Source organism: Pseudomonas sp. S2_H01 (assembly GCF_054668305.1).
In genome coordinates this window covers 4,425,132-4,655,817 of sequence record NZ_CP162756.1, presented here as the reverse complement: position 1 = coordinate 4,655,817, position 230,686 = coordinate 4,425,132, and the positions used below count along the sequence as shown (strand labels likewise).

Below are 230,686 nucleotides of genomic sequence, written 5' to 3'. Positions count from 1 at the left end.
GGAAATGCCCGCACAGGCGGTCGATCTGTTCGGCACTGAACACGTTGCTGTGGTAGTTGACGTGAACATGGGCCTGTTCGCCGGCCACCACCGCCAGGCTCAGCGGGTAATGGGTCTTGTCGCTGAGTTCCACGGAACCCAGATTCACACCGCCTGCTTGTTTGTCCCGCAGCACGGCGTCCACCGGGTAGTTTTCGAACACCACCAGGCTGTCGAACAGGTCACGGCCGGCGTGCCCGGCGAAGCGCTGGGCTTCAAACAGCGGCGTGTGTTCGTGCTCGCGCAGTTCCAGGTTGTGCGCTTGCAGTTCATTGAGCCAGTCGCCGACCTTCTGCTGCGATTCCGGCGCCTGCACCAGCGGCAGGGTGTTGATGAACAGGCCCAGCATGCGTTCGATGCCTGGAACCTGCGCTGAACGGCCCGACACGGTAGTCCCGAACGCGACGCGCTGTTGCCCGGTGTAGCGTTGCAACAACAAGACCCAGACCGCTTGGATCAGCGTGTTGACGGTCACCCGCTGACGGCGCGCGGCGTTGTGCAGCAACTGACTGTCCAGGTCCATCGACGTGACCCTCACCTGCGTCGGCAGCGGTTCACCGTTGGCAGATATAGGCGCGGTGACGGCTGCCGCCATCAGCGTCGGTTGTTCGAAACCGGCCAGATGTTGCTGCCAGAACGTGGCGCTGTGCTGCGCGTCTCGGCTGAGCAGCCACTCAACGTAATCGCCGTAATGACCAGCAGGTGTCAGTGCGGCGTCGGACATTGCCGACTGAATCACTTCGCCCAGCACCGCCGCGCTGCTCCAGCCGTCGAGCAGGATGTGATGGAAGGTCCACACCAGCTTCCACAGCATTTCGCTTTGGCGCACCAGCAATACGCGCATCAGCGGCGCTTCGTGCAGCTGGAACGGGGTTTGACGCTCGGCGGCCAGCACCTCGCTCAGCGCCCGTTGATCGTCGCGCAGGTCCAGTTCGCGGACCATCAGCGCCGCGTCGCGACGAATCAATTGCACCGGTTGCTGACTGCCGGTCAGACGCAGGATGGAGGCACGCAGAATCGGATGACGCTGCACCGCCCCCGCCCAGGCCGACTTGAAGCGCGCCAGCGGCAGGTGCTCAATGTCCAGCGCCACCTGATTGATGTACAGGTCGCGCGCACCTTCAGTGCCTTGAGTCTCACCCAGTTCACTGTGGAACAACAGGCCCTGTTGCATCGGCGTCAGCGGATACAGGTGTTCGATGTCACGGGGAGCGACCGGCAATGCATCGAGTTGCGCCTGAGTCAGGTCCAGTGCCGGAAAGTCCGACGGCGTGACTGCCGAATGCGTGCGGCAGTGCTCAATCACCTCGTCCAGCGCCAGCGCATAGGCATCGAGCAGGCGCTGAACCGAGGCTGCGTCATGAGGTTCGCCGCTGTAGCTGCACGTTACGCGGAACTGTCCGCCGCGCACCTCAGCATCCAACGACAGCTCGCAGGCCAAAGGCGAGTCGGCGCCACGTTGAGCGCCGCTGCCTTCTTCGGCCAGCGTGAACAGGCCACTGTTGTTTTGCAGGCGGCCCGGTTGATGGCCGACACGGCCCATATAGTTGAAGAGCACGCAGCCTTCCAGCGACGGCAACGCTTCGCCGCGCAAATGACGCAGCAAGCCGTAACCCAGACCGCCATTGGGCACGGCGCGCAAGGTTTCCTTGGTGTTTTTGAGGGCAGCATCGAGGCTGTCCTGAGCCTGCAAGCTGACCGGATACAGGCTGGTAAACCAGCCCACGGTGCGGGACGGGTCAAGACCCTCGAACAGGTCCTCACGACCGTGACCCTCGAGCGCGATCAGCGCGCGGGATTCGCCACTCCACTGCGCAATCGCGCGGGTCAGTGCGGTCAGCAGCAGGTCATTGATCTGCGTGCGATACGCCGCTGGGGCTTCGCTGAGCAATGCCTGACTGCGGGCCGTGTCCAGTTGCAGATGGCGCTGTTGAACCGAAGCGTGCAAGGCCTTTCCATGAGGATGGGCAACCGGCAATGGCGGAGCACTCGGCAGGTTACGCCAGTACTCGGCCTCGGCCAGCAGCGCATCGCTGTAGGCGAAGTCCAGCAGGCGATGGGCCCAACGCTGGAACGGCAAGCCTTTCTCACCGAGGTCGATCGTCAGACCGGCCTGTGCCTGGGCGTACGCATTGTGCAGGTCTTCCAGCAGGATGCGCCACGAGACGCCGTCCACCACCAGGTGATGCACGACCAGCAACAGCCGCTCGCCTCCATCAGCCAATGTGAACTGCACGGCACGCAGCAACGGGCCGTCTTTCAGATCAAGGCTGGCCTGGGCTTCATTGCAGGCTGCTGCGAGGCCATTAGTGCTGACTTCACGCTGCCACAACAGACCGTCGGCAGCATGTGCCGGATGGACTTCACTGCGATAACGCTGCTGCCACTGGTCGTTGTCCTGCTGCACGAACGTCATGCGCAAGGCGTCGTGATGATTGACCAGCGCGTGCAGCGCCAGCGCCAGTGCCGGCGTTTCCAGTGCATCATTCGGCGTCAGCAACAGTGACTGGTTCCAGTGACTGCGACGGCGCATCGGTTGCTCGAAAAACCAATGTTGAATCGGCGTCAGCGGGATGTCGCGGTTGAGTTCGATGCGTGGCTGAGCAGAGGCTTCATTGCGGTCGAGCAGTTGGGCGACTTGCGCCAGTTCGGCGATGGTCTGGCGCTCGAACATCTGCCGAGGCGTCAGTTGAATGCCGCGCTTCTTCGCGCGCGAGACGATTTGCAGGCTGAGAATCGAATCGCCGCCCAGTTCAAAGAAATTGTCCTGACGGCCGATCTGTTTGACGCCCAACAACTCCTCCCACAGCTCGGCGAGTTCGCTTTCCACGCCTGCCTGTGGTGCTTCGAACGCACGTAGTTGCAGTTGTGGTTCCGGCAGCGCCTTGCGGTCCAGTTTGCCGTTGGCCGACAGCGGGAAGGCGTCCAGCGTCACCAGATGCGCCGGCACCATGTAATCCGGCAGGCGTTGTTTCAACTGGGTACGCAGCTGTTCTTCGTCGAAATCAGTGGCGACCAGATAACCCACCAGTTGCAGGCCGTTACTGAGTTGACGCGCGACGACGACGGCTTCGCTGATGGCCGGGTGATCCAGCAGCGCCGATTCGATCTCACCGATCTCCACGCGCAGGCCGCGCAGTTTGATCTGATGATCGAGACGGCCAAGGTATTCCACTGCGCCGTCGGCACGCCAGCGCGCCAAGTCGCCGGTGCGATAAAGCCGCTCGCCGTTGCCGAACGGGCTGGCGACGAAGCGTTCTGCGGTCAGGCCCGGACGCTGGTGATAACCCCGCGCCAGACCGGCGCCGCCGATGTACAGCTCGCCGGGTACGCCGATGGGTTGCGGGTTCAGGCAGCTGTCGAGGATGTGCACTTGCAGGTTGGCAATTGGGCGGCCGATGGGCACGGACGCGCCCGGTTCATCGCGGCAGGTCCAGTGGGTGACATCGATGGCCGCTTCGGTTGGGCCGTAGAGGTTGAACAGCGCAGCATTGGGCAGGCGTTGCAGGGTGTCTCGTGCCAGATCGGCTGGCAGTGCTTCGCCACTGCAGACGATGCGTTTCAGGGATGCGCAACCGGATAGATTGTCCTGCGCCATGAACGCGGCAAGCATGGAAGGCACGAAATGCAGCGTGGTGATCTGGTGCTGTTCGATCAACGCGGTGAGCAGCGCAGGATCCCGATGATCGCCCGGTTGGGCCATGACCAAGCGCGCGCCGACCATCAATGGCCAGAAGAACTCCCAGACGGAAACGTCGAAGCTGAACGGGGTCTTTTGCAGGACGGCGTCGGTCGCGTCGAGTACGTAGGCTTCCTGCATCCAGGCCAGCCGGTTGAACAGCGCGGCGTGGGTGTTGCCCGCGCCCTTCGGTTTTCCGGTCGAGCCCGAGGTGTAAATCATGTACGCCAGTTGCTCGGGATGAATCTCCACAACCGGGGCAGAAACAGGTTGGTCGTCTAGATCAAGCCGATCCAGATTCAAGACCTGCGACCCTTCAATAACCGGCAGATCATCGACCACGGCGTCATGGCTCAGCAGCAGACCGATTCCCGCGTCCTCGAGCATGTAACGCAGACGATCAGCCGGGTATTCCGGATCCAGCGGCACATACGCAGCGCCCGCCTTGACGACCGCATACAACGCCACGACCATCTCAACCGAACGCAACGCCGCCACACCGACCAACGACTCACGACCGACGCCGTGTTCGCGCAGGTAGTGCGCCAACTGGTTGGCACGCTGATCCAGTTGCTGATACGTCAGCACCTCATCGCCACAGCGCAATGCTTCACGCTGAGGATGCAACTGCGCCAGACGCTCGAAATGACGATGCACAACAGATTCATCGGCAGACCAGTCGCGCGCCGTGTCATTGACCAACGCCAGTTGCGCACGGTCCTGCCGATCCAGCAACTTAAAATCGCCAATGGCCGCGTCCGGCTGTTCCAGCAACTGCGCGAACAGCTGCACAAACCGTTGATGCAGGCGCTCGATACTTCCGTGATCGAACAGATCGGTGGCGTAGTTCCAGTTGCCCGCCAGTTCGCCCGCAGCGTTTTCCCAAGTGTGCAAGGCCAGGTCGAACTGGCTGCTTCCGCTGTCTAGCGGCATGAGCGTGGCGTTGAGGCCGGGCATCAATTGCAGGGCTTCGTCCTGACGCTGCTGGTGGTTGTACAGCACCTGAAACAGCGGGTTGTGGCTCAGGCTGCGCTGCGGCGCCAGCGCGTCGACCAACTGTTCGAACGGGAGGTCCTGATGGGCCTGGGCGCCTTGGGAAGCAAGGCGTACGTTGTCGATGATCTGGTTGAAACTGGCGCCGGTCGTGACCTCGCCGCGCAGGATCTGGGTGTTGACGAAGAAGCCGATCAAGCCTTCGGTTTCGGCGCGTTGACGCCCGGCAATCGGCACGCCGATGCGCAAGTCGTTCTGCCCGCTCAGGCGCTGCAACAACACTTGGTAGGCCGCCAGTATGACGGTGAACACGGTCACGCCACGTTGCTTCGCCAGCGCACGCATGCGATCGGACAAGGCCGCGTCAACACTGAACGGCAGGCGCGCACCCCGGAAGCTCTGACGCGCCGGACGTGGGCGGTCGGCAGGCAGTTCCAGCACAGGCGGCTCTTCGCCCAATTGCTCTTTCCAGTACGCCAGTTGGCGGTCACCCTCGCCCGCGTCCAGGCAGGCACGCTGCCACAGGGCAACGTCGGCATAGTTCAGCGGCAGTTCCGCAAGGGCCGAATCAGTGTTCTCCAGCGCCGCGCGGTAGGCCTGCACGAAGTCCAGCAACAGCACCTGGATGGACCAGCCGTCCGCGATGATGTGGTGCAGACAGACCAGCAATACATGCTCGTCATCAGCGCGCTTAACCAGCGCCACGCGCCACAGCGGACCCTGGGCCAGGTCGAATGGACGGCGCGCGAACGCATCGGCAAGGGTCTCCAACTGGCTTTCATCGTCCGCGTTCAACCGCTCGAACGGCAAGGCGTGCGGCGCCTGAATCACTTGCTCCGGCGTGCCGTCTTCGGCGGTGTCGAACACGGTACGCAGGCTGGCATGACGCTCGGCCACACGCTCGAACGCCGACTGCACGGCGGCGATGTCCAACGTGCCTTTCAGACGCAGCGCGCCCGGCAGGTGGTAGGTGCTGTTGCCCGGTTCCAGTTGTTCGAGAAACCACAGGCGCTGCTGGGAAAAGGACGTCGGGCTGCGCTCGCCCGCAACCCCGGACGGAATCGGCAGCGCCGACGCATCCAGCCCCTGCTCGCGCAACTTGCCCAGAAACACCCGCCGCTGTGTGGCGCCGAGGCTGAGGAAGCGGGTGGCCAGGGCCAGCAGCTTGCTATGCGAAGTCATGCTCGGTTGCGACATCAGTTGCTTTCCTCCAGCTCATTCATTAACTCGTCCAAGGCATCGAGCCGGTCGAGCGTCAGGGTCTGCCCCTGTAAGGTGTCGATCAGGGCGGCCTGTGCGGCAACAGTGGTGGCTTCGAAGGCCTGCGCCAGCGGAATGCTCACCCCCAGGCGCTCGCGAATGCGCGACAACAGCCGTGTCGCCAGCAGCGAGTGCCCACCCCGTTCAAAGAAGTTGTCGTCACGTCCAACCCGCTCGACCTTCAGCAGGCTCTGCCACAGTTCGGCAAGGATCTCTTCGCGCTCGCCTTGCGGCGCCTCAAAGGTCCTTTCCTGCACACTGAGCGCAGGCAACGCCTTGCGGTCGAGCTTGCCGTTGGCGTTGCGCGGCAGGCGCTCAAGCTGCACCACGTGGGCGGGCACCATGAACGCCGGCAGCGCTTGGGCCAGTGCGGTTTTGAGGACGTCGGCAGACAGTGTCTGCTGCGCCTCGGTGACCACGTACGCCACCAGTTGCGGACCGTGCGGGGTCGGTTGCGCACTGACCACGGCATCACGGACCGCAGGCTGAGCCAGGAGCAGGTTTTCGATTTCGCCCAATTCGATGCGCTGGCCACGGATCTTCACCTGGAAATCCGCACGGCCGACGTACTCCAGCGCACCGTCGGCGTTCCAGCGCGCCAGGTCACCACTGCGATACAGGCGCGCACCGGCTTCACCGAACGGGTCCGGCAGGAAGCGCTCGGCGGTCAATGTAGGCTGTGCGGCATATCCGCGACCTACGCCAACACCGCCGATGTACAGCTCGCCGACGACGCCCGGCGCCGCCAGTTGCAGGCTGGAATCCAGCACGTACAAACGGTTGTTGTCGGTCGGTCGGCCAATCGGCATGTTCGCCTTGGCGGCGGGGGCTGCGGTCAAGGTGTGCAGGGCCACGTCGTCGGCGCATTCGGCCGGGCCGTATGCGTTGACCAACGGCACGTTCGGGTATCGATTGAACCAACGTGTCGCCAGGTCCACGGTCAGCGCTTCACCGGTCGGCAGCAACCAGCGCAGGGCGTCTAGTTTGTGCGTGGATACCGCGAGCATGCCGTCGATCACGGCGGGCACGCACTCCAGCACGCTGACCTGATTCGCCACGACTTCCTCCAGCAGACGCTGCGGGTCGTGAACCACCGAGTCCGGCAGAATCTCCACTCGACCACCGAACAGCGGCGCCGTGAGGAACTGCCACACGGAGATGTCGAAACCGGTGGCGGCGGTCTGCGCGATCACGTCATCCTCGCCCAGACGCAGGTAGGGCAGCTTGGACATCTGGTTGTTGAGCATGCCGCGCTGGTTGACCATCACCCCTTTCGGCTCGCCCGTAGAACCCGACGTGTAGATCACATAGGCCAGTTGCTCGGCGCTGGCGTAACGCCCCGGATTACCCTCGGCGCCGCTGGCGACCAGGTCTTCCAGAATCAGCAGACGCGGCTTGACCTCGGTCAAAGCGAGAATCGCCTCGACCTGCGGCAGACAATCGCGGGGCGTGAGCAATACCGGGGCGGCGCTGCTCACCAGCATGCGCGCGCTGCGGCCTGCCGGATGACGATCGTCCAGGGCCAGATAGGCACCCCCGGCCTTGAACGCGCCGATGATCATGCTCAGCAGCGGCAAGCCGCGCGGCGCGAACAGCGCCACCACGTCGTCACCCTGCACGCCCGCGCCGATCAGGCCATGACCAATGCGATTGGCGTCGCGATTGAGTGCGTCGTAGGTCAGGCTCTGGCCCTGGCAGCGCGCCACTTCCAGGTTCGGATGCGCCTGCACGCGGGACTCGAAACGCTCCAGATAACTGATGCCGTACCAGTGTTTTTCCACCGGTCCCTGAGCCTGCTGCAGCAACTGTTCGCACTCGGCCTGTTCCAGCACCTGCAACTGGCTGAGGGTCTGTTGCGGGTTATCGATCAGTTGCGTCAGCAAGCGACGGAAATGCTCGACCAGCACGGTCATGTCGAGGTCCTCGAAGTGACGGGTGTCGTAGGTCAGCTGTAATTGCAGCGATTCGCCCGGCAGCAGCACCACGGTCAACGGGTAGTTGGTGTGGGTGCGGTTAGCCAGCGGTTTGATCCGGTAGTCGTTCACGGCCTGCTGAACCTCGGCGCCCAACGGAACGTTTTCAAAGACGAACAGGCTGTCGAACAGCGGCTGACCGCGCGGCGTGTCGGCCAGCAGTTGAATGTCCGCCAGCGACAGGTGTTCGTGCTGACGCATCTCGGCGTTCTGCGCTTGCAGCGCGTTGAGCAACTCCAGCGCAGAAGAGCCCACTCCCAGGCGCTTCAGACGCAACGGCAAGGTGTTGATGAACAGCCCCAGCGCGCCTTCGATGCCTTCGAGTTCGGTGGGACGACCCGCCACAGTGACGCCGAACACCACGTCGTCGCGGTCGGCATGGTGCATCAGCAACAAGGCCCAGGCGGCCTGCACGAAGGTGTTGGCGGTCAGGCGATATTGCCGCGCCTGGTCAGCCAGTCTGGCGGTCTGCTCGGTGCCCAGCGCCAGCGTGACGTCACGCATCTGCGGCTCGCCTTGCGGACTGTGGCGATACGGCAGCGGCGTGACGTCGGTGAAGCCGGCGAGCGCGTTGCGCCAGTAATCGCGGCTGACGGCTTCGTCCTGCTCGGCCAGCCAGGCGAGGAAATCACGATAAGGTCGCGCAGCCGGCAGACTGACATGGCGCCCGTCGAGGAACGCGCGGTAATGGGCGAAGAACTCGGTGAGCATCAGGCCACGGCACCAGGCATCGATCAGGGCGTGGTGATGGCTTTGCACGATGCGCAAATCCGCCTCGCCGAACTTGACCAGGCGAAGGCGCAGCAGCGGCGCGCGGGCGAAATCGAAGCCCTGTTCGCGCTCGGCGCTGAGCAGGGCCTCCAGCTCCGCTTCGGCAGCCTCGCGGGACAGGTGACTGAGGTCGATCAACTGCGCCGGGGACGGCACACGACGCATCACCACCTGACGCTGCACACCACTTTCCAGACCGTGGAAGGCCGTGCGCAAGGCTGGATGACGCTGCACCACGTGCTGCCAGGCGAACTTGAACGCCTCGAAATCGACGTCGCTGCCGACTTCGTACTGATCCTGCATCAGGTAAATGCCGTTGCCCTGCTCCAGCAGGCTGTGCAGCAGAATCCCCTGTTGCATGGGCGCCAGTGGCAGGATGTCTTCGATCTCCCGGGCCGGAATCGCCAAGGCATCCAGTTGCGCCTGACTGAGCCCGGCCAACGGGAAGTCCGATGGGGTCAGCCCGGCATGGCGTTCATCGCTGCAATGGTCGATCAGTTGCATCAGTTGCTCACGGTACAACGCCACCAGGTGCTCGATGCTGTCGCGGCTGAAACGCTCGCGACTGAAGGTCCAGCCCAGATGCAACTGACCGCCGCGCACCTGGCCGTCCACCGCCAACGCGTTGGCCAACGGCCCTTGCGGGTCACGCGGGTGGGCGGGTGTCACGCTCGACAGCGAGAACAGTGCGCCCTCACTGTCGTCGAAACGACCCAGATAGTTGAAGGTCAGGCCCTGCCCCACCAGCTCTGGCAGATCGGCGCCAGCCAGATGCTTGAGCACGCCATAGCCCAAGCCTTTTTCAGGCACGGCGCGTACCGCTTCTTTGACCGCTTTCAATGTGGCAATCGCATCGTCACCGGCTTCCAGCGCCAGCGGATACAGGCTGGTAAACCAACCGACGCTGCGACTCAAATCCAGCGCGCCGCTGGCGTCTTCGCGACCGTGGCCTTCGAGGCTGATCACGTGACGACGACGCCCGGTCCATTGATGCAGCGCCTGGGCCAGCGCCGCCAGCAGCAGATCGTCGATGCGGGTGCGGTAGGCCGCCGGGGCTTCACTGAGCAGGCGACGGGTGTGGGCCGCATTCAGCGTCAAGCCAACGGTTTCGCCGTCGCCGACCCGGCTTTGAATCGAAGCGTCACCCGGCAGGCAGGCATCGGCCGCGTGCAGCGCTTGCCAGTGCGGCAACTGGGCTTCCAGTTCAGGGCTTTGAGCCAAGGTGTGCAGAGACTCCGACCAGCGCTGCAAGCTCGCGGTCTTCTCCGCCAGCGTCACGCGCTGACCCGAGGCCAAGCGGCTGTAGGCGTGCTGCAGGTCCTCCAGCAGCACGCGCCACGACACGCCATCGACGGCCAGGTGATGGATCGTCAACAGCAGACGACCTTCTCCCGAGGGCAGGCGCGCATGAACCACGCGCAGCAACGGCCCGGTCTCGATGTTCAGGCTGCGCTGGGCTTCATCGCTTAGTGAAGCGAGGTCTTCTTCCCGGGTCAGTTCGCAGGTCCAGAGCACGCGCTCGGCGCTTTCGCTGTCGCGATAGCGCTGCAGCCACTGGCCGTCGTCGCCCTGATGGAAGCTCAGGCGCAGGCTGTCGTGTTGCGCCAACAGCAACGCGAGCGCTTGTTGCAGCACTGGGACGTCAAGGGCCTGAGGCAGGTCGAGCAGCAGCGACTGGTTCCAGTGCGAACGCTGAGCCATGGGTAAGGCGAAGAAGCGGGTTTGAATCGGTGTCAGGGCAAAATCGCGCGGCACCACAGCAGCCAAAACGGGCGCAGCGGCAGGCTTGGCCTCGGACAACACGGCGACTTGTGCCAATTCGGCGATGGTTTGTTTTTCGAACAGTTGCTTGGGTGTCAGGCGAATACCCTGACGACGGGCGCGCGCAATGATCTGCAAGCTGAGGATCGAGTCGCCGCCCAAGGTGAAGAAGTTATCGTGACGGCCTACCGCTTCCACGTTGAGGGCCTTTTCCCACAGGGCCGCCAACGTCGCTTCGACGCCTTCGTGCGGGGCCTCGAAGCTTTGTGAAACCACCTGCGGCGCCGGCAACGCGCTGTGATTGAGCTTGCCGTTGGCGGTCAGCGGGAACGCATCCAGCGTCAACACATGGCTCGGCACCATGTAGTCCGGCAGGCGCTCGCTAAGCTGCGCACGCAGGCTTTCGCCATCGATCTGCACCCCCTTGGCGATCAGGGCGTAGGCGATCAACTGGCCACGGTCGTCGACGCGGACATGGGCATCGCGCACGCCGTCGAGCTGACGCAGACGCTGGGCAATCTCGCCCAGCGCCACGCGATAGCCGCGCACCTTGACCTGATCGTCGGCACGGCCAAGGAACTGGATCTGCCCGTTGGCCAGCAAACGCGCACGGTCGCCGCTGCGGTACAGACGACGGCCTGTGCCGTTCGGATCCGGAATGAACACCGCAGCGGTCATGCCCGGACGGTCGTGATAACCACGGGCAAGACCCGGCCCGCCGATGTACAGCTCGCCAATGTCGCCCTGCACCACCGGTTCCAGCTGATCATTGAGAATCAGCGCCACGGCGTTGGGCAGCGGACGACCCACAGGCGCCGTTTCTGACGTCGTCTGTGCTTGCGTCAGCTCGTTGCTCAACGCGCCGACGGTGGTTTCGGTCGGACCGTAGTGGTTGATGACGCGGCAGCCCGGTTTCAGGCGCTTGACCTGCGAGACCAGCTCCCACGGCAAAGCATCACCGCCGAGAATCAACGCGTGTTCCGGCAACACGTCGGCGGCATTGGCAGCCTGCAACAGCCCGCTCAGGTGGGTCGGCACGATCTTCAAAACGCCCACGCTGTGCTCGGCCATGTAGGCCGCAAAGCGGTCGGCGTCGCTCGTGCGATCCGGGTTGATCAGGTGCAGCGTGCGCGCCGAGCACAGCGCGCCAAACAACACGGTGTGGCCCAGGTCAGCACCGACGGTGGAGACCATCGCCATGCTTGCATCCGGCGCAAGTTCAAGACGCTTGAGCAGGCCCTGAACATAATCGGCCAACGCGCCATGGCTGATCACCACGCCCTTTGGCGTGCCGCTGGTGCCCGAGGTGTAGATCAGGTACGCCGCTTGCTCGGGGTGCAGGCGCACGTTCAGCGCAGTTGAAGGCTGTGAGCGCCATGCCGCACCGTCATCCATGCCGATGACGTCGCCCTTGAAGTCGGCAGGCGCTGCGGCATCGCTGATCAGCCAGCGGGCGCCGCTGTCGGCAAGCACAAAGGCCTGACGCTCTGCCGGCCATTTCGGGTCCAGCGGCACGTAGGCCGCGCCGGTCTTGAGAATCGCCAGCAGGCCGACGACAAATTCCACCGAGCGCTCCAGCACCAGGCCCACACGGCTTTCAGCGCCCAAGCCGAGTTGGCGCAGGTGCTGGGCCAGACGGTTGGCCTGGGCGTCGACGGAGGCGAAATTCTCTCGCTGTTGTTCGCCCTGCAACGCCAGACGATCAGGGTGCGCGTTGACGCTGACGTCCCAGAGGGTCAGCACGTCGGTGGCCGGGAACGCGATCGTTTCGGCATCGAGGCGCGATGGCACAGCCGATAGCTGCAGCTCGTTCAAGCGGGTGTGCGGCTGCGCGACCGCTTGCGCGCAGATACGCAGCAGGTCAGCGGCAAGGCCGGCGATGCGCGCCTCGTCGAACAGGTCACAGGCGTAAGTGAACACGGCCTGAATGCCATCGACGCTGTCAGTGATGTCCAGCCCCAGATCGAAGTGCGCGGCGTAGTCATCCAGCTGATTGACGTCCATGCGCAGGCCGCCGGTTTCCACGTTCTGCGGCAGCGGGAACTGCTGGGTGAATTTCACCTGACACAGCGGGTTGTGGCTGAGGTTGCGCGACGCGCCCAACGCCTCGACCAGTTGCTCGAACGGCAGGTCCTGGTGGTTCTGCGCACCCAGCGCCGTGTGCTTGACCGCCTCGATCAGTGCGCTGAACGATTGCTGCGGCGACACCTCCGTGCGCAGCACCAGGGTGTTGACGAACAGACCGATCAGGCCTTCGGCCTCGGTGCAGGTACGCCCGGCCACCGGCACACCGACACGCAGGTCGGTCTGGCTGCTGTAGCGCTGCAACAGGGTTTTGTAGGCGGCGAGCATGACCATGAACAGCGTGGCGCCGTGGCTCGCAGCCAGTTCGCGCAGGCCTTGGCTCATGCGGCTGTCGAAGGCGATGGCATAGCGCGCGCCGCGATGGCTTTGCTGGACCGGGCGCGGACGATCGGCTGGCAGCGTCAACACCGGCTGCGTGTCGCCGAGGCGTTCGCGCCAGTAAGCAAGCTGACGCTCACCTTCGCCCCCGGCCAGTCTCTGGCGCTGCCAGGCGGCGAAGTCAGCGTACTGGATCGGCAACGGCGCAAGCGCCGGCGTCAGCCCTTGAGCGTGAGCGCTATAAAGCGCGGCAAAGTCCTTGAGGATGACTTGCACCGACCAGCCGTCCGCGATGATGTGGTGCAACACCAGCACCAGTTGCTGCTGGTTCGGTGACAGCCGCACGTTGAGCACGCGCCACAGCGGCCCGGTCTGCAGGTCCATCGGTTGCTCGACGGCGGCCTTGGCCAGCTCGCCCAATGCGTCCAGCGGTTGCGCGTGCAGGCTGAGGTCGTGCTGCTCGATGACCACCGGCTGCGCGGCGTGAATGCGTTGCACCAGCGAGTCGTCCGTGTCGATGGCGAAGGTGGTGCGCAGGCTTTCATGACGCACCGCCAGGTCATCAAAACTGCGCTGCAGCGCGAGGTCATCTATGGCGCCGCTAAGGCTCAGTTGACCGCACAGGTGATAGGCACTGCTGTCAGGTTCCAGCTGGGCGAGGAACCACAAGCGCTGCTGCGCGAAAGATTGCTCCGGTGGCGTCTCGCGGGAAATACGCGCCACGGATGCGGGCGCCTGGCCTCTGCGAGTCTGGCGAGCGACGTGAGCGCTGAAGGCCCCCAGCGTCGGGTGTTCGAAAAGATGCGCAGGCTCAAGGGTGAGGCCTAGCACGTTGTTCAGGCGCGACAACACCTGAACCACGCCGACCGAATCGCCGCCACGGGCAAAGAAATGGTCGTGTGCGGCGAGGTCCTGTTTGCCGAGCACTTCAGCCCAGGCGGCAACGACTTCCGGCAATAAAGACGAAGCTTCGGCGGCGCTTGCTTCGTCATTGCGCTGAGTGTCGAGCAGACGACCGTCCTGCCAGATGGCGAAGCTGTCGAGACTGCCGTTCTGCCAGCCGACGCGGCAGGCCGAACGCTGCAGTTTGCCGCTGGTGGTGCGCGGCAAGGCGCCCGGTTCCAGCAATACGATGACCTTCGGCGCCACCAGGAACAGCGCCGACACCGCGTCGCGGACGGCTTCGCAGATCATCTGCGGCTTCATCAGGCGGCGCACATTGCGGCTGATTTCCAGCGCCAGGCCGACGCCTTCGGCGCCCTGCTCGTCGATGACCGGAAAGGCCGCAATACGACCGCGACGCAGCAGCTCCACGCTTTTCTCCAGCGCCTGTTCGATGTCCTGCGGGTAAAGGTTCTGGCCATTGAGAATGATCAGGTCCTTGAGGCGACCGGTGATGAACAGCTCACCTTCGCTGGCAATCCCCAGGTCGCCGCTGCGCAACCAGCGCTTGCCGTCTTGGTCGACGAAGGTGTGCGCGGTGGCTTCCGGGTTCTGCCAGTAGCCTTGGGCGACGCTCGCCCCGGCGATCCAGATTTCCCCCACTTGCCCTGAGTGCAGCACTCGCTGACTCGCAGGGTCGACAATGCGCAGGTCGTGGTCGTCGCGGCACCAGCCACAGCCCGGCAGGCGACTGGTGGAATTCTGGTTGGCGAACAACGCTTCGCCGCCCTCGCCCGCAGCCAATTGACTGCCATCAAAGCGCTTGATGCCGAACGGCACCTCACGGTGGGCGGCGCTGACAAACAGGGTGGCTTCGGCCAGACCGTAGCTTGGGGTCAGCGCACGGCGGTCAAAACCGGCGGGGGCAAAATGCTCGCTGAACGCATCCAGGGTTGCGATGCGAATCGGCTCGGAACCGGAAAACGCCAGGCTCCAGTTGTCCAGTTTGAGGTGCTTCACGGCGCTGGGCTTGATCCGCTCAACGCACAGGCGATAAGCGAAATCCGGCCCACCGGAGAATGTGCCGTTGTATTGACTCATCACCTCGAGCCAGCGCGCCGGACGGCCGAGAAAATAATTCGGCGACATCAGGTTCAGCGTGCCGCCGTAGTAAAGCGGTAGCAGCAGACCGCACATCAGGCCCATGTCGTGGTAAAGCGGCAGCCAGCTGACCCAGCTTTCGGCCGACGCGTCGGTGACGAAGTGGCGCGCCATCGCCACCTCGTTGGCCATCAGGTTGTCGTGGGAGACCATTACGCCTTTCGGTGCGCTGGTTGAGCCCGAGGTGTATTGCAGGAACGCCAGCGACGAGGTATCGATCAGTGAGGGCTGGAACGAGTCCTGCCAGTCATGTACGTCTTCGATGGCGACAAAGCGCCCGCCCGCCGGCATGAACGGTTGCAGCAGGTGCTGGAATTTATCCAGGTCCTCACGACGGCCCAGCACCACGCCGGGCGCGGCGTCCTGAAGAATGCCGGTCAGTCGGTCCAGGTGGGTTTGCCGGTTGTATTCCGGGGCGAACGCCGGCACTGCGATGACCCTGGCGTACAGGCAGCCAAGAAACGCCGCGGCGTAATCGGCGCCGGTCGGCAGCATGAGGACGCAACGTTCAGCGCCCTGCGGACCGAGGTGATGCTGCAACACACCCGCGATCGAGCGCGCGTGCAGATCCAGCTGCGCGTAGGTGGTCAGCTGCGGTTCCTGGTCTTCGTGCTGGATGTGTCGAAGGGCAATCCGGTCCGGCTGGCTCTGCGCATAGTGGCCCACCAGTTCGGGAAAATGCGCGGCCTGATCTCGTATGGATTTCATGCTTTCACCTGTTTGTTTCGGCAAGGCTCAACCCACGGACGGCCAAACGGGCCTCATCCGCAACGTTGTGAGAAAGGTTGGGTGGCCGCGAACGGCCACCGGTGCGACGCGTTGGCGTGCAGGTCCGGCTTAGCGCATGTGAATCAACGCGCCAGTTTCAGCGCCACACGCTCATGGGTCTGCGCCGGTCGGCTCGAACAGGGCTGTTCGTACTCGGCGAAGATAGACTCCACCACCTCCTGCGAGCGCACGGCCAGTACCGACAGCAGCGTGTCGCTCAGGCCATGGCTGTCCTCGCAGCAGCCCTGCAGGAAGATGCCCGCCTCGCTGCCCGCACTCAGCGGCAGGCGGTAGTGGCGATCCACGTTTGCGCCTTGAATGTAAGGCTGTACGCCGGCCAGCAGCTCCAGGTGATAGTCGCGGCGGTAGCCGGTGGCCAACACCACGACGTCGAAGGTCTCGCTGTGCGTCTGGTCATGGGGGGCATCGCGCAGGAACAGTTCGATGCCGCCCGCGCCGACTTCGGCGTGCGCCACTTCGCGGTTGGTCAGCAACCGGTGACGCTGCTCGCCGCGCACTTTCTGCTGGTACAGGCGCTGGAAGATGGTCTCGATCAGGTCGGTGTCGACCACCGAGTAGTTGGTGTTGCGGAACTCGGCGAACAACGCGTCGCGGCGTTCTTCGCTGTGATTGAAGATGGTGTCGGTGAACGACGGGTTGAAGATCTGATTGACGAACGGACTGTCATCAGAGGGTTTCAACGCGCTGCCGCGAATCACCAGGCTGGCCTCGACGTTGTCGAACCGGCTGGCGAGGTCTTCGAAGATTTCCGCCGCGCTCTGACCGCCACCGACCACCGCGACACGCACCGGGCCCGGGCGATTGGTCAGCAAGCGCTCGATGCCGCCGCGATAACCCGCCGAGTGCAGAACCCGCGGGTCGTCGATGCCGTCGAACGCCGCTGGCGCCTGGGGAACGCCGCCGATGCCGAACACCAGATTGCGCGCACGGCGACGGGAAACACCGCCGCCCGGCCCACGGGACAGCACGTCGACGGCAACGAAACGACCGTCCTCGAAATGCGGTTCGACCGAAATTACCTCCTCACCGTAATGCGCTTGCTCGTTGAAGTGCGAAGCGGCCCAGGTCAGGTAATCGGTGTACTCCTCACGGGTCGGGAAGAACGTCTTGAGGTTGATGAAATCCTGCAGACGGCCGCGTTCCTTCAGGTAATTGACGAAGGTGAAACGGCTCGCCGGATTGCGCAGCGTCACCAGATCCTTGAGGAAGGAAATCTGCATGGTGGACCCGTCGATCAGCATGCCTTCGTGCCAGTTGAAGGCAGGTTTCTTTTCGAGGAAACACACTTGGGGCGCCAGACCGCTGCGCAGTGCATGCTCCTGGGTGGCGATGGCCAGAGCCAGGTTCGACGGGCCGAAACCAATGCCGATGTAGTCGTAGACGAGTTCCATGCTTCCCTCTCGTTAGGAGCGATGCGCCGTGAGTTCCAGCGGGTGCGTGACCGTTGCCACAGACGCTTGGGCCGCTCACGGGCATCAAGAATGAGTAAGAGTGATTATCATTACAAAGACGCCTGAGCCCTCTGGCTGTTTAGTCTTTGCCGATGAAAAACTTACAAAGCCTTTACGGTTTTCATGGCGTACGCGCCGCCGATCTCTTCCACCGCATCCCGGCTGGCGTTGTCGCGACGATCGCCCTGCAATTCGCTGAGCTGACCGGACTCCATCTTCACCAGCCGGTCGGCCAGGTCGAAGTACTGGTCGTCATGGCTGATGGCGAACACGGTGATGCCGGCCTTCTTGAACATCGGCAGCAGCTCGCGATAGAAAAACCGGCGAAACAGCGGGTCTTGGTCGGCGGCCCATTCGTCCAGCAGCAGGATGTCGCGCTGCTCAAGCAACGCCAGCAACAACGCCAGACGCTTGCGTTGACCTTGGGAGAAACGCGTGTCGAGCAGTTGACCCTCGCCGATCTGCACCTTGTGCTTCATGTGCAGCTGATCGAGCCAATGGTCGATGTGCGCGGCTTCGGCGTCCTGGCCGTCGCCGCCCAGGAGTTGCGAGAACAGATGGAAATCGGTGAACACGCTGGCGAACAGGCGACGATAAGCCAGCCAGTCGCCTGAACCGATGACCTGGCCGTCGATCAGGATTGAGCCGGCTGAGGGCCGATACAGGCCACTGAGCAGGCGCGCCAGACTGGATTTTCCGCTGCCGTTGCCGCCCATCAGGAACACGGTTTCGCCACGGCGCAGGGTCAGGTTAACCGGGCCGACATCGAACCCGGGTTCGTCGCCCTGTGCCGGGTAGTGGTACTCGACGTCGCGCAATTCCAGGGTCTGCCAATGGCCGACGATGTGGCTGGGGGCGACCTCAAAACTGTCGTGGTGCTCGGCCAGCGCCAGCGACTCCACCTTGTCCAGCGCCACGCGGCCGGAGATCTGCGCCGGGATGGCGGCCACAGCCAGCACCAGCGGCGTGCGCATGAACAGCACGGTCAGCGCGTAGGTCGCGGCCACTTCGGTCGGTGCCCAGCCCAGACCATTGGCGAGATAGAACGCCAGGCCGATGGTGCCCAGCACCATGATGTTCGCCCAGTTGCTGGCCAGCCCGTGATACCGGTCGGCGAGCGTGAAATGTTCGCGATACCGCCGGGCTGCCACGTCGAAGGTTTCTTCGTACAGACGGCGGGCGCGGTCGCGGTTGAGGGTCAGTTCCTTGCGCCCGTCGATCACGCCCTGATAGCTCTGGTACAGCGTGTCCTCCGACTCGCGCAAGGCACGGATGTGCGCGTTGAGCTTGCCCACCAGCAACCAGCCGACGCCCAGCGTGAAGGCCATCCAGCACAGCGTGGTGATGAACAAAGACGGCGAGAGCCAGGCCAGATAACTGAACGACGCGACGCTGAGCACGGTGCCGTAGATCAAGTCCGGCAACTGCACGAACGCCATGGTCACGGCGCGAATGTCGCTCGACAGGCTGGCGAAGATTTTCGCCCCGCCAATGGATTCGATGCGTTCGATGTGGGTGTCCAGCAGGCGTTTGACCATCACCCGGCGCAGGCCGTAGACGAAGCGATGCCCCAGCGCCGTCAGCGACAGCGACGCCCCGGACGCCAGCGCCAGCAGCAGCAACAGCATCAGGCCGAACTGCCACAACGCGGTGCCCAGACCGTCGTGGGTGCTGATCATGCGCTGGTTGACGAAGGCAATCACGCCCACGCTCAACAGGCCGCTGCTGATGCTCAGCAGCAGGACCATCGCGAGTGGCCAGCGGTATTGCTGGAAGACCAGACGAACTAATTTCATGGATGACTCCGGGCAGTGGAAGCAAAAAACATAAAGGGGAATCGACGACGCTTAGATCTCGCCCAGCCGCGCGCGGCAGTGAGACAGGGTGTCGCGCAAGAGGAAGTTGACCATCGTCGGAGACGTGCCAATGACCTTGGCGACGTCGCGCTGGGTGTAACCCTGAATCTGGCTGAGGTTGAACACGATGCGCATGCGTTTGGGCAGCTCGTTGAGGGCGCCGACCAGCTGGCTGAGCGACTCGCGTCCGGCCAGCACACGCTCGGGCGACACCTCGAAGCGTGGCTGCTCGTCCAGCTCGATTTCGGCGCCGTGGTTGCGCTCAAGGCGTTGGCGACGCAGACGGTCGATGGCGAGGTTGCGCACCACCCGAAACATGTAGCGGGCAGGTTCGGTGGAGGCCAGGTCGCTTTCGAGCATTTTCACGAAAGCATCCTGCACCACATCTTCGGCGCGGGCACGGCAGCCAAGGAATTTTGCCGCCAGGCGCAGCAGCCCTTCCCGATGGGTATTGTAGGTGCCCATCAGCGCATCAAGACGAGGATCAATCGATACGCAAGACCCGTTCACACAGGTGGAGCGAAGCCGTGTCGGCTGGCTCATTGCAGGACGAAAATCCATCTTGTTCGACATCCTTGGTAACGAAAGAACGCGAAGAATAACGCAAACGATTCTCATTGCAATGTAAGAAATTTTACCGATTGGTGAAACTTTCCGTATAAGGGCGGGGTCTTTCGGAGGGCAACCAGATGGCGGCTAATTGATGGCTAACGTGCTGTAACCCGCTGATTTACAAACATTAGATGGAGCGACAACGTGTTTCGACGAGGTGGCGTTTAGGAATGTGGGAGCGCTTTTTTCCGGTCAAAAAAATAAGCCGGGGCTGATAGCTGGCAACGCCTACTGTGACGTGCTTCGCAAGATGGGCCCGATTTGACAGACCCATGCTTATCCGTTCAGGGCAGCTTTCATCGCATCAAACGCAGCTCCAGATATTGCAGCAGCATGATGGTTTTTCCGTCGGCGATTTCTCCGCTTTCGACCATGGCGATCGCCGTTTCGAAACTCAATTCAAGCACCTCGATGTCCTCGCCCTCTTCCTCCAGGCCACCGCCATCGCTGATGCGGTCGGCAGGTTGATACTCACCCACGAAAAAGTGAATGCGCTCGGTGACCGAACCGGGGCTCATGAACGCGTCGAAGATTTTCTTCACCGACCGGACCACGTACCCGGTCTCTTCCTCGGCCTCCATTCGGATGCGCTCTTCCGGGCTCGCGTTGTCGAGCAAACCGGCAGCGGCCTCGATCAGGTAACCGCTGTGGCCATTGACGAATGCCGGCATCCGAAACTGACGGGTGAGCACGACAGTACGGCGCTCCAGGTTGTAAAGCAGGATGGTCGCCCCGTTGCCACGGTCATACACCTCACGGGTCTGCGACTGCCAACTGCCATCGCGGCGCTGCAGCTCGAAGCTGTATTTCTTCAGCACATACCAGTTGTCCGAGAGGGTCTGTTCGTCGGTGATGCGGATCGGTGTGGAGGGCATGGAGGTCCTTAAGTGCGGGGAGCATCGGTGCAGTGCGAAATCGGGAATACCCTATCAGCCCCGGCCCTCGCGGGCGAGCTTGCGATGCGGCAGATCAGACACACCGCGGTGCCTGATTCTGCTGCCGCTGCGCGCCAGATCGCGGGCAAGCGACGCTCCTACGGCCTGCGGCCAGAATCAAGAGCCCGAGGTCGCACCGCAATCCCGCTTCTGCCTGCAGGGCGTAGCACCGGCCTTCGCGGGCGAGCGTGTGATGCGACAGGTCAGACAAACCGCGGTGTCTGAATCTGCTGCCGCTGCGCGCCAGCACCGCAATCCCGCTTCTGCCCGGAGGGCGTGGGAGCATTCGGAGGTTACGACGGACGCGATGGAGCGCGCAGCGGTCCTGCAATCATCCGGCGCGGTGTGCCAGGCTGATCGCGTTTGCAGGATTCACTGCCGCTGCGCGCCAAATCGCGAGCTAGCTCCGCTGCCCACGGCCTCCAGCCAGAATTAACCGCCGGGCCTCCGCTACTGCAAATTCACAAACAAACCGCCATCCACCAGCAGCGACGCACCGGTCACGTACTTCGCCATGTCTGAGGCCAGAAACACGATCGGGCCGGCAACGTCGTCCGGTTCGCCCAAACGGCCCAAAGGCGTGCGCGAGGTCATGTAGGCCAGTTTCTCTTCATCGGCCAGGTCGTCTTTGTTGATGTCGGTGGCGATGGTGCCGGGCAGCACCGAATTGCAGCGAATGCCATACGGGCCCAATGCGATGGCGCAGGATTGCATCAACGAATGCAGCCCTGCCTTGGTCGGGGTGTAGTGGGTCTGCATGCCGCCGCCCACCAAGGCACTGATCGAGCTGACGGCGATGATCGCCCCGCCCTTGCCTTGATTCTTCATCTGGTTCGCCGCTGCCTGCACCGCGAAATAAGCGCCGTTGAGGTTGGTGTTGACGGTCTTCAGGTAGACCTCGCGGGGCATGTCGAGAAACGAATGAAACGGACAGATCCCGGCGTTGTTGACGAACACGTCGACACTGCCGAACGCATTGACAGCGCCGGCGACCAGCCTGTCCCCTGTGTCCGGATCGGCGGCGTCGCTGCCCACTTCGATGGCCTGTCCGTCGAACGCAGCAATCTCTTCGATCAGGCTGCGTGCAGCCTCGGTGCCCTGCTCGCTGCCGCTGTGACCTATCACCACGCGAGCGCCCTGCCTTGCGCATTCCTTTGCCGCAGCGCGTCCGATGCCACGGGATGCGCCGGTGATGATCACGGTTTTGCCTGCCAGTAACATAGAAAACTCCTCAAACAATGAACGGGTAAACCTGACCCGGATTCAGCTCAGATAATTGCCATAACCGACCATGCCGATCGCCCCCAGAATCACCGCAATACCCGACACCAGCACGCCTTTGTTCGCGGCTGTCGTGCCCTGCCATTCGCGGAAATAAAGGCCCCAGCAATTCGACACGATGATGATGAACGACATGTGCAGCACCCACGAACTGGCGTCGTTGTGCAGGCGGCTCTCGCCCATGCCGTAGAAAAAGAACTGCAGAAACCACAGGGTTCCGGCGCTGGCCACCAGGAGGTAATTGCGCAGCAGCGGCGTCTGCGTGTTGGTGTAATCACCGAAGCTGCGGTTGCGTCGGTTGAGCCACAGGCACCAGATCGCGTTGGTGGTCAGCCCACCCCACATGATCACCATGAAGGTCACATTGTTTTGAAACAGGCTGTTGGCGCCGTGCTGAACCGCCGCTTCCGCCAGCGGCCGGCCCGCCGTGATGCCGTAACTGAAACACGCGCTCAGGACACCGGAAATCACCGCCACCAGCGCACCTTTGCTCAACGAGAATTCGCTGATGCTGGCGAACTTGGTTTCCTCGGACACGTCTCGCTCTTTCAACACCCCCGCACGCCCACACAGCGCAATCCCCACCAGCGACACAGCAACGCCCCACAGCACCCAGTTTCCGCTGGCGCTGGTGATCATCTCACTCAACGTGCCCGCTTTGGCGTCGGTAAACAGGTCGCGATACAGCGCAGGCATCAAGGCGCCCAGCGCCGACGTCAGCCCCATGACCAATGACATCCCGAGCGACAAGCCGAGGTAGCGCATGGTCAGGCCGAAGGTCAGCCCGCCAATGCCCCACAACACGCCGAACAGGTACGTCCAGAACAGGGTGGCGCCGTCGGCCTGACGCAGGATGTCGACGTACCCCGGCACTGTCAGTTGCGCGGCAATCAGCGGCACGATCAGCCAGGACGCCAGCCCGCCGGTGATCCAGTAGCTTTCCCAGGCCCAGCCTTGAACCTTCTTGTAAGGAATATAAAAACTGCCCGAGGCCGAACCTCCGATGAAATGCAGCAGCACGCCCAGCAGAATGATTTCCACGTCTCATGTCCTTTTGTTTTTAGATTTTTTGGAGAACCCGGGCCCACCTGGAGCACGGCTTGCTCAGCCTCGCTCAACGCCGGGGCGGGCCTGCAGCGTGAACATCGGCAGCAGCTCAACACTGACCGGCGAAGCATCAGGGTGGCTGGCCATGATCGATTGCATGTGCCGCCACCAGCGCTGCATGACGTCCAGCGCTGGCAATTGATCCAGACGATGCTCATCGTCGTGGGTGAGCACGGCGAACAAGGCCAGCGTGTCGGGGTCGAGAAAGATCCGGTAATCCGACACACCCGCGTCGCGCAATGCGTCGACCAGATCTGGCCATATCTCGTCGTGACGCTTGCGGTACTCCTCCGCCTGGCCGGGATTGAGGTTCATGCGAAAGGCGCGGACAGGCATCAGCGGGCTCCCTGCAGGACAGGCAATGAGTAGGCATGGGCGACGTTGTGCAGGAAGAACTTCTCCTGGACCGCCAACGGCTTGTCGGCCATGCAGTGCCTGACCAGATTCACGGTGCTGTCGAAGTCGGCAACGGAATTGCTGTTAGGCCAGTCGCTGCCGAAGAAACAGCGGTCTTCGCCGAAGGCGTCCCACAAATACGCCAGCCGATCGCGATAGAACGCAGGATCGGTTACCAGCCCCTCGTTCCCCTGTTGGGGAATTTCCGCAAGCTTCGCGAAAACATTGGGCCGCTCGGCCAGCGTCATCACGTCACGCTTAAAATCAGCCCATTGCCCGGCTGGCACCGCAGCACTCGGCAGGTGATCGACGACGATCCGCAGCGTTGGCACGGCGTCGCTCAGCCTGATCAGCCCTTTGATCAAACGCGGGTCCGGGTTCGCACTGTCCAGCGTTCGACCGGTCGCTGCCAGACGCTGCATCGCCTCGATGAAACCGGGCCGGGTCTGGTCGTCGAGCACATCGCGCTGCCACAGGTTGCCGTAACGCAGACCGAGGAACAGCGGCTCGCGCTCCAGACGGCTCAGGTCATCGTGAAACGCTGCGTCGAAGGGCGAAAGATTGCCGATAAAGCCCAGCAGGTGCGGGCTCTGTCGCACCCTTTCGAGCAACCAGAAATTGTCGAGTCGCCAGTGACTGGCTTCGACCACAATGGCGCCGGTGATACGGTGTTTTTCGGCGAGGGCCCAATAGTCCGCCGCAAGCGCGACCCCATGCAAAGGGTGGCCGGGCTCGGGCCAGGGAATGCCCTCATCGCGGGAGGCGTCGAAAAGATGGATGTGGCTGTCAATGATGGGGCCGGTGTATCGGTCAACGGCAGTCATGCCCGATTCCATTCAAATTTGTTGTTATTGGCGATGGACTGTAGGACGGGCTGCGATGCATGACTAATCGAATTTGGGTTAGCAGTGATACCCGCAAGGTATCGGCCTCCTGATCAGTGCTTGAGGCCCACTGTCACGTAAACGCCTTGCTCGCGCTGAACCTTCCGGGCCGACAGGGCTCATTTGTTCAGGACTTGCTTTCCCTTCCTGCACAGGATTTGCCATGGGCCGTTACGCCGACACGCCGTTGTCCACTGTCCGTATCGAACGCGAACTCAGCCTGCGCGCGGTGCTGACCGGCGCCGTGCTGGGCATCCTGTTGACGCCGTCGAATGTGTACGCCGGACTGAAAATCGGCTGGTCGTTCAACATGTCGATCATCGCGCTGCTGGTGGGATTCGGCGTTTGGCAGAGCCTGGCCCGACGCAACACGCATCAACCTGCGTGGACCTTGCATGAGAGCAACATCAACCAGACCGTGGCCTCGGCGGCTGCATCGATTATCTCCGGAGGACTGGTCGCGCCCATTCCGGCCTATACGCTGCTGACCGGCCAGCAACTCGACCCGATACCCATGATGGCCTGGGTGTTTTCGGTGAGTTTTCTCGGCATCTGGATCGCCTGGTATTTGCGCCCCAGCCTGCTTAACGATCATGGTCTGAAGTTTCCGGAGGGCATGGCGACGCTGGAAACCCTGCAGCACATCTACCACCACGGAGAGGAAGCGGTGGTGAGGATCAAGGTGCTGTTCAGCGCCGCGCTGATGTCCGCAGCCGTCAAATGGGTCGACGGTTTTGTCTGGGCAATCCCGCGCTGGGCGCCCACCGCGCAACTGGAACGCCTGACCTTCACGGTGGACCCGTCACTGTTGCTGGTCGGTTTTGGCGGCATTATCGGCATTCGTGTCGGGTTGACCCTGCTGCTGGGTGCGCTGCTGGCGTGGGGCGGCCTCGCACCCTGGTTGATCGATCAGGGCTGGGTGATGCTTGCGCCCGATGCCCAGGGTCCGCAGTTCGCCAAACTGGTGGAATGGTTACTGTGGCCGGGCGTGAGCCTGATGGTGTGTTCGACGTTGACCGTCCTGGGCGTCCGCCTGTTTCAAACGCCCAAAAAGGCAACGGCCAACAGCACACCCCGCGCCCGCGCGCCTTTTTCGCCGGGACCTGCCGTCGGCTTGGTGCTGTCCATCGCCCTGGTCGTGGGTTTGCAGGCGGCGTTGTTCGGCATCGATCTGTGGATGGCGCTGCTGAGCATTCCGCTGGCGATCTGTCTGGCCGTGGTCGCCGCCCGCGTCGTCGGCGCCACCGGGATCGCGCCGATTGGCGCCATCGGCAAGCTCTCGCAACTGACCTTCGGCCTCATTGCACCCGGCCAAGTGCCGATCAATCTGATGAGCGCCAACACCGCTGGCGGCGCGGCCGGTCAATCCACCGACCTGATGAACGATTTCAAGGTCGGGCTGGCCATTGGTGCAACGCCGAAAAAACAGGTGATCGCCCAATGCATCGGGATCTTCATCGGCAGCGTGGTCGGGGTCGCGGTGTACCTGGCACTGATTCCGGACCCGCAGCACATGCTGCTCACCGAAGAATGGCCCGCGCCTGCCGTCGCCACCTGGAAGGCCGTCGCCGAAACGTTGACCCACGGCCTGGAATCGCTGTCACCACAGATTCGCTGGGCGATTTTCGTCGGCGCGTTTTTTGGCGTGCTGCTGGGGGCGCTGGACAGCCTGTTGCCGCGACGTCTCGCGCGGTGGTTGCCCAGCACCGCCGCGCTCGGGCTGGCATTCGTGCTGCCCGCCTCCACGTCAATGATGATGGGACTGGGCGCCGTACTTACCTGGATCGTCAGCCGCCGCTGGCCCAGTGTGACCGAGCGCTTCGCGATCACCGCAGCGGCAGGGTTGATTGCGGGCGAGAGCATCACCGGCGTCGGGGCGTCGTTCTGGGAAATGTTCAAGGGTTTGTAACGGGTCACACACAACACGCAGGACTGGCTGCAACGCAGTGGTCGTTGACACCCGCGCCAGGAAGCCATGAGGTCATGCGGCTGTAGCGTTTCGCTTAGCACAGCTGCCGCCACAGGTTCAAAGCGTCGGACTATTGATTGTGTCGATAGCCAACATACTCGAGAACGCCGTTCATTTTCCCATCGCGGATTGGGATCATGCCGACATTGACTACCCGAACAAGGATTTCCCCAATGTCCATCAACATGTCCATTCTGCTGATGCTGATCGTTTCGTTCTGTATCGCCTTGTCGGGCGTTGGCCAGTTCTGATCCGGCGTTAACGCCCGAATCTGCGCTTGATTCATTCCGCTGACTGTCTTTTTGTCCCACGCTGCATTGAGCCAGCTCGAGAACGAAGGCGGTGTGTCATTCATCACCGATGGTTCTGAACCACCACCTTCTCGAGCCAGCTCGCGCCTACAGGGTGTGTGCTGCGTCAGCGCAACGCCTTACTCGTGAAACGCGGCCACCGTCTCCTTGCTGCCGACAAAAAAACTGTCCGCCACAATGCGCAGCGGCTGCAGGTCGAGGTCGCTCTGCTTGTCGGCGATCAATTGCGCGAAATGCCGGTACATCGCCGGGTATTCGCCCTCCTCTGAGACGCCCTGCGGCACGCCATCGATGCTGACCTGAGCGCCGCCGGAATCCAGACGCATCATGCCTTCATCGCTGTGCAGCTCGATGCGCCACAGTTCGTTGTCGCTGTGGTCGAAATCGAACTCGGCCAGCACCTCCACCTGGGCCTGGCTTCGAATGCTCAGGTTCGCAGCAATCGGGGACTGGCAGTTGTCCGGCACGCTCAACGCGGCAGACGTGACGAACAGCGAACCCGGAAGCAGATCGGTGACGATGGACAGCGCGTTGATGCCCGGGTCGAACACACCCAGACCGCCTGCCTGCCAGATCCACGCTTGACCGGGGTGCCATTTGCGCACCTGCTCTTTCCATTCGACGCGCACCTGGGTCAGGGTTCTGCCCTTAAGCCATGCTTTGGCGTTCGCCACACCCGGCGCGAAACGCGAATGCCAGGCGAACAACCCACTGACACCCGCCTGTTTCACCTCATCGATCAGCGACATCGCTTCACCGAGGGTCGAGCACGGTGGCTTTTCCACCAGCACATGCTTGCCGGCGTCGAGGGCCTGTTGAACCAGTGCGAAACGGCCTTGCGGCGGTGTGCAGAACGCAATCGCATCCACCTGCGGACCGTGCGCGAGCAGATCGGCGAGCGAGCTGAAATTGTCGACGCCGGGGCAATGTGGACCCAAGGTGGCGACGGCCACCAGCTCGAACTGCGGGTTGGCGCGGATCGCCGGCACGTGCTGGTCTTGCGCGATCTTGCCGTAACCCACCAGCCCTAAACGAATCGGATGCATCGATGACTCCCATGATGTTGTCGTTGTTATGGTCAGGCACGCCCGGCAGGCCGTGCCTCAAAAGCAATTCAATGCGCGACGTCCTGTTGATACTCGCGCGGGGTGCAGCCGAACTCTCGGCGAAACACGGTATGCAGGTACTGCGCGGATTTGAAGCCGCAATGCTGCGCGATGTCAGCGATGGCCGAATCGGTTTTTTCCAGCCGCGAAGCCGCCGCCGCCAACTTGAAGCGAAGGATTTCGTCATGCACGCTGCAACCGCGCGCCTTGCGGAAATGCGATTCCAGCGAAGAGCGCGAGATCCCGACATACCCCGCGACCTGCGCGGTCTTGATGCCCTGGCACGCGTACTGTCGAATGAAGTGCAGCGCCTGCATGACGTAAGGGTTGCCCAACGGCTGGTGCAGGCTCGAGGCCTGCACGTTGATGGCTTCCGGCGGCACCAGAATCTGACTTGTCGTGGAGGGCATGCCGTGCAGCATCTGGTGCAGCAAGGCTGCAGCCGTGCGGCCCATGCTTTGGGTGCCCTGAATCACCGAGCTCAGCGGCACGCGGGTCAAGGTGCGGGTCAGCGGATCGTTGTCGATGCCGATCAGCGCCACCTGCTCCGGCACGGCGATGCCCGCCGTCAGACAGGCCTGCAGCAACTGACGGGCACGTGCGTCGCTCACGGCAATGATGCCGATGGGTTTGGGCAGACTCTGCAACCAGGCGATTTGCTGTTCCACGGCGCTGTCCCAAAGCGGCGCGCTGGTGCTCAGGCCTCGATAGACCTCGCCGCGCAAACCGTCTCGTTGCAGCAGGCGGCGGAAGGCCTTTTCCCGCTCCTGCGCCCAGCGATTGCTCTGGGCTTCCGGCAGGCTGAAGCAGGCAAAACGCGTCAGCCCGGCCTCGATCAGGTGCTCGTACGCCAGCTTGATGAGCGCGAAATTGTCGGTGGCCACATAGGGAATGTGCTTCGGGTAGGCGCGCTCGTCTTCGTACGAGCCGCCGACCGCGACCACAGGCAGCTTGCTTCCGGCCAGCGCCTCGCCAATCAGCGGATCGTCAAAGTCGGCAATGATCCCGTCGCCTTGCCAGCGCTCGATGCCTTTCAAACGGCAGAGAAAATCCTCCTCAAGGAACAGATCCCAGGACGCGCGCGTGCTGCTCAGGTAATTGCCGATGCCGGTGATGATGCCGCGATCGTAGATCTTGCCGCCGTTGAACAGCAGGGCAATACGGTGAACGGGCGGGACGGTTTTCATTGTTTTTCCCCGAGCCGGTGAAACAGGTCGGCACAGACTAGGCCTGCGCGAGGCGAATCTCAATACTCAAAATCGAACACCGAGTTGGTGATTTTCATAATTTTGAAGGTCAGGCCCGTTGTTAGTATCGGGACAGTCGCCGATCAACCAGAACAACAAGGAAACGACCGATGCCCTGCTTCCCCGAGATCGACAGGATTTGCTACGAAGGTCCCGACAGCGATTCTCCCCTCGCCTTCCGCCATTACAACGCCGACAAGATCATCCTTGGCAAGCCGATGCGCGAGCACCTGCGCATGGCGGCCTGCTACTGGCACACCTTCGTCTGGCCAGGCGCCGACATGTTCGGCGTCGGCACCTTCAAGCGTCCCTGGATCAAACCGGGCGATGCCATGGAGCTCGCACGCTTCAAGGCCGAAGCCGCGTTCGAGTTCTTCTCCAAACTGGGCATCGATTACTACAGCTTCCATGACACCGACGTGGCGCCTGAAGGAGCCAGCCTGAAGGAATACCGCCACAACTTCGCGCACATGGTCGACGAGCTTGAACGTCATCAGGAAAGCAGTGGCATCCAGTTGCTGTGGGGCACCGCCAACTGCTTCAGCAACCCGCGCTTTGCGGCGGGCGCTGCGAGCAACCCGGACCCGGAAGTCTTCGCCTATGCCGCCACTCAGGTGTTCAGCGCCATGAACGCCACGCAGCGCTTGAAAGGCTCGAACTACGTGCTGTGGGGCGGTCGTGAAGGTTACGAGACGCTGCTCAATACCGACCTTAAGCGCGAACGCGAGCAACTGGGGCGCTTCATGCGCATGGTGGTCGAGCACAAGCACGCGATCGGCTTCAAGGGCGACCTGCTGATCGAGCCCAAGCCGCAGGAACCGACCAAACACCAATACGATTACGACAGCGCCACCGTGTTCGGCTTTTTGCAGCAGTACGGCCTGGAGAAGGAGATCAAGGTCAACATCGAGGCAAACCACGCGACCCTCGCGGGCCACAGTTTCCATCACGAAATCGCCACGGCGGCCTCGCTGGGCATATTCGGCAGCATCGACGCCAACCGGGGCGACCCGCAGAACGGCTGGGACACTGACCAGTTCCCTAACAGTGTTGAAGAGATGACCCTGGCGACCTACGAGATCCTTAAAGCAGGCGGGTTCAAGAACGGTGGCTTCAACTTCGACTCCAAGGTGCGCCGTCAGAGCCTTGATGAAGTCGACCTGTTCTACGGCCACGTCGCAGCGATGGATGTGCTTGCCCTGGCCCTTGAGCGCGCGGCGGCCATGATCGAAAACGATCAGCTTCAGCAGTTCAAGAACACCCGCTACGCCGGTTGGGATCAACCGTTTGGCCGCGCCGTCCTGTCCGGGGAGTTCAGCCTGGAAGCGCTGGCGCAACATGCGTTCGACCATGAACTCAACCCACAGGCGGTCAGTGGCCGTCAGGAGATGCTCGAAGGCGTGGTGAACAGATTCATCTACCGCTGAGCAGTGTCTGGTACCGGCTCCCAGGTCTTGCATTGATGTTGTAGGAGCCGGCTTGCTGGCGAATGTGGTGCGTCACTCACCCTTGCGATTGACTGACACACCGCCTTCGTCAGAGGCGGCCGCATGACCGGTAGGAGCCGACCGCAGCACGCCGGCTCCTGCAAAAAGACCCGCACAGTGGTTCAAAAGGTGGCGGTTACAATCTCGCGACAATTCGTTGCTCGCGGGCTCCGACAACTCACTACAGTTTTACCCGGTAACACGTACACGCTCAGGAAGTGCCCCCAAACAACAATAAAAGGACGCACCACAATGAAAAACCTGAAACGCACCTTGCTCGCCAGCGCCCTGGCCCTGCTCAGTCTGCCGGTGATGGCCGACGCGGCCCATCCGAAAATCGGTTTCTCCATCGACGACCTGCGACTGGAACGCTGGTCGCGCGACCGTGACTACTTCGTTGCGGCAGCCGAGAAGATGGACGCCAAAGTCTTCGTTCAATCGGCCGATGCCAACGAACAGAAGCAGATCTCCCAGATCGAAAACCTGATTTCTCGCGGCGTCGACGTGATCGTCATCGTGCCGTTCAACGCCACCGTGCTGACCAACGCAGTGGCCGAGGCCAAGAAAGCCGGGATCAAGGTGGTGTCCTATGACCGCCTGATCCTGAACGCCGACATCGACGCCTACATCTCGTTCGATAACGAAAAAGTCGGCGAAATGCAGGCCGCCGGCGTGTTGAAGGCGCAGCCGAAGGGCAACTATTTCCTGCTCGGCGGCGCCCCGACCGACAACAACGCCAAAGTGCTGCGCGAAGGCCAGATGAAAGTGCTGCAGCCGGCCATCGACAAGGGCGACATCAAGATTGTCGGCCAGCAGTGGGTCAAGGAATGGAACCCGACCGAAGCCCTGAGCATCGTTGAAAACGCCCTGACCAAGAACAGCAATAAGATCGACGGCATCGTCGCCTCCAACGACGCCACGGCCGGTGGCGCGATCCAGGCCCTGGCCGCGCAGAAACTGGCGGGCAAGGTGCCGATCTCCGGTCAGGACGCCGACCTTGCGGCGGTCAAACGCGTGATCGACGGCACCCAGACCATGACCGTCTACAAACCGCTGAAGCTGATCGCCTCAGAAGCCGCCAAGCTCTCGGTGCAACTGGCGCGCAACGAGAAACCGGCGTTCAGCTCTCAATACGACAACGGCACGAAAAAGGTCGACACCATCCTCCTGACCCCGACGCCGTTGACCAAGGACAACATCGAACTGCTGGAGAAGGACGGGTTTTACACCAAGGATCAGATCGCCGGGAAGTGATCGCCCCTCGCAGGGTGCCATAGCTGCAGTGTGAGCCCTGCACCGACACCTGTAGGAGCGTGGCTTGTCCCGCGATCGGCGGGGAACCCGTCGTAAAACCTGACACTGTGGTTTGCCTGCCACAACGCGTCTGCTGAATTTACGACGGCTTCGCCGCCGATCGCGGGACAAGCCACGCTCCTACATGATACCTCCGGCCTGTCCTGGAATACCGCGCAATGTCCGACTACCTGCTGCAAATGAACGGCATCGTCAAATCCTTCGGCGGTGTCAACGCCCTGAACGGCATCGACATCAAGGTCCGGCCCGGCGAGTGCGTCGGGCTGTGCGGCGAGAACGGCGCCGGCAAATCGACCCTGATGAAAGTGCTGTCAGCGGTCTATCCCCATGGCACCTGGGACGGCGAAATCGTCTGGGACGGCCAGCCGCTCATAGCCCACTCCATCAGCGAGACCGAAGCCGCCGGGATCGTCATCATCCACCAGGAACTGACGCTGGTCCCCGACCTGTCGGTGGCAGAAAACATTTTCATGGGCCATGAGCTGACCTTGCCGGGCGGCCGCATGAATTACCCGGCGATGATCCATCGTGCCGAAGCCCTGATGCGCGAGCTGAAAGTGCCCGACATGAATGTCTCGCTGCCGGTTTCGCAGTACGGCGGTGGCTATCAGCAACTGGTCGAGATCGCCAAGGCACTGAACAAGCAAGCACGTCTGCTGATCCTCGATGAGCCCTCATCGGCCCTGACCCGCTCGGAAATCGACGTCTTGCTGGACATCATCCGCGACCTCAAGGCCAAGGGCGTGGCCTGCGTCTACATCTCGCACAAACTCGATGAAGTGGCCGCCGTGTGCGACACGATTTCGGTGATCCGCGACGGCAAACACATCGCAACCACCGCCATGGCCGACATGGACATCCCCAAGATCATCACCCAGATGGTCGGCCGTGAGATGAGCAACCTCTACCCCACCGAACCCCACGCCGTCGGCGAGGTGATTTTCGAAGCCCGGCACTTCACCTGCTACGACGTCGACAACCCCAGACGCAAACGCGTCGACGATATTTCTTTCACCCTCAAACGTGGCGAGATCCTCGGCATTGCCGGGCTGGTCGGCGCCGGTCGCACGGAGCTGGTGTCAGCGCTGTTCGGCGCTTATCCCGGACGCTATGAGGGCGAGGTCTGGCTGGAAGGCCAGAAAATCGACACCCGCACGCCACTCAAGTCGATTCGCGCAGGGCTTTGCATGGTGCCCGAGGACCGCAAGCGTCAGGGCATCATCCCCGACCTCGGCGTCGGCCAGAACATTACCCTGGCAGTGCTCGACAGCTTCGCGCACCTGACACGCATCGATGCCGAGAAGGAACTGGGCAGCATCGACAAGGAAATCGCGCGCATGCACCTCAAGACGGCGAGCCCGTTCCTGCCCATCACCAGCCTCTCGGGCGGCAATCAGCAGAAAGCGGTGCTGGCCAAAATGCTCCTGACCCAGCCGCGCGTACTGATCCTCGACGAGCCCACACGCGGTGTCGATGTGGGCGCCAAGTACGAGATCTACAAACTGATGGGCGCACTGGCTGCCAACGGTGTGTCGATCATCATGGTGTCGTCGGAGCTGGCCGAAGTGCTCGGCGTCTCCGACCGCGTACTGGTGATCGGCGAAGGCCAGTTGCGTGGGGACTTCATCAACCAGGACCTGACTCAGGAACAGGTGCTCGCCGCCGCGCTTAGCCAGCCCGACGGACATAACAATAATGATCGACCAGATGCCGTGGGGAGCTCCGCTTAAATGAATCAGGTCAAACAACTCTTCACCCGCTACAAAATGCTCGCGCTGGTCATCGCCATCGCCGTGATCTGGCTGTTCTTCAGCTGGCAGACCGAGGGCGGCTTTCTCACGCCGCGCAACCTCTCCAACCTGCTGCGGCAGATGTCGATCACCGGCATCCTGGCGTGCGGCATGGTGCTGGTGATCATCAGCGGTGAAATCGACCTGTCCGTGGGCTCGTTGCTCGGCTTGCTGGGCGGGGTGGCGGCGATTCTTGACGTGGTCTATCACGTGCCCCTGCCGGTAAACCTGGGCATCGTGGCGCTGTGTGGGCTGCTGATCGGGCTGGCCAACGGCGCCATGACAGCGTACCTGCGCATCCCTTCCTTTATTGTCGGCCTGGGCGGCATGCTGGCGTTTCGCGGGATTCTGCTGGGCATCACGGGCGGCACGACCATTGCGCCGGTGTCGCCGCAACTGGTCTATGTCGGCCAAGGGTATTTGCCGCCGCTGGTCGGCGTGACACTGGGGGTCCTGCTGTTCGCCCTGACTGTGTTCCTGACCTGGCGCCAGCGTCGCAACCGCGCGCTGCACGGCCTGGCCCCGCACGCACTGCTGCGCGATGTTCTGCGGGTCGTGCTGATCGGCGCGGTATTGGCAGGTTTCGTCTATACGCTCAACAGCTATGACGGCATCCCGGTGCCGGTGTTGCTGCTGTTGGTCTTGCTCGGCGTCTTCAGCTACATCACCAGCCAGACCGTGTTCGGCCGCCGCATCTATTCGGTGGGCAGCAACATGGAAGCCACTCGGTTGTCGGGCATCAACGTGCAGGCGGTCAAGCTGTGGATCTTCGGCATCATGGGCGTCATGTGCGCCCTGGCCGGGCTGGTGAACACGGCGCGTCTGGCGGCGGGTTCGCCGTCGGCGGGCAACATGGGTGAACTGGATGCCATCGCCGCCTGCTTCATCGGCGGCACGTCCATGCGCGGAGGGTCCGGCACGGTGTACGGCGCGTTACTTGGCGCGCTGGTGATCACCAGCCTGGACAACGGCATGTCGATGCTCGACGTCGACAGCTACTGGCAGATGATCGTCAAGGGCAGCATTCTGGTACTGGCGGTCTGGGTGGACGTGAGCACGCGCACCGGCCGGCGTTGAGCCGGGCTACAGAAAATCCCGGCGAGCAGCTAGGCTAAGCGCACTTCCGTTCCGGACACATTCATGCGCAACGCCCTGCTCGCCCTGCTTCTGACCTGCCTTGGCGCGAGTGCCCTCGCCGACCCTGTGTCCTGTCCAGCCGGGGAAAAACTCATCTGCCTCAATGGCTGCATCTGCTTGCCCGATCTGGGACAGATCCTCGGCAGCGGCCTGCCCACCGAAGTGACCCAGATCGCCGGTCCGGCGCTTGCCCTCTGGCTCAGCCAGTCCCGCGCCGACGCCGCCATGAGCGGTACACAACCCATTCCCGAGGCGATCCGCGAGCAACTGCTGCGCTGGTATCCGCCCAGCGTGCTGGACGCAGCCCTCTATAAAGTCGGCGACAACGGCGAACTCAGCGCCGCCAGCGCGATGATGCAAAACCCCGACATCGGCGCCGTCACCCTGATCGACATCATTGTCTTCCGCACGGCCGAGTCCGCTGAGCACGACGTTGCCCTGTGGGCTCACGAACTCAAACACGTGCAGCAGTATCAGGAATGGGGCGTTGACGGGTTCGCCCAGCGCTACACCCAGGATTTCAATGCCGTGGAAGCGCCGGCGTATCAGATACAGACCGAGGTCGGGCGCGTGTCACGCGGGCTCGATCCCTGAACCGGGCAGGCGAGCGCCGCGCTATCCCTCGTAGGAGCCGGCTTGCTGGCGAACCCGATGGTTGAGGCACGCACCTGCCGACGGGCTCACCGCCCTTCCAGCAACTCCCCAGCCTTGTCCAGCAAGCCCAGCGGATCGTCGGTCTTGTGAATGTCCACCGACAACAGCTGGCGGAATTTACGGGCGCCGGGGAAGCCCGTGCCCAACCCCAGCACATGGCGGGTGATGTGGTGCATCGAGCCGCCATCGCGCAGGTGGGCTTCGACGTAAGGACGCAGCTGCGCCAGTGCTTCGGCGCGGGTGATGGGCGGTTCAGTGCCGCCGAACAGTTCGCGGTCGACGTCCGCCAGCAGGTACGGGTTATGGTAAGCCTCGCGGCCCAGCATTACGCCGTCGAATGTTTTCAAGTGTTCCTGGCATTGCTCCAGGGTCTTGATGCCGCCGTTGAGGATGAACTCCAAGTCGGGAAAATCCTGCTTGAGCTGCGCGGCGACCTCATAGCGCAACGGCGGGATGTCACGGTTTTCCTTCGGCGACAGGCCCTCAAGGATCGCAATACGGGCATGCACGGTGAAACTGGTGCAGCCCGCGTCGCGCACCGTGCCGACGAATTCACAGAGCTGCTCGTAGCTGTCCCGGCCGTTGATGCCGATGCGGTGCTTGACGGTCACCGGAATCGACACCGCATCGCGCATCGCCTTGACGCAATCGGCGACCAGCTGCGGGTGGCCCATCAACACCGCGCCAATCATGTTGTTCTGCACCCGGTCGCTCGGGCAGCCGACGTTGAGGTTGACCTCGTCGTACCCCGCCGCCTGTGCCAGACGTGCGCTGGCGGCGAGGTCTGCCGGGTTGCTCCCGCCCAGTTGCAGCGCCAGCGGATGCTCGCTCTGATCGTGGCGCAGGAAACGCTCGCTGTCGCCGTGCAGCAAGGCGCCGGTGGTGACCATCTCGGTGTACAGCAGTGCGTTCTTCGACAACAGGCGCAGGAAGAACCGGCAATGGCGATCGGTCCAGTCCATCATCGGCGCAACGGAGAAGCGGCGTGAAGGTTCGCGGGGCGCGCTGGCGGGGCGTGAAGCGGTCATTGGCAGCATGGGGCGGTCAGAAGTGTCAGGCGTAATGGGCGCGCAGTTTAACAGTTAGCGCGATCAAGCTGTAGGCGCATGGCCATGTTCCGGATGGCGTGCGGCGCGCAATGCCCCTTTCCCGAGGCCCGAACTAAGTGGCAATGAGACATCACTTTTGCGCAACTTCGCGAGTGTTTCAGAATTGATACGAGAAGGGTTCGCGCCTCAATCCGAATCCCATATGCGCCAGAACAACGCCGTGCATCTGACTCGATTACCGCACGAACAATGTCTGGATCCAAGCCGCGTGCCAGACGCCTCCCGTTCAGACACCTGATTGAAACGGCGCAAATTGACTGACTTACATACACCCTCAAAACACTGACCCCGTTAAACATGACGCTTAATTATTATCGCCAAACTTTCATTACACGACGCCCCTCACACCGAGTAATAACAGCAAAAGAAAACACCCTGACGACTGCCTACTTAATCTCACACGCCCACTGACTTCAAACGCGCCCCCTTAATAAGAGGCTGCGATTAAACACACGTAAAAGACTCTCCGCGCAGTACGACACCTCGACATTCAATTAAACAGGCCTCACCGAGGCGCCCCTACCCACGCGTAAACCCCAGCATTTACAAGGGCTAACACCCAACCCCATACCTCTTTTTTTGACGCCATGAATTCTCTCCCCCTTTCATTAAGCCTCTATCGACTCAACTAAAAAACCGCACGCAATTTGACGCCAATAAAAATAATGAAATTATTTTTAAGTTCGTAGTGGCAAAGTGAATTTATTCCTATATAACAAGTACCAACTCTGTAACACCGGCCCTACAAACATGACGTACTCACGCGCTATTTGCGTCCTGATCGTACAACTGTGCGCGGCATCCACACTCTTTGCACAAACGAGCGTGAACAGTTCTGCGACCGTCGATCAACACCGCACACTCAATCGCCGAGATGTAGGCGGGCTGGTGATCGGCCAGACCATGACCATGGCCGGTCGTGCGTTCTACGACAGTTTTGCCAGTGCGTGGCGCGACAAGGACGAGGACGGGACCTTCACCGTCGCCATCAGCGAACGCCCGACTGCACGTCTGGGCAGTCAAGTGTTCGTCGACTACGGCAACCGCCGCCTGTTCTCGATGTTCCTGCCACCTAACCGTACGTTGATTCCCGCCATTGGCGCCGACGCCGCGGCGCAGGTGTATCAGGCGATTCTCGATTACCAACTCGCACAATTCTTTGGCGACCCGGACCTGGGCCGCGACGAACTATGAAAGGTATGGATATGCAGCGCATTTCACTGGCCGTAGTCAGCCTGGCACTTGTGTCCGGCGCCTTTGTCAACGCCCACGCCAGCGAGCTGGCTTATGTGCCCAACAACCCGTCATTCGGTGGCAACCCGCTGAACGGACCGGTGCTGTTGAACCAGGCGCAGGCGCAAAACCACTTTACCGAGAAGTCGTCGTCATCCGGCGCATCGGGACAGACCGCACTGACGCAATTCAACAGCATGTTGCAGAGCGCCATTCTCAGCCGCGTGTCGTCAGCCGTGACCTCCAGCATCGTCGGCGCCAACGGCCAACTGGTGCCCGGGATCGTTGAAACCACCGACTTCCGTATCTCGATCACCAACCTTCAAGGCGGGCTGCTGCAGATTGTCACCACCGACAAGAACACCGGCCAGACCACCCAGTTTCAAGTGAATCAACCGTAAGACCTGCCGCAAGACGATTTGCAACACCCCAAACCCAAGTACAAAACTGAAAAAGGAAGATCATGATGCACGCACGTAAATCCCTTCTGTCTCTCGCTGTCCTGATGGCTCTCTCTGGCGCAGCCATGGCTGACGACAGCACCGTCAACACCACTCAGGACGGTTCCAGCAACGCCCTGAACGTCGACCAGCAAGGCGCGACCCAGTCGACCGTCAACATCAACCAGAAAGGCAGCCAGAACACCGCCGGCATTCCTGCTGCAGGTCGTTACTCGGGCGCCGCGATCAGCCAGACCGCCACCTACAGCTCCCTGAATATCAATCAGAGCGGCAACTACAACAGCGCCGCTGCCAAGCAGTCCGGTAACAACAACTCCGGCGCGATCACCCAGACCGGTGGCTCTTACGTGCTGGGTCAGTCCGCAACCCTGGATCAATCCTCTGCGTACAACACCGCGACCATCGGTCAGGCGTCCAACACCCGTACCAGCGCCAGCATCACTCAGGGCAACGGCAACAACAACACCGCGACCACCTCGCAAACAGGTAACGGCAACGGGACTGGCGCGTCCATCACCCAGTCGGGCAACTACAACCTGGCAAGCGTGACCCAACAGGGCAACAGCAGCTTCATCTCCGGTACCGTCAACCAGACCGGCAACTCCAACACCGGCAGTGTTCTGCAGCTGAACAGCACGTATGCGGTCACTGCCAAAGTGGACCAGAACGGCAACAACAACCTGGGCAACGTTCAACAGAACGGCGCCAGCGCCAGCACCGCGACGGCCACACAGCGTGGCGATTACAACACCGCGGGCCTCTACCAGAGCGGCAGCTCGCTGGAAGCCAACGTTCAGCAACGTGGCAATAACAACTACGCGTCCAGCACCCAGACCGGCAGCTACAACGAAGAGTCCCTGCTGCAAACCGGCAACAACAACCGCGCGACCGTCAGCCAGACCGGTTCCAGCTCGGGCTACTTCAGCGCAGCCAACGTGGTGGGCGTGACTCAATCGGGCAACAACATGGTCGCCAACGTCAGCCAGTCTGGCGGTGGCGGCAACGTCGCAACTGTCTACCAACACTAAGATGTCTTACCCCGCCGGTGATCCGGCGGGGTTTTCTTTGTAGGAAGAATAAGAATGCGCGTCCGTTCGTTTACATTGATAGTCTCTGCCGTAATGCTAATCGCCGGCTGTGCCACTTCGCGTCCTGCAGCGACCATCTCGCCCGCTACGCTGTCGCCGCCGACACAGAGCCTGCGAGACCTGACGCACCTGCCTGCCCCAGCGGGCCCTATCAGCGTTGCCGTGTACGGCTTGCGTGACCAGACCGGTCAATACAAACCGTCACCCGACAGCTCGTTTTCCACATCAGTGACTCAGGGCGCCGCGTCGCTGCTGATCACTGCGCTGCGCGATTCGCGCTGGTTCAAACCGGTCGAACGCGAAAACCTGCAAGACCTGCTGACCGAGCGCAAGATCATCCGCGCGCTGGAGCAGCCACAAGACCAGTCCCAGGTTCAACTGCCCGCCTTGCGGCCAGCCAACATGATCATCGAAGGCGCGATCGTCGCCTACGAAAGCAACGTCAGGACCGGCGGTATCGGTGTTCGCTACCTCGGTGTAGGGCCGTCCGAGCTCTATCGCCAGGACCAGGTGACGGTGAACCTGCGCGCAATCGACATCCGGACCGGCGACATCATTCAGAGCATCACCACCACCAAGACCGTGTTCTCGATCCAGGTCGACTTCGGCATCTTCCGCTTCGTGTCGCTCAAGCATTTGCTGGAAGTGGAAACAGGCCTGTCACGGAACGAGCCCGTGCAGCAATGCGTACGCGAAGCCATCGAAACCGCGCTGATCCACATGATTGCCCAAGGTGCGCGCGACGGCAGCTGGAACCTCAAGAACCCCGACGATCTGAACAAGCCGTTGTTGCAGAGTTATCTGCAGAGCTATGACGAACAAATGTCCACGGCGCCGATGGCCGAAGCCGACAAAGCGCTGCTGCCAACTGGAGACAAGAATGTCACTCAAAAATAACAAGGGTCGAAACGGCGTGCTGCTGGCGGCTTTGCTGCTCGGCAGCACCCTCTGCCACGCCGCCGATCTGGTGCGCGAAGATCGCTACGCCGACATCACGGTGGGCAACAGCGTCGCGACGATTTCGCAGATCGGTTCCTACAACAAGGCGCGGGTCGATCAGAGCGGTGCCTCGCAACGGATGGTGCAGAGTCAAGTGGGCAGTCGCAACCAGGCGGTCATCAACCAGAGCGGCGCGAACAACTCGATCACTGCGCAGCAAAACGGATCGGGTAACACCACGCAGGTCACCCAGTCGGGCAATCAAAACCAGACCGGCGTCGCGCAGCACGGCACCGACAACACGGCGAACGTGGTGCAGACCGGCGCCTATAATCAGGCATTCGTCGGGCAGTACGGACAGTCAAACCAAGCGACCGTGAACCAGGCCGGATTCGGCGGTACGGTGTCGGTGACCCAGTACGGCGATAACATGAAAGCCAGCGCGACGCAGAGGTAGACCTGATGATGGACGTTTCCCAACTGGCGGTATCGATCGATACCCAGCGCCATGGCGCGATGGTGGTCATTCGCCCGCACATCGAAAACCCGGTGCCGTTGACCCTGCAGTACCGCATGACGGTCAGCCAGACGAGCGTGAACGGGACGTCGAGCATCAATCAGCAAGGCGATGTGCAGAGCGGTGTTCCGGCCAACAGCGTGAGTTTGAACCTGCCCGCGGGCGGGACCTGCCAGGTGCATCTGCAGGTGTTTCAAGAGAACACGCTGGTAAAAGAGATGGACAGCGCGTGTGGTGGTGCGGGCAGTCAGTGACTGCGAAACGCCGGCGCGTGCCTGGGATCTGCTGATCACTGAATACGTTGCAGGAGCCGTCGGAGGTCACGACGGCCGCGAATGCGGTGTGCCTATGACAGTGATTTCAATGACCCACCGCATACCGTGTAGGAGCCGTCGGAGGTTACGACGGCCGCGAATGCGGTGTGCCTATGACAGTGATTTCATTGATCCACCGCATACCGTGTAGGAGCAGTCGGAGGTTACGACGGCCGCGAATGCGGTGTGCCTATGACAGTGATTTCATTGATCCACCGCACACCTTGTAGGAGCAGTCGGAGGTTACGACGGCCGCGAATGCGATGTGACTATGACAGTGATTTCAATGACCCACCGCACACCTTGTAGGAGCAGTCGGAGGTTACGACGGCCGCGAATGCGGTGTGCCTATGACAGTGATTTCAATGACCCACCGCACACCTTGTAGGAGCAGTCGGAGGTTACGACGGCCGCGAATGCGTTGTGACTATGACAGTGATTTCAATGACCCATCGCATACCGTGTAGGAGCAGTCGGAGGTTACGACGGCCGCGAATGCGGTGTGCCTATGACAGTGATTTCATTGACCCACCGCACACCTTGTAGGAGCAGTCGGAGGTTACGACGGCCGCGAATGCGGTATGCCTAAGGCAGTGATTTCATTGACCCACCGCACACCTTGTAGGAGCAGTCGGAGGTTACGACTGCTCCTACAGGATGCGTGGCGTATTCCCGACCGGGCAAACGTTAAATAAAGAATCACCGCCCGCATCGGCAAAAAACTCGAAAAACCCTTAAGTTGCAGCCATAAAAAAACCCGCCGAAGCGGGTCGTTTTTCAGTTCAAGGCCATTCCAACATCCTGTCGGCAGCGCTCCGCGCCATGGCTGATCATCCGTGATCTGCGAAGCGGTTCCTTCGCTTCAGTTGATGGATCCAATGTAACCCTCAAATGTTTCAGTTCATAGGGCGAGTTCGCCTTAGCCCGTGTAAGCCTTTGGCTATAGTCTCAGTCACTGACAGGTCAACGCGTCCGCTCACATCGCCCTGCTTCAATCGCCCAAGGCCGAAGCAACCGCACGCATCCACAGCGCCACCGCGTAAGCCCCTGGATCGACGTGCCCCAGCGCCCGCTCAGCGAGGTAGGAAGAACGTCCCTTGCTCGGCAACATCGTACGCGTCGCCTCAGCCCCGATCTCTGCGGCAATGGCCATTTGCAAGACCGCATCGGCCGTAGCCACACCCTTCGCTTGGGACGAAAGCGCAGCCGCAGCGGGAATCAGCGCATCCAGCATCGTTCTGTCGCCCGCACTGGCACCGCCGAGCCTCACCATCCCGTCGCACCCCGCTTGCAATGCCTCGGCCCATGCTCCCACAGAACCTGGTTCGGCGTGCTCCGAAAGCGCCACACCCGCACGCAGCACGAAAACGGCATACAGCGGCCCCGACGTCCCGCCCAAAACCCGCCGCAGAATGGCCGACAGCTGCTGCAATGCGACCGCTGGCCGGTCCAGCGCAAGTGATTCCAACGCCGCATCGATGGCTCGAGCCCCTCGCGCCAGACTGATGCCGATATCACCGTCCCCCACCACCGAATCGAGTTCCGTCAGCACCTGTTCGCTGTGCTGAAACGCCTGGCTGACCGCCTGCAGCACCTTCCTCATGGCATCAGCCTGGTCCGACGACCAGGACGCGCCTGTGAACGCATGCTGCTCGGTCACGCTCACCACCGGCACCCGGGAGACGACAGCACTGGGCGTCGTCATGCCTCGCCATGCGGTCGCGTCAGTCGGCGCCTTGAGTCGTGTCAGCAGCGCGTCATCGACACGCAGGATCGAAAGCGAACACCCCGCCATCTCAAGGGCTGTCAGGAACGTACCGACCATGACGGCCTCGACCTGCATTCCCAGTGCCGCACACCCCGATAACGCCTGACGCGCCACGATGTCCAGTTCCTGAACCGCCGTACCACCGAGGTTATTGACCATCAGCGCGATGCGCTCACCCGCCTTCAGCTCACCCTGCTCGACGAGGCGTGCCAACAACACGTCGACCATCTCGTCCGCCGATTGAATCCGGCCGCGCCGCACGCCGCTTTCCCCATGAATGCCCAGCCCATACTCGACCTCATCGTCGCCGAGGTTAAACCCCGGCTTTCCGGCGGCAGGCACGGTGCAGGCGCCGAGTGCCAGGCCCATGCTGAACAACCCCGCGGCCGCACGCTCCGCTTCGGCCTTGACCTGCGACAGCGTGAGTCCAGCCTCCGCTGCCGCACCGGCGACCTTGTGAATGAACACGGTTCCGGCAATGCCCCGCCGCCCGACTTGCCCGCCTTGGTTATCCAGCGCGACATCGTCACCGACAACCAGCATGTCAACTTCCACGCCCGCCGCCCTGGCGATTTCCGCCGCAAGCCCGAAGTTGAGACGATCGCCGGTGTAGTTCTTGACGATCAGCAACACACCCGCCGGTCCGGCAAGGGCCATGATCGCCTTCAACACCGCGTCGACACTCGGCGACGTGAACACGGGCCCGGCGACCGCAGCCGTGAGCATGCCGCCGCCGACATAGCCCCCATGCGCCGGCTCATGACCTGCGCCGCCACCCGAGATGATGCTGACTTTTCCGCTCTGGCCAAGCGCCTGAAAATCCCGGCGAGCAACGATGTTTTCCCCTTCCAGCAGCACTAGCCGCTGATCGGCCAGCACGGCCCCCTCCAGCATGTCATCGACGACACCCAGCGGGTCATTGATCAGTTTCTTCATGGTGATGATCCCTTTCGCCCGAATCGGTCAGACCACAATAGACGACAGTGCGGGGAACAACCCGCCACCTCCGGGCTCCAACCAGTCTGGATCGAGTATCCGCCCTCCTCGGGAACTGTTAACCACGCACCCTGACTGACAACCTTAACGTCATGTTTTTCCGGGATCGTGGCTGATCCACAGGTCTGCTGTTTGCGCAAATGCAGCCCTCTGGATCAGCGTGTTTGTTGCGGTTTACGCCCTTGAGTGACCGGCGGCGCTCGGGTAATGTCATCACACCCACAGGACAGAGCACGCTCATGACTTCCAAGCTGGAACAACTCAAAAAAATCACCACCGTCGTTGCCGATACTGGCGATTTCGCTGCCATTGAAAAGCTCAAGCCGGTGGATGCCACCACCAACCCTTCCCTGTTGCTCAAAGCCGCCTCCAGCGACAGCAACGCCGACCGCCTGAAAGAAGCGTTCAGCGGCGCGAAGAATGACATCGGCCTGGCCAGCGACCGTTTCGCCGTGGCGATCGGCCAGGAAATTCTGAAAGTGGTTCCGGGTCGTGTTTCCACCGAAGTGGACGCCCGCATCTCTTTCGACACCAACGCCTGCATCGAACGCGCAGAACGTCTGGTCGAGCTGTACGACCAGGCCGGTATCGGCCGTGATCGCATCCTGATCAAGCTGGCCTCGACCTGGGAAGGCATCCGCGCTGCGGAGCAGCTGGAAAAGAAAGGCATCCAGTGCAACCTGACGCTGCTGTTTTCCTTCGCTCAGGCCCAGGCCTGTGCTGACGCGGGTGTGTTCCTGATTTCGCCGTTCGTGGGTCGCATCTACGACTGGTACAAGAAGGCCGAAGGCAAGGATTACGTCGGTGCCGAAGACCCGGGCGTCAAGTCGGTCACCCGCATCTACAACTACTACAAGGCCAATGACTACAAGACCGTGGTCATGGGTGCCAGCTTCCGTAACTTGAGCCAGATCGAAGAGCTGGCCGGCTGCGACCGTTTGACCATCAGCCCGGACCTGCTGCAAAAGCTGGCTGAAGACACTGGCACCCTGGCTCAGAAGCTAAAGCCGGGTAACGGTGGCGAGCCACGTCAGACGCTGAACGAAAGCCAGTTCCGCTGGGCGTCGAACGAAGATGCGATGGCGACCGAGAAGCTGGCTGAGGGCATTCGTCAGTTTGCCCGCGACCAGGAGAAGCTCGAGGCGTTGTTGAGCGCGAAGGCGTAATACATCGGGCTTGTGAAAAAGGGCGGCATCCTTTTTGGGTGCTGCCCTTTTTTACGTCTATGGAATCGCGTCGTCGGGCTTGGGCTTTTGATCGTTCCCACGCTCCGCGTGGTACGCAGCGCATGACGCTCTGCGTCATTGGGGGCACGAAGCGTCCTGACGGGCATTGCCACGCAGAGTTTGACCTGCGCACTGTCTTGCTTCTGCCCGGAGGGCGTAGGAGTTTGGCTTGCCGACGATCTGCCGGGAACCGGCAGCAAATCCTGCATACGCAGTCTGTCTGACACTGTCAGTGAGAACGATCAAAAACAGGGACAGCAATATCGGTTACTTCTGGTAGGTCCACTTCCCCGCTTTTAGAAGCAATTTGCTAAAGCGAAACCGATCGGCCTCAGCCAGAGCCAAGAGAAAATCCTACTGATGCTCGAGCGCGTTCACCAGGTCGCGAAACGCTTCGCGATTGGAGTCGTTGAGCCCCATCAGAATCTTGTGCGCTTCCAGGACCTTGGCCTTGACCACATCCTCGCACTGATCCTGCGACGGAAGGTCGCTCAGCGTCTCGGGACGCGGAATCGGACGACCTACGATGTTGAACACCTGATCGAAGCCCATCGACTGCAACAGGCGCGTGATGTCTTCGTGAGTGGTCACGACAGTGGGCAGCAGGCCCGCTTTCTGCCGCGACAGGATGGACAGCTTGGCCAGCAGGCCGAGCGTTGTACTGTCAATGCTGCGGGTTTCGGTCAGATCGATCACCACGGTCGAAAAATTCATCGAGGTGAAGATCCGCTCAATCGTCGCATCCAACGCCGAGCAGAGAGTCAGACGCACTTCACCCACAAACTTCAGGACAAAGGTGCCATCTTGCTCGGCAAACTGGATTCTACCGGTACTCATTAAAGGTTCCTGCTCAACACTAACAAGGCGATATCATCCGGCATCTCCCCGAGTGTGGCCAATCCAAACTTACGACGCAGGCCATCCAGGCTGCCGCCCGCCGACTTCACCAATTCAGGTAAGTTGGCTTCTTTCTCTTTGAGTGTATCACCTGGCAAAAGGTCCAGAATGCCATCAGACAGCAGGGTTAGACTAAAGGACTCAGGCAGATCCAGCACATGGTCTGTATACGTCGCTTCATTGAACAACCCCACCGGCAGACCGCGCCCTTCGAGATAACGCGTCTCGGTTGGCGTGTACAGCACCGGCAGCGGCAAATGGCCGCCAACGCTGTAGGTCAATTGCCCGGTTTCTTCGTCGATCACGCCACCCACCATCGTCACGTGTTTGCCCAGCTTACAGCTGATCAGACCACGGTTGATATGGCCGAGGACCTCGGAAGGCTTGAATTTCGGTAACGTACCGCCGCGCTTGGACTCGAACAGCAAGCGCGTGGTCATGAATTTCAGCAGCACGGTGATGAAGGCCGAGGAAGCACCGTGGCCTGACACGTCGGCCAAGTAAAACGCTACACGACGGTCGTCGACCCGAAAGTAATCCACGAAATCGCCGGAGAGGTACAACGACGGAATGATTTCGTGTTCGAACTCGAACGAGTCGATGGCCCAGGGACTGGTCGGCAGCATGTTCATTTGAACCTGACGGCCCGCGTCCTGGTCCTCCTGCAGCAAGTGCAGGCTGGCTTCGAGCTCGCGGTTGGCGGTCTCCAGCTTCTGGCGGTACAGCTTGTTCTCTTGCAGCAAGCGCGCGCGATCCAGCGCCCGTCGTACCGAGTGCTCAAGCACTGCAAGGTCTTCGAGGGGCTTGATCAGGTAATCGGCCGCACCCAGACGCAACGCTTCGACGGCGTCGCTCATCACACCCGCACCCGACACCACGATGACCGGGGTTTCCGGAGCGAGACTGGTCACCTGCCGAATCAGCTCAAGGCCGCCCACTTGAGGCATGCGCAAGTCGCAGATCACGAGATCAGGCTTTTCTTGCTCGAAGGTCTGTAGACCCTGCATGCCGTTACTGGCTTGCAGGACGCTGAACCCACTGTCTTCCAAATAGGCCGCGAGGCTCGCGCGCACTACTTCGTCGTCATCGATAATCAGCAGCGTGGCACTGGTTTTTTGCATGTGGGCAAACGGCGCCAGATTAGGTTGGCGTACGCGGTCGGATTCTGTCAGGCCGCATACTGGATTCGCTTCTAGCCTCTCTGGAGTCAGGGAGCGGACTTTTGGTCAAACGCTTCACGTGTCAGAGGTGCCCTTCAAGGCGCAGACGGTACTCCCATCCGCCGGGCGTTTCAAGCTCGCTCCAGCGGTCGGCCAGCGTCTTTACATCGCAAATCGCCGGGAGTTATAAGAACCTTTAAATCAGCAACGAAAACGAAGGATGCGCCATGGGCCAGATTGATCGCGACTATGCAGAGAAACGAGATTACATCCGCATGCGTGTCGACGCGGACATCAGCCTGATCTATGCGGGTCAGATCATCCCTGCGGTATGCGTGGATTTATCCAGCTCAGGCATGCAGATACAGGCGCCGCGCTCGTTCAAGGTGGGTGACAGGATCAATGTTCGGATCGAATCCGAACACACTGCATTGAAGGGTCTGGAAGCCGACACCGAGGTGGTCTGGATTGCCGACATCGACGGCGGCGAGCAAAAATTGGGACTGACCATCCTGACCATGAAGTGATGGCACTTCGGAACTACTTCACATTTTCGACAAATTCCGAAAAAGAAAAGGCGACCCAAAGGTCGCCTTTTTTTGCATCTTCACGCGAATCGCAAGGCGATTAAAAATCGTCGACGACCTTGCCGTCTTTCACCTTGAACTCACGGTTCTGCAGGTACGCGTTACGAATGAAGATGTATTTGTCGCCGTTGATCAGCTTCTCTGCAGACAGCAGGCTGGCACGGGTATCCACCACGCTTACGCCCAACGCCGTGTTACGGGTCGGCACGTGATCGATGTAGCGATACGGCTGGGTGTAGGTGTCAGGGTATTTGGCGAATGCGTCACGCACGGTGCTCGGGCCGAAAAACGGCAGCATGACGAATGGACCGCTTTCCACGCCCCAATGGCCAAGGGTCTGACCGAAGTCTTCATCGTTACGTTGCAGGCCCATTTTGGTGCCCACATCGAAGAAGCCCAACAGGCCGAAGGTGGTGTTGAGGATCAGGCGCGCGGTGTCGACACCGGCGGCCTCAGGCTTGGCCTGCAGAACATCGTTGGCGAAGTTCGTCACTTCACCGATGTTCTTGAACATGTTGTGGATGCCGTCTTCGAGAAACTGCGGGGTGATGAATTCATACCCCTGGGCGATGGGTTTCAACGCGTAGGTGTCGACGGTGTCGTTGAAACGGAAGATCGCGCGGTTGACGCCTTCCCATGGATCGTCTTCAGCGGCCTGAGCCGCCATTGGCATCAAGGCCAGACCGGCCCAGAAACACGTTCGAGCCAGACGATTGATAAAGCCTGCACCGGTCACGGGCATAGCTGAGACTCCCAGTCAAAGTAATGAAGCGGGCGCTACGCCCCAAACCAAAGAGAGGGAGTATAAAGCGTTCCGCGACGTTTTACGTCGTCGAAAACTGACGGAATGCCGTAGGCCCTTAAACATCTGCTCACAATGTCACACGCCGGTCACTGGACTGTCATGCAAATCCCTTAGCGTCATTGCCATTTGAGAGGGAATTCCATGCTCGCCCCGGTCGCAGTGCCCGCCCCGTCTTTCACCGCCGTGCTGTTTGGTCTGAGCGGTTGCCTGGTTGATTTCGGCGCACAGGCCCGGACATTACGCAGCAGTGACGGCCTTTCTTTCCATTCCCAGGATGCCAGCCCATTCGCCACCCCGACCCCGGGCGCACTGGCAGCGCTCAAGAGCCTCAAGCAACAACAGATTCCCTGTGCGTGGATCGACGAGTACCCGGCCAGCATCGCCGAGCAACTGGCGGCGCCTCTGGAGGGTTTGATCCATTCCACACCCCGCCCGAATAACCACTGGCCCGCACCGGACGCGTGCTGGCAGGCGTTGATGCGCCTGAATGCCGGGCAGCTTGACGGTTGCGTGCTGGTCAGTGGCGACCCCCGGCTGCTGATGGCCGGTCTCAACGCCGGACTGTGGACGGTGGGCCTTGCTTCGTGCGGCCCCCTGTGCGGATTGTCTCCTGCACAGTGGGAGGCGTTGAGCGATCTGGACCGCGAACGTCGGCGTGGCCGGGCGACGCTGGAACTGTACGCGGCCGGTGCGCATTCGGTGATCGATCACTTGGGTGAGCTGGAGTCCTGCCTCGCCGACATCACCTTGAGACGCCTCAAAGCCGAAAAGCCCTGACACTCGTTTGATCGGCGTCATGCAAGGTGGCGCAGAGTGGATTAGTCTTAGCTGCAAAGGACCTTTGCGCACGCGTCGCGGTCCATGCTGAGACTATTCATGAAGGGAGCACCCTATGCCCGCCCGCGAACTGCAAGCACAACTCAACACCCTGCGCGAGCAACTGGAACAGAATCCTCCGCTGACCGAGGAAGAGCGCGCTGACCTGCACACGCTGATGGCGCAAATTGAAGCGGAGATCGCTGTCGAAACCGCCACCCCGGACAATAACCTGGCCGACGGCGTGAACCTTGCGGTCGAGCGGTTCGAGCTGGAACACCCCGGGATTGCAGGGACCCTGCGCAACATCGTGCTGACCTTGGGCAATATCGGAATCTGACGTTTCGGTTGATTTGAAAGGCAAAGCCCGTCGTGATGACGGGCTTTTTAGTTTCCAGCAACGAAAGGCGGCCCCTGTAGAAGCATTGCCTGTTACTGACGCGCCAGACGCCCGTTTTCCAGCGTGAGCGTTTCGGTGCTGCGGTACGGATTGATGTCCAGCCCGCCGCGACGCACATAGCGCGCGGACACGGTGAGTTTTTCGGGCTTGAGCAGCCGCTGCAGGTCCATGAAGATTCGCTCTACGCACTGCTCATGAAAGTCCGAATGCTGGCGGAAACTGACGATGTAAGCCAGAAAGCTCGCGTGATCCAGCGCCGCACCCCGATATTGCACTGCAACGCTGCCCCAGTCCGGCTGGCTGGTGACCGGGCAATTGGATTTGAGCAAATGGCTGTGCAGCGACTCCTCGACCACACGCGCTTCATCGCACCGCAGCAATTCAGGCTGTGGCCGGTCATAACTGTGGATGGTCACGTCCAGCTCGTCGACGCACACCCCTGGCACCGGCACGATGCCTTCGGCCTCGATGTCCTTCAGCGAACGAATCCGTACACCCACCGGCTTGCCCGCCGCGCCCGACAGGTCTTTCTCCAGCGTTGACACCAATTCAGCCTGCGAGGCGAAGGGCGTCTGGTTCAGCGAGTTCAGGTAAAGCTTGAAGGACTTGGACTCAATGATGTTGGGCGAGTCCGCCGGGATGCAGAACTCGCCGATGGCGACCACCGGCTTGCCCGACGGCAACAGCCAGGACAGCTCGTAGCAGTTCCAGAAATCGACGCCCTGATACGGCAGCGTCTCGGCCGTCAGCCCCAACTCCGCCCACTTGGCGGCACGGGGAATCGGAAACAGCAGAGACGGCGTGTAGGTGGCGATGTATTCACTGGACTTGCCCAGCGGCGAGTGTTCGGCTGCGGGATGCATGGCGGGACCTGAACCTGAAAGCGGATGTGAGGGGCTGATTTGAAAATCCTGACCGCGAAGTTTATAGGTTTTGTCCCGCGCTTTCAGCGATTAGTCGGCAATCGCGATTTTTCCGACCATGCCAGCCTGATAATGGCCGGGAATATTGCAGGCAAACTCAAGGTCGGTGGCCTTGGTGAAGGTCCAGGTCAGTTCAGCGGTTTTGCCAGGCTCCACCAGCACACTGTTCGGGTCGTCGTGCTTCATGCCCATGTCGCCATGATCCATCCCCGACATGCCGTCATGTTTCATCCCGGTCGACGTCAGCATGCCGCTGGCGACCATCTTGAGCATCTCCTGTTGATGCGCGGCGTGCATGGCCGCGTCACCCAGGTTGAACTCGTGCAGCAACTGCCCCTTGTTGACCAGCACGAAGCGTACGGTCTCCCCTTCCTTGACGGCCAGAGACGTGGGTTCGAAGTACATGTCGCCCAGGGTCAGCTCCAGGGTGCGGGTCGCCTGGTCGGCTTTGGCCGGGTGGCCGAAGGCAAAATGCTCACCGGGGGACGCCAACGACGACAAACTTACGCCCAGCAACACGGCAGCAGCGATTAAACGAGCAAACATGTGAATCTCCAGTCAACGACGATCGATGACGCTAAGGTAGGCCGCCGCCACTGGCAATCAGCTGACCGCAAGATTACAACTTTGTAAGCTTGACCACCGCCCGCCTCGGTCGCGCTATAAAGCGTGACCGCGAACGCCACTGTCCAGCGTCATGACGACCGATGAGCTGCCCATGAAATTACTGATCGTCGAAGATCAAGCAAAAACGGGTCAATACCTGCGCCAAGGGCTGACCGAAGCCGGATTCAACACCGAATGGGTGGCCGACGGCGCCAGCGGCCAGCATCTGGCGCTGACCGGCGACTACGCGTTGCTGATTCTGGATGTGATGCTGCCCGGTCGGGACGGCTGGCAGATTCTGCAGGCGGTACGCGGTGCGGGGCTCGACACACCGGTGCTGTTTTTGACCGCCCGCGACGCGGTGGAAGACCGAGTACGCGGCCTGGAACTGGGCGCCGATGACTATCTGATCAAGCCTTTCGCGTTCTCCGAGTTGCTGGCACGCGTGCGCAGCCTGTTGCGCCGTGGCAACAGCGCCAGCCAGGAAACCCACCTGCAACTGGCCGACCTGCGCCTTGACCTGCTGCGTCGTCGCGTCGAACGCAGCGGCCAGCGCATCGACCTGACCGCCAAGGAGTTCGCGCTGTTGGAGCTGATGCTTCGTCGTCAGGGGGAAGTCCTGCCCAAATCGCTGATCGCCTCGCAGGTCTGGGACATGAACTTCGACAGCGACACCAATGTGATCGAGGTGGCCATCCGGCGCTTGCGCCTCAAGGTCGACGACGATTATCCCGACAAGCTGATTCATACGGTGCGCGGCATGGGCTACGTCCTCGAAGAGCGAAGCCTCTGATGCTCCAACGCATTTCCCTTGGCAGTCGACTTGCCTTGTTGTTCGCCGCCTGCACCGCGGTGGTGTCGCTGACGGCAGGCGTGTTGTTCAACCGTGCCAGCGAAGCGCACTTCCTGGAGCTGGATCAGCAACTGCTCGACAGCAAGCTGCCGACGCTGCGAGATGCCTTGAAGGACGTGCTCACCGCCGAGCAGTTCGACGCAAGAAAACCGGCACTGCTGACTGAACTCAGGCATTCACCGGACCTGACCTTGCAGGTCCGCAGCCAGACGGGCGTGCTGTGGTTCGACAGCCAGGTCCCGTCAATACCGCAGAATGGCGTTCATGCAGGCTTGCACACCCTGACCGAGAGCGGCGTTGCCTATCGCGCCTACACGGTTGCGCTGAACCCCGAGAAACAGGACTCGCCACAGCTGACGTTGTTGCTGGACATTACCCACCATCAGCACTTTCTGGAGCGCATGCAGCACCTGATCTGGCTGACTGTGGGTTTGTCGGCGCTGGCCACCGCATTACTCGGCGCGTGGGCGGCCCGCAGTGGTCTGCGTCCTTTGCGCAAGATGAGCGAAATCGCCGCCAGCGTGTCGGCCAGCTCGCTGACCACGCGCCTGCCGCTCGACGAGATGCCGGCGGAGCTGGCAGAGCTCACTCAGGCGTTCAACGCGATGCTGGGGCGCCTGGACGATGGGTTTCAGCGCTTGTCGGCCTTCTCGGCCGACATTGCCCACGAGCTGCGCACGCCGCTGTCGAACCTGCTCACGCATACCCAGGTCACCCTCACCCTCCCACGGGATCTTGAAGCGTATCGCGAGGCGCTGCTGGATAACCTCGAAGAACTGCAGGGGATGGCGCAGATGGTCAACGACATGTTGTACCTGGCAAAAGCCGAGCATGGCCTGCTGAGTCCGAGCCGGGAGCGCTTGCATCTGGCGGAAGAAACTGACGCGCTGCTGGAGTTTTTCCTGCCGCTGGCCGAGGAAGCCCACGTGCAACTCCGTCGCCAGGGAGACGCCGAACTGGCGGGCGATCGCCATATGCTGCGTCGGGCACTGTCGAACCTGCTGGGGAACGCCCTGCGTTTTACCCCGGCCCAAGGGCAGGTCGCCGTGAAGCTCGAGTCGGCGGCCCAACGCGTGCGGATCACCGTTGAAAACTCCGGTCAGACACTCCCGTCCGAGGTGTTGCCCAGACTGTTCGACCGGTTTTACCGCGCCGACCCTGCCCGCCATGAAGGCAGCAGCGAACACGCGGGGTTGGGACTGGCGATTACCCAATCGATCATCCACGCACACGGCGGGACAATCAGGTGTGAGTCACAGAATGGGATGACGCGGTTTTTGATCGAGTTGCCGGCCGGGAGCCGGTGATCTTTCTTGTGGGAGTGAATTCATTCGCGACGCAAGCGTCCAGGCGACATGGATGCGTCAACTGTACCGGCCTCTCGCGAATGAATTCGCTCCCACAGATGTCACGCTGCGTCAGAAATATCGGCGCTTACTCATACCGCAACGCATGCGCCGGCTGGATCTGTGCCGCGCGATACGCCGGATAGATCGTCGCCAGAAAGCTGAGAATGAAGCCGGCACTGCAAATCAGCGCCACGTCACTGCCTTCCAGATGCGACGGCAGGTTGCTGATGAAGTACACGTCGGAGGTGAAGATGTGCTGCCCTGTCACCCGCTCCACCCAGCCGACCAACTGACTGACGTTGATTGCCGCGATCACACCCAGCACACCGCCGATGACGGTGCCCACAACACCGATCACCGTGCCTTGCACCATGAAGATGGTCATGATCTGCCGAGGCGTGGCGCCGATCGTCCGCAAAATGGCGATGTCCGCCCCCTTGTCGTTCACCACCATGATCAGTGTCGCGATGATGTTGAAGGCGGCCACGGCCACGATCATCAGCAGCAGCAGACCGATCATGGTCTTTTCCATCTTCATCGCGCTGAACAGACTGCCTTGCGTGTGCGTCCAGTCGTCGGCCTTGTAGTCAGCGCCCAACCCGCCCGCGATGGCCGTCGAGACGTGCGGTGCAGCGTACAGGTCTGTCAGAGCAAGGCGTACGCCCTGCACCTGATTGGGCTGCCAGCGTTGAATGGTCGCGGCATCGGCCACGTTCACCAGCGCCATCGAACCGTCCAGTTCGGCGCCCACCTTGAACACACCCACCACGGTCAGGCGTTGCAGGCGCGGCGTGATGCCGCCCGGGTCGCTGCTGATTTCCGGCACGATCAGGGTGATCTTGTCACCGACGTTCAGTCGAAAGCGCCGCGCGGTGATCTCACCGATCACCACGCCGAACTCACCGGCTTTAAGGTCCTGAAGGCGACCCTGCACGATGTGCTGAGTGACGATGGAGACCTTCGACTCAAGCGCCGGATCAACACCGTTGATCTCGATCGGTTGCATGGTGCCCTTGTACGAGAGCATGCCGTCCATTTGCGTAAACGGCACGGCAGCCGTGACCTGCGGATTCTTCATTGCCGCATCGGCGGCCGGTTTCCAGTCATCCAGCGGCTTGACCCCGTCGATCACCGCGTGCGGGACCATGCCGAGAATGCGCGAGCTCATTTCCTGCTGGAAGCCGTTCATCACGGACAGCACCACGATCATCGCCAGGACGCCCAACGCCAGGCCGATCATCGACGTCATCGAAATGAACGAGATGAAGTGGTTGCGTCGCTTGGCCCGGGTATAGCGCGTGCCGATAAAGATGGATAACGGTCTGAACATTCGTGGAGCACCGTAGCTAAAAGCCGCTGAAATTAAAAAACCACCGCTGCCGTAAAGACCGGCAACGGTTTGTTGGCATCACGCCTCGACCAGACGGCCTTCTTCCAGGCGCCATACGCGGTCCATCTGACGGGCCAGCGCCATATCGTGGGTGACCACCAGGAACGCGGTCCGCGATGAGGTGCTCAGTTCCAGCATCAGGTCCTGAATGCCTTGTGCGGTATGGGAATCGAGGTTGCCGGTCGGCTCGTCGAGCATCACCAGCCCCGGCTGATTGACCAGCGCACGGGCAATGGCCACACGCTGACGCTCACCACCCGACAGCTCCGAAGGCTTGTGCGCCAGACGGTGCCTGAGCCCTACCCGCTCCAGCAACGCCGTCGCGCGTTGGCGCGCTTCCGGAATCGGCGTCTTGCCAATCAGCAGCGGCATGCAGACGTTTTCCAGCGCGGTGAACTCAGGCAGCAGGTGGTGGAACTGGTACACGAAACCCAGTGCGCGGTTGCGCAGCAGGCCACGGGCCTTTTCGTTGAGTGCGGACAATTCTTCACCGGCCAGCCAGACGCTGCCTTCGGTAGGCGTGTCCAGTCCGCCCAACAGGTTGAGCAAGGTACTTTTGCCCGACCCCGAACTGCCGACGATCGCCACGCGCTCGCCCGGGTGCAGTTCCAGCTGCAGGCCCGACAGCACCACGACGGATTCCGGGCCTTCCTCGTAGGATTTGCCCAGGTTGCGGCAACTCAGTACAGCTTTATCACTCATGCCCGACTCACTCATAACGTAGCGCCTCCGCCGGCTGGGTGCGCGCAGCACGCCAGGCGGGATACAGGGTGGCGAGGAAACTCAGGACCAAGGCCGCGCCGCAGACCAGCAGCACGTCTTCAGCCATCAATTGCGAAGGCAGATAGTCGATGAAGTAGACATCCGCGTTGAGAAACTTGTGACCGATCAGGCCTTCGAGCGCCGAAATCGCCGAGCTGACGTTGAGCGCGGCCAGAATGCCGACACCGGCACCTACCAGCGTGCCGACGACGCCGATCACCGTACCCTGAACCATGAAGATGCGCATGATCTGGCCCGGCGTGGCGCCCAGCGTACGCAGGATCGCGATGTCACCGCGCTTGTCGTTGACCACCATCACCAGCGTGGAAATGATGTTGAACGCCGCCACGGCCACGATCAGCAACAGGAGCAGGCCAATGATGGATTTTTCCATGCCGATGGCCTGATACAGGTTGCCGTGGGTACGGGTCCAGTCGCGCGAGTAATACTGGTGCTCACCCAGGTTCTGGGCAATCTCGTAAGCCGTGCGCGGTGCCTTGAACAGATCGGTGAACTTCAGGCGCAGCCCTTGCACCTGATCGGGCTTCCAGCGATGCAGACGCGCCAGGTCCTGCAGGTTGGTCACACCGAGATAACCGTCCAGCTCGCCGGCGCCGACGTGGAAGATGCCGACCACGGTGAAGCGCTTCATGCGCGGGAACATGCCGGCCGGAGTGACCATCACTTCAGGCGACACGAACGTCACCTTATCGCCCAAGCCCACGCCCAGTTTGGTCGCGGCCTTGTCGCCGATGACCACGCCAAAGCCGCCTGACACCAGATCGTCAAGACTGCCCTGTTTCATGAAACCGTCGATAATCGAAACTTTGCGTTCCTGAACCGGGTCGATGGCATTGAGCAGGATTTTCTGCACATTGCCATTGTTGGTCAGCAAACCCTGCATCTGGGTGAACGGCGCGACCGCCTCCACCTGCGGGTTCTGTTTGACCTTGGCCGCCAGGCTTTGCCAGTCGTTGATCGGTTCGCCGGATTCGATGGTCGCGTGGGGGACCATGCCGAGGACGCGCGTGCGCATCTCATGATCGAAACCGTTCATGACCGATAACACGACTATCATCACCACAACGCCAAGGGCGAGACCGATCATCGACGTCAGGGAAATGAAGGAGACAAAATGATTACGGCGTTTTGCACGGGTGTAACGCGTGCCGATGAATACAAAAAGAGGTCTGAACATGTAGGGGCTTGTTCGGAGGAATGGGAACGTCCTTGTGGCGGGCCTTGGCCGGCAGCTTTACACTCAAATCGCTGAGTAACGATTGCGAGCAATCACTCTGACAACCGCCGCTACCATGGGTTCGCCATGTCGACATTAGATGAAGAAGAACGCCGCGAATACTACCGTATCGAGGACAGCGTCGCACTGGAAATTCAACGCATTCCAGCCGCCGGCACCCTTGATGAACACCCCCATGACACCAGCTCGACACTCTTCGACCTGCTGAGCGAGCTGCACGTTGCCGAGTTCGAGTCCCAGCACCTGCTGCGCCAGCTCGACGATCGCGACCGCACGACCAACAGCTTCCTGCGGGCCATGAGCAAGCGCATTGACCTGCTCGGCCAAGTGGTCGCGCAGACCGTGCTGGGCAAGCTGGGCGCCCCGCAAAAGGTGATCATGTCGGAAGGCGGCTTGCAATTCGAGTCCCACCAACCCTTCCCTGTCGGCAGTCTGCTGTCGGTCAAAATGGTACTGATGCCCCAAGCCTCCGGCATGATGCTGCGAGCCAAAGTGACGCAGTGTCACTCATTGACCATTGGCGATTTCGAGATCGGCACCGAGTGGATCGACCTCAGTGATGCCCAGCGCCAGTTGCTCGCCCGACACATCCTGCAACGACAAGCCGCACAGCGGCGGTTGGCGCGTGAGCAGAACGACCCTGATGTGAAATAAACCGATTACTGCCTTAGCGCGCTTTCGAGGAACAATTGTGACCTTAATTTACGGCCACCGCGGCGCCAAGGGCGAAGCACCGGAAAACACCCTGACCAGCTTTCAGGAATGCCTCAAACACGGGGTCAAACGTTGTGAACTGGACCTGCACCTGTCTCGCGACGGCGAACTGATGGTGATTCACGACCCGACCCTGAAACGCACCACTGACAGGCGCGGCAAGGTCATCGAACATGACGCCGCCGATCTGGTGACCTACGACGCCCGCAGAGGGGGTCCGGGCTGGGTGCAGCCCTGTCCGATCCCGCGACTCGAAGAACTGTTCGAAAAGTGCGCGTTCGATCACTGGCAACTGGAAGTTAAAAGCGCTTCGCGTACCCGCGCAGCAACCACCGTGCTGGCGATTCGCGAGATGGCTCAGCGTCACGGCCTGCTGGACAAGGTCACCATTACGTCAAGCTCCCGGGAAGTCCTGCGCGCAGCCTTGGAGCTTACGCCCGATCTGTCCCGTGGACTGGTGGCAGAATACGCATGGTTGGATCCGCTGAAGGTCGCGGTGGGTTATGGGTGCGAGATTCTGGCGCTGAACTGGACGCTGTGCACGCCGGAACGCCTGAAGAAAGCCCAGGCGCTGGGCCTGCATGTGTCGGTGTGGACCGTCAACGAGCCTGCGCTGATGCGCAGACTCGCCGACTTCGGCGTTGACAGCCTGATTACAGACTTTCCCGGTTTGGCCACTGCCACGCTCGAGAATTACTGAAATCGGTCTCCCCGGCCGGCTCAGGCCACCGGCCGGAGCCGCTCAAAAAAGCCGGTTGAGGCCGTCGTACGCCGCGACCCGATAGGCTTCGGCCATGGTCGGGTAGTTGAACGTGGTGTTGACGAAATACTTTAGGCTGTTCGCTTCACCCGGCTGGTTCATGATCGCCTGACCGATGTGCACGATCTCCGACGCCTGGTCGCCGAAGCAATGCACGCCAAGGATCTGCAGGGTCTCACGGTGGAACAGAATCTTCAGCATGCCGACCGGCTCGTTGGAGATCTGCGCTCGGGCCATGCTCTTGAAGAACGCCTTGCCCACTTCGTACGGCACCTTGGCCACGGTCAGGTCGTGTTCGTTCTGGCCGATCGAGCTGATCTCCGGAATGGTATAGATGCCGGTCGGCACGTCGTTGACGAAACGCCAAGCGCCGTTGTCGACCGCGCTGCCCGACGCCGAACGACCCTGGTCATAGGCGGCGCTTGCCAGACTCGGCCAGCCGATCACGTCGCCCGCACCGTAGATATTCGGTTGACTGGTGCGATACGCCTCATCGACTTCGATCTGGCCACGACCGTTGGCCTTGATGCCGACGTTTTCCAGGCCCAGTTTGTCGGTGTTGCCGGTACGGCCGTTACACCACAGCAAGGCGTCGGCCTTCACCTTTTTGCCTGACTTGAGGTGCAGCACGACACCGTTTTCCAGGCCTTCGACGCGCTCGTACTCTTCGTTGTGGCGAACCATCACGTTGTTGTTGCTGAAGTGATAGCTCAAGCCCTGGGAGATTTCCGAGTCGAGGAAGCTCAGCAGTTGATCACGGTTGTCGATCAGTTCGATGTCCACGCCCAGACCACTGAAGATCGACGCGTATTCGCAGCCAATGACGCCGGCACCGTAGATGATCAGTTTGCGCGGGGTGTGGTTGAGGCTGAGGATGGTGTCGCTGTCGTAGATACGCTTGTGGGAAAAGTCGATATCGGCCGGACGATATGGACGCGAGCCGGTGGCGATAATGATCTGGTTCGCGACCAGTTTTTCCATGACACCGGTGTTGCACACCACGTCGACGGTTCGCTCGTCAGCGAAACTGCCGGTTCCGAAAAACACGTCAACGCGATTGCGCGCGTAATAGCCGGTGCGCGACGCCACCTGTTTATTGATGACTTTTTCGGCGTTCTTCAACACGTCCGGGAACGAGAACCAGCGTGGCTCGCCAATGGCCCGGAACATCGGGTTGGTGTTGAACTGAATGATCTGCTTGACCGAGTGACGCAACGCCTTGGACGGGATCGTGCCCAAGTGAGTGCAGTTGCCGCCGACCTGCCGACGGCTGTCGACCATGGCTACCTTGCGCCCAGCCTTGGCGGCGTTCATTGCCGCGCCTTCCCCAGCTGGGCCGGAACCCAGTACCACTACGTCGTAGTTGTAGACAGCCATGCGTACTCCTTAGAACAGGCCGAGGCGCCACTCTGGCGTCTCTGGCTAAATCATGCCGCGGCCGGCGGCATGAGAATCGAAACTCGCGGCGCAGTCTAATCGCCCAGCGTCGCGGCGAACATTAACCCTTGGTCGCGTCGCAGGCCAATCTTGTCTGCGGCAAGGGCATACGATCACCGCAAAAAGCCGGCTGTATGCCCAATTGCTGCGGATGATAAATCCCTTGGCGTTACGAATCCTAAAAAAACCTGCAATTTTGTGGGTTTCTACCGAATTCCGACGTTTATTAAGGAGCAGCGACTGACTTGCTGTGGCCGCATCGCGCAGAAAGTGTCATACCCTTGTGTGGGATCTTTCGATAAAGGGCGCGATCATGCGACACCGCTTCATTCACTGGATGCTGTTAATGGGACTGCTGTGCAGCGCGCAGGCCATGGCCTCTCAGGCGGACCTGCTAAAGCAGGCCGATTTTCCGGCTCGCCTCGAGGGGCAAACCCCGGCGCTGGAGCGCAAGAATCAGGCGATTCTCACCTACTTGTGGACCGATGTTTATGCCGCCGCGTTTTATGCCGAACCGTCGATCACCGCCAGGCAGGCGGTTTTCACCCAGGCACCGCAGAAACTGGAACTGTTTTATTTCCGCGACATTGACCGTGAGGACGTGATCAAGGCCGCCAACGCCACGCTTGAACGTCAACAGACCAAAGAGACGCTGGCACGGCTGAGGCCCGAACTGGACCGACTCCACCAAAGTTTTCAGAACATCAAGCGAGGTGACCGTTATGACCTGAGCTGGGACCGCAACGATGGCCTCAACCTCACGCGTAACAGTAAAGTGATCTTCGCCAGCCCCGACCCCGAGCTGGCCAAGGCCTACTTCGCGATCTGGCTCGCGCCGGACGGTTTATCGTCCGATCTGCGTGAAGCCTTGCTGAAGTAAAAAACCGCCCCCGGCGCTCGTCGGGGGCTTCAGGCGACTCCTCTGCCTGCGCGCGACATAAAACCGCATTGCCTTTCATCGCGACGGTCTACAGCCAAGGCCCGCGGCTGCCCGAATTAATTGCCATTCGCCACTTTTACACATATCGTTACAAATCTGTATCGCTCGAGACCCAGCTCGAACGGCGCAGGAGAGGACGCATAAATACAACGGATCCCCCCAGCTAGACAGCCTAAGTGAGTAATTCCAAATGGCCTCGAACACAGGCAAAGGCAAGGCGATATTTCGCGTTGTCAGCGGCAACTTCCTTGAAATGTTTGATTTTATGGTCTATGGCTTCTACGCCACGGCCATCGCCAAGACCTTCTTCCCCGCCGACAGTGAATTCGCGTCTCTGATGCTTTCGCTGGCGACCTTCGGCGCCGGCTTCCTGATGCGCCCCCTGGGTGCGATCTTCCTTGGCGCCTACATCGACCACCACGGCCGTAAAAAAGGCCTGATCATCACCCTCGCCATGATGGCGATGGGCACGATCCTGATTGCCTGCGTGCCGGGTTACGCGACCTTGGGTGTCGCGGCGCCGCTGCTGGTGTTGGTCGGTCGTCTGCTGCAAGGCTTTTCCGCCGGTGTGGAACTGGGCGGTGTTTCGGTCTACCTGGCCGAAATCTCGACCCCCGGCCGCAAGGGCTTCTTCGTCAGCTGGCAGTCCGCGAGCCAACAAGCGGCGGTGGTGTTCGCCGGTTTACTGGGTGTGGGCCTGAACCACTGGCTGAGTCCGGACGAGATGGGGCAATGGGGCTGGCGCGTACCGTTCCTGGTAGGCTGCATGATCGTTCCGGCCATCTTCATCATCCGCCGTTCGCTGGAAGAAACCCCCGAGTTCGAAGCCCGCGCTCGCAAACATCGCCCGACCATGGGCGAAGTGATGAAGTCCATCGGCCAGAATTTCGGTCTGGTGATCGCCGGTATGGCGCTGGTGGTCATGACCACTGTGTCGTTTTATCTGATCACGGCGTACACGCCGACCTTCGGCAAGAACGAACTGCACCTGTCGGATCTGGACAGCTTGTTGGTCACGGTGTGCGTGGGGATTTCGAACTTCATCTGGCTGCCGGTCATGGGCTCGCTGTCGGACAAGATCGGCCGCAAGCCGCTGCTGCTGGCGGCGACCATTCTGGCCATCGTCACAGCCTACCCTGCGCTGTCCTGGCTGACCTCGAACCCGAGCTTCGTCAACCTGTTGATGGTCGAGCTGTGGCTGTCGTTCCTGTACGGGTCGTACAACGGCGCAATGGTGGTTTCGCTGACCGAGATCATGCCGATAGAAGTGCGTACCACGGGTTTCTCGCTGGCCTATAGTCTGGCGACGGCGACCTTCGGTGGCTTCACGCCAGCGGCCTGTACGTATCTGATTCACGTGCTGGACAACAAGGCGGCGCCTGGCATCTGGCTGAGTGGCGCTGCGGTGTTGGGCTTGATTGCGACGCTGGTGCTGTTCCGTAAGGGTCAGACGCGCATTCAAGGTGCGCCAGCGGCGGGTTGAACCTGATTCGTTGTGACGCTGAAAGAAATGCCCCGACCGGTTCGGGGCTTTTTTTTGGCGGGGATCTCGCGCTTTTGGCATATCCGAGATCTCGGGTGATGCTGATTTTTTGGTTCTGCCTAACGGCAGATCTGTTCCGCCATCGGCGGGTTACTTGATAACCCCAAGTAACCAAGGGTTTGAACTGACCCCCGAAAGTTGGACAAATTACAGACTCATTATCTGGCTTCGAAATTGTACCGGACTGAGGCCGTTGAGCTTCATGCTGATCCGCTCGTGGTTGTAGTAATGGATGTACTCGTCGAGCCCGGCTTCTAATTGCTCAACGGTGTCGAAGCGCTCAAGGTAAAAAAACTCGCTCTTCAGAGTGCCGAAGAAGCGCTCCATCACAGCGTTGTCATAGCAGTTCCCTTTACGCGACATGCTTTGTTGAAGGCCTTTTTGGGCCAGCCGATGCCGGTAATTAACCTGACGATACTGCCACCCCTGGTCCGAGTGCAGCAAAGGAGTCTGCTCTGGCCCCAGTCGTGCCAGAGCCTTCTCCAGCATTTTTGACACCAGCTCAAACACCGGCCGCCTGCTGGTCTGGTAAGCCACGATCTCCCGGGTACAAAGATCCAGTACTGGTGACAGGTAAAGCTTTTGCCCGTTGACCTTGAACTCGGTGACATCGGTCACCCATTTTTGGTCGGGAAGGTCGGCCTTGAATTGGCGCGCCAACCGATTAGGCGCTGTCTCGCCCTCCGGGCCTTTGTAGGAGCGATATTTCTTGATCCTGACCAACGACTTGAGCCCCATCATCTGCATCAACCGCTGTACCGTCTTGTGATTGGCATGTTCGCCTATCTGTCTCAGGACCGCGGTGATACGGCGATAGCCGTAACGTCCCTTGTGCTGCTCATAGATGCGTCGCACGTGAGCCTTGAGCCCGGCGTGTTTATCGCGGGCAACGGCCTTGGCCTGATAGTAGAACGTGCTGTGGGCCAAGCCGGCAGCACGCAACAGCCATTGCATCGAATGCTCATGCCTCAATCCCTGGATTATGTGCGCTTTTTGGCTCGCGCTGCATTCTGCTCCCGGATCAAGGCATCGAGCTTTTTTAAGTAGGCATTCTCCGCTCGCAGGTAACCCAGCTCATCGAGCAGTTCCTGGCGAGTACGCTCGTCATCGCCAGGGCAAGGCTGTACAGCTTTTTCAGATGGTTTTTGGGGCATGGCAGGCTCTCTCTCCCGATGCGGCTTCAGCGCATTGATACCTCCGGCATGGTACAGCCTCTTCCATTCCCCGATGCTGTTTTGCCCGCGGATGCCAAAGAGAATGGCGGCTTGCTGGTCCGACAATCCATCCTGCTCAATGCGCTGTAGAACACTGAGTTTGAACTGGGCGTCATAGCGGCTGTACTGCCTCGCAAGGCCGGGCAGACCGTGTTGCTGATAGCTGCGCACCCAGCGCTGCAGGATGGAATGACCGATACCATTTTTGACTGCAACCCCGTTGGTGCTGCTGCCGGCCAGGCATTGTTTAACCAGTTTGAGTTTGAAGGCTGGATCGTACTTCGTCATGGCTGTTCCCTCGGTTGGACTGGGTGTCCAACTTTCGGGGGTCAGTTCAGGTTGGCTCCTGGTTGGGCGACTCCCTCGTCGTCGTTCCTTCACTCCGGCGACGCTCCGTGGGCCCGCCGCCATCGGCCATCCATGGCCGGGGGCGGCTCTCGCGGCATCCATGCCGCTCGGCCCACTGCGCATCGCCTGCGTTCAGCCTGCACCCAAGTCGCGTTTTGTGGTGTCTGGACTGTCGCGGTACGAAAAGCACGTCAAGAACGAGGCAGAGCGAGAGCTAGCAGGCGACTTCAATGTTGTTTTTGACTCTGCCGAAGGCGTAGGAGCGCGGCTTGTCCCGCGATCTGCCGGGAACCGGCAGCAAATCCGTCGCATGCGGTGTATCAGGTACAACCGAGTTGCCTGATTTTGCTACCGCTGCGCGGCAGATCGCGGGACAAGCCACGCTCCTACAGGATTCGCGCTATCCGATGCTTTTGCTCTTGATCTTCCTGCCTCGCCAGGCCAGACACCACAAAACGCGACTTGGGTGCAGGCTGAACGCAGGCGGCGTGGAGTGGGACGAGCGGCATGGATGCCGCGAGAGCGCCGCCAGGACATGGATATCCGTTCGGCGCGTGCCCATGGAGCTTCGCCGGAGTGAAGGGACCCGACGCAGGAGGGCCCAACCAGGAGCCAGGACACTTGGCTGCCTCTTGAAACAAAGAGGGGGGTCTTTTCAAGTAACCCGCCGAAGACGGAACAGGTCTGCCGTTAGGCAGAACAAACTTCAGCGTCACCACCGAAATCGGATACCACCCAAAAGCTAACACCGACACTTAACCCATAAAAAAACGCCCCGAACCAGTCGGGGCGTTTTCATGTGGCTTCAACGTGCAGCTTGAAACTCGCCGTTCAACGCTGCTTTTACTTCGGGAACGCCGGTGGGTTAACGCCCGCCATGTCTTCCATCACGCGAACCACCTGGCAGCTGTAACCGAATTCGTTGTCGTACCAGACGTACAGAACAACGCGGTTATCCATGCAGATAGTCGCTTCAGCGTCCACCACACCCGCGTGGCGCGAACCCACGAAGTCGGTGGAAACCACTTCCTGCGAGTTCACGAAATCGATCTGCTTGTGCAGGTCCGAATACAGCGCGGTGTGGCGCAGGTACTCGTTAATTTCTTCGCGGGTGGTCGCGGTGCCCAGGTTCAGGTTCAGGATCGCCATCGACACGTTCGGCGTCGGAACGCGGATTGCGTTACCGGTCAGCTTGCCGGCCAGTTCAGGCAACGCCTTGGCAGCCGCTGTCGCAGCACCGGTCTCGGTGATGACCATGTTCAGCGCGGCGCTACGGCCACGGCGGTCGCCTTTATGGAAGTTGTCGATCAGGTTCTGGTCGTTGGTGTACGAGTGAACCGTTTCAACGTGACCGTTGACGATACCGAACTTGTCGTTCACAGCCTTGAGGACCGGAACGATGGCGTTGGTGGTGCAAGAAGCCGCGGAGATGATCTTGTCATCGGCGGTGATCTGCTGGTGGTTGATGCCGTGAACGATGTTCTTCAGCTTGCCTTTGCCCGGCGCGGTCAGCACCACGCGGTCAATGCCAGGGCACTGCAGGTGCTGGCCCAGGCCGTCAGCATCACGCCATACGCCGGTGTTGTCGACCAGCAGCGCGTCCTTGATGCCGTACTGGGTGTAATCCACCTCGGTTGGGCTCTTGGCGTAAATCACCTGAATCAGGTTGCCGTTGGCGCTGATGGTGTTGTTGGCTTCGTCGATGGTGATGGTGCCGTCGAACGGACCGTGTACCGAGTCACGACGCAGCAGGCTTGCACGCTTGACCAGATCGTTCTCGGCGCCTTTGCGCACGACGATGGCGCGCAGACGCAGGCCGTCGCCACCCCCGGTTTTTTCGATCAGGATACGCGCCAGCAGACGACCGATACGGCCGAAACCGTACAGCACGACGTCAGTGCCTTTGCGAGCGCCGGAATTCTGTTGGCCTACGATTTCGGCCATTTCTTCACGGACGAACTGCTCGGCAGTACGACCGTTGGCTTCGGCCTTGTATTTGACGGCCAGCTTGCCCAGGTCCACCGAAGCGGCACCCAGTTTGAGCTCGCTCATCGCTTTGATGAGCGGGAAAGTCTCGTGTACAGACAACTCGGTAGCGTCTGCCTGGCGGTGACGCGCAAAGCGGTGAGCTTTGAGAATCGCGATGACTGAACGGTTGATCAGGGTGCGGCCATAGATCGAACTCACCACATTGTTATTGCGGTAGAGCTGACCGATAAGCGGGATCATCGCCTCGGCGAGTGCTTCACGATCGATCCATTCACCAAGACACTGGTCGGGCTTCTGAGTCACGGGAACCTTCCACATGTAGGGGCTGAAAAAAGGGACTACATTATGCCCAAGCCTTTGTTTATGAGCAATCCAGTGTTTTGAGATCTCGGAGCACTACATAAATCGGCGAGCACAAAACTGACAGCGGATTCCCGATTTAGTTACAATCCCCGGCTTTGCCGCAACGCCTGGAGCTTTATCTTCCGTGCCCGTTCTGCGCCTACCGATTCTCCCTGCTGCCGCAGGCAAACAACATTGGGGCAACCTGCCCGGTGCCGCTCAGAGCCTGGCCATCGCCGAGGCCGCCAGCGCCGCGAAACGCTTCACCCTGCTTTTGACCGCCGACAGCCAAAGCGCCGAGCGACTCGAGCAGGAACTGAAGTTTTTCGCCCCTGAGCTTGCGGTGCTGCATTTCCCTGACTGGGAAACCCTGCCCTACGACCTGTTCTCGCCGCACCAGGACATCATCTCCCAGCGCATCGCAAGCCTGTATCGGCTGCCCGAGCTGGAACATGGCGTGCTGGTCGTGCCCATTACCACCGCCCTGCACCGCCTGGCGCCGACCAAATTCCTGCTCGGCAGCAGTCTGGTGCTGGACGTCGGGCAGAAGCTTGATGTCGAGGCCATGCGCACGCGGCTCGAAGCCAGCGGTTATCGCTACGTTGACACGGTGTACGAACACGGCGAGTTCACGGTGCGTGGCGCCCTGATCGACCTGTTCCCGATGGGCAGCAAACTGCCCTACCGAATTGACCTGTTCGACGACGAAATCGAAACCCTGCGCACCTTCGAGCCGGAAACCCAGCGTTCCATCGACAAGGTCGATTCAGTGCGCCTGTTGCCGGCCAAGGAATTCCCGCTGCAGAAGGAGGCCGTCACCCGGTTCAAGGCGCGGTTCCGCGAGCGGTTCGACGTCGATTTCCGCCGCAGCCCGATCTTTCAGGATTTGAACAGCGGTATTACCCCGGCCGGTATCGAGTACTACATCCCGCTGTTCTTCGAAGAAACCTCCACACTGTTCGACTACCTGCCACAGGACACCCAGGTGTTCTCGCTGCCGGGCATTGAACAGGCGGCGGAAACGTTCTGGAAGGACGTGCGCAACCGTTACGAAGAGCGCCGCGTCGACCCTGACCGACCGCTGTTGCCGCCTGCCGAGTTGTTCCTGCCGGTGGAAGACTGCTTCGCGCGCCTCAAAAGCTGGCCTCGGGTGGTCACCAGCCAAGACGACGTCAACACCGGCGTGGGCCACGAGCGCTTCCCGGCGCAGGTGTTACCGAACCTGGCGATTGAGGCCAAGGCCAACGAGCCATTGGCGGCGCTGTCCAACTTCCTCAACGACTTCCCCGGCCGCGTGCTGTTCACCGCCGAATCGGCCGGTCGACGCGAGGTGCTGCTTGAACTGCTCGAGCGCCTGAAGCTGCGCCCGAAAACTCTGGACAGCTGGCAGGAATTCGTCGACAGCAAAGAGCGGCTGGCGATCACCATCGCACCGCTGGACGATGGCCTGGTGCTGGACCAGCCCGCGCTGGCGCTGATCGCGGAAAGCCCGTTGTTCGGTCAGCGCGTGATGCAGCGTCGTCGCCGTGAAAAGCGTGCGGACGGCCATGCCAACGACGCGGTCATCAAGAACCTTGCCGAGTTGCGCGAAGGTGCGCCGGTGGTTCACATCGACCACGGCGTCGGGCGCTATCTGGGCCTTGCCACGCTGGAAGTGGAAAACCAGGTCGCAGAGTTCCTGATGCTGGCCTACGCCGAGGACGCCAAGCTGTATGTCCCGGTGGCCAACCTGCATTTGATCGCACGCTACACCGGCAGCGATGACGAACTGGCACCGCTGCACCGTCTGGGTTCCGAAGCCTGGCAGAAAGCCAAGCGCAAGGCCGCCGAACAGGTGCGCGACGTGGCGGCCGAGCTGCTCGATATCTATGCCCGTCGCGCCGCGCGCGAAGGCTACGCGTTCGCCGATCCGAAGCTCGACTACGAAACCTTCAGCGCCGGCTTCCCGTTCGAGGAAACCCCGGACCAGCAGACCACCATCGAAGCGGTGCGCGCCGACATGCTGGCGCCTAAACCGATGGACCGCCTGGTCTGCGGCGACGTCGGTTTCGGCAAGACCGAAGTGGCGATGCGCGCGGCGTTCATCGCCGTACACGGCGGCAAGCAGGTCGCGATCCTGGTGCCGACCACCCTGCTCGCCCAACAGCACTACAACAGCTTCCGCGACCGTTTCGCCGACTGGCCGGTGACCGTTGAAGTCATGAGTCGATTCAAGTCGGCCAAGGAAATCAATGCCGCCGTGGCCGATCTCGCCGAGGGCAAGATTGACATCGTCATCGGTACTCACAAGCTGTTGCAGGACGACGTCAAGATCAAGAACCTGGGGCTGGTGATCATCGACGAAGAACACCGCTTCGGTGTCCGTCAGAAAGAACAGCTCAAGGCGCTGCGCAGCGAAGTCGACATCCTGACCCTGACCGCCACGCCGATCCCGCGGACCCTGAACATGGCCGTGGCCGGTATGCGCGACCTGTCGATCATCGCCACACCGCCTGCGCGTCGCCTGTCGGTGCGCACCTTCGTCATGGAGCAGAACAAGCCGACCGTCAAAGAGGCGCTGCTGCGCGAGCTGTTGCGCGGCGGTCAGGTCTACTACCTGCACAACGACGTGAAGACCATCGAGAAGTGCGCCGCGGACCTCGCCGAGCTGGTGCCCGAAGCGCGGATCGGCATCGGTCACGGCCAGATGCATGAGCGCGACCTCGAACAGGTGATGAGCGACTTCTACCACAAGCGCTTCAACGTCCTGATCGCCTCGACCATTATCGAGACCGGGATCGACGTGCCAAGCGCCAACACCATCATCATCGAGCGCGCCGACAAGTTCGGGCTGGCCCAGCTGCACCAGTTACGCGGCCGGGTCGGACGCAGTCACCACCAGGCGTACGCGTACTTGCTGACACCGCCGCGCAAACAGATCACGCCCGACGCCGAGAAGCGCCTGGAAGCGATCGCCAACACTCAGGATCTGGGTGCGGGCTTCGTGCTCGCAACCAACGACCTGGAAATCCGCGGCGCGGGCGAACTGCTGGGCGAAGGCCAGAGCGGGCAGATCCAGGCGGTCGGCTTCACCCTTTATATGGAGATGCTCGAGCGCGCGGTGAAGTCGATCCGCAAGGGCGAACAGCCGAACCTGGATCAACCGCTCGGCGGTGGACCGGAAGTCAACCTGCGTGTGCCGGGGCTGATTCCCGAGGATTACCTGCCCGATGTGCATGCACGCCTGATTCTGTACAAGCGCATCGCCAACGCCGCCGATGAGGAAGGCCTGAAAGACCTGCAGGTGGAAATGATCGACCGCTTCGGCTTGCTGCCGGAACCGACCAAAAACCTGGTGCGCATGACCTCGCTCAAGCTCAAGGCCGAGCAACTGGGCATTAAAAAGGTCGATGCCGGGCCGCAGGGTGGACGAATCGAATTCGGCGCCGATACTCCAGTAGATCCGCTGGCGCTGATCAAGCTGATTCAAGGGCAACCCAATCGCTACAAATTCGAAGGCGCAACGCTGTTCAAGTTCACGGTGCCGATGGAGCGACCCGAGGAGCGCTTTAATACGCTGGAAGCGCTGTTCGAGCGTCTGACCCCGCCGCCTTCCAAACAATCGGCTTAAGGATTCACCATGCGTCTGCTTCACTCGCTCACCCTGCTGCTGGTGCTATTCGCCCCTGCAGCGTTCGCCGATGGTACGTATCAGGTGGAACTGATCCTGTTCCGCCAGAACGGTGAACCCGCGGCGACCAACCAGCCAGCGCCGGAAGACTGGGCCGCCGGCGCGCGAACACTGGGACCCGACAACCAGGCGTCCACCGCGCTGGACACACTGGCGGGCAAGCTGGAATCCAGCGAGGGCTATAAAGTGCTGTTGCACCGTGCCTGGCAGCAGGACCTGAGCGCGACGCCGAGCAAGGTGGCGATCAGCAGCGGCCAGAAACAGTTTGGCCACTACCCGATCGAGGGCACGGTGAGCCTGGGTCTGGCGCGTTTTACGGACATCGACGCCAATTTCTGGGTCAACCAGCTCGACGACCATGGCGTGCTGGTCACCAGCGAACGCATGCGTCAGGCGACCCGCGTCAGAAACGGCGAATTGACCTACATGGACAACGGGAGCCTGGCGATGTTGATCAAAGTCTCTCCTCTTCAAGCACCGCGTTGACGTAGGGCAAGACGTGTCATCCTCATTGGAAAAAGCCCTGGCGCTGCCATGGGAACCGTTATTCAAGGCGCAAAGCGTGGAACGCGGGCTTGACTATGCCAGGCAGAAACGCGTCACGCTGGATCACATCAGCGCCGATCTGGTGCGCACGGTGTGCCGAGGGTCGAGCCTTGAAACCTACACCCAGACCCTGCTGTTCAAAGACCCCGACCGCACCCGTAATTTTATCGTCGGCAAGTGCACCTGCCCGGTCAGAAACAACTGCAAGCATTGCGCAGCCGCGTTGTTTTTCCTTCAGGACCCGGAAAACAGGCCTACGATCGCGGCGGCTGCGGGCAATCTGAATGGCGCGCGCAAGCCGGGGATCGAGAAAAAACCCGCGCTGCCGGTCAAGCTGTTGAAAGGCGTCGAACCGGAGCCGCGCCTGATCCTGGCCAGCTTTGAGTTCAGCGCCTACGAACCCCGTAACGGCAAGATGCAACGGCACATTCAGCACCGTGCGGCCCTGGCGTTCCGCTACCGCGAGATGTTTGTCTCGGGCGTGCCCAGCGCCGGCCGCTCCAGCGACATTCTGTGGCACCTCAAAGAAGAAACCATTCGCATGCGCCGCGTGCTGGATCGCGAGGCGCAGTACCGCAAGCAGTTGCAGGACATGGGCTTTCGCATCGCCACCCGGCAGAGCAAGGCATTGCCCGATAGCGCCGGTGAAATGTTCGAGCTGCCAACCGACAAGGCCTGGCTGACCTTCATGCTCGACGAGCTGCCCGTGCTGCGCGAGCAGGGCTGGCAGATCGAAATGAACGCCGATTTCGGGTTTGACGTGACGCCCGTGGACGACTGGTACGCGACGGTCGATGAAGCACCGGAACGTGACTGGTTCGATCTGGAGCTGGGGATCATCGTCAATGGCGAGCGTCTGAGCCTGTTGCCGATCCTGATTAACCTGCTGCGCGCGCACCCCGAATTGATGACGCTGAACGGCATCGCCAAACGGCGTGATGATGAACAGCTTCTGGTGCAGCTCAATCACTTCACCCAGCGTGGCGGCGTTCCGATTCAGGTCGCCCTGCCCTACGGTCGCTTGAAGACCGTGCTGGCCACGCTGGGCGACTTCTACTGGCGTGAAGACGGCAACACCGCGATTCGCCTGAGCACTGCCGACGCGGCGCGGCTCAAGCCGCTCGACGGCATGCCGTTGCTGTGGCAAGGGGGCGACCGGGTCCGTCAGTTTTCCGAACGGCTTTTTAACATCAAAGACACCCAGGTCACGGTTCCGGAAGGTCTCAATGCCACGTTGCGCCCGTATCAGCTGGAAGGGTTGAGCTGGATGCAGGCCCTGCGCGAGCTGGAAGTCGGCGGCGTGCTGGCCGATGACATGGGCCTGGGCAAGACCCTTCAGACCCTGGCGCATCTGTTGCTGGAAAAACAGGCCGGGCGACTGGATTGCCCGGCGCTGGCGGTCATGCCGACCAGCCTGATCCCCAACTGGATGGACGAAGCGAAACATTTCACGCCGCAGCTCAACGTGCTGGCGTTGTATGGCGCGAACCGCCATCAGGACTACGAGAGCCTTCAGGATTACGACCTGATCCTCACCACCTACGCCCTGTTGCCACGGGACGTTGAGCTGCTGAGCAAACAGCTGCTGCACGTGCTGGTGCTCGACGAAGCGCAGTACATCAAGAACCCCAACAGCAAGGCCGCGCAGGCCGCTCGCCAGCTCAACGCTCGTCAGCGCCTGTGCCTGAGTGGCACGCCGCTGGAAAACCACCTGGGCGAGCTGTGGTCGCTGTTTCATTTCCTGATGCCCGGCTGGCTGGGCGACGTGAAGCAGTTCACCCTCAATTACCGCACGCCCATTGAAAAGCTCGGCAACGAAGAGCGTCTTCAGCACCTGAACGCGCGAATCAAACCCTTTCTGTTGCGGCGCACCAAAGAACAGGTCGCCACCGAACTGCCGCCCAAGACCGAAATCGTCCACTGGGTCGAACTCAACGATGCTCAGCGCGACGTGTACGAAACCATGCGCCTGGCCATGGACAAAAAGGTCCGCGACGAGATCACGCAAAAAGGCGTGGCACGCAGCCAGATCATCATTCTGGAAGCATTGCTCAAACTGCGGCAGGTCTGTTGCGACCTGCGTCTGGTCAACAGCGTGCCGCCCAATCCTCGCCATTCCACCTCGGCGAAGCTGCAGAGCCTGATGGAAATGGTGGAAGAGCTGCTGGCGGAAGATCGCAAGATTCTGCTGTTTTCACAATTTACGTCGATGCTCGAGTTGATCGAAACGGAGCTGGAACACCGCGGGATCGAGTACGCCTTGTTAACCGGCAAGACCAAGGACCGTCGAACACCGGTCCAGGACTTCCAGAGCGGCAAACGCTCGATTTTCCTGATCAGCCTCAAGGCCGGCGGCACGGGTTTGAACCTGACAGCGGCCGATACGGTGATCCACTACGACCCTTGGTGGAACCCGGCCGCTGAAAACCAGGCCACCGACCGCGCCTATCGCATCGGTCAGGAAAAGCCGGTCTTCGTCTACAAGATGATCGCCCGAGGCACGGTGGAGGAGAAAATCCAGCACCTGCAGCAAGAGAAGCGCTCGTTGGCATCCGGCGTGCTGGACGGTCGCGCCGCCGGAGACTGGAAACTGCAGGGCGACGACATCGAAGCACTGTTCGCCCCCCTGCCCTTGCCGCCCAAGAAAGCGAAGCGCTAACCCGCCAGCACAGATTCCTCGGCCCACTGGACGTAACACACCACCACCGGCATCTCGTGTTCGGCGCAGAAATCCAGCCAGCGCAGCTGGTTGTCCTGCAACCGGTCGCCCGGGCCTTTGACTTCGATCATTCGATAGCTGCGCTGCTCAGGGTAGAACTGGATCAGGTCGGGCATGCCGGTGCGGTTGGCCTTGATGTCTTGCAGCAGACGGCGGAACCAGCGTTTTAGGTGCTGCGGCGGCAGGCAGTGCAGCGCCTGCTCGAGCAGCTCCGGCGTCAGCGTGCCCCAGAACACGAAGGGTGATTGCAGGCCGAACTTGTCGACGTAGTTCTGCCGGATCGCCGCCTGATAGCGACCATCGTCCAGCTGCGCCAGACAGGCATCGAACAACGTCGCGCGACGCGGGTAGAAGTCGGGGCTGTGCAGGTCGCTGGGCGCGCTGTGAAACGGATGGAAGAATGCACCGGGCAGCGGGGCGAAGATCGCAGGCCAGCACAACAGCCCGAACAGCGAGTTGATCAGCGCATTCTCGACGTAATGCACCTCACTGCCCTCTTCGGCCAAGTGCAGTTGAATCAATCGCTCAACGCTGTGTTCCGGCAACGGCACCACGCTCAGGTCCAGCCGAGTGACGGCCCGAGTGGTCCGCCGTCGAACACCACCCTGCCCCAGCTTGCGTTGCAGGCGCGGCTGAATGCGCAGCAGGTGCTGGGTTTCTTCATCGTTTTCAGGCGCCGACTGAGCCTGCAGCAAGAGCGCGATGGCTTCAGCGTAGTGCTCGATGCGCTCAAGCACGCGAATCCTGCGTACCCGCGCACCGGGATAACTGGACTGTGTGTACACGGCCAACGCCAGCGGCCAGTCCTGCTCGCGCTCGGCCTGATAACCGATCTGGAACAGCAGCTTGGCCCGGCGCATCGCCAGCCACGGGTTTGCGGTGTTGACGCTCGTCGCCTGAGCGGCCAGTTCGTGCAACACCGCGCCTTCGTCCAGCGCCTGGCGGCAGGCGTGCAGATGCAGGCACGTGTCGATGTCTTCCCGTCGGCCGATACCCCGCGACTCGACGGAAAATTCGACTTTCTCGTAGCGATAAATGCCCAGATCCGCCAGCACGAATTCGGACCACTCCTGGTACAGATTGCCGAAATACAACAGACGCAAGCGATCGCACAACGGCATGACCTCCAGCCCGAAGACCACGTCATCAAGGCCTGAGAACCACTGATCCAGCGGTTGCGCCTGCGCGTACAGCGGTAGGAGTCGCTCCAGCAGATCCGCTTTTTTCTCCGTGCTCCTGATTCCGTGATCCTTGAAACAAAGCCCCAGTTCGTCTTTGCGCAGCAGCGCGAATAACCCATGAAGATCCAGATGAGGCTGTGCGTCGACCCATCCACACGCCAAAAGCGACGCGGCAGCCAGCCGTACATCACCGATCTCGGCATAATTCAGCTTGCTGGCACGAAACAGAGTCCCCTTGCGCATGACCATCCGCACCAGCAACGCCTGGGAAGGCTGTGACAGACGCGCAAAGTGCTCGATGAACCGACGCTCGTCATCATCGAGCAGATCGTCGTAGCGCTGACCAATCCAGCCCAGCACCTGGCGAAAGTTCTCCAGGTAATAGAACGGGTTGTCGAGGGGGGAAGTGCTCACGGCGCGGTCACGTTACGGCAGTTGGAAAGGCGTCAGGATACTGTTTATCCGTACAGATTCCAGCCCCTTTTTGCCATCAATCGCAACCGGTCTGATCAACGGCAACCGGTCACCCGATTCGTTAGAATCAATGCCTTCGTCTACAAGGGAAACGGCCATGCTCTCCTCTCGCACACCTCGGGTTTATCTGGCGGGCTTTGACGTCTTCCGAAGCGACGCCATCGAGCACGGGCGTTATCTGAAAGCGCTGTGCAACGCACACGGCCTCGAAGGGTTGTATCCATTCGATAACGAGGTCACGCAGGGGCTGCCGCCGCAGGAAACGGCCGCGCTGATTTGCACTGCCAACATCACGATGATCAAAGGCTGCGATGCCGTGCTGGCGAATTTGAATGTGTTTCGCGGTGCCGAGCCAGACTCGGGAACAGCGTTCGAAGTCGGCATGGCCGTGGCGCTGGCTAAACCGGTATGGGCGTATTTCGATGACCTGCGTTCGCTGCGCGAGCAAATCCAGCATGATGCCGAAGGGTTCGATGCACAGGGGTTTCAGGTCGAGGACTTTCAGTTGCCGAAAAACCTGATGCTGGCGTGTACCTGGGCGGGCAGCAGCGAGACTGCCGAGGGCGCGATCGAGGCGCTGGCCCGGTATCTGTCAGCACAACGCTGATGCTCGCCCGTCGGCGTGCATTAAACGAGGTATTTACGAAACCACTCCAGCGTCCGGTCCCACGCCAGCCGCGCGGCGGCATCGTCGTAGCGTGGCGTTGAGTCATTGTGGAAGCCGTGATTGACCCCGGGGTACACGTAAGCCTTATAGGTCTTGCCGGCGGCTTTCAGCGCCTGCTCATAGGCGGGCCAGCCATCGGTAATGGGCTTGTCGAGCTCCGCGTAATGCAGCAGCAAAGGTGCCTTGATGCGCGCGACATCTTCCGCCTTGGGTTGCCGGCCGTAAAACGGCACTGCCGCCGCCAGTTCGGGGTAGGCAACGGCCGCCGCATTGGCCACGCCACCGCCATAGCAGAACCCGGTGATGCCGACTTTGCCGGTCGACGCGTGGTGCGCCATCAGCCATTCGATGGCCGCAAAGAAGTCGTTCATCAATTTCTCGGGATCAACCTTCTGCTGCAGCTCTCGGCCCTTGTCGTCATTGCCCGGGTAGCCGCCGACGGACGACAGGCCATCAGGCGCCAACGCGACGAACCCGGCCTTGGCCACACGACGGGCGACGTCTTCGATGTACGGATTGAGGCCACGGTTTTCATGCACCACCAGCACCGCCGGTGCTTTCGCGCTGGCCTTGGCTGGCCGCACCAGATACCCACGGACCTGGCCGTGGCCTTTGGGCGATGGATAGGAAATATACTCGGCGACGATGTCGGGGTCGGTGAATTCGACCTGCTCGGCCAGCGCGTAATCCGGGCTCAGCGATGACAGGATCGCGGTCGCGGTGAGTCCACCCAAGGCGAACACCGCCGCCCGATCAAGAAACTCACGGCGGTTGATCTTGCCGTGAACGTAGAAGTCATAGAGTTCGAGCAATTCAGGGGCGAAATCCTTGGCAGTGAGACGGGTCATCTGTGCACTTCCTCATTGATTGTCGGCTTGGCACCGCGCCTGAACCTTACGACTCGGTGGCGCGGTAACGAACAATCATTAAAGCAGTGTTTTGACCCGATAGCAGGTGGCGGATTATTCAGGAGAGATGGTTGATCGATCGCCGTCGCACATCACCACCTGCCCCGTCGAAAAAACGCGATGACTTTATATATAAACAGGCAATAGCTGACGCTGTGTGATTTCACACAAGCGCTACTTGGTTACATTGCCACGCTTCAACACTTACTTTAAAACGTGTCCTGACCTTAACTGCACGAGTCTCTATAAAATGACGCCACCCGCTCATTAACATTCAGCGCACACCCTCACTGAGCAATTTGTTTGCCAATGTCCACAACCGGAGACATCAAAGCTTAATCCATTGAAAAAAATGAATTTTTTACATAATCGTTTTGCCATTCGCCGGTTACTTCCCCAATAACGGGGAAGAATACCCCCACACTTCGGGCTTTTCCATGCACGTCCAAAGGCACTTCCCCCTCATTAAATTATTTCAAAATATAACTTCCATTTTTTTCTCGCAGCGCTATTGTCACTCTCAGCAGCCTTCTGTCTTCGCGACAGTACGTAATCGGCAACCGTAAACGCCGACCTGTCGTCTGCACCGCGCCATTCAACTTTCAGTCGACGTGATGTTCACGAGGACCGCTATTGCTTTGGCCTGTTTTTAAACAAGAACACTGCAAACAGTTCCGGTAATCCTTCACTTACCGAGAGTGCCACTATCATGAATGACCTGATGAGCGTTCGATCCCTGCGTCTGACCTGCACCCTCGCGGGTGGCCTGATTGCCGGTTGCCTGTTGATACCCCTAGCCTCTGCGGCGACACCTGTGGAAGTGGTCGCGCCCGGCCCGGACATCCCCACGTTGCAATCGATGCGCGGCGTGACGCCGCCCGATCCCTCCGGCACCGAAAGCGGGCGCAAGGTCGATTTGATGGGCGACTTCGTGCTCAACCGCGACGCAGCGATTCGCCTGGGCAAGGCGATGTTCTGGGATCAGGACTTCGGCAGCGACGGCTTCACCGCCTGCGCGTCCTGTCACTATCACGCTGGCGTGGATCACCGCATCAGCAACCAGCTCAACCCGGGTCAGGCCCACACCAACGCCAACGTTGCGTCGCTGTTCAACAAACCGTTCATTGCGCCGAACATCCCGGGGGATGTGCCGTCCTACACCACCCTGTCCGGCGGCAAGGGCGGCCCGAACTACACGCTGAAGAAGGCCGACTTCCCGACCCACGTGCTGGCCGATCCGCTGGACCGTAACTCGGCGATCGTCTATTCCTCAGACGATGTAGTGGGCTCACAAGGCGTGTTCGAAGCCAACTACGTCAGGCCCCGTCAGCCTCGTTTCGACCGCTGCACCCCGCAAACCGACGCGGTGTTTGCGGTTGGCAAGACCAGCGTGCGCCGTAGCACCGGACGCAACGCCCCGACCGTGATCAACGCCGCCTTCAACGTGCGCAACTTCTGGGATGGGCGGGCCAACAACGTGTTTAACGGCTTCTCGCCGTTCGGCAATCGCGACCCCGACGCCGCCATTTTCGTGACCACTGAACGCAACCCCGTGGCAACCAAAGTCAGGCTGGCGCTCAATGACGCTTCTGCTGCTTCCCAGGCGGTCGGCCCGCCCGGCAGCCCGGTGGAGATGTCCTGTGGGGGCCGTACGTTTGCCGACATTGGTCGACGCATGCTGGACTCATTGGTGCTCAGTCATCAACGCATCGCCTCCAATGATTCGGTGTTGTCGTCGATTGCCGTGCGGCGTCCCAGCTACCGCGACCTGATCAAGGCTGCGTTCCACCCACGCTTGTGGAACGCCGCGCAGCCGGTGTCGCTGGGCGGCGTCGACTATGCGCAGATAGAGGCGAATTTCCCGCTGTTCTTCGGCCTTGCCATTCAGCTGTACGAGTCGACGCTGGTGTCCGACCAGACGCCCCTCGACGCTTACCTGCAAGGCAACACCCAGGCGATGGACGCGCAGCAAATCGAGGGCATGAACCTGTTCACCGGCAAAGGCAAATGCGTGGCGTGTCACGCCGGGCCGGAGCTGACCAATGCCGCAACACGCCTGCGCCTCGAACCCCGCGAGCGCATTGAACGGATGGTGATGGCCGACAACCTGGTCACACTCTACGACAACGGTTTCTACAACACCGGCGTGCGCCCGACCGAAGAAGACCTGGCGCTGGGTGGCAGCGACGCCTGGGGCAATCCTCTGTCGTTCACCCGTCAGTACAACACCCTGCTGCAAGGCCTGAGCGTGCCGGACCCGTTCGAGGTCGACGTGTGCAAATTCGAAGCACCCTTGAGCCCGGCCATTCCGTGTGACGCCACGCTCAAGCCTAATATCGGGTTCCGCGACTCGGTCGATGGTGCCTTCAAGACACCGACCTTGCGCAACATCGCGCTGACCGGGCCGTACTTTCATAACGGCAGCCGCTCGACGCTCAAGCAAGTGGTGGAGTTCTACAACCGTGGCGGCGACCGGCGCGGTCAGGACGCGAGCAATACCAGCGGGTTCGACCATCCAAGTGTGAACCAGCACAACGCCTCGAACCTGGACCCGGACATGACGGCGCTGAACCTGACCCCAAGCGAAATAGACGCGCTGGTCAAATTCATGGAAGTGGGCCTCACCGATCCACGGGTAGCGTGGGAACAAGCGCCGTTCGATCATCCGTCATTGACGCTCGCGCAAGGGGAAGTCGGTGACGAGAACGCCGTGACCGTCCGGCCGGTGGACGCCAGCTCCACCACGCCACGGGCGAAAGACCTGGAAATCATGCTCAACGCCGTCGGGGCCACGGGCCGCCGTCCAAGCGATGGACCCCTGATGCCGTTTGCCAGTGATTTGAAGTGAGGTGCCGGTAAGGGGATGCGGTGGGTCAGGTACATACGTCTTGAATGACCCAACGCATTCGTCCGAAGTGCGGCCCATACCCTCGTAACCTCGGACGTCTCCAACGGGGATTCCGGTGTTCCCAGGACTTAGCGCAGCCATCCGCCCGCTGCTCATTGATGAAATTTCGTTGCCTCCTGCAACTAGTCTGCAAACCCGCAGTCCTATCCGCGCCCCGAAATCCCGTTCAGCAACCTCCCCGTTTGATCACCCGAGCTGTCCGCCTCATGCGCCCACCTGTTCGTCTGTCTCGTTTTGCCCTGCTCAGCCTTGCCGCTTCGCTCTACCTCGTTACCCCACCGGCCATTGCCGACGGCGAGCGACAACTGGCGCAAGCCATCAACAGTTACCGGGCGCATCCGCAGCGGTGCGAAGGCCGGATCGCTTCGCCAATGCCGCCGCTGTCGTTGAAGGCCAATGTGGCCCTGCCGGTGGGCTACGGCGGCAGCTTGCGCGAAGGCTTGAAGGCGGCGGGTTATCAGGCCGCCACGGTTCAGAGCATTCAACTGGTCGGCGCACGTGACGCCGATGCCGCGTTCGCCATGCTGCAACGCGAATACTGCGATTCGATGCTCGACAGCCAGGCCGCCGACCTCGGCATCAGCCATGGGGGCGGGCAATGGCAACTGGTGCTGGCCAAACCGCTGGTGGATGCCCGTCTCACCGACGTGCGCGCGGCGGACAAGGCGTTGCTGGCACAGGTCAACGCCGCCCGCGCCACTTCGCGCATGTGCGGCTATCGGCGCTTCGCGGCGGCTCGCCCGTTGAGCTGGAGCAACGCGCTGGGCACTGCCGCCCAAGGTCACAGCAAGGCCATGGCCAACGACAACTACTTTGCCCACCAGGACCCGGATGGCGACACGCCGGTGGACCGCGCGCGGGTGGCAGGTTATCGCGGGCGGCAGATCGGCGAAAACATCGCTGCCGGTCAGGGTTCACCGAGCCAGGCCATGCAGAGCTGGCTGGCGAGCCCCGGTCACTGCGCCAACCTGATGAACCCGATGTTTACTCAGGTCGGCGCGGCCTACGCAACCAATACCCGCAGCGATCTGGGCATCTACTGGACCATGCTGTTCGGCGCGCCTTGATCGCGTCTACCGTCACCTCCCACTAGCCAGCACACCACAGTTGTATGATAACGTACGAAAACTCGTTTTCCGGGTGGCTTTGCCGGCGCCCGAGCGGGGATTCCGTTTCGATCCGATCACAATAAAAAGGGAAACATCAATGACCAAGTTCAAACTGGTGGTAGGGTTTGTGTGCCTGTTTTCGGGCTATGTAGCCGCTGCGCCGTCTGCCGATGAGCAAAATGTCGCCAAGGCCGTCGACCAGATGACCCAGGCCATGTTGCACAAAGACATCAAGGCCCTGAGCGCCCTGACATCAGACAACGTCACCTACGGTCACTCCAGCGGCAAGATTCAGAACAAGCAGGAATTCATCGCCGACATCGAAACCGGCCGCAGCGGTTTCAAGACCCTTCAGATGCTCAACCAGAAAATCACCCTGGACGGCGACACTGCGCTGGTTCGCAACCACTTCTCCGCCCAGGCCGTGAACAGCGGCGTCGAAGTACCGACCGAGATCGAAAACTTCCAGGTCTGGCAGAAGCAGAAAGGCCACTGGCTGTTGATCGGTCGTCAGGCATTCAAGTTCTGATCGACCGCTGATCCACCTGTGGGAGGCGGCGTATCCGTCGCTGTTCCCATAGGTCCACCTTGCGTCGCTACAACGCTTCCAGTCCCCACAACACCTCCAGAACATGCCGGGTCGAGCGTTCGACCTCTCCGGCCCGATGGGCGATGCCCAGCTCTCGCCATAACGACGGCTGCAACGGACGCATGACGATGCGGCTCTCCGGCGCCGGCGTCGACGCTTCATGGGGCAGTACCGTCGCGCCATACCCGGCCGCCACCAGACTCTTGATCGCGTCGTTGTAGTTGAGCTGAATGCGCGGCGTCGGTTGCGGGCCTTCTGTTGCGAACCACTCCCCCACCTGACGCGACAGCCGGGTGCTGTTGTCGTTGAGAATCAGCGGTTGGGCCGCCAGCCAGGCGGGCGAAATAACGTCGGGGCACGCCCAGCGCGCCGGCAGGAACGCCATCACCGGGTCACGTCGCCACGGTTTGATTTCCAGCCCCTTGACCGGCGATTGCGGCAACGCAATCACGCCGATGTCGAGACTGCCATCGGCCAGTTTCTGCAAGGTCTGCTGCGAAGTGAGCACCGCCACCTGCACATCGATGCCCCCGTGCTGCTGACTGAGGGTTTCCAGCGCCTGCGGTATCAGTTGCGCGATGACGCCGGTCGACGCGCCGAGCCTGACCCGCCCGGCCAGGCCCTGGACCTGACGCTCGACATCTTCGAGCGCCTGTTCGGCATCGGCCAGCAAACGACGGGCCCGTTCGATAAGCGTTTCCCCGATCGCCGACGGCTGGACGCGACCTCGGGTGCGCGACAACAACAGCCCGCCGACACGCTCCTCCAGATCGGCAATGTGCAAGCTCACTGTGGGCGGCGCCAGGTTCAACACCCGCGCCGCTTCAGCAAACGAGCCGTGGTCGGCAATCGCCACCAGTGTGCGTAACCGGTCGAGGCTGATCTCACGCACAGCACTACTCCTTCATAAAATCTGAATCTGATCATTAATAAATTCAACTTTTCCTATCTTACGCCTTGTTCGAAGATGCTTGCCATTGATGACTGTAAGCGAGCGCAACCTCATGACCCTTCCTGTTGTTTTCATCGACGGTGACCAAGGCACGACCGGCCTGCAGATCCACCAGCGGCTGCAGGGCCGAACCGACCTGCAACTTGTGACGCTGCCTGCCGCACAGCGCAAGGACGCCAGAAGCCGTGCAGCGGCCATCAACGCCTGCGACATCGCAATCCTGTGCCTGCCCGACGACGCCGCCCGTGAGGCCGCAGCGAGTATTGAGAACCCTGCCGTACGGGTGATCGACGCCAGTTCTGCCCACCGTACCCATCCGGACTGGGTCTATGGGTTTGCGCAGATGAGCGAACAGCAGAAAACGCTCATCGCCACCGCTCGCCGGGTGACCAACCCCGGGTGTTACCCGACGGGCGCCGTCGGACTGCTGCGTCCTTTGCTGGACGCCGGGCTGGTGCCCCGGGACTACCCGATCAGCATCAACGCGGTGTCAGGCTACTCGGGTAAAGGCCGTGCCGGTGTCGATGAATTCGAGGGGCCGGACGCTGCCCAGGCGACGCCGTTTCAGGTGTACGGCCTGAGCCTGGCCCACAAGCACGTGCCGGAGATCCAGCAATACAGCGGCCTCAGCGAACGCCCGATGTTCATCCCGGCCTACGGTTCGTTCCGTCAGGGCATCGTGCTGACCCTCCCGCTGCAACTGCGCTTGCTGCAATCGGGTGTCACTGGCGCCCGGTTGCACGCGTGCCTTGAGCAGCACTACGCGGGCAGCGATTTTGTCGAGGTCATGCCGATGGACGCCTCGCAGGCCCTGACCGGCCTGGACCCTCGGGTCATGAACGACACGGACAAACTGCGGCTGATGGTGTTCGAAAATGCCGGGCACGTGCTGCTGGCCGCCGTGTTCGACAACCTGGGCAAAGGTGCAGCCGGTGCGGCCGTGCAGAACCTGGACCTGATGATCGCGGGCGGTTGAGAACCCTCGCTCAGTTCAACTCAGCGCGCAACCATTCCACCAGCAGGTTCGCCTCTTCCCGGCGCGCCTGCCCGTGGCGGCGGTAGACCGACAGCGCTTCGCTCAGGTGAACGCTTTCGGCGAACGGGGCAATCAGCACGCCGCTGTCGAGCATGCGTTGCGAGGTGCGCCGCCAGCCCATGGCCAGGCCGTGTCCCTCGACGGCGGCGTGCAGCATCAGTGAATAATGATCGAATACCAGCCCACGGGCCTGGCGTGGGACTTGGTGGCCGAACGTCGCCAGCCAGGTGTCCCATTCCAGTTGATAAGCGGGCAAGGCGTCGTGATGCAGCAAGGTGTGGTTGCCCAGCTCATCAAGCGCGACGGGTAAAGCGCGCCCTTGGAGGTACTCTGGGCTGCACACCGGAAAGACCTCGTCAGCAGCCGTGAACAACAGCGGATGCAAGCCGTGGTCGCGGTTGCTGCTTTGCATCGCCACGTCGAAGTAGCCCTGGAAGTCAGTGAGCGGATTGGCCCAAGTGACCATCTTCAGTTCGATTTCCGGGCACTGCTGGTGGAAATTCGACAGCCTGGGCATCAGCCAGTGAAAGGCTTCGCAGGGCTGACACAGCAACACCACTTCATTCTTCCTGGCCACCCCGCGCAGCCGATCCGCCGTGCTGCCCACGTCACGCAATGCATTACCCAACGTGAGGCTGAACTCGCGCCCGGCATCGGTCAGGAACACCGCCCGGTTGCGCCGCTGGAACAGGCTGATGCCCAGATCCTCCTCCAATGCCCTGATCTGTCGGCTCACCGCCGCCTGAGTCAGGTTCAACTCTTCGGCCGCGCGGGAAAAACTCAACAATCGGGCAGCGGCCTCGAAAGGCAGAAGACTGGCCAGGGGAGGCAGGGATTTGCCGAGCTTATTCATAATGTCCAGTAATGCATCGTGACGAAGACATCATTTGTAGCACAGCCGCCTGGATCGGCAAGATGGGATCGTCGGCATTGATGTCGCCTGACGGAACAGCTTTCTGTGGGAGCGAATCCATTCGCGATGGTCAGCTGAATCGACACATCCCTGTTGCCAGGAATATTTTTCGCGAATGAATTCGCTCCCACAGCTCTCGACCCTCTCAGCGCTTAAGGCAGCCCATGAAACTACCCCGTTCAATCCTCTTGCAAGGCGTGGCGTTCGCGGTGCTCGCGACGTTGAGCTGGGCGTGCAACTTCATTGCGCCGTACGTGCTGCAGGGCTACAGCATTCAGGACTTCATGCTGGTGCGTTTCATGATGGCCGGCGCGCTGGGCGTCTTGCTGCTGCCCCTGTATCGCTCGCAACTGCGCGGCCTGCGCCCACGGCAGTGGATTACCGGCATGGGATTGGGCGCATTGGGGTATCTGGCTTACAGCAGTTGCATCGCGGGCGGCGTGATTTACGGCGGCCCGTTGATGATCGCCGCCTTCATCGGCGCGGTCCCGGTGTTGCAGGCCTTGCTGGGTAACGCCCGCGACCGGGCCTTGCGCTGGGGCCAGTTGGCGATGCCGATTGCCTTGCTGAGCCTGGGTCTGGGCCTGATCAACCTGCAAGTGCTGCGCGACCCGCCGGATGCCAATACGCATCTAGGGGCAGGGTTGGCATTTTCGCTGGGTGCCGTGCTGATCTGGCTCTCGTTCAGCGTTGTCAATCAGGCCACGATGGAACACCTCCACAGCCGCGCCACCAGCGCCTGGACCTGCCTGATGATGATCGGCGCGGGTCTGGCGGCCGTACTGCTGACACCGCTGGCGTGGGCCTCGCATTGGCTGCAACTGCCGGTTCAGGGCATCGACACACCCGCCGCCATGCGCCTGTACGGCTGGGCGATGCTGATCGCGCTGCTCTCTTCCGTGATTGGCGCCTGGGCCTGGAACCTCGCTTCCCGGCGTCTGCCGATGGTGCTGTCCGGGCAATTGATCGCGCTCGAATCGTTTTTCGCCACCGCACTGGGCCTCGCGTTTCACGGGCGCTTGCCCACCCCGGCTGAAGCCACCGGTCTGGCGCTGATCCTGTTTGGCACCGTGTATGCGGTGCGCATCATCCTCGCGCCTCGCCGATCCGAGCATTGCCGATCCGCTGCCCAGTGATCCGCGCCACAGGGTTGACTTTCCACCGCACAGACTCAGGAGCATTGCCCATGAACGCCATCGCCGACTACCGCACCTACCCGCTGATCAGCCCGCTGCTCCGTGTAACGCTGGCACCCGATCTGATCGAGGTGACATGGGCGGATCAACGCCGCAGCCCCTTTCATCACCTGTGGTTGCGCGACAACTGCCCGTGCCCGCAATGCGTGTACAGCGTCACCCGCGAGCAGGTGTTCGAGATCGCCGACGTGCCGGAAACCCTGCAGGCGATGAGCGTTGAGGTCGATCGCGACGGCGCGCTGCACGTCCAATGGGATGACGGTCACGAAAGCCGTTTCGACCCCGGCTGGTTACGCGCCCATGCCTACGACGAGGCATCGCGCGCCGAACAACAGGCCAGACGTGTGAACAAGCGGCACTGGGTGGCTGGACTGGAATTGCCGGTGTTCGAGTACGACGCGGTGATGGAAGACCCAAAGGCCTTGCTCGACTGGCTGCTGGCGGTGCGCGACATCGGTCTGACGCAGGTGCGGGGCGTACCCACCGCGCCGGGTTCGCTGAGTGCGCTGGCTGAGCGAATCTCGTTCATTCGCCAGAGCAATTTCGGCGTGCTGTTCAACGTGCAATCCAGGGCCGATGCCGACAGCAACGCCTACACCGCCTTCAACCTGCCGTTGCACACTGACCTGCCGACCCGCGAGTTGCAGCCCGGCCTGCAGTTTCTGCATTGCCTGGTGAACGACGCCGAGGGCGGCGACAGTCGCTTCGTCGATGGCTTCGCGATTGCGCAAACGCTGCGTCAGGAAGACCCGGACGCCTACCGTTTGCTCTGCGAAATCCCGGTGGAGTTTCGCAACAAGGACCGGCGCAGCGACTACCGCTGCCTGGCCCCGGTGATTGCGCTGGACGCCTTGGGCGAGGTTGCGGAAATCCGTATGGCGAACTTTCTGCGCGGACCGCTCAATCTACCGCCTCAATGGGTGCTGCCGTATTACCGCGCCTATCGGCGCTTCATCGAAATGACCCGCGAAGCACGCTTCCAATTTCATCAGCGCCTGGAGGCCGGGCAATTGTGGTGTTTCGACAACCGGCGCACCCTGCACGCCCGCGACGCCTTCGATCCTGCCAGCGGCGCACGGCATTTTCAGGGGTGCTACGTGGATAGGGATGAACTGCTGTCGCGGATATGGGTGTTGCAGCGTTGACGGTCCTAACCTGGAGTGAACACGTTTTTGCAGGCGCCGGCCCGCTGCACGCCGGCGCTTACAACGCTCATTGTGCAGCAGGCTGTCGACCGTCATCCGCCGATCAGGAAGTTACCCGGACGCACGCCTTCGCCCGCCTCCAGTACCGGCACCTGCGCGTCATCTTTCAGGTTCACACCGGACAACTGCCGCCGCCAGGCTTCGCGCATCAAGTACAGCAACTTGTGCGCGGCCATCGCGTAGCTCATGCCTTCCAGCCGCACGTTGGAGATGCAATTGCGCGCCGCATCGTTGAGGCCGACCCGAGGCGCGTAAGTGAAATACAGGCCCAGGCTGTCCGGCGAACTCAGGCCCGGCCGCTCACCGATCAGAATCACCACCATCCGCGCCTTGAGCACTTCGGCCACTTCATCCGCCACCGCGACACGGCCCTGCTCGACCAGCACCACGGGCGCAACGCTCCAGCCCTCGGCAGCCGCCAGCTCATCGATGCGTTCGAGCATCGCCGGGCTATGGCGCTGCACGGCCAGCGACGACAGGCCGTCCGCCACGACCACCGCCAGATCGAAGCCGTCAGCGTGCGCTTGGGCGTAAGTGCGCAATTGCTCAACCGAGTCCGCCGACAAGCGACGTCCCAGGTCGGGCCGTTGCAGGTAGACGTTTCGGTCTGAGGCGGAACTGTGGACCGTCAGCGTTTCGCGCTGGCGCGCCGCCAACTGCTCACTGAGGGCGGCGTGATCGAAGGGCAAGTGCACAGCGTCTCTGGCTTGCGCGTGAGCAAACTGGAAATCCAGTTGTGCGGCGGTCGGCAGGCTCGTGCCCGCGTGCCCCAAGGCAATCCGCGCCGAGGTCAGCGAGCGCAGCTGACGCCAGGCATCGGCTTGCGCGGGGGATTTACTGTGGTCATCGCTCATGGCCCTTCCTTCTCTCTTTTCACGGCTACTGCTGTGTCGATCGCGTTATTTCAACTGCGCAAGCGCCTGACGGAACAACGGTGGCACGCCTTGCCCCAGACGCACGCCGCCATCGTCCTGACGCAGGATGTCCATGCGCGTCAGCCATGCCTCGAACTCCGGCGCCGGGCGCAGGCCCAGCGTCTTGCGCGCGTACAGCGCATCGTGGAACGAAGTGGTCTGGTAGTTGAGCATCACATCGTCGGAGCCGGGAATGCCCATGATGAAATTGATGCCCGCCACACCGAGCAGTGTCAGCAGCATGTCCATGTCGTCCTGATCGGCTTCGGCATGATTGGTGTAGCAGATGTCACAGCCCATCGGCACGCCCAGCAGCTTGCCGCAGAAGTGATCTTCCAGGCCCGCGCGGATGATCTGCTTGCCGTTGTACAGGTATTCCGGGCCGATGAAACCGACCACGGTGTTGACCAGGAACGGGTTGAAATGCCGCGCCACGGCATAGGCACGGGCCTCGCAGGTCTGCTGGTCAACGCCATGATGAGCGTTGGCTGACAGCGCGCTGCCCTGCCCCGTTTCGAAGTACATCAGGTTGTTGCCGAGCGTGCCACGGTTCAGGCTCAGGCCCGCTTCGTAGCCTTCGCGCAGAATCTCCAGGCTGATGCCGAAGCTGCTGTTGGCCGCTTCGGTGCCGGTAATGGACTGAAACACCAGATCCACCGGCACGCCTTTCTCGATGGCTGCGACCGAGGAGGTAACGTGAGTCAGCACACAGGACTGGGTAGGAATGTCGTAATGGCGAATCACGCCGTCGAGCATTTTCAGCAGTTCGGTGATGGCGCTGATGCTGTCAGTGGCCGGGTTGATGCCGATCATGGCGTCGCCGTTGCCATACAGCAAACCGTCGAGCACGCTGGCCGCGATGCCCGCTGGGTCATCGGTGGGGTGATTGGGCTGCAAGCGGGTGGACATCCGCCCGCGCAGGCCCACGGTGTTGCGAAAACGGGTGACCACGCGAATCTTCTGCGCCACCAGTACCAGATCCTGCACGCGCATGATCTTCGACACCGCCGCCGCCATTTCCGGGGTCAATCCCGGCGCCAGTGCCTTGAGGCTGGCCTCGGTGGCCTCGTCACCCAACAGCCAGTCGCGGAAACCGCCGACCGTCAGGTGACTGACCACCGAAAACGCCGCCAGGTCATGAGTGTCCACGATCAGCCGGGTGACTTCGTCCTCCTCGTACGGAATCAGCGCCTCGTTGAGAAAGCGCTTGAGCGGCACCTCGGCCAGGGCCATTTGCGCCGCCGCACGTTCCGCGTCACTGGTGGCGGCGACTTCGGCGAGGAAGTCCCCGGAGCGTGCAGGGCTGGCCTTGGCCATGAGTTCCCGCAGGCTGTCGAAGCGCCAGACCATGCCACCGATGCTGTGGGAAAAGCTCATGCGTAACCTTCCTTCTATCGACTCACTTGATTAACCGGCCACTGCAGCGACTTCAACGAGCCACTGCAACCACTGTGCCGCGACTGCGCACGACTTTGACGAACAGCGCACCCAGTGCCATCAGGCACAGGAAGATGCCGCAGATCACCAGATTGAACCAGACCATCGCGATCAGGCACACCACCGCCAGCACCAACGCGATGCCCGGCACGATCGGGTAGCCCGGCGCACGGAAGCTGCGTTCCAGATCCGGTTCGCTGCGACGCAGTTTGAACAGGCTCAGCATGCTGACGATGTACATCACGATAGCGCCAAATACCGACATGGTGATCATCGCGGCGGTCAGGGTCATGCCCTGCAGGTTGACCAGGCCGTCGCTGAGGATGGCCAGGATACCGACAACGCCCCCGGCAAGAATGGCACGGTGCGGCGTCTGAAAGCGCGACAGCTTGGCCAGGCTCGGCGGCAGGAAACCGGCCCGGGCCAGAGCGAAGAACTGGCGCGAGTAGCCCAGGATGATGCCGTGGAAACTGGCGACCAGACCGAACAGGCCGATCCACACCAGCATGTGCATCCAGTTGGAGTTGTTGCCGACAACGGCCTTCATCGCCTGTGGCAACGGGTCGTTGATGTTCGACAGCGCACGCCAGTCACCCACGCCGCCGGCGAAGATCATCACACCAATTGCCAGCACCACCAGGGTCAGAATCCCCGCGACGTAGGCACGCGGAATGGTGCGTTTCGGGTCTTTGGCTTCTTCAGCGGCCATGGCCGCGCCTTCGATGGCGAGGAAGAACCAGATGGCAAACGGAATCGCCGCGAAAATCCCGCTGATCGCGGGCAGGCTGAAGGTGTCGGAACCGGCCCAGCCGCCGAGCACGAAATTGCTGAAGCTGAACCCCGGCGCGACCACGCCCATGAACACCAGCAGTTCGGCGACGGCGAGCACGGTCACCACCAGTTCGAACGTCGCGGCGATGCTGACGCCGAGGATGTTGAGGGTCATGAACACGAGGTACGCCCCGATCGCGGCGACCCGCGGATCAAGGGACGGATACTGCACATTGAGGTACGCGCCAATGGCCATCGCGATGGCCGGTGGCGCAAACACGAATTCGATCAGCGTCGCGAGCCCGGCAATCATCCCGCCGGTCACGCCGAACGCACGCAGGCTGTAGGCGAAGGGGCCGCCCGCGTTGGGGATTGCTGTGGTGAGTTCGGTGAAGCTGAAAATGAAGCAGGTGTACATCACCGCCACCATCAGCGTGGTGACCAAAAAGCCCAGCGTCCCCGCCGTGCCCCAGCCATAGCTCCAGCCGAAGTATTCGCCGGAAATCACCAGGCCTACGGCCAGTCCCCACAGGTGCAGGGTTCCCAATGTCGGTTTGAGTTGTGTAGCGGTCATGAGTGTGTACCCCGGTAGCCAAGCGACGGTATTTGCCTGACGTCGAGCATAGCCACAGGTTTACCGGCAAGGCTTGACCGTACAGGACGCGGGTTGTCGTGTGCGGTCAAGTTTTTCGGGTATTGGCGCGGGGTGCGCCAAGGCGGCGCGTGAAATGAGGGTGTGCTTTATAGAGGGTCACTGCTTTACCCAGATCGGCATTCAGCGGGTGAGTTGAAGGGTAGCAATCGAGGCGAGTCAAACGTTCTTTGTAGGAGCGCGCTTGCCCGCGATTGCGGTGTGTCAGCAGAAGGATGGGGTGCAGATACACCGCAATCGCGGGCAAGCGCGCTCCTACAGGTCGGCGTCAAACCGTAACAAGGTACGACATTTGCTTGAATAAAATTCATACAGACCCTGACGGCCCTTCATCTCGATGCTTCAGACCCTCATCCCCAGCGCTGCACCGACCTCCCCCGCCGCCAGCAATCGCGGCGTGCTGTCGGCTGCCGCCAACGGTCTGGATGGCTTCATCGTGCAGCACGGCGGCGACCTTGATCGGGTGTTCGGCTGTGCCGGCATCGATCCCGAGCAACTGCTGCACCCCACGCTCAGCCTGCCCCTGACCAACTACTGCAAAGTGCTCGAGGAAGCCGCCTGGCAAACCGGCTGCGACAACTTCGGCCTGCGTTATGGCCAGCAATTTCAGCCTCAGGCGCTGGGTCTGCTGGGCTACATCGGGTTGTGTTCCGCAACCCTGGAAGACGCCCTCATCAACTTCTCGCAAGCCTTTCCGTTCCACCAGCACAGCACATTGATCGAACTGGTGGATCAAGGGGACTGCTACCGCTTCGACTATCAGGTCCGGCACGGCGCGATCCATGAGCGTCGCCAGGACGCCGAACTGACCATGGGCATGGCGATGAATCTGGTGCGTCATGTGCTGGGCCCGGACTGGGCGCCTCGGCAAGTGGCCTTCGAACACGCCAGACCGCAGGAATGGCACGAACACCGCGACACCTTTCATGCCGACGTCAGCTTTGGCCAAGGCTGCAATTCGCTGCTGATTCCCAAGCGGGAACTGGTCGGTAAGGCCATGCCGGGCAGCGACCCGATCCTGCTGATGCTGATCAAGGACGCCATTCGCCAGTTGGGCGACAACGGCAGCGAGATCAGCCTGCTGGAACGTGCCCGGCAGACCATCCTCGCCACGCTGCACCTGGGTGAACCGGCACTGGACGAAATCGCCCACCACCTCGGTCTTTCCGAATGGGCCTTGCAACGCAAGCTGCGCGAACAGGGCCTGAGCTTCACGCAACTGGTGGACCAGATTCGCCAGGACTCGGCCATCGCCCACCTCAAACAGCAGAACCTCAGCGTCACCCAACTCGCCTCCATGCTGGGTTACTCCGAGACCAGCGCCTTCTCCCGGGCGTTCAAGCGCTGGTTTGGGTTGAGCCCCAAGCAGTGGCGCAGCGCGGCGGTCAACACCCAGTAAACGCTGTGCCACCCTTTATAACTCTCGTGCCGAACGTACCTGTCTCAGGAAATCACCGACCTGCCACTCAATGGCGGATGCTGAATCCGTGGGGTTTAGCGTGCTGGTGAAGGCAGGGGGCCGTTCGGCGCAGGCCCCACGGAGCGTCTTTTGAGTGAGCCCCAGGCTGATGCTATTTGAAAGCGTCGTTTCGAGAAGCTGCATAGTGCCGGGTCTGGTAAGGCAACAGCGTCTGGATTTTCAATCCAAGTCCTTCATCCAGCCCCCAACACAGGGCAAGCCTGTCGCGCCGCTCACGTAGCCGCGCTCCAGGTGTGTCACTCAGTTCATCCTGGCTCCGATAACGCTTGAGTAGCAGACTCAGTGAGTAAAGCGCTTCAGACGCTCGTTCCTCACTGAGGCAGGTAAATCGAGTCAGCTTCTCCAAAAAATAACCCGCTCGGCGCACCGCTACCTCATCGGGGCTACGCGCAAGAAAGAGCCGAAGTTCGGATTCAAGGCTCGAATGCTCATACCAAACCTCTTGAGCGGCACTTATCAAGGTCTCATCATCGGCCAGACTCAGTGGGCCCCTGCCTAGGCTGTCCAATGCTTCAGAAAGAATGTGGCGATCAGAAGGTTTGGTCATCTGCGGTCTCCAGATAGTCCTGCAGGATGTTCTTCAGAATCGAAGTCGGTGGCTCATGATTGCCAACATAGCAATCAATCGCCTCCAAGGCCAAGCGCTCAAATTCGGCAGCCAGAATGAAACCAGTGCGTAATAGAGCGAAAATGTCGCTGATGTCTTGATCAGTGGCACGACCGAGCTTCGAGATAGCGATATCAACGGGCGACGCAATGAATACATGAAGGGGTGACGCAGAATCGAATGTAGGCAGTCGTAGGCCTCGTTCAAGATAATCTTCGTGCAACGGGCCGAGGCCGGTCGAGAAATTTAAATCATAGGTCAACTCGATCAAGCGTCCCGTTTGGTCATCCAGAAACTCTTCGGGAAGTTCAGCGAGCAATCTGCAGACGTCAATCTCTGAAGGCAGCGTCGTTGAAAAGAACTCCGCATCAACATCCATCGACACCCTATGGCTGGTGTAGAGGTGAACCGCACACCCGCCGAAGACAATGACCCTGAGCGCGCCCGGCGGGGCATTTTCAGCTTCCAGTTCCCGGGCCAGAGAACCAAACATCGAAATCAGTGCCTGCCCTAACGGGGTCTCGCAGTTGAGTACGGCAGGCCTGACATCACCTGAATTGCCCTCGTTCATCGTTCATCCCTGCACCGAATTGATCGGTCAGCAACTTAACAATGCCAAGGCAAACGGTAAGTCAGGCGATTCCACGGCGACTCGTAGGACGCGCCGCCAATTCAGGCAGGCGTCGGCCCTCTACAAGAACTCTTCCCCCTCCCGCATCAACACCGCGCGATCCACTTCGTCCAGCGAGCACACGCCGAGCATGCCCATGTTGCAGCTGATTTCCTGTGACAGCAGTCGGGCGGCGTGGAGTACGCCCTCATCGCCTGCAACGGAGGCGGCGAAAGCTTCGCTATCAGAGAGGGAATGGACTCATGACTCCTTGCGCCCGATGTCCTGCAGCCAGTCATTCAGGTTCCCCGGCAACAACAGTTCATGCCGAGCCCGCGAGCTGGCGGTGTACAGCAGCGAGCAGACGCTGGCCAGTGAATGCGGCGAACCGGTGCGCGGAGGACGCATCAGGTCGCGGGAGAGCAGCACGGTGTCGAACTCCTGGTTCTTAACGTCTTCGACCTTCGCCAGCTTGAGGATGGCGCCAGGTTCGCTGCAGAACCGTTGCAACGTCTCGGCAAACTGCGGCTCCGTGTTGCCTTGCCCCAGCCACTCGTGCACCGCCTTGAATTCGTGACTGCCGCCCATGGCTTTAGCCAGCGCGTCCCAATGGGTGTAACGAAAGATCAGGCGATGCTGGGGCCGCAGGTCTTCACGGTAAAGCAGCACCAGGCCCTTGATGAACAGGGTCAGGTCCTGAGCCGTGCCCGCCGGCAATTGAAACCGCGCACCGGCTTCGGTCAAACGCTTGAACCAGGCGAACAGGCCCCATTCGTTGGCAACCAGAATCGTGGTGGGTTTGTCCGGAATCGGCATGACGCTGTGGCCGATGATGCGCGTCGGGTAAGGCGCGCGCCCGACGAAGCCTTCTTTGATATCGCTGGGGTGCAGCTGAATCAGCGGGTTGAGGACGTCGGCCATCTGCCGCCCGGCACGGATCGACTGGGTCATGAACCGCTGACGAATCGAACCCCCATGACGCGGCGCCTTGCCGCTCAGTTGCTGAAACTCATCGCCCAGCGTGATCACTGCCTGTGGGCTCCGATCGAGGATCTGCACCATCGGCGCGGTCAGTTCGTGGCTTTCATCGATGATGATGTGGGTGAAGTTTTCGAAGACCACTTCCGAGGTCATCGAGAGGAACTTGATGCGATGGCTGTTGCGCACCGGCAAACGGATGTGCGGCGCGGAAGGCCGGACGGTTTCCCGCCACAACAGCCGGCTGTATTCCAGCAGCATGGCGATGTCCGCCTGACTGGCGGCGTACCCCAATGACGGCAGATGCCGCGGCTCAAGGGTGGGCAGCGGCGACAGGCAAAAGCTGTAAACCGTGGTGCGGCACACCCATGCCACCTGCCGGGGAGGCAGATTGCCAACCGTTTGCAGGTTCAGCCATTCGGCGACTTGCTGATCGGACACCAGCGAGTCGGCGCCGGTGCGCTGCCTGCCCGTGTTGCGCCAACCGGCCGAAGTCTGGTCGCGATTGAGCAGCAGGTTGGCCATGTGGCCGAAGGTGCAGGCGTGGAGCTTTCGGCTCGGATCACTCTGCCTGACGCGATCCTCCAGCGCCTTGACCTGTTGCGGGTACGTCGCCATGAGCAAGGTCGTTTCAGCGGGCAGCGTTTCGAAGAACTTCGCCAGCAGGAAGGTCTTGCCGACGCCCGCGTAGGCCTGCAAATGAAACGACTCATCCTGGCAGCCACGGAACTCGTCGAAGATCCGGCTCTGCTGGTCGCTCAGATACAGCAGGTCGCCCGTCGGCAGGACCACTTCGCGGGTCAGGGGCTCGAGGGTCTGGCGATGGCGTTTGCCAAAACCGAAGTCCCAATGGCCTTCATCGTCGAGGTAGTCCTCATCGTCGACTTCGTGCGCCTCAAGCAAGCTGATGCCTGCCACTTCCAGAACACTCAGGCCCTGCGCGAGGTGGGCGGCGTTGAAGCGCATGCGCAGCAGATCGCCGAACGACCCGCCCGCCTCTTCCATCGACAGCGCCGCACGCATGACATCGTCAAGCATGCGCTCCAGCTTCTCGATGGGCGTGTTTTGCTCGACCAGTGCGTTGAGGTTGATCAACAGCATGAGGGCAGCGAGCTGCGCCCGGGTCGCCTCGGCGAGAAAATCGTCCAGCGACTCGCCGGCGGCCAGGCTTTGAGCCGCCTCTTCGGTCACGGGTAAAAACAGCGAGGGCGGTGGAGCAAACGGACCGGGTGAACTCATTACGGGGCAATCGTCCTGATAAACGCGACGGCGTGGGGCAGAAACAGCGGAAGATGACGCAACAGCTTACCCTTCCCGACGCCCCGTCGCCCACCACGTTGTCATGCCGATTCGGCAGGGCAAAGCAACGGCCGTCATCGCATCACATTTACAGCCTCTCTGGAGGTATCTAACCGCACGCTGCAGGAGCCTGGCATATCCCGCGATCTGCCGGGAACCGGCAGCAAAACCTGTGCATGGGGCGTCTCAGGTACAAACGGGACGCCCGATTTTGCTGGCGCTGCATCAAAACCCATCACACCCGACTCGTGCGCTCGCCAACAGGCCGAACACGCCGGGATCAGTTGTCCCCTGCGCAGTCCTGAGTAACGGTGCGGTAATTCAGGGTCTGCTTCTGGCCGTGAGAATCGACGTAGTTGAGGTGCGTATTGACCAGACCGCAGGTGGGTGTTGCATCGACTTCGGTAGACAGGGCCCTGGCGATGTCCAGGTGTTCACCATACATGTAGCTGTGTGCAGGAACGCTGTCCTGGGCTTGAGCCGAAAACGCACCGAGGCTCAGGGCGGCAAACAGCGTGGCGATTCCGATGTTCTTCATGTTCATGGTGTTCTCCGAGGTTCAATGGGTCATTCGTCGTTTGAGTGCGAGACGGTGTGCCTGTGTTGTCTCGATGGGTCCCATTGAATGCCTCGCAGGTGTCCCGGATGTGTCGGGAAATGCCTGAAAATCATCTTTAAGTGTCATGGCGTGGTCTGGATACACAGCGATACATTCGCATTGAAAAATGCGCTTTTTGCATCCGGATGTATTCGTCGCAGGATCAGATACAGTGCAATACAAAGGGCGGCAGGCAAGCCCTGCGCAGCTGGGTAAGATGCGCCACACGTCAATGAAAACGGGGAGCTGAGGCAATGGAGCACGTAGACCACATTCTGATTGTCGACGACGATCGCGAAATTCGGGAGCTGGTGGGCAACTACCTGAAGAAGAACGGATTGCGCACCACGGTGGTCGCCGACGGCCGCCAGATGCGCTCGTTCCTGGAGTCGACCCCCGTGGACCTGATCGTGCTGGACATCATGATGCCCGGCGACGACGGCCTGCTGCTGTGCCGCGAACTGCGCGCGGGCAAGCACAAGACCACCCCCGTATTGATGCTCACGGCCCGCAGCGACGAAACCGACCGCATCATCGGCCTGGAAATGGGCGCCGACGATTACCTGGTCAAGCCCTTCGCCGCCCGTGAGTTGCTGGCGCGCATCAACTCCGTGCTACGCCGTACCCGGATGCTGCCACCCAACCTGATCGTCAGCGAGAGCGGTCGTCTGCTGGCATTCGGCAAATGGAAACTGGACACCACCGCCCGTCACCTGCTGGATGCCCAAGGCACCGTTGTCACGCTCAGCGGCGCCGAATACCGCCTGCTGCGCACCTTCCTCGATCACCCGCAACGGGTGCTGAGCCGCGATCAACTGTTGAACCTGACCCAGGGCCGTGACGCCGACCTGTTCGACCGCTCCATCGACCTGCTGGTCAGCCGCCTGCGCCAGCGCCTGCAAGACGATGCGCGGGATCCGGCCTACATCAAGACCGTGCGCAGTGAAGGTTATGTCTTCACCTACGCCGTCGAAATCCTCGGGGACGAGGCATGAAGCTGACGTTCGGATGGCCGCGGACCCTGGCCTCCCGGCTGTCGCTGATCTTTCTGATCAGCCTGGTGCTGGCTCACGGCTTGTCGTTCGGGTTGCAGTTCTACGAGCGTTATCAGAGCGCGATGACCCTGATGCTGGGTAACCTGGAGCAGGACCTGACCACCACCGTTGCCGTACTGGAACGTTTGCCCGCCAATGAGCGTGAAGCCTGGCTACCGCGCTTCGAACACGCCAATTATCGTTACATCCTCGGCACCGGTCAGCCGGGCACGGCGATGGACATGAGTCATTCGCCGGTCTCGGTGCGCTCGATGCAGGCCACGCTCGGCCGCGAATACACCTTGCGCTTTCAGGACGTGCCGGATATTCGCCCACACTATCAGGCGCACCTGACGCTCAGCGACGGCTCCCCGCTGACGATCGACGTTCGCCCCTCGATCATGCCGTTGTCGCCTTGGCTGCCCCTGCTGCTGATCGTGCAATTGGTGCTTCTGTTTACCTGCACCTGGCTGGCCGTGAGAACCGCGATTCGCCCGCTGACGCGCCTGTCCGAGGCCGTCGATAACCTGGACCCTAACGGCGAAGGCACCCGCCTGGACGAAAGCGGCCCGACCGAAGTGGCCTTCGCGGCGGTGGCGTTCAACACCATGCAGCAACGCATCGCGACCTACGTCAAAGAGCGCATGCAATTGTTGGCGGCCATTTCCCACGACCTGCAGACCCCGATTACCCGCATGAAGCTGCGCGCCGAGTTCATGGATGAAGGTGTCGAGAAAGACAAGCTGTGGAGCGACCTGAGTGAAATGCAGCACCTGGTTCAGGAAGGCGTGGCCTATGCGCGCAGCATGGACACCTCCACCGAAGCCGTTCGGCGGGTGGACCTGGACTCGTTCCTCGACAGCCTGACGTTCGACTATCAGGACATGAACAAGCAGGTCCAGCTGTGCGGAAAGACCGGCGGTGTGATCGATACCCGTCCCCATGCCTTGCGCAGGGTCTTGGTGAACCTCACCGACAACGCGCTGAAATTCGCCGGCGCAGCCGAGATCAAGGTGCAGACCCTCGGTGACCAGGGCTTGTCGATCCAGGTCCTGGACCGCGGCCCCGGCATTGCCGAGGCCGAGCTGCCGGAAGTGCTCAAGCCGTTCTATCGCGTCGAGAGTTCGCGTAACCGTGATACCGGCGGCACGGGATTGGGCCTGGCGATTTCCCAGCAACTCGCCTCTGCGCTGGGTGGCACGTTGAGCCTGTCCAACCGGGAAGGCGGTGGGTTGTGCGCCGAGCTGCGCTTGCCGAAGAAGGTGGGTTGATACGCTCTGTAGGAGCGCGCTTGCCCGCGAATGCATTCTGTCTGTGACATCTGCTTCACTGACGCACTGCAATCTCAGGCAAGCCGTTCCTGCACGAAGCGCGGATCTCAAACGCCACCCCAGAGGCGCTAACGTGGCACGAACCCCAAACAAATAAGCAAACTGCCATCAATCCGGTTTTCCGAAACACGCTGTATCATCCGCCCTCGCCTCACCCTCTCTACGTAGCGAAATCAAGGATTGTTCATGCGTATGCGCGTTCTGCCCCCTCTTGCATTGATGATTGGCGCGGCCCTCTGCGGTCAGGCGCAGGCCAGCGGTGACGATTCCTGCTACCCCGCCTGGTCGCTGCTGCGCGACTCGCTGGACGTCTGCAACAACCTGGCCTTTCTCAATCCTGGTAACGACAGCCGGGTCAACCTGCGCCTGCTGCTGGCGGACCGCAAAGCGCTGGAACTCAAGCCCAATGCGCTGACCGAGGACGAGCTGTCAGAGGGGTACGGCCCGGTGCCGTTTGCGGTGGCGCGCCTCGACACTGCGCAGATCGAGGGAGACGACAGTGAAGAGTCCGGCGCGGCCGCCTTGAACGGCCTGCTGGAAAAGCTCGGCATCAAGCGCGACAGCACGGACAGCGCCGGGCAGGCGTTTCTGCAAGGGGAAGGCAGCCGTTGCCGCAGTAACCGCGACGACAGCGCAGCGGTGTTTATCGGGCAACTGGTCGACACGCCGTCGCTGTCTGATTCAGAACGTCAATTGCTGGCACGCAGTCGTCTGCAACTGCTCGATGGCTGCACCTGGGACGCAGCAAAACAGGCAAGCCTGCTGCCGACCGATGTTCAGTCTGTCGAAGGCAAGGCGTTTGTGACCTACCTGCAAGCAGCCTCGGACTTTTACAGCGGCCGATTCAACGAAGCCGAAAACGGCTTTGCCAGCCTCAACGATAACGCGCAGCCGTGGCTTAAGGAGGTGTCGTTTTACATGGTCGCCCGCACCCGCCTCAACGCGGCGCAGCAGGACGCATTCGATGAGTACGGCACCCGCAAGGACACCCTCGACACAGCCCCTTACGCCAAGGTCGGGGAAGCCTTCGATCAGTACCTCGCGGCTTACCCGCAAGGCATCTATGCGTTGTCGGCCAAGGGGTTGATGCGCCGGGTGCACTGGCTGTCCGGGGACACCGATAAACTGGCCGACGATTACACCTGGCAAATGACCCAGGCGGACGACTCGCAAGGCAACCTGCCGATCGACGCGTTGATCCAGGAGACCGACAACAAACTGCTGATGAACATCGCTGACGCAACGCCGTCCGCCTTGATGACCGCCGTCAGCGACCTGATGCAGATGCGCAAGGACGCTCAGCCGAAACTGACCCGCGAGAAACTGGCGGCGCAAAAAGCGCTGTTCGCCGATCAGCCGGCCATGTTCGATTACTTGCAGGCGGTGTATGCCTTCTATGTTGACCAGAAGCCGGAAGAAGCCCTGAAGCGGCTGCCGAAGGACGTTCCCGCTGCGCTCGACTATTTCGCGTTCAGCCAGCACACCTTGCGTGCCCTGGCACTCGAGGCGAGCAACGATCTGCCTGGGGCTCAAAGCCTGTGGCTGAAAATGCTGCCACTGGTGAAAAAGCCACTGCAACGTGAGCAGTTGGAACTGGCGCTGGCCATGAACCACGAGCGCAGCGGTCAGCTTGAACAGGTATTCGCTACCGATTCGCCGATCCAGTCGGCCCAAGTGCGGCTGATCCTGCTGGGCAAGGTGGCGGGCGCGCCCTTGCTGCGTCAACAGATCACCCAAGGCATCAGCGACACGGAGAAGAACACCGCGCGATTCGTGCTGCTTTATAAAGACCTGCTGCACGGTCAGTACGCAGCCTTCGCCGATGATTTCAAAGCACTGCCCGAGAAGTCCGGCGAAGAGAAACTGGGCACCAGCCTGGGCTATGTCTACGGCACCGGGCAGACCTTGCAGTTGTTCCGCTGGAACGGCGACAAGGCCGAATCGAACTACGCCTGCCCGAGCATCGGCGACACAGCGGCCCTGCTGCAGGCCAACGACAAAGACCCCAAAGGCCTGAATTGCCTGGGCGAGTTCGTTTTGCGCAATGGCCTGGACAGCATGCCGCTGGACCAGCGACCGGGCAGCGGTCAGTTGGGCAGCAGCGAGTCGGGTTTCAAGGGCGACGTGTTCTCCCGTCTCAACGGTTATCAAACGGTCATCGCCGACACCACGGCCGGACGTGACGACAAGGCCTACGCCCTCTTCCGCGCGATCAACTGCTACGGGCCTTCGGGCTACAACAGCTGCGGCGGCAAGGACGTGGCGCAGTCGGTGCGCAAGGCATGGTTCAAACAACTGAAAACCACCTATGGCAGCACCTCGTGGGGCAAGTCGTTGCAGTACTACTGGTGAAGCTTCGGGCACTGCTGCTCGTACTGATCGGGCTGTTGGGCAGCCCATCGGCATCGGCCGCCGTGGAGGCACGGGACTACGAAGCGTTCTGGCTGTGGAGCGGCGTGGCCAGTCAGCCGGTCCTGCATCAGGCCAAGACGCTCTATGTGCTGCAAGGCCAGATCAGCGCCCCCCGCACCGACCGCCAGAATCCCGTACTGATCGCCCAAGGCATGAGCGTGACACGCCTGCCGCAGCCAGCGCTGTGGATCGTCTACCGCGCCCACACCTTGCGCTGGCCCGAGACGGTTTACCGACAGGTGTTTGGCCAGGTCGAGCGTTGGCAGCAGGCGGGAAATGCGGTGACCGGCATTCAGATCGACTTCGATGCGCGAACCCGTTACCTGCAGGACTACGTGGTGTTTCTCAAAGACTTGAGGTCGCGCCTGCCTGCCTCACTGAAGCTCAGCATCACGGGCCTGATGGACTGGAGCAGCAACGCCGACCCGCAGGCCATCGGCCAGTTGAAAGGCGTTGTCGATGAAGTGGTGGTCCAGACCTATCAGGGCCGCCACAGCATCCCTGACTATGCCGCGTACCTGCCGCGCATGGGCAGGCTGGGCCTGCCGTTCAAGGTCGGCTTGATTCAGGGCGGAGAATGGACGGCCCCGGACTACCTCAAAGACAGCCCGTGGTTTCGGGGGTATGTGGTGTTTTTGCGTAATCAGGATTGAGCGCAATTTCGCTTCTGTCCGGAGGGCGTAGGAGATTCTATTGGCTTTCAAACCAGTGCTGTCAGTGCGTTTATCAAGGTTCGCAAAGCCTGACGGGACGCTCCACATTCCGGATGACGCTGAGCGTCATTGAATGGGTTACCACGCGGAGCGTGGGAACAATCAACAGCTCAAAGCGCGCTGTGGCTTTTGATCTTCATACCGCAGCAGGCCAGACACCACAAAACGCGACTTGGGTGCAGGCTGAACGCAGGCGTCGCGTAGTGGGTCGAGCGGCATGGATGCCGCGAGAGCGCCGTCAGGACATGGATGTCCGTTCGGCGCGGGCCCACGGAGCGTCGCCGGAGTGAGGGTACTTCGACGAAGGAGAAGCCAAACCAGGAGCCGGACCCTTGGCTGCCTCTTGAAACAAAGAGGGGGGTCTTTTCAAGTAACCCGCCGAAGGCGGAACAGTTTGGCCGTTAGGACAAACCAAACCATCAGCGCCACCCCAAATAGTGGAAATGCACACCCTACAAGCAGCTTGCTCCCACGGCCTCCGGCCAGAATCAAATGCAGATCGCGCTTGCAGGCCTCCTTCTATTCGATCTCGATATCCAGCAATGCCGCGCCTAATGCCTTGCCATGGGCATCCAGCGCCAGCGAGCGGGTGACGCCGCCTTTGAGGATGCCGGGCAGCACGAAATTCAGGGCCTGTACGTTGGGCAATTCATAGCGCCGCACCGGTCCCGCTGCGGGGTCGAGCAACTCGGCAAAGTACGCCGTGACGCGTTCAACCGTCAGTTGTTCCACCAGACGCCGGTAGTCTTCGGGCTTGAAAGCAATCACCGAGATGTTCGACGTGTCGCCCTTGTCTCCGGTCCGCGAATGCGCGAGTGCGCGCAGTTTGATCGTGCTCACGAGGCGTCCTCCAGATGAACGTGGGGTGTGACCGCATCACGGGGCAGCAACAAGGACGCCACCGCCACCACCTGCCGTACGCCCTTGGTCGCACCGCCACCGCCATACGGGCCGTTGGTGTAGAGGGTTTCGACTTCGTTGCCGATGCGTATGGCGTCGGATTTGTCGGCGCACCGGGCCGCTACGCGCAAACGCACTTCCCACGGTTCAGCCGCGGTGCGCGAACCCAATGTTGCCCCATGCAATGAATCCACACCGATCAGTTCCGCGCGAACTTCTTCGGCGACCACACCCGTCAGCCTCAAACGTTCCAGGACGACTTCACGGGCCAGTTGTGCCCGCGCCAACGCGCCCGGCCCGCCATAGGACATCTGCCCTTCACCGATCCAGCCGTCAAGGTAGCCAACCGATACCTTCAGCGTGTCGGGGCGCGCGCGACCCTCTGCGCCGTCGGCACGGACCTGGTTCGTCCCTACGGCCGTGAACGACACATTTGAAAAGTCGGCGGTTACGTCCGGCGTGAGATACGCCTTGGGATCGTGCACCTCGTAAATCATCTGCTCGGTGCAGGTGGCGGGGTCGATTCTTCCGCCGGAGCCTGCGACCTTGCTGATCACCGCGCGGCCCTCGGCGTCCACTTCGGCCAGCGGAAAACCCAATCGGGCGAGGTCCGGCACATCCTTCACCCCCGGATCGGCAAAGTAACCGCCGGTGATCTGCCCGGCGCATTCCAGCAAATGCCCGATCAGGGTGCCACGTCCGATGCGCGTCCAGTCATCCTGAGCCCAGCCAAAGGTGAACAGTTGTGGCGCGAGAAACAGTGAAGGGTCCGCCACGCGGCCGGTGATCACCACATCAGCGTCGGCATTCAACGCCTCGACGATGCCTTCTGCCCCCAAATAGGCGTTGGCGGAAATCAGCCTATCCCCCAACGACGCCACCGTCGCGCCGTTGTCCAGCAACGCCTGAGGGTCGGCGTGCAACGCTGCCAGCACGTCATCGCCGGTCAGTGCAGCGACCTTTAGCCCGTGCAGGCCCAGCTCGGCCGCGACGCGCCGCACTTCCTGCGCCGCCGACAAGGGATTGGCTGCGCCCATGTTGCTGATGATGCGCAAACGTCGCTGCCCGATTTCACGCCCTCGGGCCACGAACGGCAGCACGCGGCGCATGCGCTCACTGAGCAACGGGTCGAACCCGGCGTCGGGGTCAGCCAGTCGAGCCTGTTGTGCAAGGGCGATGGTGCGTTCGGCGAGGCACTCGAACACCAGAAAATCCAGATCGCCCTTATCGGCCAGTTCCACCGCCGGCTCGATGCGGTCACCGGAATACCCGGCGCCCGAGCCGATACGTAAGGTTGTCATTCAGAACACTCCCAGCAGCAATGCGGTCAGGGTCATCAGCACCGATGCGCCGAACAGAAAAGGGATGGTGAAGCGTTGATGATCGGCCAGTTCGACCTTGCACAACCCCACCAACAGAAAGGTCGCGGGGGTCAGCGGGCTGACCGGGAATCCGGTGGTGTGGACGCCCAGCAAGGACGCTTGCGCCACCTGCAAGGGGTTTACACCCAGCGCGCGTCCGACCTCGGCGATCACCGGCATCACGCCGAAATAGAAGGAGTCCGGGTCGAACAACAAACTCAGCGGCATGGACAGGAAGCCAACCACCATCGGGATCAGCTTGCCGTGACCCGCCGGAATCTGCGCCACCGCCACCTCGGCCATGGCCTTGAGCATGCCGGTGCCTTGCATGATGCCGGTGAACACGCCAGCCGCCAGAAGAATGCTGGCCATGGTCAACGCCGTTTTGGCATGGGCGTCGATACGCGCGCGTTGCGCGTCCACATTCGGGTAGTTGATGCACAGCGCCAACACCGTACCGACCATGAACATCACCACGGGATCGACCCAGCCGGCGATCATCACAGCCATGACCACGATCGTCAGCAACAGGTTGAGCCAGAACAGGCGTGGGCGGCGCAGCACCTCTTCCTGCTCGGTCAGCGTCCGCTCCGGCACCACATCGACCTTCGCACCGGCGCCCAGCCCGAGGCGTTTTTCTTCACGACGCCCCAACCACCAGGCACAGATGAACACGAACGCCAGACCGACGATCTGCACCGGAATCAACGGCTGGAACAGGTCGGCCACCGGCACATGCAGGGCGGCGGAAGAGCGCAGCACCGGGCCGGTCCATGGCAGGAAGTTGACCCCCGCCGCCATCGCGGCGACGCACGCCAGAATTCGCCGATCAATGCCCAGCCGCGTGTACAGCGGCAACATTGCCGGAATGGTCACCAGAAAGGTCACAGCGCCCGACCCGTCCAGGTGCACCAGCAAGGCGAGCAGCGCGGTGCCTACAACAATGCGTGTCGGACGCGTGCCGACGGTGCGCAGGATCCGGTCGATGATCGGGTCGAGCATGCCGGCGTCGGTCATCACCCCGAAAAACAGGATGGCAAACACGAACATGCCAACCACGGGCGCGACGTTCTTGATACCGGTGATGATGAAACCGCTGGTTTGCAGACCGAAACCACCGATCAATGCCGCGATGAGCGGCAAGGCAATCAGCGCAACCAGAGGCGAGAGACGTTTGCTCATGACAGCGGCGAGCAAACAGAGAATGGTGATGACACCCAGAGTGGCGAGCATGGCGTGATCCTTTCGTCATCCCTCACCGGCAGGCGGCGGGACGAGCTGTTGTTGTTTTCAGCGAGTATCGAAACGGGGGTAAGCTTTGTAAATTGAAATGTTCAGGGCCTTACGTTCTGAAAATACGAACGCTGATTCAACAGCTGCCAACGGGAATTCATGATGAAGAACGCCATCCAGCACATCCGCGCCTTTCTCGCCGTGGCCAACAGCGGCAGCTTTGCCAAAGCGGCCCTTGAGCTGAACCTGTCGCCCTCGGCCCTGACCGTGCAAATCCAGCAGTTGGAGGAATGGCTCGGCGTCACGCTGCTCGAACGCAGCCCGCGTCAGGTCAGCCTCACCTCCGCCGGGCAGAACAACCGTGGCCCCATGGAAAAACTGCTACTGGACCTGGACAACATCGTCAGCGGCTCACGGGATCTGGTCGCGTTGCGCCGAGGCGTGGTGACCATCGCCGCCCTGCCCTCGCTGTGCGCCGGGGCGCTGCCGCCGATCCTTAAAACCTTCCGTGAACAATTCCCCGGCGTCGAAGTGCGCCTGCGCGATGTCGTGGCGCAACGCATCGACGCGCTGGTGCGTGACGGGGAGGTGGATTTTGGTGTGGGCGTTCGTGCGCGAATGAACCACGGGCTGGCTTTTCAGGTGGTGATGGTGGATCGCCTGAGTCTGTTCGTGCCGGCTCGCCATGCGCTCGCCAAACGCTCATCGATCACCCTGTCGGAACTGGCCGGCGAGCCGATCATCCTCACAGGCCGGGACAGCAGCGTGCGCGAACGGGTTGAACAGTTGTTTTCAGAGCAAGGGCTGATGCTGACGCCGGGCCTGGAAGCGAACTACATGTCGACGGTCATGGCGTTGGTGCGTCAGGGATTGGGGATGACGCTGTTACCGGAATCGGCCGACGAAGGCCGTGGCGACCTGGTTCAGGTGCGCGTCGAACATGCGGGGGTGAATCGAGAGATCGGCGTGATCACGCGCGCGGGGACTGGATTGAGTCCTGCGGCCGCACGCTTCATTGAGATCATGAAAGACGGTATGTCGACGCAACCCTTGTAGGCGCGCGCTTGCCCGCAATGGCGTCCGCCCTGTCACCTCTTCATTGATTGACACACCGCAATCGCGGGCAAGCGCGCTCCTACACAGGTTCTGTGAAACGCAGTAGCTGAACGCCAGCTGAACACCTGCACAAAACCGGGAAAAAGCAAAAAAACAAGTATGCTCATTCAATAATGAGTATCATTATGTTACACATGCCTGAATGCGAATGACTTACCGAAGCGTTCACGGCTCACACCCTATCAGATTTGTACCGGTGATAAATGCTCGTTCCTTTTTTGATCATGCTGCGCGAAGGGATTGAAGCCGCGCTTATCGTTGGCATCATTGCCAGCTACCTCCGTCAGACCGGCCGTGGCGAGTGGATGCCCGCCGTCTGGATCGGGGTTTTCCTCGCCGCCGCGCTCGCACTGTTCGTCGGTGGTGGCCTGGAATTGGTCAGTGCCGAATTCCCGCAGAAGCAACAGGAACTGTTCGAAGGCCTGGTCGGACTGCTGGCGGTGATCATCCTCAGCTCCATGGTGTTCTGGATGCGCAAAGTGGCGCGCTCCATCAAGCATGAGCTGCACGAATCACTGGACGCCGCCCTCGCCGGCTCAAAAAACCAGACGTATGCCCTGATCGGCATGGTGTTCTTCGCGGTTGCTCGCGAAGGCCTGGAAACCGTGTTCTTTCTGCTGGCGATATTCCAGCAAAGCGAAGGCGCCAGCGCGCCGATCGGCGCCCTCCTCGGCCTGATCATTGCCGTGGGCATCGGCTTTGCCATCTACAAAGGCAGCATGCGCTTGAATCTCGGGCGCTTCTTCCGCTGGACCGGCTTGTTCATCCTGGTGGTCGCGGCGGGCATTCTGGCCAACTCGGTTCAGGCCCTGCATGAGGCCGGCCTCTGGAATCACTTCCAGACCGTGGTTTTCGACATCAGCGCCATCCTGCCGATGGACGGCCCGACCGGCTCGGTGCTCGCCGGCATGTTCGGTTATCAGGATGCACCGACCGTCAGCGTGCTGACCGTGTACGTCGCCTACCTGATCTTCGCGCTGGTGTTGTTCTTCCTGCCGCAGCCTCGCGTGGTGAGTCTTCCCACGCGACCTGCGCACGCACACGGCCACTCTTCTTCAGTTACGAATAAATAAGGGCTTCCATGACCAGCAGTCCCTCCGGGCTTCCTCCCCAGCAAGCCAAGCCTCCTCGCGCATTGCGAATGGCCGTCGCCGGATCGGTGATCCTGATGATCGGCGCCGGTGCGATGTTTTACTACGCCTCTCAACAGGCGCAAAAAAAACGCCAGGCCAACAACAGCGCCGAGACCGTGGTCACCATCCACCCCAAAAGCTGTGAGCCGAACGCGATCACGGTGCCTGCAGGGAAGAATGCCTTCCGCATCGTCAACGCCTCGGAGCGTGCGGTCGAATGGGAAATCCTGGACGGCGTGCTGGTGATCGAAGAGCGCGAGAACATCGCCCCCGGTCTGAGCCAGGTCATCAACGCCAACCTGCAACCGGGTGATTACGCGATCACCTGCGGACTGCTCAGCAACCCGCGCGGCACCCTGCACGTGACCGCAACCGCTGAATCCGACGCTGCCGCCAAGGCACGGCCTTCGATGGTCGCGTTCATCGGCCCGTTGTCGGAATACCGGGTCTACCTGAGCACCAGGAGCAGTGCGTTAATCCGCGCGGTGAACGATCTGCAGCAAGCCATCGAAAGCGGCGACCTGGCAGCGGCGCAGCAAGCCTATGCGCCAGCCCGCGCAGCCTATCAGCGCATCGCCCCGGCGGCGCAGCGCCTGGCTGAACTGGACAACGCAATCAACGCCCGCGCCGACTACTTCGAAAAACGCGAACAGGACCCGGGCTTCAGCGGGTTCCATCGCATCGAGTTCGGTCTGTTCTCGCAGAAGTCCGTCGAGGGCCTGACGCCTGTCGTGCAGAAACTGCAGGCCGACATCGCGTCCCTGAAAGAACAATTACTGGCCCAGAGCATCGCCCCTGAGCAACTGGCGAGCATGGTCGTGCGCAACATGCGCAGCCTGGCCGACATCCGCAGCAATGGCGAAGAAGAACGCTACAGCCACCTCGACGTCAACGGCTTCGCCGCCAACCTGGAAGGCACCCGCAAAGTCATCGAACTGCTGCGTCCCCTTCTGGCCAAGACCTCGGGCGAGGTGCTGAAGAAGATCGACGACGCGACCACCGCGCTGGATGACCAGTTGCTGATGCTCAAAACCGACAACGGCTTCACGCCCTACGATCAGGTCAGTACCGAACAACGAAAAAACATCGCAGACAAGGCCAAGGCGCTGGCCGATGCACTCGAAGGAATCGATCCGGCCCTGGGCCTCACCGGCCTGTAAGCGTGCCCTGGCGGGTGCCCAATGCGCCCGCCCGGCCCTGAAACCAGAACGAAGTAAGCATTCACATGAAAGACTCCGATTCATCCAACGCCCCTGTTTCCGTTGAACGCCGCCGTGTCCTGATGGGCCTGGGTGCTGCCGGCGCGGCCATCGCTGGCGCCAGCCTGACCGGTAATGCGCTGGCCGCCACCGCGCCGGCGCAAGTAACCGAAGCCCCGAAGAGCGAAAAGACCCAAGACCACAACGCATTCCATGGCGTGCATCAGACCGGCATCGTCACCCCGCGCCCGACGGCCGGGATGATGGTCTCTTTCGATGTGCTGGCGCAGGATCGCGAGGACCTGGAGCGGCTGTTCCGCACCCTGAACGAGCGCATCGCATTCCTGATGACCGGCGGTCCCGTGCCACAGGTCGACCCGAAATTGCCGCCGCTGGACTCCGGCATTCTTGGCCCTGTCGTCACCCCCGACAACCTGACCATCACGGTGTCCGTGGGCGATTCGCTGTTCGACGAGCGCTTCGGTCTGGAACACGTCAAACCCAAGCGCCTGCAGCGCATGGTCGGGTTTCCCAACGATGCGCTGGAAGCCGACTGCTGCCATGGCGACCTGAGCATTCAGTTCTGCTCCAACGCCCCGGACAGCAACATCCACGCCCTGCGTGACATCGTCAAGAACCTGCCGGACCTGCTGCTGGTGCGCTGGAAGCAAGAAGGCACCGTACCGGCCCAGGCGCCGCTCAAACCCGGCCAACCACCGGAAAGCGCCCGCAACTTCCTCGGGTTCCGAGACGGCTCGGCCAACCCCGACTCGAACAACCAGAAGACCATGAACGAGTTGGTCTGGGTACAACCGGGCAGCGACGAACCGGCCTGGGCCGCCAACGGCAGCTATCAGGCCGTGCGGATCATCCGTAACTTCGTCGAGCGCTGGGACCGTACCCCGCTGCAGGAACAGGAATCGATCTTCGGCCGGAGCAAGGCCTCGGGTGCGCCGATGGACGGCAAGACCGAAACCGACGTCCCGGATTACACGAAAGACCCGGAAGGCAAGATTACCAAGCTGGATGCGCACATCCGTCTGGCGAACCCGCGCACCCCGGACAGCCAGCGCAACCTGATCCTGCGTCGCCCGTTCAACTACTCCAATGGCGTGAACAAGAACGGGCAACTGGACATGGGCCTGCTGTTCATCTGCTACCAGTCGGACCTGGAAAAAGGCTTCATCACCGTCCAGACCCGTCTCAACGGCGAGCCGCTGGAGGAGTACCTCAAACCCATCGGCGGCGGGTATTTCTTCACCCTGCCGGGCGTCGTGGACAGCAACGATTTCATTGGCCGGTCGCTGCTGGCCGCCTCTGCTCGAACAACAAAAACTGCCTGACAACCCTTACCTCACAGGAAGAGCTCTATGAAAAAGTCGTCTCTCGCGTTGTTGCTTACTGTTGGCTTGCTGCAGACCCCACTGTCCGTGTTCGCGGCAACCGCCCCGCTGGACCTGGTCACCCCGGTTTCGGACTACAAGATCTACGTCACCGAAAACGTCGACAAGCTGGCCGAAGACACCCAGAAGTTCACCGACGCCATCAAGAAAGGCGACCTGGCGACGGCCAAGAAACTGTTCCCGACCACTCGCATTTCTTACGAGTCCATCGAGCCCATCGCCGAACTGTTCAGCGACCTGGACGCCTCGATCGACTCCCGTGAAGACGACCACGAGAACGGCGTGAAAGCCGACGACTTCACCGGTTTCCACCGTCTGGAATACGCGTTGTTCTCGCAGAACACCACCAAGGACCAGGCTGTTTTCGCTGACAAGCTGCTGGCCGACGTCAAAGAACTGCAATCGCGCATTGCCGACATGACCTTCCCGCCCGAGAAAGTGGTCGGCGGTGCTGCCGCGCTGATGGAGGAAGTGGCCGCGACCAAGCTGTCCGGTGAAGAAGACCGTTACAGCCACACCGACCTGTATGACTTCCAGGGCAACGTTGACGGTTCCAAGAAAATCGTCGACCTGTTCAAGCCGCAACTGGAGAAGTCGGACAAGGCGTTCGTGAGCAAGGTGGAGAAGAACTTCGCCACCGTGGACAAGATCCTGGCCAAGTACAAGACCAAGGACGGCGGTTACGAGACCTATGACAAGGTCAAGGAAAACGACCGCAAGGCTCTGGCCGGTCCGGTTAACACGCTGGCAGAAGACCTGTCGCAGATGCGTGGCAAACTCGGTTTGAACTGAGTCTGTACGCGATGAAAAGCCCGCCTGCCGAGTGATCGGCAGGCGGGCTTTTTTTATTTGCGGCTGCGGGTTTGGGTTTGGGTTTGGGTTTGGGTGTATATCCGTTATCGGCGGGGACGCTGATGGTTTGGTTTGTCCTAACGGCCAAACTGTTCCGCCTTTTTGGTTACTTTTTTGTGGTCCGACATTTCGGCTCTTGGAAAAAGTGACCCGCTGTAAGAGCGGAACCGTAATCGGCGCCACCCAAAATAATGGATATACATTTCGACCTAAGGGCACCCCAGCGCCCAAAAAAGCCTCAAATCCCACTAAACCAGTTGTACCCCTGATCCTCCCAATACCCACCCGGATAATCATTGGTCACGAAGATCTCGACGATGTGCTTGGGATTCTTGAACCCCAGCTTGGTCGGCACCCTCACCCGCAACGGATACCCATAGTCGGGCGGCAACGCCACCTCCCCGAAATCCAGCGCCAGCAACGTCTGAGGGTGCAACGCGGTCGGCATGTCCAGACTCGAGTAATACCGGTCAGCGCACTTGAACCCGACAAACTTCGCCGTCGTGTCCGCGCCCACATGCTCAAGGAACGTTCGCAGCGGCACACCGCCCCACTGCCCGATCGCGCTCCAGCCTTCGACACAGATCAACCGCGTAATGTCAGTGCGCTGCGGCAGTTTTCGCAGGCCATCCAGCGTCCACGACGCCTTGTCGCGCACCAGCCCCGAGACGCCGAGTTTCCAGTCCGCCACATCCAGATCGGGAATGTCGTCCTCGCTGTAAAACGCGTTGAACGGAAACGGGTTGCGGATCTGCTCCTTGCGGAACGTCGGCGCCAGCTTCTGTCCGCTGAACAGCCACGCCTGCACCCGGTCGTTCCAGCGCGACATGGCCCAGAGCACCTTGTCCACCTGATCGCCATCTTGCAGGTTGCAACCGGTGAGCATCGCCATCGCGCCCACGGTCAGCCCGCCTCTCAGGAAATTCCGACGCTGGATGCTTTCCAGCTGGCTCTGTTGCGCCGGCTCCAGCGTGATGCGCTGAATGGCGCGTTTCTTCGGCTCAATCATGTTCGACCTTCCCGCTTTCAACCGTTTTGACGCCACCGGTGATCATCGGCAACAGGGTTTTGGGCACCAACAGCACCAACGCCAGGTGCACCACGACGAACGCCCCGATCGCCGCCATCGCCGCAAAGTGAACGAAGCGGGCGAAGTCATAGCCACCGAACAGCGCGGTCAATTCCTGCAGTTGAATCGGCTTCCAGATCGCGAGCCCCGTGACCACGATCAACACGCCTGCCGCCAGGACCAGCCAGTACATCAAGCGCTGGACGGCGTTGTACACGCCCTTCTCGTGCTTGAGTCGAAAGCGCACGGCATCGACCAGGTCGCGTTTGACCGCGGTCGGCGTCACCGGAAGGAAGTCGCGTTTGAAGTGTTTGCTGAACAGGCTGTACAGCACGTAGATCAGGCCGTTGATCACCAGCAGCCACATGACCGCGAAGTGCCAGGCCAGCGCGCCGCCGAGCCAGCCACCCAGGGTGAAGTCCCGAGGGAATGAGAAACGAAACAACGGCGATGCGTTATAGATGCCCCAACCGCTCATGAACATGCAGACCATGCCGAAGGCATTGATCCAGTGGGTCAGGCGAATGGGCCATGGGTGAATTCTGGTTTTTTTCATCTTGAAAGGCTCATCACGGTGAGTTCGGTAAGCCGGCACCTGTAGGAGCGCGCTTGCCCGCGATTGCAATGTGTCAGAAACATAGTTGTATCAGACAGCTCGCAATCGCGGGCAAGCGCGCTCCTACAATGGACGCAACGCGGTGCTGATGACACACCGCAATCGCTTACATCGGAGGCTGGAAGCCATCCTTGCCGACGGCTACACCGCGAGCAGTCTTGCCGTCTTCGGCCGGGAACACCACGACCTTGGCGCCTTTGACCAACTCGTCCACTTTGCCTGCCTGCACGTAAGCGATGGGCACGTCATCCGGCACGACCAACTGCTTCTCACCGCCTTTGTAGCTCACGCTCAGGGTACGACCGTTGGCCTGGGTCAGTTTGCCCACGGTGCCGTTGGTCATGGTACCGGTGCTGCCGTCGGCGTTCTGCCAGCCGTAGTGACCTTCGCCGCTGCCTTTGAGGCTCGCTTCGAACACGGTCACTTCCAGCGCTTTCAGCGTGCCATCCGGCTGCGGCGTGGCGGCAGAACCGATGAAGCTGTCCGACTTGATGGTGTCGATGCTGGTCTTGGACACCGAGCGGATGCCCGTTTTGTCCGTCAGGCCAATGCTCTGGTGAGCGCCGGAACGGGTGGTGAAGTTCAAGGTGTTGTTCTCGACGCTGTCGACCGTGCCACGCAGGGGCTTGACCACTGGCATGTCGGCGGCAGAGGCCATGACGGCAGCGCTGAGCATGAGCATGCCGAAGGTGGTGGACAGAGCAGTCTTCATCTTCATTGTGAGGATCCTTGTCGATTGGTAGTGCGGGTTGAATGGCGATCATCCTGTGCCCCGAACCGGCACTGCACAATGACCGGCCGATGACATTTTTGTCATTCGCCAAGGACGGTTCAAAAACGCCGCGCCGATGACAAAAATGTAACCAACCGGACAGCCCCCGTTGGTTACACTTCACGTTCGACACGGCGTCCAGCCGTTCGTTGCCCTTCAAATCACCACCTGATGCCACGTGTCGGCCGCGCCGCCAATGACGTGAAGCGAGCCAGACAGACGATGCACATCCTGCTTATCGAAGACGACACCAAGACCGGCGAGTACCTCAAGAAGGGCCTCAGCGAGTCCGGCTACAAGGTCGACTGGACGCAGCACGGCACCGACGGCCTGCACATGGCGCTGGAGCAGCGCTACGACCTGCTAGTGCTGGACGTCATGCTGCCGGGCATCGACGGCTGGCAGATCATTGAAATCCTGCGCGCCAAACAGGACGTACCGGTGCTGTTTCTGACCGCGCGCGACCAACTGCAGGACCGGATTCGCGGGCTGGAGTTGGGCGCCGACGATTACTTGGTCAAACCGTTTTCCTTCACCGAACTGCTGCTGCGCATCCGCACGATCCTGCGCCGTGGCGTGGTGCGCGAGGCCGACCATTTTCATCTCGCCGATCTGGAGCTCGACCTGCTGCGACGCCGGGTCACCCGCCAGCAACAGGTGATCACCCTGACCAACAAGGAATTCTCCCTGCTGCATCTGTTCCTGCGGCGCGAAGGGGACGTCTTGTCCCGCGCGCAGATTGCCTCGGAGGTCTGGGACATGAATTTCGACAGCGACACCAACGTGGTCGACGTGGCGATCAAACGCCTGCGCAGCAAGATCGACCTGCCCTACCCGGTCAAACTGATTCACACCGTGCGCGGCATCGGTTACGTCTGCGAGGTGCGGCCATGCGAGCCCGACGCCAGCCTTCCCTGACCCTGCGCTCGACCCTGGCGTTTTCCGTGGTGGCGATGCTCGCCGTGGCCAGCGCCGGCATGTACCTCTACGAGACAATGAAAGCGTCGGTGATGACCCGCAGCGACCACGCGGTGCTGGCGCGGCTGGATCACTTTCGCAAACTGCTGCAGTACGACCTGACGCTCGACACACTGCGCAGCAGCCCTCAACTGTTCGAAAACATGCTCGACAGCGAGGACGATATTTTCATCATTGCCGAGCCTGGCAAGTCCCCGGTGATCATGGTCAACCCCCTGCATGCGCCGTTACCGGACATGCCGGTGGTCAAAGCCAATGCACCGCTCAGCGCCGATGCTCTGCGCAGCGGCAGGGCCAACGCCGGATCGGCGCCAGATGTGCCCATGCGCGCGGCCACGGTCGAGGCGATCTCCGGCGGCAAAGTCGTGCACCTGACCGCCGCGCACCTCGCAGTCAAGGAAATGGCCACGCTGGCGAATTTCCGCAACCGCATTCTGTTTGCCGTCGCGCTGGCGTTCGTGCTCACGGCATTGCTGGGTTACCTGTTGCTGCGGCGGGGCTTGCGGCCCCTGCGCAGAATGGCCGATCACGCCGCCGCCATCACCCCGGCGCGACTGGACAGCCGCATGGACAACCGCGACACACCGGTGGAGTTGCAGCAGTTGAGCGACGCCTACAACGGCATGCTCGATCGTCTGGCCGACGGTTATCAGCGCCTGACCCAGTTTTCCGCTGATCTGGCGCATGAGATCCGCACACCGGTAGGCTCCTTGATGGGCCACTGTCAGGTCGCCCTGCGTCAACCCCGGACCGCCGATGAATATCAGGCGCTGCTGGCCTCGAACCTTGAGGAACTGGAGCGTATCTCGCGGATGGTGGAAAGCATTCTGTTCCTGGCCCGCGCCGACGACGCGCAGGCGGCGCTCAATCGCCAGACGTTGTGTCTGGAGGACGAATTGCAGCGGGTGACGGGGTATTTCGAAGGGCTGGCCGAGGAGCGACAGATGACGTTGCGCACCGAGGGCGACGGTCAGTTGAATGCTGATCCCCTGCTGTTGCGCAGGGCCTTGAGCAATCTGGTGGCCAACGCGATTCGTTATGCCGATGAAGGCAGCGAGATCGATATCCGCGTGGTGAACGCAGAGAAGACCTGCCGCATCGAGGTGGAGAACCAGGGGCCGGTCCTGAGTGACTCGGCCTTGGACAAGCTGTTTGACCGCTTCTACCGGGGTGACGCCTCACGCCACCAGAGCTCCGACTCCAACGGGCTCGGCCTGGCAATCGTCGCCGCGATCATGCAATTGCATGGGGGCGAAGTAACCGTCAGCCAGCCCGTCCCTGGCCGGATCTGTTTTGCACTGGTCTTCTCTGCTCGATAAATCGTCCGATGGTGGCTGCCGCAGGTGCTCGGGCCTATGCAGTACGTGTAGGAGCCGTCCGAGGTTACGAGGGTCTGGGCCGCACTTCGGACGAACGCGGGGTGTCATTCACCCTAGCCATCACCGACCCACCGCGTTCGCCAGCAAGCCGGCGCCTAAAGTGATTTGAGCTGCATCGGATTTATGCCTTTTTATCGTGCGAGATCTGCAGTTTGTAAAACGTCGCCGCCCCACCCTCCGTTGCATACCCGGTGTTGTCCTGGGTATACACGCCCGCCTTGAAGTACAGCTGTTTGCCATTCCAGCTCGGATCAAGTTTGCTGCCCCACTGCATCTCATGCGCATTAACGGTCAGGTTGCCCGACGGCGTCAGGTGAATGGTGTACGTGAAGCGCTCCTTGAGCAGCACACCCGTTGCGATCTGAATCACTTCGGGTTCCGACGTCGGCGTCAGGCGAAACTTGGCGACGATGTTGCCGTTTTTGGTCTTCTCCTTGTACTGATACTCCAGCTTGAGCAACGGCTCGGTGCTGCCATAGCAATGGATCTGGCCAATGACGATCTTGCCCGTCGATGGCACTTGATCCACGGTCAGCGCCGCGCGCAGGAAATTGTCCGCCTGGGTGTAGGTCCAGTTGTGAACTGCACCGTTGGCGTAGGTTTCGCGTAATTCCGTGCGCGGGTAAATAGCGTTGTCAGTTCGTGACCCGGTCACGGGTGCCCAGAAGAACAAGGTGTCTCCGGAGCGAAAGTAACCGTCCTGGTAGCCGCCGACCAATTTTGGGGTATCGACGGTGACGGCGGGCGTACCGACAGGTACGGAGAGATTCCAGGTGGCGAGATCGATCATGTTGCACTCGTGGGTGCGCACTGCGCACCAGCAAAGGGAGGTGTCTGGAACAGGGTTTCAAGCCCGGTTTCCTGTCGCCTTTGCTATCGGCTGAATCGGTTGTTCTTTAACGCCGCCACGCAGTCAAGAAACCGCCGAAATAGACTCAAAAACCGCCAGTGCCACTATTGAGATATCACCCATTTTCAATCCGCGATTGAACAAGATTTGATCAACGTCCCGATTTCTGGACACGGCGCTCTTCAAGAGTCCCGCCATTTTTTTGGATGAGCAGGATCTGAATTCCAAAATTAAGTTCAAATTCAGATTGAAAGCCCGACAGACGGTCTTTCTTTTCGACGCTGCAACGCCGTGAAGCGAATACAGGCAATCTCATTCGCAACGATTTCACCCACCGCTCATCCACTTTTCATTTGACGAATCAACTTTGTTACCGGATATTAATAGTTAGCAACCTAATAATACTGAGACTAATCATTCACTGCCTAACCAAAATCCTTTTCGTGAATCAACCCAGTGGCACCTCCATGACCCTAGACTCATTGCAAATGCACATCACTGGCGGCGTCGTCGCGGCGTCCCGTCAATGGCGCCGCGTGTGTCAGACCACGCTGATGAACTACGGCGTGTCCGAAGCCTGCGCAGGCCCTTTGTTGATGATCGCGCGGCTGGGTGAAGGCGTGCGGCAGGTCACCGTGGCTCAGGCCTGTGGCCTGGAAAGTCCTTCGCTGGTGCGTTTGCTCGATCAACTGGGCAAGGCCAATCTGGTGCAGCGCACCGAAGACCCGACCGACCGTCGTGCCAAGGCCCTGAGCCTGACCAACGAGGGCCGCGCGTTGGCCAACTCCATAGAAGAAGAACTGATCCGCCTGCGTCGTGATGTGTTCAGCAGTATTGATCCGGCCGATCTGGAAGCCACGCTGCGGGTCTTCAAAGCCTTCGCCAACGCCAGCCCCGTGGGGCCGGAGCTGTCATCTTGAACGGCATATTCAAAGGTTTTTTCGACGGTGTTCCGCCGTCCCGCGACTGGTTTTACGGCATCCGCACCTTTGCGGCGTCGATGCTCGCGCTGTACATCGCGCTGATCTTCGAGTTGCCGCGTCCGTATTGGGCGATGGCCACGGTCTATATCGTCTCCAGTCCGTTCGTGGCACCGACTAGCTCCAAGGCGCTGTACCGCGCGGCCGGGACTTTTCTTGGCGCGGCCGCTTCGGTGCTGGTGGTGCCGATGTTCGTGCAGACGCCGTTTTTACTGGCCGTCGTCATCGCGCTATGGACCGGCACCCTGCTCTTCCTTTCCCTGCACCTGCGCACCGCCAACAGTTATGCCCTGATGCTGGCGGGTTACACCATGCCGTTGATTTCCTTTCCGGTGGTGGACAACCCGCAAGCGGTGTTTGACATCGCCGTGTCGCGGACCGAAGAAATCCTGCTGGGCATCGTCTGCGCGGCCGTGGTGGGCGCCATGTTCTGGCCGCGTCGCCTGGCGCCGGTGCTGGTCGATTCAATGGGCAAGTGGTTCAAGGACGCCTCGACCTACAGTGACCTGTTCCTTTCCCGCAGCGCCACACCGGAAACGGTCGGCGCGCTGCGCACGGCCATGGTCGGCACCTTCAACAGCCTGGAGCTGATGATTGGCCAGTTGCCCCATGAAGGCACCCATCGCCAGACCGTGCGCAACGCCAAGGAGCTGCGCGGTCGCATGATTCACCTGCTGCCCGTCATCGATGCCCTCGACGATGCGCTGTGGGCGCTGGAGCGTCGCACGCCAGAGCTGGTCGCCGACCTGGCGCCGCTGATTATCGAATGCCGCGACTGGGTGGAAAAAACCGCCGAGGGCGCACCGGTCCGGTATTGGGAAGCGCTGCACAGCGAACTGGATCGGCTGCAACCGACACCGGCGCAACTGGACGATCGCCGCCAACTGCTGTTGTCCAACGCGCTGTATCGTCTGCGTGAGTGGATTGACCTGTGGCAAGACTGCCGCAGCTTGCAATGCGCCATCGAAAACGACGATCACCGCCCCTGGAAGGCCGTCTATCGCCACTGGCGTCTGGCGCGTCTGTCGCCGTTCCTCGACAAGGGCATGATGCTGTACTCGGTGGCGACCTCCGTCAGCGCAATCATCGTCGCGTCAGTGCTGTGGATTTTGCTGGGCTGGCAGGACGGCGCCAGTGCTGTGGCGCTGGCGGCGGTCTCGTGCAGCTTCTTCGCGGCGATGGACGACCCTGCGCCGCAGATCTACCGGTTTTTCTTCTGGACGATGATGTCGGTGATCTTCGCCAGCCTCTATCTGTTTGTGGTGCTGCCGAACCTGCACGACTTTCCGATGCTGGTGCTGGCGTTCGCCGTGCCGTTCATCTGTGTCGGCACCCTGACCGTGCAGCCGAAGTTTTACCTGGGCACGCTGTTGACCATCGTCAACACCTCGTCCTTTATCAGCATCCAGAGCGCTTACGACGCCGACTTCCTGAACTTTGTGAACGCCAACCTGGCCGGCCCGGCAGGTTTGGCATTTGCCTTCGTGTGGACGCTCATCGTCAGGCCTTTCGGCACTGAAACCGCTGCGCGGCGTCTGACCCGTTTCAGTTGGTGCGACATTGTTTCACTCAGCGAAGAAGCGACGCTGGCCGAACACCGTCGGATGGGGGTGCGCATGCTTGACCGTCTTATGCAGCACCTGCCGCGCCTGGCGATCACCGCGCAAGACACCAACATCGCCCTGCGCGAAGTGCGCGTGGCGCTGAACATGCTCGATTTGCTGGCCTACATGCCACGGGTCGATGCGGTGCCGCGCCAGCTGCTGCGCCAGGTCGCAACCGAAGTCGGCAATTATTTCCGTGCCTGCCTCAAGGCCCGTGAGCGTTTGCCCGCCCCCAAAGGTCTGTTGATGACCATGGACCGCGCGCGCCGCTCGCTGACCTATGACTGGATGGGCGACGACACCTCCCGTTTGCACTTGCTGCACGCCTTGAGCGGCCTGCGTCTGGCCTTGCTGCCGGGCGTGGAGATCGTCGATGTGCAAGCCGAGCAGGCAGAACAACCGCCGTATGGCATCGATGGAGCGCCACTGTGATCGGTGATCTGGATATCAGCGGGATTTTCCTGCCTACCTTTCTGGTGCTGATGGGCATCGCTTACGTGATTTTTCTGGTGGTCCACGCGGTGCTCACGCGTGTTCACTTTTACCGCCTGGTCTGGCACCGGGCTTTGTTCAACGTCGGTCTATACGCTCTGCTGCTCGGCGTCGTGGATACCCTTAGTCGATACCTGATGAAATGAAAAAACCTCTACTGACGCTGGGCCGTGTGGTCCTGACACTGCTGGTTGTCATCCTCGCCGCGATCGTCGTCTGGCGCATGGTGATGTATTACATGTACGCGCCCTGGACCCGCGACGGCCACATCCGCGCCGACGTGATCCAGATCGCCCCGGACGTGTCCGGCCTGATCGAAAAAGTCTCGGTCAGCGATAACCAGGCGATCAGCAAAGGCCAGGTCCTGTTCACCATCGACCAGGACCGCTTCCGTCTGGCGCTGCGTCAGGCCCAGGCCACGTTGTCCGAGCGCAAGGAAACCTGGGAGCAGGCACAACGCGAGAACAGGCGTAACCGTGGCCTGGGCAACCTGGTCGCTCGCGAGCAACTGGAAGAAAGCCAGTCCAAGGAAGCCCGCGCCCTGTCGGCGATGAACGAAGCCCAGGTGGCGGTCGATGCCGCGCAGCTCAACCTCGACCGTTCGGTGATCCGCAGCCCGGTCGACGGTTACCTCAACGACCGTGCGCCGCGCGACCGCGAGTTCGTCAGCGCCGGACGTCCGGTGTTGTCGGTGGTCGACAGCGCGTCGTACCACGTGGATGGCTACTTCGAAGAAACCAAACTGGACGGCATTCACATTGGCTCGCCAGTGGACATCCGCGTGATCGGCGACAACGCTCGCCTGCGCGGCCATGTGGTGAGCATCGTGGCCGGTATCGAAGACCGCGACCGCAGCAGCGGCTCGAACCTGCTGCCCAACGTCAACCCGGCGTTCAGCTGGGTGCGTCTGGCGCAGCGGATTCCGGTGCGCATCGCGTTCGACGAAGTGCCCGAAGACTTCCGCATGATCGCCGGCCGTACCGCCACGGTCTCGATCATCGATGACGCGTCGGCCCGCCAGACCGACGCCAAGGCCACCGATAAAGGAGACGCTCAATGAAACCCGGCGCGCGCCTGTTAACCGTGGGTTTGGGCCTGTTGCTCTCGGCCTGCACCGTGGTCGGGCCGGACTACTCGCTGCCCAAAGACGCTGCGGTCAATCGTCAGGACTTGCAGGGCGAACTCGCGGGCACCTCGGCCAACGTGGTGTCGGCGCCGGTGCCTGCCGACTGGTGGCGCCTGTACAACGATCCCAGGCTCGACCAACTGGTGGCTCAGGCGCTGGTGTCCAGCACTGACCTGCGCGTGGCCGCCGCCAACCTGCAGCGTGCGCGGTATCAGGTGAACGAAGCCGATGCCGCTGGCGGGTTCACCAACACCGCCAAGGCGGGCGCGCAACGCCTTCAGGAATCGGGCCAGGCTTTTCTCCTGCCGGAGAAAGTGCCAGTGGCGAATGTCGGCGATGTCGGTCTGACCACTTCCTACCAATTCGATTTGTTCGGCGTTCTGCAGCGCGGTATCGAAGCGTCCGAGGCAAATGCCGATGCCGCTCAGGCAGCGGCAGACACCGCACGCATCACCTTGGTCGCCGATGTGGTGCGTTCGTACACGCAAATCTGCGCCGCCAACGAAGAACACGACATCGCCCTGCACTCGCTGGACTTGCAAAAGCAGAGCCTGTCGCTGACCCAACGCCTGCGCGATGCCGGTCGCGGTGACGAAACCCAGGTCACACGTTCTGAAACCCAATTCAAATCCCTGCGCGCCGATTTGCCACGCTATGAAGCGGCACGTCGCGCTGGCCTGTATCGCCTGTCGATGCTGCTGGCGCGGCCGTTGAATCAACTGCCGCAAGGCGTCGCCGACTGTGCCGAGCTGCCACGCATCGCTCAGGTCATGCCCGTGGGGGACGGCGCGGCACTGCTCAAGCGTCGCCCGGATGTGCGTCAGGCCGAGCGTCGCCTGGCCGTCTCCAGCGCCGCGATCGGCGTGGCCACCGGCGAGCTGTACCCGGACATCAGCATCGGGGCGACGGTCGGGACGGTCGGTATTCTCAAGGAGCTGGGCGAGCCTTCGACCAACCGCTGGGGGTTTGGCGGCGTGATCAACTGGACCATCCCGTCCAACGGCGCCCGCGCCCGGATTCACATGGCTGAGGCGTCGAATCAGGCCGCGCTCGCGCACTTTGACGGCGTGGTGCTCAACGCCATCCGCGAGGCCCAGACCGGCCTGTCGCAATACACCGCACTGCTGGAACGCCGCGATGCGCTGGCCGATGCCGAAGCCTCGGCAAAACAGGCGGCGGACCAGACGCACCGTTTCTTCCTGGCCGGCCGCGAGTCGTTCCTGGCGGACTTGCAGGCCACACGTACCTACACCGACGTCACCGCGCAACTGGCGGCGGCGAATACGCAGGTGGCGATGGGGCAGATCGACTTGTTCCTGGCGTTGGGCGGGGGTTGGGAGAATTCCAGGCCGGCGCAGAGCCCGGAACAGGCGCAGGCACAGAAATAACTGTCTGATGGAGATCAGACTGTGGGAGCGAATTCATTCGCGATACCGTAGGTCCTGGCGACGGAAATGTGTCGAGTGTGAGGGCCTCTCGCGAATGAATTCGCTCCCACAGGGGGTTTTGCGTCGGACGCTCCGTCGCGTGTGAAACTTCAGGCGTGAAGTCTGAACCTGCTTTGCAAATTGAACTGCCGCCCGCTTGCACTGCCTGAGTTCTCTATACACACGCAGTCATCATCGGCAGGAGGCATCCCATGCGTACGCTTCAACTGGCAGACCAAACCGTCCCCGTCATCGGTCAGGGCACCTGGCGCATGGGTGAGGATCGGCACCAGCGCGCGGCGGAAGTGTCAGCGCTGCAACAGGGCATTGATCTGGGCCTGACCCTGATCGACACCGCCGAGATGTACGGCGAAGGCGGCGCGGAAGAAGTGGTCGGTCAAGCGATTGCCGGCCGGCGCGACGAAGTCATGTTGGTGAGCAAGGTCTACCCGCACAACGCCAGCCGCACAGGCATCCCCGCCGCGTGCGAACGCAGTCTGCAACGCATGAAGACCGACTACATCGACCTCTATCTGCTGCATTGGCCGGGTTCTCATCCGCTTGAAGAAACCGTCGAGGCCTTCGAGCGTTTGCGCGAAGCGGGCAAGATCGGGCGCTGGGGCGTGTCGAACTTCGACGTGTCGGACATGCTCGAACTCAACAACGCGCACTGCGCCACCAACCAGGTGCTCTATAACCCTGAAGAGCGCGGCGTCGAGTATGACCTGCTGCCCTGGATGCAGAACGTCGCCATGCCGCTCATGGCCTACTGCCCGATCGGTCAGGCCGGGAACCTGCTGATGAACCCGGCCATCCTCGAAGTTGCCGAACGCCACGACGCCACACCGGCGCAGATCAGCCTCGCGTGGGTGCTGAGGCAGGACGGTGTGATCGCGATTCCGAAAGCGGTCGATCCCCACCACCTTCAGTTGAACGCCGCTGCCGCAGACATCGAATTGAGCATCGAGGATGAATTGCTGATCGACACCTCGTGGCCGGCGCCGATTCGCAAAAAACACTTGTCGATGGTGTGATGACCGACCTTCTGTAGGGGCGCGCTTGCCCGCGATTGCAGCGTGTCAGTCGGCATCAAGGTATCTGCGACGGCGCCATCGCGGGCAAGCGCGCTCCTCCAAAAGCGTTGCTGCAACGCGCTGACACAAACCGTCACAAAACTGTCAAAACCGCTTGCGATGATGCCGCTTCAGATCCTCTGTCTTCAGCGGCCTCTTCGCTTGCGAGCCTTCATGAATCAACGCATTGCTCCTCATCAGGAATCCGACCTGTTCGGGCTGCTGTACGGTTTTCGCTTTCGCCCTGGTGAACCCGGTCGAGAAATCGACTCCAGTACTGCCCTTGAATGCCTGCGCGCCCCCGCCGACCCTCATGAATTCGTCTGGCTGCACTTGAACCTGGCCCATGCCAGTTGCGAGCGCTGGATGAAAACCAACTTCGAATTGCCCGACGAATTTCTGGAAGCCCTGCACGAAGGGTCGCGCTCAACGCGCATAGAACACGTCGACTCTGCCCTGCTGGCGGTGGTCAACGACGTGGTGTTCGACTTCAATCGGGTGTCCACCGACATCGCCACGTTGTGGGTCTGCGTACGCAGCAACCTGATGATCTCGGCCCGGCATCAGCCGTTGCGCTCGGTGGACAAGCTGCGCTCTTCGGTCAAACACGGGGAAATCTTCCGCTCGCCCCTTGAGCTGCTGGCGCACCTGCTGCGTGATCAGAGTGAAGTCCTCGCACAGTTCATGCGCAAGACCAGCATCAGCGTCGACAAGATCGAGGACCAGTTGCTCTCGCAGCGCCTGAGCAACAACCGCACCGAACTGGGCACCATGCGCCGGGTGCTGGTGAGGTTGCAACGCCTGCTGGCGCTGGAACCCGGCTCGCTGATGCGTTTGCTGCACCGGCCGCCCACCTGGTTGCTGGAGGACGATTTGCAGGAACTGCGACAGTCCACCGAAGAGTCGGCGCTGGTGATCAGCGACCTCACGGCGCTGGGCGAACGCATCAAACTGCTGCAGGAAGAAATCGCCGCCAACCTCAACGAACAGACCAACCGCACGCTGTTCACCCTGACCGTCGTGACCGTGCTGGCACTGCCGATCAACATCGTTGCGGGTTTCTTTGGCATGAACGTCGGCGGCATTCCCCTGGCCAGCGACCCGCATGGGTTCTGGGTGTTGGTGGCGCTGGTGGCCACGTTCACGTTCATCGCCGGGCGCTGGGCGTTTCGCAAGAGCCGGGATTATTGAGCGTGGCGTGGCGCAATCCCTTGTAGAAGCACTGGGCAGAATCAAAAGCGGGTTGCGTTTGCAAAGGTGATCGGGCGAAACCCATTTTTTCAATGCCATCTATCTCTTAGCGCAACAAATCCGGCACAAAGCTGACCTAAGTCGCATCTCTGTCACATTTTGAAATGATCATGATTGTCATCCCATCTCAACAGGATTGTGAATCATGGCGACCCCTACACTGGCGCAAGGCTCCTTGAAACAAGGAGCCGGGCTGAGTTCTCAATTCGGGCGCAAGCCCGGTGTTCTGACGATGGTGATCTTCTTCGCCGTACTCGGCCTGGGTCTGCTGTACACGGCGTTCAGCCTCAAGCAGGACATGGATGAACTGGGCACGGTTGTGCTGACCTGGACGCCTTTCCTGCTGCTCGGCGTTGCGCTGTTGATCGCGTTGGGCTTCGAATTCGTCAACGGTTTCCACGACACCGCCAACGCGGTGGCCACCGTCATCTATACCCATTCCCTACCGCCCAACATCGCAGTGGTCTGGTCGGGCGTCTTCAACTTCCTAGGCGTACTGTTTTCCAGCGGCGCGGTGGCGTTCGGCATCATCGCCCTGCTGCCGGTCGAACTGATTCTTCAGGTCGGATCCTCGGCGGGTTACGCGATGATCTTCGCCCTGCTGATCGCCGCAATCCTGTGGAACCTCGGCACCTGGTGGCTGGGCCTGCCGGCGTCGTCTTCGCACACGCTGATCGGCTCGATCATCGGCGTGGGTGTTGCCAACGCGCTGATGCACGGCCGTGACGGCACCAGCGGCGTGGACTGGTCGCAAGCCACCAAGATCGGCTACTCGCTGCTGCTGTCGCCGCTGGTGGGCTTCACCTGCGCGGCGCTGTTGCTGCTGGCACTGCGCGCGTTCGTGAAAAACCGCGCGTTGTACAAAGCGCCGGAAGGCAACCAGCCGCCGCCGATGTGGATTCGCGGGCTGCTGATCCTGACCTGCACCGGCGTCTCGTTCGCCCACGGCTCCAACGACGGTCAGAAAGGCATGGGCCTGATCATGCTGATCCTCGTCGGTACACTGCCGATGGCCTACGCGCTTAACCGTGCGATGCCGGCCGATCAGTCGGTGCAGTTCGCCGCGGTCGCGCAAGTCACCCAACAGGCACTGACCAAGGCCGCGCCGCTGCCCGCGCCCGCCGACTCGCGCCAGACGCTGTCCAACTACATTCGCGATAAACAGGCAACGCCCGAGCTGATTCCGGCGCTGGCGGTCATGGCCGGCAAGATCGGCGATCAGGTCGGCAGCTACGGCTCGTTGTCCAAAGTGCCCGCCGAAGCGACCGCCAACGTGCGTAACGACATGTACCTGACGTCCGAAGCTATCCGCTTGATGGACAAGAACAAGGTGGGCAATTTCGACGCGGACACCCAGAGCAAGGTGCAGCTGTTCAAGCAGCAGATCGACAACGCCACGCGCTTCATTCCGCTGTGGGTCAAGGTCGCCGTGGCCATCGCGCTGGGCCTGGGCACCATGGTGGGCTGGAAACGCATCGTGGTCACCGTCGGTGAAAAGATCGGCAAAACCCACATGACCTACGCCCAAGGGGCCTCGGCGGAAGTCGTCGCCATGCTGACCATCGGCGCCGCTGACATGTACGGCCTGCCAGTGTCGACCACCCACGTCCTGTCCTCCGGCGTGGCGGGCAGCATGACCGCCAACGGCTCCGGCCTGCAGATGCGCACCCTGCGCAACCTGGCGATGGCCTGGGTCCTGACCCTGCCGGCCGCCATCCTGTTGTCAGGCGGGCTGTACTGGTGTTTCACCCAGATTTTCTAATGATCAACGCTTCACGTGCTCTCCTTCACAGGCGCTTCGGCGCCTGTTTTTTTGCCCGGTGGAAAACACCCACCGTGGCGGCGGACCCGGCTCATCAAACACGATCCATGTTCCAAGCCCTCACCGTTCGGCCATTGATGGCCACCCTCGCCTGCTTAAGATGTCAGCAAGCCTTCAAGGCCGTGATTTCTTTCAAGTGAGCCTGCCGATGACGCCAACAAGACCGACTTCAAGAACCCTGTATGACAAGCACATCGACTCGCACACCGTGTGCACCCTCGATGATCAGGGCCATGTCCTGCTCTACATCGACCGTCAGGTGATCAACGAATACACCAGCCCCCAAGCCTTCAGCGGTTTGCGCGAAGCGGGCCGGGATGTCTGGCGGCCTGAAACCGCGCTGGCGGTGGTCGATCACGTCAACCCCACCGCGCCGCAACGTGTCGCCGCCATGGCCGATCCGGGGGGCGCACTGCAAGTGTCCTACCTGGCCGACAACTGCGAAAAATTCGGGATTGAACTGTTCGACGTGCTCGATAAGCGTCAGGGCATCGAACACGTCATCGCCCCTGAGCAGGGTTTTATTCTTCCCGGCATGGTGATTGCGGCTGGCGACAGCCACACCACCACCTACGGCGCGCTGGGTGCGTTCGGCTTCGGCATCGGCACCTCGGAAATCGAGCACCTGCTGGCCTCGCAGACACTGGTCTACAAACGCCTGAAAACCCTGCGTGTGACGGTCGAGGGCGGCTTGTCCAGCGGGTTGACGTCGAAAGACGTGATCATGGCGCTGATCGGCAAGATCGGCGCATCCGGCGCCACCGGCTACGCCATCGAGTTCACCGGCTCGACCATTGCGGCGCTGAGCGTCGAAGCGCGCATGACCATCTGCAACATGGCCGTCGAAGCGGGCGCGCGCGGCGCCTTCATGGCGCCGGACGACAAAGTCTTCGCCTACCTCAAGGACAAACCCCGTGCGCCGAAGGGCGAACTCTGGGAGCGTGCCGTCGCCCGTTGGAAACACCTGCACAGCGACCCTGACGCGGTGTTCGACCGAGAGATCCACCTCGACGCCCGTGACCTCGAACCGATGGTCACCTGGGGCACCAGCCCGGACCAGGCGAGCGCCATCAATGGCAGCGTGCCGGACCCGGAGGCCATCGCCGACCCGATCCTGCGCCAGGACATGCGCCGCGCCTTGACCTACATGGGCCTTCAGGCCGGCATGCCGCTGAGCGACATCGTCATCAGCCACGCGTTTATCGGCTCCTGCACCAACGCCCGGATCGAAGATCTGCGCGACGCCGCCAAGGTGGTGCGTGGCAAACACGTCGCCGACCATGTGCGGGCGATGATCGTCCCCGGTTCCACCGCCGTGCGTGACCAGGCCGAAGCCGAAGGGCTGGCCGCGGTTTTCCGCGATGCCGGTTTCGAGTGGCGTCAGTCGGGTTGCTCCATGTGCCTGGCGATGAACGATGACGTGCTTGCCCCGGGCGACCGCTGCGCCTCCAGCACCAACCGCAATTTCGAAGGCCGTCAGGGCGCAGGGGCACGCACCCACTTGATGAGCCCGGCAATGGTCGCCGCGGCCGCCATTACCGGTCACCTGACCGACGTTCGCAGCCTGCAAGGGAGTTTCTGAGATGGAGCCTTTCATCCAAGTCAGCGGCAAGGCCGCGCCGATGCTGGCGGCCAATATCGACACCGACGTGATCATGCCCAAGCAGTTCCTCAAGGGCATTGACCGGGCCGGGCTGGACCGCGGCCTTTTCTTCGACCTGCGCTTTCTGCCGTCGGGTGAACCCCACCCCGACTTCATCCTCAACCAGCCGGGCTGGCAAGGCGCGAAGTTCCTCGTGACCGGGCCGAACTTCGGCTGCGGGTCCAGCCGCGAGCACGCGGTCTGGGGCCTCAAGCAGATGGGAATCAAAGCGTTGATCGGCAGCAGCTTCGCCGGGATTTTCTACGACAACTGCCAGCGCAACGGCGTGCTGACCATCGTGCTGGATGAGCCGCAGGTTCAGGTGTTGGGCAAACTGATCAGCCAGCAAGACACTGCACAGATTGAGGTGGACCTGCAGGCGCAGGAGATCCGTTTGCAGGACGGCGAGGTCATGCCGTTCAAGATCGACGAACTGAGGAAGAACGCGCTCTTGCTGGGGCTGGACGCGATCGGCAGCACGCTGCAAAAGCGCGAGCAGATACTGGCGTTCCAGCAGAAACATCTGGCCGAGAATCCCTGGCTCTGACACACCTCGAATACCTGTAGAAGCTCACCAGGTTACTCAAACGTGTAGGACCGTGGCTTGTCCCGCGATCTGCCGGGAACCGGCAGCAAAATCAGGCACCTTTGCCTACCTGACACACCGCATTTGCCGGGTTTGCTGCCGCTTCGCGCCAGATCGCGGGACAAGCCACGCTCCTACAAGGTGGTCGTGCTGAATCACAACGACAACCCCCGAAAATGCGCCTGCAGAAACTCCACGCACACGCGCAGCTTCCCTGAATTGGCCAGCCGCGTCGGGTAGACCGCCCAGACGTTGGCGCTCTCGGTGTACTCGGGCAGCACGTGCACCAGCCGTCCCTGGTCGAGGAACGGTTTGACGTCCCACAACGAACGCTGCAACACCCCTCGCCCGTCGAGCCCCCACTGCAGGACGATTTCGCCGCTGTTGGACGACAACGGCCCGCTGACCCTCACGCTTTCCTGCACCCCGTCACGCTCGACATGCCAGATGCCAAAAGCATTGTCGCGCTCCTTGATCACCAGGCAATCGTGCTGTTCGAGGTCCGCAAGCTGCTGCGGCGTGCCCCGGCGCGCCAGGTAATCGGGCGCCGCGCACAGCACCCGACGATTGCTGACCAGTTGTCGGCCGATGTGCTGGCCGGGGATGTCATCACCGACGCGTATTTCCAGGTCGAACCCCTCGCTGACGATGTCCACCACCCGGTCGAACAAATCCAGGCGCACCTCCAGGTCGGGGTAGGCCTCGGCCAGTTTCGAGATAGCGGGCGCCACGTGATTGCGCCCGAAGCCGAACGAGCTGCACAGGTGCAATTTGCCGCGCGGTGCCGAATGCGCGTCGGACAACTCGTCATGCAGCAGCTGGAAGTCCTCAAGAATCCGCACCGCCCAACGCTGCACACGCTCACCGTCTTCGGTCAGCGCAACCTTGCGGCTGGTGCGGTGCAACAGGCGTGTGGCGAGGGTCGACTCCAGAATCTGAATGCGCTTGCTGACGTAGGCCGGCGACAGACCGAGTTCGTCCGCAGCGGCGGCGAATCCGGCTTTGCGAATCACGGTGAGGAAAACCCGCAGGTCTTCGGGGAGTGGCGCCACTTCTTTTTTGAGGTCATGCGGCTTCTTTCGCGGTTTTCGATTTTCTCACCGGTAGGCGCGTGGCTGGTCTCCGGGCCGCGCGCCTACAGGTGGCGTGCGGCTGAGGATACCACCGCGCCCGAAACAATCGTTTCAAGACTTAAAAATCGGCATATCTCTTTACGTTATAAAAATATGGAATTCAGTTCTTTTACGGAATAAATCGCAACCTCTATAAATAGTCCCCACTTGGCCTGCACAGCCGACCCCAACAAAAGCCATCGATTCTGCTCGAAGGACTCTTCATGGATGTTTTCTGGTTTCTACCGACCCACGGCGACGGCCATTTTCTGGGCACCACCAAGGGCGCGCGTCCTGTCACCCTCAATTACCTGAAACAAGTGGCCCAGGCCGCCGATGACCTGGGTTATCACGGCGTGCTGATTCCCACCGGCCGTTCCTGTGAAGACTCCTGGGTGATCGCCTCGGCGTTGGTGCCGCTGACCGAGCGCCTGCGTTATCTGGTCGCGATCCGTCCGGGCATCATCTCGCCGACCGTGTCGGCACGCATGGCCGCAACGCTGGATCGTCTGTCAGGCGGCCGCTTGCTGATCAACGTGGTGACCGGTGGCGACCCTGACGAAAACCGTGGCGACGGCAGCTTCCTGAGCCACAGCGAGCGTTACGAAGTCACGGACGAATTCCTCAAGATCTGGCGTCGCGTGCTGCAAGGTGAAGCGGTGGATTTCGAAGGCAAGCACCTGAAGGTACAGAACGCCAAGGCCCTGTACCCGCCCATTCAGAAGCCCTACCCGCCGCTGTACTTCGGGGGCTCATCCGAGGCCGCGCACGAACTGGCCGCCGAGCAAGTGGACGTGTACCTGACCTGGGGCGAGCCGCCTGCCGCGGTCGCCGAAAAACTGGCTGACATCCGCGAACGCGCTGCCCGCAATGGGCGTACCGTGAAGTTCGGGATTCGCCTGCATGTGATTGTGCGCGAGACCAGCGAAGAAGCGTGGAAAGCCGCCGACACCCTGATCGAGCACATCAGCGACGACACCATCGCTGCCGCGCAGAAGTCCTTCTCCCGTTTCGATTCCGAAGGCCAACGCCGCATGGCCGCGCTGCATGACGGTCGCCGCGACAACCTGGAAATCGCTCCGAACCTGTGGGCAGGCGTCGGCCTGGTCCGTGGCGGCGCAGGCACTGCGCTGGTCGGCAACCCCCAAGAGGTCGCGGCCCGCATCAAGGAATACGCGGACCTGGGCATCGAGAGTTTCATCTTCTCCGGCTACCCGCATCTGGAGGAAGCGTACCGCTTCGCCGAACTGGTGTTCCCGTTGCTGCCTGAGCCTTACCGCAGTCTGGCCGGGCGCGGCATCACCAACCTGACGGGCCCGTTTGGCGAGATGATCGCCAACGACCTGCCGCCGCAGAAATAGCCAAGCCATGACGCGCTCCTACAGAACAGCCATCAGTAAAACCGAATACAAGTGACCCCCATGCAGCTATTGACACTCCCTCCCTCTCCCGCCCTGGCCACGTCGATCCGGGCCACCGCGCAGGTGTTCGAAGACCCGAAATCCCAAGCGCTGCTGGCCCATATCCAGCAAGTGGCGCCCAGCGATGCCAGCGTCCTCATCATCGGTGAAACGGGCACGGGCAAGGAGCTGGTCGCGCGTCACGTGCACAACCTCAGCAGCCGTCGGCATCAGCCGTTTGTGGCGGTGAACTGCGGTGCATTTTCTGAGTCGCTGGTGGAGGCCGAGCTGTTCGGTCATGAGAAAGGCGCCTTCACCGGGGCGCTGACCGCCAAGGCCGGTTGGTTCGAAGAAGCCAACGGCGGCACGTTGTTTCTCGACGAAATCGGCGACCTGCCGCTGGCAATCCAGGTCAAGCTTCTGAGGGTGTTGCAGGAGCGTGAGGTGGTGCGGCTGGGTTCGCGCAAAAGCACCCCGATCAACGTACGCGTCCTGGCGGCCACCAACGTTCAACTGGAACGCGCCATCAACGCCGGACATTTCCGCGAGGACCTGTTCTATCGCCTCAACGTGGTCAATCTGGAGCTGAGCACCTTGCGTGAACGGCCAGGCGACATCATGCCGCTGACCCGCCACTTCATCGAGGTCTACAGCCAGCGTCTGGGCTGCGGACCGATCCAGATCAGCAGCGAGGCGGAACACAAGCTGCGCACCTACAGTTGGCCCGGCAATATCCGTGAGCTGGAAAACGTCATCCATCACACGCTGTTGATTTGCCGTAACGGCGTGATTCAAGCCAACGACCTGCGCCTGTCGAACCTGAGGCTGGAACGTCAGGAGGAGTCGACGCCCATCGTCGATGACTCGACGGACGCATTACTTGCCCGCGCGTTTCAAAAGCTGTTTGAAGAGCAGGCCGGAGCGCTGCACGAGAAGGTCGAAGATGCGCTGCTGCGTGCGGCCTATCGTTTCAGCCACTACAACCAGGTGCATACCGCGCAGTTGCTGGGTTTGAGCCGCAATGTGATTCGCGCACGCTTGATCAAGATTGGCGAGTTGGCCGTGAATAAACGCCGCCCTGGCGAACAGATTCAGGGTGACCGGATGATGCAATTGTCGGTTTGATGCTCATCGCCTGAAGCTTCGCCTCATGCCTGTGGCAGTGAGCGTGCTCCCACAGGTTGCAATGCTCGAAAGCGTGATTGCCACCGATGATCAGCGCGGCCCGACCGTTTCGCTGACCAGCTCATAGGCATTGAAGGTCATCGCTGTGGTGCGATGAGCGCGAATCAGGCCCCACAGATCACCCTCGCCCTGCTCGGCATTCTCAAACGCTTTCTCACAATCGGATTTGGACTGCCACAGCACATGACTGAGGACGCGCTGCTGATCCTCACTGACGTGCACACTGGCGCGGATAAAGCCGGGGTAAGTGCGGGTGAATCGCTCGAAGCGCTCATTGAGCGCCGTCACCAGGCCCGATTGATGACGCGGATCAACCATAAACTCGACGAACTGACTGAACGGAAGGTTTGAGTCTTGTGACGTCATGAACGCTCTCCACTGATGACGGATGTCGCTGAACAGAATGCTTCATGGCCTGATCGTGCGAACGACGAATCTTGCGGTGCTGTTACGGATGGCAGTTGCGGGCAGTGCCTGTTGCGAACCAAGGCCACGAAGGGTAAAACCTCCACCTAAGTAGAGGTCAAGTGTCATTTAGCAATCAACCAGAGAGCCCACAGCCACATGCGAAGCGCCGATACCCCGCTGGTCACCCGCGAACTCACAGTCGGCCAGCTCGCGGCACGCAGCGGCGTGGCCATTACCGCGCTGCGTTTCTACGAAGCCAAGGGCCTGATCAGCAGCCAGCGCAACGCCGGCAATCAACGCCGATACCCTCGCGACATGCTTCGTCGCGTGGCGCTGATCAAGACCGCACAGCGTCTGGGAATCCCACTGGCCAGCATTCAGTCGGCCCTGGACACATTGCCGGCCGATCGCCCGCCGACCACCGAGGACTGGAACAGGCTGTCAGAATGCTGGAAAGCCGACCTGGACGAACGGATCAACCGCCTCACGGCGCTGCGCGATCAACTCAACGGCTGCATCGGGTGTGGCTGCCTGTCCATGGACGCGTGCCCCTTGCGCAACTGGGGCGACAGCCTGGGTGAAAGCGGCGCCGGACCGCGCCTGCTGGATCAGGACTGAAGGTTCTGCGGACTGACCAGCGTTGCCGCCAATGCACGGTCGTCCAATGACAGTTTCATTTGCTGCATGGCCTGATTCAGCTGGTTGGTCGCCTGAATCAGCGAATTGGTCATGGCCATGATTTCCATCTGCAACTGTCGGATCTTGCCTTCACGCGCCCTCGGCGACAGCGAACGGTCTTTCATGAACGCCTGCATGTCTTTCATGCGTTTGGCGATGCGCTCTTGAATCGAGCGGATCATCTTCAATTGTTCCTTGATGCGCTTGGGCAGGTTAGTCGCGTCGATGTCTGCGTTTTTGTCACCGGTCTTCGCCGCCTGTTGCGCCTCGGGCGACAACAACACCTCGATGCCCTGGCGCATTTGGTCGGCCGCGCTGGGCGTGGCGGTTTCTTCGACAGCCTGCTGATGCTTGATGAGGGTTTGCTGCACCAGCGTCGCGGCGTCCGCCGGGTTCCTGAAACTCAAGCTCAACATGAATGAACGCCTCCATAGCCCTGATATCCCATCAATCCACCCGGGCGCTTCAAACGGAAAAACCGGGGCGATATCGGGCTTTCGGCTCGTTCGGACAGCTCTTTAGGGCAAACACGGAATTTTGTGTCGAAGTCGACACAATCGGGGGCCACGCGGTGGGTTGTTCAACAGTGAGCGTGCTGATACACACCGCATGCGCATGCGCGAGGGCGCTTCAGATAGCAGTCACCAACCGCGCCGCCAATGCCTTGGCCTGCAACGCCACGTCGGTCACCGCGGTGCTTTCCCACCACAGACCGCGCAACGGCGGGCCCATGGCGAACAGGCGGGAAGACACCTGCCCCTGCGCGTCCACCACCGCGCCGCCTGGATCGGCAGCGATCCCCAGCGCCAAGGGCCCTGGCTGAATAAGGCCGCGCGCCAGCAACTGGCGAGGCAAGGGACGATCGACCCGGCGCCAGTCGTATTGAATCCCGGTCGAATTGATCAACGCCGCGCCGCTTTCGACCGTCGAATGATCATCGCCACGATAGCGCACGCTGATCCGCACCTGTCCCGCGTGCGCCTCCTCGACGCTCAGCAAAGAGGCGGCATGAACGTTCAGTCGTCCTTCCTCCACCAGCTGGTCCAGTAACCGTGCGCTGGGCGGTGGCGAGCGATGGTGATGGCTTTCCCACCAAGGCCGCACATGGCGAACGAACTGACGCCGCTGCAGATCGCTCGCCTGACTCCACAACCGCGCGATGTGCACCCGAACGGTGTCCAGCGGCGCCTGCCAGTCGACGCCCTGCGCCATCGCCTGCTCGCATTGCTCGCGCAGTGCCCGGACCAACTGCCGCGTGCTGCGAATGCTGTGATCGGCGCCCAGAAAATCCGGCCAGGACGGCGGCTGACGGCGCACGTGAGGCAACAAACCGTGGCGAGAAAACACGTCGATAGGACCGCGATGCCCGGCCTGCTCCAATGACACCACCGCGTCGACCATGGTCAAGCCCGATCCGATAATCAACACCCGTCCACCCGGATCCAGGTGACGCATCGCATCGACATCCCAAGGATCGACCGCCGCGGCATTGAGCCCGTTGGCGTCCCGTTGCGGCGTTCGAGCCGCGGCATACATGCCGGTGGCGAGCACGCCAACATCGCCGCGCAACCGTGCGCCGTCCGCAAGCGTCAGGACAACCCCTGAGGTATCGCTCTGCAGATCGGTCACCTCGCCACGCACATGCTCGACCGTCGAGCCGTGCAGCGCTCCGGCAGCCTTGGCTTCGGCCAGACGCTGCTGCACATACAGCCCGAAAATCCCGCGCGGCGGGAACAGTTCGGCCACCGGCACATGCTGTTCGTCCGACTCGGGCCAGCCGCCTGCGGCAATATAGTCACCGAGCCACTGGGTCAGGTCGTCCGCGTTGTCCGGGTCGACACTCATGCGCGCCGCGTTGCCGTTCAGCGTGTGACCCAGTTCGGTCGCACTGTAGGCCTCGCCGCGCCCCAGTTCGCTGCGCGATTCGACGATGACGACGTGGCGCCTGCCTGGCAGACGCAGCAGTTGCACCGCCAGCATCGTGCCGCTCAGGCCGCCACCGACGATGAGGACATTGGCGCCCGCTTGCGTGTTCTCTGAACTCATTATTCTTCGCCTTATTCGCGTTACTCATTGCCATGCCATCAGCACGGGCGCGCACGCCTGATTATGAAGAGCGTGCGAAGGGAATCAAACAGGACATTGGTCGGTCCGTTGCGGTACGAAGGATGCAAGGCACGGCACATGCCGGGTTTTGGCGGGGTTGGGGTGATTCAGGGCGGGCAAACTGCTGATCGGGTGTTGCGCTTGCAACAGCCATGAAGCCAAACGCGAACCCTGTGGGAGCGAGCGTGAGCAAGCTCACTCCCACAGGGATCGCAGCGTTCTGTGGATTTGCAGCGGGCCTCACTCTGTAGGAGCCGGCTTGCTGGCGAATGCTGATGATGGGATGCACCGGCCTTCTACAGCCTACAGCACCACATTGCGCACAAAACGCAGCACCTGATCACCGTCGTTGCGGTAGGCATGGGGCCGGTTGCTGGCAAACATGAAGAACTCACTGGCGGCGACCTGTCGGGTTTCTTCCGGCAACGCGACGGTCAGGCGACCTTCGATCACGTAAACCTGCTCGCTCCAGCCATCGGGATCGGCCTCGGAAACATAGGACTCGCCAGGGGCGAGACTGAATTCCCACAGTTCCACTTCACGCCGCGCGCCCGCCTTGGCCAGCAAGACAGCCTTGCTCCCCGGCAACGAACCGGCCCAGGCGACTTCGTTGATCCGGCTAGGGTCTCGCTCGTCCGGTGCCTGGATCAGGTCGCTGAACGCCACATTCAGGGCCTCGGCCACCCGGTCGAGGGTGGCCAGACTGACGTTCTTCTCGCCCGCTTCGATGGCCACCAGCATTCGCCGACTGACACCGGACTTTTCCGACAGCGCGGTCTGACTCAAGTCCGCTTCGTGTCGCAGACGCCGCACATTGAGGCTGACGTGCTGCAACACCGAGGCGCGGGGTGAATTTTCCTTGGGCACTCGATCACTCCTCAACGGACGGCTTGAAACCCCTGTCTCAGGCTTTGCGCTTCACATCCAGCCGTCGCAGGTGGCAGGTCACTTCCTCACGGTCGTGGTACAGCTGCTTGCAACCGATGGAAACCTTGACGCCCCGCGCTTTGAAGCCTTCCTCGATGCGATCGAGCAAGCGACGCACCTCGGCATACCGCTGCTTCATCGGCAGTTTGAGGTTGACCACCGCCTCGCGGCACAGGCCCTCGCCCAGCCAGGTCTCCAGCAAGGCGGCGTTGCGCGCAGGCTTCTCGACGATGTCGCACACCATCCAGTCCACGGGCTGACGCGGCTTGTAGGTAAACCCGTCGGCCATCAAGTGCTGCACCAGACCGGTGTCCATCAGGCTCTCGGCCATCGGACCATTGTCGATGGCGGTCACCAGCATACCGCGCCTGACCAGCTGATACGTCCAGCCACCGGGCGCTGCACCGAGGTCGACACCGGTCATGTCGCCCGACAGCCGCTCGTCCCACTGGTCACGGGGAATGAAGTGATGCCAGGCCTCTTCCAGTTTCAGCGTCGAACGGCTCGGCGCCTCGCGCGGGAACTTCAGGCGGGGAATGCCCATCGGCCACATCGCCGAGTTGTCGGCATCGGCCAGGCCCAGAAACACTTCCCGGCCGCTTTTGAAGGTCAACAGCAAGCGCGGCAGGCTCGGGTTATCCACCAGCTTTCCGGCTTTCTCCAGCGCCTTGCGCAGCGGGCCTTCGAACTTGCGGCAAAACGTCGAAAGCTCCTTGCCGTCGTTGGTGTCGACCACCTCCAGCCACAAACTGCCGCAGGTGCCAAAGCCGACCATGTGCTCAAGTATGACGCTGATGCGGTCGGTTTCCGGCAACTCGACGAACACGCCGCGGGCCCATTGCCGAGGGAAGATCAAATCGGTGAAACGCACGCCGTTCATCAGGCGTTCGGCGCCATCCGGCTCGGTGCAGATGAACTCGGCGCAGGCGGCACCGGGTTTGGCCTTGGCATAACCCGATACGTTCAGACGCGCTGCGTGCTCGCTGATTTCCGAACAGACCTCGCCTTCGAAACCGGGGCGGCAGTGCATGAAAAGGGTGTTCACTGGACGGTCTCCTCGCGCGCCGGACCATGACCGACCGCAACCTATACTTGAGGATTAACCTCAATGACTCGAAAGCGGCGCATGATAGCCGAATCAGGAACCACTGGCTTGGCCCCAGGGTCCAGTACTACTCAATGCGCATTAAAAGGCGCCGACCAGAGCGCTCGACGACACCGTTTTACCGCTCATTCCGAATCGTCCGTTTCGCCCGTCCGTACCGTGCGGACCCGTCAAGGAGTTAGTTCATGCCCTCCCTCGATAGCCTGAAAAGCCTCAAGACACTCGATGTCAACAACAAGACGTATCACTACTTCAGCCTGCCAGACGCCGCCAAAGCACTGGGTGACCTAGACACATTGCCCATGTCGCTCAAGGTGCTGCTGGAAAACCTGCTGCGCTGGGAAGACAACAAGACCGTGACCGGTGAAGACCTGAAATCCATCGCCGCCTGGCTGACCGAACGCAAGTCCGACCGGGAAATCCAGTACCGCCCCGCGCGCGTGCTGATGCAGGACTTCACCGGCGTGCCCGCCGTGGTCGACCTGGCGGCGATGCGCGCTGCGGTCGCCAAGGCTGGCGGCGATCCGCAACGCATCAACCCGCTGTCGCCGGTGGACCTGGTGATCGACCACTCGGTGATGGTCGACAAGTTCGGCGATGACAAGGCCTTCGGCGAAAACGTCGACATCGAAATGCAGCGCAACGGCGAGCGCTATGCGTTCCTGCGCTGGGGTCAGGGCGCCTTCGACAACTTCAGCGTGGTGCCGCCAGGAACCGGTATCTGCCACCAGGTCAACCTCGAATACCTGGGCCGCACGGTGTGGACCAAAGAAGAAGACGGCCGCACCTATGCCTTCCCGGACACCCTCGTGGGCACCGATTCCCACACCACGATGATCAACGGCCTCGGCGTATTGGGCTGGGGCGTGGGCGGGATCGAGGCAGAAGCCGCCATGCTGGGCCAGCCGGTGTCGATGCTGATTCCCGAAGTGATCGGCTTCAAGCTGACCGGCAAGCTCAAGGAAGGCATCACCGCCACCGACCTGGTGCTGACCGTGACCCAGATGCTGCGCAAGAAAGGCGTGGTCGGCAAATTCGTCGAGTTCTACGGCGACGGCCTGGCCGATCTGCCGTTGGCGGACCGCGCGACCATTGCCAACATGGCCCCGGAATACGGCGCCACGTGCGGTTTCTTCCCCGTGGATGACGTGACGCTGGAATACCTGCGCCTGTCGGGACGCCCGGACGATACGGTCAAATTGGTCGAGGCCTATTGCAAGGCTCAGGGCCTGTGGCGTCTGCCCGGTCAGGAGCCCGTGTTTACCGATGCGCTCGAGCTGGACATGAGCTCGGTGGTGGCCAGCCTTGCCGGTCCCAAGCGCCCGCAAGACCGCGTTGCGTTGCCGGATGTCGCCCAGGCGTTCAGCGATTTCCTCGGCCTGGCCCTGAAACCCACCAAACACGAAGAGGGTCGACTCGAAAGTGAAGGCGGCGGTGGTGTGGCGGTGGGTAACGCCGAACAGGTGGGCGAGGCGGAATATGAATACGAGGGCAGCACCTATCGCCTGAAAAACGGCGCGGTGGTGATTGCCGCTATTACCTCCTGCACCAACACGTCAAACCCGAGCGTCATGATGGCCGCAGGCCTGCTGGCGAAGAAGGCTGTGGAGAAAGGCTTGCAGCGCAAGCCGTGGGTGAAAAGCTCACTGGCGCCCGGCTCGAAGGTGGTGACCGATTACTACAACGCGGCGGGGTTGACCGAGTACCTCGATGCCTTGGGCTTCGATCTGGTGGGCTACGGCTGCACGACCTGCATCGGCAACTCCGGCCCGCTGCGCGACCCGATCGAGAAGGCCATTCAGCAATCCGACCTGACCGTGGCTTCGGTCCTTTCAGGGAACCGCAACTTCGAGGGCCGTGTGCATCCGCTGGTGAAAACCAACTGGCTCGCCTCCCCTCCGCTGGTGGTGGCGTACGCCTTGGCGGGTACGGTGCGCATCGACCTGAGCAGCGAGCCACTGGGCGAAGGCAGCGATGGCCAGCCCGTCTACCTGCGCGACATCTGGCCGACGCAAAAGGAAATCGCCGACGCGGTGATGAACGTCAGCACAGGCATGTTCCACAAGGAATACGCCGAGGTGTTTGCCGGTGACGAGCAATGGCAGGCGATTCAGGTGTCCAAAGACCCGACCTACGTCTGGCAGGACGACTCCACCTACATTCAGCATCCACCGTTCTTCGAAAACGTGGCAGGGCCGTTGCCGGTCATTGCCGACGTGCAGAAGGCGCGCGTGCTGGCGATCCTCGGCGACTCGGTGACCACCGACCACATCTCCCCGGCCGGCAACATCAAGGCCGACAGCCCGGCGGGCCGTTACCTGCGCAGCAAGGGTGTAGAGCCCAAAGACTTCAACTCCTATGGCTCGCGGCGTGGTAACCATGAAGTGATGATGCGCGGCACCTTCGCCAACATCCGCATTCGCAACGAAATGCTGGGTAACGAAGAAGGCGGCTACACCTTGCACGTCCCGACTGACGAGAAACTGCCGATCTACGACGCCGCCATGCGTTATCAGCAGGAGGGCACGCCGCTGGTGGTCGTTGCGGGTCAGGAATACGGCACTGGCTCCAGCCGCGACTGGGCGGCCAAAGGCACCAACCTGCTGGGCGTCAAGGCGGTGATCGCCGAGAGCTTCGAGCGTATCCACCGCTCCAACCTCGTTGGCATGGGCGTATTGCCGTTGCAATTCAAGAACGGCCAAAGCCGTAAAACCCTGGAACTGACCGGCAAGGAAGTGCTGAACATCACCGGCCTGACCGGCGCCACGCTGCAACCGGGCATGAGCCTGACCCTGCAGATCACCCGCGAGAACGGCAAACAGGAGAACGTCGAGGTGCTGTGCCGCATCGACACCTTGAACGAAGTGGAATACTTCAAGGCCGGCGGGATTCTGCATTACGTCCTGCGGCAGTTGATCGCTTCGTAGTCGAGGACGCAGACACCCGTAACCCTGTGGGAGCGAGCTTGCTCGCGAAGGCGCCAGGTCAGAGACATTCCCGCTCACTGATCCCATGCATTCGCGAGCAAGCTCGCTCCTACAGGTTCCCCCTTGAACGCTGCCTTCTCGGTAAACACCCTCCACCCTCGAAACTCTTTCATCCCCTCACTTTCAGCCGATTCCCACAAGCATGCGCGTTTAATCAACGCTAAAATCGCCGGCCTCATCCCACCCTCAAGGACGACCTCATGCCGGCGCTCCGCTGGAGCACACTGACGCTGCTCACCCTCGGTTACTGCATCGCGCTGGTTTACGGGCAACTGAGCACGCCCGTGGTCGTCACTTTCGGGCTGTTGATCATGGCCGGGATCTGCGTCAGCCATTTCACACACCTGGGTGTACGTACGCTGGGGCATGCGCTGTTCATCGCACTTGCTGCCGGCCTTGCCAGTCATTGGTTACCCGGTTTTTTCAGCGCCCGCGTGATCACGGCCGTGCGCTTCACCCCGGAAGCCGCGCCCTTTTCGATGTACCTCAACCTCGATAAACCCTTGATCGGCGTCTGGGTAGCGCTGGCCTGTCCGTGGGTGTTCACCGCCGTTGCCCTGCGCCGCGCCGTGATCACGACCTCCGTGATGCTGCCTGTCACCACCGTGCTCTGCCTGATCACCGCGCTGTCGATGAGCCTGATTGGCTGGACACCGAAATGGCCCGCGCAAGGCGGCATCTGGGCGCTGAACAACCTGTTGCTGGTCACCCTCACCGAAGAGCTGATTTTCCGGGGTTACCTGCAGGGCGGGCTGACCCGTTTGCTCAAGCGGGTGCCGTATCACCAGACGCTGGCCCTGCTCCTCGCCTCGCTGGCGTTCGGCCTGTCGCACCTCGGCGCAGGCTGGCAATGGGCGGTGCTGGCGGGCATGGCAGGGCTAGGCTACGGAATCGCCTACCGTTTTGGCGGACTTCCGGCCGCAGTCATCACCCACTTCGGACTCAATCTCGCGCATTTCTGCCTGTTCACCTACCCGATGTTCGATCGCTGAGCAGGGGCCGCGACAACGCGTCCCATGACGCAGTTCACAAAACGCTTAATTTCCTGACTGACGGGCCGATAACTCATCAAAGCCTTCCCGGATTGAACAGCTCATGCGAAATAACCAGCCCATCACCCAACGCGAACGGACGTTCCCGGCGCAACAACGGTTGATCTCGACCACCGACGCGCGCGGTGTGATCACCTATTGCAACGAAGCGTTCGTTGAAATCAGTGGCTTTTCCCACGATGAACTGATCAAGGCACCCCACAACACCGTGCGCCACCCTGACGTGCCGTCGGCGGTGTTCGAACACATGTGGGGCACCCTCAAACAGGGCTTGCCGTGGATGGGCATTGTCAAGAATCGCTGCAAAAACGGCGATCATTACTGGGTCAACGCCTACGTCACGCCGATTTTCGAGAACAAGCAGGTCGTCGGCTTTGAATCGGTCCGTATCAAGCCTACCGCCGAACAAATCCGTCGGGCCGAAGCGCTCTATCAGCGCCTGAACAGCGGCAAGACCGCCGTGCCGAGCCGCGACAAATGGCTGCCAGTGCTGCAAGACTGGCTGCCGTTCATCATGGTCAGCCAATTGAGCTTCCTGATCGGCGTGTGGCTCAACTCCCACTGGGGCTTCGCGCTGGCGGCCGCCCTCTCCGTGCCACTGGGCCTGCTCGGTCTGAGCTGGCAGCAACGGGGCCTCAAACGCCTGCTGCGTCTAGCCGAACAGACCACGTCCGACCCGTTGATCGCGCAGATGTACACCGACAGCCGTGGCCCGCAAGCGCGCCTGGAAATGTCCATCCTGAGCCAGGAAGCCCGGCTGAAAACCTGCCTGACCCGCCTGCAGGACACGGCCGAACACCTGAATTCACAAGCCCGGCAGTCCGACAGCCTGGCCCAGGCCAGCTCCAACGGCCTGGAGCGCCAGCGCGTGGAAACCGAGCAAGTCGCCACGGCGATCAATCAGATGGCCTCGACCACCCAGGAAGTTGCCAGCCACGTACAACGCACCGCCGACGCCACTCAACAAGCCAACGAACTGACCCGTCGCGGCCGCGGCATCGCCAGCGAAACCCGTGAAGCCATTCAGCGCCTGTCCGCCTCGGTGGGTGAAACCGGCCTCACCGTGACCCAACTGGCCAAGGACAGCGACGAGATCGGCGGCGTGGTCGACGTGATTAAAGGCATTGCCGACCAGACCAACCTGCTCGCCCTCAACGCCGCCATCGAGGCTGCCCGTGCCGGTGAAATGGGCCGTGGTTTTGCCGTGGTCGCCGACGAAGTTCGCCAACTGGCGCAGCGCACCACCGAATCCACCGGGCAGATCCACTCGCTGATTGCCAAACTGCAACAGACCGCCAGCAACGCCGTGCAGACCATGGAAGTCGGTCGCCGCCAAGCCGAGGAAGGCGTCGAGCAGGTCATGGAGGCCGACAAGGCGCTGGTGGGCATCAGCGACGCCGTCGCCAACATCACCGACATGGCCACCCAGATCGCCGCCGCCACCGAAGAACAAAGCTCCGTCGCCGAGGAAGTCAGCCGCAACATCAGCACCATCGCCCACCTGGCCGACCAGACCTCCGACGAAGCCCGCCGCTCCGCCACCCTCAGCGCCGAACTGACCCACACCGCCAACACACAGTACTCGTTGGTGGAGCGTTTCAACCGCTAACAACTTCACGCAATACCCCAAGCCCCGGCAGCGAACCTGCCGGGGCTTTTTTATTGTTCGCGAGAAAGTAGGAAGTTTCCGAAAGTTGCACACAGCTGCACTTTTCGTCGAATTATTGGGGAATGTCGGATTGACAGAAGTCTGGAATCGCTATTAGTTCAAATTCAGATAGCGATAAATAAATGACACCACGACGGTGTTTTCGCTGATCTACACATCTAATAATAGCGAGCGCTCATTCGGCGATTGAATGCGGATAACAGTGCCTCATGGAGAAGTTTATGAACGATGCAGACCTGAAATATCCGATTCCTCTGACGCCGCCCCTTGTAGCGGTTGCCGACCCTGAGGACGGACTATTGAAAACCGTTACATTGAACAGTCCTGTTCCAGTACAGGTTATGGTTTGGCCGGCAGCCGAACCTGGTTATTACTTTCAACTGATGCTCAATGGTGTGACAGTCGGGGATAAAAGGATCATCACGAAGGAAGACGTTGCATACGAAATGATCACGGTCCACCTGGATGAACAGTTGCTATCGGAAGAAGGCGAATACCAACTTGGGTATATGACCGTCAGCCCGAACACCGAATCCCAATCCCCGTCCCCCGAGCTGACCCTGAGAGTCGACCGCTCTAAACCTGGCGCCGCCCTTCTGGGCCCGATGATTTTCTCCAACGAGGAGATCGGTGAGCAGCTAACCGGCTTGTTGCCTGGTTATGCAGGAATGGCCAAAGGCGACGTCATCCAGACTCTTTGCAATCAAGCCAATGGTCCGTCTCATGTCGTCCAGGCTGACGAACTGACTATCCGCCCCATCAAGATCACCTTTAAACGTGAACTTCTGGAAAGCGTCGGTATTGAAACGGCCACGATTGAGTACTTCGTGACGGACCGCGCAGGTAATCAGTCGATCATTTCGACGCCTGCAATGCTTAAACTACACGAATGATTTAGGCCGAGGCGGGACGACCACCTTATAAACAAATAAAGTTTTGACATTGAAATACAGCGGAAGTCTCGTCACGAATTTCACGCACCTACAATAATTAAAAAAAGGATACCGTAATGACCATTAACGATTCGTATGCACCGATTGTTCCCGCCGCCGAATTTGACGGCCTTTTAACGTTAGATACCCTCCAGCAAGATATTGAGGTTTTGGTTGAAATCACGTCTGACGTTTTCGAAAAAGACACTTTCCAACTACTGCTCAACGGGGAATTGATAGGGCCTTCCTATGAGGTTCAAGCTGTCGTTCCTAAACCGGGCACGATGTTAACGTTCGTCATCCAAAAAGAGGCGTTCCGGGTGGGTGGTAGTTATCAGGTTGCCTACCGATTCACCACGTTCCCTGGAAACACGACGAGCGATTCCATCTCCACTCAAATTCGAATTGACCGTACCGCTCCGGGAGCCACGCTCCTCGCCGCCATGGTCTTGCCCGATGCGCCGTTCGACGATCACGTCACCGGCCTGATCCCAGGCTATGCCGGCATGGAACGAGGCGATGTTATTCAAACCCGTTGCAATGGCGTGCCTGGGCCTGTTCACACGGTTCAGGAAGACGAATTGAACCTCTACCCTGTCGCAATCACCTTTCAGCGAACGTTTCTCGAAAGCACCGCGACCGACACTGTTGTCATGGAGTACAGGGTGACTGATCGAGCGGGGAATCAATCCATCGTTTCCGGCCCATCGCAGCTTTCATTGGAACGATGATTACCTTCACCGAGCAGGCAAGCTCAAAGGGAACATCGTGCGAGTCGTCATGTTCTGAATAAGCCCACGAACAGCAACACTAGAGTGTCATCTTTAACCCGTTCAGTTAGACAAGCAGCGCACGGTCATCCGCAGCATAGGATGACCGTGCTTTTGGAGACGGGATGGCTTAGGCACACGTAAAGCTGGATACCTCTAACGCTCCACACATTACCAGCAGCACGTCCAGAGATGAGATGTTGGCCCTCAACGCTGCTATCAAGGCTGCCCGTAACGGTGAAACAGGTCGTGGTTTTGCCTAAGCCCCGGCAGCGAAGCTACCGGGGCTTTTTTTATAAGCCGCTGGAAAGTAGGACGTTTCCGAAAGTTTGTCATCTCGCAAACTTTCGCCATTTTATGAGGGAGTGCAGGATTGACAGAACAGACAAATCGCTATTAGTTAAAACTCAGACAGCGAAATTAAATAACACCATGACGGTGTTGGCGCTGATCTAGAGCGCTTGTTCTTAACGAATGCCTTCTGGCGTTCAATTCGGATAATTGCGACTCACTGCTAGCGAAACAAAGGAATCCAAATAATGAATAGAAAACTTGCAATACCTTTTGTCCCGGTTGCCGCACCGGACGGCCTGATCTCTCTTGCGGACTCCCAGCACGATATTACTGTTCTGCTTGAAACCTGGTCCTCTTCCGACGCGGGAGACACCTATCAACTGCTGCTTGACGGCAATCCAGTAGGGCCGATTAAGGAGCTTCCAGATCCTGTGCCTGAAGAGGGCTCAGAGTTGATGCTTACAGTACCTTTGGAATACATCGAGCAGGACGGCGTGTATGGGGTTGCCTACAAGGCAACCAATGTCCTAGGCCAAGCCTCGGCAACCTCTGGTTCAGTCCCAATCCGAATCGATCGCACCGCTCCTGGCGCAGCGCTTCTCGCAGCGATGGTGTTCCCTGCCGCCCCCTTCGGCAACCAAGTGACCGGCATGGTCCCCGGCTACGGAGGTATGGAGCAAGGCGACATCATCCAGACCTTGTGCAACAAAACCCATGGCCCGCTGCATGTCGTGCAGGCCGATGAGCTCACCCTGCGACCGATCGAAATCACCTTCGAGCGTGAGTTTTTAGAAAGCGTCGGGACCGAAAACGTGACGATCGAGTACCTCGTCACCGACCGGGCGGGTAACGAATCGATCATTTCCCTGCCTGTTGAGCTTTTTCTGCAATTGTAACGGATTATTTTTACTATCCATCCGGATGTCTGCCAAGGAAGCCTCCACGCTTTTGCGTGGATGTCCGGCCAATTTCGAAAAAAAGTCCCACGGTTACAATTTTCTTCGACACTTTTACTTCCTCATTACCTACATGCTTGTCGGAAGTTTCCGAGAGGCAAGCAGATTTTTTGCGACGCATGTATATAAATAAATATTTTCAACCCCGACAAATCGACAAAAAATCGTGAAACACACATTTCCGACCACTATTCAACAGGCTTTTTACACTTCAAAAGTCTTGCAAAACCTCTGCATCTGAATTGATTGACAGTAAGTTTTTTGCAACTGAACATATGCGGAAAGCGGACCGGTCTACACGCCTCGTTGATAGGCCCGAGCTTTTAAACATCATCAAACCCAGCTACCCAAGGAGTTTCCATGGAAGACTAAATGGACATCCCGCGACGCGTTGATTCACAAGTAAACACACCCGACAGCGATAAGGAGCCGAAGGAAAATCCGGTAATGGGAAACAGTGAGGAGCCGAAACAGCGAGCAGGTTATACGCCTTCGATTCCGCACTTTGAAGAGTTTCAGGCAGTGCCCTCAGCCAAGGTCACTGCGAACGAAACCGCGCTTATTTTTGAGCACTACATGCGCAGTATTCCCAGCTTTCCCTGGCAGCCTCATGAAGCGTCCATGGACGCCACCCCGGTCTTTGAAGCCCCCACCCTCGCCAACAACAAGAGCGGAGTCGTGACCCGCGAGCAGCTTATCGACGGCATTTTCATCGAGGTTCCCCGTTCACCCAAACTCTGGGCCGGTGATCAATTGAAGATGCGCTGGGGTTACAACACCTTCCTCACCACGGTCGGCGAGTCGAAAAATCGTAATGGACCGCGTTTGACTCAGTACCTGGCCCATGCAGCGCTGGCGGACTACAAAAACGGCTTTGTCGAGGTCAGCTACGAAGTCGTTCGTCGCTCACGTCTGGTAGGCGTTTCCGAAGTGCTGACCGTCGTTTTGAAGGGCAGTGCCAAGCGCCGATCAGTCCGCAACCGCGCGCTTCGTCGAGGCAATCCGCACCCGTAAGAGGTTCTGCGCAGCAAGGCTGACGCCGGACATGAAAAAGCCCCGGTTACAGCGATGTAACCGGGGCCCTTACAACAAAAACAACAGACGCATCAGATCAGACGATCGAGTGCCCGACGATCAGAACGCAAGGCGTAAACCGACGTTTGCGCCCCATGGCTGCACGACATGCTCGCCCTTCATGTAATCGAAGTCGGCATGCACCTGCAGGCGTTCAGACAACGATACCGAAACACCGGCTCCCAGCTCAGCCCGGGAACCGAACAGGTCGTTATCGAAACGCTGATCGTTGACGCTCACGTCATTGCTACGGGAGAACTCATGAGCCAAAGCCACACGCACATAGGGTTGAACAACACCACCGTCCTTAAGCGCAAACTGACGCCCTACGGTGCTGCCCACCTTACCCAGTACCGATTGAGTCTGGCGAGTCCTGGCCTGCAGGCCATTGTCCAGCGTGTAGCTGTCGCCTTCGATCCACACGCTCGACAGCTGGGCATAAGGTGCCACGAAGTAATCGTCAGGCAGCTTGATATGCTTGCCGAACTCCACAGAGCCGCCTACCGCCTTGTTGCTGTAGTCACCTTTGGCCTTGCTGCCATCGCTCATCGCCACCTTGGACGCGTTGTGAAACTGGTTCAGCTTCAACACGCCGTCCACGTAGTAACCCTCGTCCGACAGCCAGGTGCCATAAGCGCCGACGTAGTAGCTGTCCACCTCACCCGAGGTGCCACGGCTCATGTCCAGATCGGATTTGCTGTAACCCCCCATCAACCCCACCAACAGATGCCCATCGCTGACCGGAATCGGCGCATCCGCACCAAACGACAGCCCTTGCTGCTTCTGTTGATAATCCACGCCCGCATCCAGCGACGCCTTGAAGCGGTTGCCGTAATTGCGAATCCAGCCACCGCCCTGCTCCTGACCACGCACCTCGCCCATGCGGCTGCGCAAGGTGGTCAGTTCACTGTTCCAGATCGTCGGCCCTGCGCTGAACAACGCCAGCGCACTTTGCGTCGATGGACTGACGATCTTGCCGGAGCCGACGATGAACCAGTCGTTACCTTGCTGTTCGAGGGCGTAGGAGTAGACGCCGAGGTCGGCACGGCCGCGATCACCCGCCAGCTCGAAAATCGCGTTGCCGCTCTCCGTATGAATGATCCGCAATGCGTCGAACTCCGCAGGCACGACTTCTGCGCCGGTATTTTCGACGTTCACGTGGTGAAAGCCGGTGGCCTGTCCAGTGACGTTCAGCAGGTCGCCCGTGGCATTGTCCAGGTTGATGCGCATGTCGAATACACCGCGGCCAGACAACTCGCCCACGGTAAGGGTATTGAAGCCGTCGCCGCGAAAGCTGACGCGGCCAGCCCCCATCTTCAATGTCGGCACACTGTTATCGGCCAGCAACCTCCAGCGCGCATCGGAGTTGATGGTCATGCTATTGACGTTACTCACATTCCCGCTCAATCGCGCATCGTTTTGCAGGACGACATCGAGACGCGCACCCTCAACAGCAAGCAGATCGCCCTTGAGACGGCTGTCGTCGACGATCAGGTCAAGCTGGCCTTTATCCTTGACCTCCACCAGGTTTCCGTTGCCAGCCACCAGTTCGGTGTTGTTTTGCAGCGTGATAGTGGCAACGGCGGGCGAAATAACATTGTCAAAAAGCTCTATCGCGGGCCCGAAGTGCCCCACCACCGTGGAGTGATCGATCATCACGACGTCTGGGGGGGGAAGATTGCCGGAACCAGGTATTGGACCAGAGGTGGTGACCGTCAGCCCCACCCGTTCACCCTCGATAAAGCTGTTATTTTCGATAGTGAGATTCGAACTGCCGATCTGCACGCCTACCCCGGGCCCGCCCGCCCCCCCAACACCAAGCACGTGGGTAGCGGTCAAAACGGCGTCGCTTCTCGCCATTTTTATCGCGTTACCAGCGCCCGATACGAAACTGTTGTTCAGATTCATCGCATTGCCCGACTCACCAGCAGCAACGAGGTCTATCGCCGTCTTGGTATCGCTCCATACAATCGCATCGGTCGCATTCAGCGTACCCGCTTTCACCAGAATGGCGGCCGATATGCTAGAGGCATCGATCGTTTGCTCAACCACGCCGCCTGTGATATTTACGAGCCCATCAAGAAAACCCGCTTGAATGTTGTTGATCACCCCTCCTTCAAGCAGGTTCAGCGTAGCGCCCCGGCCCAGGAGATACTCCAGGCCTGTGGCCTGATCAACGGTTTCGACGGCGCGCGCCGGAACAGTTATGGCGCCCGGCAATAACCTGAGAGGTTGCTCCTGTGCCATGCTTTGTAATGTGATCGACATGCCGCATAACACCCCCAAAAGTTGCCAATGGGTGCCTGCGCCCTGAAATCTAATGCTTTTATCGTTCACGCTATACGTCCTTCTTTTAAAAGAACGACAGACTGCGACAGAGAGACCTTCTTCCAGCAATCAAAATAGATATAGAGCAGCGTTACTCACTCCCAAATGAGTGTCATACTTTTCCTACGGAAAAAGCGCTCATTGTGATGTCTCCCGCAAACAAATAAGACGACTGGATGGATGTTCGGAGCGTACGGGAGAAGCAAACCCATATCGATCAACGCTTGATTCAGTGACCGAGCCAAGACCCTTTGAGTGACAATCTCCCTTCAGATAAATAGAGAATTTTTACTATACGCGATAAATTCTGGCAATTGCCCTAAATCAGAAGAGCCACTCACAACTGACCTGAGCCAGATCATTCGTAAGTCCGTCTTTTTACTCCAAATAAAAAACCGCCCCCTATATCTGCACGCCCACCATTGACAACCCCACGAAACCGCTATTAGTTAAAAAGTGCCACTCACATACCGGACGTTTTATGCGTGAATGAAGCCTGCTGTTAATGACGCGTCAACACGCTGGAAAGCACCTGCATCTGTGAAGACGAAGCAACAATAAAAAAACATAACCTGCATCATCCAACAAGAGACCAAAGCATATGTTGAAACCACCACTCATCCCTCAAGCCGACCCGGTAGATGGACTGTTGACCCTGGAGGCCCTGCAACAGCCGATCATCATCAATCTGGTGGCATGGGCAGAGGCCTTGCCTGGCCATTCTTATCAACTTGTCTTGAACGGCGACGTGGTGGGTGAGAAAAAATACATTCGCGATGAACGTCCCGGCGATCCGTTGACGTTGGTCATTCCTGCAAGCCTGCTGGAGGTAGAGGGCACCTATGCCGTTGGTTACGTACCCAAGAACGAACCGGGCGGACAAGCTGCCTACTCACCCGTATCCCCGTTGATCGTCGACCGCACCCCGCCCGGTGGTGATCTGCTGGCGCCGCTGTTATTCGAGGCCCACCAGCAGCCGTTGACCGAAGAGGCCCTGGCGCTGGCGGGTGATGTGTTGACCGCCCGGCTGCCCAGTTACTTCGACGCCAAATGGGGCGATGTGGTGCGCACCTACTGGGGCGAGCAACCAGGGCCGGAACGCACCCTCAAGGCGGATGAACTGGGCGGCGGCAACATCGTGTTCAGCTTCACGCGGGATTTTCTGGCGCAATTGAACGACGGCGAGGTCCTCGTGACCTACACCGTCACCGACCGCGCGGGCAATCTCTCCAGAGTTTCGGAGCCAGCGCTGCTGCGCCTGCAACTGCGTAACCTGCCGCAGGCGTTGTTGGCGCCTGTGGTGCCTTCCGCCACCGACGGCTTGCTGGACCACAACGACGCTCGCCATGGTGTACGGGTGGATATTCCCCGTTATGGCAATGTGCAGCCAGGCGATGAGGTCGTGCTGCACTGGGGCAAGGTGACGCTGCACGGCCAGTTGCTGAACGACACCTCCGTTTTAAAGCCGATGATTCTGTCGTGGCATGTGCCCTACGCCACGGTGCAGGCCGCCGGAGACGGGCCCGTTGAGGTTCGGTATGACGTGTACCGCAATGGGGTATTGGGCGGCACCTCTCCCGCTGCGCAGGTGAACGTATTCGTCACCTTGCCAGGCCCACAAGACCCGACACCCGCCACCTTGATCAACGAGCAACTGGCAGCGCCTGCGGTGCGAGGTAGAAGCGAACAGGCCAATCGTGAGCACAACGTTCTTGATGAGGACGATTACCGCCTCGACGCGGACGTGATCGTTCCTTGGCAAACGGGCTTCAAGGCGTTTGATCAGATCGCGTTGTTCTGGGGAACGTGGCCGCTCCCGGTCATGCGTACACTTGATCAAAACGATATCGATGCCGGTGCCGACCTGGTGATCTGCCTGCCCAACAAGCTGATTGTCGGTGAAGGCCCCGGCCGTGCGATTCCTTTGCATTACACCGTCACCCGAACAGACAACCCCAACACTTCACACTCTTTGACGCAACCTGTGCGGGTGGTGAACCAGGCGCAATTACCTGGCGGTGAGTGCGGGTTGGCCGGTGCCGTGTTCGTGGACGCCGACACTACTCATACGTTGCGACTGCCTGCGGTGAAAGAAGGTACTTCATTATGGGTCAAACCTTATCGCAACCTGAGTGCTGGAGATCTTATCGAAGTGTCTCTGAAAGGTTATGACGCGTTTATTGACGGGCAACTCATTAAGGCCACAGAGATAAGCATGCCCGCAACGGTCGATGAACACACCCACCTCAACGACGTGCTATTTAAAATCCCGTCCACACTGCTCGATCATTTTACCGTCGGGCGAATTGAAGCGCGCTACCAGATTAAGAACGACTATGGCAGCACCTGTTCATTAAAGAGCGACATTTATATTGACAGACGCTCCGCCACGCCACAGCCAATTAAACACGATTGAAACATTTAGAAATCTAGACTTGCTAAAATATAAATACCTACCACACACCTATTGACAAGCCACAACCACTACGATTAGTTGAGTTGCATCCCGTATAGAAAAGCCAATTTAAACATACGCGGATAACCTTAACTGCCATACCCAACAGGCGCACCATGCCCTGTTAATTTAATAAAAAACTCGGCGGCCTTTTCAATCAAGGATCCCGGCTGCCTATTTAATGGAGAAGCACTATGTGTAAATTAAATCATCAATCACTGGTTACCCGCCACGGTAACAACAGAGCGTTGCCGCAACCGAGCGTTCCCGTCGCCGACCCTGTGGACGGCCTGCTGACCCGTGAAGACCTGCAGCAACCGGTCACCATGGATCTGGTGGCATGGGGAGAGTCGTTGCCTGGCCATTCTTACCAACTGGTTTGGAACGGCGAAGAGGCAGGTGAGAAAAAATACATTGCCGATGAGATTCCTGGCGATGCATTAACGTTGGATATTCCGGCCACTTTGCTGGAAAACGAAGGGGTCCATACGGCTGGCTACATAGCCAAGAACGAACTGGGAGGACAAACCGCCTACTCGCCAACAATCCCGTTGATCGTTGACCTCACCGCGCCAGGCGGTGGCCTGCTGGCCGCCATGGTCTTCCCGCCCGAAGCCCAGGACGGCACGCTGACCTCGGACGAACTGACCGCCATGGGTGATGTGCTCACCGCCGAGGTTCCGGGCTATGCAGGCATGGCGTGGGGCGACAGGATTGAGACCTTCTGGGGCAGCGTCCCCGGCCCACAGCATACGGTCACCCCGTCGGAGGTCACTCAGGACCGCGTGATGATCGACTTCACGCGCGCGTTCCTCGAAAACCTCGGCGATGTTCGAGAGCCAGTGAGCTACACCGTCACCGACCGAGCGGGAAATACCTCGATCCCATCGCTCCCGGATACGTTTCAACTGTTTCTGACGGAAATTCCGAACGACTACCCCGCGCCTGTGTGTGCACAAGCTGACGACGGGCTGATCGATGACGCCGACGCTCGCGCCAAGGTGGCCGTGGACATTCCGCAGTACCCGAACCCTCAGGTAGGCGACAAAATCACGTTGTATTGGGGCAGCGCCGCGCTCCCGGAAGTCGCTTTGCAGGCCGGCGATGAAACCTCGGATCCGGTGTTTACCCTCAATGTGCCCTACGCGCTGATCGCACAGGCGGGCGAGGGTAATGTCGAGTTGCAGTATGAAGTTCGCCGCAACGATGTGCTCGTGGGCGTATCGCTGTCGCTGCCTGTGACCGTGAACCTGACCTTGCCAGGGCCGGTGGATCCGGATCCGGAAACCCCGGAAAACGAAGCGTTGGCCCTGCCGATCATCCGCGGCACCAGCAATAATCCCGACAATCAGGACAACGTCATCGACAAGGATGACTTCCTGCTGGATGCCGAAGCGGTCATTGGCTGGAAGGACGAATTTGCCATCGGCGACACCCTCAGCGTGTATTGGGGTTCGCAACGTACACCGGCTGTTTACACCCTGCGCTCGCCCGACATCGGTCTCGATCTGGTGCTGAGTGTTCCTAACGCATTGCTCACCGCTGAAGGCACGGGCGATGCGATCAAGGTGTATTACACCGTGACCCATGCCGGCAACCCGAATACGTCGAAGTCGGGTGCGCAGACGGTGGTCGTCACCTCCGAGGGCGATTTGCCTGGCGGGCCAGATGGGCTTGACGGTCCGGTGTTCACCAACGCCAACCAATTCAATGCGATCAGCCCTGTAAACAGCCCTGATGGCACGCCGATCTTCATTCCGCCTTACGTCAATGCTGACAAGTACCCGCGCGTCAGCGTGGTCTTCCACGGCTACAACAGAATCCATGGAGATACGCCTGTACCTGGCGCCAGCATCGAGTTTACCCATGTGCTTGACGCCTCGGAGCAAGCGCAAGGCTACGCCTTCCGGGTTTCGGCCCAGCAACTGAGCCTGATCTGCGAGGGTCGCGGCGAAGCCTACTACCGCGTAGAGGGCCCTGGTGGCGTGATGGTCAACTCGATCACCACCCAAGTGATCATCACCATGTCCATTCCGGGAGGGGGCTGCTGAGCAGACCCAACGGCGAGCCTCCGGGCTCGCCAACCAAAACTACAAAAACAAGGAAGACAGCATTATGAACAGTGCAACTAAAGCGTTACTGCCGGCACCGGCGATGCAGAACCTGCACGATCCCAGTGGCATCGGTTATGCGGATACGCTGGATCCAAAGGTTCCGCTCTCAGTGCGTGTTGGCCCCTACCTGGAAATCAGTGAAGGCGATGCCATCGATCTTTACTGCGACAATCAACTGGCCATCAACTACACCGTAAAACGCGAAGACCTGACGCCCGGAAGTTTCAACTTCGTCGTTCTGCCGCTTGATCAGAAGTTTATCCGTCAAGACGCAATTACCCTTGTGTATGAGGTCACCAAACCCATTGGCGGCCAGAAAAATCAATCCTCTCCAGCCACCATTCCCGTCAAGCTCACCCTCCCAGGCGGCACCGACACCAACCCCGCAACGCCCTACGAAAACGAACGCCTCGCCAAGCCCAAGGTGTTCCCGGAAGGTGTCATCACCTCACCTGAAAACGTGCGTGTCGAGATCGCGCCTTACCTGAACATGTTTGTGGGCGACAAGATCACCTTGTCGTGGCACGGCGAACTGATCCTCACCGAAATCACCGATCAGGCTCAGGTGGGTAAGCCCGTCGTCATCCCGGTCAGCAAGGACATCATCGACCTTGCAGGTGACTCGGACATGCTTGAAGTGCGTTACGAGATTCGCGATGTGGTGAATAACTGGTCGCGTTGGTCGCTGCCCACTCATGTGGACGTGGAAGCCGGTGACACCAGCTTGCACGCCCCCATCACCCCGCAGGCACCGGGGATGGAACTGAATCTTGACCAATTGGGCTCGGCTGATCTTCAGGTGTTGGTGATTGCCCATCCTGATATCCAGCGTGGTGATGAACTGGTGCTGTCGATGGAGCGCAATACCGCCGAAGGCATGCCGCTGGAGACCTTCACGGCCATCAAGACTGTCAGCACTTTGGACAGTTTCTATGAGTTTCAGGTGCCGAACGCGCAATTCCTACCGATGGCGCAAGGGCGTGCTCGTCTCCAGTACCGGGTGAACAAGCCATCGGGCAACACCCTCCGTTCGAAGAGTCTGCCGCTGAAGATCGTGGGCAGTCCGATGGAGCTTCCGCTGCCGCGTGTACCTGTGGCTGAACAGAACAATGGCGTTCTGAACCCGGCGTCGCGCAATGTCCGTGCAGAAGTGCCCCCGTATTACTTCATGGCAGCAGGCAATGACGTGCACCTGTTCTGGATGGGTAAAACCGGTAGCGGCGCCAATGTCATGCACGACCAGCTTATTACGGTCGCCGAAGGCGATGTCGGCAGCCAGGTCGACTTCCTGATTCCAGACGAAAAAGTCAAGGCATTGGCCGGGGGGTCGGTTGAGGTCTATTACACCGTCAACACCTTCAGCCGCGCGTTCTTCAAATCACCTTCGTTGCGTTTGACGGTGAGCGAGGACCAAACCACTCCGCTGCCCCTCCCCATCATCAAAGAAGCCATCAACGACACCCTGGACCCGGCCAACACCCCCTACGGTGCAACCGTGATCGTTGATGCCTCGGCCGATTTGCGCCTGGGCGATCAGGTCAGGGTGAGCTGGAGAAGTCCTAAAGGCAACGAGGACAAAGACAACGTCATCGGCGCCAATGAGGTGGGCAAATCGTTGTCGGTGGTGTTCTCCAGTGCCTTGGTGAACGCCAACCTGGGCCAGCACATCTCGGTGTCGTATCGCATTATTCGCACGACCGGCTCCGTGCTGTTTTCCCGGTGGTACTCGGTGATGGTGGCAGGTGGCGAATTGTCGCTGCCAGAGCCAACGATGGACACCGTGAGGGGAGACGGGGTGATCACGCCCGGGTTGATCCCGGAATCGGGCGCCACGGTTCGGGTGCGCTATGACATTCGCAGCGGAGACCAGGTCAAGGTGATCTGGGTGGGCGCTTCCCGGTATGAGACGCCGGTGCAAACGGCCGGTGGTAGCAACCAACTGGTGTTCACTGTGCCGAAGTCGTTGATTGTGACGACGCAGAACGCCAAGGCCTCGGTGACCTATCAAGTCACGCGCGCAGGCACCACACGCGAATCGGTGAAGCTGAAACTGTCGGTGCTCAGTACGCTGACGTTCAACACCAGTGCGTTGAGGTTGTCAGGTAAAACGTACGCGCTGTTTTCCCACCCGGATGTTTCTCAAAAATGGACCGCCGACAACTCCGCGCAACGCGTGGCCAAAGAGGGAGTCAGGCCATACACCTACACGTCCAGCAACACGGCGATCGCGCGCGTTCAGGAACATGGCGTGGTCTGGTCACGTGGCAACGGGACAGCGACCATCAGCGTGACCGACGCCACCGGGGCCACGCTTTCCTATCAGGTCACGGTCAGCGGCGTGATCAAGTGCTCCCGACTCAAGCCCAACACGTATCAGGAAGTGGTATGGGATGCGGAACGCAACAACGCTCGTTTGCCAACGATGCAGGAGCTTCGAGAGGTCTACGACGCCTTCGGCGATAAGTGGCCGCTGGAGAAGACCAATATCTGGGCATCCACAAGCGCCAAGCTCCCCAAGGCGCCGATTAAACACTTTGGCAACGGCCAAGAGGGCTACGCCTTCACCATTAACAAAGTTCTGGGCATCGGGCTGCACTTTTCCTGACCGACGTTAAACGCTGAAACCCGACCGGACCCGCCTTGAAGGTGGGTCCGGTTCCCCTTCATGTTCATAACGCGTGCCCCTGCCCTCGCTGACGCCGATTCAGCCGGGGCAGGTGCACGATCAGGGAGAGCACTTTATGAACACCCGCAATCAACCTGCATCGCCAATATGCCCCAGGCCCGACATCTTCAGGGCCTTCGTTAACACCAAACCGTTTGTGGCCTCTCGCCTGAGTGGTTTGTCCTGTCTGCGGCCCGAGTTGTCTGGCGCGCGTACTCACCGGATCTGGAAAATTCATGCCGAAGGACAGGTCGCCCGGCATCGGACGATGCTTGGCCTGTTCATCGATCAGACGCTGGAGCCCGGCACCTACGATCTCGTGCGCAACGATCGCATCACCGTGGTCTACCACCGCACACCCAAGCAAGTCGTGCAGGTTTTTCACTCCCGCGATTTTCAGCGCGGGAGCGTGACACTGCTCGAGTTCAATTCTGATACCGGTCGCCTGCGCGGCACGTTCGAGTTCGCCATGTCGGCCATTGGCTTCGACGTGTCCGGGGGCGAATTCGACGTCAGGTGTCCACGTGAAGAGGATGTTTTCGCCTCAATGAGATAGAAAGCGGGCAACGCGTTCTGCGGCGTCCTGCAAGCAGGCCGAATAACTGACGCCCGCTGCTTTCAACGGTTTCAGGTCGTGGTTGGCGGTGGGCAGCCAATGGACATCGATCTGGCGCGAGAGCGTGTAACCTTCCACCGTTTCTCGATTGCCCAGCGCGTCCCGTTCGCCCTGAATGATCAGGGTCGGTGTGCGCAGTTCAGCCAGGTGTGCGACCCGCGGCTTTTCAGGCTTGCCCGCCGCGTAAAAAGGGTAGCCGAGGCAGACCAGCGCATCGGCCTGGACCTCGTCGGCAATAAGGCTGGCCATGCGCCCTCCCATGGATTTACCGCCGATGGCCAGACGCCCGCTGACAACGGGACGAACGGCGGCATACACCTGATGCCAGGATTCGAGCAATTTGGGTTGTGGATTGGGGGGACGCTTGCCGCCATCAATACGGCGCTGCGCCATGTAAGGAAGCTCGAACCGCAGCACACCAATGCCCAAAGCCACTAGACGGTCCGCCATGTCATTCATGAAATCGCTGTCCATGGGCGCACCCGCGCCGTGCGCGAGGATCAACGTCGCAGCCACGTTTTGCGTCGTCGGGGCGTGCCACAACCAACCCCGCTCTTTGGCCAGTTGCGCACAGTGATCGACGGCAAGCGTTACCGGGTGCTCTTTGCTCATGCTGGCCTCATGCCCTGATCTGTTGATGTGCGTCATTATGCCCAACGCGCAGGGCAATCTGAATGTTCCGCGCACCATGAAGATGCCCGCACACGACAGCCAGGGTTCAGCTTCCACTCTTTACCCTGACGTGGCACTTCGGACAAAAGCACCGACACGTTGAGCGCCCCAAACCACACACAACCGGGCGGTTTCATCGACGGCACAGTCTTTCTGTCCGGTTTCGGTCGATCAACCGCAACGATCACCGACTTTTCTGCCAGCTCGGGCCAAATTTTTGGGCAGCGAAAAAGTGCAATCGTTAGCGGCTTTTGTATACAACTTTAGACGTAGAAACCCTCCACCAAAGGACAGGGAGATCAGGGGGAGGAACGTTTCAGCTGTCTTCTGACATCGTCGTGCGCCGCGCCCCGAAGAGGGGTGCGGCGCCTCGGCAATCCCGCGCGGCCAAGTGTCGCAGTTGTTTTTACGGCTTCCATCGCCGGCCATTCACGTCTAAGCTTGCCGCCATGGTGGTCCGGCGACAGCTGGCCACAGGCCCAGTGAAAGGATTGTGCTCGACCCTCCTTCCCTCTTGCAGACAGACAGCATCGATCTGTTCGTCACCCGCAGGGTTGTATCCAGTTTTCGGCACTCACGCGCGCTGCCTCACTCGTCCTGTTCCCCGTCCTGGCGGCCCACTCGGGCAACTCAATCCTGTGTCTCGTGCGCGGCGGGTTGCCAAAAAACTGCATCTATCGTTTCAGTCGTCCGTGTCATGCGCTCATTGCGCGGCAAACGGTCTACGCTTATTTCGATGTTGCGGCTGTTACCACACTAATAAAACACCCAAACCGTGGAACCTTAGAATGAGCACAGCAATCAGTCCGACTGCTTATAACTATAAGGTCGTCCGCCAGTTCGCCATCATGACGGTGGTCTGGGGGATCCTTGGCATGGGGCTTGGTGTCTTCATCGCCTCACAACTTGTGTGGCCTGACCTGAACCTCGGTCTTCCCTGGACCACGTTCGGACGCCTGCGCCCGCTGCACACCAACCTCGTGATCTTTGCCTTCGGTGGATGCGCGCTGTTCGGCACCTCCTACTACGTCGTGCAACGAACCTGCCAGACGCGACTGATTTCCGACGGCATGGCCGCCTTTCACTTCTGGGGCTGGCAGGCCGTGATCATCGGGGCCCTCATCACGCTGCCCATGGGCTACACGACGACCAAGGAATACGCCGAGCTGGAATGGCCGATCGCGATTCTGCTGGCCATCGTCTGGGTGACCTACGCGGCGGTGTTCTTCGGCACCATCGTCAAGCGCAAGACCAAGCACATCTATGTCGGTAACTGGTTCTACGGCGCGTTCATCGTGGTCACGGCGATGCTGCACATCGTCAACCACATGTCGCTGCCTGTGAGCCTGTTCAAGTCGTACTCGGCGTATTCGGGTGCAACCGACGCGATGATTCAGTGGTGGTACGGCCACAACGCCGTGGGCTTTTTCCTGACCACCGGCTTTCTCGGGATGATGTACTACTTCGTGCCGAAACAGGCCGAACGCCCGATCTACTCCTATCGCCTGTCGATCGTGCACTTCTGGGCACTGATCACCCTGTACATCTGGGCCGGCCCGCACCATTTGCACTACACCGCGCTGCCCGACTGGGCGCAGTCGCTGGGCATGGTGATGTCGATCATCCTGCTGGCGCCAAGCTGGGGCGGCATGATCAACGGCATGATGACGCTCTCCGGTGCCTGGCATAAGTTGCGCACGGACCCGATCCTGCGCTTCCTCGTCGTGTCGCTGGCGTTCTACGGCATGTCGACGTTCGAAGGCCCGATGATGGCGATCAAGACCGTCAACTCGCTCTCGCACTACACCGACTGGACCATCGGTCACGTACACGCCGGTGCGCTCGGTTGGGTGGCGATGATCTCCATCGGTGCGGTCTACCACATGATCCCGCGGCTCTACGGCCGTCCGCAGATGCACAGCATCGGCCTGATCAACACGCACTTCTGGCTCGCGACCATCGGCACCGTGCTGTACATCGCGTCGATGTGGGTCAACGGCATCACCCAAGGCCTGATGTGGCGTGCGATCAACGATGACGGCACCCTCACCTACTCCTTCGTCGAAGCGCTGCAAGCCAGCCATCCGGGTTACATCGTGCGCGCCCTCGGTGGGGCGTTCTTCGCCAGCGGCATGCTGTTCATGGCCTACAACGTGTTCCGCACCGTGCGTGCCTCGAACACCGAGGAAGCCGAAGAAGCCGCCCAGATCGCTGTCGTGGGAGCCCACTGATGATCAAACATGAAATGCTCGAGAAGAACATCGGCCTGCTGTCGATCTTCATGGTCATCGCCGTTGCGGTCGGTGGCCTGACCCAGATCGTCCCGCTGTTCTTTCAGGACGTGACCAACAAACCGGTCGAAGGCATGAAACCCCGTCCGGCCCTGGAGCTGGAAGGTCGCGATGTCTTCATCGCCAATGGCTGTGTCGGCTGCCATTCGCAGATGATCCGACCGTTCCGCGCCGAAACCGAACGCTACGGGCATTACTCGGTGGCCGGTGAAAGCGTCTGGGATCACCCGTTCCTGTGGGGTTCCAAGCGTACCGGCCCTGACCTGGCCCGCGTCGGCGGTCGCTACTCCGATGACTGGCACCGCGCGCACCTGTACAACCCGCGCAACGTGGTGCCGGAATCGATCATGCCGGCCTATCCGTTCCTGGTGGAAAACAAGCTCGACGGCAAGCTGACCGGTCGCAAGATGGAAGTCCTGCGCAGCCTCGGCGTCCCTTACACCGATGAAGACATCGCCGGTGCAGGCGCCGCCGTGAAAGGCAAAACCGAAATGGACGCCCTGGTCGCCTACCTTCAGGGCCTGGGCACCATCATCAAGAGCAAACGGTGATCGCTATGGATATCGGGATGATTCGAGGCCTGGGCACCGTGGTCGTGATGGTGGCCTTCATCGGTCTGGCGCTGTGGGTCTTCAGCCCGCGGCGCAAAGCTGAATTCGACGACGCCACCCTGCTGCCCTTTGCCGACGACCCCGAGGCCATCAAGCACCTCGAGCAAGCAAAAGCTTCCAGGAGCAACAAACAATGACTACGTTTTGGAGCCTGTACGTAACGGTGCTGTCGCTGGGCACGATTTTCTGCCTGACCTGGCTGTTGCTGGCGACCCGCAAGGGCCAACGCGCCGACACCACCGACGAGACCGTCGGCCACTCGTTCGACGGCATTGAGGAGTACGACAACCCGCTGCCCAAATGGTGGTTCATGCTGTTCGTCGGCACGATCATCTTCGCCTTGGGCTATCTGGTGCTCTACCCAGGCCTGGGCAACTGGAAAGGCCTGCTGCCGGGGTACGACTACGTCGATAACGACAAAAAGATCGCCTTCTCCAATGGCCAGTCCGGCTGGACCGGCGTCCACGAATGGGAGAAGGAAATGGCCCGTTCCGACGCCCGTTTCGGGCCGATCTTCGCCAAGTTCGCGGCCATGCCGATCGAGGACGTGGCCAAAGACCCGCAAGCACTGAAAATGGGCGGTCGCCTGTTCGCCACCAACTGCTCGGTCTGCCACGGCTCCGACGCCAAAGGTGCTTACGGCTTCCCCAACCTGACCGACGCCGACTGGCGCTGGGGCGGTGAGCCGCAGACCATCAAGACCACCATCATGGGCGGCCGTCATGCGGTCATGCCGGCGTGGGGTGAAATGATTCTGGATCAGGGCGTGCGTGATGTCTCCGCCTACGTGCTGACTCAACTGTACGGCCGTAAACTGCCGGACGACGCCAAGGCCGACCCGGTGGCCGGGCAGAAAATCTTTGCCGCCAACTGTGTGGCCTGCCACGGTCCGGAAGGCAAAGGGACGCCCGCCTTGGGTGCGCCGAACCTGACCCACCCGGCCGCCTTCATTTACGGCTCCAGCTTCGCGCAGTTGCAGCAGACCATCCGCTACGGTCGCCAGGGCCAGATGCCCGCGCAGGAACTGCTGCAGGGCAACGACAAGGTGCATTTGCTGGCCGCCTACGTGTACAGCCTGTCTCACGGAGACAAACCCGCCGACGCCCCATAAACCGTTCACGTGGAGGGACCTTTGCCAGCGCACCCTGGCGAGGGTCTCTAGAACGGCCACCGGTAACTCGCACTTACATTTGAAAAGCCGACGGTTGAAATTTGAGCTTTATATACGCTTGATTTTGCGTTTACGTCCCTAGACTGCACGCACAAGTCGCAGGAAGCGCACTTGGCATTCGCTCTCTCAAGGACGTACCGAACATGAATAAATGGACTCTTTTAATCAGCTCGTTGAGCCTGTGGCTTGTGAGCATGACCGCCCACGCGACGCCGTCAGTGCTGATCTTTGCCTCGGACCCGCAATACCCATGGACCCCTTACAGCGACAACCAACAGGACATCCCGGACAAAACCAACCAGCAACTGTCGAGGGAATTGATTGAAGCGCAGTACACAAGCATCGCCGATTTACGCAAGGCCCATCCGGATCAGCACGTGCCCGTGATGATCAACGGTGACATGACCGCCTATGGCCACGGCTGGCAGCGCGATTATCTGTACCGCACGCTGGACGCTCATCTGGGCGGTGATTATTACTTCGGCCTGGGCAATCATGATTACCAGAACAACGTCGGCAACTGCGCCAACAACGGCTGCGCCCGGGACAGCCTGTTCGACCTGCGTGACCGGATGCTGAATAAAGTCGATTCGATGGCGCTGCACGTCGAGAAAGCCGGCTGGAACGAGACGTGGGTTGGCAGCCTCGCGTACAGCAAACGGTTCGGCGACGTTCAGCTTATTCAGTTGAATAACGAGCCGACCTACGAAGCCAGTTTCAGCTCACGACAAAGGTTCAAGACGTACGATTTCAGGATAAAGAGCTCACTCGACTGGCTTGAAGAACAGCTCAAACAGGCAAGGGCCGACAACCTGACCATTTTGCTGAACATGCATAAACCCAATGGCTGGCAGACCAGCGCCCAGGATCTTCAGCGTTTCAAGGCCATGATCACTACGTACCAGGTGACGGCCGTCTTCGCAGGGCATTTACACCGATACAGTGGTCGCTACTACGAGGCGGATTACTTCGGCGCAGTGCCGCTGTTTCTCAGCGGCTCGGCCTCACAACGCAGTTACCTGATCGCCGAGATAGACCGCGATGCACGCCATCTCAGGGTGAGCAAGGTCGCTGACAACGACTGGAAAAACAGCAAGGAGCTGGCGGTGATACCCCTGCCCGGCCATCAAAACGATCTAAAGTGACAGGAGTATCATGTGCGCCATGACACCACCCAATGACCTCGGCCGGCACGTACTGACCGAGGCATTTAGCCACCGCCGTGGAACGCTTCAATGAGCACGCCTCGATGAGTATGCTGCGATGAGCAACCAGATTCCGGTACACAACGTCACGCCGCCGGCCAAAAAAGACGATGACACCGTCGACCTCTACGCCTCTCGGGAGAAGATCTACACCCGGGCGTTCACCGGACTGTTTCGCAACCTGCGGATCGGCGGCGGGATCGTGCTGTTTCTGTTGTACTTCGGCACCGTCTGGCTCGATTGGGGCGGACACCAGGCGGTCTGGTGGAATTTGCCCGAACGCAAGTTCTACATTTTCGGAGCAACGTTCTGGCCACAGGACTTCATCCTGCTGTCCGGCATTCTGATCGTCAGCGCCTTCGGGCTGTTTTTCATCACCGTGTTCGCGGGCCGCGTCTGGTGCGGTTACACCTGTCCGCAGAGCGTGTGGACCTGGATCTTCATGTGGTGCGAAAAGGTCACCGAGGGCGACCGCAACCAGCGCATGAAACTGGACAAGGCGCCGATGAGCGCCAACAAGCTCACCCGCAAACTGGCCAAACACAGCCTGTGGCTGCTGATCGGGCTTGTCACAGGCCTGACCTTCGTCGGTTATTTCTCACCCATCCGCGACCTGACCGTCGACTTCTTCACCGGTCAGGCCGATGGCTGGTCTTATTTCTGGATCGGGTTCTTCACCCTCGCCACCTATGGCAACGCTGGCTGGCTGCGCGAACAGGTGTGCATCTATATGTGCCCATACGCGCGCTTTCAGAGCGTGATGTTCGACAAAGACACCCTGATCGTCTCCTACGACCCACGTCGTGGCGAGAAACGGGGCCCGCGCAAAAAGGAGCTGGATTACAAGGCGAACGGACTGGGCGACTGCATCGATTGCACGATGTGCGTGCAGGTCTGCCCGACCGGCATCGACATCCGCGACGGCCTGCAGATCGAGTGCATCGGCTGCGCCGCCTGCATCGATGCCTGCGACACCATCATGGACAAGATGAACTACCCTCGCGGCCTGATCAGCTACACCACCGAACACAACCTGTCCGGACAAACCACACACACACTGCGGCCGCGCCTGATCGGTTATGCGGTGGTACTGGTGGTGATGATCGGCGCGCTGACGGGCGCCTTCTTCATGCGATCGCTGGTGGGCTTCGACGTCAGCAAAGACCGCGTGCTGTACCGCGAAAACGCCGAAGGGCGCATCGAAAACGTCTACAGCCTGAAGGTGATGAACAAGGATCAGGTCGATCACACCTACGTCCTCGACGCTACGGGCCTGCCGGACCTGAAACTGCAAGGGCGACGCGAGATCAAGGTCGCCGCCGGTGAAATCTTCACCCTGCCGGTCGAGCTGTCGGTGTCTCCGGAACAGCTGCCGTCGAGCACCAACGAGGTGACGTTCACCCTCAAGGACATTGAAAACAGCGGCACCGAAATTCAAGCCAAGAGCCGATTCATCGGCCCACACGTTCGTTAAGAGATGTCAGACATGACCGCAGCAACCGCCTCAAGCCCTTGGTACAAGCATCTTTGGCCGTGGATCATCATCGGCATTCTGGCCTGCTCGGTCACGCTGACGCTGTCCATGGTGACCATTGCGGTCAACAACCCTGACAACCTGGTCAACGACAACTATTACGAAGCCGGCAAAGGAATCAACCGCTCGCTGGACCGTGAGCTGCTTGCCCAGACACTGAAACTGCGTGCGACCGTGACCCTCGATGACGTCACCGGCGAAGCCGACCTGCGACTGACGGGGAACAGCCGCCCTGAAACGCTGGTCCTGAACCTGATCTCGCCGACTCAACCGGAAAAGGACCGCAAGATCGTGCTCGCGCGCAACCCTGCCCAGCCGGGTCGCTATGTCGGACAAATGAGCGACAAGGTCGAAGGCCGGCGCTTCGTCGAACTGCTGGGCGTGGAAAACAGCCAGACCTGGCGCCTGTTCGAAGAAGAAGCCATTACCCGCGACAAGGACTTGATCCTGGGCGACGAGCCGATTCAAGGTGCGGAAAAGAAGTGAGAATGACCATCGAGCGTCACGACCCTCTTCACCACGCTGCGCGTGGGAATGATCCGTGGTCATAACGCCTTGTTTCCACTGCGCCCTGCCCGTTCCATCTGGAGGTCGTTTTACCGCTGTCGTACTCGGCCAAGCCCGTGAATTCTGCTGCCCCGGTTGTCAGGCCGTGGCACAGGCCATCGTCGCGGGCGGGCTGGAAAGCTATTACGCCCACCGCAGCCAAGCCTCGACCCATCCGCAAGCCTTGCCGTCACACTTGCTCGACGAGCAGGCGCTGTACGACCGGCCCGACGTGCAGGCACCTTTCGTGCATCACGACGAGGACCTGGCCGAAACCACGCTGATGATCGAAGGCATCAGTTGTGCCGCTTGTGGCTGGTTGATCGAGCGCCATTTGCGCACGCTGCCTGCCGTCGTCGAAGCACGCCTGAACCTGTCCAGTCACCGGCTTTACCTGCGCTGGAAAGACGCCTCCCTGCCACTCAGCCAGGTGCTGAATGAACTGCGCAGCATTGGTTACGCAGGCCATCCCTGGCAAGCCGACGAGGCCAGCGAACAGTTGGCTCAGGACAACCGGCGCAGCCTGCGTCAGTTGGGAGTTGCCGGCCTGCTGTGGTTTCAGGCCATGATGGCCACGATGGCGACGTGGCCGGAATTCAACATCGACCTCAGCCCTGAAATGCACACCATCCTGCGCTGGGTGGCGATGTTTCTGACCACGCCCATCGTGTTCTACAGCTGCGCGCCGTTTTTCAGAGGCGCCTTTCGAGACCTGCGCACACGTCATCTGACGATGGATGTCTCGGTGTCGCTGGCCATCGGCCTGGCCTACGTGGCGGGCATCTGGACGGCGATCACCGGCGTCGGCGAGCTGTATTTCGACGCGGTGGGCATGTTCGCGCTGTTCCTGCTGACCGGACGCTACCTGGAACGGCGCGCTCTAGAACGCACCGCCGCCGCCACCGCACAATTGATCAATCTGCTGCCGGCGTCATGCCTGCGTGTGAACGAGGACGGTCAGAGCGAGCGGATTCTGCTCAGTGAGCTGCGGCTCAACGACAAGGTGCTGGTGCATCCCGGCGCGGTATTGCCCGCCGATGGTCGTATCGTCCACGGTCAATCGAGCATCGATGAATCGCTGCTCACCGGCGAATACCTGCCTCACCCGCGCGTCCCCGGCGATGCCGTGACCGCGGGCACGTTGAACGTCGAAAGCGTGCTGACCGTCGAAGTCCTCGCCCTGGGCCTCGACACCCGACTGTCGGCCATCGTCCGGTTGCTCGAGCGTGCCCAGTCCCAAAAGCCGCGTCTGGCGCAGGTCGCTGATCGCGCGGCGCAGTGGTTCTTGCTGATCTCGCTGATCGCCGCCGCCGTCATTGGGGCGCTGTGGTGGCAACTGGACCCCAGCCGGGCATTCTGGATCGTTTTGGCCATGCTGGTCGCGACGTGCCCGTGCGCGCTGTCACTGGCGACACCCACGGCGTTGACCACCGCCACCGGCACGCTGCACGCCCTCGGGCTGCTGCTGACACGTGGGCATGTGCTGGAAGGGCTTAATCAGATCGATACGGTGATCTTCGACAAAACCGGCACGCTGACCGAAGGCCGTTTGACGCTCAGGGGAATCCGCAGCCTGGGACCGCTGGGCAGTGACGACTGTCTGAGCCTGGCGGCGGCGCTCGAAAGCCGCTCGGAACACCCTATCGCCCGTGCATTTGGCAGCACGCCGCTGATGGCTGACGACGTGCTCAGCACGCCGGGCCTGGGGCTTGAGGGACGCGTCGGAACGCGACGACTGCGCATTGGCCAGGCAGATTTCGTCTGTGCGCTCAGTGACAGCCCCGTGCCGAGCATGCCGGACGAACCCGGCCAATGGTTGTTGCTGGGCGACGAGACTCAGGCGCTGGCATGGCTGGTGCTGGACGATCGGTTGCGCGATGACGCGGCCACCCTGGTCCGGGCCTGCAAGCAGCGTGGCTGGAAGACCTTGCTGCTGTCCGGGGACAGCTCGCCGATGGTCGCCAGCGTGGCCGAACAGCTGGGGATCGACGAGGCGCGCGGCAGCCTGCGACCGGATGACAAGTTGCAGATCCTGCAACAGCTCAGGGCTCAGGGGCACAAGGTGTTGATGCTGGGTGATGGCATCAACGACGTGCCGGTCCTGGCGGCCGCTGACATCAGTGTTGCCATGGGGTCTGCCACTGATCTGGCGAAAACGACTGCCGACGCGGTGCTGCTGTCCAATCGCTTACAGGCGTTGGTTCAGGCGTTCACGCTTGCTCGGCGGACGCGCCGCGTCATCCTGCAGAATCTGTGGTGGGCGGCGCTCTACAATGGCCTCATGCTGCCATTCGCCGCGCTGGGCTGGATCACGCCTCTGTGGGCGGCTGCGGGCATGTCCGTCAGCTCGCTGATCGTCGTGCTCAATGCGCTGCGTCTGACGCGCACGAAGGTCGATAAGCCCACGCCCGGGTGGGTCGACAGCCACCGGCCATTGCCGGCATGAACCCGTTCTCGCTCCACACGCCCTGGATTTCGGAGGCTCAATGCCCGCGCTATACATCATGATCCCGGTGGCCCTGTTGATCGTGGCCGTGGCGATCTACGTGTTCTTCTGGGCCGTGGACAGCGGTCAGTACGACGACCTCGACGGCCCGGCGCACAGCATTCTGTTCGATGATCAGGATCCGGGGCACAAGGCTGGCGTGGATGAAGCGTCGGGGAAAAACGGTCAGAAAGCGGACGAGAAGAATATCGGGTGATGAATTCAGGTTTTGCGGTGCAGCGGCTGGCCTCTTCGCGGGCAAGCTCGCTCCCACAGGGGAGCAGTGTTGGTGCGAGGATCTGCGCACGGCACGTCAACTGTAGGAGCGCGCTTGCCCGCGATGGCGTCGGTGTCATCGCTGTAGCACCTTCGGGCCACATGCATGCCTGATCTCCTCCCCCAGCTGCTCTCGGCCCTGATTCTCGGCCTGCTCGGCGGCGGGCATTGCCTGGGCATGTGTGGCGGTCTGATGGGGGCGTTGACGATGGCGATCCCCAAAGAGCAACGCAGCCGACGCTTGCGCCTGTTGCTGGCCTACAACGTCGGGCGCATTTTCAGCTACGCCTGCGCGGGATTGTTGATTGGCCTGGCGGGTTGGGCGGTCGCCAACAGCCCCGGTGCAATGATTCTGCGGGTGATGGCTGCCGTGCTGTTGATCACCATGGGCCTGTACCTGGCGGGATGGTGGAGCGGTCTGACACGCATTGAAGGGTTGGGACGCTGGCTATGGCGCTACATTCAGCCGGTTGCCAGCCGACTGCTGCCGGTGTCGAGCCTGCCGCGCGCATTGCTGCTCGGCGCGGCATGGGGCTGGCTGCCCTGCGGGCTGGTCTACAGCACCTTGCTCTGGTCGGCGAGTCAGGGCAATGCGCTTTACAGTGCACTGCTGATGCTGGCGTTCGGGATCGGCACCTGGCCCGTCCTGATCGCCACCGGCCTTGCCGCCGAACGCACCACGGCCCTGCTGCGAAAACGAGGCGTGCGCGTCGCCGGGGGACTGTTGGTGATTGTGTTTGGCCTGTGGACGCTGCCCGGACCGCATCAGCACTGGTTGATGGGGCATTGAGCACTAACCCACCCCTTCCGGCGCGTTAGCTTCCTGTGTGCGAATTCATTCGCAACTGGCAGGATGGGTCGCTGGACCTCTGTCGCCTCCCCGACCTTTCGCGAATGAATTCGCTCCCACTGAGGATGTCGGCCATCCATTGATCCAGGTCAATAGTGGCTCGACCCGCTCTCCCTAAACTGCCTTCACCGCCAGCCTTTTCGGGAATGCCCGCATGCTCGACGACCTTCGTTGGGATTCTGAACTCATCCGTCGCTACGACCTGACCGGGCCGCGCTATACGTCTTATCCCACCGCCGTGCAGTTTCATACGCAGGTGGGCGCGTTCGATCTGTTGCATGCGCTGCGTGAAAGCCGCAAAGCCGTGCGCCCGTTGTCGCTGTACGTGCACGTCCCGTTCTGCGCCAACATTTGCTACTACTGCGCCTGCAACAAGGTCATCACCAAGGATCGCAGCCGCGCTCACGTCTATCTGCAGCGACTGGAACAGGAGATCCAGATGATCGCCCGCCACGTCGACGGGCGTCAGGTGGTTGAACAGCTGCATTTCGGTGGCGGCACGCCGACCTTTCTCAGTCATGTCGAACTGCGTCAGTTGATGGCGCACCTGCGCCAGCACTTCACCTTGCTGGACGACCACTCCGGCGATTACGGCATCGAGATAGACCCTCGCGAGGCGGACTGGTCGACCATGGGCCTGCTCCGTGAGCTGGGATTCAACCGCGTCAGCCTTGGCGTGCAAGACCTCGATCCTCTGGTACAACGCGCTATCAACCGCCTGCAAAGCCTGGATGAAACCCGCGCGATCGTCGAGGCTGCCCGCACGCTGCAATTTCGTTCGGTGAACATCGACCTCATCTACGGACTGCCGCTGCAAACACCCGAGGGGTTCGCACGCACGGTCGACGAAGTCATTGCCCTGCAACCCGATCGTCTGTCGGTGTTCAACTACGCACACCTGCCCGAACGCTTCATGCCCCAGCGGCGCATCGACACGGCGCAGTTGCCCAGCGCCGAACACAAACTGCAGATACTGCAGCGCACCATCGAGCAACTGACCCAGGCCGGTTACCGCTACATCGGCATGGACCATTTCGCCCTGCCCGATGATGACCTGGCCATCGCTCAGGAAGAAGGCACGCTGCAGCGCAACTTCCAGGGCTACACCACCCACGGCCACTGCGACCTGATCGGCCTGGGGGTCTCGGCCATCAGCCAGATCGGCGATCTGTACGCGCAGAACAGCAACGACCTCAACGAGTACCAGAACCTGATCGCCAGCGATCAACTGGCGACCAAACGAGGGCTGATCTGCAACGACGACGACCGCATACGGCGAGCGGTCATTCAGCAGTTGATCTGTCACTGCTCGCTCGACTTCGCCCCGATCAACGATGAGTTCGGTATCGATTTTCGCGGCTACTTCAGCGAAATCTGGCCCAGGTTGCTGCAGATGGCCAAAGACGGATTGATTCACCTGGACAGCAACGGCATCCGTGTCACACCCGCCGGCCGCTTGCTGGTGCGCTCGATCTGCATGGTCTTCGACGCCTATATGAGCGTTCAAAACCGTCAGCGGTTTTCGCGAGTGATCTAGGACGTTTCTGTTTAAGCAGCAGGAATCCATTTCACGCCATGGAGGGCGCGTGCTAGTCGAGGCCCTGACCCGTGGGTTACCCTTACGACTTATGTGTGTTTTATTACAAGGAATTACCCGATGTCTGAGCCAGTAAAGATGCGCGCTCATACCCAGGCTCACTGCAAGGATTGCAGCCTGGCCCCGTTGTGCCTCCCGCTGTCATTGAACCTTGAAGACATGGATGCACTCGACGAAATCGTCAAACGTGGCCGCCCCCTGAAAAAAGGCGAGTTCCTGTTTCGTCAGGGCGATACCTTCGACTCGGTCTACGCCGTGCGGTCCGGCGCGCTGAAGACCTTCAGCTTGAGCGACAGCGGCGAAGAGCAGCTCACCGGCTTCCATCTGCCCAGCGAACTGGTCGGACTATCAGGCATGGACGCAGAAGCCTACCCCGTCTCCGCCCAGGCCATGGAAACGACCTCGGTGTGTGAAATCCCCTTCGAGCGTCTGGATGAGCTGTCGGTGCAATTGCCACAACTGCGTCGTCAGTTGATGCGCGTCATGAGCCGCGAGATCCGCGACGACCAGCAAATGATGCTGTTGCTGTCCAAGAAAACCGCGGACGAGCGCATCGCCACGTTCTTGGTCAACTTGTCGGCCCGCTTCCAGGCGCGCGGTTTTTCAGCCAATCAGTTCCGTTTGAGCATGTCGCGCAACGAAATCGGCAATTACCTGGGCCTGGCCGTGGAAACCGTGTCCCGGGTGTTCACCCGCTTTCAGCAGAACGCGCTGATCGCCGCCGAAGGCAAGGAAATCCACATTCTTGACCCCATCCAGCTGTGCGCGCTGGCGGGCGGTTCGCTGGAAAGCTGATGGCGACACAGGCCGGGCAGGCTTAAACTACGCTCTTTGCGTGTATCTCCTGCCCGAGACCTTTCGATGATTTTCGACGAATTCAGCTTCAAATCCCTGATCCGCCCCGTGGTGGACTTCCCCAAGCCTGGCGTCATTTTTCGCGACATCACCCCGCTGTTTCAATCGCCCAAGGCGCTGCGCCTGGTGATGGACAGTTTCGTGCAGCGTTACATCGACTCGGACTTCACCCACGTGGGTGCCATGGATGCCCGCGGATTCCTGATCGGCTCGATCATCGCCTACGAACTCAACAAACCTCTGGTGCTGTTCCGCAAACAGGGCAAGCTGCCCGCAGACGTGCTGTCAGAGGGTTATCAGACCGAATACGGCGAAGCGTTTCTGGAAGTTCACGCCGACAGCCTGTGCGACGGCGACGCGGTGGTGATGTTCGATGACCTGATTGCCACGGGCGGCACGCTGATCGCAGCCGCCAACCTCATCCGCCGCATGGGCGCGAAGGTGCACGAAGCGGCCGCCATCATCGACCTGCCTGAGCTGGGCGGCTCGCAACGACTGCAAGACATGGAAATCCCGACGTTCTGCCTGACGCAGTTTGCGCTGACGGATAAATAAGGCCGGCCCTGTCAGCGGACGAAACTGTAGCCGGCTCGGTGCGGGCGGCGTTCCGACGAAATCGGTGTGTCATTCACCCTGGATGTGGCTGACCCGACGCGTTCGCCAGCAAGCCGGCTCCTACAGTGCTGGGCCAAACGTCAAAGCTTTTAACGTCAAAGCTGGATTGGCTTGCGCCCTGCGAAGGAATGCGCCAGCGTGCCGCCGTCCACCAGCTCCAGCTCACCGCCCAACGGCACGCCGTGGGCAATCCGGGACGTGATCAGGCCCTTGTTGTTGAGCAACTGGGCGATGTAATGCGCGGTGGCCTCACCTTCCACGGTCGGGTTGGTCGCCAGGATCACTTCGGTGAACGTGCCTTGCTCTTCGATCCGTGCCATCAGTTGCGGGATACCGATGGCCTCAGGCCCGAGGCCATCGAGCGGCGACAGATGCCCCTTGAGGACGAAGTAGCGACCGCGATAACCCGTCTGCTCGACGGCATACACGTCCATCGGGCCTTCCACCACGCACAGCAGCGTGTCATCCCGACGGACATCGGAACACTGAGGGCACAGTTCTTCTTCGGTGAGGGTGCGGCATTGCTTGCAGTGTCCGACGCCTTCCATGGCCTGACTCAGCGCCTGAGCCAGGCGTGAGCCACCGCTGCGATCGCGCTCAAGCAACTGCAATGCCATGCGCTGAGCGGTTTTCTGACCGACGCCAGGCAGAATGCGCAGGGAGTCGATCAACTGGCGAATCAGTGGGCTGAAGCTCATTGGGGAAAGGTCCGACAAATACACGAGACGCGGTTTATACCCGCGCCTCCGGTGAGCGTCAAATCACGCTTACGACACCTTCACCACCAGCTTGCCGAAGTTCTTGCCTTCGAGCATGCCGATGAAGGCATCCGGCGCGTGCTCCAGGCCTTCGACCACGTCTTCGCGGAATTTCACCTTGCCGTCCTTCACCAACGGCACCATGGCCTGCATGAATTCTTCCAGGCGATGGTAGTACTCCTCGTAGACGATAAAACCCTGAATCTTCGCGCGCTTGGTCAACAGCGTGCGCATCAGCAGCGGCAGGTAATTCGGACCGTCGGGCAGGCGCTGGGCGTTGTACTGAGCAATCAGGCCGCACAGCGGTATGCGGGCGTGCTGGTTCAGTAGCGGCAGTACCGCTTCGAAGACCTTGCCGCCCACCAGTTCGAAATAGATGTCGATGCCGCTGGGACAGGCCTCGCTCAGTTGCTCGGCAAAATGCTCGCTTTTGTGATCAATACAAGCGTCAAAGCCCAATTCGTCCATGACATAGCGACATTTGTCGATACCACCGGCAATTCCGACCACACGCAGACCGTGCAGCTTGGCAACTTGCCCGACCACCGAGCCGACCGCGCCGGACGCCGCAGCGACCACCAGGGTTTCGCCGGACTTGGGCTGGCCAATGTTCATCAAGCCCATGTAACCCGTGATGCCCGGCATCCCGAGCACGCCCAAGGCCATCGACGGGCTCGGCAAGTCTTTAGGCACCTGCATCAGGTTCTTGCCATCGGAGAGGCTGTGGGTCTGCCAGCCGGTTTGCCCGACCACCAGATCGCCTTCCTTGAACGCCGGGTTGCGCGATTGCTCGACCACGCTGACTGCCCCGCCCTCCATGACGGCGTCGATTTCCACCGGCGGCGCATAGGACGGCGCGTCACTCATGCGACCGCGCATGTAGGGATCGAGGGAAAGGTACAGCGTGCGCAGTTGAACCTGGCCGTCCTGCACGTCAGGCAGTGCCTCGCGCTCAAGCCGAAAATTCTCCGGCGTCGGCGAACCTTGGGGACGAGAGGCCAGGACGACACGCTGGTTGAGGATCAGTTCTTGCGACATCGGAGCGGTTCCTTTATCGATGAGTGACAGGCTATAGAAAGCAGACCGCAGCGCTCGGGAGCGGTTCGGTTGGATGCGGCGGCAGTATGAGACACGTAATGAACGCAGAAAACACCCCAAGCAACGAGAGGGGTAACCCGTAGCAGCGAGGCTTGACGACAGAGGCATCCATGAAATCGACTCAGCCATCACAGACCAGACGCTTGATTGCGGTGGGAGCGAATTCATTCGCGAAAAATGGTTCAGGCGGCAGGAATGTGTCGAGCCGGCTGGCCAATCGCGAATAAATTCGCTCCCACAGGGTTTACGCCGCCCGGAGAGTATCCGTCGGTCGTCTAGAAACGCTTACAAAAATGCCAGGCACTGGGCCTGGCATTCGGGTGCCGCAACAACCGCTCGGTCAGAACGGCAGCTTCATGCCTGGCGGCAGTTGCATGCCAGCGGTCATGCTGGCGGTCTTTTCCTGGCTGGCCGCTTCGATCTTGCGCACGGCGTCGTTGACGGCTGCGGCGATCAGGTCTTCAAGGATTTCCTTGTCTTCCTGCATCAGGCTGTCGTCCAGGCTAACGCGCTTGACGTCGTGACGACCGGTCATCACCACGCTCACCAGGCCTGCGCCCGATTGGCCGGTCACTTCGGCATTGGCCAGTTCTTCCTGCATCTTGGCCATTTTTTCCTGCATCTGCTGGGCCTGCTTCATCAGGCCAGCCATGCCACCTTTCATCATGGGAGTTCTCCTCGAACGTCGATGGGGTCGTTGCGCGGCGCCAAATCAGCTTAGCGCCTTGCGGGAATTAAGGGGTCTGTACAACGGGAGCATCCACGGGTGCAATCGTATCTTCACGGATCCTGGCACCAAACTGTTCGAGCATCTGCTGGATGAACGGATCGGCGTGGATCGACGCCTCGGCCTGCCGCTGGCGGTCGGCACGCCGACGCGCCGCCGCTTGAGCCGGGGTTTCCTGTTCGGGCTTGATCAGCTCGATACTCAGATTGATGGTGCGTTCATGGTATTGGTTCAGCGCATCGTTCAGGCGGCGCTGCTGCGTCGAGTTGAACAGCGCGCTGTGGGCAGGGTCCAGGTGCAGCAGCCAGTTGTCGCCGTCGACCGACATCAAGGTGCAGTTGGCGGCAATGCTGCCGGTCATGCCGGAAATCGGCAGTTTCGGAAACAGGTCGAGCCAGTCGGCGGCAAGGCCGGTCGCCGGTTTGGCAGCCGGGAGCAATTCAGGCTCTTTCTCCACCGCCTCGGCCGTGTCGTGGGCCAGGTCGTCCAGATAGGCGAACGACGCCGGATCAATGTCGACATCCGGCTCGTAATAGTCATCATCAGGTGGCGGCTCGTCGTCACGTTCCATGGGCGCAGGCACGTACGGCGCGGCGTCGGGCACCTGTTCGAGCATCGCCGGGGTGACGACCTCGGCGGCCGCCTGGATAGGCTCCTGCGACTCGACTTCCGGCGCATCCGGCACCGGGCTCGCAGGTGCGGGCGTCGGCATCGGCGTCAGCTCGGGCTGCTCGGCCACGGTGTCGAGAACGGGCTCGGGAATGTCTTCAGCCACAGCGGCCGGGGCCGGCTCAGGCTCACTGACTGGCGACGCTGCTTTCGGCTCATTCCAGGGCAGGTCCACTTCTTCGACCGGCGCTGACGCCGCAACCGTTTCAGCGACGGGCGCCGGTGCGTATGCGGGCGCGGATGGCGTCACGGGTGCAGGCTGTTCAAGAACAGCAGCGGGCGCAGGCGTTGATGCTGCCGGAGCCGGAGCCGGTATCGGCGCAACAGGCGATGCACCGGCCACCGTTGTCTGGGAATCAACCGTGGCCGGGTTGATCCCCACTGACTTTAACGGCTGTCTCGGCGCGTTTTCGCTGTCGGCGGGGCGGAACGCCAACATGCGCAGCAGGACCATCTCAAAACCGCCGCGCGGGTCCGGCGCCAAAGGCAAATCGCGACGCCCGATCAGGCCCATCTGGTAATAGAACTGCACGTCCTCGGCCGGCAAGGCCTGGGCCAGCGCCAACACGCGGTCCCGGTCGCCGTGGCCGTTGTCCACGCCCTCAGGCAAGGCCTGCGCAATCGCAACACGGTGCAACACGTTGAGGATTTCCGAGAGCACGCCGCTCCAGTCCGGGCCTTGTTCAGCCAGGTGGCGCACGGCTTCCAGCAAGGAGCGGGCGTCGCCGTCGATGAGTGCCGTGAGCACGTCATACACCTGGCCGTGGTCCAGCGTGCCGAGCATCGCTCGCACGTCAGTGGCCAGCACTTTGCCCTCGCCGAAGGCGATCGCCTGGTCGGTCAGGCTCATGGCGTCCCGCATCGAGCCGTCGGCGGCACGACCGAGCAGCCACAGTGCGTCGTCTTCGAACGGAATGTTTTCAGCGCCCAGCACGTGGGTCAGGTGCTCGACCACGCGCTCGGGCGTCATGTTTTTCAGGGAGAACTGCAGGCAACGGGACAGAATGGTCGCTGGCAGCTTCTGCGGATCGGTGGTCGCCAGGATGAACTTGACGTAGGGCGGCGGCTCTTCCAGCGTTTTCAGCAAGGCGTTGAACGAATGGCTGGACAGCATGTGCACTTCGTCGATCAGGTAGACCTTGAAGCGGCCACGGCTGGGCGCGTACTGCACGTTGTCCAGCAGTTCTCGGGTGTCTTCGACCTTGGTGCGGCTCGCGGCGTCGATTTCGATCAGGTCGACGAAGCGACCTTCGTCAATCTCGCGGCACACTGAACACTCACCACAGGGCGTGGAAGTAATACCGGTTTCACAGTTCAGGCATTTAGCGATGATTCGCGCGATGGTGGTCTTGCCGACACCGCGCGTGCCGGTGAATAAATAGGCATGGTGCAGGCGCTGGCTGTCCAGCGCGTTGATCAAGGCCTTGAGCACATGGGTCTGGCCGACCATTTCGCGGAACGAGCGCGGACGCCATTTACGTGCAAGAACCTGATAACTCATTGAAAACCGTCGCGACTGGGTTGCGGAAGACCGCTAATGCTAGCGGAGCGGGGCCAAAATTGCATCCGGGCAATATGAACGCGCGCATATAAACAATCTGCCGCTAGACTGCCATCACTGCCCAATAGCATTTCGGCTCACACCGAGGGACCTCATGCGGTTGCTGACACTGAGCGCTTTATTGCTAATGAGCGGGTCCGTCGGGGCGCAGGAAATACCGTTACGGTTTTCCATCGCCGATGCGTGGTCGATGCCGCTGGTGCAGCTCGACGACCATCAACCTACCGGCGGCATCATCTTCGACATCATGCAAAGCATGGCGGCGCAGGCGAACCTGTCGGCGGAATACCGCGTGGTGCCGATTCAGCGCGTTCAGCGCACGCTCGAACGGGGCGCCATCGACGTGCGCTGCTATGCCGCGCAATCGTGGATGCCCAACCTCTCCGGCGATTACACATGGAGCTTGCCGCTGCTGATTCAGCGCGATCTGTTGATCAGCACACCGGATAACGCCACGCCCAGAGCACCGGACACCCTGACCGATGAAACCATCGGCACCGTGCTCGGTTACGCCTACCCGACCCTGCAAACCGCCTTCGACAGCCACCGCTTGAAGCGCGATGACGCGCGCAGCGAAGTCCAGGTGCTGCAGAAACTGCAAGTCCACCGTTACCGCTACGCCGTGGGCAATCAGTGGTCGCTGGACTGGTTCAACCGCAACCTGCCCGACGATCAGAAACTGCGTGGCGTCGCCGTCATCGATGAACAGCCGGTGGGTTGCATCGTGCGCAACGACACGCAAATTCCCGCGCAACGCCTGATGCGGATTCTGCTGAGGATGCGCATGTCGGGCGAGATCGACCGGATCATGAGCCGCTACAACACGGTGTCGGGCCTTCCAGCGGATCGGCCTGCAGCGGCGCCTTGACACCCACGCCCAAGGCTCGGGACGTCGCTGCGGCACGCCATGGACGGCTCTGGACCCAGCATTTCAAGCTGTCGCATTAACGTCACATTGCGGGATTAGGCTCCGTCGACATAATTAGTAACACTTCGAATCCCGCATCAGGAGCCGTGATGAGCGACAAACAACAAGACCCCAACAAGCCGTCCGCTGCCGATCACTCTGTTGATTCCCCCGCCGATACCAGCCGTCGTCGCTTCCTCGGCGGCGTTGCCGTACTGGGCGCTGGCGCCACCTTGAGTGGCGTCGTGACCGCCAGCGAGACGCCGAGCGATGGCACGTCCGCCACCCTTGAAACCTCGCTCAGCGGTCCCGCGCTGGATAAGGCGCTGCAGGACAACATCAAGACCATCGTGGTGATCTACGGCGAGAACCGCAGTTTCAATAACCTGTTCGCTAACTTCCCCGGCGTGGAAAAACCCTTGTCGGCGGTCAGGCCGGAAGACTACCGGCAGCGCGACCGCAATGGTGCCGTGCTCGACAAGCTGCCGCAGTGCTGGGGCGGCGTGTGCCAGGTTGGCCCGCAGAGCGTCGATGGCGTGACCTACGCCACTGGCGTGCAGTATCAGGAAAACCTGCCGAACGCGCCGTATGCCCTTAAAGGCCCCAGTGGCGAAGACCTGCCGTTGAACGTGGTCACCCGCGACCTGTGGCACGTGTTCTATCAGAATCAGATGCAGATCAATGGCGGCAAGAACGACGGCTTCGTGGCATGGGCCGACTCCGGTAGCCTGACCATGGGCCACTACGGTCAGACCCAGTATTCCCTTCGTTTGTGGGACGTCGCGAAGGAGTTCGTGCTTTGCGACAACTTCTTCCAGGGCGCTTTCGGCGGCTCGTTCCTCAACCACCAGTACCTGGTGTCCGCCAGAGTGCCGTTCTACCCAGACGCGGCCAACTCGCCCGCCAAGTCGCAGATCGCCACGCTGGAAAGCAGCGACCCGCTGGAAACCCGCCTCAAGCCGCTGGAAAAATCCCCGGCCAGTGCCATGGACGGCCCGCCCCAATTCGGGCCCAGCCTGCTGACCCCCGACGGTTACGCGGTGAACACCATGGCACCGCCGTACTGGCCGACCTGGCTGCGAGACAAGGAAAAACCGGACTATTCCCAGCCCGACCTGGCTAACGTGCTGGTGCCGCAAACCCATGACCACATCGGCGACAAGCTGTCGAAGAAGAACGTCGACTGGGCGTGGTACGCCGGTGCCTGGCAGGTGACGCTGGACGCGTACAGGGATTCGGCGGGCATCCCCAAGATCCCGAACTTCCAGTACCACCACCAACCCTTCAACTATTTCAAGCAGCAAGGTCCGCAAAACGCTGATGAACGCAATAAGCGTCTGCGCGACGGCGGCCTCGGGGATGATTCGGGCACCAACAAATTCTTCGCCGACGTCGAAGCGGGCAAACTGCCTGCCGTGACCTTCTACAAACCTCAGGGCAACCTGAACATGCACGCCGGTTACGCCGACGTCGCGGCCGGTGATCGACACATCGACCGCGCTGTGAAGATGCTGCGCAACAGTCCGCAATGGAAAAACATGGTGATCGTCATCACCGTCGATGAAAACGGCGGCTGGTGGGACCACGTGGCTCCGCCCAAAGGTGACCGTTGGGGCCCTGGCACACGGGTTCCGGCCATCGTGATTTCGCCGTTCGCCCGCAAAGGCACGGTGGACCATACCGTTTATGACACGGCCTCCATCCTGCGCCTGATCACCCGCGTTCACGGGCTGGAAAAACTCGACGGCATCGTCGAGCGTGACAACGCCATGATCGCTCGCGGCCAGGCACCAATGGGCGATCTGACCAACGCGTTGAGATTCCCGGCGTAATCATCGCGCGACCAAGAAGGCTCGCAGGAAACGCCGAATCAGCGTTTCCTGCGAGCGGTCTACTAATAGTCCCCTCGCCCCTCCAGCAACGTATCCAGCAACCACGCACCCGCTGGCCCCAGGCTCTTTTGCCGCGACCAGATCACGTCCACTGCCGAACTGCGCGGCCATCCCGGCACCTGCAGCTCCTTGAGCCGACCCTGTGCATAGCCGCGCACCAGCCAGCGCGGCAGCGCCGACCAGCCAAAACCAAACACCGCCATGTCCATCAACAACAGGTAGTTCGGCGCCGACCAGCTGCGGCGCGCGCCGCTGGGCAGGTCGTTGGTGGGAACACTTTCATCCACGAGGGTGTTCAGACGCAGCGCACGATGCTGCGCAAGCCTGTGGTAATCGACAGCCGGTTCGGAGGCCAGCGGATGGGTGTGCGATACAAAAAGACCAAAATCGGCACGTTCGGCAATCGTCGCGTAACCGACTTCCGGCGGATAGCTCGCCTGCGCCGACAGCAGCCCGAGCGAGGCGCGACCGCTCTGGATCAGGTTGATCGCATCGCCGTGTTCGGCGAACACGCACTCCAGTTCAATCTCGGGAAAACGTTGATCGAGCTCGGCCATGCGCGCCTCGAATTCAGCGAACTGGTTGGCGTCAGACAGCACCAGGGTCAAGCGCGGCTCCATGCCTTCCACCAGTCGGCCTGCGGCCCGGCGCAGTTTGTCCGACGCGGCCAGCAGTTCTTCGATCCGCCCTTGCAGCGCCCTGCCCGCTTCCGTCAGCGTCGGGTGTTTGGTCGACCGGTCGAAAAGCGCCACGCCCAGATCGATTTCCAGCCGGGAAATGGCTTCGCTGATGGTCGACTGACTCTTGCCCAATCGACGCGCCGCCGCACTGAACGACCCCAAGGCCAGGACTTGGGCAAACGCTTCCAGCGCTTCGGGTGAATAGCTCATGTTTACGCTCATCTTCTCATCCATCGGTTTTTCCGATGGCAACGATTTTCACTTTAGTTCATCGCCCGGTGACAATGCACGCCTGCCCCGTCACAAAGTGAATGCGTCATGCCTGTTAACGCCTTGTCCAGGGAGAAGGCCGCAAAGTCGGCTGTCCCTGCGAAATCCGTCAAAGAGCGCGCCCTGCACGCGCTGCTGTTCGAACTCATCGGTGTGTTGCTGTTCGCGCCGGGACTGGCTTGGGTACTCGGTCAGTCCCTCGGCAAAATGGGCGCGATGACGGTGATGATTTCCACCGTGGCGATGCTCTGGAACATGGTCTTCAACGCAGGTTTCGACCGGCTGCGGGCACGACTCGGCTTTGCCATGACCTTGAAGGCTCGCGCACTGCACGCCATCTCGTTCGAAACCGGTTTGATCGTCGCGGTCGTGCCGCTAGCGGCGTGGTGGCTGTCGATCAGCCTGTGGGAAGCCTTCCTGCTGGATATCGGATTGCTGCTGTTGTTCCTGCCCTACACGATGCTGTTCAACATGGCGTGGGACAAGGTGCGCGAACGGGTTGTGGCCAAACCGCACCAGACCGTTCAGGCTGATCGCTAAAAAAAGTGAGGCGTATACATTGCCCCGTGGGAGCGAATTCATTCGCGATAGGCCAGTGCAGCCGGTGCATCTCTATCGGCTGGACTGTTTTTCGCGAATGAATTCGCTCCCACGGGTGGACTGCGTTCATCCCCTTATCGAGCCAAGCCCCGCCTGGCATCAGGACAAAAACGGTAAAACCTCTGCCAGCAACGCCTCCGGAATCTCCTCGGCCAGATAATGCCCGCCCGGCAGCGCCTTGCCGCGCACGTCGGAGGCGACCTTCTGCCACTCCTTGAGCGGCTCGAAGCATTTGCCGACTGTTCCCTCGCCGCCCCACAAAACCAGCAACGGCAACGTCAGGTGATTGCCCGCGTCAATGTCCGCCCGATCATGTTCCAGGTCGATGCTGGCGCTGGCGCGGTAGTCTTCGCACACGCCCCGCGCGGCACCTGGCAGGCTTGCGCAGCGCAGGTATTCGGCGAAGGCTTCGTCGGTGAACGGGGTCAGCCCCGCGCTGCGACTGCCCATGACACTGCGCAGGTACTGCTCCGGATTGGCCTCCAGCAACATCTCCGGCAACGGGGCCGGACGGATCAGGAAAAACCAGTGCCAATAGGCACGGGCAAAGGCTTCATTGGTCTGGCTGTACATCGCCAGCGTCGGGGCGATGTCGAGCAAGGCCATGCGCGTGACAGACGTCGGATGATCCAGCGCCAGCCGGTGAGCCACGCGGGCGCCACGATCATGGGCCAGGATCGAGAACGTCGACAGGCCCAGTTCGCGCATCAGCCCGACCATGTCGCGGCCCATCTCGCGCTTGGAATAACTGTAATGGTCTGCCGTGGCAGGCGGCTTGCTGCTGTCGCCATAACCGCGCAGATCAGCGGCCACCACCGTGAAATGCTGGCTCAGCTGCTCGGCTATCTTGTGCCAGATCACATGGGTCTGCGGGTGACCGTGCAGCAGTAACAGGCCTGGGCCGGTCCCGCCGATGCGATAGCTGATCTGAACACCGTTGACCAGGCGCTGGTCTTTCTGGAATCCGGCAAACATGGATGACTCCTTGTGATGGTTGGCGCACATGCTAGATCGCTGAGCCTGAGCGGCAAGGCGTAAAGCGTGGCCGCGCCGTTCATGAAGCGTGTTCGCAGGCCTCGACGCACGTGTGCGATGCGGTAGACCCATCCTGGAAAACCTCGGCAATTGGTCTCCAACAATCCCGATCCATTGGCTATTCGGCCATCGTGAGCTCAAGCGTAATGTAGTGCCACAGCCAACGAATTTCCCACTGACTTCATCGGAGCACGCACACATGAACAAAAGAATCGCCTGGGGACAGAAATCGCCAGAAGCCTACAAAGCCATGGTCGGTCTGGAAGCTGCCCTTGCCAAATCGGGCCTGGACAGCTCCCTGCTGGAACTGATCCGCCTGCGCGCTTCGCAGATCAACGGCTGCGCCTACTGCGTCAACATGCACGCCAATGACGCGCGCAAAGCTGGCGAAACCGAAGCCCGCCTGCAGACCCTGAGTGTATGGGCAGAAACCACGTTCTTCACCGAGAAAGAGAAAGCCGTGCTGGCGTGGGTCGAAAGCCTGACGCAGCTGTCGATCCATCACGCACCGCAGGATCAATACGAAGCGCTGCTTGCGCATTACAGCGAGGCGGACGTCGCCAACATCACCCTGGCGATCGCCACCATCAATGCCTGGAACCGCTTCGGTGTGGGCTTTGCGATGGTTCCGGCCTGATCGATCGCGCCGGGAATCTTCGCCGTAACGGTCCGGCTTGCCGGCGCTGACGTCCTCCGGGACGCTGACGCTGGCAGGCCGGACGACTAAGGGATGCAGGTCGTACCTTGCATCAACCCGTTGAATCCCACGCATAAGCACTTTTGGTTGGTGTCCACTGCCGTTCTTCGACAACAATTGCGCCACTTCCCCACGGCGCAACGAGCACTCGAACATGGCAATGGACATCCTCAGGCTTGCGGCCTTTTCCGACGCTGACCAAGGCGGTAACCCGGCGGGCGTCTGGATCGGGGAAATATTCCCTGACGACGCGATCATGCAGCAGGTGGCCGCCGAGGTCGGCTATTCGGAAACGGCCTTCGCCGTGCCGCAAGGCGACGGTTTTCGGGTGCGCTACTTCTCCCCCGAAGCCGAAGTGCCGTTTTGCGGTCACGCCACCATCGCTTTGGGCGCAGCCCTGGCAGGCAGGTTTGGCGAAGGCCTTTTCAAGCTCTCCCTCAACGAAACGCAGATCAGCGTCGAAGGCCACAGGCACGGCGCGTTGACCTCTGCCGCGCTGCAGTCCCCACCGACCTTGAGCAAACCGGTCAGCCGCGAGTTGCTCAGTCAGGCAATGTCACTGTTTGACCTGCAAGCCGAAGACATCGACTTGCGTATTCCGCCTGCGTTGATCAATGGCGGCGCGCAACACCTTGTACTCGCCGTGAACCGTCGGGACACGCTCAGGAATATGCGCTATGACTTCGCCACCGGACGTGAGCTGATGGTGCGTGAAGGTTGGGTGACGATATTGCTGGTGTTCGCCGAATCCGCTCGCCTCTTCCACACGCGCAATCCATTTGCCTTTGGTGGCGTCTATGAAGACCCTGCCACGGGTGCGTCAAGCGCGGCATTCGCCGGTTATTTGCGTGACATTGGCTGGGACCACGGCGGGGTCATCGACATCGTGCAGGGTGAAGACATGGGCAGCCGTTCGCGGATTCGTGCCGAGTTCAGCCCTGAACCCGGCAGTTCAATTCGCCTGTCAGGGACAGCGCGTGCGTTGTAACCGTTATACCTTCAGATAGCGACCGCTGATCGCGACACCCAGCAGCATCACGGCAATGATCAGAAACGCGGCGCCGAGGCTGCTGAGGTGAGCAACAAACCCGATACCGGCCGGGCCCATCAGGATACCGATGTAACCCAGGGTGGTGATGGCCGGGACGGCGACGTTTTCGGGCATGGTTTTCTGCCGGCCCACGGCGCTGTAGAACACCGGCACGATGTTGGAGCAGCCCAGCCCCACGAGCGCATAACCGCACAGGGCCGCTTGCCAGTAGGGAACCAGTGTCGCGACCGTCATGCCGACCGCTGCGCACAGCCCACCGAACAGAATGATCTTGTGCACGCCCAGTCGACGCACGATCGGGTCGCCGCACAAGCGCCCGATGGCCATCGCCAACGCAAACACCGCATAACCAAAACCGGCGTATGACGGCTCGACACCGTGCCGGGCACTGAGAAACACCGCGCTCCAGTCCAGCATCGCGCCTTCGGTGAGAAAGACGGTAAAGCACATCAGGCCGATGAACAGCACCACGCCATGGGGTATGGCGAACGCCGGACCGCCCGCCTCGCTGCCGTACCCGAGCATGTTCGGGCGAGCCTTGTATAAGGCAAGGGCGAGAAACACCGACACCAGCGAAACGGTCAACCACGGCCACACGCCGACGCTCAACAAAGCGGAAACACCTGCCGCCCCCACGATACCGCCACAACTGAACAGCCCGTGAAAACCCGACATCATGGTCTTGCCACTGGCGCGCTCGACGATGATGGCCTGAATGTTGGTGACACACCCCAGCGCGCCCATGCTGGCGCCGTAGATAAAGAGCACCGCCACCATCATCGGCACGCTGTTGAGTGTGGCGAGCAACGGCAGGCACAGACAGGCGATGCCGCCCACCAGGGTGATGATCCGACGACAGCCGTACTTGACGGTCATGGCGCCGGCAAGGGGCATGGCAATGATCGAGCCGATGCCCAGGCACAGCAGCAACAGACCCAGGCCTGCGTCGTCCAGGCCCAGACGGCTTTTGGCATAAGGCACCAGCGGCGCCCACGCAGAAATACTGAACCCGGTGATGAAGTAGGTGACGCGGGTGGAGAACTGTTCGAGCCGCCCTGGCACGGTCGGTGCTGCGGTGCCGATGGAGGTCATTGCTGCTCCCTTGTCTGGCAATGGAAAAGCGCCCTTCATGGGCCGACAAACACAGAGCCTAACAAAGGATGGCGCAATGCCGAAGAAGGGATGCTGATGGATTTGGCCTCAGAAATGCCTCAGCAGTCTTGCGGCATCAACAATCTACACGCCCGAGAGGCTGCATTGTCCCTGTAGGCGCAATCGGAGGTTACGACGGCCGCGAATGCGGTGTATCAGGCAATGCATCAACGTTCGACACACCGCGTTCGCTGCCGTCGTAACCTCCGACGTCTCCTACACCGGACCGCGTCGGGTCGTATGGCTTACGCCTTCCACGGCGAGGTGCGGATGATCTCGACGAAGTTTTGATCGTACCCACGCTCTGCGTGGGCACGCATCCTGTGACGCTCCGCGTCACCCTTACCGGACTGCCGAGCGTCTCACGCAGCATTCCCACGCGGAGCGCGGGAACGATCAGCACCCTCTACACGCCCGAGAGGCTGCATTGTCCCTGTAGGAGCAATCGGAGGTTACGACGGTCGCGAATGCGGTGTGTCAGGCAATGCATCAACGTCTGACACACCGCGTTCGCTGCCGTCGTAACCTCCGACGTCTCCTACACCGAACCGCGTTGATCGTACCCACGCTCTGCGTGGGCACGCATCCTGTGACGCTCCGCGTCATCCTTAACGGACGCAGAGCGTCTCACGCGGCATGCCCGTGCGGAGCGCGGGAACGATCAGCACCCTCTACATGACCGAGAGGCTGCATTGTCCCTGTAGGAGCAATCGGAGGTTACGACGGTCGCGAATGCGGTGTGTCAGGCAATGCATCAACGTCTGACACACCGCGTTCGCTGCCGCCGTAACCTCCGACGTCTCCTACACCGGACCGCGTTGCCGGGTCGTATGGCTTACGCCTTCCACGGCGAGGTGCGGATGATCTCGACGAAGTTCATCGGCTTGAACGTCGGATGTTCATCGACCAGCACGTCGGCGTTGACTGTGCCGAAGGTGGTGTCGGGCTTGTGACGGAAGCCGTTGGCGAAGGCACAGAGGATGCATTCCTTGAACGCTTCGCCACGCGGGTGAGCATGGGTCACGACGTCGCGCTGCTGGTCGCTGAACTTTTCGTAATTGATGCCCAGCACGTCCATCTCAACGCCCGCAGTGACCAGTGCCACGTTCGGACGCAGATGCTCAGGCACACCCGGCGTGGTGTGCAGGGCAATGGACAACCACACCTGCTCCATATCGCCTTCGGACAGGCCAAACGGCGTCATGAACGCACGGGCTGCGTTGGCGCTGTCGACCTCAAAACGCAGGTCAGGGCTGCTGTGTTTTTCCACCAGGCCGAGGTCGTGGAACATAGCGCCGACATACAGCTGCTCGGCGTCGTATTTCAATCCTTTACGCTCGCCAGTCAACGCGCCCCACAGAAACACGCGGCGAGAGTGATCGAACAGCAGGTCATCTTCCTGCTCGCGGATGTATTCGGTGGTCGCCCGCGCCAGGGCGCTGTCGGGGATCTTGATACCGGCGATTTCTTGAGTCATGGAGGTCTTCCTCGATTGATCGCGCCGGTGTGGCGCGTTGAGGAGAAGTCTGTGGGACAGGCGGTGTACGCTCAATCGGCGCGCGGTCTCGTTCTCTGCCAAACGTGCATCGTTTACTGCCAGCTCATCTGGTGTTTATCAGATTACTCGCGAACGAGAGGGACACCTTCAGCTAGACTGTTCGCCGTTTCCCACGATCAGGCCGCCAGAGTCTGACGCCGTAAGCCCCTTCAAAATCCCCAAGCATCGAAACCAAGGAGACCCTGTGTACAAGGGCGTTGCGTTATCGGTCATGGCCTCCTGCCTCTTCGCGGTCATGTACTACTACACCTCACTGCTCAAACCGTTGAGCGGTGAAGAAATCTTCGGCTGGCGCATGCTGCTGACCCTGCCCTGCGTCACGGTCTTCATGCTGTCCAGTGGCGACTGGCAACTGACTCGAACACTGGCCGCACGCCTGCGTCGGAACCCGGCACTGCTTAGCGGGATGGCGCTGTCGGCTTCGCTGATGGGGCTGCAGCTGTGGCTGTTCCTGTGGGCGCCCTTGCACGGCCGCAGTCTGGAAGTGTCGCTGGGCTATTTTCTGTTACCCCTGACAATGATTCTCACCGGGCGCCTGGTGTATGGCGAGCGACTCTCGCACTTGCAAAAGATCGCCGCCTGCTGCGCATTGGTCGGCGTGGGCAACGAGCTGCTGCGCCTGGGCAGTTTTTCCTGGGAAACCCTGGTGGTGTGCCTGGGGTATCCGGTGTATTTCATCCTGCGGCGCAAGCTCAAGACCGATAACCTCGGCGGGCTGTGGTGGGACATGTTGCTGATCCTGCCGGTGGCCGTGACCTTTATCTGCAAAGGCAACCCGGCGGTGGTCGAACAGTTCCCGCGTTTCTACCTGTTGATTCCGGTGCTGGGTGCGATCAGCGCCTCGGCCCTCGTGGCCTACATCCTCGCCAGTCGCCTGTTGGCGTTCAGCGTGTTCGGCCTGCTGAGTTACGTTGAGCCGGTACTGCTGGTCGGCGTCGCCCTGCTGCTGGGCGAGTCCATCGGGCGGGATGAATGGATGACCTACCTGCCGATCTGGCTCGCGGTCATGGTGCTGGTGGGTGAAGGTGGCAAGCATGTACTCGCACAAAGTCGACGCAACAGGGTTTGATCGCAATGCATCGTCAAGTAAGCCATCTGACCCTCGCTGATGACTGAACGCTGTGGGAGCGAATTCATTCGCGAGAGGCCGGTACAGCCGATAACCGTCTGGCGTCTGGAGCCTCTTTCGCGAATGAATTCGCTCCAACAGGTTGCCATCGCCTGAAGTGACATTGCATCGGTAGCCCTATTGCCCAAACCGCGCCAGCTGCATTTCCTGCAAACGGCTCAACGTCCGGCGAAAGGCAAAGGCCAGGTAACCCTCGGTGTACAGTTCCTGCATCGGCATGGCCGCTTCGACATACAGCGGCACCTTGCGGTCGTAACACTCGTCCACCAACGCAATGAACCGCCGCACACCGTCATCGTAGGGTGACAACTGCGGCAGTTCACGATCGCCTGCCACCACCTGCTCCACGCCGTCCTCGGTGCCGCGTGCAATGCGACCTTCGCGCTGCGGCGCGCTCAACGCAGGCACCTCGCTGAGCAACACGGCCTTGTAGCGATCGCACAGCTCGATGAAGTCCATCGCCGCCAGTGGCTGTTCACACAGATCGGCGTATCGACACCAGACCACCGTTCGGCTGGCACGCACGACCGGCAAATGACGCCGCCCCACAGGCACCGGCTGAATAGACACCGACTCGCCGCTGCTCAGCGTTTCGAAAACCTGGACCAAGGCGCTGGCGCCCTGCTCTTCGGTCACCCAATAACGCTGCTGCGCCTGCCCCGGGTGCAGGCGATGGTCTTCACCGCCGTCCACCGAGACCACCGTCATGCAGTGATTGATCGCGGTAATCGCGGGCACGAAGCGATCGCGGTTGTGCCCTGTCGCATAGAGCTGTTCCGGCAGTTGGTTCGACGTGCAGACCAGCACCACGCCCTCCTCGAACATGGCCCGCAACAAACCACCCAGAATCACTGCATCGCCAATGTCGTTGACGAACAGCTCGTCAAAACACAGCACCCGCACTTCCTGAGCGAGTTCACGGGCGAGCACCTCCAGCGGCCGGGCAACGCCGGTCAGCTGGAACAACCGCTGATGCACCCAACGCATGAAGTGATGAAAATGCTGGCGGCGGGCGGGGATCTGCAGGCTCTCGTAGAAACGGTCCATGAGCCAGGTCTTGCCACGCCCCACCGGCCCCCACAGATACACGCCCTTCACCGACGCGTGAGGCGTGCGATCACGCAGGGCCTGCCAGCATTCCTGAAGTGTGTGCGCCGCTCGGCGCTGAGCCTCGTCCGGCTGAAAACCCTGCGTGTCGACCGCCTGCTGCCAGGCATCCAGAGGAGACAGAACACTCATCGCAAAAACATCACCGCGTGCTGGAGGATTGATCGTGACGTCTGGAGTACGAAGCGCCCAGCAGATAGAAACAGCCGCCGGCCACGATAAAGGCCGCCAGCATATAGAACATGAAGTGCGCTGACTGCGTCGCCAGCGCAAAACCGCACAGCACCGGACCCAGTGCACCGCCAAGGTTGGACAGGTTCTGCGCGCCGTAATACATGCCGCGCAGGTGCGTGGGGGCGATGCGGTCGATGAACATGTATTCGGCCGGGAACACGATGATTTCGCCGAGGGTGAAAATCGCCACCGCCAGCGACCAGTGCAGCACCGTGGTCGACAAGGCAAAGCCGACCACGCCCATCAGAAACAGGCTGAAACCTGCCGTCAGCCACTGATTCAGGTACTGATGACTGATGTGTTTGCCGACGAAATACTGCAGGCAGATCACCACCGCTGCGTTGACCGCCACCACCGAACTGATGACCTGATACGTGAACTCCGGGGTGCTGGTGGTCACCAGGTATTGCGAGATGTACGCCGTGAACTGGCCGAACACCACGGCGCTCAGCACACCGCCCACGGTGAAGCAGACCAGCCGATAGTCCTTGAGCAGGATTCGCCCGACCGCCAGGAACGACACCGGCGCGTTGGCAGGGTCCGCCGAGCTGAGCTTGCGGTCGCCGAAGATCGAATAGACCACGAAGAAGCCCAAACCCAGCAGCGCCGACATCATGAACGGCAGCTTCATGTTCCAGTGGGCCAAACCCGCACCAATGAACGGCCCCACCGCATAACCGATGTTGATCAGCGTGTAGCGCACCGAAAACACCTTGCTCTGCTCGGCCACCGGCAGCAGCTTGCCAAACGCCGCCTTGACCACGATGTCGATCACTGAATAGGCGAAGTTGAAGGACACCAGAAACAGGAAGAACAGCCACAGCTTGTTGGTCACGCACATGCCGACGAAGCCGGTGACGAAGAACCCGGTGAAGCACAGGATCAGCTTGTAGCTGGACAGTTTGTCGGTGAGGTAACCGCCGTACAGGCTCAACAATGAGCCGACGATCAGCGCGCTGCCGACCACCATGCCGATATCACTGATGCTCAGGACAAAGCTGGATGAAAGGTAAATCACCAGATACGGCAGGGTAATCGCCCTGCCCAGCGTCAGAAAGAGCGACGAGGACAGCAGCAGATTGACTGACGCAGGGTAATGTCTGAGGGCGGCGAGCATCCGTGTTCTGTCCTTAAAGGGGGGCGGATTGGGCGGGCAAGAAGCGTTCAAGCCAGGTATCGTTACACAATCTTGCCTGACTGGACACCGAGAAGATTGGCCCCGCCGTCAGCAGTCGCTGTCGACCGGGCTGCCCTGCCCCAGCAGCGACGTGAAGTCGCTCATGTTCAACGGTTTGCTCAGGTAGTAGCCCTGCCCCTCATCACACGCCACCGCCTTGAGCAGGGCAAGATGCTCGGCTGTTTCGATTCCTTCGGCGGTGACCGTCAGCGAAAGCGCTCGCCCTAACCCGATGATGGCTTTGACAATCGACTGGTCATCTTCGCTTTCACCCAGCCGGGTGAGAAAACTGCGGTCGATCTTCAGCCCGTCAAACGGGAACGTGCGCAGGTAGCTCAACGACGAATACCCCGTGCCGAAATCATCCATGGCAATCCGCACGCCGAGACGCTTGAGTGACCGCATGACCTCCAGCGCGCCGGCAGCATCTTCCAGCATCACGCCTTCGGTGATCTCAAGCTCCACGCGCGACGGCTCCAGGCCGCTCGCTTCCAGAATCTTCTGGACCCGAAGCGAGACCTGACCGCGCTTGAACTCTGCAGGCGACAGGTTGATCGAGACAAACAGATGGGCCGGCCAAGTGACGGCCTGGCTGCAAGCGGTCGCAATCACCCAATCACTGAGGGGGATGATCAGCCCCGTCTCCTCCGCAATCGGGATAAAGGTGTCGGGCGCGATCAGGCCGCGGACAGGATGCTGCCAGCGAACCAGTGCTTCGGCGCCCACCATGTGCCCATCGGCAATGCGGTACCGCGGCTGAAAATGCAGCCTCAGCTCGCCATGCTTGATGGCAAAGCGCAAATCGCTTTCCAGGCGACGCCGCTCGATGATCCGGGCATTCATGTCGCCCGCATAAAAGCGCCAGGTGCTCCTGCCGCTGGCTTTGGCCTCATACAAGGCGATGTCGGCATAACGAAGCAGTTCGGCGGCTTCTCGAGCATCCGTGGGCGCCATCGCAATACCGATGCTGGCACTGACGAACACCTCCTGTTCGTTGAGCAAAACGGGATGTTCGATGGACCCGATCAATCGCTGGCACAACGCCTCGACCTCTTCGGGGCCTTCGACATCCGTCAGAATCAGCACAAACTCGTCGCCCCCGACGCGCGCCACCAGATCGCCGTGACGCACACAATCGGAAAGCCGACGGGACACCTCGTTCAGCACCGTGTCACCTGCGGCGTGCCCCAGCAGGTCGTTGACCGGTTTGAACCGATCCAGGTCCAGGCTGAGCATGACCAGCGGATGCTGCGCCGTAGGCGTCGCCTTGAGCTTTCCGTCCAGAAACTCCTGGAGCCTGACCCGGTTGGGCAGCCCGGTCAGGGCATCGTGCTGCGAGAGAAATTCGATACGGCGCCGCGCCTCGACTTCTTCGGTGACGTCCGTTGCCGTTCCGCGGAAGCCTGCACCCTTCATCTGCCGGGCGGACAAACGGGTGATCCGCGCTTGACCCCGGGCGTCCGCATAACGGCACTGGATACTGATCTCAGGCTTGCGATCCGGGATCGCCAGCCACTGCGAGACGGACCCCATTTCAGTGCCCAGCAAATCATCCATTGAAGCGCCGGCCCAACCGTCGCGCGACAGGCCGGTAACGGCTTCGAATCGCTCCGACAGATAGGTGAACCGCCCTTGGTCGTCGATTTCCCACACCCAGTCGGAACTGGCTTCGACGACATCCCGAAACCTGGCTTCACTGGTCGCCAGCGCGATCTGGCTGCGTTGTAAGGAGGCGTAACTGTCGTCGAGCGATTTGGCGCTGGCGGTGGTGCGACGCAAAATCGCCCACGCCATCAGACAGACCAGCAGTCCGGCCACGCAGACCCAGGGCAGCCCCAGCATCAACAAACGCTCCCCAGGCTTGGGCGGGATCCAGTGCAAGGCCCCTGCCTCGCCGTCCTGCCCAAGCGCCAGCACCGACGCGTGCCCCAACTCGTCCGGTGTGGCCACATGGAGCGCGTCCACGCCATAGTCCTTGCCTAGCGCGGCGAGCTTGGCGTCGGTAAGAAGCGTGACGAATATCAGCACGGACGGGGCGCGGTCATCCGGCACGACGGTCGGGTCGGTGCCTGGCGTTATCGCTGCGGCGGCGACCAACGCGGGAACGCCGTTGACTTGAATGTAGGCTGTGGTCGGGGTCTCTTTCTCGGCCCCCTCACGAGCCCGCGCGAGGATCTGGCTCATCGACGGCCCCAGCCACTGCGCGGCATCGACGGTCGTCAGGTTGCCCTCGGTCACGGCATAAACCGTGGCATCGGCGTCATTGACGACAAACAGGCCTTCGAACCCGAAATCACTGTAGAGCGTCGGGCCGATGTTCTGGCGCACAAAGGCCCAGTCGGTGTCGACATGCAGGTGGAGGTTCTTATAGCTGTCGCCCCAGAAGGCGTAATCCTTGATGGTCGCGCTTAGCGACTTCTCCAGTGAACGCACTGCCTTGAGGGTGTAGAACTCACTTTCAACTTCTTCGACGCGGTCCAGATCCCGGGCCAGATAGGCCAACATGCAGCCTCCCAGCACAAACACGCCGGTCAACAACACAACGAATTTGAAGAGCGACGCACGGGCCAGCGCCACACTGGAGCGATGGTTTCTCGGATTCAAAGGGTCCGAAGGGGGAAGCGTTGGCATAGGCGTTGGCAAGGGCTCATCACGTTCAGTCATGAAACCTGTATCGACAGATGCCCCAAAATGATGAGTCGCCACTGATCAGCTGCAATCACCAAAGACGGGCACCTGGCGGCCGGCCCAGCAATCACGGGGCAGCAGTCAACACATGACGCCGGGCGATCGCACCCCGGCTGGCTTACGCACGCAGCATTCCGTAACATTCTCCCTTTTTTCACCGACGCGGCCGTCCCGGAGCCGCTCCGTCACTCAGGTACTTCATGAAACCCGCTCGCCTACGCGCCGATGTCCTCGCCGGCCTCACCACGTCTTTCGCCCTGGTGCCGGAGTGCATCGCCTTCGCCCTGGTCGCCCACCTCAACCCGCTGATGGGCCTGTATGGCGCGTTCATCATTTGCACGCTGACGGCGCTGTTCGGCGGTCGGCCCGGCATGGTGTCGGGCGCCGCAGGGTCGATGGCGGTGGTGATCGTTGCGCTGGTGGTGCAACACGGTGTGCAGTATTTACTGGCAACGGTGTTGCTCGGCGGTCTGGTGATGATTGCGTTCGGCTTGCTGCGTCTGGGCAAACTGGTGCGCATGGTGCCGTACCCGGTGATGCTCGGCTTCGTCAACGGCCTGGCGATCGTGATCGCCATGGCCCAGCTCGAACACTTCAAGCGCGGCAACACCTGGCTCAGCGGCGCGCCGCTGTACCTGATGCTCGGTCTGGTGGCGTTGACCATGGCTGTCGTTTACCTGCTGCCGCGCCTGACCCGCTCGGTCCCGCCTGCATTGGTCGCCATTCTGGGCGTCGGGCTGCTGGTGTACCTGTTCAACCTGCCGACCCGCACGCTCGGCGACATGGCGCACATCGCGGGCGGCCTGCCCGGCGTCGCCATGCCGGATATCCCGTGGAACCTGGAGACCCTTTACATCATTGCGCCCTATGCCGTGTTGATGGCACTGGTCGGTCTGCTGGAAACCCTGCTGACGCTCAACCTCACCGATGAGATCACTGAAAGCCGTGGCTACCCGGATCGGGAATGCGTGGCCTTGGGGGTTGCCAACATGGCGTCGGGTTTCTGTGGCGGCATGGGCGGTTGCGCCATGATCGGCCAGACCGTGATAAACCTCAGCTCGGGCGGTCGCGGACGTCTGTCAGGCATCGTGGCCGGGGTGATGATTCTGATGTTCGTCCTGTTTCTGTCACCGCTGATCGAGCGCATTCCACTGGCCGCGCTGGTCGGCGTGATGTTCGTGGTCGCTCAACAGACCTTCGCCTGGGCGTCGCTGCGCGTGCTGCGCAAAGTGCCGTTGAACGATGTGATGGCGATCATCGCCGTGACCATCGTCACCGTGCTCACGGATCTGGCGACCGCGGTGCTGTTCGGCATTCTTATCGCAGCCCTCAACTTCGCCTGGCAACAAGCCCGCGAGCTGTACGCCGACAGCCATGTCGAAGCCGACGGCAGCAAGCTGTATCACTTGCACGGCACGCTGTTCTTCGCCTCGACCACTCCGTTCCTCGACCAGTTCGATCACCTCAACGATCCAGGCCAGGTGACGCTGGACTGCCGGCACCTGCGCTTCGTCGACTACTCGGCCATCGCCGCCCTGAAGACGTTGCGCGAGCGCTATCAGAAAGCCGGTAAACACCTGCGGGTCGTGCACCTGTCCGAGCGCTGCAAAAAGCTGCTCAAGCGCGCCGGCGTGCAGCACTGACAGGCGGGTTTTGCCGTGGGCGTGCCTCCACACAGCAAGCGCTGTCAGCTCAACCTCTTTCTGATGGTTCCCACGCTCCGCGTGGTAACCCATCCCATGACGCTCTGCGTCATCCGGGATGTGGCGTACTGTCAGGCTTTGCGACCCTAAAGAAACGGACAGGCACCACAGGTTTGAGAACCCTAGAATCTCCCACAGGTTCTGTGTTTCACCCGTCAACGCGAGGCGACGCCACCCACCCGCTGCTGCGACCACTCAAACGCATACACCTTCGACGGCGGCGGGGACTGGCAACGGCCGTTGTCTGCATCCGCCCCGACCAGATACCACTCGGCCCGTGAGGTGTCGCCCACGCTTCGGGCCTTCGCCGGGTCGTAGCAGCGCGCCATGTCGTTCGCGGGCACGAGGGCATAGGCCTGTGGATGGCTGCGCAACCAGACGACCGAGTGCTCCAGCGGGCTTTTGTCCATGAAGCCGAAGTGCACGACCGGCTGCTGCGCGAACAACCAGTGCCCTTCTCGCCAGCCGACCAGTACGACTTCTGCGTTGCCGGTCAACCGCGCCACGTCCCGCATCATGGTTTCGTGAGGATTGATGCCCTCCTGACGAGGCTCGACGAAACCGCGCACGAACCAGGCGCACAACCACACCGCCGTCAGCGTCACGAACACCGTTCGGCCCCAAGGCCTGCGGCTGAACCAGCGACGCAGCATCCAGGGAATCAACGGTGCGACCGCCAGCACCAACGCAGGCACCGCAGGAAAGACGTAAATCTTGCGCTTGCCCGTGCTCAGGCTGAAGAACACCAGCACCAGCACCACCCAGCCGAGCAATACCAGGACCCGACCGTCGTGCTTGAGCAACTGCTTGCGCCAGGCGGGCACCAGCCAGGGCAGCATGAAGATGATCGGTAGCCAGTACTTGGGGATGACCTGCACAACGAAATACCAGAACGGCTCGCGATGGTCCCAGGCATTGGCATAACGGCCTGCCGTCTGCTTCAGCAGAATTTCCTGGGCGTACGCCAGGCTGTCGGCGCTGCCTTGGGACACGATCACGATCAACGGCAGCAGCCATATCGCAATTGCCGCCAACGCCACCAGCACCCCCAACCACCAGGCTTTGGCCTTGCCCGGCATCGGCACCACCCCGTGCCAGCCTTTGCGCACCGCATAGGCGTATGGAATCAACATCAAGGCCGGCAAAAAACCCACGCCCTTGCTGATGACACCCAGCCCCATGGCGGCACAGGCGATGTAGAACCACCCCCACGCCGGCCCCAGCAGCAAGTGCCGGCACACGCCGTAGATCCCCAGCATCATCCAGAGCGCGAGAAAGCCGTCGATCTGTCCGGTCTGCAAGATGCTGTACGTCTGATAGGTCGTGAGAAACAGCAACGCCGAGATCACCCCGACACGCCGCCCCCACAACCGCCGCCCCAGGTCATACAGACAGCCCGTGGACACCGCCCCCGCCAGCAGCGCCGGCAGGTAAAGCGCCACTTTGGGCAGGTGGGTCAACTGCACGCACAGCGCTACCGCCCACATGAACAGCGGCGGCTTGTCGGCGTAAATCTCGCCCGCGCGATGCGGGATGAACCAGGAGCCGTTCTGCAGCATTTCCAGAGCGACGCCCAGAAAGCGCTCTTCGTCGACATTGAGCGGTTGGCGCCAGCCAAGACCGGCGCCCAGCAACACCACCGCCAACGCCACACTCGCCCAAAACTCCAGCCGCGAAGACGCCAATCGTATGCGCACGGCCTCAGTTTCCCTTGTCCGGTTCGGGGGACGCCTTCTCACCGTGTTTGGCAATCAGCTGCAGGTTGCGCAGGTAGACGATGAACCCGAACGACTGCCCGACGATGAACACCGGGTCTTCGCGGTAAATCGCGTACGCCAGCAGCAACGCGCTGCCAATGATGCTCAGGTACCAGAACCCGACCGGGATCATGCTGCGTTTCTTGTATTCGCTGTACAGCCATTGCAGAACAAAACGCCCGGTGAACGCCAGCTGGCCAATGAAACCGACGGCCAGCCACAACGATTCTCTGCCCATCTCAGACCTCGGTTTCTTGTGCGGTGACGTCCAGACGGGTGCGTCTTATCAGCCACCACACGCCGAACAGATCGAGGATGCCGACAAGTGCCCGGTCCAGGTTGCCGTAATTCGACACCCCTGATCCGCGCTCACGGTGGTTGACCGGTTGCACCAGCATCCGCCCGTTGTGACGACGGATCAGCGCGGGAATGAAGCGGTGCATGTGATCGAAGTACGGCAAGCGCAGAAACGCTTCGCGCTCGATCAGCTTGATGCCGCAGCCGGTGTCGGGCGTCTGGTCTTTGAGCAGGTTGCTGCGCAGTCTGTTGGCGAATCGCGATGCCCAGCGTTTGCTCGCGGTGTCCTGACGGTTGACCCGATGGCCCGCCACCAGCTTCACGCCTCCGGGTTTTCCTTCCGAGCCACGAACCAGATCCAGCATCTTCGGCAGATCGGCAGGATCGTTCTGACCATCGCCGTCGAGCGTCGCCAGCCAGTGACCGCGTGCCGCCTGCGCAGCGTGATGAATCGAGGTGCTCTGGCCCAGGGAGCGGGCATGGCTCAGCACCCGCAACTCAGGGTATCCAGCGGCCTGCAAGCTGCGTAATTCGGCAGCGGTGGCGTCGGTGCTGCCATCGTCCACCACAATGACTTCAAACGCCTCGTTGGCCAGCGCGGCGCGGACTTCTTCCAGCAACGGAATGAGGTTGCCGGCTTCATTTTTTGCCGGAATGAGCACCGACACGTAAGGGGTTTCGGACATGAAGTTCCTGTCACAAGGCTGGGAAATAAAGGATTAAACGCGGTAGTAACTGCAGTACCAGTCGACAAACGACGGCACACCGGTCGACACCGTGACGTGAGGCCGGAAACCCGTTCGCGCCTCCAGCTCACGGGTGTCGGCCCAGGTGTTCAGAACGTCGCCTGGCTGCTGTGGCATGAAATGCTTGATGGCGCGGATGCCGAGGGTGTCTTCGAGGCATTCGACGAAATCCAGCAGCTTCACGGGGGATCCGAATCCGATGTTGTAGACCTTGTTCGGCGCCCCGCTTTCGGACGTCGGCGGCAGCGGTATCAGGCGCACGAGGCCCTCGACGATGTCGTCGATGTAGGTGAAGTCGCGGGACATGGCGCCGTCGTTGTAGAGGTCGATGGTGCGTCTTTTGAGGATGGCATCCGTGAATTTGAACAGCGCCATGTCGGGTCTGCCCCACGGGCCGTACACGGTAAAGAACCGCAGGCCGGTCGTGGGAATGCCATAAAGGTGAGCGTACGAATGCGCCATCAGCTCGTTGGCGCGTTTGGTGGCGGCATAGAACGACATTGGCCGCTCGACCGAGTCGGTCGTGGCGTACGGCAGATGATCGTTCAACCCGTACACCGAGCTGCTTGAGGCATAGATCAAATGTGTCGGCACATGGGCCCGGCAGGCTTCCAGCACATTGAGAAACCCCACCAGGTTGCTTTGCGCGTAGGTGTCCGGGCTGTCGATGGAATAGCGCACGCCCGCCTGAGCGGCGAGGTGAATAACGTGATCGAAGCGCTGTTCGGCGAACAGCGTCAGCATTGCCTGTTTGTCACCCAGATCGAGCAGCTTGAACGCGAAGTTGGGCAGTGCCATGAGCAGTGACAGCCGGGCCTGCTTGAGTTCGACGCTGTAGTAACCGTTGAGGTTATCGATGCCGACCACGTCGTGGCCGTCCCTGCACAGCCGCCGGGCGGTATGAAAACCGATAAACCCCGCCGCCCCGGTGACGAGGATTTTCTTGCGGTTACCCGGAACGCTCACATCCATAAATTGCTCTGCTCGATGGCCAAGGCGTTTCTATCGCTGCAGAGGCTTATATCAACCGCAAGTGAAGGTTTTATGGGCGGATGTTGACAGTTGTGTGAGCGACGAGGGTGTCCGGTCCCGCGTCAGCCAAATGGCAGCTTCGAGGGCAGTGTTTCCGGCCTTTTGCCATATGGGTGCGCACCCCCACGAATAACCGATACAAAACTACTCATATTTTGTACACAAACCTGACTCGCAGCACCTTTGAAACAATCCGCCAAATGGTCGCTGCCCTTCACGCAAAGGCTCTGGAGAGCGTCAGCGACTGACAACCTGACCATTCGATCAGTTTCGTGGCCCGGTTATTGCTCCAGGCGAACTACCGGCACTGTTCCATCGTGGTTGTGCGCTTGTATTTGCGGAGTTTTCTATGCCTGTCTGGCGAAAGAGTATTCAGTGGCAACTGACACTGAGCATGGGTGCTGCGCTGGTGATCAGCAGCCTGATCGTCATTGCGATTTATGCCTTCGCACTGAACAAACTGACCGACCGTTATTTGCTCCAGCAAGCGATGCCGGCCAGTGTCGAAGCGATCCGTAACGACCTTGAACGTCTGCTGGCAGCCCCTCTGACCGCCGCCAGCGACATTGCCGATAACACGCTGGTCTCCGACTGGCTGAGCTCGGGTGAAGACGCGGCGCAACAACCGTCTTTCATTCGTTACCTGGCAAAAATCAAGGACCAGCACAACGCGCTGACCACCTTTATCGTCGCCAAGGACAGCGGTCACTACATCACCAACAAGGGTGCGGACCGCACGCTGCAACGCGGCCCTGCCGAAAACAGCTGGTTCTACGGATTCCTCGACAGCAACAAGCGACGCTCGCTGGACATCGACATCGATGCCACGACCAAGGTGCCGACGCTGTTCATTAACCAGCGCATCGAGCACAACGGCGCGGTGGTCGGTGTGGCGGGCCTGGGCTTCAGCATGAGCGCGCTGTCGCAGATGGTGCGCGACTTCCATTTCGGCAAGGAAGGCCAGGTGTATCTGGTCAGCCCGGACGGCAAGGTCAAAGTGCACCCGAACGCGGAGTTCAATGACCGTGAAACATTGACGCAACTGGTGGGTGATTCCGCCGCGCGGGCGCTGTTGAGCCAGACCGGCGACGGCCAGGCGCTGGCGTTCGAACGCCAGGGTCTGGCCTATGTGGCGGTCGCCAAGCCCGTTGCCTCGCTGGGCTGGACGCTGGTGAGCGAGGTCCCGCTGGCGGAAGTCTATGGCCCGGCCAAGGACGCCTTGACCACCATTTCGGCGATCAGCCTCGCCGTCGTGCTGTGTTTCCTGGGCTTCGTTGCCTGGATCGCCCGAGGGATCGTGCGGCCCATTCAACAGGTGACCAATGCGCTGGTCGACATCGGTGGCGGCCAGGGCGATCTCACCCGACGTCTGGACGACAGCCGTGCGAACGAGTTGGGCGACCTGGCCCGGGGCTTCAACCGCTTCATCGAAAGCTTGCGCCTGCTGATCGGTGACGTGCTGAAAACCAGCGAACAATTGCGCCACAGCGTGGTGGACGTGGCGCGTGTGGTCGACAGCACCTCAAGCCGCGCGCTCAAGCAACAACAGATGACAGATATGGTGGCCACCGCGGTTCACGAAATGGGCCTGACCGTGCAGGAGATCGCTCGCAACGCTGGCGCCGCGGCTGACGTATCGCGCAATACCCATCAGGAAGCGGTGTCGGCGAAAAAGGTGGTCGGCGAGTCTATCGGTCACATCCAGAGCATGTCTGACGGCGTTGGCACCGCAGCCGGTGCCGTGGAAAACCTGGCGACGCAGATCTCCACCATCGATCAGGTGCTCAGCGTGATTCGCAGCATTTCCGAGCAGACCAACCTGCTGGCGCTTAACGCGGCCATTGAAGCCGCGCGCGCGGGCGAGATGGGCCGCGGTTTCGCCGTGGTCGCCGACGAAGTGCGCACCCTCGCCGGACGCACTCAGAGCGCCACGTCGGAAATCCAGCAGATGATGGGGGAATTGAAAAGCGGCGCCGACCAAGCCGTCACCTCCATGCGCGCCGGGCAAGCGGCGACAGGCACCGGCGTTGAAGCCAGTCGCCGCACGGGCAACTCACTGGATGCGATTGCCGGACACGTCGAAGAGTTGACCGACCGCAACCATCAGGTCGCCGCCGCCACCGAGGAACAAAGCACCGTGACCGAAGAGATCAACCGCAACGTGCAAGGCATCGCCGATCTGGCGCAGTCCACGGCCAGCGATGTAAAAGCCTGCCGCGAAGACTGCCAGCGCTTGTCGGAAAAGGCCGAGCATCTGGCGGCGCAGATGGCGCGGTTCAGGTTGTGAGCAACCACCGCGCATCGTGATCTGAACGCCTGACCTGTGGGAGCGTGTGCGGCGCTAGCCTAGGCCCTGCAAAATCGTCTCAGTCGCCACCACCTGCGCGTATTCGCCGTGCAGGTTCGCCAGCGACATCCCGTGGATCTCTTCGGCGGTACGCGGATGACCAAAGAAATCCGCACCGTCAAAGGTGTAGCAGGCGTCATGGGGCACGATCACCTCAAACCCCAGATTGCCCCCGCTACGCGCCGTAGACTCCACCGAGTTGTGGGTTACGACACCGACGATCACCACCTGATTGATGCCGTCCGCGCGCAACCAGCCTTCCAGTGCCGAATGACAAAATGCATCCGGCACCTGTTTGTGCAGCTCCCCTTCCCCGTCCCACGGCAGAAATTCAGGCTGGAATTCGACCCCCGACTGCTTAGGCCAGAACACGGAATCCGGCTCGCGGGAAAAATGCCGGACGTGAATCACCGTCCGGTCGGTTCGGCGCCACGCGTCCAGCAGCGCCAGCATCTGCCGCTCTGCATCAGGGTTGTTCCGCCGCCCCAGCTTCGGGTGGTTGATGCCTTGCTGCATGTCGATGATGACCAGCGCGGCCTTGGGGTGGATGTTCATGAATTCGCTCTCTTCAAATGGCACTGAAATGCCTGGCCAACTGCTGTTCGGCAAACTGCTCAATGATGAAATCGACAAACGCCCGCGTCTTCCCAGGCAGCAGTTTGTGTTCACTGTAATAAATCGAAATGGCGCCGTCCTCGACATACCAATCCGGCAACACGCGCTGCAAGGCGCCGCTGCGTAAATAAGGCAGCGCAAACGGCATGCTCACCAGCGCGACACCCAAGCCTTGCATCGCCGCCCGGCACGCCGCTTCCGAATCGCTCAGGGTCATGCGCGCCTTCAAGCGCAACGGGCTTTGCTCCTGGCTGCGGTGAGTGAGCGGCCAGGCGCGGATTCTGCCCGTCTGTGGCGAACGAATCAGGATGCCGTCGCACCCACTCAAATCGTCAGGGTGTTCGAGTCCTGGATGCGCCGACAGCCACTGTGCAGACGCCACCAGCACACGATGGGCTGGCGTCAGCTTGCGGGCGACGACACCTTGCGGCAGATCGAAACCGCCGCCAATCGCGGCATCAAAACCCTGCCCGATCAAGTCCACCTGGCGGTTATCGAAATGCCAGTCAGGCGTGATCGCCGGGTAGCGACGCAGAAACTCGCCCAGCAACGGCACCACGTATAAACAGCCGAACATCGTGCCCACGCTGACCTTCAGCGTGCCTGCCGGACTGCCTTCGGCGCTCGCCAGATTGGCGACTGCGTTCTGGATGGTATTGAAGCTCGCGCGGACCTCTTCCAGAAATCGTTGTCCGGCTTCCGTCAGGGTCAGTCGACGCGTACTACGCTGGAACAGCCGCACGCCGAGCCGACTTTCCAGCTTCGCGACGCTTTTGCCCACGGCGGCCGGGGTCAGGCTCAGACGCCGGGCCGCTTCAGCGAAACTCCCGACCTCCGCGCTGCGCACGAAACATTCAATGCTGGTGAAGTTTTCCATCGCACTCATTCACAACTTTTGGTTTACACAGACTATAGCGATTGCCGGCTACCGAGAACCTAATCCGCAACAGATACTGAACCCATCCACTCACTGATCAACGGTTACAGGAGATCGACATGACTCACCCCACCAACCTCACCGGCAAAGTCGTACTGGTTCAAGGCGGCTCTCGCGGTATCGGCGCCGCCATCGTCAAACGCCTGGCCGAACAAGGCGCCGCCGTGGCCTTTACCTTCGTCAGCTCCGAAGACAAGGCCCGCGCCCTGCAGGACCACATCACCTCCGCTGGCGGCAAAGCCCTGGCGATCAAGGCCGACAGCGCGAACGAACAAGACATTCGCGGCGCCGTCGCCAAAACCGTGGACGCCTTCCAGGGCCTCGACATCCTGGTCAACAACGCAGGCGTACTGGCGGTCGCGCCGCTGGACGAGTTCACGCTGGAAGATTTCGACCGGACCCTGGCCATCAACGTGCGCAGTGTCTTCATCGCCAGCCAGGAAGCGGCCCGCCACATGGGTGACGGCGGTCGCATCATCAACATCGGCAGCACCAACGCTGACCGCATGCCCTTCGCCGGTGGCGGCGTTTATGCCATGAGCAAATCGGCACTGGTCGGCCTGACCAAAGGCCTGGCACGGGACCTCGGCCCACGCGGCATCACCGTCAACAACGTACAACCCGGCCCGGTCGACACCGACATGAACCCGGCAAACAGTGACTTCGCCTCATCGCTGATGGGCCTGATGGCCGTGCCTCGCTACGGCAAAGCCGAAGAAATCGCTGCAATGGTTGCCTACCTCGCAGGCCCCGAAGCGGGCTACGTCACCGGCGCCAGCCTGACCATCGACGGCGGCTTCGGCGCCTGATCCAGACGCCCGGACCCACCACGCCCCGCCCCGCGCTTTATAAAGAAGCCGGGGCTTCATGCTTTACTGCTTAACCGCATGAAAATTCTGAAAAAAAGTTTTGCCTTCGCGAGAGCTTTCGACTACATTAGCGCGCCTCGACAGACTGAACGTCTGAAGAGATACGGTGAAGTGTCCGAGTGGCTTAAGGAGCACGCCTGGAAAGTGTGTATACAGGAAACTGTATCGAGAGTTCGAATCTCTCCTTCACCGCCACATTCGATGTAAACGAAACCCCTGAGATTCCTCGAGAATCCAGGGGTTTTTCGTTTCTGGTGACCCATTACGTGTCCGCCAGAGAAAGACTCGAAGCCGAGCCCTTGCCCACCGCGCCCAATAATTCAAACGAGGGTCACGTCCACCAGCGTGAACGCCGTTTTGCCCCAATCCCCTCTGCGCGCTGCCGCGCTTCTCCCATCCGTGCGGATGAACAGCCCATCCGATACGGTGTATTTTTGGGCTTATCCCTCCGTCCGCACAGATATTCAGCCGCAGGACATCGGAAAGAACGTCGTAGTGTCAATTGACCAGCTAATGTCTATCCGTTGCTTTCTACTTTAGAGGTAACCAGTTAGTACGAGGCTAGTTCTACAAAGATTACCCAGCCCGTATTCCGGCCCCCATTGCGCGCCCTATTAGAAGAAAACCAGGGCGTGGATCTCGCAGGAGTAGGTTGATGAACGGTATTGGCAAACGCCTGAAACAGGAAAGGAAACGCTTGAAGCTGACGCAAAGTGCCCTCGGAGCCATCGGGGGCGTAGAGGCCAACGCTCAAGGTCATTACGAAAGTGGACAGCGTCTGCCCAGAGCCGACTACCTCTTCCGTATCGCCGCGGCAGGCGTCGACATAAGCCGCGTGGTGACAGGTATCGATTCGCACAATCGAATGGAGGTGCCGCTGTTGCCCAGCGTGCCAGCAGGGCATAACGGGTACACCGACGACGAACAAGACAGCACCGAGAGCGTGGTGAAAATCATTGGGCAGCTACGGCAGAGCCTGTGGGTCACCGCCAATGCGTTGTGCGAAGTCACCCGGCTGGTTGATTCCAGAGAGGTGCAGAAAAACGGCGATCATGTCGAGGACCATTTACGGGTTCTGCAGGGCGATGCTGACATGTTCGTTGCATTGGCGTTGGCCAGGGTGCAAAAAGCGAATCACGAAACGCATTGAGGCCAACGGCGCGCCGCTGACAGCACCCTCCCGCAAATGGTAGCCTTGCGCCATAACAGGGAGGGTTCTTTCGATGAGACGGTTTGCAGGCACACTCGCCATGCTCGCGCTGGGCGCGTGCGACGTTGCCACTGCGGACGTGTTCAAGTGCATGACCCACGATGGCAGGGTCAGCTTTGCCTCCACGCCGTGTCCGAGTTATGTGGGCGATACGTTACCGTTGCGCCCTGCACCGTCGCGGCTTTCCAGTGACTGGGAGGAGGCTGACTTTCCGCATCGGGTGAACAAGAACGCCACTGAAATCCTGCAAGTGAGCCGCCGCAGGAAGATCATCATCACCAACGAAAAAGAAATCTCCGACCACATGCAGGCCATTCGGCCCCCTCCTCCCGGCGTTCCGTCGACCTGTGTCGCGCCACACTACGACAGCGCGTGTTTCGACCCCTCCGGCGGCAAGATTCGGCAACCGGTAAAGGGCAATCTGTTTCAGTCCGGCGCCAAATAAGACGGCCCTTAGTTCTGGTTTTTCTGAACTGAATATTTATCGGGAACGATGTGACCGAATGTGAGAGCTGCTTAAAGTCATGCCCCATCGCCAGAATCACAACAACGAGACGGCCATGACCTCCACCGTGCACCGCAAAGAATACGTCCAGCAAGCCGCCGATGCGCTGATTGCTGCATTCGCCAGCAATGACACCGAAGCCTACTTCGCCGCCTTCAGCGAAGACGCCACCTTCCTGTTCTATACGCTCCCCACTCCGTTGCTCTCCCGCGCCGCTTACCGAGAAGTGTGGAATGGCTGGCAAGCCGACGGATTTGCAGTCATCGACTGCCGGTCGAGCAACGTCACGATCAGCCTGCAGGGCGACGCGGCGGTGTTCTTCCATGACGTCACCACCCATGTGAGGTTCGGCACCGAAGAGCGCCATTTCAACGAGCGCGAAACCATAGTCTTCCGCCACGACGGCAGCCAATGGCTGGCCTGTCACGAGCATTTGTCGACGCAACCGGATTAATCGACGCGTCGCTCGGGTAAGCGTGCCGTTAGAGCGCGCTGCCTGGAAGAATCAATCACAACAAGCACAACGTTCCACCCGCACTTACGGTCGGTTTGTCGACCACTGCCAATGCCACGGCCGGATACCCATCGGCCAACAATAAGGGCCAGCCCTCGTGCCAGCCTTATAACAACACGACAGCGCGCAGGAATACGTCATGTCTCAATCCCCTACCCGTATCGAAACCTTTGGTGTCGAACAGATTCCAGACGATCAACGCGATGCGTCACCCATCGACCTGTTCCGCCTGACGTTCGGCGGTGCCAACACGTTCGCCACCGCCGTCCTTGGCAGTTTTCCGGTGCTGTTCGGTCTGTCGTTCCAGGCGGGCGTCTGGTCGATCATTCTGGGCATCGTGCTGGGCTCCATCATCCTTGCGCCGATGGGGCTGTTCGGCGCACTCAACGGCACCAATAACGCGGTGTCTTCGGGCGCGCATTTCGGGGTACATGGCCGGATCGTCGGCTCGTTCCTGTCGTTGCTGACCGCCGTGGCGTTTTTCTCGTTGTCCGTCTGGAGTTCGGGCGATGCGTTGATTGGCGGTGCCAAGCGCATGGCCGGGCTGCCGGAAAACGACCTGACGCTGGCGGTCGCCTACGGCGTGTTCGCGGTGCTGGTACTGGTGGTGTGCATTTATGGCTTCCGCTTTATGTTGTGGGTCAACAAGATTGCGGTATTCGCCTCCAGCCTGTTGTTCCTGCTCGGCATCTTCGCCTTCAGCGGCAGCTTCGACGCAGGCTTTGCAGGCACGGTCAACCAAGGCAGCGAAGGCTTCTGGGCGGCGTTCATCGGCGCGGCCCTGCTGGCGATGAGCAACCCGGTTTCGTTCGGCGCGTTCCTCGGTGACTGGTCGCGCTACATCCCGCGCAACACGTCGAAGAAACGCATCATGGCCTCCGTGTTCATGGCGCAGATCTGCACCCTGATCCCGTTCCTGTTCGGCCTTTGCACCGCCACCATTGTCGCGACGCAAGCGCCGCAGTACATCACTGACAACAACTATGTCGGCGGCCTGCTGGCCGTGTCGCCGAGCTGGTTCTTCCTGCCGGTGTGCCTGATCGCGATCATCGGCGGCATGTCCACCGGCACCACCTCGCTCTATGGCACGGGTCTGGATATGTCGAGCATGTTCCCGCGCCTGCTCAACCGTGCCCAGGCGACGATTCTGATCGGCATCGCCGCCATCGCCTTCATCTTCGTCGGCCGTTTCGCCTTCAACCTGGTGCAGAGCGTGTCGACCTTCGCCGTGTTGATCGTCACCTGCACCTCGCCCTGGATCGTGATCATGGTGCTGGGCCTGATCATCCGTCGCGGTTTTTACCATCCGGCCGATTTGCAGGTGTTTACGCGCGGCCAGAGCGGCGGTCACTATTGGTACGAAAATGGCTGGAACTGGCGCGCTCTGGGCGCCTGGATCCCGAGCGCAGCCGTAGGCCTGTGCTTCGTCAACCTGCCGGGGCAATTCGTGGGCCCGTTGGGCAACCTCGCGGGCGGCATCGACATCAGCCTGCCGATCACGCTGGGGCTGGCCGCGTTGCTTTACATCACGCTGCTGCGCACGTTCCCGGAGCCCGTTGGCGTCTACGGCGACCACCAGCCGCATCCGCTGCTGGGTGACAATGCCCATCGGAACGTGAAAAAGCCGATGGTCATCGGCTGAGTCACCTTGCGCTGTTAATAAGGGCTCACCACAGGTGAGCCCTTTTCATTTGCAGCACCGACAAACGGCCCGCGTGTGGCTGGCATGCGCTGCGGACATCCCGCACAATCGGGCCTCACGTCAACATCCCGACAATAGAAAATGTCAGCTCGACCCACAGGAGATCTACCTCACATGAATAAAGAAGAATGGATCGAAGCTGCCCTGCCGTATTACATCTTGACCAACCCGGCTCTGCTGGCAGAGATATCAGGCCTTAGCGAGAAAGATCAACTGGATCAGATTCTATGGGCCTTCGAGGACGAGGCCGAAGCCTTGAACATTGAACCCTGGGAGTTGGCTCTGGACTTCAGCGACAAATCAGAAGACGAAGTGAAGGCGCTGCGGCTGGCTGTCCATCAGGAAGCCGCCAAGACGCTGGAAATGGATTGGGAAGAGTACTGCGCGCTGAACGCTGTCGAGGTATAACCCCGTTCCTCCCTCCTTCGGGCCGCGCCCTTCACTGCCCTTCACGCGGCCCGATTTCCTGACTCATCGGTCACCCTTTACGCTTTACCTCGCCCGTTCGGGTGGGTAACGTCTGCGCCACTTCAAAACAATAAGGACTCGTCCCATGAGTGATTTGGTCGCGTATCAGCTGGACGACGGCGTCGCCACGCTCACCCTGAGCAACGGCAAGGTCAATGCCATCAGCAACGAGGTGATCGCTGCGTTCAACGCCGCGCTGGACCAGGCAGAAAAGGACCGCGCCGTCGTGATCATCACCAGTGGCCCGGGCATCCTGTCCGGTGGCTACGACCTGAAAATCATGACCTCCAGCCCCGAAGCGGCAATGGATCTGGTGGCCGCTGGTTCGACCCTGGCGCGCCGGATGCTGTCACACCCCTTCCCTATCGTGGTGGCGTGCACCGGGCATGCTGTGGCGAAAGGCGCCTTCTTGTTGCTGTCGGCCGATTACCGCATCGGCGTCGAAGGCCCGTTCAGCATCGGCCTGAACGAAGTGCAGATCGGCATGACCATGCACAACGCCGGGATCGAACTGGCCCGTAATCGCCTGAACACCAGTGCATTCGGCCGATCGGTGATCAACGGCGAGATGTTCGACCCCAAAGGTGCCCTGCAAGCGGGTTTCCTCGACAAGGTTGTCGCCCCCGAAGAACTCACCGACGCCGCCCGCACCGTGGCCTTGCAGTTGAAGAAAATCAACATGAAGGCCCACAAGCAGACCAAGCTCAAAGTGCGCAGGGACTTCCTCGAAACGCTGGACAAGGCGATTGAGCTGGACCGGCAGCATCAGTTCTAAGCATCAGTTCTAAAGACTCCTTGCTGCACGGCGCCTTCGCGAGCACTGCGGTGTGTCAGTCGACATCTTCACGGCTGACCGACCGATTCGTCAGCAAGCTGACTCCCGGGTTTTGTGCTCAGTCGGTCATCAGTGCTCTGGGCAGCAACATCCCTGTTTCTGCCCGAAGGGCGTAGCTCGACGCTCGACGCAGAGCGTCGATCCCTGCATTACCACGCGGAGCGTGGGAACGATCAGGTAATGATCAGGTATTTGGGAGCGCACGTGCTTCTGCCCGGAGGGCGTGGGAGTCCGGCGTGCTGCGGACCGTGATCGAGCGGTCTGCCGCTTCCCCTGTGAAACATTCGGTTAAATTCGTCGAACACCATCTGTCTGTCTGCCATTTGCCGAATTAAGTGCACATCCGTACACTGCGCCACCTTTTGTTTCTCGAGTGGTTTGCATGCTGTTTGTCTTGCGTATGTTGCTGATGGGGCTGCACTTCATCGTGGCCGGAATACTGGGTTTGTTGCTGGGCATTTGCCGTCCGTTCAACCCCGACAACAGCCGTCTGTGCGCCCGCCTGTATGCGTTACCGGCGATGTGGATTCTGCGTCTGCGCCTCAACGCTGACATGGGTGCGCAGTTTGACCAGACTCGCCCCTGCGTGATTGTCTGCAACCACCAATCCAACTACGACCTGTTCATTCTCGGCAACATCGTCCCGCCGCGCACCGTCTGCATCGGGAAAAAAAGCCTGAAGTGGGTGCCCTTTTTCGGTCAGTTGTTCTGGCTGGCGGGCAATGTGCTGATCGATCGTGGCAACCCTCTGCGGGCACGCCTGTCGATCCGCCAGACCACCGAAACCCTGCAGCACAAGGACACCTCGATCTGGGTCTTTCCGGAAGGCACGCGCAATAAAGGCCAAGGGCTGCTGCCGTTCAAACGCGGCGCCTTTCAAATGGCCATCGACGCGGGCGTGCCCATTGTTCCGGTGTGCGTCAGCACCTACGTGCGCGACATGCAATTGAACGCCTGGAACAGCGGCAGCGTGATGATTCGCGCCCTCCCGGCCATCGCCACGACCGGCATGACCAGCGACGACATTGCGCAATTGATCGAGCGGTGCCACGGCCAGATGCAAACCTGCATCGAGCAGATGGACGCGCAGCTTCGCGCCCCTGCCACCGTCGCCCAAACCGTTGCTGAACAGCTTGCACAAAACCCGCGAACTCGCTGAATCTCGCCGACTCTGAAGAGGAGAGCGCGCTAAGCTGCGCGTAGTCCCTTTTAAGAGAAGAAGCAGATCACCATGGGCCGAGTTGTCGCTGCCGCCGTTTACAGTGCCGGGAAAAAAGTCACCAACATCACCCTCGACGAAGGGGCTGCCTGGGCCGCAAAGCCCGGGCATTTTGTCTGGATCGGCCTTGAGCAGCCCAATGCTCAGGAACTTGCCACCCTGCAAAAACAGTTCTGCCTGCACGAGCTCGCCATTGAGGATGCGCTGGAGGTTCACAGCCGCCCCAAGCTGGAGACCTTCGGCGATGCGCTGTTCATCGTCACCTATGCGCCGATCCGAGAGAACGGCAAGCTGATCTTCATCGAAACCCACATCTTCGCCGGCAAGGGCTACATCATTACGTCGCGCAACGGGGACTCGAAGTCCTACGGCCTGGTGCGTCAACGCTGCGAGGCGCGGCCCTTGCTGTTGGAGCACGGGGAAGATTTCGTGCTGTATGCCCTGCTCGACTTCGTGACCGAGAACTACCAGCCGGTGACCGAAGCCATTCATTGCGAACTCGAAGAACTCGAGCACGGCGTGCTGAGCACCGAGCTCAACGAGTCCGATATCCATCGTATTCACGCCCTGCGCCGAGACTTGCTGCGCCTGAGGCGTTACGTGGCGCCCATGGTCGAGATTGGCGAGGAGTTGCAGAAGCTCAGCTTCCCGTTCATCGACAAGAACATGCGCCCGTATTTCCGCGACGTGGAAATCCATGTGAAGCGCCAGATGGAAGACCTGGCCAATCTGCGGGACATTGCCAGTCAAACGATTGAAATCGGCCTGCTGCTGGAATCCTCGCGGCAAAGCCTGACCCAGCGCAAATTTGCCGCCTGGGCCGCGATTCTGGCGTTTCCGACCGCGATTGCCGGGATCTACGGGATGAACTTCCAGAACATGCCCGAGCTGAGTTGGCACTACGGCTACTTTGCCGTGCTGGGCGTGATTGTCGGCGGATGCGGTGTGTTGTTCGCGAGCTTCAAGCGCTCGGGTTGGCTGTAAAACGCAGCCGATTACTGTGGGAGCGAGCTTGCTCGCGAATGGCGGTCAAACCGATACGGATCTGGCGATCGTACGTCCGTCTTCGCGGGCAAGCGCGCTCCTACAGGTAATGCGTTAGGCGACCTGCGGCTTGTTCGCCACAAACCGCATCATCCACTCGGCCACCGTCGCGCCGTGATGATCCTCTTCCAGGCTGGCGATGCCCTTGCTGTAGACCTGCTCGCCCAGTGCGTCCTGACGAATGTCGAGCAAGGTGCGCGAGTAATCGTGGATGAACTCCGGGTGGCCCTGGAAGCACAGCACCTGGTCGTTGATGTGATACGCCGCGAACTGGCAGAACTCGCTGGAGGCAATGACCGTCGCGCCTTCCGGCAACGCGGTCACTTGATCCTGATGGCTGATCAACAACGTGAGCTTGTCCATCGCCGGGCTCATCCACGGCTTGGCAGGCGCCAGATCGTAGTGATGAATGCCCACGCCCCAGCCCTGAGTCGCGCGCTCGGTTTTACCGCCCAGCAGCAACGCCAGCAACTGATGGCCGAAGCACACACCCAACAGTTTGTCGCCACGTTTGTAGCGTTCCAGCAGGTAGGTCTTGAGGGTCTGAATCCACGGGTCGGTGCCGAAGGAATCAGCCTTGGAGCCCGTGATCAGGTAAGCGTCGAAGCGCTCGTCATCAGGGGGATAGTCACCCTGCATCACGTTGTAGACGACAAATTCAGCGGGGATAGGCTGGCGGGAAAACAGTGACTCGAACATCCGCCCATAACCTTGATATTGATCGACCAGTTCCGGGCGAAGAACGTCGGTTTCCAGAATGCAGATGCGTAACGACATAAAAATCCCTGAAGCGACAAAGGCGAAAATGCGCACGCCCAAGCCTGCCTTGAAGCCACAGGCAAGGCAAGGGCCGTGTGCGCCCTGTCGTCAGTCAAGGCTGAACCGCCGCTGTACCGTTTTGAAGTCGATACAGCGACCGTGCCACGGTCAGTACAACTCGCCCTTGAGCGCCTTTTCCAGCAGCAAGGCCGGAGGCTGGAAACGCTCGCCGTAGTGCTCGGCCAGGTATTGCGCGCGGGCAATGAAATCCTTGAGGCCGTACTGGTTGATGAATTGCAACGCGCCGCCGGTCCAGGCCGGAAAGCCGATACCGAAGATCGAGCCGATGTTCGCGTCGGTGGTCGAGCGCAGTACGCCCTCCTCGACACAGCGGACCGTTTCTATCGCCTGAATGAACAGCAGGCGATCACGAATCTCCTGCCCGGCAATCTGAGCGTCGGCGTTCTCGAACCGCACCTTGAGTTCAGGCCACAACCGTTTAGGCGCGCCGTCGGGGTAATCGTAGAAGCCGCCACCCGCCGCCTTGCCTGCACGGTTGTACTCATTGAGCAGCAGATCGATCACCGCAGTGGCCGGGTGGTCCGTCACCGCCTCGCCTTGTGCTTCCAGGTCCTTGCGCGCTTGCTGGCGGATGTGGCTCATCAGGCTCAACGACACCTCGTCCGACACCGCCAGCGGCCCGACCGGCATCCCGGCCTTGCGTGCTTCGGTTTCGATCATGACCGCCGAAACCCCCTCCCCCAGCATCGCGATGCCTTCGTTGGTGAAGGTCGCAAACACCCTGGAGGTAAAGAACCCACGAGCATCGTTGACCACGATCGGGGTCTTGTTGATCTGTTGCACGAAGTCGAACGCGCGGGCCAGGGTCATGTCGTTGGTGCGCGCGCCCTTGATGATTTCCACCAGCCGCATCTTGTCCACCGGGCTGAAGAAATGCATGCCGATGAAACGTTCCTGCCGGCTGACCGCGGTCGCCAGCCCGGTGATGGGCAAGGTCGAGGTGTTGGATGCGATCACCGCGTAGGGCACAACCACCTGTTCAGCGGCCGCCGTCACTTGCGCCTTGAGGTCACGGTCTTCGAGCACCGCTTCAATGATCAGGTCGCAGCCTTCCAGGTCACTGTCGCGGCCCGTGGTCTTGATGCGCGCCAGCACCGCATCGCGTTGCTCAGCGCTCATGCGGCCCGTGGCAACCTGCTTGTCCAGCAGTCGCACCGAGTAGTCCTTGCCCTTCTGGGCCGTGGCCAGATTGATGTCCTTGAGCACCACGTCCACGCCGGCCAGGGCGGTGACGTAGGCAATGCCACCCCCCATCATCCCCGCCCCCAGAATCCCGACCCTGCGCATGTGATACACAGGCGGTGCCTTGGGCCTGGACTGGCCCGCGTTGAGTTCGTTGAGTTGAAACCAGGTGCCGATCATGTTCTTCGAGATCTGGCCCGTGGTGAGTTCGGTGAAATAGCGCGCCTCGATCTTCTCGGCGGTGTGAAAGTCCACCTGTGCGCCTTCCACGGCGGCGGCGAGGATCTTCTCGGGTGCCGGATAACACCCGTGGGTCTTGCTGCGCAGTATCGACGGCGCAATCGCCAGCATCTGCGCGACCTTGGGGTGCGACGGCGTGCCACCCGGAATCTGGAAGCCCGGCCGGTCCCACGGCTTGCTCGGCGACGGATTGGCCAGAATCCATTCCCGCGACTTGGTGAGCAAATCATCGACGTCACTGGCGAGCTGATCGACCAACCCGGCCTTGAACGCCTGCTGCGCGCTCAGGTTTCGCCCATCCATCAGCAACGGCAGCGCTTTTTCCAGACCCAGCATCCGCACCAGCCGCACCGTCCCGCCACCGCCGGGGAGCAACCCCAGCGTGACCTCCGGTAAACCGAGGCGTACGTGTTTTCCATCAAGGGCGACGCGGTGGTGACAGGCCAGGCAAAACTCCCAGCCACCGCCCAGCGCCGCGCCGTTGATAGCAGCGACGACCGGTTTGCCAAAGGTTTCCAACGCCCGAAGTTGCGCCTTCAGGTCCATCGTCATCTGGTAAAACCAGGCCGCGCGTGAGGCGTCGACCTGAATCAGTTCGTTGAGGTCACCACCGGTAAAAAACGTCTTTTTCGCGGATCGGACGATCACCCCGACCAGGGAGTCCTTGTCCGCGTGCAAGCGAGCAAGCACCTCGTCCATGGCCTGACGATACGTCGCGTTCATGGTATTGGCCTGCTGGCCGGGCATGTCGAGCGTCAGCGTGAGGATCTGATCAGGGCCGATTTCGTACTGGATGGCATCAGTCATGCGGTCGTTCTTCCTGAAACTGTTTTTAGGTCGTGAGCTGCCGGAATCAGCGGCAGCGAGGGCTCGCCGGTTCCGAGCAATCAGATCCGCTCGATGATCGTCGCAATGCCCATGCCGCCTCCGACGCACAGGGTCGCCAGGCCATAGCGCAGTTGCCGCGCTTCAAGCTCGTCCAGCAGCGTGCCGAGGATGATGCAGCCTGTCGCACCGAGCGGATGACCCAACGCAATGGAACCGCCATTGACATTGACCTTCTGCGGATCGACGCGCAGGTCCTTGATGAACTTGAGCACCACCGAGGCAAAGGCTTCGTTGACTTCGAACAGATCGATGTCTTCGACCTTGAGCCCTGCCCGCGCCAAGGCTTTTCGGGTCGCTGGCGCGGGCCCGGTCAGCATGATGGTCGGATCGGTGCCGGTCACGGCCGTCGCCACGATTCGGGCGCGAGGTTGCAGGCCCAGTTCTTGTCCTTTTTCTCGGAACCCAACAGCATCAAGGCGGCGCCGTCCACGATGCCCGAACTGTTGCCCGGCGTGTGCACGTGTTCGATGCGCTCGACATGGCTGTACACGCGCAGCGCCGTGGCGTCATACCCCATCTGGCCGATGGCTTCGAAGCTGGGCTTGAGCTTGCCCAGACCTTCGAGCGTCGTGTCGGCACGGATGAACTCATCATGGTCCAGCAACAGCAACCCGTTCTGGTCCACTACGGGGACCAGCGAGCGGTCGAAGGCGCCGTTCTGTCGGGCGAGCGCCGCCTTCTGTTGCGACTGCAGGGCAAAGCCGTCGACGTCTTCACGACTGAAACCTTCCAGCGTCGCAATCAGATCGGCGCCGATGCCTTGCGGGGTGAAGTGCGTGTGCAGGTTGGTCTGAGGGTCCAGCACCCAGGCGCCGCCATCGCTGCCCATGGGCACGCGGGACATCGATTCGACGCCGCCGACCACCACCAGATCCTCAAAGTCGGAACGTATCTTCATCGCGCCCAGGTTCACGGCCTCAAGGCCCGACGCACAAAAGCGATTGACCTGAACACCCGCCACGTTGACCGCCCAGTCAGCGACCAGCGCGGCGGTCTTGGCAATGTCTGCGCCCTGATCGCCCACCGGCGTCACGCACCCCAACACGATGTCATCGACCTGGCGGGTGTCCAGCCGGTGACGCGACTGCATCTCACGTAACAACCCCGCCAGCAAGTTCACCGGTTTGACGCTATAAAGCGCGCCATCGGGTTTGCCTCGGCCTCGCGGTGTGCGCAACGCATCAAAAATAAACGCCTCGGTCATCGTTCCCCTCGCTGCCCTGCTGGAAATTATTGTTCGGGTGACACCATAACGGTCACACAGATGCTTTCAATGATCAAACTGCTCAGGTCGCTTGACTGCCGTGAAGGGTAGCCCGTTGTAGGAAGTTTCGGACTCAGACGAACGGTAGCTGGCTATCGGACGTGAATCGTTTCGGCTCAACGTGTCTAGCAAGGGAATAGCTGCGTGGTAGCCATGGGCCTTATCATCTTTTTAGCTAAAAAATGCATAAGGTCATACCAAACAGATCTAAAGCGCGCCGCACGCGGGCTCTAAGGTTAAGTCTGTAGCAGAGGCGCCATAAAAACCGATTCCTTAAGCGCCCTTGTCTTCGACACCTTGTCGGGACACCTGCTCTCTTGATTTCACCTTTGCCAGCTGCCGCTTCTGTTCAATACGAAGCAGGAGCTTTTGTCGCTCAGGAATAACAAAAAAAGGCATACGCCATGTTCAAGCATTCGAAAATACGTCAAGCAGGACTGATTGTTTTTGCCACAACACTTCTGTTGATATTGCCGAACCTGACCCGTCTGTTCGGCTGACCCTGCATTCGTCCTTGTGACGCCGCGTATCTGTGCCACTCTTTCTGCATTCCTGCAGGGAGAGAAACGCATGCGTCAGGGGTGGGCAGTTTTCGCATTGAGTTTAAGCAGCATGACGGCGCATGCCGGACCGGTGGAACAGGCGCAAGCGGTCGCCGCGATCAGGGAGGGCAAGCTCGCCATCGATGTGCGCAGCCAGAGTGATTACGAATCCGGCACGATCCTCAACGCCGTTCGGGTGGATGATCGGCGCCTGGTCAATCAACTCAAGCAGGTGATGACCGACCGCAACCTGGCCCTGGTGATTTTCAGCTCCAGTGATGCCCGCGCCGGCAAGGCTCAGGACAAACTGGTAAAAGCCGGTTACAGCAGTATCATCAACGGCGGCTCCTACAACGAATTGCATAACGCGCTGTACGACCTCACCGACGATCCTGCGGAGTAACCACCATCTTGCGCACCCTCTTGCTGCTGGCTAGCGCCCTGCTTGCCCTGCCTCTTCACGCTGCTCAACTGACGCTCGACCTTGCCAACGGCGCCCGCACCTGGAGCACTGAGCAACTGCTCACACACCCTCAAGCCCGCGATATCGACATATCTGATGACGTTTCCTACAAGCGCCCGATGCACTATCGGGCAGTGCCTGTCGCCGCGCTGCTGGAAGGTGTCGCGAGCGATGCCCATCTGCAGGCGGTCGCCACCGATGGCTTTGCCGCCGAAATACCCGCCGGACCTCTGCTGCAGAAAACCGGTTCACAGGCCTGGCTTGCCGTCGAAGACCCTGCGCACCCATGGCCGGGCCTGAGCAAGGACAAGCCCAGTGCCGGCCCGTTTTATCTGGTCTGGACCGACCCCGCTGCCAGTGGGATCAGCCCTGAACAATGGCCGTATGCGGTGGGTAAAATTCGCCTCTTGGCGTCAGTCGCTGAACGCTTCCCCGCCCTGCTCCCTGACCCAGGACTCGCCGCGACCGATCCGGTCAATCAGGGCTTTGCGTTGTTTCAGAAGAACTGTTTTGCCTGCCACCGTCTCAACGGCGCGGGCGATTCGCAACTGGGGCCCGACCTGAACATTCCGCATAACCCGACCGAGTATTTCGCGGGTGATTATCTGAAGCTGTACATCCGTAACCCACAAGCCCTGCGCCAGTGGCCGCAAGCAAAGATGCCGGCGATTACCCCGCAAGTCTTGTCGGATGAAGAGCTGGATCAGGTGGTGAAGTATCTGAAGCACATGGCGGGCAGGAAAGTGACACCGTAGATCATTGTAGGATCGCGCTTGCCCGCGATGGCTTTCGGCATGTGCCATTGATGTTGACTGACACACCGCCATTCGCGGGCAAGCGCGCTCCTACAGGAAGCGACGGGGTTAACCCCTAAGACTGACGCTGCACCTGCATCTGCACCACCGGCGCAGGCGCAGGCGCTGCAACGATCGGCGTCGCAACCGGCGCCGAGGGCGACACCACGACCTTGGCATGCATCTGCTCACAGCCGCCGCCACGGCGCATGCCGCGCACCGGGCAGGCATCCAGGTAATCCAGCCCCACTGCCAACTTCAGATGACGCTCTGGAATGGCCAGTTGATTGGTCACATCGAAGCTGTACCACGCGTCATCGATCCACGCCTCGGCCCAGGCATGACTGGCCAAGTGCTCGCTGCTGTCGCTGTACAGGTAGCCCGACACGTAACGCGCCGGCACACCCAGGCTGCGCGCACACGCCAGGAACGCATGGGTATGGTCCTGGCAGACACCTGCGCCATTGGCAAAGGCTTGCGCCGCACTGGTATCCACCGCCGTAGCACCCGGCGTGTAGGTGATGTGCTGATTCAGCGCCTGCATCAGGTCAATCAACGCCGTGCGGTCGGTGCGCTTCTTGGTTTCTTTGGCGGCAAAGGCGCGAATCGCCTCGTCCGCTTCCGTCAGACGGGTGAAACGCAGAAACGGCAACGAAGACTGACTCTCGTGCTCGGCTTCGCGCTTCTCATCGATCTCAACCTGTCCGCGCGCACCAATGACAATGGCTTCATGGGGTTCGTCCATGGTCAGCACGTGCAAGATATTGCCGAACGGATCGACCTGAGCGCGCACCGGGCGCGGCAGAGCGAGCTGCCAGCTCAGCACCTGCTGGCGCTCGCTGTCGTGTGGGGTCAGACGCAAATACTGGATGCTGGCGCGGACCTGATCGTCGTAGTGATAGGTGGTCTCGTGGCTAATTGAGAGTCTCATGCAGCCTCCAGGTAAGAAGTGTGAATAACGTTACCCAGTTGGGCCAGCAACGGAATGAATTCGTTCAACCATTCGTGGAGGCCTTCCTCAAGGATTTCGTCGATGCCGGTGTAGCGCAAACGAGCATCCAGTTCGGCCGCCAGACGCTGTGCCGGACGGCCGTTGGCGCCTGGCAGGCTGGCGAGGATCATGTCCAGTTCTTCCAGGCAGGCACGCAACGAACGCGGAATGTCGGCGCGCAACAGCAACAACTCGGCAACTTGACGCGCACCCGGCGCATCACGGTAGACCTCGGTGTACGCCTCGAACGACGACAGCGCTCGCAGCAAGGCGCTCCACTGATAGTAACCGGCGGCCGAACTGTCGGCCGCCGCATTGGCGGCAGGGCCGCGCAATTCCAGCATTTCGTAACGGGCATCGACCATGCGCAACGTGTTGTCGGCGCGCTCGATGAAGGTGCCCAGACGAATGAAACGGAAGGCATCGTTACGCATGATCGTGCCGTAGGTCGCCCCACGGAACAGGTGCGAACGCTCCTTGACCCACTCGCAGAACCGGCTCATGCCGTAACGGCTCAGGCCCTGTTCGGCGATGCCGCGAATTTCAAGATACGTCGCGTTGATGTTTTCCCACATGTCCGCAGTGATGCGTCCACGTACCGCATGAGCACTGGCCCGCGCCGCCGCCAGACAACTGAAAATGCTGGCCGGGTTGGTAGCGTCCAGGGCGAAGAAATGCAGCAGGCGTTCAGCGTGCAATTCGCCGTGGCGTTCCAGGTAATCGTCCAGGGTGCCGGTAATCAGCAGTGGCATGGCGATTTCATTCAGCCCATCCCCGCGTCCGTCCTGAGGCATCAGCGACAGCGAATAACTGACGTCCAGCATCCGTGCGAGATTTTCCGCCCGCTCCAGGTACCGCGACATCCAATATAAATCCGAGGCAGTTCTACTTAACATTGGCAGGCATCCTTAATCCTCGACCACCCAGGTGTCCTTGGTACCGCCACCCTGCGACGAGTTCACCACCAGCGACCCCTCACGCAGCGCAACGCGGGTGAGTCCGCCAGGAACAACGCGGGTTTCGCGGCCAGCCAGAACGAACGGGCGCAAGTCGATGTGTCGCGGGGCGATGCCGTTCTCGACGAACGTCGGGCAGGTCGAGAGGGACAAGGTCGGTTGAGCGATGTACGCGTGAGGCTTGGCTTTGAGGCGGGCGCGGAAGGCTTCGATTTCAGCAGCCGTCGCCGCCGGGCCGACGAGCATGCCGTAGCCGCCCGAGCCTTGAGTTTCCTTCACCACCAGATCACCAAGGTTCGCCAGCACGTGTGACAGCTCTTCCGGCTTGCGGCATTGCCAGGTTGGCACGTTCTTCAGTATCGGCTCTTCGTCGAGGTAGAAGCGGATCATGTCGGTCACGAACGGGTAGACCGACTTGTCGTCGGCGACGCCGGTACCAATGGCGTTGGCCAGCACAACGTTGCCGGATCGGTAAGCCGACAGCAGACCGGGCACACCGAGCATCGAATCGGGATTGAACGCCAACGGATCAAGGAACGCGTCGTCCAGGCGACGGTAAATCACGTCCACCGCTTTCGGGCCGTCGGTGGTGCGCATGAACACACGATCATCGCGCACGAACAGGTCAGCGCCTTCCACCAGTTCGACACCCATTTCCCGCGCCAGAAACGCATGCTCGAAAAATGCGCTGTTGAACCGCCCAGGCGTCAGTACGACCACACTCGGGTTGTCCAGAGGGCTTGAGCTTTTCAGCGTGTCGAGCAGCAGGTTCGGGTAGTGGTCGATCGGGGCGATGCGTTGTGCGGAGAACAACTCTGGAAACAGGCGCATCATCATCTTGCGGTCTTCGAGCATGTAGCTCACGCCGCTCGGAGTCCGCAGGTTGTCTTCGAGCACGTAATACGTCCCGTCGCCATCGCGGACCAGGTCGACCCCGGAGATGTGGGAATACAAGTCGCGGTGCAGGTTCAGGCCTTGCATCGCCAGCTGATACTGCTCGTTGGCCAACACTTGCTCGGCAGGAATGATCCCGGCCTTGATGATGCGCTGGTCGTGATACAGATCCGCGAGGAACATGTTCAGCGCCTTGACGCGCTGGATGCAGCCGCGTTCAACCACTCGCCATTCGCTGGCGGGGATGCTGCGCGGAATCGTATCGAAGGGGATCAGACGCTCAGTCCCCTGCTCGTCACCGTACAACGTGAAGGTAATCCCGGCGCGATGAAACAAAAGATCGGCCTCACGCCGACGCTGAGCCAGCAGCTCAGGTGGCGCTTCGCCCAACCAGCGGGCGAATTCCCGATAATGCGGTCGGACAGTGCCGTCCACATCGTACATCTCATCATAAAAGGTGCGGATCATGCCGTACTCCTTGTCACCATGGACACAAGGGCCTTCGCAAGGCCCGTGCCAGCGGCATAAACGCTTAAAAATCAACTGGTTGAATAAACCCGCGACAACCTTCGCACCATTCCTGTGCAAGAAGCGCCCTAACCAATTCTCCTACGCTTCATAGAGAAGCGTCCCGCCACTGAAAAATCTATTACCAGCATAGCCAGAGATGATTTCCCGACGGGATTTTGTTGCCTGATAATCGCGCCATCAACGCAGATACGCCGCTCTCGACTGTTCGAGCGAGGTCTATGTGAACCGGATTGCTCAACGAAATTCCCTTTACGCCGCTCACACCCGAGCGGCTTTTTTTTGCCCTGTTTTTGGTAACCCCAACCCGCTGACTTCCTGAATCGGAACAAACGTGTGGGAGCGACCCCCTTCACGACAGGCCACATCACCCGACAGAGAGACATCGTTTGATCGACCGCATCGCGAATGAATTCGCTCCCACAGGTACTGCATCTTCAGAGGCAAATGCTCTGACCCTCAATGAAGCCGCTTGATCTCCTGTTTCACGCCCCAGCCTTCGACTTCACCGTCGAGCCCGATAATCGCTGTCTGAAAGTCCTGCTCGAAATCACCGATACCGTCATAAGTGGCGTACATCAGTTTGCTCAACTGCAGGTGCCACGCGCCGTCCTCTCGGGCGTTGATCTGTGTATTGAGGGATTCACCGCGAAACTTTTCCGCTGCCTGACGCGCCCGCTCCTCGTCCGGAAAGATGGCGTAGAACTCGATGGGGTGGATACGCGCGAAGTCGAAACCGCCTTCTTTCATGCGGCGCAGTACGTGACTGCTGATGTCTTCTTGGTAGGTCGTGCTCATGAAACGTCCTCCTATGCAACGATAGATAGAGTTTCAACGATCCCGAAAACCCTCCCGCTCGGAGAGGGAAAACGACAGTTCATCCGTCGCCCGGGACTCAAGCATGTCGCTGACAAGGCCGATGCTGCTATTACAAATCAGGCATCTGTACGCGAGCTGGCTCGGGTAGATGCATCACCGGCCTCACTTGCAGACTACGCCCATTAATAGCGTGTTGCCAATTGGCAGATGGGGGTGTTCGCCAAGGTTTTTTCATGAAGCCTCAACGATGGAATTGATCTGTACCGCGTTCTGCTCCTTGAGTGTCTTGACCGTGGGTTCCTGTGTCCTGCCGTCAAGGTCGTTGAGGTCGAGATCCTCGGTGACCGGGGACAGGATCCGCCGCAGGCGCTGAGCAGCTTCCTCCACACTGGGACGGTGCTCGCATTCAAGATCGAGGGTCTGCTGCACGCCATCTTTATCCTGAAACGAAATAGTCCAGACTTTCATCAATGTCTCCTCAGTCAGGCCGCACATGGGCCTACCGAAATCGGACTGCGTTTTTTTGTTATTCGTTCAACGCTCTTTGCCGTTTTCAGGGAGGTTGCAGATGAGCTAAAGATAGCGGTGCAGAGAGTGTTCTGCCTTTCGCGAATTGTTTGAAAAGACCGCCCCCATCACCGATCCACCGATAGATGATAAACATGCGCATCCAAACCAATGGATCGCAAAAACTCGCTGTCGTGGGACACGACAATTAACGCACCTTCGTACTGGTTGAGCATCTGCTCCAGCGCGATCTTGCTTGGGAGATCAAGATGGTTATCAGGCTCGTCCAGCAATAGCAGTTGCGGTGGGTGCTGCGCGTACAGCTGCGCTGCTAATGCTATTTTCAGGCGTTCACCTCCACTCAACTGAGCAGTCTTCAAAACCACTCGATCTGCATCGATACCCATTTGCGCCAAACGAGTTCTCGCTTCGGATTCCGGCAACTGTGGATTGCTCTCGAAAAGCCATTGCACCGCACTGCGTTCAGGGCGCTGCAATCCGGCGTGTTGATCCAGCCACGCCACATTGCAATTGCAGATGACCTCGCCTGCGCGTGCCGGCAGTTGGCCGGCAATCACTCGCATCAAGGTCGACTTACCACTGCCGTTGGGGCCCAAGATCGCCACGCGCATAGGCCCGGTCAATGTCAGATTGACCGGTGCCGTGTAACCGAAAGGGAGAATCACATCGTTGAGTTGCACAATCAGCTTCCCATCGGGCACTACGCTCTGCGGGGATAACATCAGGCGCTGAGTGTCCGGCGCACATCTCGCACGAGCCTCGGTGATCCTTTGCTGCTGGTGCTCACGGGCCATCAGCTGATTGAGACGCGATTTTCCCTGACTGTTTTCACTCCGTTCTTTCTGGGCGTTGGTGATCAGCTTGGTTTGATTGCCGTCGCGGGCCTGACGGTCGCCGCGCGCATTACGCCGTTGCTGACGCTCCATCTGCACCACCATCTCTCGTCGCTCACGCTTGGCCTGCGCCCGCTCACCTTGCAATGCCGCCTGAAACGACTGCTGTTTCTGCTCGCGCTCCGCTGCATACTGACTGTAGTTGCCGCCATAAACCGCCAGCCCCAAGGGCGAAAGCTCGATGATTTCACTCACGTGCTCCAATAGTCCGCGATCGTGGCTGATCAAGACCAGGCCGTTGGGCCAGCGATCAATCTGCCCCGCAAGCTTGCGCTGCTGATCAATATCCAAATGGTTACTGGGCTCATCCAGAATGAGCCAGTCAGCCTGGGACAACCACGCCCCGAGCAGCGCAACCCGCTGCCGCTCGCCGCCGCTAAGGTCTTCTGTGCGCGAGTCGGCATCCAAATGGCCCAGACCGATCTGGGCCAATTCGGCATTAAGGCGTGCAGCGCAATCCCATTGGTCGGCCGCCAGCGCATGGTCCTCATCGTCGACACTGCCTTGGGCAATGCGGTCCAGCGCCGCCAGAATGGAGTCGACGCCCGCCAGCGCAGCAACACTGGGATAACGCTCAGGTTCCAGTAACTGCGCCACGGCATAAATCCGCCCTTCGCGACGGACAGTGCCGCTGGTGGGCAGTCGCTCCCCCGTCAGGATCTGACCAAGCAAAGATTTGCCACAGCCATTAGCGCCGACGATTCCCGTGGCCTTGGTACTGAAGGTGTGGTTCAAGCGATCAAACAGTACGCGCCCGTCGGGCAGGTGCAACGACACCTGGTCGAGTTGGAGTGAATGTTGAGTCATAGTTGCTTTCCCTGTCTTAATTGCCTGATCCGTCAGCCATCCTTGGCCAATCCAACGGGTTCTGTTGTTCCTCCAATCTTTCCGACTTGCACGCGAATGGAGAACAACTAAATCGATACATTTTCCAATCCTGCATCATCAAGATGCGCTGTCAGGCGAGGGTTCTCCAGTCGGCGCGAGTCCACGAAGCATCACCAGCGCGAGAACACTCAGACGAAGGCGGAACGCTTTTGCTGGCAAGGCGAAGACCTTGTGGCGATACGTCTGAAGAATACAGCTCTCAAAATGCAACGCAAAAAAAGAGGCCGCGAGGGCCTCTTTTCATGACACTGCGAACCTACGGCTTGGCGTCTTTCACACCCGCCGTGTTATCCAGCAGGCTCTTGGTCGCGGTCTGCAGGAAGCTGTCCAGCTTTTTGCGCAACTCGGCCACGTCCGGCGCATCCGGCATCACTTCAGCGTGAGGCTTGGTGCCCAGCTCATAGCTGTAGACTTTCGGCTCCATCTCTTTTGGTTCGATCAGGATGCGATTGCCTGTGACCAGCGCAACGGTCTGCTCGCTGCCAGATGGTTTGATCACACCAAAGCCCAGATCGCCCGCTGGCAGGTTCAGCAGGTCACGACCCCAGCACTGATGCACGGTGTCGCCGCCCAGACGGCCCATGATGGTCGGCACGATGTCGATCTGCGTGCCGACGATGCTGCTGCGCTTGCCGAACTTGTCTTGAAGGCCTGGCGCGATCATCAGCATCGGGACGTTGAAGCGGCCCAGGTCCATCTCGGTGATCTGCTCGTTGTTACCGAAGCCATGGTCGCCCACGACCACGAACAGCGTGTCCTTGTAGTAAGGCTCTTTCTTGGCCTTCTCGAAGAACTGACCCAGCGCCCAGTCGGAATAACGCATCGCGGTCAAGTGTTCATCCAGCGTGCCATGACCGGTCACGCGCTCTACCGGCAGATTGGCTGGCAGCGCATACGGCGTGTGGTTCGACAGGGTTTGCAGCAAGGCATAGAACGGACGGCCCTTGGCTTCGCGGGCTTTCAGTTCCTGCGCGCCACGGTCGAACATGTCCTGGTCGGACACGCCCCACGTAGGATCGGAGAACACCGGATTGACGAAATCGTTGCGTCCGATGAAGTTGGTCATGCCCTGGTTGCTGAAGAAACCGGACTGGTTGTCCCAGGCAAAGTCGCCGTTGTAGACGTACACGTCATCGTACTTGCGCGCGCTGAGCAACTGCGGCAGGCCCGACAGTTTGTGGCTGCCTTCCGGGGTCTGCATCAGGTATTCGAAGCCCGGCAGGTTCGGGAAGCAGGCCATGGTGGCGAACATGCCCTGGTGGGTGTGCGTGCCGTTGGAGAAGAAGTGATCGAACAGCAGCCCTTCTTCGGACAGCTTGTCGAAGTACGGCGTAATGTTGGACTTATCGCCCAGCGCACCGACCGAGTGACCGGCGAAGCTTTCCATCAGGATGACGACGACGTTCTTGATCGGCAGCGTGTTGCTGGCTGGCGGCGTGAACTCGCGACGCACGGCAGCGCTGTCGGGATCGACCAGTTTGTCGTTGACGGTCATCAGCATGTCACGCACGGTCTGCTGAGCCTGCGGCTGTGGCAGCGTGGCCTTCCAGATGTTGTCGCGATCCTCGGACATCCGGCTTTTGGCCGCGGCGATCAAGGTCAGCGTACCGTTCAGGCCAAGGGTGTTGGCGAAGTTCGATTCGGTGGTATAGGCGTCACCCCAACGCAATGGCGGGCCTTGGCGCAACGTGCCGCGAGCAGCGAGCACCGCCACGGCCAGACACAGGACGAAGACCACGACGCGGGTATACCACGGCGCCACGATACGATTACTCGAGCTGCCGATATTGAAGCCGCCGCGCGGACGGGTCACCCGGTCAATGCCTTTGAACACCAGGCTCAACAGCCAGGTGAGCAATGCCCAGGCCAGCAGGTAGCGGACCACCGGGTAGCCGTACCAGATCATGCTCAGGACGGTTTTCGGATCTTCCTTCACGTATTGGAACACCAGACCGTTAAGGCGCTGGTGAAACTCACGGTAGAAGTCCATTTCCATCAAGCCGAAGAACGTCGTCAGGCTGGCGACCAGGGTCAGCCAGAAACGAAACAGTCCACGTGCCGCCATCAACCGCGCACTGAACAGGGCCAGTATCAGCGGAATGAGGATGTACACCACCAGACGCAGGTCGAAACGCAGGCCATTGCCGAACGCTTCAATGAACGTCGAGGCCGGCGTGGCGCCGATGCCTTCCCGGTTGTAGACCAGCAGCGCGACGCGCAACAGGGTGTACAGCACCATCAACGCCAGGCCGCTCAACAGCGTGTAAGCCAGATGCGATTTGACGGTAGGTTGCGGCGCGCGCGCCAGGGCGTCCGTTTTGGCCATGTGTCGTAGGATCCGTTGGATTCAGGTTTAAGTTCGAAAAGCCTGTGCGACCGGTGACATCGAAACGCCGGTGTGAGTCGCGGGGGGCAAATATTACGTGATCGCCCGGGGTTTACCACCAATGCGGCACATTCTTCATGGGCGATCGGGTGAAAACCCGGGGGCATGCTCAAGCCACTGCATAGAACAGCGCGGATTTTCCCGAGAAAGCGGTGAAAATTCCGTTGTTTTGGCGAGATTCAAATATTTACTTACAAACTGGCGCGTGGCGCTAGCTGAAGGACCGTGCATAGAGCTCCAACGCGTACTCAATCGCTTGAAACACCTTGGGAGCGTCCGCCGCCAGGGCCGCATTATGTTCGAGAGAAGCCTGCACCGCCGAAATCAGCCGTTTGATTCTGGGTTGAGGTTTCTGGATATTGCATGCTGACGCCAGATCGAGAATGCCCAACCGCGAACCAAACAGACTTTTCGAACCCGCCAACCGCAGTGCCAGGCTGTCTTCTTCTATGTACGCGGTGGTATTTACAATGTCGTAAGCCGGCGCGAGTTGCGCATCAGCCCCCAACGGATCGCGGTAGAGAACCCCGAAATTCTTCAGATGTGCATCACCGTTGCCGACCATGCAACTCAGCGCGACGATGTCGAAGAACTGCTCGCGCGACGACGCCACATGATCTGGCGCACAGAACAGACCGATGGCTCGGGAAATGTTTTCGTAGCTGGAATCGTATTTTTGCTCTGTACCCAGCCCCATCAGCACCGCCATGTCTTCGAAACCGATAGGTCGCTGATCCGGCTCCCGATCAAAACGACGCATGACGAATAACTGGCGGTTGTCGGACAAATAAAACTCAGGCACAGGCATGCCCGCTCGGCGCGCAGCATCCATGCACACGTATTCGTTGATCGCGAGTCCGGGAAAGTCTGCCCTGCCGGACTTCACGATGAGCTCAGGCATCAACAAGGTCGCCTTGGGATCCGCGGGACCATCGCCTTCCGGCACAAGCACTTTGGGCTGAACGCCAGAAATCCCGGTGCGCAGGATGTAGCTGTCAACCAGTTCGGCGAACAGGTCATGAGCACCGTCCCAACTGAGAATCTGCTTCAGACTCTTGCCCGGTGCATCACGGCTGCCGCCCAGAAGCTGCTCGATGGCCGGAGCCTGAACAGCCACGCGCCCTATGGGCGAACCGCTCCCCGTCAGTGCGATCAGCAACATGGGGTTGATGGATGTGCTTTTGGCCAGACGATTACGCAGTTGCTCCAGCACGTAGCCCTCAGGCAGGTTCATCTGAAACACGGGGTGCAGGCTGCGCGACGTATAGGCTGCGTCGCGCACGGCCATGGTCAGGCTGACCTGCGACGCCGGCACTGCGTCGAGCCCGTAACGGAACAGGTAGTCGCCGGATTCAGTCAGTGACAGCTCACCGCTCTGCCCTTGCGGCGTGAGGATTCGCACCCGATCAAGTGGATTCATCGGAAAACCTCACGCAACTCTTCGAACGAAGGCCGTCGAGCAGGCACGACTTTGATTTCGCTATCCAGAGCGGCGAGTGCCTTGGCGTAGAAACTCATGGAAACCGTCGGACTGCCCTTCTCGACTTCGGCCAGCTTCTGTCGGGTCATGCCGGATTGCGCCGCCAACTCAACCAGCGTCAGCCCTCGATTCTTGCGCATCTGCGCTATCTGGGTACCCAGGCGTTCCATCAACAAGGTCGCGTCCACGTGTCATGCCTACATAACATTCCGAGATCAATGGAATGTATACGTAACACAAAGGACGCACAACAATTTGCTGCGTATACGTAACATCCGGTCCTTAATGTTACGTATAGATGACAAAAGGAGACGATTCAGACGTTGCTTGGCTTGTTCAGGGCTTGAAGCACGTACTGCGGCAGCGCGAAGGCGCCAATGTGGATCTCAGGGTTGTAATAGCGGGTAACGATGCCACTGCCTGCAAATCGTTGACGCAAGGTATCCAGCGACAATTTGCGGTATTGGGTGTTGGTGGAGCCCCACGCAAAGGTCATCGCGCCGCCGATGTAGGTCGGCACGGCGGCCTGGTAGAAGTGCCAGTCGGCAAACAGTCCGTTCATGCGGCCCGCAGTGGTCTGCACTTCACTCATCTGCATGAAAGGCGTGCCGTTCTGGGTGACCAGGATTCCGCCCTCGTTCAGGCAACGATGGCAAGCCTGATAGAAGTTTTCCGAGAACAGCACTTCGCCCGGACCGATTGGGTCAGTGGAGTCGGAAATGATGACGTCGAACTTTTCCTGGGTGTTGGCGACGAAACGCATGCCATCGTCGATGACCAGGTTCAGACGTGGATCGTCGAACGCGCCCTTGGAGTGGTTCGGCAGAAACTCTTTGCACATCTCGACCACGGTGCCGTCGATCTCGACCATGGTGATGTGCTCAACGGTCGCGTGTTTGGCCACTTCACGGAGCATGCCGCCGTCGCCACCGCCGATGATCAGCACACGCTTGGCAAGGCCGTGCGCGAGGATCGGCACGTGGGTCAGCATCTCGTGGTAAATGAACTCGTCGGCTTCGGTGGTCTGGATCACGCCGTCCAGTGCCATCACGCGACCCATGCGCGGGTTCTGGAAGATCACCAGGTGCTGATGCTCGGTACGTACTTCGTGAAGCATTTTTTCCATGCGGAAGCGTTGGCCGTAGCCTTCATACAACGTTTCTTGATAGTCGCTCATGGATGGAGTCCCCGATAAATACTGATGGCAGGACGGCGGGCCGCCCACAAGAAAGGCGCGCATTCTACGTCGCCGGGCATGACAGGTCGAATCTTGCGGCGGCACCATGAAAAACGCCTGATTGCAGGCATGCAATCAGGCGTTGGTGTTCTGAGCCTTGTCGACAGTTTAGATGCGCACGTTGCCTCGTGGACCCGCGATGGCCCAGATGATCAGACCGAGGACCGGAAGCAGCACGATCAGCAGGACCCAGAGGATCTTCATCCCGGTTTCCGCACCGCTCTTCAAAACGTTGATGATGGCCCAGATATCGAGGGCCAGAATGATCAGTCCAATCAGACCATTAAAGGTGGAACCCATGGTGTCGCTCCTTATTGAAGGCTTGCCCAGTTAGGAGTGGTGGCGCTCACCAAGGGTTCCGTTGGTCGGCAGGTATTTCACTGGTAAGCGACGCGCCCTCAGCCCTGCGCCTTGAGGGCCTCCAGCGCAGGCTCGATCAGAATCCCCAGCTCGACACCCAGCGCCATGACCCGCGCCTGGTCGCAGCCATACACCAGCACGGTCTGCAGCTCATCATCCAGCGGCTCGCTGAGATTCATCAGCACATACCCGCCCATTTCCTTGTTCATGCTGCCCAGCTGGATCTGGATTCTGTTCAACGCCGTCAGCGGTTCGGTTTTCGCCAGTTGCTTTGGCTTGATGTTGAAGGCCACATCCGGGCCGAAGGACGCCGTGATTTCCGCGAACAGATCCATGTAAGTATCGGCCTGGAACATCACGGTTTCCGGCAAGCTGCCCACAACGATCCACTCACCCAGCGGGATGGGAAAGGTGTCGTCGTAGTTGATATCGGGATTGGCGGCCAGAAACGCGTCCGGGTCGGTGTAAGCCTGGGCGGCTTCGTCGGCAATCTTCACGATTTCCTCGTCGCTCATGCAGCCGGAGCTGATCTTGCTGATGAATTCGATGAGTGCGGCTTTCATGGCGGTGTGATCCGGAGGCAAAAAACAGGCGCGAAGGATAGCCGGAAATCCCTCGCGCCTCTATCGCTTCGCCTCACCCGGGCGTTAAACGCTCAGGCGCGTCAACTGTTCTGCTGTCTCGGTGGCGCCCATGGTCTGAGCGGCCATCAGCGGCGTGACGCCCTTGGCATCCTGAACATGGGGGTTCGCGCCTTTGCTGATCAGGTAATCGACAATGGCCGTGCGGTTGAACATCGCCGCCATCATCAGCGCGGTACGGCCATCGGCCGAAGCCCCTTCGACCTCTGCACCGCCTTCTACCAGGATACGTACAACGTCCAGATCGCCCTTGAAGGCCGCGCCGGCAATTGGGCTCTGACTGTTGTCGTTACGAATTTCAGGGTCGGCGCCATGCTTGAGCAGCACGCGGACGGCGTCCTGATGGCCGTGATAGCTGGCCAGCATCAGCAAGGTGTCGCCCTTGTGATTGCGCAGGTTGGCGGTCAGCCCGTTCTCGAGCAAACGGTCCAGCATCGTGGCATCACCGGCGCGCGCACGGTCGAACACCTGCTCGGCAAACTCCAGCGCCTCTTCATCCGACATGCGGGTGGCAGAACCCGGGGTATTCGGGGCATCAGACATTCCATTACTCCTGTAGCGCCACTGCGTGGCACGCATGATCAATTGTTCGGTGCGGCTTTCTGGGTCAGAAATTCTCAGAGACACACGGATGTGGTCAAGTTCCCGCTGATGCCGCCTACCATGCCAGTTTCGACGCGTGCAGGGCCACAAAACCTTTTCGATGATGCTCATAGAAAATGCCGTCCATCGACGTTGAGAAAATTCACTGACACAACACGTAATAAATCCGGGATATCGCTGTCTGACTTTTTAGAAGCGCCTCTTTGACTCCCTTCTCAGCTCCCCCTCTCCCGCAAAATGCAGGATGCCTGATGGCCGTTCATGCAAATTGCACGAAAACAAAAAATAAGAAAAAACATAAATCATTGATTTTAAAGGTATTTATTTAGTATCGAATACTGGCACAGTCACTGCACTAGTCCTACCAAGCTTGTTATCACTGAGCAATGGAGCCGCTAGACATGACTTTTATCCAAGAAAAATTCGCATCCGTATTTTCCGATTTCGAAGTCAGCACCCAGCCGCGCCCGGATGGTGGTGTACTGCTTTCCCTGCGTAACGGTGAAGGCAAACAGATTCGTCGCTCGGTTTCCTACGCTCAGTTGCACACCCCTGTGCAGCTGGAATGGGTAATCAGCGCCATCCGCCGTGACCTTGCGGCGCAGGCCAGTGAACTCCCGGCTATCTCGATGTTGCAGAGCCAACACCGTTTCGACCTGCCGACGTACCACACCCGCTGATCTCAGTCTGCGACGCCGCGTAGCCCGACCGATTGACCCGCTGCATCCTTTGAAGCATCCCTTTGAATACCGCGATCGCCTTGGCAATCGCGGTTTTTTTATGTGCGGGCACTCAAGAAACGACGGTTGCCGTGACTACTGAATGATCCCACGACACAGCGCCTCGCCAACGGCCTGAGCCCGATTGGTGACACCCAGCTTGGCGTAGATGCTCTTGAAGTGATGCTTGACCGTTGCTTCGGATACGTCCTTGATCAGACCAATCTCCCAGGCGGTTTTACCCTCGCGAGCCCATTTGAGAATCTCCAGTTCCTTGGGCGTCAGCGCACGAGTCTGCAGTTGCCGGCCCTTGCCTGCCACATGCAGCATGGGAACGAGACTGGTCAGCAAATACCGGTCATTGTGGGTCAGGGGGCGCGTCATCCCATTGAGCGAACAGATGGTGACCACGCCCTGATTGGTCCGATTCTGACTGCTGTAGCCATATGAAAAC

186 protein-coding genes, 1 tRNA gene and 3 pseudogenes (2 of these 190 only partly in view) are annotated in these 230,686 nt (G+C 60.7%); 103 read left to right on the top strand and 87 right to left on the bottom strand.

Translation table 11 applies throughout. From position 1 onward, the window contains the following. The 10 genes from AB4N84_RS20810 to AB4N84_RS20765 form a co-directional block, all read right to left on the bottom strand. Positions 1–5,908: the beginning of a non-ribosomal peptide synthase/polyketide synthase gene (locus AB4N84_RS20810; protein ID WP_460042944.1), read on the bottom strand. Its footprint begins 10,283 nt before the window's first position; the window shows 5,908 of its 16,191 coding nt (coding positions 1–5,908); it begins with the start codon at positions 5,906–5,908; the stop codon falls past the left edge of the window. Continuing rightward, entirely contained in the window at positions 5,908–15,630 is a 9,723-nt protein-coding gene (locus tag AB4N84_RS20805; RefSeq protein ID WP_460042943.1) for an amino acid adenylation domain-containing protein, read from the bottom strand. The genes AB4N84_RS20810 and AB4N84_RS20805 overlap by 1 nt, the downstream gene beginning before the upstream one ends. A 143-nt stretch (positions 15,631–15,773) precedes the next feature. Then, positions 15,774–17,102, bottom strand: a complete 1,329-nt coding sequence (locus tag AB4N84_RS20800; RefSeq protein ID WP_460042941.1) for a lysine N(6)-hydroxylase/L-ornithine N(5)-oxygenase family protein — start codon at positions 17,100–17,102, stop codon at positions 15,774–15,776. Between the two features lie 161 nt (positions 17,103–17,263). Then, positions 17,264–18,958, bottom strand: a complete 1,695-nt coding sequence (locus tag AB4N84_RS20795; RefSeq protein WP_460042940.1) for a multidrug ABC transporter permease/ATP-binding protein — start codon at positions 18,956–18,958, stop codon at positions 17,264–17,266. Positions 18,959–19,009: 51 nt separating this feature from the next. Beyond that, on the bottom strand, positions 19,010–19,483 hold the full coding sequence (locus tag AB4N84_RS20790; protein WP_083370551.1) for a sigma-70 family RNA polymerase sigma factor: 474 nt from the start codon (positions 19,481–19,483) through the stop codon (positions 19,010–19,012). 443 nt (positions 19,484–19,926) lie between these two features. After that, positions 19,927–20,505, bottom strand: a complete 579-nt coding sequence (locus tag AB4N84_RS20785; protein WP_460042938.1) for an NUDIX domain-containing protein — start codon at positions 20,503–20,505, stop codon at positions 19,927–19,929. Positions 20,506–21,015: 510 nt separating this feature from the next. Further along, positions 21,016–21,786 carry an SDR family NAD(P)-dependent oxidoreductase gene (locus tag AB4N84_RS20780; protein ID WP_074749440.1) on the bottom strand — a complete coding sequence of 257 codons (771 nt, stop codon included), beginning with the start codon at positions 21,784–21,786 and terminating at the stop codon, positions 21,016–21,018. A 42-nt stretch (positions 21,787–21,828) separates the two neighbouring features. After that, the gene (gene rhaT, locus AB4N84_RS20775) at positions 21,829–22,887 is read right to left on the bottom strand and encodes an L-rhamnose/proton symporter RhaT (protein ID WP_074749439.1); all 1,059 of its coding nucleotides are present in this window, start codon (positions 22,885–22,887) and stop codon (positions 21,829–21,831) included. Positions 22,888–22,950: 63 nt separating this feature from the next. Next, a complete protein-coding gene (gene rhaM, locus AB4N84_RS20770) occupies positions 22,951–23,289 on the bottom strand; it encodes an L-rhamnose mutarotase (protein WP_460042936.1) in 339 nt (112 codons plus the stop codon). Continuing rightward, positions 23,289–24,173 (bottom strand): amidohydrolase family protein, encoded by an 885-nt coding sequence (locus tag AB4N84_RS20765; RefSeq protein WP_460042934.1) that lies wholly within the window; start codon positions 24,171–24,173, stop codon positions 23,289–23,291. The genes rhaM and AB4N84_RS20765 overlap by 1 nt, the downstream gene beginning before the upstream one ends. 223 nt (positions 24,174–24,396) lie before the next feature. Here AB4N84_RS20765 and AB4N84_RS20760 point away from each other — a divergent pair, with 223 nt between their 5' ends. Next, on the top strand, positions 24,397–26,142 hold the full coding sequence (locus tag AB4N84_RS20760; protein ID WP_460042933.1) for an OPT family oligopeptide transporter: 1,746 nt from the start codon (positions 24,397–24,399) through the stop codon (positions 26,140–26,142). A 130-nt stretch (positions 26,143–26,272) separates the two neighbouring features. Here the strand turns inward: AB4N84_RS20760 and AB4N84_RS20755 are convergent, their stop codons facing one another. The 3 genes from AB4N84_RS20755 to AB4N84_RS20745 all read right to left on the bottom strand — a co-directional run bounded on the left by AB4N84_RS20755 (position 26,273) and on the right by AB4N84_RS20745 (position 28,806). Beyond that, positions 26,273–26,557, bottom strand: a complete 285-nt coding sequence (locus AB4N84_RS20755) for a hypothetical protein (protein ID WP_460042931.1) — start codon at positions 26,555–26,557, stop codon at positions 26,273–26,275. Between the two features lie 75 nt (positions 26,558–26,632). Beyond that, on the bottom strand, positions 26,633–27,559 hold the full coding sequence (locus tag AB4N84_RS20750) for a Gfo/Idh/MocA family protein (RefSeq protein WP_460042930.1): 927 nt from the start codon (positions 27,557–27,559) through the stop codon (positions 26,633–26,635). Positions 27,560–27,627: 68 nt separating this feature from the next. Continuing rightward, positions 27,628–28,806, bottom strand: a complete 1,179-nt coding sequence (locus tag AB4N84_RS20745; protein ID WP_074749434.1) for a XylR family transcriptional regulator — start codon at positions 28,804–28,806, stop codon at positions 27,628–27,630. A 170-nt stretch (positions 28,807–28,976) separates the two neighbouring features. On the opposite strand from AB4N84_RS20745, the gene xylA reads away from it, so the two are divergent. From xylA to AB4N84_RS20720, 5 genes are all read left to right on the top strand, one after another. Then, on the top strand, positions 28,977–30,293 hold the full coding sequence (gene xylA, locus AB4N84_RS20740) for a xylose isomerase (protein WP_460042928.1): 1,317 nt from the start codon (positions 28,977–28,979) through the stop codon (positions 30,291–30,293). Between the two features lie 312 nt (positions 30,294–30,605). Then, on the top strand, positions 30,606–31,607 hold the full coding sequence (gene xylF / locus AB4N84_RS20735) for a D-xylose ABC transporter substrate-binding protein (protein ID WP_460042926.1): 1,002 nt from the start codon (positions 30,606–30,608) through the stop codon (positions 31,605–31,607). A gap of 218 nt (positions 31,608–31,825) precedes the next feature. Then, positions 31,826–33,397 (top strand): D-xylose ABC transporter ATP-binding protein, encoded by a 1,572-nt coding sequence (gene xylG, locus AB4N84_RS20730; protein ID WP_460042925.1) that lies wholly within the window; start codon positions 31,826–31,828, stop codon positions 33,395–33,397. Next, entirely contained in the window at positions 33,398–34,534 is a 1,137-nt protein-coding gene (locus tag AB4N84_RS20725) for a sugar ABC transporter permease (RefSeq protein ID WP_346830043.1), read from the top strand. A gap of 63 nt (positions 34,535–34,597) precedes the next feature. After that, on the top strand, positions 34,598–35,188 hold the full coding sequence (locus tag AB4N84_RS20720; RefSeq protein ID WP_460042924.1) for an eCIS core domain-containing protein: 591 nt from the start codon (positions 34,598–34,600) through the stop codon (positions 35,186–35,188). 86 nt (positions 35,189–35,274) lie between these two features. Here the strand turns inward: AB4N84_RS20720 and dusA are convergent, their stop codons facing one another. Then, positions 35,275–36,276, bottom strand: a complete 1,002-nt coding sequence (dusA, locus tag AB4N84_RS20715) for a tRNA dihydrouridine(20/20a) synthase DusA (RefSeq protein WP_460047076.1) — start codon at positions 36,274–36,276, stop codon at positions 35,275–35,277. 906 nt (positions 36,277–37,182) lie between these two features. Here dusA and AB4N84_RS20710 point away from each other — a divergent pair. The 6 genes from AB4N84_RS20710 to csgH all read left to right on the top strand — a co-directional run bounded on the left by AB4N84_RS20710 (position 37,183) and on the right by csgH (position 40,849). Next, on the top strand, positions 37,183–37,551 hold the full coding sequence (locus AB4N84_RS20710) for a CsgE family curli-type amyloid fiber assembly protein (RefSeq protein WP_074749427.1): 369 nt from the start codon (positions 37,183–37,185) through the stop codon (positions 37,549–37,551). Between the two features lie 11 nt (positions 37,552–37,562). Next, complete coding sequence (locus AB4N84_RS20705) at positions 37,563–37,991, top strand: curli assembly protein CsgF (RefSeq protein ID WP_083370549.1); 429 nt, start codon at positions 37,563–37,565, stop codon at positions 37,989–37,991. 62 nt (positions 37,992–38,053) lie between these two features. After that, positions 38,054–39,079 carry a hypothetical protein gene (locus tag AB4N84_RS20700; RefSeq protein ID WP_460042923.1) on the top strand — a complete coding sequence of 342 codons (1,026 nt, stop codon included), beginning with the start codon at positions 38,054–38,056 and terminating at the stop codon, positions 39,077–39,079. A gap of 93 nt (positions 39,080–39,172) precedes the next feature. Then, a complete protein-coding gene (locus tag AB4N84_RS20695) occupies positions 39,173–40,036 on the top strand; it encodes a CsgG/HfaB family protein (RefSeq protein WP_460042921.1) in 864 nt (287 codons plus the stop codon). Next, entirely contained in the window at positions 40,020–40,535 is a 516-nt protein-coding gene (locus tag AB4N84_RS20690; protein ID WP_460042920.1) for a curlin-associated protein, read from the top strand. Before AB4N84_RS20695 ends, AB4N84_RS20690 begins: the two co-directional genes overlap by 17 nt. Before the next feature lie 5 nt (positions 40,536–40,540). Continuing rightward, a complete protein-coding gene (gene csgH / locus AB4N84_RS20685) occupies positions 40,541–40,849 on the top strand; it encodes a curli-like amyloid fiber formation chaperone CsgH (protein WP_460042918.1) in 309 nt (102 codons plus the stop codon). A 1,051-nt stretch (positions 40,850–41,900) separates the two neighbouring features. On the opposite strand, the gene dhaL is transcribed toward csgH, so the two are convergent. Further along, positions 41,901–43,613 carry a dihydroxyacetone kinase subunit DhaL gene (dhaL, locus tag AB4N84_RS20680; protein WP_460042916.1) on the bottom strand — a complete coding sequence of 571 codons (1,713 nt, stop codon included), beginning with the start codon at positions 43,611–43,613 and terminating at the stop codon, positions 41,901–41,903. A gap of 299 nt (positions 43,614–43,912) precedes the next feature. Here dhaL and tal point away from each other — a divergent pair, with 299 nt between their 5' ends. Further along, complete coding sequence (gene tal, locus AB4N84_RS20675; protein ID WP_074749421.1) at positions 43,913–44,839, top strand: transaldolase; 927 nt, start codon at positions 43,913–43,915, stop codon at positions 44,837–44,839. A gap of 414 nt (positions 44,840–45,253) precedes the next feature. Here tal and rssC read toward each other — a convergent pair whose 3' ends face one another. Together rssC and rssB are read right to left on the bottom strand one after the other, a co-directional pair. Continuing rightward, positions 45,254–45,736 carry an anti-sigma factor antagonist RssC gene (rssC, locus tag AB4N84_RS20670; RefSeq protein WP_074749420.1) on the bottom strand — a complete coding sequence of 161 codons (483 nt, stop codon included), beginning with the start codon at positions 45,734–45,736 and terminating at the stop codon, positions 45,254–45,256. After that, positions 45,736–46,917, bottom strand: coding sequence for a two-component system response regulator RssB (gene rssB, locus AB4N84_RS20665; RefSeq protein WP_074749419.1), 1,182 nt, complete (start codon positions 46,915–46,917; stop codon positions 45,736–45,738). Before rssB ends, rssC begins: the two co-directional genes overlap by 1 nt. A 266-nt stretch (positions 46,918–47,183) precedes the next feature. On the opposite strand from rssB, the gene AB4N84_RS20660 reads away from it, so the two are divergent. Next, the gene (locus AB4N84_RS20660; RefSeq protein ID WP_460042915.1) at positions 47,184–47,483 is read left to right on the top strand and encodes a PilZ domain-containing protein; all 300 of its coding nucleotides are present in this window, start codon (positions 47,184–47,186) and stop codon (positions 47,481–47,483) included. 100 nt (positions 47,484–47,583) lie between these two features. Here AB4N84_RS20660 and AB4N84_RS20655 read toward each other — a convergent pair whose 3' ends face one another. Then, positions 47,584–48,285 (bottom strand): MlaA family lipoprotein, encoded by a 702-nt coding sequence (locus tag AB4N84_RS20655; protein WP_460042913.1) that lies wholly within the window; start codon positions 48,283–48,285, stop codon positions 47,584–47,586. Between the two features lie 204 nt (positions 48,286–48,489). Here AB4N84_RS20655 and AB4N84_RS20650 point away from each other — a divergent pair, with 204 nt between their 5' ends. Beyond that, the gene (locus AB4N84_RS20650) at positions 48,490–49,125 is read left to right on the top strand and encodes a phosphatase (RefSeq protein ID WP_074749416.1); all 636 of its coding nucleotides are present in this window, start codon (positions 48,490–48,492) and stop codon (positions 49,123–49,125) included. Between the two features lie 115 nt (positions 49,126–49,240). Then, a complete protein-coding gene (locus AB4N84_RS20645; protein ID WP_074749415.1) occupies positions 49,241–49,504 on the top strand; it encodes a DUF4404 family protein in 264 nt (87 codons plus the stop codon). 92 nt (positions 49,505–49,596) lie between these two features. Here AB4N84_RS20645 and queF read toward each other — a convergent pair whose 3' ends face one another. Continuing rightward, entirely contained in the window at positions 49,597–50,427 is an 831-nt protein-coding gene (queF, locus tag AB4N84_RS20640) for an NADPH-dependent 7-cyano-7-deazaguanine reductase QueF (protein WP_460042911.1), read from the bottom strand. 90 nt (positions 50,428–50,517) lie between these two features. Beyond that, positions 50,518–51,033 (bottom strand): copper-resistant cuproprotein CopI, encoded by a 516-nt coding sequence (gene copI, locus AB4N84_RS20635; RefSeq protein ID WP_460042910.1) that lies wholly within the window; start codon positions 51,031–51,033, stop codon positions 50,518–50,520. A gap of 172 nt (positions 51,034–51,205) precedes the next feature. Here copI and AB4N84_RS20630 point away from each other — a divergent pair, with 172 nt between their 5' ends. Then, positions 51,206–51,886 carry a heavy metal response regulator transcription factor gene (locus AB4N84_RS20630; protein WP_074749412.1) on the top strand — a complete coding sequence of 227 codons (681 nt, stop codon included), beginning with the start codon at positions 51,206–51,208 and terminating at the stop codon, positions 51,884–51,886. Continuing rightward, entirely contained in the window at positions 51,886–53,253 is a 1,368-nt protein-coding gene (locus AB4N84_RS20625; protein ID WP_460042908.1) for a heavy metal sensor histidine kinase, read from the top strand. Before AB4N84_RS20630 ends, AB4N84_RS20625 begins: the two co-directional genes overlap by 1 nt. 127 nt (positions 53,254–53,380) lie before the next feature. Here AB4N84_RS20625 and AB4N84_RS20620 read toward each other — a convergent pair whose 3' ends face one another. The 3 genes from AB4N84_RS20620 to AB4N84_RS20610 all read right to left on the bottom strand — a co-directional run bounded on the left by AB4N84_RS20620 (position 53,381) and on the right by AB4N84_RS20610 (position 56,645). Then, positions 53,381–54,625 carry a lipoprotein-releasing ABC transporter permease subunit gene (locus AB4N84_RS20620; protein ID WP_460042906.1) on the bottom strand — a complete coding sequence of 415 codons (1,245 nt, stop codon included), beginning with the start codon at positions 54,623–54,625 and terminating at the stop codon, positions 53,381–53,383. A 78-nt stretch (positions 54,626–54,703) separates the two neighbouring features. Beyond that, the gene (gene lolD, locus AB4N84_RS20615) at positions 54,704–55,387 is read right to left on the bottom strand and encodes a lipoprotein-releasing ABC transporter ATP-binding protein LolD (RefSeq protein ID WP_460042904.1); all 684 of its coding nucleotides are present in this window, start codon (positions 55,385–55,387) and stop codon (positions 54,704–54,706) included. A gap of 7 nt (positions 55,388–55,394) precedes the next feature. Next, complete coding sequence (locus tag AB4N84_RS20610; protein ID WP_460042903.1) at positions 55,395–56,645, bottom strand: lipoprotein-releasing ABC transporter permease subunit; 1,251 nt, start codon at positions 56,643–56,645, stop codon at positions 55,395–55,397. A gap of 126 nt (positions 56,646–56,771) precedes the next feature. Here AB4N84_RS20610 and AB4N84_RS20605 point away from each other — a divergent pair, with 126 nt between their 5' ends. Both AB4N84_RS20605 and AB4N84_RS20600 read left to right on the top strand, forming a co-directional pair. Further along, entirely contained in the window at positions 56,772–57,359 is a 588-nt protein-coding gene (locus AB4N84_RS20605; RefSeq protein ID WP_074749408.1) for a PilZ domain-containing protein, read from the top strand. A gap of 37 nt (positions 57,360–57,396) precedes the next feature. Further along, a complete protein-coding gene (locus AB4N84_RS20600; protein ID WP_460042902.1) occupies positions 57,397–58,119 on the top strand; it encodes a glycerophosphodiester phosphodiesterase in 723 nt (240 codons plus the stop codon). A 42-nt stretch (positions 58,120–58,161) separates the two neighbouring features. Here the strand turns inward: AB4N84_RS20600 and sthA are convergent, their stop codons facing one another. Beyond that, positions 58,162–59,556 (bottom strand): Si-specific NAD(P)(+) transhydrogenase, encoded by a 1,395-nt coding sequence (gene sthA, locus AB4N84_RS20595; protein ID WP_074749406.1) that lies wholly within the window; start codon positions 59,554–59,556, stop codon positions 58,162–58,164. A gap of 373 nt (positions 59,557–59,929) precedes the next feature. On the opposite strand from sthA, the gene AB4N84_RS20590 reads away from it, so the two are divergent. After that, positions 59,930–60,496, top strand: coding sequence for a chalcone isomerase family protein (locus tag AB4N84_RS20590; protein ID WP_074749405.1), 567 nt, complete (start codon positions 59,930–59,932; stop codon positions 60,494–60,496). 250 nt (positions 60,497–60,746) lie between these two features. Further along, positions 60,747–62,039 (top strand): tricarballylate/proton symporter TcuC, encoded by a 1,293-nt coding sequence (gene tcuC, locus AB4N84_RS20585; protein ID WP_460042900.1) that lies wholly within the window; start codon positions 60,747–60,749, stop codon positions 62,037–62,039. Between the two features lie 207 nt (positions 62,040–62,246). On the opposite strand, the gene AB4N84_RS20580 is transcribed toward tcuC, so the two are convergent. Further along, positions 62,247–63,601 (bottom strand): IS3 family transposase gene (locus AB4N84_RS20580; protein WP_460042898.1). Its coding sequence is split into 2 segments (ribosomal slippage): positions 62,247–63,142 and positions 63,142–63,601, totalling 1,356 coding nucleotides; the frame shifts between segments, so codons are not numbered across the junction. Positions 63,602–64,504: 903 nt separating this feature from the next. Next, complete coding sequence (locus AB4N84_RS20575; protein ID WP_460042896.1) at positions 64,505–65,968, bottom strand: glyceraldehyde-3-phosphate dehydrogenase; 1,464 nt, start codon at positions 65,966–65,968, stop codon at positions 64,505–64,507. A gap of 169 nt (positions 65,969–66,137) precedes the next feature. Here AB4N84_RS20575 and mfd point away from each other — a divergent pair, with 169 nt between their 5' ends. Genes mfd through AB4N84_RS20560 form a run of 3 tightly spaced genes read left to right on the top strand, consistent with a single transcriptional unit; the run spans position 66,138 to position 72,867 of the window. Further along, entirely contained in the window at positions 66,138–69,602 is a 3,465-nt protein-coding gene (mfd, locus tag AB4N84_RS20570; RefSeq protein ID WP_460042895.1) for a transcription-repair coupling factor, read from the top strand. A gap of 9 nt (positions 69,603–69,611) precedes the next feature. Then, complete coding sequence (locus AB4N84_RS20565; RefSeq protein WP_460042893.1) at positions 69,612–70,148, top strand: CsiV family protein; 537 nt, start codon at positions 69,612–69,614, stop codon at positions 70,146–70,148. 13 nt (positions 70,149–70,161) lie between these two features. Beyond that, on the top strand, positions 70,162–72,867 hold the full coding sequence (locus tag AB4N84_RS20560) for a DEAD/DEAH box helicase (RefSeq protein WP_460042891.1): 2,706 nt from the start codon (positions 70,162–70,164) through the stop codon (positions 72,865–72,867). Here the strand turns inward: AB4N84_RS20560 and AB4N84_RS20555 are convergent. Beyond that, on the bottom strand, positions 72,864–74,522 hold the full coding sequence (locus AB4N84_RS20555) for a VRR-NUC domain-containing protein (RefSeq protein ID WP_460042890.1): 1,659 nt from the start codon (positions 74,520–74,522) through the stop codon (positions 72,864–72,866). The two genes, AB4N84_RS20560 and AB4N84_RS20555, sit on opposite strands and share 4 nt — an antisense overlap. Positions 74,523–74,679: 157 nt before the next feature. Here AB4N84_RS20555 and AB4N84_RS20550 point away from each other — a divergent pair, with 157 nt between their 5' ends. After that, positions 74,680–75,189 carry a nucleoside 2-deoxyribosyltransferase gene (locus AB4N84_RS20550; protein ID WP_460042888.1) on the top strand — a complete coding sequence of 170 codons (510 nt, stop codon included), beginning with the start codon at positions 74,680–74,682 and terminating at the stop codon, positions 75,187–75,189. A 20-nt stretch (positions 75,190–75,209) separates the two neighbouring features. On the opposite strand, the gene yghX is transcribed toward AB4N84_RS20550, so the two are convergent. Beyond that, the gene (gene yghX, locus AB4N84_RS20545) at positions 75,210–76,097 is read right to left on the bottom strand and encodes a YghX family hydrolase (RefSeq protein ID WP_460042886.1); all 888 of its coding nucleotides are present in this window, start codon (positions 76,095–76,097) and stop codon (positions 75,210–75,212) included. Between the two features lie 781 nt (positions 76,098–76,878). Between yghX and AB4N84_RS20540 the strand changes: the two genes are divergently transcribed. The 3 genes from AB4N84_RS20540 (at position 76,879) to AB4N84_RS20530 (ending at position 80,703) form a co-directional block, all read left to right on the top strand. Continuing rightward, positions 76,879–79,005 carry a cytochrome-c peroxidase gene (locus tag AB4N84_RS20540; protein WP_460042885.1) on the top strand — a complete coding sequence of 709 codons (2,127 nt, stop codon included), beginning with the start codon at positions 76,879–76,881 and terminating at the stop codon, positions 79,003–79,005. 266 nt (positions 79,006–79,271) lie between these two features. After that, the gene (locus AB4N84_RS20535) at positions 79,272–80,132 is read left to right on the top strand and encodes a CAP domain-containing protein (protein WP_460042884.1); all 861 of its coding nucleotides are present in this window, start codon (positions 79,272–79,274) and stop codon (positions 80,130–80,132) included. 139 nt (positions 80,133–80,271) lie between these two features. Then, a complete protein-coding gene (locus AB4N84_RS20530) occupies positions 80,272–80,703 on the top strand; it encodes a nuclear transport factor 2 family protein (RefSeq protein ID WP_074749388.1) in 432 nt (143 codons plus the stop codon). A 67-nt stretch (positions 80,704–80,770) separates the two neighbouring features. Here the strand turns inward: AB4N84_RS20530 and AB4N84_RS20525 are convergent, their stop codons facing one another. Further along, the gene (locus tag AB4N84_RS20525; RefSeq protein WP_460042883.1) at positions 80,771–81,655 is read right to left on the bottom strand and encodes a LysR family transcriptional regulator; all 885 of its coding nucleotides are present in this window, start codon (positions 81,653–81,655) and stop codon (positions 80,771–80,773) included. 112 nt (positions 81,656–81,767) lie between these two features. On the opposite strand from AB4N84_RS20525, the gene argC reads away from it, so the two are divergent. Next, complete coding sequence (gene argC / locus AB4N84_RS20520; RefSeq protein WP_074749386.1) at positions 81,768–82,691, top strand: N-acetyl-gamma-glutamyl-phosphate reductase; 924 nt, start codon at positions 81,768–81,770, stop codon at positions 82,689–82,691. 10 nt (positions 82,692–82,701) lie between these two features. Here the strand turns inward: argC and AB4N84_RS20515 are convergent, their stop codons facing one another. Continuing rightward, the gene (locus tag AB4N84_RS20515; protein ID WP_460042881.1) at positions 82,702–83,604 is read right to left on the bottom strand and encodes a LysR family transcriptional regulator; all 903 of its coding nucleotides are present in this window, start codon (positions 83,602–83,604) and stop codon (positions 82,702–82,704) included. Between the two features lie 224 nt (positions 83,605–83,828). Here AB4N84_RS20515 and AB4N84_RS20510 point away from each other — a divergent pair, with 224 nt between their 5' ends. Further along, on the top strand, positions 83,829–84,800 hold the full coding sequence (locus AB4N84_RS20510) for a DMT family transporter (protein WP_460042879.1): 972 nt from the start codon (positions 83,829–83,831) through the stop codon (positions 84,798–84,800). Between the two features lie 50 nt (positions 84,801–84,850). Further along, complete coding sequence (locus AB4N84_RS20505; protein ID WP_074749383.1) at positions 84,851–86,005, top strand: gamma-butyrobetaine dioxygenase; 1,155 nt, start codon at positions 84,851–84,853, stop codon at positions 86,003–86,005. Positions 86,006–86,097: 92 nt separating this feature from the next. Here AB4N84_RS20505 and eutC read toward each other — a convergent pair whose 3' ends face one another. The 3 genes from eutC to eat are packed head-to-tail and all read right to left on the bottom strand — an operon-like array spanning position 86,098 to position 89,761. Then, positions 86,098–86,919 (bottom strand): ethanolamine ammonia-lyase subunit EutC, encoded by an 822-nt coding sequence (gene eutC, locus AB4N84_RS20500; RefSeq protein WP_460042878.1) that lies wholly within the window; start codon positions 86,917–86,919, stop codon positions 86,098–86,100. Positions 86,920–86,964: 45 nt separating this feature from the next. Then, positions 86,965–88,356 (bottom strand): ethanolamine ammonia-lyase subunit EutB, encoded by a 1,392-nt coding sequence (locus AB4N84_RS20495; RefSeq protein WP_074749381.1) that lies wholly within the window; start codon positions 88,354–88,356, stop codon positions 86,965–86,967. Between the two features lie 52 nt (positions 88,357–88,408). After that, on the bottom strand, positions 88,409–89,761 hold the full coding sequence (gene eat / locus AB4N84_RS20490) for an ethanolamine permease (protein WP_460042876.1): 1,353 nt from the start codon (positions 89,759–89,761) through the stop codon (positions 88,409–88,411). Between the two features lie 415 nt (positions 89,762–90,176). Here eat and qhpR point away from each other — a divergent pair, with 415 nt between their 5' ends. After that, complete coding sequence (gene qhpR / locus AB4N84_RS20485) at positions 90,177–91,238, top strand: AraC-like transcriptional regulator QhpR (RefSeq protein WP_460042874.1); 1,062 nt, start codon at positions 90,177–90,179, stop codon at positions 91,236–91,238. Between the two features lie 172 nt (positions 91,239–91,410). Here qhpR and AB4N84_RS20480 read toward each other — a convergent pair whose 3' ends face one another. The 5 genes from AB4N84_RS20480 to AB4N84_RS20460 form a co-directional block, all read right to left on the bottom strand. Next, entirely contained in the window at positions 91,411–91,866 is a 456-nt protein-coding gene (locus AB4N84_RS20480; RefSeq protein WP_074749378.1) for a hypothetical protein, read from the bottom strand. Continuing rightward, positions 91,850–92,497, bottom strand: coding sequence for a DUF6036 family nucleotidyltransferase (locus tag AB4N84_RS20475; protein WP_460042872.1), 648 nt, complete (start codon positions 92,495–92,497; stop codon positions 91,850–91,852). Before AB4N84_RS20475 ends, AB4N84_RS20480 begins: the two co-directional genes overlap by 17 nt. Positions 92,498–92,617: 120 nt before the next feature. Further along, positions 92,618–92,719: a hypothetical protein gene (locus AB4N84_RS20470; RefSeq protein ID WP_460047075.1), complete on the bottom strand. Its 102-nt coding sequence runs from the start codon at positions 92,717–92,719 to the stop codon at positions 92,618–92,620. A 78-nt stretch (positions 92,720–92,797) separates the two neighbouring features. Further along, positions 92,798–94,753: an AAA family ATPase gene (locus AB4N84_RS20465; RefSeq protein WP_460042870.1), complete on the bottom strand. Its 1,956-nt coding sequence runs from the start codon at positions 94,751–94,753 to the stop codon at positions 92,798–92,800. Between the two features lie 340 nt (positions 94,754–95,093). Next, positions 95,094–95,357, bottom strand: a complete 264-nt coding sequence (locus tag AB4N84_RS20460; protein WP_460042868.1) for a DUF2790 domain-containing protein — start codon at positions 95,355–95,357, stop codon at positions 95,094–95,096. A 308-nt stretch (positions 95,358–95,665) separates the two neighbouring features. On the opposite strand from AB4N84_RS20460, the gene AB4N84_RS20455 reads away from it, so the two are divergent. The 4 genes from AB4N84_RS20455 (at position 95,666) to AB4N84_RS20440 (ending at position 100,841) form a co-directional block, all read left to right on the top strand. Further along, entirely contained in the window at positions 95,666–96,406 is a 741-nt protein-coding gene (locus AB4N84_RS20455) for a response regulator (protein ID WP_074749374.1), read from the top strand. Continuing rightward, positions 96,403–97,716: a sensor histidine kinase gene (locus AB4N84_RS20450; protein WP_460042867.1), complete on the top strand. Its 1,314-nt coding sequence runs from the start codon at positions 96,403–96,405 to the stop codon at positions 97,714–97,716. The genes AB4N84_RS20455 and AB4N84_RS20450 overlap by 4 nt, the downstream gene beginning before the upstream one ends. Positions 97,717–97,962: 246 nt before the next feature. Then, positions 97,963–100,128 (top strand): outer membrane assembly lipoprotein YfiO, encoded by a 2,166-nt coding sequence (locus tag AB4N84_RS20445; protein WP_460042865.1) that lies wholly within the window; start codon positions 97,963–97,965, stop codon positions 100,126–100,128. Further along, entirely contained in the window at positions 100,098–100,841 is a 744-nt protein-coding gene (locus tag AB4N84_RS20440; protein ID WP_460042864.1) for a DUF3142 domain-containing protein, read from the top strand. The genes AB4N84_RS20445 and AB4N84_RS20440 overlap by 31 nt, the downstream gene beginning before the upstream one ends. Before the next feature lie 579 nt (positions 100,842–101,420). Here the strand turns inward: AB4N84_RS20440 and AB4N84_RS20435 are convergent. Genes AB4N84_RS20435 through AB4N84_RS20425 form a run of 3 tightly spaced genes read right to left on the bottom strand, consistent with a single transcriptional unit; the run spans position 101,421 to position 104,395 of the window. Further along, complete coding sequence (locus AB4N84_RS20435; RefSeq protein WP_460047074.1) at positions 101,421–101,732, bottom strand: AtuA-related protein; 312 nt, start codon at positions 101,730–101,732, stop codon at positions 101,421–101,423. Positions 101,733–101,737: 5 nt separating this feature from the next. Further along, positions 101,738–103,102: an acyclic terpene utilization AtuA family protein gene (locus AB4N84_RS20430; protein ID WP_460042862.1), complete on the bottom strand. Its 1,365-nt coding sequence runs from the start codon at positions 103,100–103,102 to the stop codon at positions 101,738–101,740. Beyond that, positions 103,103–104,395, bottom strand: a complete 1,293-nt coding sequence (locus tag AB4N84_RS20425) for a CitMHS family transporter (RefSeq protein ID WP_460042861.1) — start codon at positions 104,393–104,395, stop codon at positions 103,103–103,105. Between the two features lie 162 nt (positions 104,396–104,557). On the opposite strand from AB4N84_RS20425, the gene AB4N84_RS20420 reads away from it, so the two are divergent. The 5 genes from AB4N84_RS20420 (at position 104,558) to efeO (AB4N84_RS20400) (ending at position 110,038) form a co-directional block, all read left to right on the top strand. Then, positions 104,558–105,451 (top strand): LysR family transcriptional regulator, encoded by an 894-nt coding sequence (locus tag AB4N84_RS20420; protein ID WP_460042859.1) that lies wholly within the window; start codon positions 104,558–104,560, stop codon positions 105,449–105,451. A gap of 263 nt (positions 105,452–105,714) precedes the next feature. Beyond that, positions 105,715–106,584: an iron uptake transporter permease EfeU gene (gene efeU, locus AB4N84_RS20415; RefSeq protein ID WP_074749365.1), complete on the top strand. Its 870-nt coding sequence runs from the start codon at positions 105,715–105,717 to the stop codon at positions 106,582–106,584. An 8-nt stretch (positions 106,585–106,592) separates the two neighbouring features. Further along, positions 106,593–107,804, top strand: a complete 1,212-nt coding sequence (gene efeO, locus AB4N84_RS20410) for an iron uptake system protein EfeO (protein ID WP_460042858.1) — start codon at positions 106,593–106,595, stop codon at positions 107,802–107,804. 65 nt (positions 107,805–107,869) lie between these two features. Beyond that, on the top strand, positions 107,870–109,186 hold the full coding sequence (efeB, locus tag AB4N84_RS20405) for an iron uptake transporter deferrochelatase/peroxidase subunit (protein WP_074749363.1): 1,317 nt from the start codon (positions 107,870–107,872) through the stop codon (positions 109,184–109,186). A gap of 27 nt (positions 109,187–109,213) precedes the next feature. Beyond that, positions 109,214–110,038 carry an iron uptake system protein EfeO gene (efeO, locus tag AB4N84_RS20400; RefSeq protein WP_460042856.1) on the top strand — a complete coding sequence of 275 codons (825 nt, stop codon included), beginning with the start codon at positions 109,214–109,216 and terminating at the stop codon, positions 110,036–110,038. 298 nt (positions 110,039–110,336) lie between these two features. On the opposite strand, the gene AB4N84_RS20395 is transcribed toward efeO (AB4N84_RS20400), so the two are convergent. From AB4N84_RS20395 to AB4N84_RS20385, 3 genes are all read right to left on the bottom strand, one after another. Continuing rightward, positions 110,337–111,107, bottom strand: a complete 771-nt coding sequence (locus AB4N84_RS20395) for a molybdopterin-dependent oxidoreductase (RefSeq protein WP_460042854.1) — start codon at positions 111,105–111,107, stop codon at positions 110,337–110,339. Then, complete coding sequence (locus AB4N84_RS20390; protein ID WP_074754976.1) at positions 111,100–111,723, bottom strand: cytochrome b/b6 domain-containing protein; 624 nt, start codon at positions 111,721–111,723, stop codon at positions 111,100–111,102. The genes AB4N84_RS20395 and AB4N84_RS20390 overlap by 8 nt, the downstream gene beginning before the upstream one ends. A gap of 166 nt (positions 111,724–111,889) precedes the next feature. Beyond that, positions 111,890–112,495, bottom strand: a complete 606-nt coding sequence (locus AB4N84_RS20385; RefSeq protein WP_083370728.1) for a hypothetical protein — start codon at positions 112,493–112,495, stop codon at positions 111,890–111,892. A 282-nt stretch (positions 112,496–112,777) separates the two neighbouring features. Here AB4N84_RS20385 and AB4N84_RS20380 point away from each other — a divergent pair, with 282 nt between their 5' ends. Next, a complete protein-coding gene (locus AB4N84_RS20380; protein ID WP_074755385.1) occupies positions 112,778–113,473 on the top strand; it encodes a heavy metal response regulator transcription factor in 696 nt (231 codons plus the stop codon). After that, complete coding sequence (locus tag AB4N84_RS20375; RefSeq protein WP_460042853.1) at positions 113,446–114,852, top strand: heavy metal sensor histidine kinase; 1,407 nt, start codon at positions 113,446–113,448, stop codon at positions 114,850–114,852. Before AB4N84_RS20380 ends, AB4N84_RS20375 begins: the two co-directional genes overlap by 28 nt. Before the next feature lie 181 nt (positions 114,853–115,033). On the opposite strand, the gene AB4N84_RS20370 is transcribed toward AB4N84_RS20375, so the two are convergent. Beyond that, complete coding sequence (locus AB4N84_RS20370; RefSeq protein WP_460042852.1) at positions 115,034–115,702, bottom strand: polysaccharide lyase family 7 protein; 669 nt, start codon at positions 115,700–115,702, stop codon at positions 115,034–115,036. Positions 115,703–116,229: 527 nt separating this feature from the next. Here AB4N84_RS20370 and AB4N84_RS20365 point away from each other — a divergent pair. The 10 genes from AB4N84_RS20365 to leuD all read left to right on the top strand — a co-directional run bounded on the left by AB4N84_RS20365 (position 116,230) and on the right by leuD (position 127,726). Further along, positions 116,230–116,682, top strand: a complete 453-nt coding sequence (locus AB4N84_RS20365) for a MarR family winged helix-turn-helix transcriptional regulator (protein ID WP_074754984.1) — start codon at positions 116,230–116,232, stop codon at positions 116,680–116,682. A gap of 80 nt (positions 116,683–116,762) precedes the next feature. Beyond that, positions 116,763–118,778 carry an FUSC family protein gene (locus tag AB4N84_RS20360; RefSeq protein ID WP_460047073.1) on the top strand — a complete coding sequence of 672 codons (2,016 nt, stop codon included), beginning with the start codon at positions 116,763–116,765 and terminating at the stop codon, positions 118,776–118,778. Next, on the top strand, positions 118,775–118,984 hold the full coding sequence (locus AB4N84_RS20355) for a DUF1656 domain-containing protein (RefSeq protein WP_074754986.1): 210 nt from the start codon (positions 118,775–118,777) through the stop codon (positions 118,982–118,984). Before AB4N84_RS20360 ends, AB4N84_RS20355 begins: the two co-directional genes overlap by 4 nt. After that, positions 118,981–119,898, top strand: coding sequence for an efflux RND transporter periplasmic adaptor subunit (locus tag AB4N84_RS20350; RefSeq protein WP_460042850.1), 918 nt, complete (start codon positions 118,981–118,983; stop codon positions 119,896–119,898). The genes AB4N84_RS20355 and AB4N84_RS20350 overlap by 4 nt, the downstream gene beginning before the upstream one ends. Continuing rightward, positions 119,895–121,352, top strand: a complete 1,458-nt coding sequence (locus AB4N84_RS20345) for an efflux transporter outer membrane subunit (RefSeq protein WP_460042849.1) — start codon at positions 119,895–119,897, stop codon at positions 121,350–121,352. The genes AB4N84_RS20350 and AB4N84_RS20345 overlap by 4 nt, the downstream gene beginning before the upstream one ends. 251 nt (positions 121,353–121,603) lie before the next feature. Continuing rightward, complete coding sequence (locus AB4N84_RS20340; RefSeq protein WP_460042847.1) at positions 121,604–122,425, top strand: aldo/keto reductase; 822 nt, start codon at positions 121,604–121,606, stop codon at positions 122,423–122,425. Positions 122,426–122,638: 213 nt separating this feature from the next. After that, on the top strand, positions 122,639–123,655 hold the full coding sequence (locus AB4N84_RS20335; protein WP_460042846.1) for a transporter: 1,017 nt from the start codon (positions 122,639–122,641) through the stop codon (positions 123,653–123,655). Positions 123,656–123,860: 205 nt separating this feature from the next. Further along, the gene (locus AB4N84_RS20330; protein WP_460042845.1) at positions 123,861–125,477 is read left to right on the top strand and encodes an inorganic phosphate transporter; all 1,617 of its coding nucleotides are present in this window, start codon (positions 123,861–123,863) and stop codon (positions 125,475–125,477) included. A gap of 208 nt (positions 125,478–125,685) precedes the next feature. Next, on the top strand, positions 125,686–127,119 hold the full coding sequence (gene leuC, locus AB4N84_RS20325) for a 3-isopropylmalate dehydratase large subunit (protein ID WP_460042843.1): 1,434 nt from the start codon (positions 125,686–125,688) through the stop codon (positions 127,117–127,119). A 1-nt stretch (position 127,120) separates the two neighbouring features. Further along, positions 127,121–127,726 (top strand): 3-isopropylmalate dehydratase small subunit, encoded by a 606-nt coding sequence (leuD, locus tag AB4N84_RS20320; RefSeq protein ID WP_460042842.1) that lies wholly within the window; start codon positions 127,121–127,123, stop codon positions 127,724–127,726. Positions 127,727–127,920: 194 nt separating this feature from the next. Here the strand turns inward: leuD and AB4N84_RS20315 are convergent, their stop codons facing one another. Then, the gene (locus tag AB4N84_RS20315; RefSeq protein WP_460042840.1) at positions 127,921–128,817 is read right to left on the bottom strand and encodes a LysR substrate-binding domain-containing protein; all 897 of its coding nucleotides are present in this window, start codon (positions 128,815–128,817) and stop codon (positions 127,921–127,923) included. A gap of 284 nt (positions 128,818–129,101) precedes the next feature. Here AB4N84_RS20315 and ssuD point away from each other — a divergent pair, with 284 nt between their 5' ends. Next, complete coding sequence (ssuD, locus tag AB4N84_RS20310) at positions 129,102–130,238, top strand: FMNH2-dependent alkanesulfonate monooxygenase (protein WP_074755001.1); 1,137 nt, start codon at positions 129,102–129,104, stop codon at positions 130,236–130,238. Positions 130,239–130,298: 60 nt separating this feature from the next. Continuing rightward, the gene (locus tag AB4N84_RS20305; RefSeq protein WP_460042839.1) at positions 130,299–131,402 is read left to right on the top strand and encodes a sigma-54 interaction domain-containing protein; all 1,104 of its coding nucleotides are present in this window, start codon (positions 130,299–130,301) and stop codon (positions 131,400–131,402) included. A 90-nt stretch (positions 131,403–131,492) separates the two neighbouring features. Here the strand turns inward: AB4N84_RS20305 and AB4N84_RS20300 are convergent, their stop codons facing one another. Next, a complete protein-coding gene (locus AB4N84_RS20300) occupies positions 131,493–131,828 on the bottom strand; it encodes an antibiotic biosynthesis monooxygenase (protein WP_074755005.1) in 336 nt (111 codons plus the stop codon). A gap of 198 nt (positions 131,829–132,026) precedes the next feature. Between AB4N84_RS20300 and soxR the strand changes: the two genes are divergently transcribed. Further along, the gene (soxR, locus tag AB4N84_RS20295; RefSeq protein WP_143024436.1) at positions 132,027–132,488 is read left to right on the top strand and encodes a redox-sensitive transcriptional activator SoxR; all 462 of its coding nucleotides are present in this window, start codon (positions 132,027–132,029) and stop codon (positions 132,486–132,488) included. Here soxR and AB4N84_RS20290 read toward each other — a convergent pair. From AB4N84_RS20290 to rlmM, 4 genes are all read right to left on the bottom strand, one after another. After that, the gene (locus AB4N84_RS20290) at positions 132,479–132,964 is read right to left on the bottom strand and encodes a hypothetical protein (protein WP_460042837.1); all 486 of its coding nucleotides are present in this window, start codon (positions 132,962–132,964) and stop codon (positions 132,479–132,481) included. The two genes, soxR and AB4N84_RS20290, sit on opposite strands and share 10 nt — an antisense overlap. Positions 132,965–133,178: 214 nt before the next feature. Then, positions 133,179–134,594 (bottom strand): FAD/NAD(P)-binding protein, encoded by a 1,416-nt coding sequence (locus AB4N84_RS20285; RefSeq protein ID WP_460042836.1) that lies wholly within the window; start codon positions 134,592–134,594, stop codon positions 133,179–133,181. Between the two features lie 363 nt (positions 134,595–134,957). Continuing rightward, complete coding sequence (locus tag AB4N84_RS20280) at positions 134,958–135,521, bottom strand: helix-turn-helix domain-containing protein (protein WP_460042835.1); 564 nt, start codon at positions 135,519–135,521, stop codon at positions 134,958–134,960. Positions 135,522–135,558: 37 nt separating this feature from the next. Next, complete coding sequence (rlmM, locus tag AB4N84_RS20275; RefSeq protein WP_460042833.1) at positions 135,559–136,626, bottom strand: 23S rRNA (cytidine(2498)-2'-O)-methyltransferase RlmM; 1,068 nt, start codon at positions 136,624–136,626, stop codon at positions 135,559–135,561. Between the two features lie 245 nt (positions 136,627–136,871). Between rlmM and acnA the strand changes: the two genes are divergently transcribed. The 7 genes from acnA (at position 136,872) to AB4N84_RS20240 (ending at position 146,360) form a co-directional block, all read left to right on the top strand. After that, entirely contained in the window at positions 136,872–139,613 is a 2,742-nt protein-coding gene (gene acnA, locus AB4N84_RS20270) for an aconitate hydratase AcnA (RefSeq protein WP_460042832.1), read from the top strand. Positions 139,614–139,873: 260 nt separating this feature from the next. Then, on the top strand, positions 139,874–140,665 hold the full coding sequence (locus AB4N84_RS20265) for a CPBP family intramembrane glutamic endopeptidase (protein ID WP_460042831.1): 792 nt from the start codon (positions 139,874–139,876) through the stop codon (positions 140,663–140,665). A 103-nt stretch (positions 140,666–140,768) separates the two neighbouring features. Continuing rightward, positions 140,769–142,334, top strand: coding sequence for a methyl-accepting chemotaxis protein (locus tag AB4N84_RS20260; RefSeq protein ID WP_460042830.1), 1,566 nt, complete (start codon positions 140,769–140,771; stop codon positions 142,332–142,334). A 281-nt stretch (positions 142,335–142,615) separates the two neighbouring features. Then, positions 142,616–143,287: a hypothetical protein gene (locus AB4N84_RS20255; protein WP_460042829.1), complete on the top strand. Its 672-nt coding sequence runs from the start codon at positions 142,616–142,618 to the stop codon at positions 143,285–143,287. Positions 143,288–143,403: 116 nt separating this feature from the next. Then, on the top strand, positions 143,404–144,057 hold the full coding sequence (locus AB4N84_RS20250; protein WP_074755021.1) for a hypothetical protein: 654 nt from the start codon (positions 143,404–143,406) through the stop codon (positions 144,055–144,057). A 578-nt stretch (positions 144,058–144,635) separates the two neighbouring features. Beyond that, complete coding sequence (locus AB4N84_RS20245) at positions 144,636–145,286, top strand: hypothetical protein (RefSeq protein ID WP_460042828.1); 651 nt, start codon at positions 144,636–144,638, stop codon at positions 145,284–145,286. Between the two features lie 507 nt (positions 145,287–145,793). Next, a complete protein-coding gene (locus tag AB4N84_RS20240; protein WP_460042827.1) occupies positions 145,794–146,360 on the top strand; it encodes a hypothetical protein in 567 nt (188 codons plus the stop codon). A gap of 120 nt (positions 146,361–146,480) precedes the next feature. Here the strand turns inward: AB4N84_RS20240 and AB4N84_RS20235 are convergent, their stop codons facing one another. Further along, the gene (locus AB4N84_RS20235) at positions 146,481–148,757 is read right to left on the bottom strand and encodes an autotransporter outer membrane beta-barrel domain-containing protein (protein WP_460042826.1); all 2,277 of its coding nucleotides are present in this window, start codon (positions 148,755–148,757) and stop codon (positions 146,481–146,483) included. 592 nt (positions 148,758–149,349) lie between these two features. On the opposite strand from AB4N84_RS20235, the gene AB4N84_RS20230 reads away from it, so the two are divergent. From AB4N84_RS20230 to AB4N84_RS20215, 4 genes are all read left to right on the top strand, one after another. After that, positions 149,350–151,164: a hypothetical protein gene (locus AB4N84_RS20230; RefSeq protein WP_460042825.1), complete on the top strand. Its 1,815-nt coding sequence runs from the start codon at positions 149,350–149,352 to the stop codon at positions 151,162–151,164. Positions 151,165–151,397: 233 nt separating this feature from the next. Beyond that, complete coding sequence (locus AB4N84_RS20225) at positions 151,398–153,254, top strand: hypothetical protein (protein ID WP_460042824.1); 1,857 nt, start codon at positions 151,398–151,400, stop codon at positions 153,252–153,254. 64 nt (positions 153,255–153,318) lie between these two features. Next, complete coding sequence (locus tag AB4N84_RS20220) at positions 153,319–155,922, top strand: hypothetical protein (RefSeq protein ID WP_460042823.1); 2,604 nt, start codon at positions 153,319–153,321, stop codon at positions 155,920–155,922. A gap of 136 nt (positions 155,923–156,058) precedes the next feature. Further along, entirely contained in the window at positions 156,059–156,538 is a 480-nt protein-coding gene (locus tag AB4N84_RS20215) for a hypothetical protein (RefSeq protein ID WP_460042821.1), read from the top strand. On the opposite strand, the gene AB4N84_RS20210 is transcribed toward AB4N84_RS20215, so the two are convergent. Further along, positions 156,527–157,210 (bottom strand): alpha/beta family hydrolase, encoded by a 684-nt coding sequence (locus AB4N84_RS20210; protein ID WP_460042820.1) that lies wholly within the window; start codon positions 157,208–157,210, stop codon positions 156,527–156,529. The two genes, AB4N84_RS20215 and AB4N84_RS20210, sit on opposite strands and share 12 nt — an antisense overlap. 848 nt (positions 157,211–158,058) lie before the next feature. Here AB4N84_RS20210 and ccoN point away from each other — a divergent pair. The 13 genes from ccoN to AB4N84_RS20145 all read left to right on the top strand — a co-directional run bounded on the left by ccoN (position 158,059) and on the right by AB4N84_RS20145 (position 171,246). Then, entirely contained in the window at positions 158,059–159,501 is a 1,443-nt protein-coding gene (gene ccoN / locus AB4N84_RS20205) for a cytochrome-c oxidase, cbb3-type subunit I (RefSeq protein WP_074755035.1), read from the top strand. After that, positions 159,501–160,112, top strand: a complete 612-nt coding sequence (ccoO, locus tag AB4N84_RS20200; protein ID WP_143024438.1) for a cytochrome-c oxidase, cbb3-type subunit II — start codon at positions 159,501–159,503, stop codon at positions 160,110–160,112. Before ccoN ends, ccoO begins: the two co-directional genes overlap by 1 nt. A 5-nt stretch (positions 160,113–160,117) precedes the next feature. Continuing rightward, positions 160,118–160,309 carry a CcoQ/FixQ family Cbb3-type cytochrome c oxidase assembly chaperone gene (locus tag AB4N84_RS20195; protein ID WP_074755401.1) on the top strand — a complete coding sequence of 64 codons (192 nt, stop codon included), beginning with the start codon at positions 160,118–160,120 and terminating at the stop codon, positions 160,307–160,309. Continuing rightward, positions 160,306–161,283 carry a cytochrome-c oxidase, cbb3-type subunit III gene (ccoP, locus tag AB4N84_RS20190; RefSeq protein WP_460042818.1) on the top strand — a complete coding sequence of 326 codons (978 nt, stop codon included), beginning with the start codon at positions 160,306–160,308 and terminating at the stop codon, positions 161,281–161,283. The genes AB4N84_RS20195 and ccoP overlap by 4 nt, the downstream gene beginning before the upstream one ends. Positions 161,284–161,486: 203 nt before the next feature. After that, positions 161,487–162,488, top strand: a complete 1,002-nt coding sequence (locus AB4N84_RS20185; RefSeq protein ID WP_460042816.1) for a metallophosphoesterase family protein — start codon at positions 161,487–161,489, stop codon at positions 162,486–162,488. A 118-nt stretch (positions 162,489–162,606) separates the two neighbouring features. After that, positions 162,607–164,022 carry a cytochrome c oxidase accessory protein CcoG gene (gene ccoG, locus AB4N84_RS20180; protein ID WP_460042815.1) on the top strand — a complete coding sequence of 472 codons (1,416 nt, stop codon included), beginning with the start codon at positions 162,607–162,609 and terminating at the stop codon, positions 164,020–164,022. A 12-nt stretch (positions 164,023–164,034) separates the two neighbouring features. Continuing rightward, a complete protein-coding gene (locus tag AB4N84_RS20175) occupies positions 164,035–164,568 on the top strand; it encodes a FixH family protein (protein ID WP_074755043.1) in 534 nt (177 codons plus the stop codon). A gap of 55 nt (positions 164,569–164,623) precedes the next feature. After that, the gene (locus tag AB4N84_RS20170; protein WP_460042814.1) at positions 164,624–167,074 is read left to right on the top strand and encodes a heavy metal translocating P-type ATPase; all 2,451 of its coding nucleotides are present in this window, start codon (positions 164,624–164,626) and stop codon (positions 167,072–167,074) included. A gap of 40 nt (positions 167,075–167,114) precedes the next feature. Further along, positions 167,115–167,330, top strand: a complete 216-nt coding sequence (gene ccoS / locus AB4N84_RS20165) for a cbb3-type cytochrome oxidase assembly protein CcoS (protein WP_460042813.1) — start codon at positions 167,115–167,117, stop codon at positions 167,328–167,330. A gap of 165 nt (positions 167,331–167,495) precedes the next feature. Further along, positions 167,496–168,179 (top strand): sulfite exporter TauE/SafE family protein, encoded by a 684-nt coding sequence (locus AB4N84_RS20160; RefSeq protein ID WP_460042812.1) that lies wholly within the window; start codon positions 167,496–167,498, stop codon positions 168,177–168,179. A gap of 214 nt (positions 168,180–168,393) precedes the next feature. Further along, positions 168,394–169,776, top strand: coding sequence for an oxygen-independent coproporphyrinogen III oxidase (gene hemN, locus AB4N84_RS20155; RefSeq protein WP_460042810.1), 1,383 nt, complete (start codon positions 168,394–168,396; stop codon positions 169,774–169,776). Between the two features lie 120 nt (positions 169,777–169,896). Beyond that, positions 169,897–170,631, top strand: a complete 735-nt coding sequence (gene fnr, locus AB4N84_RS20150; RefSeq protein ID WP_074755051.1) for a fumarate/nitrate reduction transcriptional regulator Fnr — start codon at positions 169,897–169,899, stop codon at positions 170,629–170,631. A 66-nt stretch (positions 170,632–170,697) separates the two neighbouring features. Next, positions 170,698–171,246 (top strand): adenine phosphoribosyltransferase, encoded by a 549-nt coding sequence (locus tag AB4N84_RS20145; protein WP_074755053.1) that lies wholly within the window; start codon positions 170,698–170,700, stop codon positions 171,244–171,246. A 155-nt stretch (positions 171,247–171,401) separates the two neighbouring features. Here AB4N84_RS20145 and recR read toward each other — a convergent pair whose 3' ends face one another. The 4 genes from recR to dnaX form a co-directional block, all read right to left on the bottom strand. Beyond that, on the bottom strand, positions 171,402–172,004 hold the full coding sequence (gene recR, locus AB4N84_RS20140; RefSeq protein ID WP_074755055.1) for a recombination mediator RecR: 603 nt from the start codon (positions 172,002–172,004) through the stop codon (positions 171,402–171,404). 69 nt (positions 172,005–172,073) lie between these two features. Then, positions 172,074–173,102 carry an NADP-dependent oxidoreductase gene (locus AB4N84_RS20135; protein WP_460042809.1) on the bottom strand — a complete coding sequence of 343 codons (1,029 nt, stop codon included), beginning with the start codon at positions 173,100–173,102 and terminating at the stop codon, positions 172,074–172,076. A 400-nt stretch (positions 173,103–173,502) separates the two neighbouring features. Next, entirely contained in the window at positions 173,503–173,829 is a 327-nt protein-coding gene (locus AB4N84_RS20130; RefSeq protein WP_062385680.1) for a YbaB/EbfC family nucleoid-associated protein, read from the bottom strand. Between the two features lie 67 nt (positions 173,830–173,896). After that, on the bottom strand, positions 173,897–176,059 hold the full coding sequence (gene dnaX, locus AB4N84_RS20125) for a DNA polymerase III subunit gamma/tau (protein ID WP_460042808.1): 2,163 nt from the start codon (positions 176,057–176,059) through the stop codon (positions 173,897–173,899). A gap of 154 nt (positions 176,060–176,213) precedes the next feature. On the opposite strand from dnaX, the gene AB4N84_RS20120 reads away from it, so the two are divergent. Next, the gene (locus AB4N84_RS20120; protein WP_074755060.1) at positions 176,214–176,987 is read left to right on the top strand and encodes a substrate-binding periplasmic protein; all 774 of its coding nucleotides are present in this window, start codon (positions 176,214–176,216) and stop codon (positions 176,985–176,987) included. Between the two features lie 149 nt (positions 176,988–177,136). After that, complete coding sequence (locus AB4N84_RS20115; RefSeq protein WP_460042807.1) at positions 177,137–178,858, top strand: acid phosphatase; 1,722 nt, start codon at positions 177,137–177,139, stop codon at positions 178,856–178,858. Positions 178,859–178,920: 62 nt separating this feature from the next. On the opposite strand, the gene AB4N84_RS20110 is transcribed toward AB4N84_RS20115, so the two are convergent. Continuing rightward, positions 178,921–179,808 (bottom strand): LysR family transcriptional regulator, encoded by an 888-nt coding sequence (locus tag AB4N84_RS20110; protein WP_460042805.1) that lies wholly within the window; start codon positions 179,806–179,808, stop codon positions 178,921–178,923. A gap of 108 nt (positions 179,809–179,916) precedes the next feature. On the opposite strand from AB4N84_RS20110, the gene AB4N84_RS20105 reads away from it, so the two are divergent. Further along, on the top strand, positions 179,917–180,408 hold the full coding sequence (locus AB4N84_RS20105; RefSeq protein WP_460042804.1) for a multidrug/biocide efflux PACE transporter: 492 nt from the start codon (positions 179,917–179,919) through the stop codon (positions 180,406–180,408). A 159-nt stretch (positions 180,409–180,567) separates the two neighbouring features. Here AB4N84_RS20105 and AB4N84_RS20100 read toward each other — a convergent pair whose 3' ends face one another. Next, entirely contained in the window at positions 180,568–181,443 is an 876-nt protein-coding gene (locus AB4N84_RS20100; RefSeq protein ID WP_460042803.1) for an alpha/beta fold hydrolase, read from the bottom strand. Between the two features lie 259 nt (positions 181,444–181,702). Between AB4N84_RS20100 and AB4N84_RS20095 the strand changes: the two genes are divergently transcribed. Together AB4N84_RS20095 and AB4N84_RS20090 are read left to right on the top strand one after the other, a co-directional pair. Continuing rightward, positions 181,703–182,140 (top strand): carboxymuconolactone decarboxylase family protein, encoded by a 438-nt coding sequence (locus tag AB4N84_RS20095; RefSeq protein ID WP_074755070.1) that lies wholly within the window; start codon positions 181,703–181,705, stop codon positions 182,138–182,140. A 214-nt stretch (positions 182,141–182,354) separates the two neighbouring features. Further along, on the top strand, positions 182,355–183,188 hold the full coding sequence (locus AB4N84_RS20090; RefSeq protein WP_460042801.1) for a PhzF family phenazine biosynthesis protein: 834 nt from the start codon (positions 182,355–182,357) through the stop codon (positions 183,186–183,188). Between the two features lie 3 nt (positions 183,189–183,191). On the opposite strand, the gene AB4N84_RS20085 is transcribed toward AB4N84_RS20090, so the two are convergent. Together AB4N84_RS20085 and AB4N84_RS20080 are read right to left on the bottom strand one after the other, a co-directional pair. Further along, entirely contained in the window at positions 183,192–184,343 is a 1,152-nt protein-coding gene (locus tag AB4N84_RS20085; protein ID WP_074755072.1) for an MFS transporter, read from the bottom strand. A gap of 895 nt (positions 184,344–185,238) precedes the next feature. Next, positions 185,239–185,880 carry an HD domain-containing protein gene (locus AB4N84_RS20080; protein WP_460042799.1) on the bottom strand — a complete coding sequence of 214 codons (642 nt, stop codon included), beginning with the start codon at positions 185,878–185,880 and terminating at the stop codon, positions 185,239–185,241. A 265-nt stretch (positions 185,881–186,145) separates the two neighbouring features. On the opposite strand from AB4N84_RS20080, the gene rarD reads away from it, so the two are divergent. Continuing rightward, positions 186,146–187,030: an EamA family transporter RarD gene (gene rarD / locus AB4N84_RS20075; RefSeq protein WP_460042798.1), complete on the top strand. Its 885-nt coding sequence runs from the start codon at positions 186,146–186,148 to the stop codon at positions 187,028–187,030. A 177-nt stretch (positions 187,031–187,207) separates the two neighbouring features. Here the strand turns inward: rarD and zapE are convergent, their stop codons facing one another. The 3 genes from zapE to AB4N84_RS20060 all read right to left on the bottom strand — a co-directional run bounded on the left by zapE (position 187,208) and on the right by AB4N84_RS20060 (position 192,239). Then, complete coding sequence (gene zapE / locus AB4N84_RS20070; protein WP_074755078.1) at positions 187,208–188,329, bottom strand: cell division protein ZapE; 1,122 nt, start codon at positions 188,327–188,329, stop codon at positions 187,208–187,210. A 10-nt stretch (positions 188,330–188,339) separates the two neighbouring features. Next, positions 188,340–189,548, bottom strand: a complete 1,209-nt coding sequence (locus AB4N84_RS20065; RefSeq protein WP_074755080.1) for an MFS transporter — start codon at positions 189,546–189,548, stop codon at positions 188,340–188,342. Positions 189,549–189,656: 108 nt separating this feature from the next. Next, a complete protein-coding gene (locus AB4N84_RS20060) occupies positions 189,657–192,239 on the bottom strand; it encodes a bifunctional diguanylate cyclase/phosphodiesterase (RefSeq protein WP_460047072.1) in 2,583 nt (860 codons plus the stop codon). A 257-nt stretch (positions 192,240–192,496) separates the two neighbouring features. Between AB4N84_RS20060 and AB4N84_RS20055 the strand changes: the two genes are divergently transcribed. Continuing rightward, entirely contained in the window at positions 192,497–193,939 is a 1,443-nt protein-coding gene (locus AB4N84_RS20055) for a SulP family inorganic anion transporter (protein ID WP_460042797.1), read from the top strand. A gap of 215 nt (positions 193,940–194,154) precedes the next feature. On the opposite strand, the gene AB4N84_RS20050 is transcribed toward AB4N84_RS20055, so the two are convergent. Genes AB4N84_RS20050 through AB4N84_RS20035 form a run of 4 tightly spaced genes read right to left on the bottom strand, consistent with a single transcriptional unit; the run spans position 194,155 to position 197,771 of the window. Further along, on the bottom strand, positions 194,155–195,696 hold the full coding sequence (locus AB4N84_RS20050) for an ArnT family glycosyltransferase (protein ID WP_460042796.1): 1,542 nt from the start codon (positions 195,694–195,696) through the stop codon (positions 194,155–194,157). A gap of 4 nt (positions 195,697–195,700) precedes the next feature. Then, on the bottom strand, positions 195,701–195,994 hold the full coding sequence (locus AB4N84_RS20045; RefSeq protein WP_460042795.1) for a lipid-A-disaccharide synthase N-terminal domain-containing protein: 294 nt from the start codon (positions 195,992–195,994) through the stop codon (positions 195,701–195,703). Between the two features lies 1 nt (position 195,995). Beyond that, positions 195,996–196,739, bottom strand: coding sequence for a glycosyltransferase family 2 protein (locus AB4N84_RS20040; RefSeq protein WP_460042794.1), 744 nt, complete (start codon positions 196,737–196,739; stop codon positions 195,996–195,998). 33 nt (positions 196,740–196,772) lie between these two features. Then, the gene (locus AB4N84_RS20035) at positions 196,773–197,771 is read right to left on the bottom strand and encodes an NAD-dependent epimerase/dehydratase family protein (protein ID WP_074755090.1); all 999 of its coding nucleotides are present in this window, start codon (positions 197,769–197,771) and stop codon (positions 196,773–196,775) included. 409 nt (positions 197,772–198,180) lie between these two features. Between AB4N84_RS20035 and AB4N84_RS20030 the strand changes: the two are divergent. Together AB4N84_RS20030 and AB4N84_RS20025 are read left to right on the top strand one after the other, a co-directional pair. Continuing rightward, positions 198,181–199,212, top strand: a pseudogene (locus AB4N84_RS20030) (cache domain-containing protein); the annotation flags it as partial. A 339-nt stretch (positions 199,213–199,551) separates the two neighbouring features. Then, positions 199,552–200,118: pseudogene (locus AB4N84_RS20025) on the top strand (methyl-accepting chemotaxis protein); the annotation flags it as partial. A gap of 54 nt (positions 200,119–200,172) precedes the next feature. Here the strand turns inward: AB4N84_RS20025 and AB4N84_RS20020 are convergent. Together AB4N84_RS20020 and AB4N84_RS20015 are read right to left on the bottom strand one after the other, a co-directional pair. Beyond that, positions 200,173–200,733, bottom strand: coding sequence for a cysteine hydrolase family protein (locus AB4N84_RS20020; protein ID WP_074755094.1), 561 nt, complete (start codon positions 200,731–200,733; stop codon positions 200,173–200,175). Positions 200,734–200,746: 13 nt separating this feature from the next. Beyond that, positions 200,747–201,670: a LysR family transcriptional regulator gene (locus tag AB4N84_RS20015; RefSeq protein ID WP_074755096.1), complete on the bottom strand. Its 924-nt coding sequence runs from the start codon at positions 201,668–201,670 to the stop codon at positions 200,747–200,749. Positions 201,671–201,789: 119 nt separating this feature from the next. Here AB4N84_RS20015 and AB4N84_RS20010 point away from each other — a divergent pair, with 119 nt between their 5' ends. The 10 genes from AB4N84_RS20010 to AB4N84_RS19965 all read left to right on the top strand — a co-directional run bounded on the left by AB4N84_RS20010 (position 201,790) and on the right by AB4N84_RS19965 (position 210,036). Further along, complete coding sequence (locus AB4N84_RS20010) at positions 201,790–202,539, top strand: 3-oxoacyl-ACP reductase family protein (protein ID WP_460042793.1); 750 nt, start codon at positions 201,790–201,792, stop codon at positions 202,537–202,539. Between the two features lie 165 nt (positions 202,540–202,704). Continuing rightward, positions 202,705–202,794, top strand: a tRNA-Ser gene (locus AB4N84_RS20005). Between the two features lie 460 nt (positions 202,795–203,254). Continuing rightward, positions 203,255–203,749 carry a helix-turn-helix domain-containing protein gene (locus tag AB4N84_RS20000; protein ID WP_460042792.1) on the top strand — a complete coding sequence of 165 codons (495 nt, stop codon included), beginning with the start codon at positions 203,255–203,257 and terminating at the stop codon, positions 203,747–203,749. Positions 203,750–203,822: 73 nt separating this feature from the next. Next, a complete protein-coding gene (locus tag AB4N84_RS19995) occupies positions 203,823–204,254 on the top strand; it encodes a DUF4124 domain-containing protein (RefSeq protein ID WP_460042791.1) in 432 nt (143 codons plus the stop codon). A 115-nt stretch (positions 204,255–204,369) separates the two neighbouring features. Continuing rightward, entirely contained in the window at positions 204,370–204,768 is a 399-nt protein-coding gene (locus tag AB4N84_RS19990) for a YybH family protein (protein ID WP_460042790.1), read from the top strand. Between the two features lie 199 nt (positions 204,769–204,967). Continuing rightward, positions 204,968–206,470, top strand: a complete 1,503-nt coding sequence (locus tag AB4N84_RS19985; protein ID WP_460042788.1) for a purine-cytosine permease family protein — start codon at positions 204,968–204,970, stop codon at positions 206,468–206,470. 174 nt (positions 206,471–206,644) lie between these two features. After that, positions 206,645–206,938 carry a DUF6388 family protein gene (locus AB4N84_RS19980; protein ID WP_460042786.1) on the top strand — a complete coding sequence of 98 codons (294 nt, stop codon included), beginning with the start codon at positions 206,645–206,647 and terminating at the stop codon, positions 206,936–206,938. A gap of 145 nt (positions 206,939–207,083) precedes the next feature. Next, on the top strand, positions 207,084–207,773 hold the full coding sequence (locus tag AB4N84_RS19975) for a crotonase/enoyl-CoA hydratase family protein (RefSeq protein WP_460042785.1): 690 nt from the start codon (positions 207,084–207,086) through the stop codon (positions 207,771–207,773). 442 nt (positions 207,774–208,215) lie between these two features. Further along, positions 208,216–208,992 (top strand): lysophospholipid acyltransferase family protein, encoded by a 777-nt coding sequence (locus AB4N84_RS19970; RefSeq protein WP_460042784.1) that lies wholly within the window; start codon positions 208,216–208,218, stop codon positions 208,990–208,992. 72 nt (positions 208,993–209,064) lie between these two features. Beyond that, positions 209,065–210,036, top strand: coding sequence for a magnesium and cobalt transport protein CorA (locus AB4N84_RS19965; RefSeq protein ID WP_074755114.1), 972 nt, complete (start codon positions 209,065–209,067; stop codon positions 210,034–210,036). A gap of 114 nt (positions 210,037–210,150) precedes the next feature. Here the strand turns inward: AB4N84_RS19965 and AB4N84_RS19960 are convergent, their stop codons facing one another. From AB4N84_RS19960 to AB4N84_RS19950, 3 genes and pseudogenes are all read right to left on the bottom strand, one after another. Further along, positions 210,151–210,873, bottom strand: coding sequence for an amidotransferase (locus AB4N84_RS19960; RefSeq protein WP_074755116.1), 723 nt, complete (start codon positions 210,871–210,873; stop codon positions 210,151–210,153). A gap of 150 nt (positions 210,874–211,023) precedes the next feature. Then, on the bottom strand, positions 211,024–213,165 hold the full coding sequence (locus AB4N84_RS19955; protein ID WP_460042782.1) for a 3-hydroxyacyl-CoA dehydrogenase NAD-binding domain-containing protein: 2,142 nt from the start codon (positions 213,163–213,165) through the stop codon (positions 211,024–211,026). Between the two features lie 80 nt (positions 213,166–213,245). Beyond that, positions 213,246–214,450: pseudogene (locus tag AB4N84_RS19950) on the bottom strand (acetyl-CoA C-acetyltransferase). A gap of 630 nt (positions 214,451–215,080) precedes the next feature. Here AB4N84_RS19950 and AB4N84_RS19945 point away from each other — a divergent pair. Next, positions 215,081–215,455: a rhodanese-like domain-containing protein gene (locus AB4N84_RS19945; protein WP_460042781.1), complete on the top strand. Its 375-nt coding sequence runs from the start codon at positions 215,081–215,083 to the stop codon at positions 215,453–215,455. Positions 215,456–215,463: 8 nt separating this feature from the next. Next, complete coding sequence (locus AB4N84_RS19940) at positions 215,464–216,270, top strand: cytochrome c (RefSeq protein ID WP_460042780.1); 807 nt, start codon at positions 215,464–215,466, stop codon at positions 216,268–216,270. A 115-nt stretch (positions 216,271–216,385) separates the two neighbouring features. On the opposite strand, the gene AB4N84_RS19935 is transcribed toward AB4N84_RS19940, so the two are convergent. The 13 genes from AB4N84_RS19935 to AB4N84_RS19875 form a co-directional block, all read right to left on the bottom strand. Then, positions 216,386–217,240, bottom strand: coding sequence for a transglutaminase family protein (locus tag AB4N84_RS19935; RefSeq protein WP_460042779.1), 855 nt, complete (start codon positions 217,238–217,240; stop codon positions 216,386–216,388). Further along, on the bottom strand, positions 217,237–218,196 hold the full coding sequence (locus tag AB4N84_RS19930; protein ID WP_074755128.1) for an alpha-E domain-containing protein: 960 nt from the start codon (positions 218,194–218,196) through the stop codon (positions 217,237–217,239). Before AB4N84_RS19930 ends, AB4N84_RS19935 begins: the two co-directional genes overlap by 4 nt. Positions 218,197–218,208: 12 nt before the next feature. Next, complete coding sequence (locus AB4N84_RS19925; RefSeq protein ID WP_074755130.1) at positions 218,209–219,618, bottom strand: circularly permuted type 2 ATP-grasp protein; 1,410 nt, start codon at positions 219,616–219,618, stop codon at positions 218,209–218,211. Positions 219,619–220,137: 519 nt separating this feature from the next. Further along, positions 220,138–220,476, bottom strand: coding sequence for a ribonuclease E inhibitor RraB (locus AB4N84_RS19920; RefSeq protein WP_074755132.1), 339 nt, complete (start codon positions 220,474–220,476; stop codon positions 220,138–220,140). A gap of 252 nt (positions 220,477–220,728) precedes the next feature. Then, a complete protein-coding gene (locus tag AB4N84_RS19915) occupies positions 220,729–220,965 on the bottom strand; it encodes a hypothetical protein (protein ID WP_074755134.1) in 237 nt (78 codons plus the stop codon). Between the two features lie 167 nt (positions 220,966–221,132). Then, positions 221,133–222,725, bottom strand: coding sequence for an ABC-F family ATP-binding cassette domain-containing protein (locus AB4N84_RS19910; RefSeq protein ID WP_460042778.1), 1,593 nt, complete (start codon positions 222,723–222,725; stop codon positions 221,133–221,135). Between the two features lie 337 nt (positions 222,726–223,062). After that, positions 223,063–225,132: an LTA synthase family protein gene (locus AB4N84_RS19905; RefSeq protein WP_074755138.1), complete on the bottom strand. Its 2,070-nt coding sequence runs from the start codon at positions 225,130–225,132 to the stop codon at positions 223,063–223,065. Between the two features lie 271 nt (positions 225,133–225,403). Continuing rightward, entirely contained in the window at positions 225,404–226,612 is a 1,209-nt protein-coding gene (locus AB4N84_RS19900) for a type II toxin-antitoxin system HipA family toxin (RefSeq protein WP_460042777.1), read from the bottom strand. Then, positions 226,609–226,860: a helix-turn-helix domain-containing protein gene (locus tag AB4N84_RS19895; protein ID WP_074755142.1), complete on the bottom strand. Its 252-nt coding sequence runs from the start codon at positions 226,858–226,860 to the stop codon at positions 226,609–226,611. The genes AB4N84_RS19900 and AB4N84_RS19895 overlap by 4 nt, the downstream gene beginning before the upstream one ends. Positions 226,861–226,988: 128 nt before the next feature. Next, positions 226,989–227,849 (bottom strand): polyamine aminopropyltransferase, encoded by an 861-nt coding sequence (gene speE, locus AB4N84_RS19890; RefSeq protein ID WP_460042776.1) that lies wholly within the window; start codon positions 227,847–227,849, stop codon positions 226,989–226,991. Between the two features lie 168 nt (positions 227,850–228,017). After that, a complete protein-coding gene (locus AB4N84_RS19885) occupies positions 228,018–228,209 on the bottom strand; it encodes a PLDc N-terminal domain-containing protein (protein ID WP_074755146.1) in 192 nt (63 codons plus the stop codon). A 98-nt stretch (positions 228,210–228,307) separates the two neighbouring features. Next, positions 228,308–228,832, bottom strand: coding sequence for a hypothetical protein (locus AB4N84_RS19880; RefSeq protein WP_460042775.1), 525 nt, complete (start codon positions 228,830–228,832; stop codon positions 228,308–228,310). An 84-nt stretch (positions 228,833–228,916) separates the two neighbouring features. Next, positions 228,917–229,453, bottom strand: a complete 537-nt coding sequence (locus AB4N84_RS19875) for an ankyrin repeat domain-containing protein (RefSeq protein ID WP_460042774.1) — start codon at positions 229,451–229,453, stop codon at positions 228,917–228,919. Between the two features lie 461 nt (positions 229,454–229,914). Here AB4N84_RS19875 and AB4N84_RS19870 point away from each other — a divergent pair, with 461 nt between their 5' ends. Further along, a complete protein-coding gene (locus AB4N84_RS19870) occupies positions 229,915–230,193 on the top strand; it encodes a DUF3509 domain-containing protein (protein WP_460042772.1) in 279 nt (92 codons plus the stop codon). A 135-nt stretch (positions 230,194–230,328) separates the two neighbouring features. Here AB4N84_RS19870 and AB4N84_RS19865 read toward each other — a convergent pair whose 3' ends face one another. Beyond that, positions 230,329–230,686, bottom strand: the 3' portion of a protein-coding gene (locus AB4N84_RS19865; RefSeq protein WP_074755151.1) for a helix-turn-helix transcriptional regulator. Its footprint extends 359 nt past the window's final position; 358 of the gene's 717 nt are visible here — the last part of the coding sequence; the start codon falls outside the window, past its right edge; the stop codon is at positions 230,329–230,331.

What these genes read in the sequence shown, in the direction of transcription:
- AB4N84_RS20805 (WP_460042943.1), bottom strand. Translation starts at nt 15,630, where the DNA reads ATGAAATCCATACGAGATCAGGCCGCGCATTTTCCCGAACTGGTGGGC.
- AB4N84_RS20800 (WP_460042941.1), bottom strand. Translation starts at nt 17,102, where the DNA reads ATGGAACTCGTCTACGACTACATCGGCATTGGTTTCGGCCCGTCGAAC.
- AB4N84_RS20795 (WP_460042940.1), bottom strand. Translation starts at nt 18,958, where the DNA reads ATGAAATTAGTTCGTCTGGTCTTCCAGCAATACCGCTGGCCACTCGCG.
- AB4N84_RS20790 (WP_083370551.1), bottom strand. Translation starts at nt 19,483, where the DNA reads ATGGGCACCTACAATACCCATCGGGAAGGGCTGCTGCGCCTGGCGGCA.
- AB4N84_RS20785 (WP_460042938.1), bottom strand. Translation starts at nt 20,505, where the DNA reads ATGCCCTCCACACCGATCCGCATCACCGACGAACAGACCCTCTCGGAC.
- AB4N84_RS20780 (WP_074749440.1), bottom strand. Translation starts at nt 21,786, where the DNA reads ATGTTACTGGCAGGCAAAACCGTGATCATCACCGGCGCATCCCGTGGC.
- rhaM (WP_460042936.1), bottom strand. Translation starts at nt 23,289, where the DNA reads ATGCCTGTCCGCGCCTTTCGCATGAACCTCAATCCCGGCCAGGCGGAG.
- AB4N84_RS20765 (WP_460042934.1), bottom strand. Translation starts at nt 24,173, where the DNA reads ATGACTGCCGTTGACCGATACACCGGCCCCATCATTGACAGCCACATC.
- AB4N84_RS20760 (WP_460042933.1), top strand. Translation starts at nt 24,397, where the DNA reads ATGGGCCGTTACGCCGACACGCCGTTGTCCACTGTCCGTATCGAACGC.
- AB4N84_RS20755 (WP_460042931.1), bottom strand. Translation starts at nt 26,557, where the DNA reads ATGAATGACACACCGCCTTCGTTCTCGAGCTGGCTCAATGCAGCGTGG.
- AB4N84_RS20750 (WP_460042930.1), bottom strand. Translation starts at nt 27,559, where the DNA reads ATGCATCCGATTCGTTTAGGGCTGGTGGGTTACGGCAAGATCGCGCAA.
- AB4N84_RS20745 (WP_074749434.1), bottom strand. Translation starts at nt 28,806, where the DNA reads ATGAAAACCGTCCCGCCCGTTCACCGTATTGCCCTGCTGTTCAACGGC.
- xylA (WP_460042928.1), top strand. Translation starts at nt 28,977, where the DNA reads ATGCCCTGCTTCCCCGAGATCGACAGGATTTGCTACGAAGGTCCCGAC.
- xylF (WP_460042926.1), top strand. Translation starts at nt 30,606, where the DNA reads ATGAAAAACCTGAAACGCACCTTGCTCGCCAGCGCCCTGGCCCTGCTC.
- xylG (WP_460042925.1), top strand. Translation starts at nt 31,826, where the DNA reads ATGTCCGACTACCTGCTGCAAATGAACGGCATCGTCAAATCCTTCGGC.
- AB4N84_RS20725 (WP_346830043.1), top strand. Translation starts at nt 33,398, where the DNA reads ATGAATCAGGTCAAACAACTCTTCACCCGCTACAAAATGCTCGCGCTG.
- AB4N84_RS20720 (WP_460042924.1), top strand. Translation starts at nt 34,598, where the DNA reads ATGCGCAACGCCCTGCTCGCCCTGCTTCTGACCTGCCTTGGCGCGAGT.
- dusA (WP_460047076.1), bottom strand. Translation starts at nt 36,276, where the DNA reads ATGACCGCTTCACGCCCCGCCAGCGCGCCCCGCGAACCTTCACGCCGC.
- AB4N84_RS20705 (WP_083370549.1), top strand. Translation starts at nt 37,563, where the DNA reads ATGCAGCGCATTTCACTGGCCGTAGTCAGCCTGGCACTTGTGTCCGGC.
- AB4N84_RS20700 (WP_460042923.1), top strand. Translation starts at nt 38,054, where the DNA reads ATGATGCACGCACGTAAATCCCTTCTGTCTCTCGCTGTCCTGATGGCT.
- AB4N84_RS20695 (WP_460042921.1), top strand. Translation starts at nt 39,173, where the DNA reads ATGCTAATCGCCGGCTGTGCCACTTCGCGTCCTGCAGCGACCATCTCG.
- AB4N84_RS20690 (WP_460042920.1), top strand. Translation starts at nt 40,020, where the DNA reads ATGTCACTCAAAAATAACAAGGGTCGAAACGGCGTGCTGCTGGCGGCT.
- csgH (WP_460042918.1), top strand. Translation starts at nt 40,541, where the DNA reads ATGATGGACGTTTCCCAACTGGCGGTATCGATCGATACCCAGCGCCAT.
- dhaL (WP_460042916.1), bottom strand. Translation starts at nt 43,613, where the DNA reads ATGAAGAAACTGATCAATGACCCGCTGGGTGTCGTCGATGACATGCTG.
- tal (WP_074749421.1), top strand. Translation starts at nt 43,913, where the DNA reads ATGACTTCCAAGCTGGAACAACTCAAAAAAATCACCACCGTCGTTGCC.
- rssC (WP_074749420.1), bottom strand. Translation starts at nt 45,736, where the DNA reads ATGAGTACCGGTAGAATCCAGTTTGCCGAGCAAGATGGCACCTTTGTC.
- rssB (WP_074749419.1), bottom strand. Translation starts at nt 46,917, where the DNA reads ATGCAAAAAACCAGTGCCACGCTGCTGATTATCGATGACGACGAAGTA.
- AB4N84_RS20660 (WP_460042915.1), top strand. Translation starts at nt 47,184, where the DNA reads ATGGGCCAGATTGATCGCGACTATGCAGAGAAACGAGATTACATCCGC.
- AB4N84_RS20655 (WP_460042913.1), bottom strand. Translation starts at nt 48,285, where the DNA reads ATGCCCGTGACCGGTGCAGGCTTTATCAATCGTCTGGCTCGAACGTGT.
- AB4N84_RS20650 (WP_074749416.1), top strand. Translation starts at nt 48,490, where the DNA reads ATGCTCGCCCCGGTCGCAGTGCCCGCCCCGTCTTTCACCGCCGTGCTG.
- AB4N84_RS20645 (WP_074749415.1), top strand. Translation starts at nt 49,241, where the DNA reads ATGCCCGCCCGCGAACTGCAAGCACAACTCAACACCCTGCGCGAGCAA.
- queF (WP_460042911.1), bottom strand. Translation starts at nt 50,427, where the DNA reads ATGCATCCCGCAGCCGAACACTCGCCGCTGGGCAAGTCCAGTGAATAC.
- copI (WP_460042910.1), bottom strand. Translation starts at nt 51,033, where the DNA reads ATGTTTGCTCGTTTAATCGCTGCTGCCGTGTTGCTGGGCGTAAGTTTG.
- AB4N84_RS20630 (WP_074749412.1), top strand. Translation starts at nt 51,206, where the DNA reads ATGAAATTACTGATCGTCGAAGATCAAGCAAAAACGGGTCAATACCTG.
- AB4N84_RS20625 (WP_460042908.1), top strand. Translation starts at nt 51,886, where the DNA reads ATGCTCCAACGCATTTCCCTTGGCAGTCGACTTGCCTTGTTGTTCGCC.
- AB4N84_RS20620 (WP_460042906.1), bottom strand. Translation starts at nt 54,625, where the DNA reads ATGTTCAGACCGTTATCCATCTTTATCGGCACGCGCTATACCCGGGCC.
- lolD (WP_460042904.1), bottom strand. Translation starts at nt 55,387, where the DNA reads ATGAGTGATAAAGCTGTACTGAGTTGCCGCAACCTGGGCAAATCCTAC.
- AB4N84_RS20610 (WP_460042903.1), bottom strand. Translation starts at nt 56,645, where the DNA reads ATGTTCAGACCTCTTTTTGTATTCATCGGCACGCGTTACACCCGTGCA.
- AB4N84_RS20605 (WP_074749408.1), top strand. Translation starts at nt 56,772, where the DNA reads ATGTCGACATTAGATGAAGAAGAACGCCGCGAATACTACCGTATCGAG.
- sthA (WP_074749406.1), bottom strand. Translation starts at nt 59,556, where the DNA reads ATGGCTGTCTACAACTACGACGTAGTGGTACTGGGTTCCGGCCCAGCT.
- AB4N84_RS20590 (WP_074749405.1), top strand. Translation starts at nt 59,930, where the DNA reads ATGCGACACCGCTTCATTCACTGGATGCTGTTAATGGGACTGCTGTGC.
- tcuC (WP_460042900.1), top strand. Translation starts at nt 60,747, where the DNA reads ATGGCCTCGAACACAGGCAAAGGCAAGGCGATATTTCGCGTTGTCAGC.
- AB4N84_RS20575 (WP_460042896.1), bottom strand. Translation starts at nt 65,968, where the DNA reads ATGTGGAAGGTTCCCGTGACTCAGAAGCCCGACCAGTGTCTTGGTGAA.
- AB4N84_RS20565 (WP_460042893.1), top strand. Translation starts at nt 69,612, where the DNA reads ATGCGTCTGCTTCACTCGCTCACCCTGCTGCTGGTGCTATTCGCCCCT.
- AB4N84_RS20550 (WP_460042888.1), top strand. Translation starts at nt 74,680, where the DNA reads ATGCTCTCCTCTCGCACACCTCGGGTTTATCTGGCGGGCTTTGACGTC.
- yghX (WP_460042886.1), bottom strand. Translation starts at nt 76,097, where the DNA reads ATGACCCGTCTCACTGCCAAGGATTTCGCCCCTGAATTGCTCGAACTC.
- AB4N84_RS20540 (WP_460042885.1), top strand. Translation starts at nt 76,879, where the DNA reads ATGAGCGTTCGATCCCTGCGTCTGACCTGCACCCTCGCGGGTGGCCTG.
- AB4N84_RS20535 (WP_460042884.1), top strand. Translation starts at nt 79,272, where the DNA reads ATGCGCCCACCTGTTCGTCTGTCTCGTTTTGCCCTGCTCAGCCTTGCC.
- AB4N84_RS20530 (WP_074749388.1), top strand. Translation starts at nt 80,272, where the DNA reads ATGACCAAGTTCAAACTGGTGGTAGGGTTTGTGTGCCTGTTTTCGGGC.
- argC (WP_074749386.1), top strand. Translation starts at nt 81,768, where the DNA reads ATGACCCTTCCTGTTGTTTTCATCGACGGTGACCAAGGCACGACCGGC.
- AB4N84_RS20515 (WP_460042881.1), bottom strand. Translation starts at nt 83,604, where the DNA reads ATGAATAAGCTCGGCAAATCCCTGCCTCCCCTGGCCAGTCTTCTGCCT.
- AB4N84_RS20510 (WP_460042879.1), top strand. Translation starts at nt 83,829, where the DNA reads ATGAAACTACCCCGTTCAATCCTCTTGCAAGGCGTGGCGTTCGCGGTG.
- AB4N84_RS20505 (WP_074749383.1), top strand. Translation starts at nt 84,851, where the DNA reads ATGAACGCCATCGCCGACTACCGCACCTACCCGCTGATCAGCCCGCTG.
- eutC (WP_460042878.1), bottom strand. Translation starts at nt 86,919, where the DNA reads ATGAGCGATGACCACAGTAAATCCCCCGCGCAAGCCGATGCCTGGCGT.
- AB4N84_RS20495 (WP_074749381.1), bottom strand. Translation starts at nt 88,356, where the DNA reads ATGAGCTTTTCCCACAGCATCGGTGGCATGGTCTGGCGCTTCGACAGC.
- eat (WP_460042876.1), bottom strand. Translation starts at nt 89,761, where the DNA reads ATGACCGCTACACAACTCAAACCGACATTGGGAACCCTGCACCTGTGG.
- qhpR (WP_460042874.1), top strand. Translation starts at nt 90,177, where the DNA reads ATGCTTCAGACCCTCATCCCCAGCGCTGCACCGACCTCCCCCGCCGCC.
- AB4N84_RS20480 (WP_074749378.1), bottom strand. Translation starts at nt 91,866, where the DNA reads ATGACCAAACCTTCTGATCGCCACATTCTTTCTGAAGCATTGGACAGC.
- AB4N84_RS20475 (WP_460042872.1), bottom strand. Translation starts at nt 92,497, where the DNA reads ATGAACGAGGGCAATTCAGGTGATGTCAGGCCTGCCGTACTCAACTGC.
- AB4N84_RS20465 (WP_460042870.1), bottom strand. Translation starts at nt 94,753, where the DNA reads ATGAGTTCACCCGGTCCGTTTGCTCCACCGCCCTCGCTGTTTTTACCC.
- AB4N84_RS20460 (WP_460042868.1), bottom strand. Translation starts at nt 95,357, where the DNA reads ATGAACATGAAGAACATCGGAATCGCCACGCTGTTTGCCGCCCTGAGC.
- AB4N84_RS20455 (WP_074749374.1), top strand. Translation starts at nt 95,666, where the DNA reads ATGGAGCACGTAGACCACATTCTGATTGTCGACGACGATCGCGAAATT.
- AB4N84_RS20450 (WP_460042867.1), top strand. Translation starts at nt 96,403, where the DNA reads ATGAAGCTGACGTTCGGATGGCCGCGGACCCTGGCCTCCCGGCTGTCG.
- AB4N84_RS20445 (WP_460042865.1), top strand. Translation starts at nt 97,963, where the DNA reads ATGCGTATGCGCGTTCTGCCCCCTCTTGCATTGATGATTGGCGCGGCC.
- AB4N84_RS20430 (WP_460042862.1), bottom strand. Translation starts at nt 103,102, where the DNA reads ATGACAACCTTACGTATCGGCTCGGGCGCCGGGTATTCCGGTGACCGC.
- AB4N84_RS20425 (WP_460042861.1), bottom strand. Translation starts at nt 104,395, where the DNA reads ATGCTCGCCACTCTGGGTGTCATCACCATTCTCTGTTTGCTCGCCGCT.
- AB4N84_RS20420 (WP_460042859.1), top strand. Translation starts at nt 104,558, where the DNA reads ATGAAGAACGCCATCCAGCACATCCGCGCCTTTCTCGCCGTGGCCAAC.
- efeU (WP_074749365.1), top strand. Translation starts at nt 105,715, where the DNA reads ATGCTCGTTCCTTTTTTGATCATGCTGCGCGAAGGGATTGAAGCCGCG.
- efeO (WP_460042858.1), top strand. Translation starts at nt 106,593, where the DNA reads ATGACCAGCAGTCCCTCCGGGCTTCCTCCCCAGCAAGCCAAGCCTCCT.
- efeB (WP_074749363.1), top strand. Translation starts at nt 107,870, where the DNA reads ATGAAAGACTCCGATTCATCCAACGCCCCTGTTTCCGTTGAACGCCGC.
- efeO (WP_460042856.1), top strand. Translation starts at nt 109,214, where the DNA reads ATGAAAAAGTCGTCTCTCGCGTTGTTGCTTACTGTTGGCTTGCTGCAG.
- AB4N84_RS20395 (WP_460042854.1), bottom strand. Translation starts at nt 111,107, where the DNA reads ATGATTGAGCCGAAGAAACGCGCCATTCAGCGCATCACGCTGGAGCCG.
- AB4N84_RS20390 (WP_074754976.1), bottom strand. Translation starts at nt 111,723, where the DNA reads ATGAAAAAAACCAGAATTCACCCATGGCCCATTCGCCTGACCCACTGG.
- AB4N84_RS20385 (WP_083370728.1), bottom strand. Translation starts at nt 112,495, where the DNA reads ATGAAGACTGCTCTGTCCACCACCTTCGGCATGCTCATGCTCAGCGCT.
- AB4N84_RS20380 (WP_074755385.1), top strand. Translation starts at nt 112,778, where the DNA reads ATGCACATCCTGCTTATCGAAGACGACACCAAGACCGGCGAGTACCTC.
- AB4N84_RS20375 (WP_460042853.1), top strand. Translation starts at nt 113,446, where the DNA reads ATGCGAGCCCGACGCCAGCCTTCCCTGACCCTGCGCTCGACCCTGGCG.
- AB4N84_RS20370 (WP_460042852.1), bottom strand. Translation starts at nt 115,702, where the DNA reads ATGATCGATCTCGCCACCTGGAATCTCTCCGTACCTGTCGGTACGCCC.
- AB4N84_RS20365 (WP_074754984.1), top strand. Translation starts at nt 116,230, where the DNA reads ATGACCCTAGACTCATTGCAAATGCACATCACTGGCGGCGTCGTCGCG.
- AB4N84_RS20360 (WP_460047073.1), top strand. Translation starts at nt 116,763, where the DNA reads ATGCTCGCGCTGTACATCGCGCTGATCTTCGAGTTGCCGCGTCCGTAT.
- AB4N84_RS20350 (WP_460042850.1), top strand. Translation starts at nt 118,981, where the DNA reads ATGAAAAAACCTCTACTGACGCTGGGCCGTGTGGTCCTGACACTGCTG.
- AB4N84_RS20345 (WP_460042849.1), top strand. Translation starts at nt 119,895, where the DNA reads ATGAAACCCGGCGCGCGCCTGTTAACCGTGGGTTTGGGCCTGTTGCTC.
- AB4N84_RS20340 (WP_460042847.1), top strand. Translation starts at nt 121,604, where the DNA reads ATGCGTACGCTTCAACTGGCAGACCAAACCGTCCCCGTCATCGGTCAG.
- AB4N84_RS20335 (WP_460042846.1), top strand. Translation starts at nt 122,639, where the DNA reads ATGAATCAACGCATTGCTCCTCATCAGGAATCCGACCTGTTCGGGCTG.
- AB4N84_RS20330 (WP_460042845.1), top strand. Translation starts at nt 123,861, where the DNA reads ATGGCGACCCCTACACTGGCGCAAGGCTCCTTGAAACAAGGAGCCGGG.
- leuC (WP_460042843.1), top strand. Translation starts at nt 125,686, where the DNA reads ATGACGCCAACAAGACCGACTTCAAGAACCCTGTATGACAAGCACATC.
- leuD (WP_460042842.1), top strand. Translation starts at nt 127,121, where the DNA reads ATGGAGCCTTTCATCCAAGTCAGCGGCAAGGCCGCGCCGATGCTGGCG.
- ssuD (WP_074755001.1), top strand. Translation starts at nt 129,102, where the DNA reads ATGGATGTTTTCTGGTTTCTACCGACCCACGGCGACGGCCATTTTCTG.
- AB4N84_RS20305 (WP_460042839.1), top strand. Translation starts at nt 130,299, where the DNA reads ATGCAGCTATTGACACTCCCTCCCTCTCCCGCCCTGGCCACGTCGATC.
- AB4N84_RS20300 (WP_074755005.1), bottom strand. Translation starts at nt 131,828, where the DNA reads ATGACGTCACAAGACTCAAACCTTCCGTTCAGTCAGTTCGTCGAGTTT.
- soxR (WP_143024436.1), top strand. Translation starts at nt 132,027, where the DNA reads ATGCGAAGCGCCGATACCCCGCTGGTCACCCGCGAACTCACAGTCGGC.
- AB4N84_RS20290 (WP_460042837.1), bottom strand. Translation starts at nt 132,964, where the DNA reads ATGTTGAGCTTGAGTTTCAGGAACCCGGCGGACGCCGCGACGCTGGTG.
- AB4N84_RS20285 (WP_460042836.1), bottom strand. Translation starts at nt 134,594, where the DNA reads ATGAGTTCAGAGAACACGCAAGCGGGCGCCAATGTCCTCATCGTCGGT.
- acnA (WP_460042832.1), top strand. Translation starts at nt 136,872, where the DNA reads ATGCCCTCCCTCGATAGCCTGAAAAGCCTCAAGACACTCGATGTCAAC.
- AB4N84_RS20265 (WP_460042831.1), top strand. Translation starts at nt 139,874, where the DNA reads ATGCCGGCGCTCCGCTGGAGCACACTGACGCTGCTCACCCTCGGTTAC.
- AB4N84_RS20260 (WP_460042830.1), top strand. Translation starts at nt 140,769, where the DNA reads ATGCGAAATAACCAGCCCATCACCCAACGCGAACGGACGTTCCCGGCG.
- AB4N84_RS20255 (WP_460042829.1), top strand. Translation starts at nt 142,616, where the DNA reads ATGAACGATGCAGACCTGAAATATCCGATTCCTCTGACGCCGCCCCTT.
- AB4N84_RS20250 (WP_074755021.1), top strand. Translation starts at nt 143,404, where the DNA reads ATGACCATTAACGATTCGTATGCACCGATTGTTCCCGCCGCCGAATTT.
- AB4N84_RS20245 (WP_460042828.1), top strand. Translation starts at nt 144,636, where the DNA reads ATGAATAGAAAACTTGCAATACCTTTTGTCCCGGTTGCCGCACCGGAC.
- AB4N84_RS20240 (WP_460042827.1), top strand. Translation starts at nt 145,794, where the DNA reads ATGGGAAACAGTGAGGAGCCGAAACAGCGAGCAGGTTATACGCCTTCG.
- AB4N84_RS20230 (WP_460042825.1), top strand. Translation starts at nt 149,350, where the DNA reads ATGTTGAAACCACCACTCATCCCTCAAGCCGACCCGGTAGATGGACTG.
- AB4N84_RS20225 (WP_460042824.1), top strand. Translation starts at nt 151,398, where the DNA reads ATGTGTAAATTAAATCATCAATCACTGGTTACCCGCCACGGTAACAAC.
- AB4N84_RS20220 (WP_460042823.1), top strand. Translation starts at nt 153,319, where the DNA reads ATGAACAGTGCAACTAAAGCGTTACTGCCGGCACCGGCGATGCAGAAC.
- AB4N84_RS20215 (WP_460042821.1), top strand. Translation starts at nt 156,059, where the DNA reads ATGAACACCCGCAATCAACCTGCATCGCCAATATGCCCCAGGCCCGAC.
- AB4N84_RS20210 (WP_460042820.1), bottom strand. Translation starts at nt 157,210, where the DNA reads ATGAGCAAAGAGCACCCGGTAACGCTTGCCGTCGATCACTGTGCGCAA.
- ccoN (WP_074755035.1), top strand. Translation starts at nt 158,059, where the DNA reads ATGAGCACAGCAATCAGTCCGACTGCTTATAACTATAAGGTCGTCCGC.
- ccoO (WP_143024438.1), top strand. Translation starts at nt 159,501, where the DNA reads ATGATCAAACATGAAATGCTCGAGAAGAACATCGGCCTGCTGTCGATC.
- AB4N84_RS20195 (WP_074755401.1), top strand. Translation starts at nt 160,118, where the DNA reads ATGGATATCGGGATGATTCGAGGCCTGGGCACCGTGGTCGTGATGGTG.
- ccoP (WP_460042818.1), top strand. Translation starts at nt 160,306, where the DNA reads ATGACTACGTTTTGGAGCCTGTACGTAACGGTGCTGTCGCTGGGCACG.
- AB4N84_RS20185 (WP_460042816.1), top strand. Translation starts at nt 161,487, where the DNA reads ATGAATAAATGGACTCTTTTAATCAGCTCGTTGAGCCTGTGGCTTGTG.
- ccoG (WP_460042815.1), top strand. Translation starts at nt 162,607, where the DNA reads ATGAGCAACCAGATTCCGGTACACAACGTCACGCCGCCGGCCAAAAAA.
- AB4N84_RS20175 (WP_074755043.1), top strand. Translation starts at nt 164,035, where the DNA reads ATGACCGCAGCAACCGCCTCAAGCCCTTGGTACAAGCATCTTTGGCCG.
- ccoS (WP_460042813.1), top strand. Translation starts at nt 167,115, where the DNA reads ATGCCCGCGCTATACATCATGATCCCGGTGGCCCTGTTGATCGTGGCC.
- AB4N84_RS20160 (WP_460042812.1), top strand. Translation starts at nt 167,496, where the DNA reads ATGCCTGATCTCCTCCCCCAGCTGCTCTCGGCCCTGATTCTCGGCCTG.
- hemN (WP_460042810.1), top strand. Translation starts at nt 168,394, where the DNA reads ATGCTCGACGACCTTCGTTGGGATTCTGAACTCATCCGTCGCTACGAC.
- fnr (WP_074755051.1), top strand. Translation starts at nt 169,897, where the DNA reads ATGTCTGAGCCAGTAAAGATGCGCGCTCATACCCAGGCTCACTGCAAG.
- AB4N84_RS20145 (WP_074755053.1), top strand. Translation starts at nt 170,698, where the DNA reads ATGATTTTCGACGAATTCAGCTTCAAATCCCTGATCCGCCCCGTGGTG.
- recR (WP_074755055.1), bottom strand. Translation starts at nt 172,004, where the DNA reads ATGAGCTTCAGCCCACTGATTCGCCAGTTGATCGACTCCCTGCGCATT.
- AB4N84_RS20135 (WP_460042809.1), bottom strand. Translation starts at nt 173,102, where the DNA reads ATGTCGCAAGAACTGATCCTCAACCAGCGTGTCGTCCTGGCCTCTCGT.
- AB4N84_RS20130 (WP_062385680.1), bottom strand. Translation starts at nt 173,829, where the DNA reads ATGATGAAAGGTGGCATGGCTGGCCTGATGAAGCAGGCCCAGCAGATG.
- dnaX (WP_460042808.1), bottom strand. Translation starts at nt 176,059, where the DNA reads ATGAGTTATCAGGTTCTTGCACGTAAATGGCGTCCGCGCTCGTTCCGC.
- AB4N84_RS20120 (WP_074755060.1), top strand. Translation starts at nt 176,214, where the DNA reads ATGCGGTTGCTGACACTGAGCGCTTTATTGCTAATGAGCGGGTCCGTC.
- AB4N84_RS20115 (WP_460042807.1), top strand. Translation starts at nt 177,137, where the DNA reads ATGAGCGACAAACAACAAGACCCCAACAAGCCGTCCGCTGCCGATCAC.
- AB4N84_RS20110 (WP_460042805.1), bottom strand. Translation starts at nt 179,808, where the DNA reads ATGAGCTATTCACCCGAAGCGCTGGAAGCGTTTGCCCAAGTCCTGGCC.
- AB4N84_RS20105 (WP_460042804.1), top strand. Translation starts at nt 179,917, where the DNA reads ATGCCTGTTAACGCCTTGTCCAGGGAGAAGGCCGCAAAGTCGGCTGTC.
- AB4N84_RS20100 (WP_460042803.1), bottom strand. Translation starts at nt 181,443, where the DNA reads ATGTTTGCCGGATTCCAGAAAGACCAGCGCCTGGTCAACGGTGTTCAG.
- AB4N84_RS20095 (WP_074755070.1), top strand. Translation starts at nt 181,703, where the DNA reads ATGAACAAAAGAATCGCCTGGGGACAGAAATCGCCAGAAGCCTACAAA.
- AB4N84_RS20090 (WP_460042801.1), top strand. Translation starts at nt 182,355, where the DNA reads ATGGCAATGGACATCCTCAGGCTTGCGGCCTTTTCCGACGCTGACCAA.
- AB4N84_RS20085 (WP_074755072.1), bottom strand. Translation starts at nt 184,343, where the DNA reads ATGACCTCCATCGGCACCGCAGCACCGACCGTGCCAGGGCGGCTCGAA.
- AB4N84_RS20080 (WP_460042799.1), bottom strand. Translation starts at nt 185,880, where the DNA reads ATGACTCAAGAAATCGCCGGTATCAAGATCCCCGACAGCGCCCTGGCG.
- zapE (WP_074755078.1), bottom strand. Translation starts at nt 188,329, where the DNA reads ATGAGTGTTCTGTCTCCTCTGGATGCCTGGCAGCAGGCGGTCGACACG.
- AB4N84_RS20065 (WP_074755080.1), bottom strand. Translation starts at nt 189,548, where the DNA reads ATGCTCGCCGCCCTCAGACATTACCCTGCGTCAGTCAATCTGCTGCTG.
- AB4N84_RS20060 (WP_460047072.1), bottom strand. Translation starts at nt 192,239, where the DNA reads ATGCCAACGCTTCCCCCTTCGGACCCTTTGAATCCGAGAAACCATCGC.
- AB4N84_RS20055 (WP_460042797.1), top strand. Translation starts at nt 192,497, where the DNA reads ATGAAACCCGCTCGCCTACGCGCCGATGTCCTCGCCGGCCTCACCACG.
- AB4N84_RS20045 (WP_460042795.1), bottom strand. Translation starts at nt 195,994, where the DNA reads ATGGGCAGAGAATCGTTGTGGCTGGCCGTCGGTTTCATTGGCCAGCTG.
- AB4N84_RS20040 (WP_460042794.1), bottom strand. Translation starts at nt 196,739, where the DNA reads ATGTCCGAAACCCCTTACGTGTCGGTGCTCATTCCGGCAAAAAATGAA.
- AB4N84_RS20035 (WP_074755090.1), bottom strand. Translation starts at nt 197,771, where the DNA reads ATGGATGTGAGCGTTCCGGGTAACCGCAAGAAAATCCTCGTCACCGGG.
- AB4N84_RS20020 (WP_074755094.1), bottom strand. Translation starts at nt 200,733, where the DNA reads ATGAACATCCACCCCAAGGCCGCGCTGGTCATCATCGACATGCAGCAA.
- AB4N84_RS20015 (WP_074755096.1), bottom strand. Translation starts at nt 201,670, where the DNA reads ATGGAAAACTTCACCAGCATTGAATGTTTCGTGCGCAGCGCGGAGGTC.
- AB4N84_RS20010 (WP_460042793.1), top strand. Translation starts at nt 201,790, where the DNA reads ATGACTCACCCCACCAACCTCACCGGCAAAGTCGTACTGGTTCAAGGC.
- AB4N84_RS20000 (WP_460042792.1), top strand. Translation starts at nt 203,255, where the DNA reads ATGAACGGTATTGGCAAACGCCTGAAACAGGAAAGGAAACGCTTGAAG.
- AB4N84_RS19995 (WP_460042791.1), top strand. Translation starts at nt 203,823, where the DNA reads ATGAGACGGTTTGCAGGCACACTCGCCATGCTCGCGCTGGGCGCGTGC.
- AB4N84_RS19990 (WP_460042790.1), top strand. Translation starts at nt 204,370, where the DNA reads ATGACCTCCACCGTGCACCGCAAAGAATACGTCCAGCAAGCCGCCGAT.
- AB4N84_RS19985 (WP_460042788.1), top strand. Translation starts at nt 204,968, where the DNA reads ATGTCTCAATCCCCTACCCGTATCGAAACCTTTGGTGTCGAACAGATT.
- AB4N84_RS19980 (WP_460042786.1), top strand. Translation starts at nt 206,645, where the DNA reads ATGAATAAAGAAGAATGGATCGAAGCTGCCCTGCCGTATTACATCTTG.
- AB4N84_RS19975 (WP_460042785.1), top strand. Translation starts at nt 207,084, where the DNA reads ATGAGTGATTTGGTCGCGTATCAGCTGGACGACGGCGTCGCCACGCTC.
- AB4N84_RS19970 (WP_460042784.1), top strand. Translation starts at nt 208,216, where the DNA reads ATGCTGTTTGTCTTGCGTATGTTGCTGATGGGGCTGCACTTCATCGTG.
- AB4N84_RS19965 (WP_074755114.1), top strand. Translation starts at nt 209,065, where the DNA reads ATGGGCCGAGTTGTCGCTGCCGCCGTTTACAGTGCCGGGAAAAAAGTC.
- AB4N84_RS19960 (WP_074755116.1), bottom strand. Translation starts at nt 210,873, where the DNA reads ATGTCGTTACGCATCTGCATTCTGGAAACCGACGTTCTTCGCCCGGAA.
- AB4N84_RS19955 (WP_460042782.1), bottom strand. Translation starts at nt 213,165, where the DNA reads ATGACTGATGCCATCCAGTACGAAATCGGCCCTGATCAGATCCTCACG.
- AB4N84_RS19945 (WP_460042781.1), top strand. Translation starts at nt 215,081, where the DNA reads ATGCGTCAGGGGTGGGCAGTTTTCGCATTGAGTTTAAGCAGCATGACG.
- AB4N84_RS19935 (WP_460042779.1), bottom strand. Translation starts at nt 217,240, where the DNA reads ATGAGACTCTCAATTAGCCACGAGACCACCTATCACTACGACGATCAG.
- AB4N84_RS19930 (WP_074755128.1), bottom strand. Translation starts at nt 218,196, where the DNA reads ATGTTAAGTAGAACTGCCTCGGATTTATATTGGATGTCGCGGTACCTG.
- AB4N84_RS19925 (WP_074755130.1), bottom strand. Translation starts at nt 219,618, where the DNA reads ATGATCCGCACCTTTTATGATGAGATGTACGATGTGGACGGCACTGTC.
- AB4N84_RS19920 (WP_074755132.1), bottom strand. Translation starts at nt 220,476, where the DNA reads ATGAGCACGACCTACCAAGAAGACATCAGCAGTCACGTACTGCGCCGC.
- AB4N84_RS19915 (WP_074755134.1), bottom strand. Translation starts at nt 220,965, where the DNA reads ATGAAAGTCTGGACTATTTCGTTTCAGGATAAAGATGGCGTGCAGCAG.
- AB4N84_RS19910 (WP_460042778.1), bottom strand. Translation starts at nt 222,725, where the DNA reads ATGACTCAACATTCACTCCAACTCGACCAGGTGTCGTTGCACCTGCCC.
- AB4N84_RS19905 (WP_074755138.1), bottom strand. Translation starts at nt 225,132, where the DNA reads ATGGCCAAAACGGACGCCCTGGCGCGCGCGCCGCAACCTACCGTCAAA.
- AB4N84_RS19900 (WP_460042777.1), bottom strand. Translation starts at nt 226,612, where the DNA reads ATGAATCCACTTGATCGGGTGCGAATCCTCACGCCGCAAGGGCAGAGC.
- speE (WP_460042776.1), bottom strand. Translation starts at nt 227,849, where the DNA reads ATGAGCGACTATCAAGAAACGTTGTATGAAGGCTACGGCCAACGCTTC.
- AB4N84_RS19885 (WP_074755146.1), bottom strand. Translation starts at nt 228,209, where the DNA reads ATGGGTTCCACCTTTAATGGTCTGATTGGACTGATCATTCTGGCCCTC.
- AB4N84_RS19880 (WP_460042775.1), bottom strand. Translation starts at nt 228,832, where the DNA reads ATGAAAGCCGCACTCATCGAATTCATCAGCAAGATCAGCTCCGGCTGC.
- AB4N84_RS19875 (WP_460042774.1), bottom strand. Translation starts at nt 229,453, where the DNA reads ATGTCTGATGCCCCGAATACCCCGGGTTCTGCCACCCGCATGTCGGAT.
- AB4N84_RS19870 (WP_460042772.1), top strand. Translation starts at nt 229,915, where the DNA reads ATGACTTTTATCCAAGAAAAATTCGCATCCGTATTTTCCGATTTCGAA.